Raw genomic sequence first — 225,177 nt, forward strand, 5'->3', positions numbered from 1 at the left:
GCGAAGGTGCACCCGCGGTGGGGCACCCCGTACCGGATCTCCGCGATCATGACGGTGGCGGTCGCGCTGCTGGCCGGTTTCCTGCCGCTCTCCGCGTTGGCCGACCTGGTCAGCATCGGCGCGCTCTGCGCGTTCGTGCTGGTGTCGATCGCGGTGCCGATCCTGCGTCGCAAGCGCCCGGACCTGGAGCGGCCGTTCCGGGTGCCGTTCTCCCCGGTGCTGCCGATCGTCTCCGCGCTGGCCTGCTTCTACCTGATGCTCAACCTGTCGGTGGAGACCTGGCTTCGGTTCCTGGCCTGGATGCTGCTCGGCGCGCTGATCTACTTCGGTTACGGCTACCGCCGCAACCGGCTGGCCCAGCACGAACCGGCGGTCGCCCCGGCGCCGCGCGAGCCGAGCGCCTGACCGAGGTGCGGAGGGGCCGGGCGGCCCCTCCGCACGATCAGCTCAGGGACGGGGTTGCGGCGTGGCGGTCGGACCCTTGACCACCGGCTTGCCGTCGACCCAGGTCACCTCGTCGAGCCAGACCTGCCGACCGGGGTCGGTGCTGCCCTCCTGGCCGGGCGGCCAGGCGTGGTAGAGCAGCCAGGTCCGGCCGTCCTTGACGACCATCGAGGCGTGACCTGGGCCCGAGGCGGCCTCGGCGCTCTTCAGGATCGGGTTCTCGGCGGCCTTCACACAGGGGCCGGTCGGGCTCTCGCAGACCGCGTAGCCCTCCGCGTACTCGGCCCGGTCGTAGGCGTTGGCGGCGAAGAAGAGCAGCAGCCGACCGTCCTGGCGGTGGAAGAACGGCCCCTCGATCAGGGTGCCCTCCCACGCCTCGGTCTGCTTCAGCAGCTTCGTCGGTTCGCCGACGAGGGTCAGACCGTCGTCGGCGAGGCGCTGTGACCAGAGCCAGGTGTCCACCCCGATCGCGTTGCCGTCGTTCTTCCACAGCAACCACAGGCTGCCGTCGGTGTCCCGGAACGGGCTGGCGTCGATCGCCCCGCCCAGGTCGGCCTGGCAGATCAGCGGGCCGGCCGCGTCGTCCGAGTACGGCCCCTGCGGCGCGCTGGCCACCGCCCGTCCGACGCACTGCCGGCCCGACTCCCGGCCGGCCACGGTGTAGTAGAGCGCGAACCGGTCCGGCGCCAACTGGATGACCTCCGGCGCCCAGGTCTTGCCGGCGTCCGCCCAGTCCGGCAGCGTCGGCAGCGCGTCCCCGGCCTCGATCCAGTCGACCAGGTCCGTCGAGGTGAGCACCGGGACGTTGCGGCCGCCGGAGTTGGTGTGGAACAGGTACCAGGTGTCGCCCACCTGGATCGCCTGCGGATCCGGGGCGTCGGTCTTCACGACCGGGTTGGTGAACATGCTGGGCTCGCTCCCGCTGCTCGTGGTGGGGGTGGGCTCGGTGTCGTCGGCGCAGCCCGAAACGAGCAGCGCGGCGGCGAGAACGATCGCCGCCGCGCCACGTCGCCGGGCGGTCGTGCGCGTCATCCCTTCAGACCGCTGCGGGAGACGCCCTGAATGATGTGCCGCTGAGCGAGCACGAAGAGGATCAGCACTGGCACGCTGGCCAGCACCGCACCGGCCATGATCACCGGGTAGTCGGTGACGTACGAGCCCTGGAGCAGGCCCAGGCCCGGCGGCAGGGTGAGCTTCTCCGGGCTGAACAGCACGAAGATCGGCCAGAGGAAGTCGTTCCAGTTGGTGAGGAACGACAGCACGGCCAGGGTGGCCAGGGCCGGCTTGGACAGCGGCAGCACCACCTTGTAGAAGATCTGCCACTGGTTGGCGCCGTCCAGCGTGGCGGCCTCCTCCAGCTCGTTCGGCAGGGAGAGGAAGAACTGCCGCAGGAAGAAGACCCCGAACGCGCTGGCCGCGCCGGGCACGACCACCACGGCGAGGGTGTCGATCCAGTTGAGCTGGTCGACGATCAGGAAGTTCGGAATGATCAACGAGGTCGGCGGGATGAACAGCGTCCCGACGATCAGGGCGAAGGTCACCCCACGCCCCCGGAACTTCAGCCGGGCCAGGGAGTACGCGGCCATCGAGGCGGTCACCAACACCAGCAGCGAGTGCAGCGTGGCGGCCACCATGCTGTTGAGGAACCACCGCAGCACCGGGTTCGCCGAGTTGTTGAGGATCTGCTCGTAGCCGTAACCCGCGAGCGGATTCGGCAGCCAACTCGGCGGGATCTCCTGGGCGGCCGTGTAGGTCTTCAGCGAGGTGATGACCATCCACACCAGCGGAACCAGGAAGACCAGGGTCAGCGCGACCAGGATGGCGTAGAGCCCGACCCGGCGCGGCCCCGATCCGGAGCCGTTGGAGGTCGGCGTGGGCGTCGTCATGGCGATCCCCTCAGTCTTCCTTGTAGCGGAAGAGGCGGAAGTTGGCGATGCTCACGACCGCCAGCAGCAGGGCGAACACGATGCTCATCGCGGCGGCGCGGCCGGCGTTGTTGTTGCGCAGGCCCTCCTCGACGATGAACCACACCACCGTGCGGGTCTCCGTGCCGGGCGTCCCCTGGGTGATCAGGAACGACTGGCCGAACATGTTCGCCGACGCGAGCACGGTCGTCGTGATCACGAAGAGCAGCACCGGACGCAACCCGGGCAGGGTGACGTTACGGAACCGCTGCCACGCGCTGGCCCCGTCCATCCGGGCCGCCTCGTACAACTCCGGCGAGATGTCCTGCAACCCGGCCAGGTAGATCACCGCGTTGAAGCCGGAGGTCCACCACACGGTCACGCCGACCAGCGAGATCCACGCCCATGGCATGTTCGTCACCCAGGGCGTGTCCGACGGCAACCCGACCACGCCGAGGAGCCGGTTGACCAGGCCCAGGTTGGCGTCGAGCAGGAACCGCCAGAGCAGGCCGATCACCGCGACACCCAGCACGTACGGCGCGAAGTAGACCGCCCGGAAGAAAGTCCGGCCCGGGAAGGAGCGGTTGAGCAGCAGGGCCAACCCCAGCGGTACGACCACCAGCAGCGGCACCGACAGCACCGTGAAGATCGCGGTGGCGCGGATGCTCTGCCACCAGTCGCCGTACACGGCGGAGTCGCTGGAGAAGAGCTGCTTGTAGTTGTCCAACCCGACGAACGGCCGGTTGGGCAGCTGGAAGTCCCACTGGTGCACGCTCAGCCAGAGGCCGAGGATGATCGGCAACAGGCCGAAGACCCCGAACAGGACCAGGTAGGGGGCAAGGAACAGGTATGGCGTCGCCCGTCTGGTCCGACCCGCCGAAGCGGTCCGGCGGGCTTCGTTGGCCGCCGGGGGCGGCGCGTCACCGCGCGCCGCCCCGACCTCGATCACGTCCGCCACTGGTTATCAGCTCCCGTACTTCTTGCGGTTTTCCTCGAGCTGCTTGTTGGCCTTGGCCACGCCCTCGTCGAGCGCCTGCTGCGGCGACTTCTTGCCGAGCGCGGCCACGTTGAACGAGTCGTAGAAGGTCTTGATGACCTCGCCGAGGCCCGGGGTCGCCGGCGGGAACGCGGCGTACTCCAGCTCGGGGGCGAGTGCCGAGATTTCCGGCAGCGCCTTGAAGTCGGCGCTCTCCCGGACATCCTTACGGGCCGGGATCTGGCCGCCCTTGGCCCAGTCCAGCGAGTGCTGGCTCAGCCAGTTGATGAAGACCTTCGCGCCGGAGACCTTGTTGGCGTTGTTCGCCCGCTGCTTCACGATCGTGAAGTTGTGCGAGTTGGCCCAGGCCGCCGGCTTGCTGCCGAGCTGGGGGAGCGGGGCGACGCCCCACTGCACCTCGGGGCTCTTCTTCAGATCGTTGATCTGCCAGATGCCGTTGAAGGTGAAGGCGTTCTTGCCGCTCTTGAACGCCAGGTACTCGGCGTCCTGCCCGACGTTGGCCGGCGAGTGGCCCTGCTTGACCATGTCGACCAGCCAGGTGCACGCCTCGACCGCCGGGCCGGAGTTGAACGTGGCCTTGGCCACCTCGGCGTCGAAGAGGCTGCCCCCCCACTGGTTAAGCAGGGAGTAGAACGTCATGCCGCCGGTGAACTGGAACGGGCTGAGCCAGAAGCCCTGCACGCCCGACTTCTTGAACTCGGCGAGCGCCGCCGTGAAGTCGTCCTTGGTGGTCGGCGGCTTGTTCGGGTCCAGGCCGGCCTTCTGCATGACGGCCTTGTTGTAGTAGAAGCCCAGCGGGTGCATGTCCAGCGGGATGCCGTACCGCTTGTTGTTGTAGAGCCCGCCCTGCCACACGGTGGGCGCGAAGTCCGCCTCGGAGAGCTCCAGGTTCTTGGCCACGTCGTCCAGCTCGCTGATCACGCCGCGGGCGGCGAAGGTGGCGAGCTGGTCCATGTGCATGACCGCGATGTCCGGGCCGTTGCCGCTGGAGGCCGCACCGGGGAGCTTGTTGTAGTAGTCCTCCCACTGGTACGTGGCCACCGACACCGCGATGTTCTGGTGCTCGGTGTTGAACTGGTTGACGAGCGCCTTGAAGATGTCCCCGTCGCCGCCGGTGAAGCCGTTCCACAGCTTCAGGTCCACCTTGGGGCCGGTGTACTCCTTGCCGCCGTTGCCGGCGGCCGGCCCGGAGGCGTTGTCATCGCCGCCGCCGCAACCCGCGAGGGTCAGCGAGGCCGCGGCACCGAGTCCGAGACCGAGGCCGAGCAGGCGCCGCCGGCTCATGTCGTTCTGGATCATGCTTTATCTCTCCTTGAGGGGGGACGGTATGAATTGTGCCTGCTCAGCCAGGTGCGACAGCTAGGCGCTGGCCGGGCCGAAACGGAGCACGCTCCAGGACACGGCGGGCAGGAGCACGGTGCACCGGCCGCCGTCGGGGGTGGGGATCGGTAGGTCCCGAGGCGTCACCCGGTCCGGCTCGGCCTCGGTGTTCGTCGCCGACGGGTCAGAGCCGGCAGCGATGCACTCGAACGACAGACCGGACATACCCGGCATGCCGCGCAGGTCGATCTCCAGCGGGAGATCGGTGGAGTCCCGGTTGACCGCGAACACGGTCAACTCACCGGTCTCCTCGTCGTGCACGGCGACGGTGTCGAGCACCGGCACGTCCCCGTACTTCTTCGTGTCGTAGCGCGGCGACACCGGCTCGGTACGCAGCACGGTGCCCCGCGCGTAGCGGGCGGTCAGCGCGAACGGGTGGAAGATGCTCTGCCGCCAGGCCGGGCCACCGGTGCGGGTGCGGATCGGCGCGATCACGTTCGCCAGCTGGGCCTGCGCGGCCACCCCGACCCGGTCGGCGTGCCGGAGCAGCGTGATCAACAGATCACCGACGACCACCGCGTCGACGGCGGTGAAGGTGTCCTCGATCAGCGCCGGAGCCTCGACCCAGCCGCGCCGGTCCAGGTCGGCCTGGAGGCGGGACTCGTACCAGACGTTCCACTCGTCGAAGGAGATCTTCAGCTTGCGCCTGTGCCGCTGCTTGGCGGCCACGTGGTCGGCGGTCGCGACGACCTCGGTGATGAAGTTGTCCATGTCGACGGCCGAGGCCAGGATGCTGGCCTGATCGCCGTCGGACGGGTCGTAGTAGGTGTGCGCCGAGATGTAGTCGACGTGCTCGTAGGTGTGCTCCAGCACCGTCGCCTCCCACGAGGCGAAGGTGGGCATCCGCCGGTTGGAGCTGCCGCAGGCGATCAGGCTGATCGACGGGTCGATCATCTTCATCGCGCGGGCGGCCTCGGCGGCGACGCGTCCGTACTCGTCGGCGGTCTTGTGGCCGACCTGCCACGGACCGTCCATCTCGTTGCCGAGGCACCACAGTCGCACCCCGTACGGATCCTCGGCGCCGTGCTTGCGCCGCAGGTCGGAGAGCTCCGTGCCGCCCGGGTGGTTGGTGTACTCCAGCAGGTCCAGGGCCTCCTGCACCCCGCGGGTGCCGAGGTTGACCGCCATCATCGGCTCGACACCGGCCTCGGTGGCCCAGGTCATGAACTCGTCCAACCCGAACGCGTTGGTCTCGATCGTCTTCCAGGCCAGGTCGAGCCGGCGCGGCCGGTTGCCGACCGGGCCGACCCCGTCCTCCCAGCGGTAGCCGGAGACGAAGTTGCCGCCCGGGTAGCGGACCACCGAGACGCCCAGCTCGCGGGTCAGGTCCAGCACGTCGCGGCGCAGGCCACGGGTGTCGGCGCTGGGGTGGCCGGGCTCGTAGATGCCGCCGTAGACGCACCGCCCCATGTGCTCGACGAAGGAGCCGAAGAGGCGTCGGTCGGCCGGGCCGATGGAGAAGGCCGGATCGACCGTCAGCTGCGCGGTCCGCAAGGGGGTGCCACCTTTCCTCGTGCCGATGCCCGGGTGAGCGCAGTCACCGTTCACCCGGTGTCCATCGTTTCTACAACGTTGTAGGCAACGTTGTAAAGAGCAGGTGACAAGGTAGGGTGCGCTGGGTTACCTCGGGGAGGTTGCGGAGTGCGACACAGACTCAAGGACGTGGCCGAACGGGCCGGAGTGTCGGTGAAGACCGTCTCCAACGTCGTCAACGGCTACCTGCACGTCCGGCCGGACACCCGTGCCCGCGTCGAGGAGGCCATCGCCGAACTCAACTACCGGCCCAACCTCTCGGCCCGCCACCTGCGCAAGGGCCGCACCGGCGTGATCGCGCTGGCGGTCCCGGAACTGGACATCCCGTACTTCGCCGAGTTGGCCCGCTACGTGGTCACCGCCGCCGCCGCGTACGGCTGGACGGTGCTCATCGACCAGACCGGCGGTCGACGCGAACAGGAACGGGTGGTCGCCTCCGGCATCACCGACCACCTCATCGACGGGCTCATCTTCAGCCCGTTGGCACTCACCGCCGAGGACCTGGCCGGCCTGGACGGCACCCCCATGGTGCTGCTCGGTGAGCGGGTCGAGCACGGCCCCGCGGATCGCGTGGTGATCGACAACGTGACCGCCGCCCGGCAGATCACCGAGCACCTGATCCAACTCGGCCACCGCCGGATCGCGGCCATCGGCTCCCAGCGCACGGACGAGGGCGCGAGCGCCCGGCTGCGCCTGGCCGGCTACGCCGACGCGCTGCGCGCCGCCGGGCTCGACTACGACGAAACCCTGGTGGCGCCCGCGTCGGCCTGGCATCGCGCCGACGGCGCGGCCGCCATGCGGGGCCTGCTCACCTCCGGCGTACGCCCCGACGCCGTCTTCTGCTTCAACGACACGCTCGCCCTGGGTGCCCTGCGCGCTCTGCACGAGGCCGGCCTGCGGGTGCCCGAGGACGTGGCGGTGGTCGGCTTCGACGACATCGAGGACGGCAGGTTCTCCATTCCCACGCTCAGCACCGTCGCCCCGGACAAGGAGCGGATCGCCGAACTGGCCGTCGAACTGCTGGCCAACCGGCTGGACGGCGACCGCTCCGCCCCGACGAGAGAGCTCTCCGCCCCCTACCGCCTGGAACTCCGCGAATCCACCCGGACCCCCTGACGTCGGGCCGGGTGGGTCAGTCGAAGAAGCGGGCCAGGTGGGACTTTGCTGCGGTCTCGGCCTTCGGGGGCAGGGGGGTCAGGTCGGCGAAGATCGAGGCGCCGTCGCAGCCGGCGTGCAGGGGATACCAGCGCGGGGCGCCGGGTGGCCGGCCCTGGCAGATCCCCTTGAACGTCTGGACGTCCATCAGTCGGACGTGAGTCGGGTCGGCCACCGCGTTCACGTGCCCCCACCAGGGGCTCATCACGTGCAGCACGCCGCCTGGACGGAGTACCCGGTGGCACTCGTCCACCAGCGGCAGGAAGTCGATCAGGTGCTCCAGGATGTGCACCGCGAAGAGGACATCCACCGAATCGTCGGCAAGCGGTAGCGAGCCGGACAGGTCCGCGACCGCGTTCACCCCCGGCGCCGGGTAGATGTCCAGCCCCAGGTTGGTCGACCACTGCTTGGTCGGACCGCACCCGAGGTCCACCACGACCGGCGCCCGCCCGCCGACGCCGACCCGGCACCAGACGCCGTAGACGCCGGCCAGTCGCCCCACCAGGTCCCGCACCAGCCGCAGCTCGGCGGGCTCGGCCACGTCCCCAGTGAGGTGGGCCACCCCCCGGTCGAACCGCACCTCGACCGCCAGGCCCCGCAGCCGGTCGTCGTGCCGAGCCTGGTCCGCCCATGCCTGGGCGAGGGAATCGTCGATCGCCCGCAGCCGGTCGGCCGAGGGTGGAGTCTGTGCCAAAGCGACCATGCGGGCCACCTCCCGCCGCGCGATACCCGCAATCGCGCCCGCTATGCCCGGCTCGTCCGCGTCGTCGCCCCCTCCGGCGCGGCGGGCATGGGCGTGTCGCAGGTTGCGGGGCAGGACGGCAATCATCTTGATGCCACACCGGCATCAAGATGACTCAGGGGCATCAGGCTCAACGGAGGCACGCCGTCCCGTGCCGAACCGCCACCGGTCAGATCGGCTCCTGCGAACACGCGGCAGGCCAGGTCGCCTCGCCGCAGGCCGGCGGTCGGCCTGGCGAGAGCCTTGCCCCACACCGACGGGCCGGGCCGGTCGGGTCAGCCCGATAGGGTCCGACGGCCCCCGCGCACCCGCTGGCGGGGTTGCGGGGCGGCGGGTTTCGGCCGCTTCAGGTGGTAGCGGTGCAACTCGTGGTGGCCGGGCAGGGACGGGTCCTCGCTCATCGCGACCAACTCCCAGCCCTGGTCACCAGCCCGGTTCAGGTGGGCCAGCGAGGTGTCGCCGTACGGCGTCACGTCGACCATGGAGCCGTCCGGGCCGTACCAGACGAAGACGACCTCCCAGCCGAGGTCGTTGCTCGCCGCCTGGCGGCGGCGGACCAGCAGGGCGTACTCCCACTTGAGCATGGCGTCATTCTCACCCCGCGCGGCCGCGCGGGCACGGATCAATCCTCGGCGATCCGCCCGCCGTCCACCCGGAGCCGACGGTTCGTCTCGATGGCGGCCAACATTCGCCGGTCGTGCGTGACGAGCAGCAACGTTCCGGGATAGCTGGCCAGCGCCGACTCGAGCTGCTCGATGGCGGGCAGGTCCAGGTGGTTGGTGGGTTCGTCGAGGACCAGCAGGTTGACCCCGCGGCCCTGGAGCAGCGCCAGCGCCGCCCGGGTCCGCTCACCCGGGGACAGGGTGGCCGCCGGTCGCGGCACGTGCGCCGACCGTAGGCCGAACTTGGCCAGCAGGGTCCGCGCGTCTGCCGGCGACATGTGCGGTACGGCCGCGTGGAACGCGTCGATCAACGGCGCGTCGCCGAGGAACAGCCCTCGTGCCTGGTCGACCTCGCCCACCACGACCCCGGGTCCGAGTGAGGCGGTGCCGGCGTCCAGCGGGAGCCGCCCCAGCAGCGCGGCCAGCAGGGTGGACTTGCCCGAGCCGTTCGCCCCGGTCACCGCCACCCGGTCCGCCCAGTCGATCTGGAGGTCGACCGGGCCGAGGGTGAACCCTCCCCGGCGTACCACCGCACCTCGCAGCGTGGCCACGACGGCGCCGGCACGGGGTGCGGCGGCGATCTCCATCCGCAGCTCCCACTCCTTGCGGGGCTCCTCGACCACGTCGAGCCGTTCGATCAGCCGTTCGGTCTGCTTGGCCTTGGCGGCCTGCTTCTCGCTGGCCTCGGCGCGGAACTTGCGGCCGATCTTGTCGTTGTCGGTGGCCTTGCGTCGGGCGTTCTTCACGCCCTTCTCCATCCACCCGCGCTGGGTGCGGGCCCGAGCTTCCAGCCCCGCCTTGGTGTCGGCGTACTCCTCGAATTCCGCGCGGGCGTGCCGGCGGGCCACCTCGCGCTCCTCCAGATAGGCCGCGTAACCGCCGCCGTAGTGGTTGACCTGCTGCTGCGCCAGGTCCAGCTCCAGCACCCGGGTCACCGTGCGGAGGAGGAACTCGCGGTCGTGGCTGACCAGCACCGTGCCGGCCCGCAGCCCGGTGACGAACTCCTCCAACCGCTCCAACCCGGCCAGGTCCAGGTCGTTGGTCGGCTCGTCGAGCAGGAACACGTCGTACCGACTGATCAGCAGCGACGCCAGCCCGGCCCGGGCCGCCTGACCGCCGGAGAGCCCGGTCGTCGGGTGGTCCAGGTCGACCGCGAGCCCCAGGTCTGCGCTCACCTGCTCGGCGCGTTCGTCCAGGTCCGCGCCGCCCAGGGCGAGCCACCGCTCCAGCGCGTCGCCGTACGCGTCGTCGGCGCCCACCGCCCCGGCGGTCAGCGCCTCGGTCGCCGCGTCCAACGCCGCCTGCGCGGCGGTCACCCCGGTCCGGCGGGCCAGGAAGTCCCGCACGGTCTCGCCCGGCCGCCGCTCCGGCTCCTGCGGCAGGTGCCCGACGCTCGCCGTGGGCGGGCTGAGTCGCACGGTGCCGGCCTCGACCGGCAACAAACCGGCGAGGGTACGCAGCAGCGTCGACTTGCCGGCCCCGTTCGGCCCCACCAGGCCGACCACGTCGCCGGGGGCCACCACCAGGTCCAGTCCGGCGAAGAGTGGGCGGTCGCCGTGCCCGGCGGCCAGGTCCTTGACGATCATCGTGGCGCTCATCAGTTCGGGAGCCTATCCGGCCGCCCGCATACGACCAGCCCCCAGCGGGCAGACTCAACGGCGTGGTGACCACACTGGCGATCGACTGTGGCGGCGGGGGCATCAAGGCGTCCGTGCTCGACGAGGCGGGGACGATGCGGGCGCGACCCCTGCGCGTGCCGACCCCGTACCCGTTGCCGCCCGCGCTCTTCGTCCGGACCCTGCTGGATCTCGGCGGGCGCCTGCCAACGGCGGACCGGCTGACGGTCGGCGTACCGGGGATGATCCGGCACGGGGTGGTGGTGACCACACCGCACTACGTGACCCGCAGCGGCCCGCGCACCCGGGTCGACCCGGACCTGCTCGCCGAGTGGTCCGGCTGGGACGCGCGCGGAGCGCTGGCCGACGCGTTCGGGGTGCCGGCGCTGGTGCTCAACGACGCCGAGGTGCACGGCGCCGGGGTGGTCGCCGGCACCGGCTGCGAGCTGGTGCTGACCCTGGGGACGGGGCTGGGCAGCGCGCTCTACGACGGCGGGGTGCTCGCACCGCACCTGGAGCTGTCGCACGCGCCGGTGCGGTGGGGCACCACCTACGACACGTACGTGGGTGAGCCGGAACGGCGGCGGCTCGGCGACGCCTTCTGGTCCCGGCGGATCCGGCAGGTGGTGGACGGCCTCCGCCCGGTGTTCCGCTGGGACCGGCTCTACCTGGGCGGGGGCAACTCCCGACTGATCCGGCCCGAGCAGCTGGCCCGGATGGGCGACGACGTGGTGGTGGTGCCGAACACGGCGGGGATCGTCGGTGGCGTCCGCGCCTGGGAGCTGGCCGCAGGCCGCCGGGACGCGCGAACCTGACGTGATCTCGCCGGATCTCGGCCTCGGGAACAGTCGCCAAACGCCTGACGTTGTGCCAGCGTCGGAACAGGTGACGGTGCGACCCGAGGAGGTGGGCAGATGGATCTTCTGGCGGACTACCGGCGGGCGACCATGTTCTTCGAAACCGGTGACCCGAGCGGGGCGGCCCGACTGCTGGAGCCGATCGTCGACGCCGAACCCGGCAACGCGGCGGTTCGGCAGTTGCTGGCTCGGGCGTACTTCCAGTCGGCCCAGCTCAACCGGGCCGAGGAGCACCTGCGCGAGCTTGTCGAACGGGACCCGAGCGATCACTACGCGCACCACGTGCTCGGTCGGACCCTGGAGCGGCTGAACCGGCACACCGACGCGCTGCGGCACCTGCGGATCGCCGCCGCCATGTACGCGACGAACGACGACTACCGGATCGCGCTGGAGCGGGTGGAAACCCGGGTGGGCGGCACGCGCTGAGCGTGGACGTGCGGGGGCGGTCCTTCGGGGCCGCCCCTTCGTCGTCCGGTGGGCTTACCGCCGGGCGTGCCTAGGATGGCGGGCATGGGACCTGACCGGGCGGGGGCTGCGGCATGAAGCTCAAGCTGGACCTGCACGAGATCTTCAACAAGGGGCAGGACATCGACCGCGCGCTGCGCGGGATCATGGACGAGGCGGTGGCGAAGAAGGCCACCCTCGTCGAGATCATCCCCGGCAAGGGGTCGGGGCAGCTCAAGAAGCGGGTGCTGCGGTTCCTCGACCAGAAGGACGTCAAGCAGCTCTACCACCGTGTGGAAAAGGACTCGAAGAACTTCGGTCGCCTCTTCGTGCACTTTCGCTGGAAGTAGCGACGGCGTGCCCGCTGATGATCTTCTGCTGCCTCCCGCGTTCGACGCGATGACGGCCTGGGCTGGTACCGGACGGGTGGTGCGGGCTACAGAGCAGGACGTGGCGACGTGGCGGCTTCCCCAGCCGCAGAAGGCCGCGCTGAGCTCCTCTGGGGTACCGCTGATCGATGGCCTCGTCGGTGCGGTGTCATTCTCCGCAGAGCCGACGAGGTACCGGTTGGCGAACGACGACGATCCGCGCTGGGTGTACGGCGCCGCGCCGGGGACCGGTGAGGTGCACCTGTGGTCGTCGGACGGCGGCGCCGCGTTCGTCAACTCGACGATCATCCACTGGCTGTGTTCGCTGCACATGGTTGGTAGCTGGCTGACCAGCTCAACCGTCATCGACCGCTGGGACGAGGACGAACAGGCCGAGGAGCAGGCGCTCGCAGAGATCGCCGACCTGTTGGAACGCATCAGGGACCTGGACCCGCCCGCGTACGGGGACGGCGACCACACAACCCACTTCTGGCCCGGAGTGCTCGACCGGTGGCTCTACTGATCGAGGCGGGCACCGTCTTCCTTGGTTAGTGGCAGGCCCGCACAGCCACGTGGTTGATGCTCCTGGGAGGCTGCGGGGGTGGAACAGTCTGCGTGGGCCGAGATTTCGGCGTTGGCGGCGGCGGCTCCGTATCCGGTGGAGGTGTTGCCGGTCAATCTTGAGCGGGCGGCAGCCTGCTTGGCAGCCTTGGAAGTCACGACCAGGTCGTGGCTCGGTGCCGTGGTGGCCAACAGTGGCGGGCTGGTGATCGACCACGGTTGGCTTCGGGTGCTCGGCGGCGGGCACGACGCGCTGCCGGATGTGGCTGCCGAGATGGTCCCTGGAACTGCTCGTCTGGTCGTCGCCTTCGATGTGATGGGCGGGCAGTTCGCGTGGTTGCAGGCGGAGCCGGGAGTACGGCCGACGGTGCATTACTTCGGCCCGGAGGACGTGGCTTGGCAAGATCTTGAGCTTGGGTATGGCGACTGGCTGGAGGCGATGCTCGCCGGCTCATTGACCGATTTCTATGAGGGTTTGCGCTGGCCGGGCTGGGAAGTCGAGGTGGCCAACGTCGCCCTGGATCAGGGGATCCACACACTGCCGCCGCCATGGACCAGGGAGGGCAAGGATCTCTCGGTGGTGTCCCGTAAGCCGATCCCGCTTGCTGAACTCGTTTCGATTCACCAAATGGTCGCTGGCAGCTGACACAGCGCCGGGAATCAAGGTGAGTAGCTCGCCTCCGGTTTCGGCGACGAGCCGATCGAGGACGGACCTGTTGCTTTTCCAGCGCGCATCCGTCCCGGTACTCAGCGCGGGCCGCTGCTCGTCATTTCTCCAGAACCGTGGCTACCAGGACGAGACCGGCCAGTCCGATCACCACGAGCGCGCTCGATGTCATCAACAGTCTGACGGCGATCTTCCACTGCTGCCGGAAGGGGTAGTAGGCGACTCCGACCGGTCCGGCGAGGACAAGGACGACCATGGGGATCAGGCGTAGCCCGTCAACCGCCCCGGCGACGATCCCGAACACGCCGACAAATCCGAAGAAGATCGCGACGTTGGCGACCGCGGAGCGAAAGTTGGCGTAAGCACTTTCCTGTAGGTCGGCGATCGCGCCGCGGATGTCCCGCTCCGCCTGCGCCCGCTCCTGAACAGACATCGGCCTGCGCGGCTTGCCCCGGCCCTTGTTGCTCCCCGCGACCATCCGGCGACGATAACAACCACCCTCGATCCGGGCCGTCCCGAACCGAGCGCCTCGGGCGGCGTAGCCGATCGGTGATTCGCCTTGACGACCGTAACGGTAAGTCGTAGCTTACGTTCGTGGCCACTTACGGAGTGCACCCGGGCTGGGAGGCGTTGGGTGACCCCAGCCGGCTCGCGATCGTTCAGCGGCTGGCTGAGCGTCCGCACGCCGTCGGGGAACTGGCAGACGACCTGCCGATCAGCCGGCCGGCCGTGTCGCAGCACCTCAAGGTGCTCAAGGGCGCGGGCCTGGTCGTCGACCAGTCGGTGGGAACCCGCCGCGTCTACCGGCTCAGTCCGGTCGGGTTGACCGCTCTACGGGACCAGCTCGACACCTTCTGGCGACGGGCGCTTGACGGTTATCAGGACGTCGTTGAATCGACCGAGGAGAGTTCATGACGCAAGCAGCTACGGCGGTGGTCCGCCGACAGATCGTCGTCAACGCACCGATCGAGCGGGCCTTCACCGTGTTCACCGAGCGGTTCGGCGACTTCAAGCCGCGCGAGCACAACCTGCTTCAGGCCCCGATCGCCGAGACCGTGTTCGAGCCCAGGGTTGGCGGTCACATCTACGACCGGGGTAACGACGGCAGCGAATGCCGATGGGCGCGCATCCTCGCGTACGAACCGCCGACCCGGGTCCTCTTCAGCTGGGATATCGGGCCGACCTGGCAGGTCGAGACCGATCCGGACCTCACCAGCGAGGTCGAAGTCATCTTCGTCGCCGAGACTCCGGATCAGACCCGGATCGAGCTGGAGCACCGGCACCTCGACCGGCACGGCCCCGGCTGGGAGTCGGTCCGGGACGGGGTCGACAGCGACACGGGGTGGCCCCTCTACCTCAGCCGCTACCTCGCCCTCTTTGGTGGCGAACGCTAACGGTGCGACCCAGCCGGCGCAGGAGTGCAGCAAGCAACGAAAGCGGGTGCATGATCGTGCTCGATCCTGGTTGTAGTCCCCTCGCTCGTGGTCGAGGGCCCTCTTTCCTGGATCGAGCACGATCTTGGGGGGACCGGCCGGCCGAGCGCGGCCGGCCGGACCACCGTGTCGTCTGTCAGAAGGGGTACGTGCGGGCGACCGCCAGCATCTCGGAGCTGTGCGACCCGACCACGCCGACGGCCGGCGGCCGGGGGCGGAAGCCGGGCAGCGCGTCCAACCCGTCACTGGCGTCCATGGCCCGCAGCGCCACCTGCCCGGCGGTGGGCCGCAGGGTCAACGTGACCTCGATGCCCTCGGTGGGCGGGGCGTGGAACACCAGCCCGAAGCCCCACCTGCCCGCGCGGAGCTCCACCGGCACCGCCCGCCCGGCGACCTCGGCCCGCAGGACGGTGGCCGTCGACGTGTCGACGTGCAGGGTGGCGAGCCGGGCGGCCCGCTGCGGGGTGAGCCGCAGACGCAGCGTGCGTTCTCCACCAGACGTGGCGTCGCCCAGCACGTCCAGCTTCGGCGCCGGCAGGTTCGCCGGCTGTGCCGGCCCGGCCCGCAGCTCACCGTCGCCGAGCCCGGGGAAGTCGTCGCCGACGTCCGCCGTCCCGTCCACGTAGCCGTCCGTCCACGACTGCGGGTCACTCTCGTGACTGAGCCAGCGGGCCTGGCCGGTGCCGGCGTCCATCGCGTACATCAGGTGGGTCGGCGCGGGATGCGCGGCGTCGAACCGGTCGACGCCCAGCCCGACCCCGGCGAGCACCACCGTCGCCACGGCGGCGGCCACGGCCGGCAGCAGGCCGAGCCGGCGCGCCCGCAACGCCCGCACGCCGCGCTGGCCGCCGGCCTGCGGGTGCAGCAGGTCGACCACCGGCAGGGCGGCCAGGCCGAGCAGCACGGCGACCAGCGCGGCCACCCCACCCATGCCCATCCCCAGCGCGGGGAAGAGCAGCACCACGGTGGGCAGCAGGATGACCACACCGACGGCCGCGGCGGCGGTCACCGCCACCACCGGCCACGGCCCGGTCTGCCGGGTACGCAGCGCGATCAGCCCACCGAGGGCACCGGCCAGCGCCGGCAGGGTGGTGAGGTACGCCCCGCCGGGCACCGCCACGGCGAGCAGCACCCCGAGCAGGGCCAGCCAGGCCAGCCCGCCGACGGCGAGCGCGGCCGGGCCGATCCGGCGGCGCAGCAGCGCGTACCAGGCGAACAGGATGGCGGCGGCGAGCGCCACGACGGCCAGGCGGTACCAGACCGGGCGGTACGGGTCGAGCAGTTCCGCGTACCCCGGTCGGATCGTGGTGATCGCCAGCCAGAGCAGTTGGGCCGCGACCGGCGCGACCACGATCGGCGCCAGGGCCAGCCCGAAGCCGGCGGCGAGCCGGCCGGTGCTGGCCCGGCCCCGTCGACGGACCAGCCAGCCCAGCGCGGCCACCGCGGCCACCGCGAGCATGGCCAACGGCAGGGTGAACGTGCCCGGGTAGTGGACCAGCCCACCGGGGACCGGGAAGTAGGTCGCGTCGTGCCCGGAGCGCAGCTCGGTCAGGTCGGTGCGGCCGAACTCCCGGGCCAGGCCCAGCGCGTTGTCGCCGTGCTGCTGGAGGCTGCCCCGGTCCATGGCCGCCGGCGTGTCCAGCGGGGTGTGGTAGATCGCGCCTCCGTCGATGTACGCCGAGTTCAGCCCGACGAACTTCTGGTCCAGGAACGCGGTGAAGTCGGTGTCGTTGGGCAGCGCCCGATAGATCTCCACCGCGAACGAGGTGCCGACCGGGTGCGGGGCGGCCCGGCCGAAGACGTCCACCAGTTTCGCGTTGTTCCGGGACGTCTCGAACATGATCACCGGCCCGGTGGAGCCGCGCGCCTCCAGGTTGAGCACCACCCCGCCGTCGGCGGCCAGCGGGTGGCTGGCGGCGAACGCGGACGCGCCGCAGAGGCACGCCTCCTCCGCGTCGGTCAACACGAAGACGATGTCGTTGCGGGGCCGCGGACCGGTGCTCAGCGCGCGGGCCACCTCCAGGATGGCCGAGGTGCCGGCCGCGTCGTCGTTGCCGCCCGGCCCGGTCTGCACCGAGTCGTAGTGGGCGACCAGGAAGACCCGGCCGGTCGAGGCGGTGCCGGGCAGCCGGGCCACCACGTTGCGGACGCGGGCCAGGGTCGCCCCGCCCGCCGCGCCGCTGAGCTGCCCGGCCTCCGGGGCCACGGTGTCCTGCACCTCGGTCTCCAGGCCCAACCCGCGCAACTGCTGCTCAAGGTGCGCCCGAACCTGGTCGTTGGCAGGGCTGCCGGCGACGTGCGACCGGGCGGCGATCACCTGGACGTCCTCGTACGCCCGGCCGGCGCTGAACTCGCCCACCGGCGCGTCCGCCGGTTTCGGCGTCGGCGTCCGCAGGTCGAGCAGGCTGCCGGCGCCCACGGCGGCCAACGCCACGAGCGCCGCCGCGGCGGCCACGAGCCGCCGGTGCGGCCTGGTCAGCGCACGATCCGCAGGGGGTACGCCCGGAGCAGGACGGGCCGGTGTGCCAGTCGGGGCCGGGGTGGGGGGTGCGCCCACGGAAACTCCTCGGGGGGTGGTGGGGCCTGGGGTGGCACCATCCTGCCCCCCGGCGGTCCCGGACGGCATGGCCGGTACGGCCCCGCACCGATCACCCGCGAGGTTTGTCAGTCGGCGGGCAGTGATGCGCCCCATCCCCGCCCGTGCCGTGGGCATCGTGTTGTGTGCGACCGTTGTCTAATACAGGATCAGCAGGGCACTCGGAAGGAGCCCGACATCACCAGCGAACTCCCGCGTCTCGCGGCGGTGACCCGGCCGCACCGGGGGTCCGGCTCGGCCGGGTCCCCAGTTGTGCCGTACCCGCACGGTGGCCTGGCGCGGCACGCCAACCTGCCGCCGGGCGAACGGCTGCGGGTGCTGCTGGTGGAGGACGACGAGGGCGACGCCTTCCTGGTCGGTGAGCTGCTCGCCGAGACCAACTCGATGATCGACCTGCTGGTCGCCACCAGCCTGCGAGAGGCGCGGCAGCGGATCAACGACGTCGACTGCGTCCTGCTCGACCTGGGCCTGCCCGACGCGCAGGGGCTGGACGGGCTGCGTCAGGTGCTGGAGATGTCCAGCGGCGCCGCGGTCTGCGTGCTGACCGGCCGCTCGGACGAGCACCTGGGCGTCGTGGCGGTCGCCGAGGGCGCACAGGACTACCTGGTCAAGGGCCAGGTCGACGGAGTGCTGCTGACCCGGGCGCTGCGCTACGCCGTGGAACGCAAGCGCGCCGACGAGAACGCCCGCCGGTTGCGGGAGGTCGAGCTGCGGCAGGCCGAGTCGGCCCGCCTCGAACGCGGTCTGCTGCCCCAGCCGCTGATGACGACCGACCAGGTGGCGGTGCACACCTTCTACCGGCCCGGCCGGCACGCCGCCCTGATCGGCGGGGACTTCTTCGACGTGGTGCAGACCCGTCCGGACCGTCTCGACCTGATCGTCGGTGACGTCTGTGGGCACGGCGTGGACGAGGCCGCGCTCGGCGTCGAGCTGCGAGTGGCCTGGCGGGCACTTGTGCTCGCCGGAGTGCCGGACGACGAGGTGCTGCCCGCGCTGGAGCAGGTGCTGATGAGTGAGCGCCGCCTTCAGGAGATCTTCGCGACGGTGGCCACCACCAGGCTCGACCTGGACGCCAACCGTGCGACAGTCCGACTCGCCGGGCATCCGCCGCCGCTGCTGCTCGCCGGCGGCCGGGTCGCCCCGGTGCCCGCGCCCGGCGGCCGACTGCTGGGCGTACGACCCCGCCGGCCGATCGCCTACGACCTGGAGTTCGACACCGATGACTGGTCCCTGCTGATGTACACCGACGGGCTCATCGAGGGGCGGGTGGGAGCGGGCAACGATCGCCTCGACGTGTTGGGGCTGAGCGGGCTGCTCGACGAGCCGGCCAACCGTTCGGTGTCGCTGCCCGAGCTGCCCGCCTGGCTGGTCGGCCGGGCCGAGCGGCTCAACGGCGGCGCGCTCGCCGACGACGTGGCCATGCTGCTGGTGAGCCGGGGTGGTGGCCGGTGAAGCCGGTGGTCGGCGGCTGGAGTCTGCGCCGGCGGGTCATCACGCTGCTCACCGTCGTGGGGGTGCTGCTGATCGCCCTGGCCGGCGCGGAGGCGGCGATGGCCGCCCGCAACCGCACCCAGATCGACGCCGTCCTGAACGAGACCGGCCCACTGCGGGTCCAGTCCCAGGAGTTGCTCAACGCGCTGCTCGACCAGGAGACGGCGATCCGTGGGTACGCGGTCAGCGGTGACCCGGACGACCTGAACCCCTATCGGGAGGGGCTCGCCCAGGAGAAGAGCGTCACCGTCTCGATGCGGTCGCTGCTTGACAACTACCCGCAGATCAGCCAGGAGCTGCGCACCGTCGAGGAGCGCATCACGCAGTGGCGGCAGTCGGTGGCCGAGCCGGTGATCACCACCACCGAGCAGAGCGGCACCAGCGCGGGCCAGGCACTCGTCACCGAGCAGGCCCGGCAGCAGTTCGACGAGGTGCGCACGGCGGTCAACGACCTCCAGGGGGAGGTCCTGGCCGCCCGGGAGCAGACCGCCGACAACGTGCGGACCAGCAGCAACGTGCTTGTCGTACTGCTGATCGTCGCCGCCCTGGTGGTGGTCGTGGCCGGCGCGGTGCTGCTGCTCTCGCTGGACCGGATGGTGATCCGGCCCCTGACCGGCCTGGCCACCCAGGTCCGCGAGGTCGCCGAGGGCGACTACCAGCACCGCATCGCCACCACCGGCCCGCCGGAGTTCATCCAGCTCGGCGACGACGTGGACGCCATGCGGCAGAAGATCGCCGCCGACCTGGCCGAGGTGCGGGCTGCCCGCGAGCGGATCGAGTGGGTCAACAGCCAGCTCCAGAAGCAGGCCGAGGAGTTGACCCGGTCCAACCGTGACCTGGAGCAGTTCGCGTACGTGGCCTCGCACGACCTCCAGGAGCCGCTGCGCAAGGTGGCCAGTTTCTGCCAGTTGCTCCAGCGTCGCTACGCCGGGCAGCTCGACGAACGGGCCGACCAGTACATCGCCTTCGCGGTGGACGGCGCACAGCGGATGCAGCGCCTGATCAACGACCTGCTCGCGTTCTCCCGGATCGGCCGGCTCACCACCGGCTTCGTCGAGGTCGACCTCAACAAGGTGATGGGCGACGTGGCCGGTCAGACCGAGGCCGCGCGGCAGTACGCCGACGCGGAGCTGACCTGGACCGACCTGCCGGTGATCTCCGGTGAGGAACCGCTGCTCACCAACCTGCTGGCCAACCTGGTCAGCAACTCGATCAAGTTCCGCCGGGCGGATGTGCCACCCAGGGTGCACGTCTCGGCGCGGCTGGTGGACGCCGAGTGGGAGATCACCTGCCAGGACAACGGCATCGGGATCGAGCCGGAGTTCGCCGACAAGATCTTCGTGATCTTCCAGCGGCTGCACTCGAAGGACGCGTACCCGGGCACCGGCATCGGGTTGGCCATCGTCAAGAAGATCGTCGAATATCACGGGGGTCGGGTCTGGGTGGACACCGACGTGCCGGAGGGCACGGCGATCCGGTTCACCCTGCCGGCGCTTCCGGCGGACCTGGAGGCGGCGGCCGCCGCCGACTCGTCGGAGCAGCCGCAGGCCCTGCCGGCGGGCGACGCCACGCCCTCGAACGAGACTCCGGCAGCGGCGACCGAGCAGTCCGACTCCTCGGACCAGCCGGACCGGGCCGACGAGGCGCCGGAAAGCGGTAGAACGGGTGACATGAGGGAGACGGTGGGATGACCGCGCCGGCGGATGGCAAGAGCCCGATCGAGGTCCTGCTGGTCGAGGACGACCCGGGTGATGTGCTGATGACCCAGGAGGCGTTCGAGGAGCACAAGCTGCGCAACCGGCTGACCGTCGTCTCCGACGGCGCCGAGGCGCTGGCCTACCTGCGCCGGGAGGGCCAGTACGCGGACGCGGTGGCGCCCGACCTGATCCTGCTCGACCTCAACCTGCCCCGGCGCGACGGCCGGGAGGTGCTGGAAGAGATCAAGAACGATCCGAACCTGCGTCGGATCCCGGTGGTGGTGCTCACCACCTCCCAGGCCGACGAGGACATCCTGCGCAGCTACCAGCTGCACGCCAACGCCTACGTGACCAAGCCGGTGGACTTCGAGCGCTTCATCTCGGTGGTCCGCCAGATCGACGAGTTCTTCGTCAGCGTGGTCAAGTTGCCGCCGCGTGGCTGACACCCTGCTCGACGACGTCGGCGACCTCCTGCGGGAGGCCGCCGACCAGGTCGTGCTGCCGTTGTTCCGCAAACTCGACGACGCCGACGTGTCGGAGAAGGCGCCCGGCGAGGTGGTCACCGTCGCCGACCGCCGGGCCGAGGAGCTGCTCTCGGCGGGCTTGCGCCGGCTGCGGCCCGGCTCGACGGTGGTCGGTGAGGAGGGTGTCGCCGACGACCCGGGGTTGCTGCGGCACCTGCGGGACGCCGGTGACGTCTGGCTGGTCGACCCGGTCGACGGCACCGCCAACTTCGCCGCCGGTCGCCGGCCGTTCGCCCTGATGGTGTCGTTGCTGACCGACGGGCAGCCGGTCGCCGGCTGGATCCTCGACCCGCTCGCCGACACCCTCGCCGGGGGCTGGGCGGACGACGGCACCCTGCTCAACGGCCAGCCGGTGGAGGGCACCATCCCGGTGCCGCCGCTCGGCGAGCTACGCGGCGCGGCGATGACCCGGTTCCTGCCGCCGGAGACCCGCGACCGGGTCCGCGCCGGCGGTCGGCGGCTCGGCGAGCTGCTGCCCGGCCAGCACTGCGCCGGCCGGGAATACCTGGACATCCTCACCGGCGAGCAGCAGTTCGTCCTCTTCTGGCGCACCCTGCCCTGGGATCATGCCCCGGGCACCGTGCTGGTCCGCGCGGCGGGTGGCGTCGCCCGCCGGTTCGACGGTGTCGACTACCACCCCGCCGACGACGGCCACGGTCTGCTCGTCGCAGCCAACGAGCAGGTCTGGACCGAGGTGCGCGAAGCCCTTCTCGCCCCCTGATCCGGGCACTGCGCGACGGCGTCGGAACGCTCCGTCGACATCGGGGCGTTCCCGGCGTCGGGGGGCTGGCCAGCGGCTCACCGTCCGGTATCGTGACGGCGGTCTCCGCCAGCAGGCCGCCGACCGGCGCCGGTGGGGACGCCGCCGCGCAGTTGTTCACCGGGGGCCGGCGGTCGACGGAAGGACGCTTTCGTGCCCAGGACCAGGCTCGACCCGCGGCTCGGTCGCCGCACCCTGCTCACTCTGCTCGCCGCCGTCGCCCTGGTGCTCGGCGGTGCCGCCGTGCCGGCGTACGCCGAGCCCGGTGAGGGCGGCAGCAAGAAGCTGCAGGATGCGTTGGAGCTGACCGCCAAGGGGCACATCGAGGCCAAGGCCAAGCTCGACAACTCCAAGCGCCGCCAGACGGCGTTGACCGGCGAGTTGACGGCGATCGAGGGTCGCATGGGTGGGCTCACCGCCCAGGTCGGCGAGGTCGCCGCTCAGTCCTACCGGATCGGTCGGCTCGGGCCGGCGTCGATGCTGCTCAACACCGCCACGCCGCAGGCGTTCCTGGAGCGCGCCAGCGATCTCGACCTGATGGCCCAGCGGGACAGCAAGCGGCTGCGTGATCTCGTCGCAGCCCGGCAGCAGGCGCACGAGGCCAAGGTCGCCATCGACGCCGAGGTCCGCGAGCAGCAGAAGCAGCTCGCCGTGATGGCGAAGAAGAAGAAGGAGGCCGAGGCGGCGCTCGCCGAGGTCAGCTCGGGCAGCAGCAACGGTTTCAGCGGGGGCAGTTCCGCCTCCGCGAAGCCCGCGCCGCGTAACTCCGACGGATCCTGGCCGTCGGAGTCCTGCTCCGTGAAGGACCCGACCACCTCCGGCTGCATCACCCCGCGCACCCTCAACGCGCTCAAGCAGACCCAGGCGGCCGGCTACAAGCGGCACGTCTCCTGTAAGCGCAGCGGTGGCGGCGGGGAGCACCCGAAGGGGCGGGCCTGCGACTTCGCCGCGGCCACCAACGGCTTCGAGGACCGCAACGCGACAGGTGGCGACAAGGCGTACGGCGACAGCCTGGCCGCCTGGCACGTGCGCAACGCCGACCGACTGGGCGTGCTCTACGTGATCTGGTACCGGCAGATCTGGCATCCCGGCACCGGGTGGCGTTCGTACAGCGGCAGCGGCAGTCCCGCCGCGTCCCACACGAACCACGTTCATCTATCGCTGTACTGACCCTGGGCCCCAGCTTCACTGCGTACCATCGCGACGATGAGTTCCCCACCGCCCGACGTCGCGGCCCCGCCGGCCGCCGCCGCCCCGTCCGTGCCGGTCACCGGCCGGGCGCTGCCCAACGGCCTGGCCGCCTTCCTGGTCTTCTTCTCCAGCGGCGCCGTGCTGGTGCTGGAGACCGTCGCGCTGCGCCTGGTCGGCCCGTACGTCGGGGTGACCCTCCAGGTGACCAGCTCGGTGATCGGTGTCGCGCTGGCCGCGATCGCCTACGGGGCGTGGACCGGCGGCTGGCTGGCCGACCGGCGCAACCCGCGCGGCCTGCTGGCCCCGGCGCTCGTGCTGGCTGGCATCGCCACCGCCGTCACCCTGCCCGTCGTCCGGTACGCCGGAGAGGTGCTGCGCGGTGGCGCGGCCAGCGGCATCCTGCTCCTGGTCTCGCTTGCCGTGTTCGTACCGGCCGCGCTGTTGGCCGCGGTCACCCCGTTGGTCGTGAAGCTTCAACTAGCCGACCTGCGTCGCACCGGCCAGGTGGTCGGTCGACTCTCCGGGATCGGCACCCTGGGCGGCATCACCGCGACCCTGCTCACCGGCTTCGTGCTGGTCGCCGCCCTGCGCAGCACGGTCATCCTGGTGACCCTGGCGATCGCGCTCGGGCTGGTCGGCATCGGCCTCGGCTGGTATCTGCGCCGACAGGAGCCCACCGAGCTGCCCGGTCCGGCCCGGACCCGGGCCGCGCTGGCCGTGCTCGGCCTGGTCGGGGCGGGCCTCGCCACCGTGGCACCGAACCCGTGCGACATCGAGACGGCGTACCACTGCGCCCGGGTCACCACCGACCCGAACCGGCCCACCGGCCGGACGCTGCTGCTCAACTCGGCCCACCACTCGTACGTGGACCTCGCCGACCCGAAACACCTGGAGTACGCGTACACGAAGTGGATCGGAGCCGTCGCCGACGTCGCCGCGCCGGCCGGTCAGCGGCTGGACGCGTTGCACCTGGGCGGCGGCGGGTTCACCGTGCCGCGCTACCTGACCGCCACCCGGCCGGGCACCGACAACGTGGTGTTCGAGATCGACGGTGGGCTGGTCGAGTTGGGCGAGCAGGAGCTGGGCGTACGGACCGGGCCGGAGCTGCGGGCGGTGGTGGGCGACGCCCGGATGCTCGTCGGCGACGAGCCGACGGACAGCCGTGACCTGGTGGTCGGTGACGCGTTCGGTCACCTGGTGGTGCCCTGGCACCTGGCCACCCGGGAGATGGCGGCCGAGGTCCGGCGGGTCACCCGCCCCGGCGGCGTGTACGTGCAGAACGTGATCGACTACCCGCCACTGCGGTTCATCCGCGCCGAGCTGGCCACGGTGGCCGCCGAGTTCCGGCACGTCGCGTTGATCGCGCCGCCGGAGGCGCTCGCCGAGGAGCAGGGTTCCAACTTCCTCATCGTCGGCTCCGACGCGCCACTGCCGCTGGAGGCCGTGCGGGCGCGACTGGCCGAGGTGGACCCGAAGGTCAGCCTGCTCTCCGGCACCGAGCTGACGGACTTCGTCGGCGGGGCGCTGGTGTTGACCGACGACTACGCCCCGGTGGACCAACTGCTGGCCACCGCCTGATCGAGTGACAACTCTGACCGATTCCGACACTCCAGGTGTAGGACGTTTGATCCTGGGCAACAACGGTCACCATGGGTAGTGGGGACCGAAACGGCGCGCAGCTCCTCGATGAGCGGTACCGACTGATCGAGCAGCTCGGCGCGGGCGGGATGTCCGTGGTGTGGCGTGGCTACGACGAGGTGCTCGGCCGTCAGGTCGCGGTGAAGGTGCTGGCCTCCAGGCTGGCCAGCGACCGCGCGTTCCGCCACCGGATCCGGATCGAGGCGCAGGCCGCCGCACGCCTCTGCCACCCCAACATCACCAACGTGTACGACTACGGCGAGTCCGAGCAGGTCGGTCTGACCGTGCCGTACGTGGTGATGGAGCTGGTCGACGGCGCCTCGCTGGCCAGCCGGCTGGGCCGGGAGACCCAACTGCCCTGGCGCGAGGCGGTCACGATCGGCGCGGAGGTCAGCTCGGCGCTGACCACCGCGCACGCCCGCGGCGTGGTGCACCGCGACGTCACCCCGGGCAACGTCATGCTCACGTCGACCGGGGTCAAGGTGGTCGACTTCGGCATCTCCGCGCTCGTGGGGGAGAGCGAGAAGGGGCCGGACGGCGCGCTGCTGGGCACTCCCGCGTACCTCGCCCCGGAACGGCTGGACAACGGCCAGGTGTCCCCGGCCACCGACGTGTACGCCGTCGGGCTGCTGCTCTACCGGATGCTCACCGGGCGGCTGCCGTGGCGCGCCACCACGACCACCCAGATGTTGCGCGCACACATGTACAACGAACCGGAACCGATGCCCGCCGTCGAGGGGCTGCCCGACGAGGTGACCGAGCTGGTGGGGCGCTGCCTGGCGAAGCGGCCCGCCGACCGACCGGCCACCGCCGAGGTGACCCGGATCCTCGCCGACGCGGCCGGCATGCTCGCGGCGGTGCCGGTCTCCCCGGCCGGCGGACCCCTGGACCCGGCCCTGCTGGGCGCTGCGCGTACCACGATCCTGCCCTGGTCGGCGGCGACCGACGCGTTGCCGCTGTCGCGTACCCGCAATCGGGACCGGCGAGTCCGGCAGCGGGTGACCCGGCGGCGGCGGGTGGAGGCCGGGGTGGCCGCCGTCGGGCTGATCGCGGTCACCGGGGCGATGTGGGGCTTCACCTCACGCAGTCCGGCAAGCGGTGAGGGACGGCCGACAACCGAGGCCCGGATGGGTCTGCCGGCGAAGGTGCCGTGCGAGGTGGCGTACGCGCTGCGCACGGACTCCGGCACCGACTTCGCCGCGGACCTGACGCTCACCAACACCGGCGACCGGGAGCTGCGGGACTGGGCGATGAGCTTCAGCTTCCCCGGTCAGCAGACGGTGACGAAGTCGGAACCCGCACCCGCGTACCAGCAGGGAAGCACCGTGCTGGTCCGGCCGGCGGAGCACCGCAACACGTTGGCGCCCGGTGCCGCCGAGAAGCTCACCCTCACCGGGACGTACAGCGGGGCGAACCCGCTGCCTGTCGAGTTCCGACTCGGCGAGGTGGCCTGCGGGGTGCGCGTCTCCGGGGTCGCCGGCAGTGCCCCGTCCACGGCCCCGCCGAGCCAGGCGGCCACCCCGACGGAGACCCTGCCCAAGGCCCCGCCGAAGGCGGCGACGGCTGGCGGCGGCCCGGGTGGCCCCGCTGCGGGCAGCGGAGCGACGAAGGCCAAGCCTGAGAAGCCGGGCAAGGGCAAGGGGCCGGGTGGTGGTCCGGGAAAAGCGGGGAAGTGACAAAGGGCAAGGGGAAGGGGCACGGCGGTAAGAAGTGACGGTCAGCGTCGTCCCGCGAACCGTTGCACCTGGTCGATGCCACCCTCCACCACCAGCACCCCACCCTGGGCCAGCGCCGTGTCGTCCGAGGCGTACCGGAAACGCTCGCCGGGTGCCTTCGCGCCGATCACCCGGACCCCGGATCGTTCCTCCGGACGCAGGTCGAGCAGGGTGCGCCCGACGAGCGACTCCGGCACCCGGACGGTGGCGATCGCGAAGTCGTCGTCGAACTCGATGAAGTCGAGCAGCCGGCTGACGATCAGGTGCGCCACCCGGTCGCCGGTCTCCGCCTCCGGGAAGATCACGTGGTGCGCGCCCACCGACGACAGGATCTTGGCGTGTTTCTGCGAGGTGGCCCGTGCCCAGATCTGCGGCACACCCAACTCGACCAACGCCAGCACGGTGAGGACGCTCGCCTCCACCGACGCCCCGATGGCCACCACCGCCCGGCCGAAGCTGGTGACGCCGAGCTGCCGCAGCGCCCCATCCTCGGTCGCGTCGGCCTGGACCACCCGGTCGAGCTGGTCCGAGAAGCGCTGCACCTGGTCCGGGTTACGGTCGACGGCCAGCACCTCGCGGTCCATCCGGGTGAGCGACGCGGCCAGGTGGCAGCCGAACCGACCCAACCCGATCACCACGATGCCGCCGCCGTCCGATCGTCTCGCCGACACCTCGACCCTCCTCGCTCCTAGCCGACAATTGGTTGTTCCTGCGGATAGCGGTAGAGCTTGCGCCTGGTGTTCAGGGCGATCGCCGACCCGAGGGTGAGCGGCCCGACCCGGCCGATGAACATCAGCACGGTCAGCACCAGTTGACCGCTGGCCGGCAGCTCGCTGGCGAGACCGACGGTGAGCCCGGTGGTGCTGAACGCCGAGGTGACCTCGAACAGGGCGGCGACGAACCGCACGCCCTCGGTGAGCAGCAGCAGGAGCATGGTCCCGGCCGTGACCAGCGCGACGCTGAGCAGGGCCACGGTCACCGCCTGCCGCTGGCTCGCGGTGGCCACCCGGCGGTGCCCGACCGTCACGTCGGGCTCGCCGCGCAACTCCGCCCAGATGGTGAACGCGAGCAGGAAGAACGTGGACACCTTGATGCCGCCGGCCGTGCTGGCGCTGCCGCCACCGATGAACATCAGCACGATCAGCAGCGGATAGCTCTCCTCTTGGAGATCGGCGATGTTCAGCACGTTGAAACCGCCGGTGCGGCTCAGCGCGATCTGGGTGAACGACGCGAGCACCTTGCCTCCGGCGTCGTACGAGCCGATGGTGCTGGCGTTTGTCCACTCGGCGGCGAGCAGGCCGACGAAACCGAGCAGCAGCAGGGCGATGCTGCCCCAGATGGTCAGCTTGGTGGCCACCGCCCAGCCCGCCGGCTTGCGCCACTCTCGAACGGCCTCGAACAGGGCGGGAAACCCCAGCCCGCCGACGATGGCCCCGAACGCCAACGGCAGTGACACCCACGGATCACGGTCGAAGGCCAGCAGGCCCTCGGTGTAGAGCGCGAAGCCGCCGTTGTTGAACGCCTGGACGGCGTGGAACACGCCCGACCAGAGCGCCCGCCCGGGCGGGTAGTCGTACGACCACCAGAGCCGGCCGGCGACCAGAGCGGTCAGCACGGCCTCGCAGGCAAAGACGGTGATCGCGATCCGGCGTAGCAGCCGGCCCACGTCACCGATGCCGAACTCCGCCGTCTCAGCCTGCACCAGCAGCCGGTTGCGCAGGCCGAGCTGGCGCGAGACCACCAGGATGACGAGCGCCGCCGCGGTGAGGATGCCGAGACCGCCGAGCTGGGTGAGCAGGGTGATCACCAGCAGTCCCCAACCGGACCAGTAGTTGGGGGTGTCGGTGACCGCCATGCCGGTGACGGACACGGCCGAGGTGGCGGTGAAGAGCGCCGTGACCAGCGGCGGACGCTGGTGATCGATGGTCGCCCACCGTGCCATGAGCAGCCCGGCACCGAGCAGGATCGGCACCAGGAAGGCGAACGGCACCAGCCGCACGGGGTTGCGGAAGAACCGGCGCACCAGACAATCTTCCTTTTCCGCCCGTCGCCTGGCGGGGGAACGCGCATTCCGGAGATTCACCTTCCGGCCAGCCATCGACCAACTGCCGGTCAACGCGGGGCGATCTGCTGAAGCGGCTTTCCCCCGATGACAGGAGCCGCGATGCGACGTACCCTTCCGACCCTCGGCCTGGCCGGCGTGCTGCTCGCCGCCGCCGTGGCCGTGCCGACCATGGCCGAGGCCGGCACGGCGACCGACGCGGACCGCTCCCGAGCGAACGACCGGCCGATCGTGATCGCTCACCGGGGCGCCAGCGGCTACCGGCCTGAGCACACGGTGGAGGCCTACCGGTTGGCGATCCGGATGGGCGCCGACTACATCGAGCCGGACCTGGTCTCCACCTCCGACGGGGTGCTTGTCGCCCGGCACGAGAACGAGATCTCCGGCACCACCGACGTGTCGACGCACCCGGAGTTCGCGGCCCGTAAGGCGACGAAGACCATCGACGGTGTCGCGGTGACCGGCTGGTTCACCGAGGACTTCACCCTCGCCGAGCTGAAGACGCTGCGAGCCAAGGAGCGGCTGCCGCAGGTCCGCGTGGCGAACACCGCGTTCGACGGCCGCTTCGAGGTGCCCACCCTCCAGGAGGTCATCGACCTGGCCCGGACCGAGGGGCGGGCACGGGGCCGCACCATCGGGATCTACCCGGAGACCAAGCACCCCACCTACTTCGCCTCGATCGGCCGGCCGCTGGAGGAGCCGCTGCTGCGGGTGCTGCGGCAGAACAAGCTGGACCGGAAGAACTCGCCGGTCTTCATCCAGTCGTTCGAGACGGCCAACCTGCGCCGCCTGAGCAAGCTGACCGACGTCAAGCTGGTCCAACTGCTCGACGCGACCGGCCGCCCGTACGACTTCACCGCCGCCGGCGACACCCGCAGCTACCAGGACCTGGCCACGCCGGCCGGGCTGAAGTGGATCGCCGGGTACGCCGACGGCATCGGCGCGAACAAGAACCTGATCGTGCCCCGCGACGCCACCGGCGCCCTGCTCGCCCCCACCAACGTGGTGCGCGACGCGCACCGGGAGCGGTTGCTCGTGCACTCCTGGACGTTCCGGGCGGAGAACCAGTTCCTCCCGGTCGACTTCCGGATCGGCACCGACCCGAACGGGCGCGGCGACATCACGGCCGAGTACGAACTCTTCCTCGGCCTGGGCCTGGACGGCGTCTTCAGCGACCACCCCGACACCGCCGTCGCCGCCCGCGCCGGCCTCTGACCCATTCGAACGTCGGCCCGTAGCTGATCCGCTCCGAGCTGACCACCGGGCCGATCACGCCCGGCCCATCTGCTGGCCCGTCGTCCGCCACCCGGACGACGGGCCAGCGGCACGTCCAGGCCACCGCTCGCAAGATCGCGTTCTGTCGAGGGTTGGCGCAGGGCGATGTCCGCTTCTGACGGTTTCACTTCGCAAGATCGTGCTCGATCCGGGATCGAGTGGGGTCGCCGCGTCGATATGCCACTACATCCAGGATCGAGCACGACCATGAGGGGATGGGCCGGGCCTGAGGCGGCAACTTCCCCGAGGTTGCTGTCTCAGAGCCGATCGAGGCAGCAACCTCGGGGAGGTTGCGCAGATCTTGGCCGCTGGGCTTGGCGGGTGGGGTTGGTTTGGGCTACTCAGTGCGTACGGCATCAGGTTTTCTGTGACAGCTTGCTCCGCGGTCGTCGGCGGTGTCCGCGCCCGGCCGACCACGACGGGCCCTGCGGTTGACCGGGCGGGGCGGGTGGCGCGAGGCGACACATCCGCCGGGTGGTCCGTAGGGGTTTGGGCCATCGGGAGGGAAGGGCTCCCGAGTGGCGGTGCGGCCCGTTGTAACCCCCGGCCACCTCATTCCTGTTACTTGTGTGTTTCCGCCACATAGCTCGTGGGTGACGTCACTTCTAGCGTGAGCCGACAACACAGCATCCTGTCCTCACCCTGGAGTCGCGATGACGGTCCGGCACACGCGGCGGGCGTTCCTCTCCGCCGCCACGATGATGGCTGCGGCACTGGCCGCCACGGCCTGTGGTAGCCCGCAGGACACCGCCACCGGCGGCGGCGACAACGCCGCGCCGGTCAAGGTCGGTCTGGTGTACTCCCAGTCGGGAGCCCTGGCCAGCTACGGAAAGCAGTACATCGAGGGGTTCAAGGCGGGGTTGGACTTCGCCACGAAGGGCACCGGCAAGGTCGGTGACCGGAAGATCGAGCTGACCGAGGTCGACGACGCGGGTGACCCGGCCAAGGCTGTCTCCGCCGCGAAGGACCTGATCGGCAAGGGCACGAAGATCATTGCTGGTTCCACCGCCTCCGGCGTGGCGCTTCAGGTCGCGCCGATCGCGGCGCAGAACAAGGTCCTGTTCATCTCCGGCCCGGCCGCCACCGACGCGGTGACGGGCGCGAACAAGTACACGTTCCGTTCCGGGCGGCAGTCCTACCAGGACGTGGTGACCGCCAAGTCGTTCATCGGCGACCCGACCGGCAAGAAGGTCGTGGTCTTCGCCCAGGACGGCGCGTTCGGCGACGCCAACGAGGCAGCCGTCAAGGCCGTCATCGGCGGCGCGGGCGCCACCGTGAGCAGCGTCCGGGCGCCGGCCAGCGCCACCGAGTTCACGCCGTTCGCCAGCCAGATCAAGGCGGCCAAGCCGGACCTGCTCTTCGTGGCCTGGGCCGGCACCACCGCCCCGGCGATGTGGCAGAGCCTCGACCAGCAGGGCGTGCTCTCGTCCACCACTGTCGTCACCGGCCTGGACATCCGCTCGTCCTGGCCCACCTTCGGCGCGGCCGGCACGAAGATCTCCTTCCTGTCGCACTACTTCGACGGTGCCAGCGACACCGAGGCCAGCAAGGCGCTGAAGGCCAAGGTCAGCACCATCGACCTGTTCCACCCGGACGGCTTCGCCGCCGCCCAGATGGTGGTCCGCGCGGTGCAGGAGGGTGGGGACGACGTCGACAAGATGGTCACCGCCCTGGAGGACTGGAGCTTCGACGGGGTCAAGGGCAAGATGACCATCCGGGCCGCCGACCACGCGCTGCTCCAGCCGATGTTCCAGGCCAAGCTGACCGGCAGCGGCACCGCGTTCACGGCGACCGCGCAGAAGAGCCTCACCGGTGACGAGACCGCGCCGCCGGCCGTGGCCATGAAGGGCTGAGTCATGCTCGCCACCCGCGGTCTGACCTGGCGGATCGGTGAGGTCGCCATCGTCGACAGCGTCTACCTCGACCTCGCGCCCGGAGAGTTCCTGGGCGTGATCGGGCCGAACGGCGCCGGCAAGACCTCACTGTTCAACCTGATCACCGGCCTGCGCCGGGCCACGGAGGGCCGGGTCGTCCTGGACGGGCAGGACATCGGGGAGCTCCCGCCGCACCGGCGGGCACGCCTCGGGCTGGGCCGTACCTTCCAGGCGTCCTCGGTCTTCGGCTCGCTCAGCGTGCGGGAGAACGTCCGGCTCGCCGTGCAGGCGCACCGCGGGGGCTCGATGGCACTGTGGCGGCGGGCGGCGGCCGACCGGGAGGTCGCCGCCGCCGCCGACACGGCACTCGACCGGGTCGGCCTCGCCCACCGGGGTACGGCCCTCGCCGGCACCCTGGCCCACGGCGAGAAGCGCAAGTTGGAGATCGCCCTGCTGCTCGCCGGCGAACCGCGGGTGATGCTGCTGGACGAGCCGATGGCCGGGGTCAGCGCCGAGGACGTACCCGAGTTGGTGGCCGTGATCAAGTCGTTGACCGGCGACAGCGGCCGGGCGGTGCTGATGGTCGAGCACCACATGGACGTCATCCTGGAACTGGCCGACCGGATCGCCGTCATGCACCACGGCGCGCTGCTGGCCTGCGACACCCCGGAGACGGTGATGGCCAACCCCACGGTGCAAGAGGCCTACCTGGGGGAGTCGCTCTGATGGAACCAGTTCTCACGGTGGAGGACCTGTCGGTCCGGATCTCCGGGCTGCACATCCTCCAGGGGGTGTCGTTCACGGTCGCGCCGACCGGGGTGACCGTCCTGCTCGGCCGCAACGGCGTCGGCAAGACCACCACGCTGCGCGCGATCGTCGGCCTCACCCCGCCCGCCGGCGAGGTCCGCGGGACCATCCGGATGGGCGCGCAGAGCCTGCTGGCCCGGCCCACCCACCGGCTGGTCCGCGGTGGGCTCGGCTACGTGCCCGAGGACCGCTGCGTGTTCGCCGGCCTCACCGTCGCGGAGAACCTGCGGCTCGCCGAACGGCGCGGCACCAGCCCGGCGTACGACAAGGTTTTCGCGCTCTTCCCGGAGCTGGACCGGCGCGGACGGCAACGGGCGGGTTCGCTCTCCGGCGGGCAGCAGCAGATGCTCGCGATCGGGCGGGTGCTGCTCAACGACAACCGGCTGCTGCTGGTCGACGAGCCGACCAAGGGGTTGGCGCCGAAGGTGGTGACCGAGGTGGCCGAGGTGTTGGAACGGGTCGCGGAGTCGGTCCCGGTGCTGCTCGTCGAGCAGAACCTGGCGGTGGTACGCCGGCTGGCCCGCGATGCGGTGGTGCTGGCCGCCGGCAAGGTGGCCTGGACCGGCGACGCCCACGAGTTGCTGTTGGAGACCGCGTTGACCAAGTCGTTGCTGGGTGTGGGCTCGGCGGAGGTGTCCCACTGATGGGGACCGTGATCCTGTTGACGTTGACCGGGCTCGGCCTGGCGGCGCTGTACTTCCTGGTCGCGTCCGGCCTGTCCCTGGTCTTCGGCCTGGCCGACGTGCTCAACTTCGCGCACGGGCTGTTCCTCGGCGTGGGCGCGTACGGCACCTGGTGGGCGGCCGGCAACCTGCCGGGCGCGGGCTCCGACGGGTTCGGCTTCGTGCTCGCGGTCGCCTTCGGGGTGGCCGCCGGCACGCTGGTGGCGATCCTGGTCGAGCTGGTGCTGATCCGCCCGCTCTACTCCCGCACCATCGAACAGGTGCTCGTCACCGTCGGCCTGTCCCTCGCCGGGGTGGCGTTGTTGCAGGCCACCTGGGGTGCGGACGCCCGGCCGTTCCCGCGTCCGGACTGGACCCGGCAGGTGACCGCGATCCTCGGCGCGCAGGTGCCCAACGGTGGCCTGCTGCTGATCATCGCGGCGGTGCTGGTGCTCGGCGCGATCCTGGCGTTCCTGCGCTGGACCCGGTACGGGCTGGTGATCCGGGCCGGCGTGGAGAACCGGGAGATGGTGACCGCGCTGGGCATCGACGTGCGCAAGGCGTTCACCCTGGTCTTCGCGATCGGTGGGGCGGCCGCCGCGCTCGCCGGGGCGCTCGGCGGGGTCTACTTCGGCACCGTCTCGCCCGGCCAGGGCAGCTCACTGCTGATCTTCGCGTTCATCGTGGTGGTGATCGGTGGGATGGGCTCGGTGGTCGGCTCCGCGTACGCGGCGGTCGTGGTCGGGCTGGTGCAGCAGTTCGTCAACTACTACGGCACGTCCGGGCTCGGCGACATCTGCGTGGTCGGGCTGCTGGCCGTGGTGCTGCTGCTGCGTCCGCAGGGCATCGCCGGAAAGGTGGCAACGGCATGACGGTGATCGACGCGCCTCCGGCGCAGGTGCCCGACGAGTTGACCCCGCAGCGGGGGCGGTGGCACCGGGTGCGCCCGTTCCTGCCGCTGGTCGCGGTGGTGGTGCTGGCGATCCTGCCGTACTCGACGATCTCCCTGCCGGGGATCTTCGAGGGGCCGGTCAACTCGCCCGGCACCCTGCAACTGCTCGCCATCTGCCTGATCTTCGGTGGCCTGGCGGCCGGTTACGACCTGCTCTTCGGCCGGACCGGCATGCTCTCCTTCGGGCACGCGCTGTACTTCGCCGCCGGCGTGTACGGCACCGACATCCTCATCACCCGGGCCGGTCTGCCGCTGTGGCAGGCGGCGTTGCTGACCATCACCGGCGGGACGGTCCTCGCCGCGTTGCTCGGCGCGGTGGCGCTGCGGACCGTGGGTATCGCGTTCGCCATGGTCACGCTGGCCTTCGCCCAGGTCGGCGCGATCCTGGTGGCCCGGGACTTCGGCGGGCTCACCGGCGGCGAGGAGGGCCTGCCGCTGGACGTGTCCGGGCTGCCCGCCGGGCTGGTCGGCGTGACCAACACCGTCAACCTGTACTGGCTGGCGCTCGCGTACCTGACGCTTGTGGTCTTCGTGGTGCACCGGGTGAGCGGGTCACCGACCGGTCGGGTGCTCGCCGGTCTGCGGGACGACGAGCGGCGGATCGGTGTGCTCGGGCTGGACCCGTACCGCTACAAGCTGGTGGCGTTCACCCTCGCCGGCGGGCTGGCGTCGGCGGGCGGGGTGGTCTACGTCCTGATCGTCGGCGGTGCCTCACCGCACATCACGTCCTCCGAGCTGACCCTGTCGCTGCTGGTCATGGTGGTGCTCGGCGGTCCGGGCACCCGCTGGGGGCCGGTGCTCGGCGGCGTCCTCTACATGTACCTGGACCACCGGCTCACCGCGTTCGGCACGAGCGACGCGGTGGACAACCTGCCGGCCGTCCTCAGCCGCCCGCTGAGCCAGCCGCTGTTCGTCCTGGGCACGGTCTTCATCCTGGCCGTCTACTTCTTCCCAGGAGGCCTGACCAGCCTGGCCCCCCGCCTAACCCACCTAACCCGCTCCCTCCGCCCCCCACGCTAACCCCACCCCCTCTGAGCCCGTCGATCATGGAGTTATCGCCACAACACGGCGGATGGCGATAACTTCATGATCGACGGGTTTCGGTGCAGGGGGAGGTTGGGGAGATGGACTCTCGGGTCGCTGTTGTCAGTGGGGGTGGGACCGGGATCGGGGCGGCCGTTGCCGGTTCGCTCGTTCGGGACGGGTACGACGTACTGATCGTCGGGCGGCGCGCGGACGTGTTGTCGGCCGCCGCCTCGCAGATCTCGGTCGACTGCGGGCGGCCGGACGCCGTGACACCCGTGACCGCGGACCTGACCGAGCCGGAGCAGCTCGACCGGGTGCTCGCGGCGGTCGGCGGTCGGCCGGTCGACGTGGTGGTCAACAACGCCGGCGGCTACCTGGGCGGGGACACCTCCACGTTGGAGGGGACCGCCGCGCACTGGCGGGCCAACCTGGACGCCAACGTGCTCACCGCCGTGCTGCTGACCGAGGCGCTGCGGCCGGTCCTGCGTCGGCCCGGCGGGCGGGTGATCCTGGTCAGCTCGATCGCCGCCCAGCGTGGCGGCGGTGGGGCGTACTCGGCCGCGAAGGCGGCCCTGCACGGTTGGGCGTACGACCTGGCGGCGAGGCTCGGCCCGGACCAGATCACGGTCAACGTGGTGAGCCCCGGTTATGTCGCGGAAACCGAGTTCTTCGGCGACCGGATGACCGCCGAGGGGCACGCGCAGCGGGTGGCGGCGACCCTGGTCGGGCGGGCCGGTCTGCCGGACGACATCGCCGAGGCCGCCCGCTATCTCGCGAGCCCGGCCGCCGGATACGTCACCGGCCAGGTCCTCGGCGTCAACGGGGGCTCGGTCCTCGGCCGCTGACCACACGAACACAGGAGGGCGGCGACCCCCGTGTGGTCGCCGTCCTCCTACGTGGTCGGTCAGCCGTTCAAGATCTCGTACGCCATCTTCGGCGCGATCGTCGCGGCGGCGCCGGCCGGCACGCTGATCTTCGGAGTGGTGCCGTAGTCGGCGTAGTTGACGACGTAGTCGTACGCCTTCGCCTTGCCGGCCGCCGGGATCTTCAGCGTCAGCGAGGACAGCCGCTTGTCCGCGCCGACGACAGCGGTGAACGGCACCGTCTTGCCCGCCTCGCCAAGCGCCGCCGCCTCACCCTCCTCCAACACCTCTGCGGCGTTACCGGTGCTGACGTCGATGACTCCGGCGTACTGCCCGGGGCTCTTCTCCTCCACCGAGGTGGCCGCCTGGATGAGCGGACCCACGTTGCCCTGGTCGACGCCGTCGTAGGCCGGAATGGTCTCGCTGTCGGCGAGCTTGGTGCGGTCCAGCTTCATCCACTTGTCCGGGAACTTCGGCAGGCCCGCCTGGCCGGTCAACTTGATCTTCATCCAGGCCTCCTCGGCAATGATCAGCACCGACATCTTGACGGTGATGCCATCCGCGCCGGGCGGAATCGTGGTGTTCAGCTCGACGCCCTTCGCGTCCGGGTCGACTCGTCCGGCGATCGTGCTGGACGCGTCCCTGCCACTGAACCGGAACGTCCCCTCGGCCCCGTCCGGGACGGCATCCAGGAGCACCTGCTTCGGGTCGGCGGTCGGGCTGGCGCTCGGGCTGCTCTGCGGCGCCGAGGTCGGTTCGCTCTTGGGTCCGCACCCGCCGAGCAGGGTGGTCGTGGCCAGCATGGCGGCGATCACGCCGACCGTGCGGCGGGTGGTGCTCGCGGTGCCCGTTGCCTGTGTCATCACATTCTCTTTCTCGCTGCGTGGCTGGTGCCGATGACCATGTTGTCGGCAGGCACGGCGGTGCGGCTGCCGATATGCTGCCGTCCGGCTGCCGGGCACTGCCGTCCGGCGCTGCCGGAGGTGTCAGGAGCGGGAATAGGCATGTCAGCAACGCTGCGTTTCGAGATCCTCGGGCTTCAGCGGGCCTGGTACGCCGACCGCGAGATCGACCTCGGCCCCGGCAAACAGCGTGCTGTGCTGACCGTGCTGCTGCTCTCCGCAGGCCGTCCGGTGTCCACCGGGCAGATCGTCGAGGCGGTCTGGCCGGAGGATCCGCCCGCGAACGGCCCCAACGTGGTGCAGAAGTACGTCGCCGGGTTGCGCCGGGTGTTGGAGCCGGAGCGGTCGCCGCGTACGCCGGGCCAGGTGTTGAGCCTGACCGATGCCGGGTACCTGCTCCGCGTCGATCCGGACGCGGTCGACGCGGTCCGTTTCCAGCGGGGGATCCACCGCGCCCGGCAGCGACGGGCCGAGGGTCGTGCCGCTGAGGCGTTGACCGAACTGGCCTCCGCCTTGGCGCTCTGGCAGGGCGAGCCGTTCACCGGCTTCACCGGGCCGTTCCTGGAGGCGGCCCGGCAACGGTTGATCGAACTGCGGGCCGTGGCGTTGGAGACCCGGGCCGACCTGATGCTGGACCTCGGCCGGCACCGGGAGATGGTCGGGGAACTGGTGGAGTTGGTGGCCGAGTTCCCGGTCCGGGAACGACCGCGGCACCAACTCATGCTGGCGCTCTATCGCGGTGGGCGGCAGGCGGAGGCGCTCGCGGCCTACCGGGAGTTCGGCGACCTCCTCCGAGAGGAGTACGGCATCGGGCCGGGCGAGGCGCTTCAGGCCCTGCACCGGCGCATCCTCTGCTCCGACCCGACCCTCACCGTGGCGAAGCCGTCGAGCGAGCCGGAACCACCCCGACCCACGCCGGCTCCCAGCCCTCGACAACCAGCCGACCCGCCCGCGCCGGCGGCACCGTCACCGACGCCCGTGCCGGCCGCGCCAACGCCGCCCGTACCAACGCCGCCCGTGCCGCCCGTACCAACGCCGCCCGTGCCGCCCGTACCAACGCCGGCCGCTCCGCCCCTGCCGCCGCCGACCGCGCAGCCCAGCCCGCCCGGGTCGCCGGCTGTCGCGTTCACCCCACCGCCCGTTCCGTTTCCGGTCGCGGTGCCCCCGGACGGGCATCCGTCCCGGAACACCCGGGGGCAGTCGGCGCCGAGCTGGCTGAGTGTCAGCGTGACGATCGTCGGCACGCTGACCGCGGTGTTCTCCTTCGGTCTGCTCACCTGGCTGGTGGTCCTGCTCTACGCCACTTGGCGGCGAAGCTGGCGCAACGGACTCATCGGTGTGGGTTATCTGTCGCTGACCGCCACGATCATCGCGATATTCGGCAACAGCGACTCGGAGGAGATGAGCGACACCGAAGGTCTCCTGGTCGTGGCCTGGTTGCTCGTCTGGCTGATCGGGGTCGTGCACACGATTCTGCTCAACGGCGCGCTCTGGTCGGCCCTCACCAATCGGATCGCGGGGTCGCCTCCGCCGGTGGTCGACGACCGTCGGGTCCGCCGTGAGCAGGCCCGCTACCTGCTCCACCACTATCCGGCGGCGCGGCAGGAGCTGCACATCGGTCGGCCCGACCTGTACCGCACCTTCGACGACGGCGGCCTGGTGGACGTCAACGCGGTCGGCGAGCCGACGATCGCCGAGCTGCCCGGGATCACCGCCGGGCAGGCACGGCAGGTGGTGATGGACCGTTGGCTCCGTGGGCCGTTCGGCTCGATGGAGGACCTGGCCGGCCGGTGCCTCCTCCCGCCGGTGCTCACCGATTCCCTGCGCGAGCTGCTCATCTTCCTGCCCCCGCCGCCGGTGCCCGCCCCGCCCGCGCCCACACCCGGCCGGGTCGAGTGAGGCGACCCGCACAGGGCGCGACGGGCAGGGACGTCTCCCGTTGCTGGTAGAAATGCCGGATGGGCGACGAGCGGGCGGCGGTACGGGAACGGGCCGAGGCGGTGCTGCGTCGGCTGGCCGGCGACCACGCCCGGCTGCGCGAAGATCAGTGGCGGGCGATCGAAGCGCTGGTCGTCGACCGGCGGCGGGTGCTCTGTGTGCAGCGCACCGGTTGGGGCAAGTCGGCTGTCTACTTCGTGGCCACCGCCCTGCTGCGGGAGGGCGGCGAGCACGGCCCGACGGTCATCGTGTCGCCGCTTCTGGCGTTGATGCGCAACCAGGTCGAGGCGGCCGCCCGGGCCGGCATCCGGGCCCGCACGATCAACTCGGCGAACCTCGACGAGTGGGACGAGATCACCGCGGAGATCCAGACCGGTGCGGTGGACGTGCTGCTGATCAGCCCGGAGCGGCTCAACAATCCGGACTTCCGCGACGGCGTGCTGCCCAAGCTGGCCGCGACCACCGGGCTGCTGGTGGTCGACGAGGCGCACTGCGTCTCCGACTGGGGGCACGACTTCCGCCCCGACTACCGGCGGCTGCGCACGTTCCTTGCCGAGCTGCCCGAGCGCACGCCCGTGCTGGCCACCACCGCCACCGCCAACACCCGGGTCACCCAGGACGTGGCGGAGCAGTTGGGTGACGCCCTCGTCCTGCGCGGCACCCTGGACCGCGAGTCGCTGCGCCTCGGTGTGCTCGACCTGCCCAGCCCGGCGCACCGGTTGGCCTGGCTCGCCGACCACCTGGACCAGCTGCCCGGCTCGGGCATCGTGTACACGCTGACCGTGGCGGCAGCGGGGGAGACGGCCGAGTTCCTGCGCTCCCGCGGCTACCCGGTGTCCTCGTACACGGGGCAGGTCGAGGACGCCGACCGGCGAGCCGCCGAGCAGGACCTGCTCGACAACAAGATCAAGGCGTTGGTCGCCACCAGCGCGCTCGGCATGGGCTTCGACAAACCCGACCTGGGCTTCGTCGTCCACCTCGGCGCACCCCCCTCACCGATCGCGTACTACCAGCAGGTCGGCCGCGCCGGCCGCGCCGTGGAGCACGCCGAGGTGCTGCTGCTGCCCGGCGTCGAGGACGCGGCCATCTGGCGCTACTTCGCCTCGCTGGCGTTCCCTCCGGAGCAGCAGGTGCGTGCCGTGCTGGCCGCGCTGCACACCGACCGCCCGCTCAGCACCCAGGCCCTCGAACCCCTCGTCGACCTGCGCCGGACCCGCCTGGAACTGATGCTCAAGGTGCTCGACGTGGACGGCGCGGTCCGCCGGGTGCGCGGTGGTTGGCTCGCCACCGGAGAGCCCTGGGTCTACGACGAGGCCCGGTTGCGCCGCGTCGCCGAGGCACGCACCGTCGAGCAACAGGCCATGCGGGAGTACGCGACCACGCCCGACTGCCGGATGCGGTATCTACGGGAGTGCCTGGACGACGCCGGGGCGGCCGACTGCGGGCGGTGCGACAGGTGCGCCGACCCGATCTTCGTCGCCGACGTGTCGACGGCCGCGCTCGCCGCCGCGCAGACGTTCCTGGGCCGACCTGGCGTGGAGATCGCCCCCAAGAAGCTCTGGCCGACCGGCTTGGACGCGGTGGGCGTACCCCTCAAGGGCCGGATCGCCCCCGCGGAGCAGGCGCTGCCGGGGCGGGCCGTCGGGCGCCTCTCCGACCTGGGCTGGGGCGGCCGGCTGCGCGACCTCGTCGGCCCGGAGGCGCCGGACGCGCCGGTGCCCGACGACGTCGTCGCGGCCGTGGTGGAGGTGTTGAAGGCGTGGGCGCACGGCGACGACCCGTGGCCGCGCCGGCCGGTGGGTGTGGTCGCGGTGGGTTCCCGGCGACGACCCCGGCTGGTCGGCTCGTTGGCCGAACGGATCGCCGCCGTGGGCCGGTTGCCGCTGCTCGGCGAGGTCACCCCGGCCGGTCCGGGTGGGCCGGCCGGTCCGCGCGGCAACAGCGCCCAACGGGTGCGCGCGCTGCACGACACGTTCACCGTGCCGGTCGACCTGGCCGACGCCGTGGCCGGCCTGGACGGCCCGGTGCTGCTCGTCGACGACCTGGTCGACTCGGGCTGGACGATGACCCTGGTGGCTCGGGCACTGCGCCGGGCGGGCGCGCCCGACGTGCTCCCGCTCGCCCTCGCCGTGGCCGGCTGACCTGCCGCGACCCGGGTGGACCGCCGCGCGCACGTCGGTGCCGGATAGTTCCCGGGCGGCGGCGAATGCGACGGTCGCCACGCCGTCCGGGCGTCGGACCGGGGTGGTCCGTCGCGGCGGTACGGTGGGCGGCATGACCGACCAGCGCCCCGCCGCCGTGCCGGTGGTGCCTGACCAGGTCCCCGACGCGGTGGTGATCTCTGACCGGGTCCCCGATCCGGCGCTGGTCTCTGACCGGGTCTCCGATTCGGCGGCGGTGTCTGACCCGGTCTCCGCCGCACCGGATCGGAGCACACTCCGGCTGGCGTTGGTGGTCGGCGGGTTGGTGCTGGCGGTGCTGCTCGGCTTCGGCCTCGGCCGGGTGAACGCCACGGGGACCACCGGCAGCCCGTCGTTGGCCGCCGAGCACACCGACCCGCCGGGCGTCGCGCCGCACAACCACGGCTCCGCCACGACCACCGATCAGGGCGCGCCCACCGAGCCGGGCGGGCTGGCGGTCAGCGCGGCCGGGTTCACCCTGGCCCCCCTGGTCACCGAGTTCGCGGCGGGTCGCCCCGGTCAGCTCCGCTTCCAGGTACGCGACGCGCAGCGCCGGCCGGTCACCCGGTTCGCCATCGTGCACGACAAGCCGCTGCACCTCATCGTCGTCCGGCGGGACCTGACCGGTTACCAGCACCTGCATCCGACCATGGCAGCGGATGGCACCTGGTCGGTGCCGTTGACCCTCGCGCAGCCCGGCGTCTGGCGCGCGTACGCCGACTTCACCGTGGTCGCCGACAACGGCGCGCAGACCGCGGTGACCCTCGGCGCCGACCTGGTCGTGCCCGGCGACTACCGGCCTCGGTCGCTGCCCGCCCCGGCCACCTCGACGACGGTGGACGGGTTCACCGTCGGCTACCTGGGGACTCCGCAGGCCGGTGCGACGGTGCCGGTGACCTTCCGGATCGACGGCGCCGGCGGTGCCGCCCCGCTGGAGCGGTACCTCGGGGCGTACGGGCACCTGGTGGCGTTGCGCGAGGGCGACCTCGGCTACCTGCACGTGCACCCGGAGCCGGAACTGGTGGACGGCCAGGTCAAGTTCTGGTTGACCACTCCCGGTCCAGGCCGCTACCGCCTCTACCTGGACTTCCAGGTAGACGCCGAGGTCAAAACCGCCGAATTCACCCTAACCGTCCCCTAGGCCCGCCCCCGCGCCCGCACCCCCACCATCCTCAACGGCCTGAGCGCGGCGGGAGCGGGGCGCGGGCGTGGGGTGGGTTAGCCGGCTCGGCGGATTGGGCGGCGGGCCAGGTAGCGCAGCAGGTCGCGGATGTGGTGTTTCTCCTCGGCGGGGACCGTCGGGTCGGCCAGCCGGTCGAGGATGGCCCGGACGTCGGCCTCGACCGGGCCGTCGTCGTGGCGTCGGCGGGGAGTGGGGCCGGCGTCGGGCAGGCCGAGCGCCCGGAACGCGGCGGCAACCGGCAGGTCCAGTGCGGCACAGAAGCCGCGCACCTTGGCCAGTTCGGGGTAGTCCTGCCAGTCACCGGCCAGCCAGCGGAACACGGTGGAGCGACCCACACCGGTGTGCGCGGCAAGATCGGTCACGGTCCAGCCACGGTCGTCGCGGGCGTCGTCGATGGCGCGCCGAACGAAGCGGGCGAAGGCCATTTGCGGTGTTACGTCGGCTGATCCCATCCCTGCGTGTCTTCCCCCCTACCGGAGCACCGGGACGATGCGCCTTCCGAGGGTAGTACGCCCGGGGCGCGAAACAATTGACTGAGCGCACAAACTGTCCCGTGGATGAGACTTTTCTCTGGAAGCGTGTGTGCAGAATGAAAATTGCATCGAGCGATCACTGTCGTTCTTCCATTAGGCTCGGTGCCCGCCCCGGCATGGCGTCTGAACGCCAGCCATGTTCGACCAGACCACCGCCGAGGAGCACCATGGCCGAATCGAGCCGCCCCCAGCCGTACCAGCCCGGTGCGGTCAGCCTCTTCTTCGTCGCCAAGGCTGGCGTCTTCGCCGCCGGGTTCTGGATCTGGCTGCTGGTCCTGGTGCTCCGCGCCGACTCGGCGACCGGCCAACACGTGCTGGCGGCTACCGGCGCGATCACCACCACGCTCGTCGGCGTGGTGCTGGGTGCCCGGATGGCGTTGCAACACAACGCCGCCATCCGGCACGCGGAGATGAAGAAGCTGCTTGTCGACATCTCCTGGAACGCCTTCGCGGCAGCCGGCAACGCCGAGAGCACGGGCAAGGTGGTGCCGTTCCCCACCGCCCCGGCCGACGGCGGATGGGCCGGTCAGCGGAGCGGTGGCGAGCGGGTGACGGTCCTCGACCGTGGTGCCGGCGAGCGCACCGGTGGCCGGGATCGCGGCAACGGCGAACGGCGTCGTTAGGGCGTGTCGACTACGTCGCCGGCTGCCCGTCGGCCGGCTGTCCGTCGGCGGCCAGCAGGGTCTCCAGCCGGGGTGTGACCCGCCACTGGTCCACCAGCTCGCGGTACTCCTCGCGCTGCGGTCCGGTCGCCTCGGCGCCGGTGCGTCGGGCGCGGATCAGCAGGTTGCGGGGCGTGTGCTGGGAGTCCACGAACTCCACCACCTCGGTCCGGTAGCCGTGCACCCGCAGCAGCCCGGCCCGCAGCGCGTCGGTGAGCACGTCGGCCAAGCGCTCCCGCAGGATGCCCTGCCGGGTCAGCAGCTCGTATGGGGTCGGAGCCGGATGGGCGCGGAGCTGCTTGGCCAGGTCGTGGTGACAGCACGGTGCGGCCAGCACCCAGCGGGCCTCCCAGCGCACCGCACGGGCCAGCGCCTCGTCGGTGGCGGTGTCGCAGGCGTGCAGCGCCAGCACCAGGTCGGGGGCGGGGTCGACGACGGCGTCGGCGATCGTGCCAGCCACGAAGCTGATCCGGTCGGCCCAGCCCAACCGCTGGGCCAGCTCGGTGTTGCGCCGCCGCTGGTCCTCCCGGACGTCCACGCCGACCAACTGCACGTCGAGCCCACGAGTCGTCAGGTAGCGGTACGCGGCGAAGGTCAGGTAGGCGTTGCCGCAGCCCAGGTCGACCACCCGGAGCGGACCGGTCAGGTCGTCGGGCAGGGTCGCCGCCAGCGCGCGCAGGAACGCGTCCACCTGGCGGCGCTTGGCCGCCGAGCCGCCGATCTCGGCGAAGATCGGGTCCCCGGGGTCGAGCAGGTACTCCTTCGCCCGATCGTTGCCGTTCGGCGCGGCTGCCGGGCGGGACGCCGCGGCCCGGTGCACCTGCGCCTCACCGGACTTGGTCACCCGTAGTTGCAGCGTCGCCGCGGTCGTCTCCACGTGCCAGTTGCCGAACGGCTCGGCCAGCAGTTCGTCGACCGCCGCAGCGGCGTCCGGGCCGGCGGCGAGGTTGCGGGTGTACGGGCGAGCGCCGTCGGACGTGGTGATCTGCATTCGCGGCCCGGCCTTGAGCGCTACCGGCCGCAGTTCCGCCCGCTCGACGGTGGGGCGGCGCCCGCGGCGGCGTCCGGCGGCAACCGCCCGGGTCAGCGCGGGGTCGAGCAGCAAGGCTCGGACCTCGGTCAGGGCGGCTTCCAGTGATTCCGGCATCGTTCCATTCCCGGCAGGTGGGGTGGGAGAAGGGAACATCCCCCGCACCGCGCGAGGCGGTGCGGGGGATGTCAGGTGTTGCTGGTGGTCAGTCGGCTGTCGCTTCGGCCGGCGTACCCGCATCGGAACCGCCACCACGGCGGCGTCGACGGCGGCGCGGCTTCGACGCCTCGCCGTCGGACGCGGCGACCGGCTCGGTGGGGCCGGCGTCGGCGGTGATCACCGCGGTCGGCTCGCCCGCGACCGCCTCGCCGGCCCGGCGGCGACGCCGACGGCGGGGGGTACGGGTGCCTTCCTCGCCCGCGTCGCCGACGGGCACGTCGGCGACGGGGGCCTCGGCGACGGCCGGCGTGCCGGCGTCGGAGCGGTCCCGACGACCGTCACCCCGACCACGGCGCTCGCCACGGCCCTCGCCACGGCTCTCGCCGCGTCGGGGGCTCCGGCCGCCGCCACTGTCGCCCCGGCGGGAGCGGGTCGTGCCACCCAGATCCTCTTCGATCTCGGCGGACAGCCCGGCCCGGGTGCGCTCGGCCGTCGGCAGGGTGCCGCTGACCTCGGTCGGGATGTGCAGGTCGGTGTAGAGGTGCGGCGACGTGTGGTACGTCTCCGGCGGCTCCGGCATCTCCAGACCGAGGGTCTTGTCGATGATCCGCCAGCGCGGCATGTCGTCCCAGTCGACGAAGGTCACCGCGACGCCCGTCGCGCCGGCCCGGCCGGTACGACCGATCCGGTGGGTGTAGGTGTCCTGGTCTTCCGGGCAGTCGTAGTTGATGACGTGGGTGACGCCTGTGACGTCCAGCCCGCGGGCCGCCACGTCGGTGGCGACCAGGATGTCGATCTTGCCGGCCCGGAAGGCGCGCAGTGCCCGCTCGCGAGCACCCTGGCCGAGGTCACCGTGCACCGCCGCGACCGCGAACCCGCGGAAGTCGAGGTCCTCGGCGACCCGGTCGGCGGCCCGCTTGGTACGCGTGAAGATCATGGTCAGCCCACGCCCCTCCGCCTGGAGGATGCGCGCCACCACCTCGACCTTGTTCATCGAGTGGGTGCGGTAGACCAGCTGCTGGGTCTGCGGCGACGGACCGGTCTCGGCGGTGTGCCCGGCGTGGATCGTCATCGGCTGGCGCAGGAAACGCCGCGACAGGGTGACGATCGGGTCCGGCATGGTGGCCGAGAAGAGCATCGTCTGGCGGTCTTCCGGGAGCATCGCCAGGATCTTCTCGACGTCGTCGAGGAAGCCCAGGTCGAGCATCCGGTCGGCCTCGTCGAGGACGAGCGCGTGCACCCGGTCCAGTCGGAGGTGCTTCTGCTTCTGCAGGTCCATCAGCCGGCCGGGGGTGCCGACCAGGATCTCGACGCCCTTGCGCAGCGCGTCGATCTGCGGCTCGTACGCCACGCCGCCGTAGATCGGCAGCACCCGGACGCCACGCGTCCGGCCGGCGGCGGCCAGGTCTTTGGCGACCTGGATGCCCAGCTCACGGGTGGGGACGACGACGAGCGCCTGGGGGACGCCGTCGCTGCCCTCGCCCGGGGCGAAGACCCGGTCCAGCAGCGGTACGCCGAAACCGAGGGTCTTGCCGGTGCCGGTGGGCGCCTGACCGATCAGGTCGACGCCGCGCAGCGCGATCGGGATCGCGTACTCCTGGATGGCGAAGGCGCGGGTGATGCCGGCCGAGGCCAGGGCCTCGACGGTCTCGGCGCGGGCGCCGAGGGCGGCGAACGTGGGGGCCTCCGGTCGAACCGGGGCGGTGGGGGCCAGTTCCTGGCCGTCCAGCAAATCTTGAGTCAGGTCGCTCATGTGGATGTGGGGGTGCCCTCTCGTGGGTGCGCCCGTCATGTCCTCAGGGCGCGTTCGGTATGACGCGGGCCACACGGTCGGCGGCAGATTGCCGAGCCGGACCGGGCCGCACGCGCGCCGCGGGCTGAACGTCGATCAGATCGGCGCCCACGGCAACTGCTCCATGCTACCTGAACAGGCATGGCTTCGTCCCGATTCCCGGTCGGGCAGGCGACACGCGGGGGCGATGATTGTGACCTGCGTCACGAGTGGGTCGGTTCGGCGTACCCCGCGCGAGTCACCGACACGCGTTCCGGGCCGGATGGGGGTCATGCGACGTCATCGAGAGAGGTGCGGCAAAACCCGAACAGAACGGACGACGGCCGGGCGCGGCACCCTGCGGAGGGTGCGCCGGCCGGGACCGCCGAGCACCGATGCCGGCCCGCGGCAGGTGGCCCCACGCCTACCTGCCGCGATGGCCGGCCCGGTCAGCGGACGGTGAAACCGACCGCCCGGGACGACGCCTCGGCGATCTCGACGTAGGCGACCTTCTCGATCGGCACGATGACCCGTCGGCCCTTCTCGTCGGTCAGGGAGAGCGTGCCGCCGTTACCGGCGAAGGCGTCGGTCACGATCTGCTCGATCTCGGCCGGCGACTGCGCGCTGTCTACTACCAGCTCACGCGGCGCGTACTGCACGCCGATCTTGACCTCCACTGTGCCTCCTCAACTGGGGCGAAAGAACCGCCCTGCGAAGGCTATCCGATCACGGGGTCGGCGGTCAGGCTGACTCACCTTGCAGGGGGAAGCTCGCGATGCCCCGCCAGGACAGCGCGGCCACCAACGCCTCGGCCTCGGCCTTCGGCACCTGCCGGCCACCGGCCAGCCAGAACTGCGCGGCCGTCTCCGCCGCGCCGACCAGCCCGGAGGCGAGCAGCTCGGCGTGGGCCCGGCTCACGCCGGTGTCCGAGATGATGGTGTCGGTGATCGCCGCGATGCAGCCCTGCTCGACCCGCTCCACCCGCTGTCGCACCGCCGGGTCGTTGCGCAGGTCCGACTCGAAGACGAGGCGGAAGGCCTCGCTCTCGTGGTCGACGAAGTCGAAGTACGCGCGCACCGACGCGCCGACCCGCTCCTTGTTGTCACTGGTGCCGCGCATCGCATCCTGCACCTGAGCGACGATGGCGTCACAGTGCGTGTCGAGCAGCGCCAGGTAGAGATCCATCTTTCCCGGGAAGTGTTGGTAGAGCACCGGCTTGGAGACCCCGGCCCGCTCGGCGATGTCGTCCATCGCGGCGGCGTGGTAGCCCTGCGCGACGAACACCTCCTGCGCCGCAGCGAGAAGCTGCTTACGGCGCGCGGAGCGGGGCAGGCGGGTGGGCCGGCCAGCGGTCTGTGCACCGTTCCCCGCAGCGGTCATGGGATCCTCCGAGTTCTCCGTACGAGCCGGCATTTTCCCCCCAGACCGGGCGAAGCCCGTGACCCCCGTCGTGGAAATGGCCCGCCGCTGTAACTTATCGCCACTCTCGGCACACGGTAGCCTCAGCGGGGGCGACCAAGGAGCGCGCGGTGAGTGAAACAGGGCAACCCGGAGCCGCCACCCCGGGAGAACACGGTGACGGAGCGGGTCAGCACGACGACCCGGGCCGTCCCGTCAGCGGGTGGGCGCCAGCGACGGGCGGGTGGTCCCGAGCCGCCGATCGCGAGGATGCCCGGGACGAGGCGCCGCGCTGGCAACCCGATCCCGCCGCTGGCTGGCGCGCCTCGTCCAGCCGACACGGCGACCTGCCGGCGCCCCTGGTCGGGCTGCCGGGGGACCTCGATCCGCCGACTCGTGCCAACGGCCACCACGCCAATGGCGTGCACCATCCGGACGACGCCAACGGCATCCGCCCTCCCGGTCTCGAACCACCCGCCGGCCGCCCCGCGCCGGTGAGCGCGCCGCCGGGGTTGCCCGCCGAGGGTCGGCCCGAGGCGACCGGCGACCGGCTGGTGGTGCCCGCCCAACGCCCCGCGCCGCCACGGGAGCAGGGTGCCGGCGAGCCCGACAAAAGCACCCCCACACGCTCCACCGTCGACCCGGCCGCCGCGCACCGCGCTCGCTGGGCCGAGCCCGGCCTGCCGACGTCCGCGCCGCCGGCAGTCCAGGTGCCGCCCGTCGGCACCGCCGCGTCGGGTTTCGAGGTGCCGCCCGGCTTCCGCGCGCCGACCAGCGAGCGGCTGGCCGCCGACGAACCGGCCGCGCCACGAGACTGGCGGGACCCGCTCCCGCCCGTCCAGCCGGCAGCATCGGGGCCGGCCGGGCACGCCGACGCGACCGAGCCGGGTCGCGCCGCTGGCATCCCCCGACCAGGCGAAACGCACCGAGCCGGCGAGTCGCCGGCCATCGAGCCGGACTGGTCCGGGCCAAACTGGAACCGTCCGAGCTCGGGCGGCGGATGGGCGCCGCCCTGGTCTCGCTCCGACGACGAGCCGGCTGCTCCCAAGGCCCGGGACGAGCCCGCGCCGAGTTGGGTCGCCGAGCCCCACCTGCCGTACGAGCCGCTGCGCGCCGAGTCGCCCCGCCCGTACGAGCCGGTGCGTGCCGATCCGCCCCGGGGGTACGACGTCACGGGCGGGTCCGACGCCGCGCCGACGCACCCCGGCGAGCAGAGCACCCCGCCGCCGTCCGAGCGCCCGTCCTGGGTCGCGCCGCCCACCGTTCCACCCCGGGCTGTCGACGCGGACGCGTCCCCCACCAGCGGACCGCCGGTGTCATCAGGCATGGCGCCACCGGTCGTCGAGCGCCTCTCCTGGGCCGACGGTCCCACGCCCACCAGCGGCCCGCCCGCCGATCGCCCCTCCTGGGCCGGTGGCCCGCCGCCGACCAGCGGCCCGCCCGCCGATCGCCCCTCCTGGGCGGGGTCCGGCGCACCTCGCACGGACCGCCCGTCCTGGGCCGGCGGGTCCGACCCCGCGCCCACCAGCCCGGCGCCGGCGCGGCCGTCGTGGGCCGGCGGCTCCGAGGCGGCGACGAGCGTTCCGCCGGTACGGCCGTCCTGGGCCGGCGGCTCCGAGGCGGCGACGAGTGTTCCGCCGGTACGGCCGTCCTGGGCCGGCGGGTCCGACCCCGCGCCCAGCAGCCCGACGCCAGCGCGGCCGTCCTGGGCCGGAGAAGCCGATCCGACACCGCCCAGCGCCTCGCCGACGCGGCCCTCCTGGGCCTCCGGAGCCGTGCCGGCCGACGCGCCACCTCCGGCCCCGGCCGGGCCGCCTCCCACGCTGACCGACGCACCCCCGGCCCCGGCAGGCCCGCCCCTGGTGGCGGAGCGTCCCTCCTGGGTCGGCGGTTCGCCGACGCCGAGCAGCTCCCCGACCGAGCGGCCGGACTGGTCCGAGGGCCGGATCCCCGCCACCCCCGCCGAGCGCCCGTCCTGGCCAGCCAGCCATTCGGCAAGCGCCGCCGGCGGCGGCGAGGTGGGCGAGACGTCCGGCCCGCCGCGGCCCGAGATCCGGCCGGTCGCGCCGTTCCGGCTCCGGCCGGCGGCACCCGAACCGCCCGTTCCGTCTCCCGTCGAGTCACCCCGGGCGAACGTCCCGTCGGCCGCCGACACGACGTCGGCCTCCACCGGCTCGGCTCCGCCCTCCGCCATCAGCGGGGCCGAGCGCCGTGACCGGCCCCCAGCCGTTTCCACCTCGCCCTACGCGGCTCGCCGATCCGCCCCCGATCCGACGTCGTCGACCGGGCCGGCCGACAACGGCCGGCAACCAGACCCGAGGGCGGTGGTGCTGCCGCAGCGCGTCCCCGCGGAACCGGACGTGCCCGTCGTGCCGGAGCCGCCAGCCGTGGAGCCACCCGCCGAGACCCCGGAGCGCGCCCGCATCGCCACCCACCTTCGTCGGGACGACGAACCAGCCCCACTTCGGGAGCGCCCCGAGGGGTTCGACGTCAACGCCATCCTGGACGCCGTTCGGGAGGTCGCCGGTGTCCGCGACGCGGCGCTTCGCCGTACCCCGGCCGGTGCGCACAGCCTGCGCCTGGACCTGGCCGACGGCGCCGATCCGGCCGAGGTGAGCCGACAGGTGGCCCGGCTGCTGCAGGAACGGATGGGGCTGGCCGCCGCCCCGCAGAACGTGCCCGGCGTGCCCAGCACGCCACCCCCGCCGGTTCGCCGACGCCTGGCCGAACCGCGACCTGCCGAACGGCGTACGGCGGAGCCGCCCGGCGCGGCCCAGCGCGACGGAGGTCCGGAGGCCCGTACCGGTGAGGTCCGGACGGCCGAGACGACCGCACCGCAACGTCCGTCGGGCGCCCCGGCAGAGGCCACACCGGCAGGCTCGGAGCAGTGGACCGGCACGGACACCTCGCGCCGCCGCCGGCCGAACGCGCCGCACCGGGGTCGCGCCACGGTCGAGGAGCCCGGATCGGTCTCGGCCGCGCCGGCCGGTGCCGCGACCGGCAGCCCGGCCACGCTCGGCACGTCGTACTCCGGTGGTCAGGTGACCACGACGGAGTCGGCGCCGTCCCGACCGCTGGACACCGGCGGCGTGCCGGGGCCGCGGGTGGTGATCGACCACGTGCAGGTGAGCACGTTCGGCCTGGACGCGAACGTGGAGGTCCGGCTGCTGGCCGACGACGACAGCGCCTCCGGGTACGCCACCGGGCCGGCGGTGGACGGCTACGTGCTGCGGCTCTGCGCGGTGGCGGCGGCCGCAGCGGTGGACGAGTTGCTTCGGGGCACCGACAACGCCGAGCGGGGGCGCTGCTTCGTCGAGCACGCGGCGGTGGTGCCGTTCGGCAACTGCGAGGTGGCCACGGTTGTGGTGCTGCTCGTCTGCGAGGGCTGGGTGGAGCAGCTCGCCGGCTCGGCGCTGGTCGCCGGTGATCCCCGGCAGGCGGTGGTCCGGGCGACGTTGGCGGCGGTGAACCGTCGGCTGGAGGCGCTGCTGTCCTGAGTGGTCCGAGGCAGACTGGAACGATGAGAAGCGCCACCCTCTGGCCCGACCATCTGCTCCCCGATCATCAGGTTCCACCGCCCTGGCCGGGCCGGGAGGTCCGCCTCGACGGCCGGGTCACGTACGTGCGCGACACCCCGGCCACCGCCGCCGGCGCGGAACCGGCGCTGTACGTGCACGGGCTGGGCGGGTCGTCCCAGAACTGGACCGACCTGGCCGGGCTGCTCGCCGACCGGCTGGACGGTCAGGCCATCGACCTGCCCGGCTTCGGCCGCAGTGAGCCGGGTCCCCGCTACACCATCCCGGCCTTCGCGGATCTGGTCGTCCGCTGGATCGAGCACTCCGGTCGGGGTCCGGTGCACCTGTTCGGCAACTCGCTGGGCGGCGCGGTCGCGGTGCAGGTCGCCGGGCTCCGGCCGGACCTGGTCCGTACCCTCACCCTGATCTCCCCGGCCCTGCCGTTTCTCGACTTCCGCCGCTCGTTGCAGGGACGGATGCTGCCGGTGCTCGCCATCCCGCGGGGTGAACGGCTGGTCGCCCGGCACCTCACCCAGCTCGCTCCCGAGGTGATGGCCCAGCAGGTGCTGGAGGCGTGCGTCGCCGACCTGAGCCGGATCTGCGACCAGCGTCGGGCCGAGGCGTTGGAGGAGATCCGGGTGCGGTACGAGGCGGAGCACTACGCCGCCGCGTACGTCCGGACGTTCCGCGGTCTGGTCTCCAGCTTCCTGCGGGCGTACCTGCCGGGGTCGGGTTCGCTGTGGCGACTCGCCGGGACGGTACGCGCACCGACCCTGGTGGTGGGCGGCCGAGCGGATCGCCTGGTCGACGTGCGGGTCGCGCCGCAGACCGCCCGGGTCATCCCGGACAGCCGGTTGATGATGCTCGACGGCGTCGGTCACGTGGCGCAGTTGGAGGTGCCCCGCCTGGTGGCCCGGGCGGTGGTCGGCCTGCTCGCCGAAACGGAGGACACCACGGGGCGGCCTGATCTGGCAGGCTGACCTGGATGCCCAGGTCAAACCACCTCCCCGGTCGCCGTCAGCGACGCCTCGCGCTGCTCGCCCAACTGGTGGCGGTGGTGTTGGCGGTCGGCGCGGCGGTGACCGTGATCGCCGAGGGGCCGGGTGGGCATCCCCGCGCTGGCCGGTTGGCCGCCGACGAGGTCGTCACTCTGCCGCCGCCGCTGGTGGCCGCGCCGCTGCCGCCGTCGGTCGACCCGTCGCCCTCCGCCGTGCTCGCGTCCAGCCCGTCCCCGGTGCTGCGGGCGCCCGGCGCGGTCCCGAGCGCCGGCACCGGGAGGTTCGGCTACGACGCCCGTTCCGGCCCGGTGCTGGGTCGCGCGGGTGAGCTGCGGCGGTACCGGGTCGCGGTGGAGTCGGGCAGCGACGAGACCGCCGCGGACTTCGCGCAGGCGGTCCAGGTGGCGCTCGCCGGGCCGGGCAGCTGGGTCGACAGCGGCAGGCTACGGATGCAGCAGGTGCCGGGGGACGCGCCTCGCGACTTCACCATCTACCTGGCCACCGCCCGCACGGCGGCTCGGATGTGTGCCGACGGCGGGGTGGACATCCGGATCGGGGGTCGGCCGTACACGTCCTGCCGGGCACCCGGCCAGGTGATCATCAATCTGGATCGGTGGCGGTTGTCCGTGCCGCACTTCGTCTCGGCCCGCGTGCCGCTGGACGTCTACCGGACGTACGTGGTCAACCACGAGGTCGGCCACCAGCTCGGGCACCGGCACGAGCGCTGCCCGGGTGCGGGTCGGCCCGCGCCGGTGATGATGCAGCAGACGCTCTTCCTCAACGGGTGCCGGGTCAACCCGTGGCCGTACCTCGACGGACGCCGCTACGCCGGCCCCGCCCTCTGAGGGAGCGACCGACCGACGTACACCATCAGGCGTCTTGCGTGAATAGCGGCAAAAACGGAGATATGCCCGAATAATCTGGCAGGCTCGACATCATGACGCCGTCGTCCCCTTACGGCCCGCCCACGTCGCCGCCCGACCGGCCCGACCGGTCGGCGTACGCAGGCGCACGTCCCACGCTCACCCGGATGCGCCGACGACGTCGCCGCACGCTGCTGCTCGGCCTGCTCGTACTCGTGCTCGCCGGCGGCATCGGCACGACGCTCAACCGGGGCGGCGAGCCACCGGCCGACACTCCCACCACCACCCAGGGCGAGATGGGCCACGGGGGTGGGGCGCCCCTGCACCCCGCGCCCACCAGCTACCCCTCGGTCGGAGCCGGACGCTTCACGGCTGCCGACGGTGCGACACCGGTGCACGGAACGGACGGGCCGCTGCGCCGTTACCGGGTCGTGGTCGAACGCGGCACCGGCCAGGACGCCGCCGCGTTCGCCGCCAAGGTGGACGAGGTGCTGGCCGACCCGCGCAGTTGGATCGCCTCCGACGAGTTGCGGGTGCAACGGGTGGCCGACGCCGGGGCGGCGGACTTCACCATCTACCTGGCCACCCCTGTCACGTCCGAGCGGATGTGCGCCGAGGGCGGGTTGACCACCGAGCGCTACACCTCCTGCCGCATGCCCGGCCAGGTCGTCATCAACCTGGCCCGCTGGATGGAGGCGGTCCCCGACTACGGCGCTCCGCTGGACACCTACCGCACCTACGTGATCAACCACGAGGTGGGCCACGAGTTCGGCGAGGAGCACGAGGCCTGCCCCGGCGCGGGGGAGCCCGCGCCGGTGATGCAGCAGCAGACGTACGGCCTGCACGGCTGCGTCGCGAACGCCTGGCCCTACCTCGACGGCCGTCGCTACGCGGGTGACATCGTCCCCTGATCGGCCGGGTCGTCGGTTATTCCCGCTCCCGCATCGCGGACCAGTGTCGTCCCTCATGGCCGAGCGGGGCTCCCGCGAGCAACAATGGCGCGGTTCACACCGCCGATCCCGGGGAGTCCACCGTGTCGTTGCCCCCGCTCGTCGAGCCCGCCGCCGAGCTGACAGTTGACGAGATCCGCCGCTACTCACGCCACCTGATCATCCCGGACGTCGGGGTGACCGGGCAGAAGCGGCTGAAGAACGCCCGGGTGCTCTGTGTCGGCGCTGGTGGCCTCGGGTCGCCCGCCCTCATGTACCTCGCCGCGGCCGGGGTCGGCACCCTCGGCATCATCGACTTCGACACCGTCGACGAGTCCAACCTCCAGCGTCAGATCATCCACGGCGTGTCCGACATCGGCCGGTCCAAGGCCGAGTCCGCCGCCGCGTCGATCCGCGAGATCAACCCCCTGGTCCAGGTGGAGATCCACAACACCGCGCTGGACCGGGAGAACGTCCGGGAGATCTTCGCCCAGTACGACCTGATCGTCGACGGCACCGACAACTTCGCCACCCGTTACATGGTCAACGACGCGGCCGTGCTGCTCGGCAAGCCGTACGTCTGGGGCTCGATCTACCGCTTCGACGGCCAGGCGTCGGTGTTCTGGGCCGAGCACGGCCCGTGCTACCGCTGCCTCTACCCGGAGCCGCCGCCGCCCGGCATGGTCCCCTCCTGCGCCGAGGGTGGCGTGCTCGGTGTGCTCTGCGCGTCGATCGGCTCCATCCAGGTGAACGAGGCGATCAAGCTGCTGACCGGCATCGGTGAGCCACTGGTCGGTCGCCTGATGGTCTACGACGCCCTGGAGATGGAATACCGCAAGATCAAGGTCCGCAAGGACCCGAACTGCGCGCTCTGCGGCGACAACCCGACGGTCACCGACCTGCTGGAAGACTACGAGGACTTCTGCGGCGCGGTCTCCGAGGAGGCCCAGGAGGCGACGCTCGACGCGACGATCACCGCACTCGAGCTCAAGGAGTGGCAGGACGCCGGCAAGGACATCTTCCTGGTCGACGTACGGGAGCCCGCCGAGTACGAGATCGTCCGCATCCCGGGTGCCACCCTGATCCCCAAGGGCGACATCATCTCCGGCGAGGCGCTGGCGAAGCTCCCGCAGGACAAGCAGATCGTGCTGCACTGCAAGTCCGGGGTCCGCTCCGCCGAGGCGCTCGCCGCGCTCAAGGCGGCCGGTTTCCGCGACGCCGTGCACGTCCAGGGCGGTGTGCTCTCCTGGATCAAGCAGATCGATCCGTCGCTGCCCGCGTACTGAGCGACGACCGGGGCCGGCGGCGGGCCACTCACCCGCCCCGGCCTCGGCCGATACTCCGAGGCGCGACGACCTTTACGCAGGTAGCGTGACCGCCGTGGTGGATATGGACGCCGCTATCGGCTTCGTCGTGGCGCACGGAGACGCGGTCGACCGCGCGCGTCTCTCCCGGCTGCGCACCGGCGCCGGTGTGCCGGACGAGGTGCTCGACGCCGCCGAGGCCGGGCAGACGCCCGACGGCGGCTGGCCCGCCATCCTCGACGGCGCGGTCGGGTCCGTCGACGCGACCTGCTTCCGCCTGGCCGAGTTGGACGACCTCGGTGCCCTCGGCCGCCCGGCGGCCCGGCACGCGCTGGACTGGCTCGCCGCCTCCCAGCTACCCGACGGCGGCTGGGACGAGGACCCGTCGCTGGCCGACCTCGCCCCGGAGTGGGCGCGGCCCGGCGACCCGGAGGCCCGTCTCTACCTCACCGCCAACGCTGCCTTCTGGCTCAGCGTGGGCGGGCTGGACGCCCGGTCCGCCGGGCCGCTGGACCACCGGGTCGGCGGGTCGTACGCCCGGGTGGTGCAGGCCGCCGCACAGGCGCTCGCCGCGCAGCTCGCTCCGGACGGCCGGTGGCCCTCCTTCGTGCCCGCCGGTTGGCTGAGCGCGGCCGTGCTGCACCGGCAGGAGATGTACTACGAGTCGGCGTTGATCCAGTCGGTGCTCGCCGAGCGGATCCCGCGGTTGTCCCCGGCGGATGTGGCCTGGCTGGCCGGGACGCTGCGCCGGGTCGACATGGGCGAGGAGCACTGGTTGCTGGTCGCGGCCCGTGAGCGGCTCACCAGGACGCAGCGCAGCGACGGCGGCTGGGACAGCGACGACGGTCACCAGTTCGATGTGCACACCACGCTGCGGGCGATCCGGGCCTGCCGGGCGGTCACACCAGCGGGCTGAACCCCCATCCTCACCCCCACCGCCGCGTCGATCTTGCAGTTTCTGTCGCCGATTCACGTGCAATGCCCCCTATGTCGGGACAGTAAGTGCAAGATCGACGCTGGAGGGGGCGGGAGGGAGGACGGTCAGCCGCGCAGGTGCCCGTCCCCGGTGACCACGTACTTCGTCGAGGTCAGCTCGGGCAGACCCATCGGGCCGCGGGCGTGCAGTTTCTGGGTGGAGATGCCGATCTCCGCACCGAAGCCGAACTCGCCGCCGTCGGTGAAGCGGGTCGACGCGTTCACCATCACCGCGGCCGAGTCCACCCGCGCGACGAATTCGCGGGCCGCGCTCGCCGAGTCGGTGAGGATCGCCTCGGTGTGCCCGGTGCCGTAGCGGCGGATGTGCGCGACGGCCGCGTCCAGCGACTCGACCACCGCGACCGCGATGTCGGCGGACAGGTATTCGGTGGCGAAGTCCTCCTCGGTGGCCGGGACCACCGCGGCGGAGTACGCGGCCACCTCGGGGGAGCCGTGCACGGTCACCCCCGCCTCGGCGAGGGCGGCCAGCATCGGCGGCAGGAACGCGTCGGCGACGCTGGCGTGCACCAGCAGCGACTCGGCGGTGTTGCAGGTGGACAGGCGCTGCGTCTTGGAGTTCAACGTCACCGCGACGGCCCGCGAGATGTCGGCGGCGGCATCCACGTAGACGTGGCAGTTGCCCACCCCGGTCTCGATCACCGGCACCGTCGACTCCTCGACGACGGTGCGGATCAGCGACGCGCCACCGCGCGGGATGAGCACGTCGACGAGCCCGCGGGCGCGCATCAGCTCCTTGACCGAGTCGCGGGAGCTGGCGTCGAGCAACTGCACCGCGTCGGCCGGGAGCCCGGCGCCGGCGACCGCGTCGCGCAGCACCGCGACCAGCGCGGCGTTGGAGTGCGCGGCCGAGGACGACCCGCGCAGCAGGGCGGCGTTGCCGGACTTCAGGCAGATCCCGGCGGCGTCCACCGTCACGTTCGGCCGCGCCTCGTAGATGATGCCGACCACCCCGAACGGCACCCGGATCTGGCGCAGCTCCAGCCCGTTGGGCAGGGTGGACCCGCGGACCACCTCGCCGACCGGGTCGGGCAGCGCGGCCATCTCACGCAGCGCGTCGGCGATGCCGGTCACCCGACCCGCGTCGAGGGCGAGCCGGTCCAGCACGGCCGCGCTCAGCCCGGCCTCCCGGCCGGCCGCCAGGTCCGTCTCGTTCGCGGTCAGGATCTCCGGGGTACGCGCCACGAGCGCGTCGGCCATCGCCACCAGCGCAGCGTCCTTGACCGTACGCGTGGCCACCGCCAACTCGGCGGCGGCGTCCCGCGCCCGGCGCGCCTGCTCGACGACACTCATGCCAGCACTCCGCTGCGCTCCGTGCCGCCATGAGGCAACAGAGCCCTGAATTGATGATTCGCTCGCTGACGCTCACTCATGCCAGCACTCCGCTGCGCTCCGTGCCGCCATGAGGCAACAGAGCCCTGAATTGATGATTCGCTCGCTGACGCTCACTCATGCCAGCTCTCCCTAGAGCAGGACGAGGTCGTCACGGTGGACGACCTCTCGTTCGTACGCCGGACCCAGCGCCGCGGCGAGTTCGGACGTGGAGCGGCCGAGCAGCCCCGGCAGCTCCACCGCGTCGTAGTTGACCAACCCACGGGCGACCGACGCGCCGGCGGTGTCGACCAGGTCCACCGGGTCGCCCGCGGTGAAGGTGCCGTCCACGGCGGTGATGCCGGCGGGGAGCAGCGACTTGCGTCGCCCGACGACGGCGGCCACCGCGCCCGGGTCGAGGTGCAGCCGCCCCCGGGGTGACGTGGCGTGGGCCAGCCAGAACAGTCGGGCTGTCGGGCGTTGCCGCTGCGGGTGGAACAGGGTGCCGACCGGTTCGCCGGCCAGCGCCTGCGTGGCCAGGTCGGCGGCGGTGAGCACCACCGGGATGCCGAAGCCGGTGGCGATCCGGGCGGCCTCGACCTTTGTCACCATGCCGCCGGTGCCGACACCGGACCGGCCGGCCCCGCCGATGGTGATCCCGGCGAGGTCCGCGTCGCCGTGGACCTCGGTGATCCGGGTCGACTGCGGCTTGGTGGGGTCGCCGGTCCAGAGTGCGTCGACGTCGGAGAGGAGGACCAGCAGGTCGGCGTGCACCAGCGCGGCGACCAGAGCGGCCAGTCGGTCGTTGTCGCCGAACCGGATCTCCTGGGTGGCCACCGTGTCGTTCTCGTTGACGATCGGCACCGCCCCCAGGTCCAGCAGCTTGCGCAGCGTCCGGTACGCGTTGCGGTAGTGCGCCCGCCGGGTCACGTCGTCGACGGTGAGCAGCACCTGCCCGACCGTGCGGCCGTGCCGGGCGAAGCTGGTCGCGTACCGGCCGATCAGGAGGCCCTGCCCGACGCTGGCGGCGGCCTGCTGGGTGGCCAGGTCACGCGGGCGTCGGGGCAGCCCGAGCGGGGCGAGGCCGGCAGCGATCGCGCCGGAGGAGACCAGCACCACCTCGCGGCCCTCGCTGGTCAGCCGGCCGAGGGTGTCGACGAGCGTGTCGACGCGCTCGTCGGCCAGCCCGCCGGTCGCGGTGGTCAACGAGGACGATCCGATCTTGACGACGACCCGCCGGGCCGCCGTGACTGCGTCGCGCACGCGACCATTCTGCGTGGTCACGGCGGCACCGCCCGGCGGCGTTCCCATATGGTGGCGGATTGTGACTCCTGACGAGTACGTCGAGGCGGTGCTCGACCTGGTCGAGCGGATCCCGGAGGGTCGGGTGATGTCCTACGGCGCGGTGGCCGACGCGCTCGCCGAGCGCTCGGGTCGCGCCTCGGCGCGGCTGGTGGGCAACATCATGGCCCGCCACGGCGGCTCGGTGCCCTGGCACCGGGTGGTGACCTCCGCTGGCCGGCTGCCGCCGGGGCACGAGCGGGAGGCGCGGTCCCGGCTGCGCGCCGAGGGGGCGCCGCTGCGCGGCGAGGGCGTGGACATCGCGGCGGCCGGATGGTCGCCGGAGGAGAGGCCGTGACCACCGACGGCACGTGATCGGCGAGCCCGGTGGGCGTGGTCGCTGTTCAGAACCGGATGGGGGACGGCATCGTGTTGTCGTCTGGTTTGCGGTCGGGCCACGTGCGGTCCTGGGTGTCGCCGTGCAGGATGAGGAAGCTCCGGGTGGAGGCGTCGGCACCCGGCTGGCCAGGTATCAGTTGGACGAACGTGTAGCGGCGCGACTCACCAGCCGGTACGCCGGGTAGCAGACACCCGGGTTCATCCGAGTCCGACAGCCTTACCGGTTTGCACCGGGCCCAGTCTCCGCCCGCCCGTTCCCCACGTTCGATCTTGTGAAACGCGACCTGCGGCGCGTCGACCGGGCCGGCGTTGGTGACCGTGAAGACCAGGGTGAGTTCGCGTCGGGTGTCCGTACCGGGGACCTCGGCCAACTCGTGGGTCATGCTCACCCTCAGGTCGGTGAGCCGGGGATCGGGGCCGAATGTCGTGGGGCCGTCGGTCTGCTCGAACCGCTGCCCCTCCCATCGGTACGTCCGCACCTGCTCCCGGCGGAGATAGTCGGGGATCTCGCAACACGGCACGATGTCGGCCACCGTCACCTGCACCGAACCGGTCGGGGTGATCTCCGCCGCGAGGATGTCCGTGAACTCGTCGTCGGTCCGGACCACTCGGCCCACCGTCACGATCCGCTCGTCGGAGTTCCGCTCGAAGGCCACCACCTGCTTGGCCGACGCTTCGCCGTACCGGCAGGCGACGATGGCGATGGTCTCGTCGGCCCCGTCGCCATCGATGTCGCCGTACTCGAATTCGTTGTCGGCCAACTCCGACACGTACGTCTTCTTCGTGTTGGTCTTCAGCCGCACGTTCGAGGTGGTGCAGCCGCCCTCCATCTCACTCGGCTGCCAGTTCGGCAGGTCGACAGGTGTGGCGAGCAGTTGCGCCCGGCTTATTCGCCCGGCCGGGCCGGTCGGGGCGGTGGGCGTCGGCGTCTGGGTCTGCGTCGGTGACCCGGTCGGCGTGGGCGTCGGCGGCGCCGACGTGGACGGGGTCGGCGGTGGGACGGACTCCACCGGCACCGGCGGAGTCCGGTCGGCGTGCAGCGCGGCGTTGATGACGACGGGGGTCACCCCCAGGACGACCGCCGCCGCGGCGGCGGCGGCCGTCATCCGTCGGCGGCGGCGCAGGCGCTGCCGGGCCTGGTCGGGACCGGGACCGGCGACCCGGCTGATCACGTCATCGCGGTACGCGCCGAGCCGCCCGCGCAGCAGCGGGTCGAGGTCAGACATCACGTACCCCCTCGGTGTTCTCGTCGAGCAGCGCGGCCAGGGCGGTCCGGCCGCGGTGCAACCACGACTTGACGGTGCCCTCGGCCACCCCCTCCTGCGCGGCGATCTGGCTGACCGACAGGTCGGCCAGATAGTGCAGGATGACCGCGCGGCGATGGTTGGGCGGCAGTTGCGCGAGCGCCGCGTCGATGGCGACCCGGTCGGGTGTCGGCCCGGCCACCTCGGCCTCGGTGCGCCGTTGTCGCAGCAGGTGGTCCCGGGCGGTACGCAGGCGTCGCCAGCGGCTGTGTGCCAGGTTCCAGGCGACCTTGCGGACCCAGGCCACCGGGTCGTCGTAGCGGACCAGGCGGTCCCAGCGGGCCAGCGCTCGGTAGAACGCCTCCTGGGCCAGGTCCTGGGCGTGGCCCAGATCCCCCGTGTACGCCGACAGTTGGGCGGTCACGCTGCCGAAGTGCGCGTGGTAGAAGTCGTCGAAGGTGATCGTGGTCTCGACCGCCGAACCGTCCGTCCGTACCGCCGGTGGCTGATTGGCGCGGGAGCCCATCGTTGACGTCACTGTCCCTCCCCCGTGACCGCCAGGCTGATCTGCCCTCGGCGGTGGTAACACTCCAGAACTGCGGACGCGGTTGCGGCTTCGCTGCCGGCAACCTGACTTGTTAGATGCCGGCGACGGGCCGGCAGTTCATGACCGCAGGAGGGGATGTGTCCGCCACCGCAACGTGAGTAATATTCGGCCCCATGAAAACGCCGCCGGGCGCCGGCTCGCTGCCTCGACGGGTGCACGCCGGCTATGCGCTCGGCTCCCTGGCCACCGGTGCGTTCGGCACCGTGCCCGGTCTGCTGCTGCTGCCGTACCTGACCGACACGCTCGGTGTGGCCGCCGGGCTGGCCGCTCTGCTGGTGCTGCTGCCGAAGGCGTGGGACGTGCTGGTCAACCCGGTCGCCGGTCGGATCTCCGACCGCACCCGGTCGCCCTGGGGCGCCCGCCGGCCGTACCTGCTCGTCGGCGGCCTCGCGCTCGCCGTGCTGTTCGCGTCGATCTTCGCCGCGCCGTTCGGCAACGGCTCGGCCGCCGCCGCGTACGTGGCGTTCGCCTTCCTGCTCACCGCCACCGCGTTCGCCTTCTTCCAGGTGCCGTACGTGGCGATGCCGGCGGAGCTGACCGACGACTACGCCGAGCGCACCAGGTTGATGACCTGGCGGATCGCCGTGCTGGCGCTGGCCATCCTGGTCTCCGGCGCGATCGCTCCGCTGGTGGTGACCGCCGGCGGCGACGGTGTGGCCGGGCACCGGTGGATGGGCCTGTTCGTGGCGGTGCTGATCGCCCTCGGTGCCCTCGGCGCGTTCTTCGGCACCCGGTCCGCGCCGACCGGCGCGGTGGGCGGCAGCGAGCCCACGCTGCGCGCCCAGCTCGCCGTGGCCGGGGCCAACCGCCCGTTCCGGGCGCTGCTGATCTGCTTCGTGGTGCAGTCCGCCGGGGTGGCGACGATCCTGGCCGGGGTCAACTACTTCGCGGCGCAGATCCTGCGCGACGAGCAGAGCGGGCCAACCCTGCTCTTCGTCTGCTTCGTCGGGCCGGCGCTGCTGGTGATGCCACTCTGGACCCGGGTCGGTGCCCGGCTCGGCAAGCGGACCGCCCTGGTCGTCGGCTCGCTGATCCTCGCCGCCGGGGCGCTGGCCCTGGTCGCCGCGCCGGTGCTGCCGCCGGTCGCGGTCTACCTGATGGTCGCGGTCATCGGTGTGGGGTACGCCGGACAGCAGGTCTTCGCGTTGGCGATGCTGCCGGACTGCATCGCGTACGACACGGCGCGCACCGGGCGACGACAGGCGGGTGTCTTCACCGGCCTGTGGACCGCCGGGGAGACCTTCGGCCTGGCGCTCGGGCCGGGCATCTACGGGCTGGTGCTCCAGCTCGGCGGCTACGTCTCCTCCGACACCGGCTCGGCGGCGGCCCAGTCCGACACGGCCAGACTGGGTGTGCTGCTCGGCTTCACGATCATCCCGGCCCTGCTGGTGGCTCCGCCCGTCCTCCTCCTGCGCCGCTACACCCTGACCCCCGCCGCGCTAGCCGCAGCCACCCGCGCCGGACGGGTCGATCATGGAGTTGTGGTGGGGGACGAAAGCCGTTGACCGTCACGAGAAGGGCACCATGACTCCATGATCGACGAGAGTAGGGCCTTGCCTCCCGGGATTGCCGCTGACGTCGTGCTCTCCGAGGTGCGCCAGTTGCGCGCCGGCGACCGGCCGACCCACGGGGGGCAACTGTTCGCGTACGTCTACGACCCGGCGGTGCCGGGGCTGGACGAGCTGGCTGCCGCCGCGCACCGCGAGAGCGCACACGTCAACGGGCTGGACCCAACCGCCTTCCCCTCGCTGCTGGCCATGGAGAACGCCCTGGTCGGCGCCGCTGGCCGGGTGCTCGGCGCCGGTCCGGGCACCACCGCCCCGGACGTCGTCGGCAGCGTCACCAGCGGCGGCACCGAGTCGCTGATCCTCGCCGTCAAGACGGCCCGGGACGCGCACCCGGAGATCGACGCGCCCCGGATCGTGGTGCCGTCGACCGCGCACGCCGCGTTCGCCAAGGCGGCGCACTACCTGCGGGTGGCGCTGGACGTCGTGCCGGTGTCCCCGGACACGCTGCGTCCCGATCCGAGCGCGATGGCCGCCGCGATCCGCCCGGAGACGGTGCTTGTCGCCTGCTCCGCGCCGTCGTACGCGCACGGCGTGGTGGACCCGGTCGCCGAGATCGCCGCCGCGGCGGCCGCCGCCGGGGTGCGCTGCCACGTGGACGCCTGCTTCGGCGGCTGGACCCTGCCCTACCTGCGCCGCCTCGGCGAGCCGGTGCCGGCGTTCGACTTCGAGGTCCCCGGGGTCACCAGCATCTCGGTGGACCTGCACAAGTACGCGTACGCGCCGAAGGGCGTGTCGGTGCTGCTGCACCGCGACGCCCAACTGCGTGCCCCGCAGTACTTCGCGTACGCGGACTGGCCCGGCTACACGATGATCAACCCGGTGATCGCGTCCACCCGTTCCGGCGGGCCGATCGCCGCCGCGTACGCGACGCTGCGGCACCTCGGCGACGACGGCTACCTGCGGCTGGCCGAAGCCACCCGCGACGCGGTCACCGGCCTGGCCGACGCGGTCCGGGCGGTCGACGGACTGCGGCTGATGGCCGAACCCGAGTCCACGGTGGTCTGCTTCACCGCCACCGAGGGTGGCCCCGACCTGTTCGTGCTCGTCGACGAGCTGACCGCGCGCGGCTGGCACACCCAACCCCAACTGTCGTACGCCGGGCTCCCGGCCAGCGTGCACCTCACGGTGACCGCCTCGGTGGCGCCCCGGGTGGCCGAGTTCGGGCCGGACCTGGTCGCCGCGGTGGCCGCCGCGCGCGCGGCCGGTCCGGTGGCCCTCCCGCCCGAGCTGGTGGCGTTGGCGACGTCGCTGACGCCGGACGCGCTCACCCCCGAACTGGTCGCCGGGCTCGCCGGCGGGCTCGGGCTGGGTGGTGGCGACGCGCCGACGGACCGGATGGCGGTGGTGAACACGCTGCTGGACGCCGCCCCGCCGGCGCTGCGGGAGCGGCTGCTCGTCGAGTTCGTCGGGCTGCTGCAACGTCCCAGCTGGGGTTCGGACGACTGAACGGCGGTGACCCACCCCCTGCGGGTGGGGCACCGAACGCCCAGTTGTTCAGAGACCCCGGGCAGTTGCACCCGGTTGTCCTTCTCGGTGAGGTCGGGCCGCAGTCCGGTCCCGGCCGGATGACCGGCCGGGACCGCACGCCGCTGTCGATCAGCGGTAGTAGTGGGTGAAGGTGGCGAGGTTGTCGTCCCGTTCGCGTTCCAGCAGCGCGGTCCCGTCGGCGCCGCTGCCGAAGAGTTCGATGGTCGCCTTGCCCGAGGCCAACGGTGTGCCCTGTGCACGCTTCAGTCCGAGGGTGAGCCGGATGTCCGCGTGCGGTGCCAGCCGGCCCAGGGTGCACCGGTACGGCACCCGCGCGTCGGCCATGTTCTCGCGACACCGGTTCCAGCCATCCCCGACCGGCCGTAACTGCCACGGCAGGTCGAACGACAGCACCGCCTCGGCCACCTCGCCCGCGCTGGCATTGCGTACCCGGACCTCGATCGTGCCCGCGAAGCTGTCGCCGGGCTCCCGGGCGAGAGCCAGGTTCGACGAGCTGACCGACAGGTCGGCGGCGTGCGGGTTGGGACCGAAGCCGGAGGGCCCCTCGGTCTGCCGGAACCGGCTCCCGTCCCACTGGTACCCGCGCCACTGGCGCTGCGACTGCTCGAGAGGCCAACCGGGCCCCGGCGCCCGGTCGGCCATCGCCACCCGGGTTACGCCGTCGGCCCGCACCTCGAGCCCGATCAGCCATTCCGGAGTCGGGTCGGCGGTGGCGGCCACCCGGCCCAGTGTGACGATCCGGCCGGCCGTGTCCCGATCGAAGGCGACCACCTGCGCCGGCCCTCGGGAGCCGAGCAGGCAGCGCACCAGGACGACGGTCTCCGTCGCCCCGTCGCGATCCACGTCTCCGTAGCCCATCTCGACCAGCAGATTGGGGTCATCGCTCACCGGGTCGCCGCTGAGCCGGATCCCACGAGACGCACACGCCTTACCGTCCGGGCGGTCAGGCAGGCCGCCCCAGGCGGGCAGGTCGACGTTGGCGGCGAGCAGCTCGGTCCGCTCGATTCTGCCGTCCGGCACCGGCGGTGCGGAGGAGACCGACGGCGACGGCGAGGGCGACGGGGAATCGGACGGTGGCGCCGTCGCCGTTGGCGCCGGGTGCCGGCGGAGCCCCGCCTGACCGGCCACTGGCACGGCCACGGCCACCACCAGCGCCGCGGCCACCGCCACCGCCGCGCGCCGCCGCCTGCGGCGGACGGTACGGCGGACCGCAGTCGGGCCGCCCGGCGCGATCGTCGGGAGCATTGCCTGCCGGTACGCGGAGAACTCCGCGTCGAGTCGGGCGCTGTCGAACTCAGGCATGGTCGGTCACCTCGTTCTGGGGAGCCAACTGTGCCGCCAGCGCGGCTCGACCCCGGTGCAACCAGGTCTTGACCGTGCCCTCGGGCACGTCCTCCTGCTGGGCTATCTCGGTGACGGAGAGGTCCGCGAGGTGATGCAGCACCACGACGCGTCGGTGGTTCGGCGGCAGCGCCGCGAGCGCCCGCGTCAACACCACCCGGTCGGGGTTGGGGCCGGGCACCTGCTCCTCACGTTGACGCCGCAGGTAGGACTGGGCGGTCCGCAGCCGACGCCAGCGGCTGGTGGCCAGATTCCAGGCGACCCGCCGCACCCAGGCCACCGGGTCGTCATAGCGGGAAACCTTCCCCCACCGCGCGAAGGCCCGGCAGAACGCCTCCTGGACCAGGTCCTGCGCCTGGCTGAAGTCGCCGAAGTAGGCAGCGAGCTGAATGGTCAGCGAGCGGAAGTGGGCATGGTAGAGCTGGTCGAAGTCGACGGCGTCGGCCGAAGCCCTGCCGGCCAGCCGGATCACTTCCTCTGGTGGAGGCTTGCCAAGCCTCGATTCGACGCTCACCGTCACCTGATCCTCCCCGTCTCCTGTCACCCACCCTCGGGGTCCGGGGGCGACGTCGCTCACACGCCGGGAAGCGCACTCGGGTTTCGGCGTCTTCCGAGAAGTTCGGTGAACATTTGATGACCTGGCCGACTGCTCCCACCGCCAGCCCGCGGACGTCGACTGTGATTCGCTGTCCGCTGCTGGACGCCGCCCCGCCGGCCGTGCGCGAGCGCCTACTCGTCGAGTTCGTCGGCCTGCTGCGACGTCCCACCTGGTGACACCGCACGGTCCGGTCCGCACGTCGGACGACGGCGGATCGGACCGTGCCGGACCGGCTCAACGGTAGGTGATTTCGACTGTGTTGTCCGGTTCGTAGACCTCCTCCACGACGTCGAAGTTCGCGTCCATCGGCCGCACGTTCACGTCTGCCTTGCCCGTACCGACCGTGGTGCCCGCCGCGACCCGGAACCCCAGCGTCAGCAGAACGTCCTTGCCGCCGTCGAGCCCGTCGAGGTCGCAGGTCACCGGCTCCCGGGTCGTCTCCGCGTCGTTGCGGCAGTCCGCCCAGCCAAGGCGATCCGGGCGGACCGCCGCCGGCAGGCCGAGCCGCAAGGCCATGTGGGCGGCCAGTCCGGTCGTGTTGCGGATGCGCACGGTGACCGTGCCGACCCGAGAGCCGTCCGGCGCGTCGGCCAGCACCAGGTCCGTGGCGCTGACGACAAGGTTGACGTCGTGCCGGTTCGGGCCGAAGCTCGTCGGCCCGGACACCTGGGCGAAGGCATCACCCTTCCAGCGGTAGCCCCGCCACTGCCGTTGTGACCACTCGCCGTTCCAGCCGCCCCCGGGCGCGATGTCACCGACCTGTACGCGGACCGTGCCGTCGTCCACCACGTCGAGCGCGAACAGCCACTGCGGCTTGTCGATGGTGGTGGCGACCACCCGGCCGAGCGTGACCACCTTCCCTTCCTCGTCCCGGTCGAAGGCGACCACCTGCATCGGCCCCTTGGTGCCCAGCACGCACTGCACGAGCGCCACGGTCTCCACCGCGCCGTCCCCGTCGACGTCGCCGTGGTCGAGCGCCACGAGCCAGTTGACGCCCTCCCGATCGTCCGCGGAGATCCGCGTCTGCGACGTCGGGCAGCCCCGTCCGGGCCGCCACGCCGGCAGGGTCACCGATGCGGCCAGCAACTGTGCCCGGCTGATCCGGCCGTCCGGCACGGGCGTCGTCGGGCTGGCGCTTGTCGCGGAAGGGCTGGGAGTCGAGCTGGCCGAGGTGCTCGGCGTGGGCGACGCCGAGACGCTGGGCGTCGGCTCGACCGGACCCGGGCGGTGGTCCGGCCCGTTCATCGCCGCGTACCCGAGGGCCGACCCGCCGAACAGCGTGAGCGCCGTGCCAGCGGTGGTCGCCACCCGACGCCGGCCGCGCCCTCGTACCGTCCGCCGAACGGCGGCCGGGCCGGGCACCTCGACCTCGTCCAGGACGGTACGGCGGTAGCGGGTGAACTCTTCGGCCAGGCCGAGGGCCTCCTGCTCAGACATCCCGCACCTCCTCGTTGCTGTCGCGTAGCTGGGTGGCGAGTGTGGCCCGGCCCCGGTGCAGCCAGGACTTGACCGTCCCCTCGGCGACCTGTTCCTGGGCGGCGATCTCCGCGACCGTCAGGTCGGCGAGGTAGTGCAGCACGACCGCCCGCCGCTGGTTCGGCGGTAATGTCGCCAACGCGGTGTCGAGGGCCACCCGGTCGGGGCTGGGCTCCGGGGCGTAGGTCTCCCGCTGCCGCAGCAGCCACGTCTGGGCGGTCCGCAGCCGCCGCCAGCGGTTGTGGCCGAGGTTCCAGGCGACCTTGCGGACCCAGGCCACGGGGTCCTCGTATCCGGCGAGTCGGTCCCAGCGGGCGTACGCCCGGCAGAACGCCTCCTGGACCAGGTCCTGTGCCTGCCCACGGTCACCCGTGTACGCGGTCAACTGCACCACCAGTCCCCGGAAGTGCGCGTGGTAGAAGTCGTCGAAGACCAGCTCTGCAGCCTTCGGCGCGGAGCTGCCCGGCGGGTCCGGTGGACGTCCGCCCACCCGTACTCCTCTTGTCACAAGCACTCGTCCTCCCCGTGGTGGCCGCAGGCGGCGTGGTTCGCCAGCACCGGTCACACACTCGGGCGCACCGGCGGGTTGCGGGCGTTTCTGTCGTGTCCAGGACGACGCGTCGCATGACACAGATTCGTGAATCGAACATCAGTCAACAATATTTATATGTATGCCTATAAGTGGGTTTCATAGCATTCGCCGCTTCCGTACGGTCAAGTCATCAAGCACCAACGAGACGGGGAGAGAAAATGACGATGCGGAAGATCCTGATCAGCGGAGTGACTGCGGCGGCCGGGCTCGCCCTCGGCCTGGGTGGCGCGGCGGCAGCCGTCACGGCGATCGGCCCCGGCCCGGGTGCGCCGGGCGAGATTGGTCCTGGTCCGGGCGTGATCCTCGCCATCGGCCCCGGCCCGGGTGCTCCCGGGAAGATCGGTCCTGGTCCGGGCGTCGCGGAGTTGACCGCGCCCGGCTCCACGCTGGCAGCCTGAGCACTGCGTACCGGCCTGACGACTGTTGCGTAGCGGGCCCGGCCAGCACTGCTGGCCGGGCCTGACCGGCAGGCTGTCATGCTGGCTCCCCCTCCGGCCTTCCTCGTTGGCTGACGTGCGCGGCCCGGAGAAGCCACGAACGAGGCTCGGAGCTGCTGTGGTTGACTGTCCGGTGGGGGACGAAGGGGGCGGTCGTGCAGTTACCGGCAGTGCTGGGTGAGCCGATCCGGTTCGTGTTGAACTGGGGGCGCCGCTACTCGCTCTGGGTGTTCAACTTCGGTCTGGCCTGCTGCGCGATCGAGTTCATCGCCACCAGCATGGGTCGGCACGACTTCATCCGGCTCGGCGTGATCCCGTTCGCCCACGGCCCCCGCCAGGCCGACCTGATGGTGGTGTCCGGCACGGTGACCGACAAGATGGCTCCGGCTATCAAGCGGCTCTACGACCAGATGCCCGAGCCGAAGTACGTCATCTCGTTCGGCGCCTGCTCGAACTGCGGCGGCCCCTACTGGGACTCGTACTCGGTGACCAAGGGCGTCGACCAGCTCATCCCGGTCGACGTCTACGTGCCCGGCTGCCCACCCCGGCCGGAGGCGCTGCTGCACGGCATCCTGCGTCTGCAGGAGAAGATCGCCGCCGAGCAGTCCGGCCTCGGCGGTGTGCCGCAACGAGATCTGCTGGCCGCCCCGCTGGACGCCCCGCCCCGCGAGGCCGCCGCCCCGCGCTCCGTCGACTCCCTCACCGCCCCGCCGGTACGCCCACCCTCCGCGACCTGACGGCGGCCGCCCGCCAGCCGGGCGAGTCCGGGTGGCGGTCGGCCGCGCGCTCATCAGTTGTCGGCCGCGACGAGCGTGGTCTGGGCGGTGTTGTCGCTCGGGTCGGCGTCCGGCGTCTCGTACCAGTCGGCCGTCACTTCAAGGGTGATGACGTCCCGGGCGTCGGCCGGGTCGGTCGGCGGGCTGACGAGCAACCCGAAGCTGCGCACCTCGCCGGGCATCATCCGCTGCCCGGGCACCGGGGCGCGGTCCGAACCCACCGGGCCGTCCGAGGGCGCCGTGTACTGGATCAGCGACCCGGCCGGCAGCGGGCTGGCCTTGACGTGCAGCCCGAGGTGCGGCGCGTCCCCCCGGTACCGGACGGTCACCGGCACGTAGAGGTTGCCGCTGCCCTCCGGGTCGAGGGTCGCCGGGCCGACCGACTCGATGCCGGCGTCCGGCCGGGTGTCCTGCGCGTACGGCCGGGGGTGGGCCAGCGACCCGGTGGTGGAACGGAACCGGGCGCCGAACGCCTTGCGCGCCACCAGGTCGCCGTCGGCCGAGTAGACCTCGACCCAGCCACCGGCCATGCTCATCGGGTACGTACGCGGGTTGGTCAGCACCTGGAAGTCCACCACGTTCCGGATGCTCTCGCCCGGAGCCAACTCGGCCAGGTCGTCGGTCAGCGCGCAGTTGAACACCCGGCGGTTGTCCTCCACCCGCTGGTCGAAGCTGTCGCAGTTGCTGGTGCCCGGCTGGAAGGCGCCCGGCACCGGCTCGCGCAGCGTGTAGTAGAAGTACTGGGTCTCGCTGCCGGTGTTGGTGACGGTCAGGGGGACGCTGCCCCGGTAGCCCCGTTCGGTCGGGTCGAGGATGAGCTTGCCCACCGACAGCGTGCCGCCGGCGGTGTCGGCCGGTGCGGCGGCCACCGGGCCGGTGCTGGCGACCGACGTGGTCAGGCCGAGCAGTACCGCTGTGAACAGGGTCCCCGTCTTCTTGAGCATGAAAATGTGGTCCTCCCGTGATGGCAGCCGGAGCGCAACACGCCCGCTACCAGATAGACGTCAGCGAACCCACGGTTTGGTTGCCCCTGCACGACCGTCGATTCGCCTTGATCCAGAATCGGCGATGCGATACCCCGTCGCCCCTCGCCTCAATCCGTCGGCCGCAAGGGCAAAGCGGTCGTCCGACGTACGGGGTGGCCGGGCAGGGCTAGCCTGCGCAGCATGACCAGCTCAGTGGACCAGCGGTCCGCCCACATCGTCGACGTGCTCACCGAGGAGTTCGGCGCGTCCATGGCGATCGACCCGGCCGCCTTCCGCCGCAAGTTCCGCAAGATGGCCGCGTCCCCGTTCGCCTTCTACCGGGGCAGTGCCGCGCTGTTCTACGCCGACCAGCTCGGCGACTTCGCCGACGACCGGTTCCTCGACGAGCGAACCAGCCGGGTGTGGATCCACGGTGACCTGCACGCGGAGAACTTCGGCACCTACATGAACGCCTCCGGGCAACTTGTGTTCAACGTCAACGACTTCGACGAGGCGTACGTCGGGCCGTTCACCTGGGACCTGCGCCGGCTCGCGGCAAGCGTGGCGCTGCTCGGCTACGGCAAGGCGCTCTCCGACACGTCGATCGGCGACCTGGTCGCCGGCTTCGCCCGGTCGTACCTGACCGAGCTGCGGGCGATCGCCGCCGGCGGCGACGACGCGATCGGCTCGATCACCCTGGAGAACGCCGACGGGGTCCTGCGGCGGGTGCTCCAGCAGGCCCGGCTCAACACCCGCGTGGACCTGCTCGCCACACAGACCACCATCGACAACTACGAGCGGCGGTTCTCCATCGGAGACGGGGTGTTCGAGGTCGACGACGCCACCCGGGACCGGGTGCGCGCCGCCTTCCAGGACTACCTGGGCACCCTGCCGTCCGCCTCGACGCAGCTCCGGCCGGTGGCGGCGCGGATCAAGGACGTGGTGCTGCGCAAGGGGGTGGGCATCGGGTCGGCCGGGCTGCCGTCGTACAACCTGCTGTTGGAGGGGCACACCCAGGCCCTGGAGAACGACGTCGTCATCTACATGAAGCAGGCGCAGGTGCCGGCCGTGGCGCGGTACGTCACCGACGAGTCGGTCCGCGGCTACTTCCAGCACCAGGGGCACCGGACCGCCGAGTCCCAACGGGCGTTGCAGGCGCACGCCGACCCGTGGCTGGGCTTCACCGAGTTGGACGGGGCTGGCCAGCTCGTCGCCGAGGTCTCCCCGTACGCCGCGGACCTGGACTGGTCGGACGTGAACGAGCCGGAGGAGTTGACCGGGGTGCTCGTCGACCTCGGCCGGGCGGTGGCCCGGATGCACTCGGTCGCCGACGACGAGTCCAGTCACGACCTGGTGGACTATTCCACCGAGGAGGCGATCGTGGCCGCGGTGAACGCCGACGAGTCGGGCTTCGTCACCCACCTGGTGGACTTCGCCCACGCGTACGGGGTGCGCGCCCGCCAGGATCACCAGCTCTTCGTCGACCTGTTCCGCAACGGCCGGCTGCCGGGCATCTGATTTGGCGGGGCGTCGCTCAGGACGCGAACTCCAGCACCACCTTGATGTCGTCCGGCCCGGGGGTGTAGGCGTCGAGGTACCGGTTCACCGGCACCCGACGGGTGATCAGCGACTCCAGCCAGACCTGGTCGGCGCGGGCCAGCGCCTGCGCGGCCATGTCCCAGTGCCGCCGGTTGGCGTTCACCGAGCCGAAGACCACGTTGTTCTCCAGCACCAGCTCCCGGTTGAGCGCACCGGCGTCGAAGTCGATGCTCCGGCCACCGCTGGACACCCCGGCCAGGCAGACGATCCCGGTGGGGGCCGCCTTGCACATGACGTCGAGGACCACGGTGGGAGCGCCGGTGCACTCGATCACCACGTCCGGCTCGAAGGGCAGGTCGTTGACCGACACCGTGTGGTAGGTGGCGCCGAGCCCGGCGACCAGCTCCGGCTTCGGCCCGTCGGTGTTCCGGTCCAGCACGTGGACGGTCAGCCCACGCTGGGTGCCGAGCAGGGCGGCCAGCAGCCCGATCGGCCCGGCCCCGGTCACCAGGACCGTCTGCGGCTGCCACTCGGCCCGGTGCCCGATCCGCTCGATGTGGTCCCAGGCCTTCGCCACCACACTTGTCGGCTCCAGCAGCACGCCCACCTGGGCCAGCGCCGGGTCGAGCGCGACCGCGAACCGCGGTTCGACCCGCCAGCGGTCCCGGGCGAAGCCGGCCAGTGCCTTGATGCCGTGTTCGGTGTACTGACCGTTCCGGCACATGTCCCACTCGCCGACCGCGCAGTTCGAGCAGGGCACCGGGTCGGGATAACGGACGATCCCAGCCACCAGGTCGCCGGGTTGCAGGGTGCCGCTGGAGTCCTCGATCACCCGGCCCAGTGACTCGTGCCCGATGACCAGGCGGTCGGCGCCCGGCGGCGCCTCGCCGTACTCCCCGGCGATGATCTCGTGGTCGGTGCCGCAGATCCCCACCGCCAGCGCCTCGACCAGGACAGAGCCCTCCTCGGCAGCCGGCTCCGGCTGATCCTCGACGAGGCTCAGCGAGTTGGCGACCCCGGGTTTCACAGTCACAGCGCGCACGACCTCATCTTTCCCCGCCGAGGGCCGCGCCGCTCCCGAAGCCGGCAGATCACCAGGCCTCGGCGGCGGCCAGGCGCGGACCCGACCGGCACTAGGATCAGCGACATGACTCCCGAAGCCCTCGGCGCTCGGCTGGTCGCGCTGCTCGCGCCGGTTGCGGCGACCCCGTCGGTCTCCGGCGGGCAACGGTTCGCCCGCGCCACCGTGGACGTCCCGCCGGACACTTGGCTCACCGCGGTCCGGGCCACGCGCGACGACGACACGTTGGCCTGTGACTTCTTCGACTGGCTCTCCGCGGTCGACGAGTTGGCCGACGGCTTCGACGTGGTGGCGCACCTCTGGTCGACGCGGCTGCGGCACGGTGTGCTGCTGCGTACCCGGCTGCCGCGCGACGCGCCCACCGTCGCCTCGGTGGTCGACGTCTACCCGGGCGCCGCCTGGCACGAGCGGGAGACACACGAGATGTTCGGCATCGACTTCGCCGGCCACGGGGACCTGCTGCCGCTGCTGCTGCCGCCGGAGTTCGAGGGCCATCCGCTGCGCAAGGAGTTCGTGCTCGCCTCCCGGGTGGCCAAGCCCTGGCCGGGCGCGAAGGAGCCGGGCGAGTCCGAGGCTGGTGGTGGACGTCGGCCGATCCGCCCGCCGGGCGTACCCGCGCCGGGCGAGTGGGGCACCACGCCCACCCCGGCCGGCGCCGGTGGCGTGGGAGAGGGACCGCGTGGCGGCACCCCGGCCCGCCCGGCCGGTGAGCGTCCGGCGCGGCCCGCGCCGGGGACCCGTCCGGCGCGTACTCCCCGGTCTGCCGCGCCCGCCGACGGCCCGGCCGCTGACGGGGCCGGCGCAGCCGACCAGCCGGTCGCGGACCCGCCGGCCCGCGACGGCCGCACCGACGACGACGGGGGTACGACCTGATGCCGCTCTGGGTGGAGCTGGTGCTGCGGGTGGGTGGCGTGCTCGTCGCGTTCCTCACCCTGCCGTTGCTTGTCGGCCAGGCCGAGCACAAGGTGATGGCGCACATGCAGGGCCGGCTCGGTCCGATGTACGCGGGTGGCTTCCACGGCTGGGCCCAGTTGGTCGCGGACGGGGTCAAGTTCGTGCAGAAGGAGGACGTGACCCCGCGCGACGCCGACCGGGCGGTGTTCCGGCTCGCCCCGGCGGTGGCCCTGGTGCCCTACCTGCTGGTGCTGCTGGTCATCCCGCTCGGCCCGAACGACCTGGTCGGGCAACCGTTGGACATCGGCCTGTTCTTCGTGCTGGCCGTGGTCGGTGTCGGCGTGGTGGCGGTGCTGATGTCGGCGTGGGCGTCGGCCAACAAGTACAGCCTGCTGGGCGGCCTGCGCGGAGCGGCCCAGCTGCTCGGCTACGAGCTGCCGCTGGTGCTGGCCGCCGCTTCGGTGGCGATGGCCGCGGGCACGCTCAGCCTGTCGGGCATCGTCGAGGCGTGGCAGCCGTGGTGGCTGCTCTGGCAGGCACCCGCGATGATCGTCTTCTTCGTCGCCGGGCTGGCCGAGATCCGTCGGCCGCCGTTCGACATGCCGGTGGCCGACTCGGAGCTGGTCTTCGGCTACATGACCGAATACACCGGTCTGCGTTTCGCGTTCTTCCTGCTCGCCGAGTACGTCGGCATCGTGGTGATCGCCGCGCTGACCACTGTGCTGTTCCTCGGTGGGTGGCAGGGTCCGTTCGCCGACGATCAGCTGGGCTGGCTCTGGACGCTGCTCAAGATCTTCGCGGTGTCCTTCGTGATCATCTGGCTGCGGGTGTCCTACCCCCGGCTACGTGAGGACCAGCTCCAGCGCCTCTGCTGGCTGGTCCTCGTGCCCGCCTCCCTGGCCCAGTTGGTCCTCACGGCAGCCGTCCGCGTAGCCCTGTAGAACCGAACCCCGCGCGACCGCGCAGCACGCGGCGAGAACGTCGCATGATCGCGCCTCGCGCGGCTCGCGCGCCGCATGATCGCGCTCGATCCTTGTTGTAGTGGCCTCGGTGGTCCGGGAGGCCACTGGATCCAGGATCGAGCGCGATCTTGCGCGCGGGCCGCCGTGCAGGCCGCACATCCCGCAGGTTGCGCCGCGGAGCGTCCGGTGCGGAGGTCGCGCGGTCAGCGCAGCGGGGTGTGGGCCGGGTCGACCGGCTCGGCCGGGGGTGGGGGCGGGGTGCCGTCGCCGAAGGGGCGGCCACCCAGGGCCTCCCGACCGTGTGGGGTGACCCAGTTGGACAGGTCGGGGCCGAGCGGCACGATCCCGGTCGGGTTGATGTCGCGGTGCACCTCGTAGTAGTGCCGCTTGATGTGGTCGAAGTCGATGGTGTCGCCGAAGCCGGGGGTCTGGAACAGGTCCCGCGCGTACGCCCACAGCACCGGCATCTCGCTCAGCTTCTGCCTGTTGCACTTGAAGTGGCCGTGATACACCGGGTCGAAGCGGACCAGCGTGGTGAACAGCCGCACGTCGGCCTCGGTGATGGTGTCGCCGACCAGGTAACGCTGGTCGGTCAGCCGCTCGGTCAGCCAGTCCAGCCGGTCGAAGAGCCGGTGGTACGCCTTGTCGTACGCCTCCTGGCTGCCGGCGAACCCGCACCGGTAGACGCCATTGTTGACGTCCCGGAAGACCACGTCGTTGACCTCGTCGATCTGCGCCCGCAGGTGCTCGGGGTAGAGCTGCGGGGCACCGTCGCGGTGGTACGCCCCCCACTGCGTGGACAGGTCGAGACTCATCTGCGCGTAGTCGTTGGTCACCACCTGCCCGGTCGGCACGTCGACGATCGCCGGGACGGTGATGCCGCGCTCGTAGCCGGGGAAGCGCTTGAAGTACGCCTCCTGGATGCGCTCGATGCCGAGCACCGGGTCCCGGCCGCCCGGGTCGAGGTCGAAGGTCCAGCTCCGGGCGTCGTGGGTCGGCCCGGCCACCGCCATCGAGATGGCGTCCTCCAGGCCGAGCAGCCGGCGCACGATGATCAGACGGTTGGCCCACGGGCAGGCCCGGCTGACCGCCAGCCGATAGCGGCCGGGCTCCACCGGGTACCCGTCGCGCCCGTCCTCGGTGATCCGAGTGGCGATGTACCGCTGGTCGCGGGTGAACTCAGCACCCGGCTCGACGTACTTCCCGCCTGTTTCCTCGCCCACGTCATCCTCCGGTTCGTCGCCGCCTCCGTTCCATCCTCGCGGATCTTCGGCCGCACCGTGCGGTGCGGCGCAACCTGGCCCGTTCCGGGGCCGGACGGCCCGGTTACCCTGCCGGGATGACGGATGTGGAGGCGGCGGCCCGGCGGTTCATCGCCGATGTGTGGAACGCGCGCCGGGAGGAGTCCGCGTACGAGTTGATCGCCGAGGAGTGCCCGGGGCTGGGCGGCACCGGGCCGGAGGCGACGCTGGCCTGGCACCGGGAGCGGCGGGCGGCCTTCCCGGACCTGCGCTACAAGATCGTGGACGTGGTGGCGGCCGGCGAGCGGGTGGCCGTGCACTGGCGGGCCGCCGGCACGCACGCCGGGCAGTTCGGGCCGGTGCCGCCGACCGGGCAGGTGGCCAGCTACTCCGGTGCGACGTTCCTGCGCTTCGACGCGGCGGGCCGGATCGTCGAGGTGTGGAGCTGCACCGAGTTGTTTCAGTTGCTGCAACAGCTCGGCGTCGAGATGCTCCCACCGACCGTCGTCAGCGGACCCGGGGCGTGATCCGGCTGATCGGCAGATTGATCGGAAAGGGCTCGCCGGTGTCGACGACCGTCGTCCACCGCCCGGTCTCGGTGTAGGCCTCGTTCGACGCGTCGATCCGGTAGGTCACGACCTCCAACGCGCCACGCTGCGTCTCGATCCGCCAGTAGAAGGGGATGCCGGCCTGGGCGTACAGCGCCGGCTTCACCAGCCGGTCGAGTGTCTCGGTGCCCTCGCCGACGACCTCGACGGCGAGCACGACGTCGCGCGGGGCGTACCAGTGCCGGTGATCTTCGTCGTCTGCGGCGTGGAGGATAACCCCGTCGGGCACGAACGTCCGTCTGTCGCTCAGCCGCACCTCCACGCCGTGGACGCCGTCGTACCCGTCTGGCGCCATGTCGTCGAGCGCCGCCATGAGACGTGCCGTGACCTGCTGGTGCGTGGTTCGCGGAGGCGGTGGAACAAGCAGAATGCCGTCGAGCAGTTCGCGGCGGCGATTGTCGTCTGGGATTCTGTCGAGATCGTCGGTGGTCCAGCCGCCCTCCGGAGTGCGAAACGTTTCCAGTTCGGTCGTCATCGATCCTCCGGCCGGTTTGCGCATCCCACGTCCACCCTAGGGTCGTCGACCTGTGGGTGGTGGTCGCGCGCGCCGGGGCCACAGGGCAGGATGGTCGACATGACCCACTCCAGCGAGCACGGCGACCCGGCCGGCGCCAGCGGCGCGCGCGGCCTGCCCGGCGCGGGCCTGGTGAAGGGGCTGGCGGTCACGCTCAAGACGATGACCAGCCGCTCGACCACCCAGCAGTACCCGGACGTGGCCCCCGACCTGCCGCCGCGCTCGCGTGGCGTGATCGCGCTGTCGGAGGAGAACTGCACGGTCTGCATGCTCTGTGCCCGGGAGTGTCCGGACTGGTGCATCTACATCGACTCGCACAAGGAGGAGGTGGTGGTGCCCGGCGCCGCCCGCCCCCGGCAGCGCAACGTGCTCGACAAGTTCGACATCGACTTCTCGCTCTGCATGTACTGCGGCATCTGCATCGAGGTCTGCCCGTTCGACGCGCTCTACTGGTCACCCGAGTTCGAGTACGCCGAGTACGACATCAAGGACCTGCTGCACGACAAGGAGCACCTCGGCCAGTGGATGGCCACGGTCCCCGCGCCACCCGCGCACGACCCGAACGGGGAGCCGGCCAAGGAGGAGACCGCGGCCGCCCGCAAGGCCGCCGCCGCGCGTCCGGCCCCATCGGTACGCCCCGACGCCGACCAGGACCCCGCGACGTGACCGCCCGAGCCGGAGAGGCCGCCCGGTGACCGGCGCGGACGTGCTGCTGCTCGCCCTCGGCGCGGTGGCGGTCGGCGCGGGCGTGCTGGTGGTCACCACGAAGCACCTGGTCCGGGCCGGGCTCTACCTGGTGGTGTGCCTGGGCGCGCTGGCCGGTGACTTCCTCGTGCTCAGCGCCGAGCTGGTGGCCTGGGTGCAGGTCCTGATCTACGTGGGCGCGGTGGTGGTCCTGCTGCTGTTCGCGGTGATGCTGACCCGGGCGCCGATCGGCGCGTCCGACGACCTGGATCGGCCCGGCTGGCCGGCCGCCCTGATCGGTGGCGGCGCCGGGCTGGGGCTGACCGTCCTGCTCGTCGACGCGTACCGCTGGAGCACCGTCGCGCTGCCCGCCGCGGGCACCGCCGAGCGGCTGGGTGAGCAGATCTTCCAGTCCTGGGTGCTGCCGTTCGAGGTGCTCTCGGTGCTGCTGCTGTCCGCCCTGGTGGGCGCGATCGTGCTGTCCCGGCCGGACATCGGCCGAGCTGACCCGCAACGCGACGGCCGGACAGCCGACCTCATCGACAGCTTGCCCGGGGGGCGCCGGTGAGGCCGGTCATCCCGTACGTCACCGCCGCGTTGCTGTTCGGCCTCGGCGTCTACGGAGTCCTGCGCCGGCGCAACGCGGTGCTGGTGCTGATGTCTGTCGAGTTGATGCTCAACGCGGTCAACCTGATCCTGGTCACCGCGGACACCACCGCCCGCGCCGTGCTGCCGCACTCCGGGCAGGTCTTCGCGCTGTTCGTGATCGTCCTCGCCGCCGCCGAGATCGGGGTGGGGCTGGCGATCGTCCTCCAGCTCTACCGGCTGCGGGCCACCGTCGCCGTGGATGACGTGCCGCTGACCGAGCCGGCGCAGACCGTCGGTGGGCGCGAGCCGGCCGTCCTGGACACGGAGGGGGGCCGGTGACCGGGCTGCTCGGGGCGCTGCTGCCCGCCGTACCGCTGGTCGCCGGCCTGGCCGGTCTGCTGTTGCCGCCGGCCCCGCGCCACAACGACACGACAGGCGGCGGCCGGGCCCGACAGGCGGCCGTGGCGCTCGGCGTCACCGGGGCGGCCGGCGCGTTGGCGCTGGCCGTCGCGCTGCTGCTCACCGTCGACGGGCCGACGGAGACGTCGACCACCTGGGTCGACGTCGGCGGGCTGACGGTGACGCTCGGCGTACGGCTGGATGGCGCCGCCGCGCTTGTCGCGGTGGCGGTCACCGTGGTCGCCCTGGCCGTGCAGGTCTACTCGATCGGCTACCTGAGGCGCGGCCCGCACGACGACGTCGACGTCGATCACCGCTACCCGCCGTACGCCGCGCAGATCAGCATCTTCACCGGCGCCATGCTGCTGGTGGTGGTCGCCGGTGACCTGATCATGCTGTTGGTCGGCTGGGAGGTGATGGGCCTCTGCTCGTACCTGCTCATCGCCCACGACCGCCGACTGGCCGGCGCCCCCGCCGCCGCCATGAAGGCGTTCCTGGTGACCCGGGTCGGTGACGTCGGGTTCCTGCTCGGCATCGCGTTGCTGGGTGTGTCGACGGGCAGTTTCCGGATCGCCGACGTGCTCGCCCACGACCACTCCAGCGCGACGTTGACCGCCGCGGGCCTGCTGCTGCTCGCCGGGGTGGCCGGCAAGAGCGCACAGTTCCCGCTGCACACCTGGCTGCCGGACGCGATGGCCGGCCCGACGCCGATCTCCGCGCTGATCCACGCCGCGACGATGGTCGCCGCCGGGGTGTACGCCGTGACCCGGCTCTACCCGCTGTTCACGGCCGCGCCGGTGACGCTGACGGTGCTGGGGGTGCTCGGCGCGATCACCCTGCTGCTCGGCGCGCTCGCCGCCACCGCTCAGGACGACATCAAGCGGGTGCTGGCCTGGTCGACGGTGTCCCAACTGGGCTACCTGACCGGCGCGCTGGCGGTCGGCTCGCCGGCGGCGGCGCTGTTCCACCTGCTCACCCACGCCGCGTTCAAGGCGTTGCTGTTCCTCGCCGCGGGCGCGGTGATCCACGCCGTGGGCACCACCCTGATGTCGGAGATGGGCGGGCTGCGGCGCAGCATGCCGGTCACGTTCTGGTGCACCATGGTGGGCCTGGGCGCGCTGGCGGGGGTGCCGCCGCTGGCCGGCTTCTGGAGCAAGGACGGCGTCCTCACGGTGGCCGAGTCGGCCGCGCTGGAGGGCACCGGCCCGGCACCGTCGTGGGTGGGCTGGATCGTCTGGATCGCCGGGCTGGTCGGCGTCGCCGTCACCGCCTGGTACGCGGGCCGGCTGCTGCTGCGCGCCTTCTTCGGCGCGCCACGCCTGCCGCTGGTCCGGCCGCACGACCCACCCGCGTTGCTGCGCTGGCCGGTGCTGCTGCTGGCCGTGCCGGCCGCGCTGCTCGGTCTGGTGGGGTTCGTCGGGGCGTTCACCGATCGGCTCCGGTTCCCGACCGTCCCGGTGGCGGGCTCCGAGGACGGCCTGGTCCACGTGGGGCCGGAGGCACTGCTTCCGCTCGCGTTCCTGCTGGTCGGGGCGGCGCTGGTCACCCTGGGGTGGCGTCGGAACCCGGCCGCCGACCCGGCGGCCGCGCTGGGTCCGCTGCGGCCGGTCTTCGCCCGCGCGTTCCGGCTCGACGACGTCCAGCACACCCTCGTCGTACGCCCGGTCCGCGCACTGGCCCGCGTCGCCCGCGCCGGTGACGAGGTGGTGGTGGACGGTGCCGTCGAGGGCAGCGGGCGAGCCGCGACCGGTGTGGGCGCGGGGCTGGCCGCGCTGCACCGGGCGGCGCTGCCCCGGGCCGCCGCCGGCGTGCTGGCCGGCGCGCTGCTGATCGGGCTGGCCGCCACCCTGATCGGAGTTGTCCAGTGAGCGCGAGGAGTGAGCCGGGTTTGCGAGCCCCGCAGTCGCGATCGAAGGCGGTCCAGTGAGCTTTGGGCAGGTGTTGCTGGTTGCCGTGCTGGCGGTGCCGGCGCTGGGCGCGGTCGCGGTGGCGGCGACGCCCCGGGACCGGGCGGCCCGGCTGGTCGGGACTGTCGCGGCGGCGTTGACCCTGCTGGCGGCGGTGCCGCTGGTGTTCGGCCGTCGGGACTGGCTGGTTTGGTCGGGCGACGAGCCGGCGGTGCTCCCGTGGCATCACCTGGACCTGCCCTGGGTGCCCGGTCTGGAGTTGCGCTTCCACCTCGGCGTCGACGGCATCTCCTGGCCGCTCGTGGTGTTGACCGCGCTGCTCACGCTGCTCTGCTGCGCGTACACGATGTGGCGGGTGCCGGACGGCGGCAGCGGCCGGGCGCTCGTCGCGCTGCTGTTGGTGGTCGAGGTGGGCATCCTGGGCACCTTCCTCGCCCTGGACCTGGTGCTGTTCTTCCTCTTCTTCGAGGTCGTCCTGCTGCCGATGTACGCGATCATCGCCGGCTGGGGCGGCGCGGACCGGCGTCGGGCGGCCCGGAAGTTCGCGCTCTACACGCTCTTCGGCTCGGTGTTGCTGCTGGTCGGCGTGTACGTCGTGGTCGCGGCCACCGGCACCGCCGACGTGCTGGCGTTGACCGGCGGGGCGGGGATGTCCAGGGGCACCCAGTTGGCCGCGTTCACCCTGTTCGCGGTGGCGTTCGCGGTGAAGAGTCCGCTGTGGCCGCTGCACTCCTGGCTGCCCGACGCGCACACCCAGGCCCCCACGGTGGGCAGTGTCGTGTTGGCCGGGGTGCTGCTGAAGATGGGCACCTACGGTCTGATCCGAGTGGCGGTGGGGGTGGCGCCGGAGGGCGCGCGCTGGGCGGCGCCGGTGCTCGGCGTGTTGGCCGTCGCCGCGATCCTGGTCGGTTCGCTCGTCTGTCTGGCCCAGACCGACGTGAAACGGCTGATCGCGTACTCCAGCGTGGGGCACATGGGCTTCGTGCTGCTGGGCGTCGCCACGCTGACCACCGTCGGCATCCAGGCGGCGTTGATCGGCAACGTCGCGCACGGGGTGATCACCGGACTGCTGTTCTTCCTGGCCGGTGCGGTGAAGGACCGTACCGGCACGGGCACCCTCGCCGAGCTGTCCGGGCTGCGGGAGACCGCCCCCCGGCTGGCCGGTCTGCTGGCGTTCGCGGCGATCGCGTCGCTGGGCCTGCCCGGGCTGGCCGGCTTCTGGGGCGAGGCGTTCGCGGTGATCGCCGCCGTCCAGGTGGGCGGCCCGCTCTGGACCACCCTCGGGGTGCTGGCGGCGGTCGGTGCGGCACTCACCGCCGCGTACTTCCTGCGCCTCTTGCGCCAGGTCACCCACAATCGGCCGAGTGTCGCCGTCGGTCGGGTCGGCCCCGGCCTGGCCGGTGCGGAGCTGACCGCGTGGGTGCCGCTGGTGCTGCTCGCGTTGGCGATCGGCCTGGCCCCGACGCTGGTCCTCGGCGTCGCCGAGGCTCCCGTCGACGCCCTGATCGAGGTGGTCAAACCATGACCGGCGTGCAGAGCGTGGACAGCGTCGCGCTGTTGCCGGCCTACCTGGCCGCCGGCACCGCCGTACTCGTGCTCGTCACCGACCTGCTCCTGGCCCGGCCTCGGGCCACCATCGCGGTGGCGGCGCTCGGCGCGCTCGGCACCGCCGTCGGCGCCGCACTGGTCGGCGCGGGCGGGGAGCGACGGACGTTCTGTGTCGGCGCCGACTGCTCCTGGATCTTCGGCGGGCGGGCCGCGCTGGTCGGCGTGGTGGTGGCGCTGCTCACCCTGGGTGTGCTGGGACTGTCCGTGCCGGCGCTGCGGGCCGGGCGGTCGCCGGTGGGGGAGTACTGCTTCCTGCTGGCCTGCTCGATGACCGGTGGCGTGGTGCTCGGCGCGGCGGGCGACCTGATCACGTTGATCGTGGCCCTGGAGACGCTGACCCTGCCGCTGTACGTGCTTGTCGGCCTACGTCGGGGCAGCCTCGCCAGCGCCGAGGCGGCACTGACCTTCTTCGTGGTCAGCGTGGTCGCGACCACCATCACGCTGCTCGGTGCGGCGCTGCTGTACGCAGTGACCGGCGGGCTGCACCTGGATCGGCTCGGCGCGCTGCTCGCCGAGCGGTCGGAGCTGCGGGACCTGCCGCTGACCACCGCGGCGGTGGCGTTGCTGCTCGTCGGGTTGGCGTTCAAGGTGGCGGCGGTGCCGTTCCACGCCTGGGCGCCGGCCACCTACGACGGGGCGCCGCTGCCGGTGGCCGCGTACCTGTCCACGGCGTCGAAGCTGGGTGGCCTCGTCGCGCTGCTCGCCGTGGTGCAGCGGGCACTCCCACCGGAGCAGACCGGCCCGGTGCTCGCCCTGCTCGCGGTGCTCACCATGACCGTCGGCAACCTGGTCGCGCTGCGCCAGCGGCGTACCGTCCGGCTGCTCGCCTGGTCATCCGTCGCGCAGGCCGGCTACATCCTCGCCCCGCTGGGGGCGTTGGCGCTGGCCGCCGGCCGCACCGACGAGGCACGGTCCGCCGCGTACGCCGCCGCGGTGGCGTACGCCGTCTTCTTCGTGGTGTTGGAGCTGGCCGCGTTCGCCGGGGTGACCGCGTTGCGGCCGGCCGGTGCGGATGGCGGCACGCTTGACGACCTGCGCGGAGCGGCCCGCCGGCACCCGTGGCGGGCTGCGGCGCTCGGTCTCGCGCTGGTGGGCCTGGCCGGCCTGCCGCCGGGGCTGGCCGGCCTGTTCGCGAAGGTGACAGTGGTGCGGGCGCTGCTCGACGGTGGGGCGGCCTGGCTGGCGCTGGTGGTGGCGCTGAACGCGGTGATCGGGCTGGCGTACTACCTGCGGGTGACCGCCGCCCTCTGGACGCCCACGCTCCGCTCCGCCCCGAATGGCGGCGGCACTGCCGCCGTACCCCTGGTGGGTGTGGTGGCCGTGGTGCTGGCGGTGACGACGGTGGCCGCCGTGGTGCTGGGCTTCGCCCCGCAGTTGGTGCTCGACGTCGCGCGCCGCTGACCTGCGAAGGTCGGTCTCAGTGAACTCTCAGCGTTGAGACGGATGGTTGGCGGGTACCGGGTTGTTGCACCGGTCAGCGGATCCCGGCGATCCGTGCACCGAAGGAGAGATCGTGCACCACAACCGTCTGAAGACCGCCGCACTGCTCGGCCTGCTCTCCGCGCTGATCCTCGCGGTGGGCTACGGGTTCGGTGGCAGTGGCGGCCTGGTCATCGCCGTCCTCATCTCACTTGTCATGAACGGCGTCACCTACTTCTACTCCGACAAGCTCGCACTGCGCTCGATGGGCGCGCAACCGGTCACCGAGGCACAGTTCCCCGAGTTGTACCGGATGGTGCGGGAGTTGGCGACCGACGCCCGGCAGCCGATGCCGCGCCTGTACGTCAGTCCGACCGCGCAGCCCAACGCGTTCGCCACGGGTCGTAACCCGCAGCACGCGGCCGTCTGCGTGACCCAGGGCATCACCGAGATCCTCGACTACCGCGAGCTGCGTGGTGTGATCGGGCACGAACTGTCCCACGTCTACAACCGGGACATCCTGATCTCCAGCGTTGCGGCCGGTCTGGCCAGCATCATCACCCTGCTGGCGAACCTCGCCTTCTTCATCCCGCTGGGCGGCGGGGACGACGAGGACCGTCCGAACCCGGCCGTGCTGCTACTCACCCTGATCCTCGGCCCGATCGCGGCGACCGTGATCCAGTTGGCGATCAGCCGGAGTCGCGAGTTCCAGGCGGACGCCTCGGGCGCCGAGTTGAGCCGTGACCCGCTGGCCCTGGCCAGCGCGCTCCGCAAGATCGACGCGGTGGCCCGACGTCGGCCGCTGCCGGCCCAGGGCCAGCTCACCAGTACCGCGCACCTGATGATCGCCAACCCGTTCCGGGGTGGCGGCATGGCCGCGCTCTTCTCCACCCACCCGAAGATGGAGGACCGCGTCGCACGGCTGGAGCAGATGGCCGCCAACGCGGGGCCGGTGCAGTTCCAACGCTGACCCGCTGATTCACCGCCTCCGCCCGTACCCGCCAACAGCGGATACGGGCGGAGTGCTGTATTTCGGTTGTCTGCCGGCACGGCGGTCGCGTTAGGGTCGTAACGGCTCACGCTCATTACATCTCTGGAGGTTTCCGGTGGCCGCGCTGCGTCAGTACCTGGGTGTCTGGCGGATCCCCGGCGCCCCGATGCTGCTGATCCTCGGCATCGTCGGGCGGCTCGGGATCGGCATGACCCCGCTGGCGCTGCTGCTGGTGGTCGAACAGGTGACCGGGCGATACGCGCTGGCTGCCATCGCCGGCGGGATCTACGCAGTCGCCGGCGCCGCCCTCAGCCCGGTGGCCGGGCGGATCGCCGACCGGGTCGGCCCCAGCCCCGTCCTGCTGGTCACCGCCGTGGCTCATCCGCTGGCGCTCATCGGGCTGCTGCTGGCCAGCCGCTCGGGCGACGACGCGCTCCCCGCCATCTACCTCGCCGCAGGCGTGGCCGGCGCCACCTACCCGCCGCTCACCGCCGCCATCCGTGGCGCCTGGAACGACCTCACCGGCCCCGGATCCGGCCGCTACCCCCTGCGCAACACCGCGCTCGCCGCCGAGACCTCACTGTTCGAAATCGTCTTCGTGCTCGGCCCGCTGCTCGTCGCCGGCTTCGTGCTCGTCGCCGACGCGGCGGCCGCGCTGATCGGAGCGGCAGTGGTCACCCTGGTCGGCACCACCGCCGTGGCCCTCGGCCGGGTGATGCGCGGTTGGCGTCCGCACCCGCGCGAACACCACGCCCGAGGGCTCGGCCCGCTGCGGGTCGCCGGCTTCCCCGCCCTGCTGGTCTGCGTGGCCGGCCTGGGCATCGCCTTCGGCGCCGCCGGGGTGATCGTCCCGGCGTACGCGAGCGGCCACACCACCGGCGACCCGGAGAGCCTGGCCGGGCTTCTCCTGGCCGTGTGGGGAATCGGCAGCGCCATCGGCGGATTCTGGTTCGGCGTCCGCAAGCCGGCGAAGAACATGACCCGGCAGTTCGCCCTGCTGCTCGCCGCGCTGGCCGCCACCTTCGCCGTGTTCGCGGTCATGCCCACCCCGCTGGCGCTGGGCGTCGCCCTGATCGTCGGCGGAGCGACAATCGCACCCGCGCTGACCCTGGAGAACACCCTGGTCGGCCGGATCGCCCCGGCCGGCATGCTGAACGAGGCGTACACCTGGGTGGTCACCGTCGCGGTCGCGGCGAGCGCGGCCGGCGGCTCGGTGGCCGGCCTGATCGTGGATCACGCCGGTGGCGTCCGGTGGGCGTTCCTGTTCGCCGGGGCGGCCGTCGCCGTCGGGGCCGCGGTCGCCGCCCTGCCCGCCGGACCCATCGCCCGCGCCGAAACCACAGCGGTACGCGCCGAAGACCTCGTCCCGGTCTGACGGCTCGACGTTCGGTAGTCAGGCTCCGGTGGCCCTCCGGCGGTGTTTCCGCGCGTAGATCAGGGCAGCCAGACCAAGAACTGCCAGAGCGCCGGCAACCCATGATGCGGTCTGAAACCTCTGCTCGAACGCGAGGGCTTCCGCGTTCTCCTGCTGGATGACCTCGGGCGTCGGGTCCTGATCAGGCAGGGTGATCCCGTAATTCCAGAACGTAAGGCAGGGAAGCAGACACGAAGCCAGTAACAGGAGGACTCCGACGACCGCCAGCAAACGCGCACGGGACACCTCGAGAGGCTCTCACAGCCCTGATCGTCACGCCGTTCCGGCGGCCTCGGAAACCGCATCGGTCGACACCCCGCTTGGGTCGGAGCCGGCGGGTCGACGAGGACCAGGTCCAGGCCGTCGCAGGTCGATCGTGCGTGACCAACGACGACCACGTGTGACGACGTCTGCCCAGGTGGCAAGGCGTGGTCGGCCCCAATGACCAGGCCGGCCGAGCCTTCCTTACCGGTAGTTGTCGAACTGGAGGGCGACGCCGAAATCCTCGCCCTTGAGCAGCGCGATGACGGCCTGGAGGTCGTCCCTCTTCTTGCCGGTGACGCGCAGCTGGTCGCCCTGGATCTGCGCCTGCACGCCCTTGGGGCCCTCGTCGCGAATCTTCTTGCTGATGGCCTTGGCCTTGTCCTGCTCGATACCCTCGACAACCTTGCAGTCGATCTTGAAAATCTTGCCGGACTGGCGCGGCTCGCCGGCGTCCAGCGCCTTCAGCGAGATGTTCCGCTTGATGAGCTTCTCCTTGAACACATCGAGTACGGCACGAACACGCTCCTCGGTCTCCGCCTGAAGGCCGATCGCCTCCTTGCCGGACCAGGAGATCTCCGCCCCGGTGCCGCGGAAGTCGAACCGAGTCGTGAGCTCCTTCGCCGCCTGCCGGACGGCGTTGTCGACCTCCTGGTGGTCAACCTTGCTCACAATGTCAAACGACGGGTTCGCTGCCATGTTTCTGCTCCTGCTGTCCGGCGGTCTGGGCCTGCAGTCGGCCACCGACCAGCGGCACGACCCCCTGACCGTACCCGGTTGCGTCGGCACCGGGGGGAGCCGCTATCCTTGCTTCCGCCGCCGCGTTACGACGCGGTGGGGTGCCCTGGCGGGTTGCCCGAGCGGCCAATGGGAGCGGACTGTAAATCCGTCGCGAAAGCTTCAGAGGTTCGAATCCTCTACCCGCCACCAGGGAGCGGCAAGGCCCCTGACCTGCGAAAACGCAAGTCAGGGGCCTTTGCTGTCTCCTGCTGTTGTTGACTCGCCCGCCTGCCTATCTGACTGACGCTGCGGTGTCGGGCCAGAATGTCCGAGTGATCGTCACAGGGGCGTTGCCCTACGCGACGCCGTCGGCGCTGGGCCTGGTCGCAGTCCGCCTGGCGGTTCCCAAGTGACGGAGTTGGTGGCGCAGGGCAGACGCTCGGTGCAGCGTGAGGTGATTCCCCCGGTTCTGGCTGGGATCGCAATGGGGATGGTGGCCTTCATCGCCGACCTCGTGCCGGAAACCGTGGGTAGGTTTCTCGTGCCAGCCTTCAGCTCGGGATTCGCCTGGGGCATCGTGGCCCTCGTCGTGAGCTACTACGCCCCGACCTTGAGGTCCGCCCTCGTCGCTGGGGTGGGCACCCTCGCCCTGGCAACCCTGACCTACTACGGCCTCATCGCCTCACTGGGCCGGCAGTGGCTCAGCGGTTCAGCGCCACCACCGGACGGGCTCGGCTCCGTCGTGCGCGCGTCGGCCTTCTGGGTGGCTGGTTCGTTGTTTGGCGGATTGGTGCTTGGCTACCTCGCCCACGTCTTCAGGGCGGGCACCACCCGCAACGCCGGCATCGCTCTCGGCGTAGCGCTCGGGCTGCTTGCCGGGGAAGCGGCCTACACCGTCCTGCGCATCGCGTTCGTCTGGGTCGGTCCCATGGATTCTTTCGTCTGGACGAGGCTGGGGACGGCAGCGGTGCAACTTCTTCTTGCGGCTGTAGCCGCGCTCGTTGCGATACGGCTCCGCCGGCCACCGGTCTCACGGCGGGTCTTCTTGATGGCCGTCGCGGTGTCGACGGTGGCGAGCATCGCGAATTGGCATCTCATCGAGTCGGTTCGGATGACGCTGTAGCCGCGAGCGGCGTCCTGAGAGCAACGTGTTATCCGCGGGCAGATGGTGGGCGGCTCTCCCTCGGCGCAGCTCGCCCGTCCGGCTTTCGTACCGCCTGCCGCGATCGCGCCTTGCGGACTGCGTCTGTCTCGAAACTGGTCGTCGGGGCGTCGGCCGATCGGGCCAGGCCTGGCCGCTGCGGCGTCCTCAGCGACCCGTTTCTACCTCGTCAGTAGCATCGCCTGATGCCGACTGAGATCGTCTTCGAGACTCATTCCTGGAGCGAGGACAACGACCGAGGTCTTGCTACCGGGTGGCTGCCGGGCCGGTTGTCGTCCCGGGGAAGGGCGCTGGCAGCCGACCTCGGCCAGCGTAGGAGAGGCGACGGCATCGAGGCGGTATTCACCTCGGACCTGCGTAGGGCTGTGGAGACGGCCGAGATAGCCCTCGCGGGAACCACCATCCCCCTGCTGCACGATTGGCGCCTGCGGGAGTGTGACTACGGGGAACTTAACGGTCTCCCGGCCGCCGACCTGCATGCGCGGCGCAGCCGGTATCTCGACCATCCCTACCCAGGCGGTGAGAGCTGGCGACAGGCCGTGCACCGGGTCGGTCGGTTTCTCGACGATCTGTCGCTGCGATGGGCGGGCCGGCGAGTTTTGGTGATCGGGCACGTTGCCACTCGGTGGGGCCTCGACCATTGGATCAATGGGGTCCGGCTGGAGGACCTGGTCGACGCTGACTTCGCCTGGCGTGAGGGCTGGGAGTACCGGATGGAAGAACATCAGGGTCCGCGAGACAGGCGTTAGCGGCCGAGGGCGCCCGGCCTCCAAGGCCAAGACCAAAAAAACCCCAACCTCTGGTACGCACACAGCCGCGCGTACGTCGGGATGAAGTGGCCCTGGGCGGCGGCACAGACGCGCTGCGCCGTTGGCTAGGACGGGTGACACGCCGGCCGGGTCCCTGGCGCATTCCACGAGCGGTGATGCTCCGTGTGCCGAGCGATGAGTTCCACCTTGACCGATACGTTGATGATCTGCTTATGTTGATGACATGACTAAGCCGTCCGCGCCGATGCGTGAACCCACATATTTCATCCTCGCCGCGTTGCAGGACGAGCCGCTACACGGCTACGCCATCGTCAAGCGCGCACTGGAGTTGTCCGACGGGCGAGTGCGGTTGACGACCGGGACGCTGTACGCCGCGCTGGACCGGCTCACCGGTGAGGAGATGGTGCGGGTGGCCGAGGAGACGGTGGTCAACGGTCGTGCCCGTCGCACGTATGAGCTGACCGAGCGCGGGTTGTCCGCACTGCACGAGGAGGCTGCGCGGCTGATCGCGGCGGCTCGGGTCGTTCGAGACCGTTCCGTACGGTCGACGGTCGCGACGGTCCGGACGGCGCCGGCATGACCGGCCTGGAGCGCCGCTACCGGTGGCTGCTGCGCGCGTACCCTCGGGCCTACCGGCAGTACCGCGCCGACGAGATGCTGGAAACGCTGCTGGTCGCGGGCGAGACGGACCGGAGGCACCCGAGGCTCCGGGAGTCCCTCGCACTCGTGCTGGGTGGTCTGCGGGTCCGCTCCGGTGTGGACCGGCTCGGCTCCCGGGAGACCCTGCGACACTCGGCGCTGCGATTGACCGCGCTGTCCCTGCTCGTGTGCGGCGTTGCGCTCGCGGCTCTGCCTCTTCTCTGGCGCTTGTGGATGCTGGTGCAGGGTGGTTCCGCCAGCAACGAGCATGAGGGGAGCCTGGTCACGCCCTCATTGTTGCTTCTCGCCCTGGCCGCAGCGGCCTGGGCTCGTTACGGTCTCGCGCTCGCCATGACGATCGGCGCCTTCGGCGCGGAGATCTGGTACGCCGTGGCGAATGAGCCGTGGTATCTGCAGCCATGGGCGGGACTCGACACGCTGCTGGGGGTCCGAACGGGCCTCTACCTGCCCATGCAGCCCTCGATGTGGGCATGCGCGCTGGCCGTACTGACGATGGTGCCGCTGCTTCGGGCGCGCCAGTCACGGGCGGCGCGGCCATGGATCTGGCTTGTCGTCGTGGCAATGACCATCACTGTCGTGACGCCCAATCCGCTCAATGGCTGGGTCGACCAGTTGACCCTGCCGGTCATCGTGGCCGCGGGGCTGGTGGCGGCTCTGGTGGGCGCGGCGCTCGATGTGCGGATATCGATCGCTGCCAGCGCAGTCCTCCTGGCGCTACTCCTGCCCATGGTGGCCGACAAGCAAAACCATTGGGTGCTTTACGGTCTGGAGGAGTTCGGACCGCGAGACTTCCTTCTCGGAGCCGTGCTCGGAGTCTTGGCAATCAACATCGCGGTCAGCCGATTGGCCGCCCGCCGGCAAGTCGCCCTGTGAGCAGCGTGGCATCCGATCGCGGAACGCAGGAGGGGCGGGCCGACGGGAGAGTGAGCCATAAGCTGGCGCGATGGTGGCGGAGCGTGGAGTGATCGACCTGGACGACCGCGATCGCCAGCCGGCGGCGTACGACCCGGACCGCCTCATGCCCAGGTCGAAGGTGGTTGTCTGGCTGGCCGCTGTCTTCCTGGTCGGCGCTCTGCTTGGTGGTGTCGGTGTGAACGAGCTGCGAGCCTCGCAGGCAGAGCGGGAACGTGCCGCTTCGGTCTCACTCGTGGCCCTCCCTGCGTCTGCCGGAGGCGGAGGCTTGGACGTCGAGGGCGTCCTGCGGTTGGAGGGGCAGCTCGCGGTGATCAACACTGGTCCGGCGCCGATCACGGTCGTTGCGGTCACCGGGCAACGACCCGGCGCTGAGGTGCATGGCACCGGCGGGTCTGTGGTGTTACGTCCCGGTGGCACCGGCTGGGTCGAGGTCAAGCTCCGCTTCGAATGCGCGACCGCGTTCGGCAGCGAGCCGTTGTCGGTGCGATTGTCGGTCGAGGCCGCCGACCGGCAGGCGAGAGAGGTCACCTATTCCGTCGCTCTGGCCGGAAGCGTCTGGCACCTCAATGCGGAACGGCCGTGCGAGTACCTCGCGCGCGAGGGTTCAGCGCGCCAGCAGGAGGACAGCCCCGGCAGCTAGGCCACGGGAGTCCGTCCGACGGCGCCTGAATTGTCGTTTCGGTCCGCTCGCGGTTGGCCCGCTGCGAGACTGGCTGCTGCCCGCTCCGCCGGAGCGCCGGCACCGGTCGTCCCAACCCGGCAGGTGGAGAGCATGTCCGACAACGAGATCCGTCCCTTCCGGCTCGACACGCCGGAGGAAGCAATCGCGGACCTGCGCCGCCGGATCGCGGCCACCCGCTGGCCGACCCGGGAGTTGGCCACCGATCGCTCCCAGGGCGTGCAGTTGGCGACGGTCCAGGAATTGGCCCGCTACTGGACGACGGAGTACGACTGGCGCGCGTTCGAGACGAAGCTGAACGCCTTACCGCAGTACACCACCCACATCGACGGCGTTGAGATCCACTTCATTCACGTGCGGTCGCAGCACGAGGATGCTCTACCGATGATCATTACGCACGGCTGGCCGGGCTCGGTCGTGGAGCTGCTCGGGGTCATCGGTCCGCTCACCGATCCGACCGCACACGGCGGTCAGGCCGAGGACGCCTTCCACCTCGTCCTGCCGTCGCTGCCGGGTTACGGCTTCTCGGGCGAGCCAGCCGAGCTGGGCTGGGAGAACGGGCGCATCGCGCGGGCGTGGGCGGAGCTGATGAACCGCCTCGGTTACGCGCGCTACGTCGCGCAGGGTGGCGATGTGGGTGCCGCCGTCACGGACGCCATGGGCCGCCAGGCGCCTGCGGGGCTGCTCGGCATCCACGTCAACCTGCTGGCCGGTGCCATTGGCATCAAGGACCAACTGCCGGCGGAGTCCGCGCAGGAACGTGCCGCGCACGACGCGCTCAACCTGTTCACGATGGATGGATTCGGTTACTTCCTGGAGCAGACCACCCGGCCGCAGACGATCGGCTACTCCCTGCTGGACTCACCCATCGGGCTGGCGGCCTGGATGTTCGACCACGACACCGACAGCTACTACAAGATCTCCCGAGCGCTCGTCGATGGCGAACCCGTAGGCGGTCTTACCCGGGACACGATCGTCGACAACGTCACGCTGTACTGGCTGACCGGCACCGGTGCCTCGTCCGCGCGGTGGTACTGGGAGTTCGGACGGTTCTTGGCGGCGACCGCCGCGGCCGGCCAGGCTCCGCCGCCGGTCACGGTTCCGGTCGGCTTCACCACCTTCCCCGGCGAGATCTGGCCTGCCCCGCGCAGCTGGGCGGAGACGGTCTACCCCGGCCTCGCGTACTTCAACGAGGCCGATCGTGGCGGCCACTTCGCCGCGTGGGAGGAGCCGGAGACGTTTGCCGTGGAGCTGCGGTCGGCGTTCCGGCCGCTGCGCGAGTCCTGAGCCCCAACCGGCACGCTCATTAGATAGATGACAGTGACCTGTTGCCGCGACGTAGCGACGAGTAGTGTGCGTACGGATGGAGGGGCGACAGTTCAATTCAACTGTTACGTCTAGTAGGTGCGCTTTCTCTACTAGGTCGTTTCTTGGGCATTCCCACCTGGGTTGATCAGCAGATGGTCTGGCCGGACGTTGTGCCGACCCGGCCGAGCGGGTCGGCTCGCGGGTCGGTTGGCCCGATCGCGGGTGGGGAGCTTTCCTGGCGGACGTCGCTGTGGCACCATCGTGGAATCTCCATCCCCGCACAGCCCCCTTGCCGACAGGAGTTCCAAATGTCTGGTCGAAAGTTTGGCCGGCTGCGCACGGCGTCGATCGTCCTCGCCGCGCTGGCCGTTGGTGTCCTTGGCGCTCAACTCGGCAGTGGCTTCCAGTCCCAGCTGATCGAGTGGGGTGCCCCCGCCGGCCACAGCGTTTCGGTTTCGAGTGGAGCGTCAAGCGTCGCTCGGTGACCCCGGTGCGGCGGCGACGTGCCCGATGACAGGGCGGTGCGGTGTCACCTAAGGCTGTCCGACGTCGTACGACAGAGCACGCCTGGCTGATCACGGCTCCCCTCGCCGCGATCGCCCTGGTGGGATCGTTGGTTCTCGCGCTGACGGTGCCGATCCACCTGGAGGATTGGCCGAAGGCTCTTGCGTTGCTGGTGGTGATGGTTGCCGCCGGGATACCAACGCTCAGCTTCGTCGTCCGCCGTCAGGCGGTGGTCGTGACCCTTCTCGAGATTCCACTCATTCTCGCCCTCTTCTGGCTGTCGCCGCTGCTCATGGTCGTCGTCGCCACGGCGGCCGAGCTCTTCACCCAGATTCATCGCGGCTACGCGCCGCCGAAGTTCTGGTTCAACGTCGCCCGGGCGGCGGCTGGATTCTCCGTCGCCGGGCTGGTGTTGGCCGCCATGCCGCCGCACGAGGGGGTGGGCCCGTCCACGTGGGGCGCGGTCTTCGCCGCTGTCGCCGCCAACGCATTGATCAGCCTGGTCGCCGTGGTCGGCGTTATCACCCTCCTGCAAGGCTGGCAGGGCACCAGGGAGACGGCGAGTACGGCCGTCCAGGTCCTGCTGACCACGGCGTTGAACGTCGCGGTCGGGATGATCATCCTGATCGCCCTGGCGACGACGTTCTGGTCGATCCTGCTGCTGCTGGCCCTGGCGGTGGCCGGCGTCCTGCTCTACCGCTCGTACTCGCAGTTCATTCGGCAGCACCGCACCCTGGGCGACATGTACGAGTTGACCCGGGCAATGAGCGAGGCGGGTCAGGAGGGCAACCTGACGGACGCGCTGCTCGGCCGGCTCCGATCTCTCATGCAGGCGGAGTACGCCACGCTGTGGCTTCCGGCGCAGGGCCGGCACCCGGAGGTCCTGCTCACCGCACGCCTCGACGACCGGGGTCTGCTCGACGTCGCCCCGACCCCGCCGGTGATCCGGGAGAAGACGCGTAAGTCGGGTCGGACGGTCGCTCTCGGTCGGGCCTTCGGCGGTGACCCGACGCTGCGGTCCGCGCTCGCCGACTCCAAGGTCAAGGACGTCATCGCGGTGCCCCTGCGTTCCGGGCAGGCGGTGATCGGCACGCTGGAGGTGGCCAACCGGCTCAGCGACGTGGGCCACTTCGCTCCGGCTGACATCCCCATCTTCGAGACCGTGGCGGCGCATGCCGCCGTCGCCCTGGAGAATTCGCGGCTGGTCGACAGGCTCCGGCACGACGCGTACCACGACGCGCTGACCCGGCTGCCCAACCGCCGGCGGATCACCGGCGCGCTCGCGGAGTCGTTCACGATCGCCGCCCCCGGCGAGGTGGTGGCACTGCTGCTCTTCGACGTGGACGGGCTGCGCCAGGTCAACGAGTCCCTGGGGCACGCGGCGGGGGACAAGGTCCTCGCCGAGGTCGCCAGCCGGTTGCGGGCCAGCGCACCGTCGTCGGCCCTGGTCGGCCGCGCGGGTGGGGACGAGTTCCTGGTGACGCTGCGGTTGGAGAGCGCGGAGGCGGCGCTCGAGTTGGCGGCGCAACTACGCGACCAGATTCGTGACGAGATGGTCTTCGACGCGCTCACCCTCGACGTCAACACCGCCGTCGGGGTGGCCGTGCACCCCGATCACGGCAGCGACGCGGCGACTCTGCTGCTCCGGGTCGACCTCGCGGCCACGGCGGCCAAGTCGGTGCCGGGCAGCGTGCAACTGTTCAACCCGGCGCTGGAGTCCCGATCGTTGCGCCGGCTGGGTCTGGCGGGCGATCTGCGCCGCGCACTGGATCAGGACGAGCTGGAGGTCTACTTCCAGCCCAAGGTGACGCTGCGGGATCGGCGTCTGGTGGGTGTCGAGTGCCTGGCGCGCTGGGAGGACCCGACGCACGGCACGGTCGCTCCCGAGGACTTCGTGGCGGTGGCCGAGCACACCGGCCAGTTGAGCAGGCTCACCGAGGTGGTCCTCCGCGAGGGGCTGCGCCGCAGCCGGGACTGGGCGTTGGCCGATCAGCCGCTGCCGATCGCGGTCAACATCGCCGCTCGTACGCTCACCGACCAGCACTTCCCGGACCGGGTCCAGGAGTTGCTGACCGAGTACGGGGTGCCGGCGCAGCGGCTGACCCTGGAGATCACCGAGGCGGGAGTGTTGGACGGCACCGATCGGCCCATCCCGACCCTGCAACGGCTGCGCGACCTGGGTGTCCGGCTGTCGGTCGACGACTTCGGCACGGGCGACTCCTCGCTGGCACACCTGCGCCGGCTGCCGGTGCACGAGGTGAAGGTGGACCGCTCCTTCGTCCAGGGCATGGCGACCGACCCGGGGGACCTGGCCATCGTCAACGCCGTGGTGACCCTCTCCCAACAGTTCGGCCTGGCGGTGGTCGCCGAGGGCGTGGAGAGTGAGCTGACCCTGGAGCTTCTCCAGGACATCGGCTGTGAGATCGGGCAGGGCTTCCTGTTCAGCCGGCCGCTGCCGTACGAGCGGCTGGCCGCCTGGTTCGGCGCTCAGGTCGAGCCGGAATCGATCTCCAACGGGGAGCTGCCGCGCCTTCGCGTGGTGCCCTGAGCAGGGCGAAGACGATCACCGGGGATCCGATTTCACCTGTCGAGCCGGGCCGTGTACTCTTACTTCTGCGCGCCCCACGGGGAGTTCGCGCAGGCCCCCTTAGCTCAGTCGGCAGAGCGTCTCCATGGTAAGGAGAAGGTCTACGGTTCGATTCCGTAAGGGGGCTCGAGGGTTCAGCTGGACCCATCGCAGCGGTGTAGCTCAGATGGTAGAGCAAGCGGCTCATAATCGCTGTGTCGCCGGTTCAAGTCCGGCCACCGCTACTCTCGTCTTCCGGGCTCGTTGCCGGTGGTCGTAAGAAATGGGCGCTTCCGGCGCCCACTTTGCATGTCCGCGCTGTCAGCGTCTAGGCTGGCGCGTCGTAGTTGTTTCCGTTAGCGAGGAAGGCACTCCGCCGTGGCGAAGGCTACCGATGTCCGGCCGAAGATCACTTTGGCGTGTGTGGAGTGCAAGGAGCGCAACTACATCACGCGCAAGAACCGGCGCAACGACCCCGACCGCATCGAGCTGAAGAAGTTCTGCCCGCGCGACGGTCGGCACACGGTCCACCGCGAGACCCGCTGACCGCTGGCCGGCCTCAGCCGGCCGCTGTCGAAGCTTTCCAATCGCCGATCTGACCGGTTTGGCGCGGCTCCGCCGCCGCCTACCGATCAGGTCGGCGATTGGGCTTTCCGTGTAGGTTCGCGGCATGTCCCTGGACCCTTCCTTCGTCGGCCGGACCTATCCGCCGACCGCCCCCTATCAGGTGGGCCGAGAAAAGATCCGCGAATTCGCCAGCGCCATCGGCGCCACCGACCCGGCCCACCACGACCCGGCGGCCGCGCGGGCGCTGGGCCACCCCGACGTGGTGGCCCCGCCGACCTTTCCGGTGATCGTGACGATGGCCGCGAGCAGCCAGATCATCGAGGACCCGGCCCTGGGTGTCGACTACAGCCGCCTGGTGCACGGCGACCAGCGGTTCGCGTACACCCGGCCGGTGGTCGCCGGCGACGAGCTGGTCTGCGTCAACACCATCGAGGACGTCAGCACCAGGGGTGGGCACGGCTTCCTGACCACGCGCACCGACGTGAGCACCGTCGGCGGGGACCCCGTGGTCGCGGTCTGGGCCAGGTATGTCATTCGCGGGGAGGAGTGAGATGGAGTTGCCAGCACAGACGTTCCAGGTGACCCGTGCGGACCTGGTCCGCTACGCCGGCGCCTCGGGCGACTTCAACCCGATCCACTGGAGCGACCGGGTGGCCACCAAGGTGGGTCTGCCCGGGGTGATCGCCCACGGCATGTTCACCATGGCGCTGGTCGGTCGGGCGGTCACCGAGTGGGCCGGGTCTCCGGACGCGGTGGCCGAGTACGGCGTGCGTTTCACCCGGCCGGTGGTGGTCCCCGACGACGACCAGGGGACCGAGATCGAGGTCACCGCGCGGGTCCGTGAGGTGACCGAGGACGGTCTCACCCGACTCGAGGTGACCGCCACCTGCCTGGGCGAGAAGGTACTGGCACAGGCGAGGGCAACCATCCGGACGGCGCGCTGAACCGAGCCCGCCACGCGTGGCGGAGAGACCGGTTGGGAAAGTCGGGCGGGTACCCGTACACTGGTCCGCCGTGGGGCAAGTGACCCCTGCTCGGTCGTCTGTGGCCGCGTGGGGCGAGTGTTGCCACATAGGGGTGTAGCTCAATTGGCAGAGCAGCGGTCTCCAAAACCGCAGGCTGCAGGTTCAAGTCCTGTCACCCCTGCGCCTCAGGCCTGACCGTTCCCGTGGGTCGCGCCGCCAGCTTGGCGGCGTCCGGCCCGTGGTGGTGGAATCGGCGGGGTGGTTCCGAGGCAATCGGGCCCTCCGGATGATCCACCGGCCGCGGCCCGTCGCGGGACGGTTGGGTCCGGCCGGCGTGACCAGCGCCGCGTACGCCACTCGGCGTGCGACCCCAGATTCCGCGACGGAGGGCGAAGTGGCCGACAACAAGCGGCGCGGCGAGGACGCCGGCGACGATCGTCTGGACGACGATGTCGTCGACGAGGTTGCCGACGACGACGCCTCCAGCGCGGACGAGCCGGTTTCCCGGGGAGGCACCGCCACGCGGTCCCGTGCCCGGGCGGAGTCGGCGGACAGCCGGCCGACCACGCGGTCGGAAACGGGTCGGGTGGGCGTGTTCGGCCGCATCGCCCGGTTCTTCCGCGAGGTCGTAGCCGAACTGCGTAAGGTCATCTGGCCGACCCGCAAGGAGTTGCTGACCTACACCGCCGTGGTGGTGGCGTTCGTCGCGGTGATGCTGACGATCGTGGGTGTGCTGGACTTCGGCTTCGCCAAGGTCGTGTTGTTTGTCTTTGGCAACTCGGACTGACCGGCTGCCTCCAGCCGATAGTGATGGAAGTGAGCGAGCGTGCCTGAGTACGACGAGACCGCCGGACCCGTGGACGAGCAGTCCGCGGTCGCGACGGCGGCTGGTGACGAGTCGGTTGAGGCCGCCAGCGAGCCGGAGTTCCCCACGACCGAGCCCGCGCCGGACGAGGATTTCGACCCCGTCGCCGAGTTGAGGCAGAAGCTGCGCTACGCGCCGGGTGACTGGTACGTCGTGCACTCGTACGCCGGGTACGAGAACAAGGTCAAGACCAACCTCGAGACCCGGATCACGAGCCTCGACATGGAGGACTTCATCTACCAGGTCGAGGTGCCGACTCGGGAAGAGGTCGAGGTCAAGAACGGCAAGCGTTCGCAGATCCAGGCCAAGGTCTTCCCGGGCTACATCCTGGTCCGGATGGAGTTGACCGCCGAGTCGTACTCGTGTGTCCGGAACACCCCGGGTGTGACCGGCTTCGTCGGTGCGACCGACCGGGCCGACCGGCCGGCTCCGCTCTCGCTCGACGAGGTGCTGAAGTGGCTGGCGCCGGCTGTCGAGACCGAGCAGAAGAAGTCGAAGCCGGAGATCAAGGTCCTCGACTTCGAGGTGGGCGACTCCGTCACCGTCACCGACGGCGCGTTCGCGTCGCTGCCGGCCACGATCAGCGAGATCAACGCCGACCAGCAGAAGCTCAAGGTGCTGGTGTCGATCTTCGGTCGCGAGACGCCGGTGGAGCTCAACTTCAACCAGGTCGCCAAGATCTGATTGGTCGTCGGCGGCGGGTCCGACCCGCCGCCGACGTCGGCGTAGGCCCTCCCGCTCGACCTCGGCGGACGAGTGGGCTGCGGCCTGCGCTACTCTTGAATGTCGCCGCTGTCGCACCGCGCTGACCGTGCGCGCTCCGAGGGCGGCGACAGCCGCATTTTCCCAGCTCCAAGCCCCAGGAAGTGACATGCCTCCGAAGAAGAAGCTCGTCAAGACGTTCACGCTTCAGTTGCCGGCGGGCCAGGCCACGCCGGCGCCGCCGGTCGGCCCCGCGCTGGGCCAGCACGGCGTGAACATCATGGAGTTCTGCAAGTCCTACAACTCGCAGACCGAGTCCCAGCGGGGCGACATCGTTCCCGCCGAGATCAGCGTGTACGAGGACCGGTCCTTCACGTTCGTGCTGAAGACCCCGCCCGCTGCCCGGCTGCTGATCAAGGCTGCCGGTGTGCAGAAGGGTTCGGGTGTTCCGCAGTCCGAGAAGGTCGGCTCGGTCAGCCGCGCCCAGCTGCGTGAGATCGCCGAGAAGAAGATGGCCGACCTCAACGCCAACGACCTGGCCCAGGCCGAGAAGATCATCGCCGGCACCGCCCGGTCGATGGGTATCACCGTCAACGACTGACGTCGGCCCAGGCCGTCGATCCGACCGTGGGAGGGCCCGCGCCGAGCGGCCCGCCAGAGACCACAGGAGTAATCAGCAATGCAGCGCAGCAAGAGCTACCGCAAGGCCGCCGATGTCATCGACCGGTCGAAGCTCTACACCCCCGCCGAGGCCGTGAAGCTGGCCAAGGAGACCACCAACGTCAAGTTCGACGCCACGGTCGAGGTCGCCATGCGCCTCGGCGTCGACCCCCGCAAGGCGGACCAGATGGTCCGCGGTGTGGTCAACCTGCCGCACGGCACCGGTAAGACCGCCCGCGTGATCGTGTTCGCCAGCGGCGCGAAGGCCGAAGAGGCCGCTGCCGCGGGTGCGGACGAGGTGGGCACCGACGAGTTGGTCGCCCGGATCCAGGGTGGTTGGCTCGACTTCGACGCGGCTATCGCCACGCCGGACCAGATGGCCAAGATCGGCCGGATCGCGCGGATCCTGGGCCCGCGCGGTCTCATGCCGAACCCGAAGACCGGCACGGTGACCATGGACGTCACCAAGGCGGTGCAGGACATCAAGGGCGGCAAGATCACCTTCCGGGTGGACAAGCACTCCAACCTGCACCTGATCATCGGTAAGGCCTCCTTCACGGAGAGCCAGCTGGTAGAGAACTACGCTGCGGTGCTCGACGAGGTGCTGCGTGCCAAGCCGTCCGCGGCCAAGGGCAAGTACCTCCGCAAGGTCATCGTGACCTCCACGATGGGCCCGGGTGTTCCGGTCGACCCCAACCTGGTCAAGAACCTCACCGGAGACCCCGCCGAGGGCTGAGCGACAATCTGCTCCACCGGGGCGCCGCCACGATCGTGGCGGCGCCCCTTGGCGTCCAGGGCCTGTTTCATGAGGGCGGTCGAGCCGAGGCGGAGGCCGGGCGGCGGTCCGGCAAGGCGCGGTTTCGTCCGGATACCGGTGTTGTATCCGGACGAAACCGCAACGCCGCCGGTCGTCGTCCGGGCCCGCCGCAGGCCGGCCAGTCCTTATGAAACAGGCCCTAAGGTGTGGCACCCTCTATCCCTATGCGGCTGGAGAACGTCTGGTTGCGGTACCACAGGCGTGGGCCGTGGGTGCTGCACGGCGTGGACGTGCGGATCGGTCCGGGTGAGGTGGCTGTCGTTCTGGGTCGCAACGGGGCCGGCAAGTCGACACTGCTCCAGGTGGCCGCGGGGGTGCTCCGGCCCGACCGGGGCCGGGTCACCGACCGTCCGGCACGGGTGGGCTGGGTGCCGGAGCGCTTTCCCGCCGACCAGCCGTTCACCGTGACCCGCTAGCTGACCGGGATGGCCCGCGCGGCGGGCCTGGGCGCGGCGGCGGCCGACGAGGCGGTGGCCTCCTGGACCGACCGGCTCGGGTTGTCCGCCTTCCGTTCGGTCCGCCTGCCGGAGCTGTCCAAGGGCACCGCGCAGAAGGTGGGCCTCGCCCAGGCGATGCTGCGTCCACCGGGCCTGCTGGTGCTCGACGAGCCGTGGGAGGGGCTGGACGCCGCCACCCGCGAGCTGGTTCCCGAGCTGATCGCCGAGGTGCTCGCCGCCGATGGTGCCGTGCTGGTCAGCGACCACCGCGGCGAGACGGTCCGGCTGCCGACCGCGCGCCGCTGGTCGGTGGCCGACGGGACACTGACCGAGGAGACGTCGTCGGCGGACGAGGCGTTCTCGGTGGTCGAGGTCGCGGTGCCGACCGCGCGGGTCGCCGGCACCGTCGCCCGGATGCGCGCCGAGGGCCACCACATTCTTCGGGTACGCGCCGACCCCTCCACCCCCGCACCGCAGGCTCGTCCCGCATCGACCGCCCCGACCCGCCCGGACGGTGCGCCGGCAGCCGAGCAGCCCACGGCCGCCGAGGGCGTCCACACGGTCGAGCAGGCAGCGGAGGAGGCCCGGTGATCGCCCTGGTACGGATGCGGCTGGCCGGCCTCCTGCGGACCGGTCGGGCGTTGGCGCCGCTGCTCGCCGGCCTCATCGTGCTCGGCACGCTCTACGGCGGCGGCCGAGCCCAGCCAGCGGAGGCGTACGGCGTCTCGGCCGTGGTGCTCTTCCCGGTGCTCGCCTGGCAGACCAAGATCCTGCTGGACGTCGAGCCGGACGTGCAGCGCCGGCTGGCCCAGGTGACCGTCGGGGTGGCCCGCGAGCGGCTTGCCGGGCTCCTCGCCGCGGGCGTGGCGGCGCTGCCAACGGTGGCCGTCGCGCTGCTCTTTCCGTGGCTGGTCGGCGGGGTCACCGGCCCGGTGGAGCCGGGGGACCGGTCGATCCCGGTCGGGATCGCGCTGGGGCTGTGGGCGCACCTGCTCGCCGTACCCGCCGCTGTCGCCCTCGGTGCGCTGGCCAGCCGCGCGTCGGTGGGCGGTGCCGCGTACGGCGTCGCGGTGCTGACCCTCGGCGGTGTCGGCGCGGTGGTGTTCGGCCTGAGCGATTCGGTGGCGCCCTGGTTGGCGCCGCCGATCATGGCCGCCGCCCGCGCCACCGCGAGCCACGCCACGGCGCTCACCCTGCTGGGGCTGACCGGGTGGGCGCTGGCCTGGAGCGCCGCGGTCGTCGGCGGCTACCTGTGGCGGCGGCGGGCTCACGGCTGACCGGCGTCGGCGTCGGTGACGTGGCTCACCAGGCGCGATTTGGTGCTGGTGGCCGGGGCGCGTAGTCTTCAACCGTCATCCGTGCTCTCATGGATGAGGAACCACCCAAAGACCGCTGGTCACCGTGCTCCGGCACGGTCGAAGGTCCCGCGACAACGGGCGACCCGCGTAGGGCGGCAAGCGTAACTCGGCAGTGAGACATGGTCCGCCGACTGTGTTGATCCACCGGCCCTCGCCCCGTGCGCCCTGCGCCGGGGCTTTTTCGTTGTCGTGCTGCCTCCGCCCCCGTTCCGGCTTCGGCTGTGACGGGGACCAGCCTCGAGTAACGAGAGAGGAGGGACATGGCGGACAAGCCGATTCGGGCCGACAAGGCCACGGCCGTCGCTGAGCTGACCGAGAGCTTCCGCAGCTCGGGCGCCACCGTGCTGACCGAGTACCGCGGTCTGACGGTTTCCCAGCTCACCCAGCTTCGGCGCTCGCTCGGCGCCGAGACCAGCTACACGGTCGCGAAGAACACGCTGGCGAAGCGTGCTGCGACGGACGCGGGCATCACCGGCCTCGACGAGCTGTTCACCGGTCCTACCGCGCTGACTTTCGTTTCGGGCGACGTCGTCGAGGCGGCGAAGGGGCTTCGCGACTTCGCGAAGGCCAACCCGAAGCTCGTCATCAAGGGCGGTGTCTTCGAGGGCAAGGCCATTTCCGCGGCCGAGGTCACGAAGCTTGCCGACCTGGAGTCCCGCGAGGTGCTGCTGGCCAAGCTGGCCGGCGCGATGAAGGGCAACCTGAGCAAGGCCGCGGCCCTGTTCCAGGCCCCGCTGTCGAAGACCGCACGTCTGGCGGCCGCACTGCAGGACAAGCGCGAGAAGGAGGGCGCCGAGGCGGCCTGAGGCCCCCACGGCGCACCAGTTCTTACTTAACAGAATCAGGAAAGGACGCCAGATATGGCGAAGCTCAGCACCGACGAGCTGCTCGACGCGTTCAAGGAGATGACGCTGATCGAGCTCTCTGAGTTCGTGAAGCAGTTCGAGGAGACCTTCGAGGTCACCGCCGCGGCTCCGGTCGCGATCGCCCAGGGTGGTGGCGGCGGCGCCGCTGCTGCCCCGGTCGAGGAGGAGAAGGACGAGTTCGACGTCATCCTCGAGGCTGACGGCGGCAAGAAGATCCAGGTCATCAAGGTCGTGCGTGAGCTGACCGGCCTGGGCCTCAAGGAGGCCAAGGACGCGGTCGAGTCCGCGCCGAAGGCCATCCTGGAGAAGGTCAACAAGGAGACCGCCGACAAGGCGAAGGCCAAGCTCGAGGGTGAGGGCGCCAAGGTCACCCTCAAGTGACCTGAGCTCCACCTGCGCGTACCTGGCTCGTGAGCCGGGACACGATCGCGTCGCGGCGGGCGGTGATCCGACACGGATCGCCGCCCGCCGTGTTTGTGGTTCCGGAGCCGACCTGCCCCTGAGCTGGGCACCGATGGCCGCACCTGTCGATCCGGACGCGCCTGGCGGGTCGCCCTCCAGTGGGAAAGAAGAGCCGACCCGGATACCGGCCCTTGACGCGGCCCCGGGCTGCCAGGCACGCTGGCACCAGCAAGACACCGCGCTTGCGACGGCCACGACGTGGGTATGACAGCGGCGGCACCATCGGCCGCGTCGACCTGAGCGGCCCAGTGGGGACGTTGCGTTCTGAGCGGCCCGGCAGACCCCGGTTTACGGGGGCCGAGGCACGTTCCGCAAACGACCTGCGGGGTGGGCTGGACAGCGGTTAGCCTCTCGGCTACACTGCTAGTTTGCGCTGCCTTCCGACTTGACCCCTGCTCGGAAATGTCCGTTTACGGATATTTCTGGTGGGGTCATTGGAGTGCACGCGTACCAGCCGTTCTGCAGCACCGGTCCTCGGAAGGACGCATCTTGGCAGCTTCCCGCCCTGCGAAGACCAGTCGTACGTCGAGCGCATTCGCTCCCCGCCGAGTTTCATTCGGCAGGATCACCGAACACCTCGAGGTCCCCAACCTCCTTGCCATTCAAAACGAGTCCTTCGACTGGCTCGTGGGCAACGAGGCTTGGCAGGGCCGGTCGGCGGACGACCCGCACGCACGCTCGGGTCTCGCGGAGATCCTTGAAGAGATCAGTCCCATTGAGGACTTCTCCGGCACCATGTCGCTCTCCTTCTCGGCGCCGCGCTTCGACGAGGTCAAGGCCTCGATCGAGGAGTGCAAGGAGAAGGACCTGACCTACTGCGCTCCGCTCTTCGTGACCGCGGAGTTCACCAACAACACCACTGGCGAGATCAAGAGCCAGACGGTGTTCATGGGTGACTTCCCGATGATGACGCCCAAGGGCACCTTCGTCATCAACGGCACCGAGCGTGTCGTGGTCAGCCAGCTCGTCCGGTCCCCGGGCGTGTACTTCGACAAGCAGCCGGACAAGACCTCCGACCGCGACCTCTCCAGCGTCAAGGTCATCCCGAGTCGGGGTGCCTGGCTGGAGTTTGACATCGACAAGCGCGACACGGTCGGCGTACGCATCGACCGCAAGCGTCGGCAGGCCGTCACCGTCCTGCTCAAGGCCATCGGCTGGTCGGCCGAGCGGATCCGTGAGAAGTTCGGCTGGTCCGAGCTGCTGATGACCACGCTCGAGAAGGACCACATCGCCGGCCAGGACGAGGCCCTGCTCGACATCTACCGCAAGCTGCGCCCTGGCGAGCCGCCGACGCGCGAGAACGCCCAGACCCTGCTCGACAACCTCTTCTTCAACCCGAAGAGGTACGACGTCGCCAAGGTCGGGCGCTACAAGTTCAACAAGAAGCTCGAAGTCGCCGTGCCGATCACCACCGGCACGCTGACCGAGGACGACATCGTCGCCACCGTGGAATACCTCTGCCGGCTGCACGCCGGTGAGGACGGCTACGAGGCCGACGACATCGACCACTTCGGCAACCGGCGCCTGCGTACCGTGGGTGAGCTGATCCAGAACCAGGTCCGGGTCGGCCTGTCCCGGATGGAGCGGGTCGTCCGCGAGCGGATGACCACGCAGGACGTCGAGGCGATCACCCCGCAGACCCTGATCAACATCCGCCCGGTGGTGGCGGCGATCAAGGAGTTCTTCGGGACGTCTCAGCTGTCCCAGTTCATGGACCAGACCAACCCGCTGGCGGGTCTCACCCACCGGCGCCGGCTGAGCGCGCTCGGCCCGGGTGGTCTGTCCCGGGAGCGGGCCGGCTTCGAGGTCCGCGACGTGCACCCGTCCCACTACGGCCGGATGTGCCCGATCGAGACGCCGGAAGGCCCGAACATCGGCCTGATCGGCGCGCTGTCCACCTTCGCCCGGGTCAACCCGTTCGGCTTCATCGAGACGCCGTACCGGAAGGTCGTCGAGGGTCGGGTCACCGACCAGATCGACTACCTGACCGCGGACGAGGAGGACCGGTTCGTCAAGGCCCAGGCCAACGCGCGCCTGAAGGCTGACGGCACGTTCGCCGAGGACCGGGTGCTCTGCCGTCGTAAGGGCGGCGAGACCGAGGACGTCATCCCCGGTGCCGTCGACTACATGGACGTCTCGCCCCGGCAGATGACCTCGGTCGCGACCGCCATGATCCCGTTCCTCGAGCACGACGACGCCAACCGGGCACTGATGGGCGCGAACATGCAGCGCCAGGCGGTGCCGCTGGTCAAGGCCGAGGCGCCGCTCGTGGGTACGGGCATGGAGTACCGGGCCGCGGTCGACGCTGGCGACGTGGTTGTCGCCGAGGTCGGCGGTGTGATCGAGGATCTCTGCGCCGACTACGTCACCATCCACCAGGATGACGGCCACCGCCGGACGTACCTGCTGCACAAGTTCCGCCGCTCCAACGCCGGCTCCTGCGTCAACCAGAAGCCGGTCGTCTTCGAGGGCGACCGCGTCGAGGCCGGTCAGGTCATCGCCGACGGTCCGTGCACCGACGAGGGCGAGATGGCACTCGGACGCAACCTGCTGGTGGCGTTCATGTGCTGGGAGGGTCACAACTACGAGGACGCGATCATCCTGTCGCAGCGCCTCGTGCAGCAGGACGTGCTCACCTCGATCCACATCGAGGAGCACGAGGTCGACGCTCGGGACACCAAGCTCGGCCCGGAGGAGATCACCCGCGACATCCCGAACGTCAGCGAGGAAATGCTCGCCGACCTCGACGAGCGCGGCATCATCCGGATCGGTGCCGAGGTCGTTCCCGGCGACATCCTGGTCGGCAAGGTCACGCCCAAGGGTGAGACCGAGCTGACCCCGGAGGAGCGCCTGCTCCGCGCGATCTTCGGTGAGAAGGCGCGTGAGGTTCGGGACACCTCGCTGAAGGTGCCGCACGGCGAGACCGGCACGGTCATCGGTGTGCGCACGTTCTCCCGCGAGGACGGCGACGAGCTGCCGCCGGGTGTCAACGAGCTGGTCCGGGTCTACGTCGCCCAGAAGCGCAAGATCCAGGACGGCGACAAGCTCGCCGGCCGGCACGGCAACAAGGGTGTCATCTCGAAGATCCTGCCGATCGAGGACATGCCGTTCCTGGAGGACGGCACCCCGGTCGACATCGTGCTCAACCCGCTCGGTGTGCCGAGCCGGATGAACATCGGCCAGGTGCTGGAGACCCACCTCGGTTGGGTCGCCAAGACCGGTTGGAAGGTCGAGGGCGACGACACCGACTGGAAGCGTCAGCTCCGCTCGATCGACGCCCACGAGTCCGAGGGGGACACCAATGTGGCCACCCCGGTCTTCGACGGTGCCCGCGAGGAGGAGATCTCCGGTCTGCTCGAGTCGACCCTGCCCAACCGGGACGGCAAGCAGCTGATCGGCCGTACCGGCAAGGCACAGCTGTTCGACGGTCGTTCCGGCGAGCCGCTGCCGGACCCGATCGCGGTCGGTTACGTCTACATCCTGAAGCTCAACCACCTGGTCGACGACAAGATCCACGCTCGTTCGACCGGTCCGTACTCGATGATCACGCAGCAGCCGCTGGGTGGTAAGGCGCAGTTCGGTGGTCAGCGTTTCGGTGAGATGGAGTGCTGGGCGATGCAGGCGTACGGCGCCGCGTACGCCCTGCAGGAGCTGCTCACGATCAAGTCCGACGACGTTCTCGGCCGGGTGAAGGTCTACGAGGCCATCGTCAAGGGCGAGAACATCCCGGAGCCGGGCATCCCGGAGTCGTTCAAGGTGCTGCTCAAGGAGCTGCAGTCGCTGTGCCTCAACGTTGAGGTGCTGTCCAGCGACGGTGTGGCCCTGGAAATGCGCGAGACCGACGACGAGGTGTTCCGGGCCGCTGAGGAGCTGGGCATCGACCTGTCCCGGCGCGAGCCGAGCTCGGTCGAAGAGGTCTGAGGTGAGTGGTCGGGGGCCGGCTCGCCGGCTCCCGACCCCACCCGAGAATTAGCAGTACAGACGACGACATAGGGGACATAGTGCTCGACGTCAACTTCTTCGACGAGCTGCGCATTGGTCTCGCCACCGCCGACGACATCCGTCAGTGGTCGCACGGCGAGGTCAAGAAGCCTGAGACGATCAACTACCGCACCCTGAAGCCGGAAAAGGACGGGCTCTTCTGCGAGAAGATCTTCGGTCCGCAGCGGGACTGGGAGTGCTACTGCGGTAAGTACAAGCGCGTCCGGTTCAAGGGCATCATCTGTGAGCGCTGCGGCGTCGAGGTGACTCGCTCCAAGGTCCGTCGTGAGCGGATGGGGCACATCGAGCTCGCCGCTCCGGTGACCCACATCTGGTACTTCAAGGGCGTGCCGAGCCGGCTGGGCTACCTGCTGGACCTCGCCCCCAAGGACCTCGAAAAGATCATCTACTTCGCCTCGTACGTCGTGACGAGCGTGGACGCGGAGTCGCGTCACCGTGACCTCTCGACGATCGAGAACGAGATCCTGGCCGAGAAGCGGCAGTCCGAGAACAGCCGCGACTCGGAGATCGAGAAGCGGGCCGCCAAGCTCGAGGCCGACCTGGCCGAGCTGGAGGCCGAGGGTGCCAAGGCGGACGTCCGGCGCAAGGTCAAGGAGGGCGGAGAGCGCGAGATGCGCCAGATCCGCGACCGGGCCCAGCGCGAGATCGACCGCCTGGACGAGGTGCTGGACACCTTCCGCAAGCTGGAGCCGAAGCAGCTGGTCACCGACGAGCTGCTCTACCGCGAGCTGCGCGACCGGTTCGGTGAGTACTTCACCGGTTCCATGGGCGCGGAGGCGATCAAGGCGCTGGTCCAGAACATGGACCTCGACGCCGAGGCCGAGAGCCTGCGGGAGACCATCCGGTCCGGCAAGGGTCAGCGGAAGATCCGGGCGCTCAAGCGACTCAAGGTCGTCGCGGCGTTCCTGAACACCCGCAACTCGCCGCTCGGCATGGTGCTGGACTGCGTACCGGTCATCCCGCCGGACCTGCGCCCGATGGTGCAGCTCGACGGTGGCCGGTTCGCGACCTCGGACCTGAACGACCTGTACCGCCGCGTGATCAACCGGAACAACCGCCTCAAGCGGCTGATCGACCTCGGCGCGCCCGAGATCATCGTCAACAACGAGAAGCGGATGCTCCAGGAGGCCGTCGACGCGCTGTTCGACAACGGCCGTCGTGGTCGGCCGGTCACCGGTCCGGGTAACCGCCCGCTCAAGTCGCTGTCCGACATGCTCAAGGGCAAGCAGGGCCGGTTCCGCCAGAACCTGCTGGGCAAGCGCGTCGACTACTCCGGCCGTTCGGTCATCGTGGTCGGCCCGAAGCTCAAGCTGCACCAGTGTGGTCTGCCCAAGCAGATGGCGCTGGAGCTGTTCAAGCCGTTCGTGATGAAGCGGCTGGTCGACCTCAACCACGCACAGAACATCAAGTCCGCCAAGCGGATGGTCGAGCGTCAGCGCCCGGTCGTGTGGGATGTGCTGGAAGAGGTCATCGGCGAGCACCCGGTGCTGCTGAACCGCGCGCCGACCCTGCACCGCCTGGGCATCCAGGCTTTCGAGCCGCAGCTGGTCGAGGGCAAGGCGATCCAGATCCACCCGCTGGTCTGCACCGCGTTCAACGCCGACTTCGACGGTGACCAGATGGCGGTGCACGTGCCGCTGTCCGCCGAGGCTCAGGCCGAGGCGCGGATCCTGATGCTGTCGTCGAACAACATCCTCAAGCCGGCCGACGGCAAGCCGGTCACCATGCCGACCCAGGACATGGTCATCGGCCTGTACCACCTCACCCACCTCACCGCCGGTGAGAAGGGCGAGGGCCGGGCGTTCAGCTCGGACGCCGAGACGCGGATGGCCTTCGACAACGGCGAGTTGCACCTGCAGGCGCCTGTGAAGATCCGCCTGCGTGGCGTGGTCGGTGTCGACAACGGCGCCGGCGCCGAGGCGTGGACCGCTCCGGAGGGCTGGGTCGAGGGTGACCCGCTGACCGTGGAGACCACCCTGGGTCGGGTGCTGTTCAACGAGACGCTGCCGCAGGGCTACCGCTTCGTGAACTACGAGATCCGCAAGGGTCAGCTCTCCGCGATCGTCAACGACCTCGCCGAGCGCTTCCCCAAGGTGGCGCTGGCCGCCACCCTGGACGGGCTCAAGGAGGCCGGTTTCCACTGGGCCACCTGGTCCGGCGTGACGATCGGCATGGAGGACGTCATCGCTCCGCCGCGCAAGGCGGAGATCCTGGCGAAGTACGAGAAGGAAGCCGACCAGATCGACAAGCAGTACCAGCGTGGTCTGATGACCGCCGAGGAGCGTCGCGGCGAGCTCATCACGATCTGGACCAAGGCGACCAACGAGGTCGCCAAGGAGATGGACACCGCGCTGCCGCAGGAGAACCCACTGTGGAAGATGATCAACTCGGGTGCTCGCGGTAACCTGCTGCAGCTCCGGCAGATCGCCGCGATCCGCGGTCTGGTGGCCAACCCGAAGGGCGAGATCATCCCGCGGCCGATCAAGGCCAGCTACCGGGAGGGTCTGTCCGTGCTGGAGTACTTCATCTCCACGCACGGTGCCCGTAAGGGTCTCGCCGACACCGCGCTGCGGACCGCCGACTCGGGTTACCTGACCCGTCGTCTGGTGGACGTCTCGCAGGACGTCATCATCCGCGAGGAGGACTGCGGCACCGACCGGGCGATCCCGATGCAGATCGGCGAGAAGCTCGACGGCAAGCTCGTCGTCCACACCCACGCCGAGACCAGCGTGCACGCCCGGACCCTGGCCGACGACATCAAGGGGCCGGACGGCACCGTGGTCGCCGAGCGCGGTCAGGACATCAACTCCATCGGGGTCGACAAGATCGTCGCCGCTGGCGTGGAGACGGTCCGGGTGCGCAGCGTGCTCACCTGTGAGTCGAAGCTGGGCGTCTGCGCGGCCTGCTACGGCCGGTCGCTGCCGACCGGCAAGTCGGTCGACATCGGCGAGGCGGTCGGCATCATCGCCGCCCAGTCCATCGGTGAGCCCGGTACGCAGCTGACGATGCGTACCTTCCACACCGGTGGTGTCGCTGGTGAGGACATCACCCAGGGTCTGCCCCGTGTGCAGGAAATCTTCGAGGCTCGGGTCCCGAAGGGTAAGGCGCCCATCGCCGACACCCCGGGTCGGATCCGGATCGAGGACGGCGAGCGCTCGCGGAAGATCATCGTGGTGCCGGACGACGGCAGCGAAGAGATCGTCTACGACAAGATCTCGAAGCGGGTCAAGCTCCGTACCCACGACGGCGGTCACGTCGCGGTCGGCGAGAAGCTGACCGAGGGCACCATCGACCCGCACGAGCTTCTGCGGATCATGGGTCCGCGGGCGGTCCAGGTCCACCTGACCAGTGAGGTCCAGGAGGTCTACCGCTCGCAGGGTGTGCTCATCCACGACAAGCACATCGAGATCATCATCCGCCAGATGCTCAAGCGGGTGACGGTCATCGACTCCGGCTCGACCGAGTTCCTGCCGGGTGTGCTCGTCGACCGGGCGCTGTTCGAGTCGGAGAACCGCCGGCTCGTCTCGGAGGGCGGCGAGCCCGCCGCCGGTCGTCCGGTGCTCATGGGTATCACCAAGGCCTCGCTGGCCACCGACTCCTGGCTCTCGGCGGCCTCCTTCCAGGAGACCACCCGGGTGCTGACCGACGCTGCGATCAACTCGCGCAGCGACTCGCTGGTCGGCCTCAAGGAGAACGTGATCATCGGAAAGCTCATCCCGGCCGGTACGGGCATCAGCAAGTACCGCAACGTCCGGGTCGAGCCGACCGAGGAGGCCAAGGCCAAGGTCTACTCGATGACCGGGTACCCGGAGACCGACTACGGCTTCGGGCCGGCCAGCGGGCAGGCCGTGCCGCTGGACGACTTCGACTTCGGGTCGTACCGCTAAGCACCAGTCACACGACGAGGCCCCCGGTGAAAGCCGGGGGCCTCGTCGTGTCCGTGCCCACCCACCCCTGGGCCGAGTTCGGCATGATGGGGGGATGACGACCGCACCCGGGCAGGTGTCCGTCGCGCAGCAGGGCCTGCGCCACCCGTTGGACCCGGATCCGGCCCGCGCCACGAAGGCTCGGGCGGTTTTCGCTCTCGGGCTGCTCGGCCTGCTGACCGGGCTGTTCATCGGCGGGGTGGTGCCGGCGACGGTGGCACTGCAACTGGCGCGGCAGGCGCGACGTGAGGCGTACTCCTCGGGGGGTTTCCTGACCGGCGGCAGCTGGCTGCGGCGGGGGGAGCGGATGGCCTGGACCGGCCTGGTGCTGGTCGCCGTCAGCGTGGTGGCCGTGGTGGTGATCGGCGTGGTGCGGTTGGCCGGTGCGCCGTTCGGTCACGACTACCCGGCGAACATGGACTGAGCCGCCGCGCCCGGCGTTGGCGCCGGCACCCCCGGCGGTAGCCTGGCCGGTGTCCGCCGCGCGGCGGTGGCGGCCTTGTCGACAGGAGGACCTCGTGACGGATCCGGCGCGGCCCCCTGCCGACGAGCCGGCCGGCCAGCCGGCGTCGTCCGAGCTGACGCCGTCCGAGGCCACCCAACCGGCCCCGAGCGGCCAGCCGCAGCCACCCGCGCCCACGCCGGGTTGGGCGACGCCGACCTCCGCCGCGCCGCAGCCCGGCTGGGGTCCGACCAGTCCGCCCGACGCCGGCCAGCCGTACCCGGTCGCCGGGGTGCCCACCCCGGCACCGCCGGGTTGGGGTCCGCCGCAGCCTGGGGCTGCCGTGCCCTACGGGTGGGGTCCGCCGCAGTCTGGTGTGCCGGCGGGTTGGGGTCCGCCGCAGTCTGGGCCGGGTTGGGGTCCGCCGTCGTCCGGTATGTCGGGTTGGGGTCCGCCGTCGCCCGGTTCCACACCCGGTTGGCCCGGAATGCCGGGTCATCCGGTTCCGCCACCCACCGACGCCCAGCACCTGCCGCCGAAACGGGTGGAGGCGGTGCCGGGCACCCCGTTCGGGGTCGTACACCTGGAGGTGGCCCCGGTCACGTCGGGACTGGCCATCGGATCCCTGGTGGCCGGCATCGCGTCGATCCTGGTGTCGTTGCTGGTGATCTGCTTCGGAGTGGCCTTCGCGAACGATGGCGGGGCCTGGGCTTCCGGAGCGTTCGCCGCCCTCGGGTTGCTGGCCGGCGTGGGAGCGGTCGTCATCGGTCTGCTCGGCCGGCGGCAGATCCGTCGTCCGGCCGCGCCCCCTGCGGTCCGGTTCACCGGGCGGGGGCTTGCGGTGGCCGGAATCAGTTGTGGCGCGGCGGGGGCACTGCTCAGCCTCCTGGGTCTCGGCCTCGCGCTGCTGCTCACCCTGACCTGAGGCTGGTCTCGGCGCTCGACCCGTTTCTGCCCGCTTGCCGCTGCCCGGCCCGGGGCCGACGGGTGGTCCCGCGGGGGAGCCGGTACACTTGTGTCTGTAGGTGCCCATCGCGGGCGACGGGGCAGGACGAGATTCGGCCGGCGGGTGTACGACAGTCGCCGGACCCTTCCGTTTTGACCTGGGCGGTTGTGGTAGGTACTCTTTCCCCTTGTGCCCGGGCATGCCCGGGCAACTCGTGCGTGCGCTGTTTCCGGATCCCGGACGGCGGCACGACAAGCCAAGGATCCGGGGCGGGGCGACCCGCGCGCCGGTGACACAAACCCGATCGCACGCGCAAGCGTCCGCAACGGGACCGCGGAGAGGCGACACGCCCGACCGCGGGTGCCGGGGCCTCCGTCAGGTGGCCCAGGTCGGAATGTAGGAGAGCCGGTCAGCAGGCCGGCTAACGAGCAGACGGCGCGGCCGCGAATGCGGCCGAAGGGAGCGGAGAAACCCGGTGCCCACGATCCAGCAGCTGGTCCGAAAGGGCCGCCAGGCGAAGACGACCAAGACCAAGACCCCGGCGCTGAAGGGTTCCCCTCAGCGGCGCGGCGTGTGCACCCGCGTGTACACCACCACCCCGAAGAAGCCGAACTCGGCGCTGCGCAAGGTCGCTCGCGTGAAGCTCAGCAGCCAGATCGAGGTGACGGCCTACATCCCGGGCGTCGGTCACAACCTCCAGGAGCACTCGATCGTGCTCGTGCGTGGTGGCCGGGTGAAGGACCTCCCCGGCGTGCGTTACAAGATCGTTCGCGGTTCGCTGGACACCCAGGGTGTCCGCAACCGCAAGCAGGCGCGCAGCCGTTACGGCGCGAAGAAGGAGAAGAGCTGACATGCCGCGTAAGGGACCCGCTCCGCGGCGGCCACTGGTCGCTGACCCGGTGTACAACTCGCCGCTGGTCACCCAGCTGGTGAACAAGATCCTGCTGCGCGGCAAGCGTCAGCTCGCCGAGACCATCGTGTACGCGGCCCTCGAGGGCTGCCGCGAGAAGTCCGGCACCGACCCGGTCGTCACCCTCAAGCGGGCGATGGACAACGTCAAGCCGACCCTCGAGGTGCGTAGCCGTCGTGTCGGTGGCGCCACCTACCAGGTGCCGGTCGAGGTCCGCCCGACCCGGGCGACCACCCTGGGCCTGCGCTGGCTGGTCACCTACTCTCGCGCGCGGCGTGAGAAGACCATGGTCGAGCGGCTGATGAACGAGCTGCTGGACGCGAGCAACGGCCTCGGTGCCGCCGTCAAGCGGCGCGAGGACACGCACAAGATGGCCGAGTCGAACAAGGCCTTCGCGCACTACCGCTGGTAACACCCTGGTTCCGGCGCCTCCGGGCGCCGGAACCGCCACCAGTTGTGTCGAGACGACGATAAGTAGGGATTGAAGTGGCCGCCGCAGACGCGCTCGCCAAGGTACGCAACATCGGCATCATGGCGCACATCGATGCCGGTAAGACCACGACCACCGAGCGGATCCTGTTCTACACCGGCATCACGTACAAGATCGGTGAGGTCCACGAGGGCGCTGCCGTCATGGACTGGATGGAGCAGGAGCAGGAGCGTGGTATCACCATCACCTCCGCTGCTACCAAGTGTGAGTGGAAAGACCACACGATCCAGATCATCGACACGCCCGGCCACGTCGACTTCACGGTCGAGGTCGAGCGGTCGTTGCGGGTCCTGGATGGTGCCGTCGCGGTCTACGACGGTGTCGCCGGCGTGGAACCGCAGACGGAGAACGTCTGGCGGCAGGCCGACAAGTACAACGTCCCGCGGATGTGCTTCGTCAACAAGCTCGACCGGACCGGCGCCGACTTCTTCCGCTGCGTGCAGATGATGATCGACCGGTTGAACGCCACCCCGCTGGTGCTCCAGATCCCGATCGGGCTCGAGGGTGACCACATCGGTGTCGTCGACCTGATCGGCATGCGCGCGCTCACCTGGCGTGGGGAGACCCAGAAGGGTGAGGACTACGCGGTCGAGGAGATCCCGGCCGAGCTGGCCGACTCCGCTGCCGAGTGGCGCGAGAAGCTGATGGAGACCCTGGCCGACGTCGACGACTCGGTGATGGAGAAGTACCTGGAAGGCGAGGAGGTCTCCGTCGAGGAGATCAAGGCCGCCATTCGGCGTGCCACCATCGCCGGCAAGGCCAACCCGGTGCTCTGCGGCTCGGCGTTCAAGAACAAGGGCGTTCAGCCCATGCTCGACGCCGTTGTCGACTTCCTGCCGTCGCCGCTCGACGTTCCGGCGATCGAGGGTACGGCCACCGACGGTGAGACCCCGTTGCTGCGGAAGCCGTCCAACTCGGAGCCCTTCTCCGGCCTGGCGTTCAAGATCCAGACGGACAAGCACCTCGGTAAGCTCACCTACGTGCGGGTCTACTCCGGCACGCTCGATTCCGGTTCCCAGGTGGTCAACTCCACCAAGGACCGCAAGGAGCGCATCGGCAAGATCTACCAGATGCACGCCAACAAGCGCGAAGAGCGTCCGTCGGCGCAGGCCGGCGACATCATCGCCGTGCAGGGTCTCAAGCAGACCACCACCGGCGACACGCTCTCCGACCCGGCGAACCCGGTGATCCTGGAGTCGATGACCTTCCCGGAGCCGGTCATCTCGGTGGCGATCGAGCCGAAGACCAAGTCCGACCAGGAGAAGCTGGGCACCGCCATCCAGCGCCTGGCCGAGGAGGACCCGACCTTCCGCGTCCAGCTGGACGAGGAGACCGGTCAGACGGTCATCTCCGGCATGGGTGAGCTGCACCTGGACATCCTGGTCGACCGGATGCGCCGCGAGTTCAACGTCGAGGCCAACGTCGGCAAGCCGCAGGTGGCGTACCGCGAGACCATCCGCCGCAAGGTGGACAAGGTCGAGTACACCCACAAGAAGCAGACCGGTGGTTCCGGCCAGTACGCCCGCGTGATCGTGAGCGTCGAGCCGCTGCCGCTGGACAACGACTCGCCGACCTACGAGTTCGCCAACGCCGTCAGCGGCGGCCGGATCCCCCGGGAGTTCATCCCGTCGGTGGACGCCGGTGCGCAGGACGCGCTGCAGTACGGCATCCTGGCGGGCTTCCCGCTGGTCGGCGTGAAGCTGACCCTGCTGGACGGCCAGTACCACGAGGTCGACTCGTCGGAAATGGCATTCAAGATCGCCGGCTCGATGGTGATGAAGGACGCGGCCCGCAAGGCCGATCCCGCGTTGCTCGAGCCGATGATGGCCGTTGAAGTCACCACTCCTGAGGAGAACATGGGTGACGTCATCGGTGACCTCAACTCCCGCCGCGGCATCATCCAGGCGATGGAGGAGCGCAGTGGCGCCCGCATCGTCAAGGCTCTGGTGCCGTTGTCGGAGATGTTCGGCTACGTCGGCGACCTGCGGTCGAAGACCCAGGGCCGGGCTAGCTACAGCATGCAGTTCGACTCCTACGCCGAGGTTCCGCAGAGCGTCGCGAGGGAGATCATCGCCAAGGCAACGGGGGAGTAACGCCCTGAGCAGGTGATTCGTGGTTGGTCGCGGGTAGGTTCGCCCGCCCGCGGCCACCACGATCGGATCGCGTGAGACCGGGCCTGTAGGCTTCATCGCCGCAGAACCCACAAAGGCTCTCCGACCGTCAGGTCGGAAAGGCTGTCGACAGAGTCCTAAGCGCCGACCGGCGCGCCGGGCGTACGAACCAAGAAGTCCACAGGAGGACACCAGTGGCGAAGGCTAAGTTCGAGCGGACTAAGCCGCACGTCAACATCGGCACCATTGGTCACATCGACCACGGTAAGACGACGCTGACGGCGGCCATCACCAAGGTCCTGCACGACCAGTTCCCGGACCTGAACCCCTACACGCCGTTCGACGAGATCGACAAGGCGCCGGAGGAGAAGGCCCGCGGCATCACGATCTCGATCGCGCACGTCGAGTACCAGACCGAGGCGCGGCACTACGCGCACGTCGACTGCCCCGGCCACGCGGACTACATCAAGAACATGATCACCGGTGCCGCGCAGATGGACGGCGCGATCCTGGTGGTCGCGGCGACCGACGGCCCGATGCCGCAGACCCGCGAGCACGTGCTGCTGGCCCGTCAGGTTGGCGTGCCGTACATCGTCGTGGCGCTCAACAAGAGCGACATGGTCGATGACGAGGAGCTCCTGGAGCTCGTCGAGCTCGAGGTTCGTGAGCTGCTCTCCTCGCAGGAGTACCCGGGTGACGACCTGCCGGTCGTTCGGGTTTCGGCGCTGAAGGCCCTCGAGGGTGACCCCGAGTGGACCGGCAAGCTGCTGGACCTGATGACCGCTGTCGACACCTCGATCCCGCAGCCGGAGCGCGAGGTCGACATGCCGTTCCTGATGCCGGTTGAGGACGTCTTCACGATCACCGGTCGTGGCACCGTCGTCACCGGTCGCGTGGAGCGCGGCGTTCTCCTGCCGAACGAGGATGTTGAGCTCGTCGGTATCAAGGAGAAGAGCTTCAAGACCAAGGTCACCGCGATCGAGATGTTCCGGAAGACCCTGGACGACGCTCGCGCAGGCGAGAACGTCGGCCTGCTGCTGCGTGGCACCAAGCGCGACGAGGTCGAGCGCGGCATGGTCGTCGTGAAGCCGGGCTCGAACACCCCGCACACGGAGTTCGAGGCGACGGTCTACATCCTCTCCAAGGAGGAGGGTGGCCGCCACACCCCGTTCTTCCAGAACTACCGTCCGCAGTTCTACTTCCGGACCACGGACGTCACCGGTGTCGTCACCCTTCCCGAGGGCACCGAGATGGTCATGCCGGGCGACAACACGTCCATGTCGGTGAAGCTGATCCAGCCCATCGCCATGGAGGAGAACCTCAAGTTCGCGATCCGCGAGGGTGGCCGTACCGTCGGCGCCGGGTTCGTCACCAAGATCATCAAGTGAACTAGGTAACCCCGATTAGACCCGCCGCCAGTCGTGCGGCATACTAGTCAGGTTGCGTAACGACAGTTCGTCGCCTGTGTTCGGCTTTCGCTGAACCTCCGGGTGGCGAGTCAGTCGAGCGTAGGGTGGTTGGCGGCCCAGTCGCCAACCACCCTCGCACGGCGTTCAGGTCGCGGTAATGCGATCGGCGCCTTGACCCACCGCGCGGTCAGCACCACTCCGGAACCACGGGGCGGAGCCCGGCCCGAGGGCGCGACACGCCCGACCGCGGGGGTCGGCGAAGTGGGCCTGTGCCAGCCGGCACAGGCGCCCGCAACACAGCGGCATCGAGAGAAGGAACAGAAGCCACCATGGCGGGACAGAAGATCCGCATCCGGCTCAAGGCCTATGACCACGAGGTCGTCGACTCCTCGGCTCGGAAGATCGTCGAGACGGTGACGCGCACCGGGGCGCAGGTCGCGGGCCCGGTGCCGCTGCCCACGGAGATCAACCGTTTCTGCGTTATCCGCTCGCCGCACAAGTACAAGGACTCGCGCGAGCACTTCGAGATGCGCACGCACAAGCGGCTGATCGACATCATCGACCCGACCCCGAAGACGGTCGACTCGCTCATGCGCCTCGACCTGCCGGCTGGCGTCGACATCGAGATCAAGCTGTAGGGACCGGACAAATGGACAGGCAAGTCAAGGGGATCCTGGGCGCCAAGCTCGGCATGACCCAGGTCTGGGACAACAACCGTGTTGTTCCCGTGACCGTGGTCGAGGCCGGCCCGTGCGTCATCAGCCAGGTTCGTAGCGCCGAGAAGGACGGTTACTCCGCGGTCCAGCTGGCCTACGGCACCATCGACCCGCGCAAGGTCAAGAAGCCGATCAGCGGGCACTACGCCAAGGCGGACGTGGCGCCGCGCCGGCACATCGTCGAGCTGCGCACCACGGACGCCGGGGAATACTCGCTCGGCCAGGAAGTCACGGTCGAGGAGTTCCCGGCCGGCGTCACCATCGACGTCACCGGCAAGACCAAGGGCAAGGGCTTCGCCGGCGCGATGAAGCGGCACGGCTTCCACGGTCTGGGCAGCAGCCACGGTGTCGAGCGCAAGCACCGCTCGCCCGGTTCCATCGGCGCCTGCGCCACCCCGGGTCGTGTCTTCAAGGGCACCCGGATGGCCGGCCGGATGGGTGGCGTTCGCTACACCGTGCAGAACCTGACCGTCCAGGCGGTCGACACCGAGAACAACCTCCTGCTCGTCCGGGGTGCCATTCCTGGCCCCAAGGGCGCGCTGGTTCTGGTCCGTACCGCGGCCAAGATCAAGGTGAAGAAGGGCGGTGCGGCCAAGTGACCACCGTTGACGTGCGCACCGTCGAAGGCACCACCAGCAGCTCCGTCGAGCTGCCGGCGGACATCTTCGACGTGCAGGCCAACGTCGCGCTGATGCACCAGGTCGTGGTGGCCCAGCTCGCGGCGGCCCGACAGGGCACGCACAAGACCAAGACCCGCGCCGAGGTTGCTGGTGGCGGCAAGAAGCCGTACAAGCAGAAGGGCACCGGTCGCGCCCGGCAGGGCTCGATCCGCGCGCCGCAGTTCGCCGGCGGTGGCGTCGTGCACGGTCCCGTGCCGCGCGACTACAGCCAGCGGACCCCGAAGAAGATGAAGGCCGCCGCTCTGCGGGGTGCCCTCTCCGACCGGGCCCGCGCCGGGCAGGTGCACGTCGTCGAGGCGTTCGTCTCGGGCGAGAAGCCGTCGACCAAGGCCGCTCTGGCCACGCTGACCAAGCTCACCGAGGCCCGTCGGGTCCTGGTCGTGCTGAGCAGCACCGACGAGCTGAACTGGGTGTCGCTGCGCAACGAGCCGCGCGTGCACCTGATCGAGTCCGGCCAGCTGAACACGTACGACGTGCTGGTGGCCGACGACGTGGTCTTCACCAAGGACGCCCTGGACGAGTTCCTGGGCGTGCCCGCCGAGACCACCGAGGAGGGTGGCAAGTGAGCACGATCGCCGACCCGCGCGACATCATCGTGGCGCCGGTCGTCTCGGAGAAGAGCTACAGCGAGCTGAACCGGAACTGGTACACCTTCCTGGTGCACCCGGACGCGAACAAGACCGAGATCAAGATCGCTATCCAGCAGATCTTCAACGTCCGCGTCCTGACGGTCAACACGCTCAACCGCCAGGGTAAGCGCAAGCGCACCAAGACCGGCTTCGGTCAGCGCAAGGCGACCAAGCGGGCGATCGTGAAGCTGGCTGACGGTGACCGCATCGAGGCCTTCGGCGGCCCGGTCAGCTGAGGGGTGTAGACAATGGCTATCCGTAAGTACAAGCCGACGACGCCGGGCCGACGTGGCTCGAGTGTCGCTGACTTCGCCGAGATCACCCGGTCCACGCCGGAGAAGTCGCTGCTGGTTCCGCTGCCGAAGAAGGGCGGGCGTAACGCCCACGGCCGGATCACCACGCGGCACCACGGCGGCGGTCACAAGCGCCAGTACCGTCTGATCGACTTCAAGCGGGTCGACAAGGACGGCGTGCCGGCGAAGGTCGCTCACATCGAGTACGACCCGAACCGCACGGCGCGCATCGCGCTGCTGCACTACGCCGACGGCGAGAAGCGGTACATCATCGCGCCGAAGGACCTGAAGCAGGGCGACCGCGTCGAGTCCGGACCGGGCGCCGACATCAAGCCGGGTAACAACCTGCCGCTGCGCAACATCCCGGTCGGTACCACGGTCCACAACGTGGAGCTGCGTCCGGGTGGCGGGGCCAAGCTGGCCCGGTCCGCCGGCGTCGGTATCCAGCTGCTCGGCCGCGAGGGCGCGTACGCGACCCTGCGTATGCCGTCCGGCGAGATCCGGCGGGTGGACGTTCGCTGCCGCGCAAGCGTCGGCGAGATCGGCAACGCCGACCAGTCGAACATCAACTGGGGCAAGGCCGGCCGGATGCGGTGGAAGGGCAAGCGCCCGACCGTCCGTGGTGTCGCCATGAACCCGGTCGACCACCCGCACGGTGGTGGTGAGGGTAAGACCTCCGGTGGTCGCCACCCGGTCAACCCGCAGGGTAAGCCCGAGGGCCGCACCCGCCGTAAGGGCCAGCCGAGTGACCGGCTGATCGTCCGCCGCCGCTACGCCACGCGTAAGCGCGGCTGAGGGAGATAAGACATGCCTCGCAGCCTGAAGAAGGGCCCGTTCGTCGACGACCACCTGCTCAAGAAGGTGGAAGTACAGAACGACAAGGGCTCCAAGAACGTGATCAAGACCTGGTCGCGGCGTTCGACGATCATCCCCGAGATGCTGGGGCACACGATCGCCGTTCATGACGGACGCAAGCACGTCCCGGTGTTCGTGACCGAGGCGATGGTCGGGCACAAGCTCGGCGAGTTCGCGCTGACCCGCACGTTCAAGGGTCACGAGAAGGACGACCGGAAGAGCCGTCGGCGCTGACGCCGCGGGCATACGGATAGAGGGAACAAGGGGTTACAGCGATGCCAGGAAAGGGCGACGCTCCGGTGCTTCCGGGCGCGCGGGCGGTTGCGCGGCACGTGCGCATCTCGCCGATGAAGGCGCGCCGGGTGGTCAACCTCGTCCGCGGCCTGCCCGCGAAGGAGGCGCTCACGGTGCTGCAGTTCGCGCCGCAGGCTGCGAGCGAGCAGGTGTACAAGGTGCTCGCTAGCGCGATCGCCAACGCGGAGAACAACGAGCGGCTGGACCCCGACGCGCTGCTCGTCAGCGAGGCCTTCGTGGATGAGGGCCCGACGATGAAGCGGTTCCAGCCGCGGGCGCAGGGTCGGGCGTACCGAATCCGCAAGCGCACCTGCCACATCACCGTGGCGGTCGAAGCGGTCGCGCCGGCAGCGCCGAGGAAGGCCGCGGCGAAGAAGGCCGCCCCGGCCACGGAGGCCGCACCGGCCGAAGCGCAGAGCAAGACGGAGGACGCCGAGTAATGGGTCAGAAGGTTCACCCCACTGGGTTCCGGCTCGGCATCTCGACCGACTGGAAGTCCCGCTGGTTCGCGGACAAGCTCTACAAGGACTACATCGGCGAAGATGTCAAGATTCGCCGGATGATGTCCAAGGGCCTCGAGCGTGCCGGCATTTCCAAGGTCGACATCGAGCGCACCCGCGACCGGGTTCGGGTCGACATCCACACCGCCCGGCCGGGCATCGTCATCGGCCGTAAGGGTGCGGAGGCCGACCGGATCCGCGGCGAGCTTGAGAAGCTCACCGGCAAGCAGGTTCAGCTGAACATCATCGAGGTGAAGAACCCCGAGTCGGACGCTCAGCTGGTCGCGCAGGGCGTGGCCGAGCAGCTGTCCAGCCGGGTCAGCTTCCGTCGGGCGATGCGCAAGGCCATGCAGTCGGCGATGAAGAACCCGGTCTGCAAGGGCATCCGGGTTCAGGTCTCGGGCCGCCTCGGCGGCGCCGAGATGAGCCGGACCGAGTTCTACCGTGAGGGCCGGGTTCCGCTGCACACGCTGCGGGCCAACATCGAGTACGGCTTCTTCGAGGCCCGTACCACGTTCGGCCGGATCGGTGTGAAGGTCTGGATCTACAAGGGCGACGCCGTCCCGGGCCGGGAGGCTCCGGCCGAGGCCGGTCCGTCCCGCCCGCGTCGTGGTGAGCGTGGCGACCGTCCCGAGCGTCCGCGTCGTGGCCGGTCGGGTTCGTCCGGCACCACGGCCGGTGGCACCGAGGCCGGGCGGGCTGCTGCGACCACCATCGCGCAGCAGGCCGAGACGCCGAGCGGCGAGCCGGTGGACAGCGCAGCTGTCGCCGCCGCGGCTGCTCCGGCAGAAACGCAGCAGGAGGGCTGACAGATGCTGATGCCGCGCAAGCCCCCGAAGGGCTTCCGCAAGCCGCACCACCCGGACCGCAGTGGCGCGTCCAAGGGTGGTAACCGGGTGGTGTTCGGCGAGTTCGGGATCCAGGCTCTCGAGCCGGCGTACGTGACGAACCGGCAGATCGAGTCGGCACGTATCGCGATGACTCGCCACATCAAGCGTGGTGGCAAGGTCTGGATCACGATCTTCCCGGACCAGGCCCTCACCAAGAAGCCTGCCGAGACCCGGATGGGTTCCGGTAAGGGTTCGCCCGAGTGGTGGGTTGCCAACGTCAAGCCGGGGCGGGTTCTCTTCGAGATGTCCTTCCCCAACGAGCAGACCGCGCGAGAGGCCATGCGTCGCGCGATCCACAAGCTCCCGATGAAGTGCCGCATTGTTACGCGCGAAGTGGGTGAATCCTGATGGCAGCGGGCGTTAAGGCGACCGAGCTGCGTGAGCTCTCCGAAGAGGAGCTGGTCACGAAGCTGCGGGAGGCCAAGGCGGAGCTGTTCAACCTCCGCGTGCAGGCCGCAACCGGGCAGCTGGACAACAACCGGCGGTTGCAGGTCATCCGTCGGGAGATCGCCCGGATCTACACGATCATGCGTGAGCGCGAGCTGGGGCTCTCGGCCGCGCCGACTGAGGTGACTGCATCATGACCGAAGAGACCGCCACCGCCGCCGCGCGGTCGCGCCGCAAGGTCCGCGAGGGCCTGGTGATCAGCGACAAGATGGACAAGACCGTCGTCGTCGAGGTCGAGGACCGGGTTCGGCACGCGCTGTACGGCAAGATCATGCGCCGTACGGCCAAGCTGAAGGTGCACGACGAGCAGAACGCCGCTGGCACCGGTGACCGGGTTCTCATCATGGAGACCCGGCCGCTGAGCGCCACCAAGCGTTGGCGGATCGTGGAGATCCTGGAAAAGGCCAAGTAGCGAAGGCTCGAGCTCGCCCGGCGTTGCGTCGGGCGTAGGTTCCGCCAGGCTCCGGCCGCTACGGCGGCCGGAGAACCGGCAGACATAGGAGATAGACGTGATTCAGCAGGAGTCGCGACTGCGCGTCGCCGACAACTCGGGTGCTCGGGAGATCCTGTGCATCCGGGTTCTCGGTGGCTCGGGTCGGCGCTACGCGAGCATCGGCGACGTCATCGTGGCCACGGTCAAGGACGCGATCCCGGGTGCCGGTGTGAAGAAGGGCGACGTCGTCAAGGCGGTCGTCGTTCGCACGGCCAAGGAGAGGCGTCGGCCGGACGGCTCGTACATCCGCTTCGACGAGAACGCCGCCGTCATCATCAAGGACGGCGGGGACCCGCGTGGTACCCGCATCTTCGGCCCGGTGGGCCGGGAGCTGCGGGACAAGCGGTTCATGAAGATTATTTCCCTCGCGCCGGAGGTGTTGTGACCGTGAAGGTCAAGAAGGGCGACACGGTCGTCGTCATCGCCGGCAAGGACAAGGGTGCCAAGGGCAAGGTCATTCAGGCCTACCCGCGGCAGGACAAGGTCCTGGTCGAGGGCGTGAACCGGGTCAAGAAGCACACCCGCATCAGCACCACCCAGCGTGGCGCCAAGACCGGCGGCATCGTCACTCAGGAGGCCCCGATCCACGTCTCGAACGTGCAGGTCCTGGACTCCGACGGCAAGCCGACCCGCGTCGGTTACCGGATCGACGACAACGGCCAGAAGGTCCGCATCGCGCGCAGCACCGGTAAGGACCTGTGATGACCACGGCTACCGAAAAGACCCTGCCGCGCCTCAAGGAGCGGTACCGCAACGAGATCGTGGCCCAGCTGCGCGAGCAGCACAGCTACGGCAACCCCATGCAGGTGCCGCGGCTGGTCAAGATCGTCGTCAACATGGGTGTCGGCGAGGCTGCTCGCGACGCCAAGCTGATCGACGGCGCGGTCCGCGACCTCGCCACGATCACCGGCCAGAAGCCGCAGGTGCGGCGGGCGACCAAGTCCATCGCGCAGTTCAAGCTGCGTGAGGGCATGCCGATCGGTGCGAAGGTGACCCTTCGCGGCGACCGGATGTGGGAGTTCCTGGACCGGCTGCTGTCCATCTCGCTGCCGCGTATCCGCGACTTCCGCGGTCTGGACGGGCGCAAGCTGGACGGGCACGGCAACTACACGTTCGGTCTGACCGAGCAGTCGGTGTTCCACGAGATCGACCAGGACCGGATCGATCGCCAGCGGGGCATGGACATCACGGTGGTCACGACCGCCACGACCGACGACGAGGGCCGGGCGCTGCTCAAGCTCCTGGGCTTCCCGTTCAAGGAGAACTGAGATGGCCAAGAAGGCGCTGATCATCAAGGCGGCCGCGAAGCCGAAGTTCTCGGTTCGCGCGTACACCCGCTGCCAGCGGTGCGGGCGTCCGAAGGCGGTCTACCGCAAGTTCGGGCTCTGCCGGGTCTGCATCCGGGAGATGGCTCACCGTGGTGAGCTGCCGGGCGTGTCCAAGGCTTCCTGGTAAGGGCGACCGCGTCCCGGCCGTCGGCCGGGAACTCCTGCACCGATTAGGTATTGCTCTTCGCCGTAGGCCCGGGGCTGATGCCCCGGGAACCCCGGCGAGAAAGGCTGACGAAATCCATGACGATGACCGACCCGATCGCAGACATGCTCACGCGTCTGCGTAACGCCAACCAGGCGTACCACGATCAGGTGAAGATGCCCTACTCCAAGATCAAGGCGAACATCGCCGAGGTCTTGAAGGCCGAGGGTTACATCGCCACCTGGTCGGTCGAGGAGCCCGAGGAGGGTGCCGTCGGCAAGCGACTGGTCGTCGAGCTGAAGTACGGCCAGAACCGCGAGCGGAGCCTGGCCGGCATCAAGCGCGTGTCCAAGCCCGGTCTCCGGGTGTACGCCAAGTCGGACGGGCTCCCGCGGGTGCTCGGTGGGCTGGGCGTGGCGATCATTTCGACGTCCCAGGGGCTGCTGACCGACCGGCAGGCCCGCAAGCGGAGTGTTGGCGGGGAAGTCCTCGCCTTCGTCTGGTAACGGGAGACTGGTAGAAATGTCGCGAATTGGACGTAAGTCGATCCCGGTACCGGCCGGCGTCGACATCACGATCGACGGGCAGACCGTCAAGGTCAAGGGCCCCAAGGGCCAGCTTCAGCACACCCTCGCCGAGCCGATCACGGTCGAGCGGGCCGAGGATGGGCAGCTGAACGTCAACCGGCCGAACGACGAGCGCAAGGCCAAGGAGCTCCACGGCCTGAGCCGTACGCTGGTTGCCAACATGATCGTCGGGGTCACCGAGGGCTACCGCAAGAGCCTGGAGATCGCCGGCACCGGTTACCGGGTCACCGCCAAGGGTTCGGACCTCGAGTTCGCGCTCGGGTTCTCGCACCCGGTGGTCGTCCCCGCCCCGGCGGGCATCACCTTCACGGTGGAGCGGCCGACCCTGTTCCACGTGGCTGGCATCGACAAGCAGCAGGTCGGTGAGGTCGCCGCCAACATCCGGAAGATCCGCCCGCCGGAGCCCTACAAGGGCAAGGGCGTGAAGTACCAGGGCGAGGTCATCCGCCGCAAGGCCGGAAAGGCAGGTAAGAAGTGAGCGCCACGCTGCTCAAGCGCCGCCGCGGTGTCGCCGCCAAGCGCGCCGTTGGGCGTGCGCGTCGGCACTTCCGCGTCCGCAAGAACGTCAGCGGTACGTCCGAGCGTCCGCGCCTGGTCGTCACCCGTTCGCTGCGGCACATGGTCGCCCAGATCGTCGACGACACCAAGGGACACACCCTGGCGTCGGCGTCGACCCTGGACGCCTCGCTGCGCGGTACGGAGGGCGACAAGAGCGCCCTCGCCGGCAAGGTGGGCGCACTGCTCGCCGAGCGGGCCAAGGCCGCCGGCGTCTCCAAGGTCGTCTTCGACCGCGGCGGCAACCGGTACGCGGGGCGAGTCGCCGCGCTTGCCGACGCCGCCCGCGAAGCCGGGCTCGAGTTCTAACAACCCCGTCACGAGAGATAAGGAAGGCTGCTGATGCCAGGTCAACAGCGCCGTGGCGGCGGGTCCGGTGGCAACGAGGGTGGTCGCCGCGACAACCGCCGTGAGGGCGGCCGCGGAAACGCGCCCGTCGAGAAGACCCCGCACCTTGAGCGGGTCGTCGCGATCAACCGCGTCGCCAAGGTCGTGAAGGGTGGTCGTCGCTTCAGCTTCACCGCCCTCGTGATCGTGGGCGACGGCGACGGCACGGTCGGCGTGGGCTACGGAAAGGCCAAGGAGGTGCCCGCGGCCATCGCCAAGGGTGTCGAGGAGGCCAAGAAGCACTTCTTCAAGGTCCCGCGGATCGGTCAGTCGATCCCGCACCCGGTGACGGGTGAGGACGCCGCTGGCGTCGTGCTGCTCAAGCCGGCCTCGGCCGGTACGGGTGTCATCGCCGGTGGTCCGGTGCGCGCCGTGCTGGAGTGCGCCGGGATCCACGACGTGCTCTCGAAGAGCCTCGGCTCCTCGAACCCGATCAACATCGTGCACGCCACCGTGGCGGCCCTGAAGGGGCTTGAGTCCCCCGAGCAGGTCGCGGCGCGTCGTGGTCTGCCGGTGGAGGACGTCGCGCCGGCCGCCATGCTGGCGTCGCGTGCGGGGGTGGCGCGCTGATGGCACGTCTGAAGGTCACCCAGCTCCGGTCCGGTATCGGGACCAAGCACAACCAGCGTGAGTCGCTGCGTTCGCTCGGTCTCAAGCGGATCAACGACGTGGTGGTCAAGGAGGACCGGCCCGAGATCCGCGGCATGATCTTCACTGTGAGCCACCTCGTGAAGGTCGAGGAGGTCGAGTAATGACGATCAAGGTTCACCACCTGCGCCCGGCGCCCGGATCCAAGACCGCGAAGACCCGTGTGGGTCGCGGTGAGGGTTCCAAGGGCAAGACGGCCGGTCGCGGTACCAAGGGTTCCAAGGCCCGGAAGAACATCTCGGCGGCGTTCGAGGGTGGGCAGATGCCCATCCACATGCGCCTTCCGAAGATGAAGGGCTTCAAGAACAAGTTCAAGGTGGTCTTCCAGGTGGTCAACCTGGACCGACTCGCTGAGCTGTTCCCGAACGGTGGCCAGGTTGGCCCGCTGGAGCTGGTTGAGTCCGGTGCGGTCCGCAAGGGTCACCCGGTCAAGGTCCTCGGCACCGGGGACCTCGGCGGAGTGGCGCTCCAGGTGACCGCGCACGCGTTCAGTGCGTCGGCCAAGGAGAAGATCGCCGCCGCCGGTGGCTCCGCCACCGAGCTGTAAGGCGTACAACCCATGGCGCCCGTCCAGTTGTGAGCAACTGGCGGGCGCCATGGTCTGCCTGGGGTCTCAAGTGCCCGGTAACATCGGAATCGATTTATGTAGTCGGGCGCATCTGCCCGGACCGGGGTCGGACTGTTAGAGTCCCATCCCAGCCATGGATTGCGGGCACTCGCCCGTGATCCACCCCCACCCGCCAGGGATCACCGGCGGCCCGCCTCGCGCAGGAGGAAGAAGTTGCTGTCCGCCTTTCTCAGTGCGTTCCGTACGCCTGACCTGCGCAAGAAGCTGCTGTTCACAGTAGGCATCATCGCGGTCTACCGGCTGGGTGCGACGCTCCCCAGCCCGGGCGTCTCGTACGGCAACGTGCAGAAGTGCCTCGACTCCATCTCGGGTGACACGACGGGCCCGCTGAATCTGCTCAACCTCTTCTCCGGCGGAGCGCTGCTACAGCTCTCGGTCTTCGCGCTGGGCATCATGCCCTACATCACCGCGTCGATCATCCTGCAGCTGCTGACCGTCGTGATCCCACGGCTGGAGCAGCTCCGCAAGGAGGGCCAGGCCGGTCAGGCGAAGATCACGCAGTACACCCGCTACCTGACCCTCGGTCTCGGCGTGCTGCAGGCCTCGGCGTTCGTGGCGCTGGCCCGCTCGGGCCAGCTGTTCCAGAACCGCTGCGACCAGTTCCCGATCATCCCGACCGGCACCGGCATCCCGGACTGGCTGACCCTGACGATCCTGGTGATCACCATGACCGCCGGCACCGGCATGGTCATGTGGCTCGGCGAGCTGATCACCGACCGGGGCGTCGGCAACGGCATGTCCGTCCTGATCTTCACCTCGATCGCGGCCCGGCTGCCCGGCGAGGGCTGGCAGATCAAGACCAGCCAGGGTTGGGGCAAGTTCGCCCTCGTCATCGCGCTGGTCCTGGTGGTCATCACCGCGGTCACCTTCATCGAGCAGGCGCAGCGCCGGATCCCCGTGCAGTACGCCAAGCGGATGATCGGCCGGCGGATGTACGGCGGCACCTCGACCTACATCCCGTTGAAGGTCAACCAGGCGGGTGTGATCCCGGTCATCTTCGGCTCGTCCCTGCTCTACCTGCCGCAGCTGGCCCTTCAGTTCTTCGACCAGAACGATCCGGGCAAGGTCCAGGCGTGGATCCAGAACAACCTGGTCGCCCCGAACAGCCCGATCTACATCTCGGTCTACTTCCTGCTGATCATCTTCTTCACGTACTTCTACGTCTCGATCACGTTCAACCCGACCGAGGTCGCGGACAACATGAAGAAGTACGGCGGGTTCGTGCCGGGCATCCGGCCGGGCAAGCCGACGGCCGACTACCTGGACTTCATCCTCAGCCGGATCACCCTGCCGGGCGCGCTCTACCTCGGCATCATCTCGATCCTGCCGAACTTCTTCTTCATCTGGCTGGACAGCCAGCAGTACCAGAACTTCCCGTTCGGTGGCACCGCTGTGCTCATCATGGTCGGCGTCGGTCTGGAGACCGTGAAGCAGATCGAGAGCCAACTCATGCAGCGGAACTACGAAGGGTTCCTGCGGTAGATGAGACTCGTTCTGGTTGGCCCGCCGGGTGCGGGTAAGGGCACGCAGGCTGAGTTCGTCGCTGCGCACCTGTCGGTACCCAAGATCTCGACCGGAGACATCTTCCGTTCGAACGTCACCCAGGGCACGCCGCTCGGCGTCGAGGCGAAGCGCTACATGGACGCAGGCGAGCTGGTTCCGGACGAGGTAACCATCAACATGGTCCGGGACCGGCTGGCCGAGCCCGATGCCAGCGAGGGCTTCCTGCTCGACGGCTTCCCGCGGACCACTCCGCAGGCGGCCGCCCTGGACAAGCTCCTCGCCGACCTGGGCACCGCGCTGGATCTGGTCCTGGAGCTGGTGGTCGACGACGACGAGGTGATCCGGCGGCTCTCCGGTCGGCGTACCTGCCGGGGCTGCGGCAAGATCTGGCACGTCGAGTTCGACGCCACCACCCGTCCGGGAATCTGCGACAGGTGCGGCGCCGAGCTGTTCCAACGCGACGACGACAAGCCGGAGACGATCGCCACCCGGCTTCGTGAGTACAGCGAGAAGACCGCGCCCCTGGTCGACTACTACGGCGCTCAGGGCAAGCTGGTCGGGATCGACGCCACCGGCCCGGTGGAGGACGTCACCACCCGGGCCATCGACGCACTGCGGTCGTACGGCGGCTGAGGTCCCGCCGGACCACGGCGGATAGAGTGCGAACAGCGGGGTACGCATGACGTGCCCCGCTGTTCGGCAACGAAAGGTAATCGCTCCATGCGTCGTCCCCAGCTGGACATCCAGCTGAAGACCCCTGACCAGATCGAGAAGATGCGGGCCGCCGGGCTGGTGGTCGCCGAGGCGCTCCGCCGGATGCGGGAGGCAGTCGCCCCGGGCGTGAGCACCGCCGATCTGGACGCCATCGCCGAGTCGACCATCCGCGAGGCGGGTGGTGTGCCGTCGTTCAAGGGCTACCACGGTTTCCCGGCGTCGATCTGCTCCTCGGTCAACGAGCAGATCGTGCATGCGATCCCGTCGCCGACGCAGGTGCTCGAGGCCGGTGACCTGATCTCGATCGACTGCGGCGCGGTGCTGGACGGGTGGCACGGCGACTCCGCCATCACCGTCGGGGTCGGCGACGTCGACCCGGCGCTGTTGAAGATGGCTGAGGTCGCCGAGGACGCCATGTGGGCCGGTATCGCCGCCGCCGCCCGCGGCGCGGGCAGCGGCAAGGGCCGGCTCACCGACATCTCGCACGCCGTGGAGAGCGCCGTTCGCAAGGGCGGCCGGTACGGCATCGTCGACGGCTACGGCGGGCACGGCATCGGCACCGAGATGCACCAGGACCCGCACGTGCTCAACCACGGCCGGCCGGGCAAGGGTCCACGTCTGGTGCCGGGCATGGCGTTGGCCATCGAGCCGATGATCACGATGGCGTCCCCGCGTACGGTCGAGTTGGCCGACGGCTGGACGGTCGTCACCCGGGACGGCTCGATCGCGGCGCACGTCGAGCACTCGATGGCCCTGCTGCCGGACGGCGTGTGGGTGCTCACGGCCTTCGACGGCGGCCGCGCCCGCCTGGGCGACCTGGTGACCGCCCGCCAACCAGCAGCCTCCACCACCCCCTGAGCCCCACACCCACCCGCGCCGTCGCCACCCCACCCCGTCTCACCCCGTTGATCATGGGGTTATCGGCGCGACACGCCGCTCTCCCGGCCGGTAACCCCATGATCGACGGCGACGGCGGGCGACGGCGGCGGCGACTGGCGACCGCGCGGTTTGGTGGGGCGTGGGGGTGGCTTGGGGGTGGCATGCTTGCCGGCATGGACGGGCGCGACGGAATGCGAGCCGCGGACGCGGACCGTGCGGCGGTGGCCGAACGGCTGCGGGTCGCCCTCGACGAGGGTCGACTGGACCTGCACGAGTACGACGAGCGGTTGCAGCGGGCCTACGCGGCCCGCACGTACGCCGAGTTGGAAGCTCTGCTCACCGATCTGCCGCCGGTGACGCCGACGCAGTCGTCGGTCCTGGCGCCGGCCTCGGTCGGTGGACCGGCGGTCAGCCCGCTGGCCGGCCAGCCCGACCAGGTGCCGACCGGTGATGCCACCGCACGTTGGTTGGGTGAGGTGTGGCTGCCGTACCTGAAGGTGATCGCCATCGTGGTGGCCATCTGGGCGGTGACGTCGGTGCTCAGCAAGCAGCTGCTCTACTTCTGGCCAGGCTGGGTGGCGGGGCCCTGGGGTGCGGTGCTGGTGGTGCGTACGGTCACCGGGTTGGCCGGGGGAGAGCCCCGGCGTCAGGCGATCGAGCGGGCGCGGCGGCGGCAGCGCAAACGGGCGAAGCGGGAACGCCGGCGGGAGCTGCGTTCCGGTGAATCGGACGAACGGGACGATCCGCAGCCGGCTGGCTGACCACCGGCGACGTCGCCTCGGGCTGGGAGTGGCCGGGGTCACCGATCGACAGGCGCCCCCATGGAGATCAGCTGGCCCTCGGGTGGGGCTCAGCACCTGACCCGGCGGCGTGTTGGGTGGCCGGTTTGGCGTGCGACTGCAGGCCGGCGTACACTTTCAGATCGGCGCACAGCGTCCACTCCGGCATGCCCACCCTGCGCTTCGGTGGGAGCTGGAGCCGCGGCTGGCGCGGTCTTCTGATTCTGATCAGATTTCCGTGTAAGACGTTGTGGGCCGCCCGGAGCAATCGACGTCAGGACAGCGGAGGACATGCCGAAAAAAGACGGAGCCATTGAGATCGAGGGTCGGGTCATCGAGCCCCTGCCGAACGCCATGTTCCGGGTGGAGCTCGCGAACGGCCACAAGGTGTTGGCTCACATCAGCGGCAAGATGCGGCAGCACTACATCCGCATCCTTCCGGAGGACCGGGTCGTCGTCGAACTCTCGCCGTACGACCTGACCCGCGGGCGCATCGTCTACCGCTACAAGTAGTCCTGACGACGGCCGGGAAGTCCCGTGTCTGTCTTCGACGTCCGGTGTCGCGTAGAGCGCGTCCCTGGGCCAGATGGGAAGTAAGGCAACCGTGAAGGTCAACCCGAGCGTCAAGAGGATCTGCCAGAAGTGCCGGGTTATCCGCCGGCACGGCCGGGTCATGGTCATCTGCAGCGACCCGCGCCACAAGCAGCGCCAGGGCTGACTCAGCCGTCCGGCCGGAACACGGCCGGGTGGTGTTGGTCCAGGCAATCCGCAGCGACACACACATCACACATGCTCGTCCCAGCCGCGAGCGGTACGCCAGACGTACCTCTGCGTGGCTGACCCCCGGTCGGAGGCCGGGGCCCGCTCGGGCAGCGACCGATCCCGGTCGCCGGCGCTCACCGCGTCGGAAAGACGGGACGGCCGGTAGCGGGGTGGGACGGGTCCACACCTCCGCCACACATCACGAGGAGTACGCCCGCACATGGCACGTCTAGTCGGCGTGGATCTCCCCCGCGAAAAGCGGTTGGAGATCGCGCTCACCTACATCTTCGGGGTCGGTCGTACCCGCGCCCTGGAGACACTCGCCGCCACCGGCATCTCGCCGGACAAGCGCGCTCGGGACCTCACGGACGAGGAGCTCGTGCAGCTCCGCGACCACATCGAGGGCAACTACAAGGTTGAAGGCGACCTGCGCCGCGAGGTCGCCGCTGACATCCGCCGCAAGGTTGAGATCGGCTGCTACGCCGGCATCCGGCACCGCCGGGGCCTGCCCGTGCGTGGCCAGCGGACCAAGACCAATGCACGGACCCGCAAGGGCCCGAAGCGGACCGTCGCCGGCAAGAAGAAGCCCGGCAAGAAGTAGTTCTTGACCGGATGACGGGGTCGGCCGCCGCCGAGGCGGGTCAGGCCGCAACCCGATCCGGAAAGTCAACTAGGAGCGCACAGACTTATGCCACCGAAGGCTCGTGCCGGAGCCGCTGTAAAGAAGGTCCGGCGCAAGGAACGCAAGAACGTCGCCCACGGGCAGGCGCACATCAAGAGCACGTTCAACAACACCATCGTGTCCATCACGGACCCGACCGGTGCGGTCATCTCCTGGGCCTCCGCTGGCCAGGTGGGCTTCAAGGGCTCCCGCAAGTCGACTCCGTTCGCCGCGCAGCTGGCCGCCGAGGCTGCCGCGCGTCGCGCCATGGAGCACGGCATGCGCAAGGTCGACGTGTTCGTCAAGGGCCCCGGCTCCGGCCGGGAAACCGCCATCCGTTCGCTGCAGGCCGTGGGCCTCGAGGTCGGCCAGATCGCCGACGTCACCCCGCAGCCGCACAACGGGTGCCGTCCGCCGAAGCGTCGCCGGGTCTGAGAGGTAGAGAGAGATGGCTCGTTACACCGGTGCAGACTGCCGCCGTTGCCGGCGGGAGAAGATGAAGCTGTTCCTCAAGGGCAGCAAGTGCGATGGTCCGAAGTGCCCGTTCGAGTCCCGGCCGTTCCCGCCCGGGCAGCACGGCCGCGGTCGCACGAAGGAGACGGAGTACCTGCTCCAGCTCCGCGAGAAGCAGAAGGCCCGTCGTGTCTACGGCGTGCTGGAGAAGCAGTTCCGCGGTTACTACGAGGAAGCCGTTGGCAAGCAGGCGAAGACCGGTGAGGTCCTCCTGCAGATCCTCGAGTCGCGGCTGGACAACGTCGTTTACCGGGCCGGCTACGCCCACTCGCGGGACATGGCCCGCCAGCTGGTCAAGCACGGTCACTTCACGGTGAACGGCAAGAAGGTCGACATCCCGTCGTACCGCGTCAAGGAGCACGACATCATCGAGGTTCGGGGCAAGAGCAAGGAGCTCACCCCGTTCGTCGTCGCGCAGGCTCAGGCCGGCTCGAAGACGGTTCCGGCGTGGCTTGAGGCCATCCCGAGCCAGATGAAGGTGCTCGTGCACTCCCTCCCGGCCCGGCAGGTCATCGACACGCAGGTCCAGGAACAGCTGATCGTCGAGCTCTACTCCAAGTAGTCCGAGCTCGTTCGGTGGCCCGCCCTTCGGGGCGGGCCACCGGAACAGTTTGTGTCGTGGGCGTCAAATAGCGGGCGCCCCGGAAGAGAAGAGAAAAGATGCTCATCAGTCAGCGGCCCTCCCTCTCCGAGGAGTCGATCAACGAGACCCGGTCGCGGTTCGCCATCGAGCCGCTCGAGCCGGGCTTCGGCTACACCCTGGGTAACTCGCTGCGGCGCACGCTGCTGTCGTCGATCCCGGGCGCGGCCGTCACCTCGATCAAGATCGACGGTGTCCTGCACGAGTTCACCACGATCCCCGGTGTCAAGGAGGACGTGGTCGAGCTCGTCATGAACATCAAGGAGCTGTGCGTCAGCTCCGAGCACGACGAGCCGGTCAGCATGTACCTGCGCAAGCAGGGCCCGGGCGACGTGACCGCGGGCGACATCCAGCCGCCGGCCGGCGTCTCGGTGCACAACCCGGATCTCAAGCTCGCCACCCTCAACGGCAAGGGCCGGCTCGACATGGAGCTGACCGTCGAGCGGGGCCGGGGCTACGTGACGGCGGCGCAGAACAAGCAGTCCGGCGCCGAGATCGGCCGTATCCCGGTCGACTCGATCTACTCGCCGGTGCTGAAGGTGACCTACCGCGTCGAGGCGACCCGTGTCGAGCAGCGCACCGACTTCGACCGGCTGATCATCGACGTCGAGACCAAGCCGTCGATGGGTCCGCGTACCGCGCTGGCCTCCGCCGGTTCGACGCTTGTCGAGCTGTTCGGGCTGGCCCGGGAGCTGGACGAGACCGCCGAGGGCATCGACATCGGGCCGTCCCCGCAGGACGCCCAGCTGGCGGCGGACCTGGCCCTGCCGATCGAGGAGCTGGACCTCACCGTCCGCTCCTACAACTGCCTCAAGCGCGAGGGCATCAACTCCGTTGGTGAGCTCATCGGGCGTACCGAGGCCGACCTCCTCGACATTCGCAACTTCGGTCAGAAGTCGATCGACGAGGTCAAGATGAAGCTCGCCGGGATGGGTCTCGGGCTGAAGGACTCGGCTCCGAACTTCGACCCGGCGCACGTCGTGGACACCTTCGGCGAGGCCGACTACGACACCGACGACTACCGCGAGACCGAGCAGCTCTAGTCCGCGCTGCCGCCACAACTGAGGAGCACCAAAAATGCCCACGCCCACCAAGGGCCCCCGCCTCGGCGGCAGCCCCTCGCACGAGCGGCTGATGCTCGCCAACCTGGCGACCGCGCTGTTCCAGCACGGCAAGATCCAGACCACCGAGACGAAGGCCCGTCGGCTGCGTCCGCTGGCCGAGCAGCTCATCACCAAGGCCAAGCGCGGTGACCTCGCCTCGCGGCGGCGGGTGCTGGGTGTCGTCAAGGACAAGGACGTGGTCTACGCCCTGTTCGACCAGATCGCGCCCCGGTACTCCAACCGCCCCGGCGGTTACACCCGGATCGTGAAGACCGGTCCGCGCAAGGGTGACAACGCGCCGATGGCCATCATCGAGCTGGTGGAGGAGCTTCAGGTCGCCGAGCCCAAGGTGAACAAGAAGACCGCCTCCCGCAAGGCCGCGCAGCAGGACAAGGTCGAGGCGCTCGCCCCGGCCGAGGAGACCCCGCAGTCGGCGTCGACCGACCAGGACTCCGAGGCGCCGGTGTCGGCGTCCGGTGACACCGACGCCGCCCGCGAGGACAGCGACGAGGCCACCGAGAACAAGGCCTGATCAAGGGCAACGTCGGGCCCGGCACCCCTCACGGGGTGCCGGGCTCGATCCGTAACAGGAGGTACGAGGTGGACGAGCGGATCCGGCTGCGGCTGGACGTCTCGTACGACGGCACGGACTTCTCCGGCTGGGCCGCCCAGCCGACCCGGCGCACCGTCGCGGGTGTGCTCGTCGAGACCCTGGACCTGGTCCTCGGCGCCGGCGCGGTCACCGGGCTGACGGTGGCCGGGCGTACCGACGCGGGAGTCCACGCCACCGGGCAGGTCTGCCACCTGGATCTGCTGGTCGACGTGTGGCGGCAGCACGAGGGGCGGCTGCTGCGTCGCCTGGCCCGGCTGCTCCCCACCGACGTGCGCGTCCGGGCGATGACCGAGGTGCCCGCCGACTTCGACGCCCGGTTCTCGGCGACCTTCCGGCGCTACGAGTACCGGGTCACCGATGCGCCCTTCGGCGCGGAGCCGCTGCGCCGGCACGAGGTGCTGGCCTGGCCGAAGCCGTTGGACCTGGCGGCGCTGAACGCCGCCGCGGCCGGGCTGGTGGGGGAGCACGACTTCGCCGCGTACTGCCGGCGCAAGGAGAACGCGACCACGTTGCGCGAGGTGACCCGGCTGGACTGGCGCCGTGATCCGGACGGCATCCTGGTCGCCACCGTGCAGGCCGACGCGTTCTGCCAGGCGATGGTGCGCAGCCTGGTGGGGGCGATGCTGGTGGCCGGGGACGGTCGCCGCCCGGTCGAGTGGCCGGGCAGTCTGCTCACCCGTCAGGACCGCTCCAGCGAGGTGACTGTGGCTCCCGCGCGTGGGCTGACCCTGGTCGCCGTCGGCTACCCCGCCGATCCGTCCGAGTACGCCCGCCGGGCCGACCTCACCCGTCGACTGCGGGTCCCGGTCGAGGGCTGACCGCCGAGGGGTGGCGGGCCTCACTCCCCGGGCAGCTCGCCGTCGGCGCTGGCGGCGGTGGATTCCGGTGTCGGCTGGGCGGCGGTGCCACCGTCGGCCCGCTGTTGCAGGACGCCCCGGCTGAGGTGCAGCTCGATCATGTCGAACAGGATCTCGCGGACCGTGGTGTCGCCCGCCTTGATCGCTGCACCGTCCGCGCGGACGACAAGCGCGTACGCCAGGTAGTGGCCGCGTACCTGCCAGCCGACCCGGGCGGGGGCGCTGGTCAGCACGTCGGTGCCGTCGCCGTCGCCGGCGGTGAGGCCACGGAACCGGCCCTTCCGCTCGTCGAGGAGAGGGCGGATCCGGTCCCGGGCCCGTTCCGCGCTGACCTTGTCGGTGAGGTTGAAGAGCCCGGCGGTGACCAGGTGGTCGCCGTCGGGCGTCCGCAGTGTGGCCCGGACGACCTGGTTGCAGCCGAGGAGGGCCAGCAGGTCGGCGACCTCACCGGTGGCGGCGACGGCGCAGCTTCCGCTGGACTGCGTCTTGAGCACCTGGTAACTCGGCTGGCCGTCGGTGAGTGTCAGCTCCTTGCCGGGGAAGAGTTCCTTGGCGGTGAGCGGGGCCTGGTCGGATTCCCGGGAGTCGAGTGCCGGTCGTTCCGGTCCGGCGGTTGCCGGGACGTAGTTCGGCTGATTCGTCGGGTTGGCCGCCGGTTCCCCGTCGCGCTCGTCGAGCAGCGCGGCGGCGCCGAGGCCGCAGAGTGCGAGCAGCACCAGGACGGCCGCACCGCCGATCAGCACCTGCCACAGCCGGCCATTCCCGCGCCCGGCTCCGGGCTGCGCGGCGGTGGCGGAGGTGTAGACCTGGCTGCGGGGCTCCTCGGGCGCGATGTGGGCACGGGTCGGCGCCGGCTGCGTCGACGGCAGTGCGAGCTGGTTCGCGCGGGGGAGCGACGGAGTGGGGAAGCGGGACGGAGAGGGCCCGGCCGGCGGGGGCGGACCGGCGCCGAACACCGACAGGTCGGACCCGGGCTCCGGGTACTCCTCGAAAGCGTCCTCATCGGACTCGTACCGATACACCATGTCGCCCAGAGTAGGAGCGATTGTCCCTTTAGGGGGTAATATCGGGTAAATGTGTGCGTGGGTCGCGTCATGGCCGGCCCGGACCGGTGCGAGAATTGCCGGCGTGACCGGCGACCACTACTTCAGCGCTCAGCCCGCCAGCGACGCTCCGCCGCGCGAGGTCGAGTTCTCCGTCGCCGACCGCGACTACCGGCTCGCCTCGGCCGGCGGCGTCTTCTCCGCCAGCCGCCTCGACCCGGGCACCGCCGTACTCCTGCGCAAGGCCGAGCTGCCCGCGGCCGACACCGCCGGCGACCTGCTCGACCTCGGCTGCGGTTTCGGCCCGATCGCGTGCGTGCTGGCCGACCTGGCACCGGCGAGCACGGTCTGGGCTGTCGACGTCAACGCCCGCGCCCGCGAGCTGACCGCCGCCAACGCGGCCCGGATCGGAGCCGCCGACCGGGTCCGGGTCCACGCCCCGGAAGACGTGCCGGCCGACACCCGGTTCGCCCAGATCTGGTCCAACCCACCCATTCGGATCGGCAAGGACGAGCTGCACGAGCTGCTGCTGCGCTGGCTGCCCCGACTCGCACCGGACGGCGTCGGCTGGCTGGTCGTCGCCCGTCACCTCGGTGGCGACTCGCTGCAACGCTGGCTCACCGAGCAGAGCTGGCAGGTCGAGCGGTACGCCAGCCAGAAGGGCTTCCGGGTGCTGCGGCTCACCCGGTAATTGGATGTCCCTCCCGCCCTCACTGGGGCAGGATCCCGGCGTGGGATACGTGGATGTGGCAGCGGTCGGGCACGTTCTGCCCGACGGTCGGGAACTCTTCGCCGACGTGTCGTTCCGGGTGGGTGAGGGCAGCAAGGTCGCCCTGGTCGGGCCGAACGGCGCGGGGAAGACGACCCTGTTGCGGATGGTCGCCGGTGACCTGCCGGTGCGCAGCGGCGCCGTCGCGCGGGCCGGTGGCCTGGGCGTGATGCGGCAGTTCATCGGCATGATCGGCGACGAGTCGACGCTCGCCGACCTGGCATTGTCCCTGGCCCCGCCGTCGTTGCGCGACGCCGGCCGCCGACTCGCCGAGACCGAGGCGGCCATGCGGGCGGCCGAGGCCCACGGCAAGTTCAGCAACGCCGCGGGCAAGGCCCAGTTGGCGTACGCCGGCGCGCTCGGCGCCTGGGGCGAGGCCGGCGGGTACGACGCCGAGGTGCTCTTCGACACCGTCGCGACGATCGTGCTCGGCCAGCCCTGGGACGCCGTCCGGGACCGACCGGTGCGCACCCTCTCCGGGGGCCAGCAGAAGCGGTTCGCGTTGGAGCTGCTGCTGCGCGGCCCGGACGAGGTCCTGCTGCTCGACGAACCGGACAACTTCCTCGACGTACCCGGCAAACGCTGGCTGGAGGCGCGACTGCGCGAGTCGACGAAGTCGGTGCTCTACGTCTCGCACGACCGCGAGCTGCTGGCCCAGAGCGCCGATCGGGTGGTGGCCGTCGAGGGTGGCAGCGCCTGGGTGCACCCGAGCGGCTTCGCGAGCTGGTACGAGGCTCGGGTGGCTCGACACGCCCGCCTCGACGAGCTGCGTCGACGCTGGGACGAGGAGCATCAGAAGCTGCGCGAGCTGATGCTGATGTACAAGCAGAAGGCCGCGTACAACGACGGGTTGGCTTCGCGCTACCAGGCCGCGCAGACCCGGCTGCGCAAGTTCGAGGAGGCCGGGCCGCCGCCCGTACCCCCGAAGGACCAGGACATCCGGATGCGGCTGAGCGGCGGGCGGACCGGCAAGCGCGCGGTCGTCTGCGAGCAGTTGGAGCTCGACGGCCTGACCTTCCCCTTCGACCTGGAGATCTGGTACGGCGACCGGCTGGCGGTGCTCGGTGCCAACGGCACCGGCAAGTCGCACTTCCTGCGGCTGCTGGCCCGGGGTGGCACCGACCCCGACCCGGCCAACGGGCCGGTCGACGGGGCGGGCGCGCTCGCGCCGGTGGCACACGACGGTACGGCCCGCCTGGGCGCCCGGGTCCGCCCCGGGCACTTCTCCCAGACCCACGACCGACCGGAGCTGATGTCGAAGACGCTCGTCGAGATCCTCTGGCGGGGCGACGAGCACCGCACCGGGATGGATCGGCAGGCGGCGATGGGGGTGCTCAGCCGCTACGAGTTGGCCGCCCAGGGCGACCAGCGCTTCGGCACGCTCTCCGGTGGTCAACAGGCCCGGTTCCTGGTGCTGCTGCTGGAACTGTCCGGAGCGACGCTGCTGCTGCTCGACGAGCCCACCGACAACCTCGACCTGGCCAGCGCGGAGGCCCTCGAAGCAGGCCTGAACGCGTTCGAGGGGACGGTGATCGCGGTCACCCACGACCGCTGGTTCACCCGCTCCTTCGACAGGTTCGTGCTGTTCCGAGGCGACAGCGAGGTGGTGGAGACCCCGGAGCCGGTCTGGGACGTGGGCTGAGCGGTCCGTGGGTCCGCCGCGGCCGACCGGCATAGGGTGGATCACGTGACTGACATGACCTATCGCCGGCTGGGCGACTCCGGGCTCGTTGTGTCCGTGGTCGGCATCGGCTGCAACAACTTCGGCCGCAAGCTCGACCTCGACGGCACCCGCGCGGTGGTGGACGCCGCCCTGGACGCCGGGATCACCCTGTTCGACACCGCCGACATCTACGGCGAGCCGCAGGGCAGTTCCGAGGAGTTGCTCGGGCAGGCGCTCAAGGGCCGCCGGGACGACGTGGTGGTGGCCACCAAGTTCGGCATGGACATGAACGGCCTGAACGGGCCGGACTTCGGCGCCCGGGGTGCCCGGCGCTACATCGCCCGTGCCGTCGAGGCGTCGCTGCGCCGGCTCGGCACCGACCACATCGACCTCTACCAGATGCACGAGCCCGACCCGGGCACCCCGATCGACGAGACCCTCGCCGCCCTGGACGACCTGGTCCGCGACGGCAAGGTGCGCTACCTGGGCAACTCCAACTTCGCCGGCTGGCAGATCGCCGACGCGGACTGGGTGGCCTCGTCCAACGGCCGGTCCCGCTTCATCAGCGCGCAGAACCACTACAGCCTGCTGGAGCGCTCGGTCGAGACCGAGATCATCCCGGCCTGTGAGCGGTTCGGCCTCGGCATGCTGCCGTTCTTCCCGCTCGCCAACGGGCTGCTCACCGGCAAGTACAAGCGCTCGGGTCAGCCGCCGGCCGGCAGCCGGCTCTCCGGCGGAGGCCGGTACGCGGAGCGGCTCGCCGCGGCCGACTGGGACACCATCGAGGCGATCGAGGCGTACGCGGCCGAGCGGGGTGTGAGCATGCTCCAGGTGGCGATCGGTGGGCTGGCCGCCCAGCCGGCGGTGACCTCGGTGATCGCCGGTGCCACCACGCCGGAGCAGGTACGCGCCAACGCCGCCGCCGGCACCTGGGAGCCCAGCGACGAGGACCTGGCGGCACTGCGCGCCATCCTCTGAGCCGCCTCCTGATCAGACGCAACCGGGCCGGGCCGCTCGTCGCGGCCCGGCCCGGTTGGTGAAACGCCTGTCGGTCAGTCGCTCGGCGTGGCGGTGCGGCGGCGGCCGAACAGCATGGCCACCCCCATCGCGCCGGCGACGAGGACCAGGCCGGCCGCCGCGTACAGCCACCAGCCGGCACCCGCCCCACCGCCGTCAGTCGGCTCGTTGACCGCCACCGGCTTGGGCGCCGGCGGAGACTGCGCGGCACGGGCCTGCACCGTAGCGGTGGCCTTGGCCGGCAGGGGAGCCGGCGAGTTCACCGTCACCTTCCACGTGCCGGCGCTGAGCACCTTTCCGCTGCTGTAGAAGCCCTGCCCCTCGGGCTGCGGCTCCAACTGCACCGGGCCGACCTTCTGCCCGTCCGGGCCGGTGGCGGTGAGCACCAACCGCACCACCCGGTCCAGCCGTCGGCCATCGGCGTAGGTGGCCTGGATGGTGACTCCCTCGGCCCCGTCGCCGGCCACCGTCAGCTTGAGTGTGTCGGCCCGGGCGGCCGCCGGGGCAGCGGACAACAGGGTCAGGGCCAGCCCGGCGAACACGGCGGCCAGCACCTTGCGGATAACCGTCACGGACATCTCCTCGACTACGAATGAGGGAGGCCCCTCCCCGACGCCGAAGCGTCGGGGAGGGGCCTCGTCGGATCAGAGCTGGCGACCGGGTGCCAACCGGGTGGCATCGCCACCGAGCCGCCCGGTGCCCTTGACCGGTTCGCCGTCGTTCGCCTTGACGCCGGCCTTGCTGGCCGCGCCGCCGAGACGAACGATCATCGCGTCGGTGTCCCGCACCAGGACATCCCTGACCTCCGCCTCAGCCACCAGGGTGGCGTCGGCGGCGAGCGTGCGGAACGCGGTCAACTGCTTGATCGCCTTGTTGTCGTTGCCGGCAGCCTCGGCCTGACGGGCCGCGTCGAGCTTCGCCGTCAACTGCTTGTGCGCCTTGGCCGAGAGCCGACCCGTCGCCTTGAACCGGTCCAGCAGGTTCTGCATGTCCCGGAACGAGGTGGTGACGAAGAAACGGACCGCCGAGGTGGTCTCATTGCCCGCCTTGTCGGTCGCGGTCACCGTCAGCTCGTGCAGGCCGAGCGGCAGCTCGTACATGGCCTGCAGGGTGCCGCTGGTGTACGCCTGACCGTCCAACGTGCCGACCACCGCGGCGATGCCCGAGGTCGGGTCGACAGCCTGCCAGGACACCCGAACGTCCTGGCTGTCTCCGTAGAGCTGGCCGTCGGCGATCCCGGACACCAGCAGCGTCGGCTTGGTGCCGTCGATGCGCACCACCGCCGACTTGAGCGTCTCGACGTTGCCGGCCTTGTCGGTCGAACGGAACAGCAGCTCGTGCTGCCCGTCACCGGTCACCTCGACCGGCGTCGTGTACGGCGTCCACGCGCCACCGTCCAGCGACCACTCCACCGTCTTCACGCCGGAACCGGCGTCGGTCGAGGTCAGCACGACGGGGATCGTCCCGTCGTGCCAGCCGGCGTCGTTCGCCGGAGCGAACGTCGCCGAGGTCACCGGCGCGGTGGCGTCGATCTTGGCGGAGACCGTCTTCGTCTCCTCCACGTTGCCGGCCTTGTCGGTCGAGCGGAACCGAAGCTCGTGCTCGCCGTCGCCGGTGATGGCCACCGGTGCGGTGTACGCCGTCCAGGTGGTGGCCCCGTCCAGCTGGTACTCGGTGGTGGCGAGACCGCTACCGCCGGCCTCGTCGGCACCGGTGAGCGTGACCGTCACCGGCCCGGTGTACCACCCGTCGGTCGGGGTGCCGGAAACCGCAGCCGTCGTGACCGGAGCGGTCTCGTCGGCCACCTTCGTGCTGAGCCGGAAGTAGTCGAACGAGGCGGTCTTCGACGCCGTCTGGTTGGCGCCGAGGGTGAACAGACCGACCTTCGGGGTGGCCCCCACCGCGCTGTTGGTCAGTGCCTCCAACGCGGTCCAGGTCGTCCCGTCCGCCGAGTACGACGCGGTGAACGTGTTGCCCGTGCGGGCCAGCCGCAGGTGCCACACGGCCGAGGTGAGGCTTGTCGCCTCCGGCTGCGGGGTCTGCACCACCCCGGCGATCTCGCTGCGGAACTCGATCCGCCGCGTCACCGCCTGGCCGGCCTGGTTGTCCGCGATGAAGTCGAACTTGACGTAGTTGTCGTCGTCCGCCTGCACGAGCAGACCGGCCTGCTGGTACTGCTCGTTCAGCAGGCTGCCGTCGACCTTCGTCTCCAGGGTCCAGTCGCCGGTCGGCGCGGTCTGGAGGATGAAGTTCTTCGGCCCGGTGTTGTCGGTGCCGTAGATGTCACCGTTGGGCACGTCGATCCGCAGCGCGCCTCCGGAGACCCGGTAACCAGCGGGGTCTTCCCGCGTGACGGCGTCCCACCGGCACTTGTCCAGCGAGCTGCCGGTGAACTCGTCCGACGGCTCGACCGGGCCGGCCGGAGCGTCCGGCGTGACCACGAACGAGTCGAAGGCCGCGTCCACAACAGGTGCCTCGGTGCCACCGTTGAGGGCGAAGACCCCGATCCGCGGGTTGGTGATGCCGGCGAGCGCGGCCGAACGGCCAACCGGGGTGAAGGTCTGCCCGTCGCCCGAGGCGGACGCGGTCAGGTTCGTCCCGTCGCTGGTGATCCGCAGGTACACGGTGTCACCCGCCGGTGCGTTGGTGGCGTCGGCGGCCTCGTTGCGCGGCGTGGCGGCCGTCTCCCGGATGAACTCCACCCGGCGGCTGCCGTTGTACAGCAGGTCCACCTTGGCGTAGTTGTCGTCGTCGCCGTACACCAGCAGGCCGGCCTGCTGGTAGTTGGCCGTGACCGGCAGGGTGACCTTGGTGGTCATCTCCCAGGCGCCGGTCGGAGCCGCCTGGAGCACCAGGTTGGTGGCGTCGTTGCGAGCCCCGTAGAGGTCACCCACCCCGGTGGGCAGCCGCAGCGCGCCCCCACTGAGCGAGTAGAGCTGGTTCTCCCGAACCACGCTGGTCCAGCGGGCCTTGTCGAGGCTGTTGCCGTTGAAGTCGTCCGAACGCGCCCCGAAGCAGGACGTGTCCGGAGCGTCCACCCGCACCGGCACCGTGGCGTACGCCTTGGCGCCCTTGCTGTCGGTCACCGTGAGGGTGGCCGTGAAGGTGCCCGGGTTGGTGTAGGTGTGGCTGGCGTCCAGGGTGGTCGCCGAGCCGCCGTCACCGAAGTCCCAGGCGTACGTCAACGGGGTGTTGCCCTCGGCGTCGGTGGCCGTGCCGTCGAAGGCGACGGTGACCGGCGCGGTGCCGGTGGCCGGGGTGGCCGTGGCACTGACCGCAGGCGGCGCGTTCTCGGTGACACCGCGGCCGACGAAGTCCATCCAGTTGACGTTGAACAGCGAACCCGTTCCGCCGTTCGGGTCGCGGGCCACGAAGTACAGCGAACCGCTCGCGGCACCGGTGACCGGCGCGCTCACGTCCGTGTACGTCTGCCACGCCCCGGTCGACGGCACGACGGCCGTGGCGACCACCGGTCCGTCAACCGCACCGGCGCGGACCTCGATCCGACCGCCAGCGGCGGCCGAGGCGGCCCGGAACCGGATCTCGGTGATGTTGGTCAGGTCCGCCGGAGCGACCGACCACCAGTCACCGTCCTCGATGAACGCGATGCTCTGGCCGCCACCCGCGGTGTCGGCCCCGGCCTCCCGCTGCACGCCGGCGTCTCCGCCGCCGGTGCTCACCGGCGTCCGCCCGGTGGCGGTGAAGTACTCGGCCTGCTTCTGCTTGGGCTGCAGGATCTCGATCTGCCGACCGGTGAGCGCACCGGCGCCGCCGGCACCACCCTCGTCGGTGTAGGTGGCCTCGAAGACCGCGAAGACGTTCGCCTCGGCGCCGTGCCCGGAGGCGAGCGACGTCTGGACGGTGCCGGTGCAGCCGGTGTGCTGCTCCAGCGGGTGGGCGTGCTCGTCGTGACCGAGCAGCACCTGGAGGTTCACCTTGGCGCAGTCGATCTGCCCGTCCTCGGGGTCGGTCACCTTGATCGTGTACTTGACCTGGTCACCCCAGTTGAAGAAACCACCGTCCGGCGGGAACTCGATGGTGACCGTCGGTGCGGTGTTGCCCACGGTGACCGGCACGTTGGCCACCGCGGTACGGCCCTTCGGGTTGGTCACGGTGAGCTGGGCGGTGTAGTTGCCCGCCGTCGCGTAGGTGTGCGTCGGGTTCGCCTCGGTGGAGGTCTGCCCGTCGCCGAAGGCCCAGGCGTAGGTGAGCGCCCCACCGTCCGGGTCCCGGGAGCCGGCGCTGGAGAACGTGACGGTCAACGGCGCCGGACCCGAGGTGGGGTTGGCGGACGCCGCCGCGATCGGCGCGCGGTCACCGGCGGTGTAGTCGATCCGGTAGATGCCGGAGTTGTCGTTGTTGCCGCCGAAGCCGCTGCCCCACTCGATCAGGTACAACGCGCCGTCCGGGCCGAACTCGAAGTCCATCGGCCGGATCATGCTCATGCCGGTCAGCAACTGGTTGATGTCCACCAACGACTTGCCGTCGGCGGTCACCTGCATCGTGTACATCTTGTTCTGGTTCCACTCGCCGAGCAGCGCCTTGCCGTCGTAGTAGGCCGGCCACTTGCGGGTGGAGTTGAGGTTGGGGTCGTACCGGTAGGCCGGGCCGCCCATCGGCGCGCCACCGCCACCGATCTCCGGGTACCGCGCGTCACCGGCGTAGCCGTAGTCGACGGTGGCCGGGACGACCGGTGGGAGGTTGGTCAGGCCGGTGTTGTTCGGCGAGTTGTTCACCGGCGCCGCGCAGTCGAACTTGTCGCCGCTCGGACCGGACGGGAACGTGTAGTCGTTGTAGGCCTCGTTCGTCCCCGTGCAGTACGGCCAGCCGTAGTTGCCGGGGGTGACGATGTTCCACTCGACCAGACCGCGGGGGCCACGGGTCGGGTTGTTCGCGTTGGCGTCCGGTCCGTAGTCACCGACGTAGAGCGTGTCGGTCTTCGGGTCGGTGCCGATCCGGAACGGGTTGCGGAAGCCCATCGCGTAGATCTCGGGACGGGTCTTCTCGGTGCCCGGTGCGAAGAGGTTGCCCGTCGGAACGGTGTACGTCCCGTCGTCCTCCGGGTGGATCCGGATCACCTTGCCGCGCAGGTCGTTGGTGTTCGCCGACGTGCGCTGCGAGTCGTAGTCCTGGCGGCCCGGTCGCTCGTCGAGCGGCGAGTACGCGTTCGACTCGAACGGGTTGGTGTTGTCACCGGTGGCCAGGTAGAGGTTGCCGGCGCTGTCGAAGGTCATGCTGCCGCCCGCGTGGCAGCAGGTGTTGCGCTGCGTGTCGACCCGCAGCACCTGCTTCTCGCTCGCCAGGTCGATGGTGTCGCCGGTCACCGTGAACCGGGACAGCAGGTTGCGGGTGACGTTGTCGTTCGGGGCGTAGTAGAGATACACCCACTTGTTGGTGGCGAAGTCCGGGTCGAGCCGGATGCCGATCAGGCCGTCCTCGTTGCCGGTGAAGACGTCCAGGTCGACGGCGGTGACGGTGTTGCCGGTGTCCGGCTTGATGATCTGCACCCGGCCGTCGCGCTCGATGTAGAAGACCCGCCCGTCGGGGGCGATGTCCAGCTCCATCGGGTTGCTGGTGTTGCTGTCCAGGGCGATCTTCTCGAAGTTCGAGGTCTTCGTGGCGCCGCAGTCGGCGTCCTCGACACCGGCTGCGGTGCGGATGCCGCCGAGCAGGTGGGACAGGAACTCGGGCTCGGCGAACGACTCCCGGGTGTGTCCGCCACCGGTGTACCAGGAGCGACCGCCGTCGAAGTCCTGACACCAGGAGGTCGGGTGGTCGGCGCCCATCGCGCCCGCGCCCGGGGTGTAGCTCTTCTCGTCCAGGCTGGCCAGCACGTGCACGTCCGGCCGCGGGTTGGTCTGGAAGTTGTACCACTCGTCGAACCGGGACCAGCGGTCCGGCAGCTCGGCCGTGGACGGGTGGGCGTGGTCCTCCACCTTCACCGTGGCCTGCTGGTTCTGCGGGTGGTTGGCGAAGTACGCGCCGACCAGGTCGCCGTACCAGGCCCAGCTGTACTCGGTGTCCGAGGCGGCGTGGATGCCGACGTAACCGCCGCCGGCCTTCACGTAGCGCTCGAACGCCGCCTGCTGCTCGGCGTTGAGGACGTCACCGGTGGTGGAGAGCCAGATCACGGCCTTGTACTTCGCGAGGTTGGCGTCGCTGAACGCGGCACCGTCCTCGGAGGCGTCCACGGTGAAGCCGTTGGTGGCGCCGAGCTGTTGGATGGCGGCGACACCGGTGGGGATGGAGTCGTGCCGGAAGCCGGCGGTCTTGGAGAAGACCAGGACCGAGAAGGGATCGTCGGCGGCCTTCTGGGGCGCCTTGGGTGCCACCTGGGTGACCGGGGTTCCGGCCGCTGCCTCCCGTGGGGGGACCTGTGCGGCGGCCGGCGCGGCCTGCGCGGGCGTGCCGAACAGGCTCGTCGAGGCGAGAGCAAGGGAGATGAGGGTTGCGGTGATTGGTACGCGGGCACGACGAGAACGGGACACGCCGCCTCCTGTGTCGTAGTGACGGAGATCGCGGGAGTCGGCACGCCGAAGGCCGTCCCTGATGGAGCCGGTGGTCACACCGTGCCAAGGTGCCCCCACCGACATTTTGTCGAATCGCTAAACAAATTAATTCGACTGGCTCGATGTCCGGCAAGATGCCGGCGGGTAACGGTTCTGCAACGGCAGGCGACATTCCGAACAGGACCGCATGAACCGCCACACAGATCTAGCTCGATTCGGTGCGTTCCGGCCCACCGGCCGCCGCCGAACCTCGCCTTGGCAGACCGACGGATCTGTCGTACGGTGACACGCAAGTAACCCACGGGAGCCCGGTGTACCGGGCTGAGAGGGGGGCTGACAGCCCCCGACCGTCGAACCTGATCCGGATAATGCCGGCGCAGGGAGGAGAGTTGCCGTGCCGTCCCTGGGGCGACTGCATCTGATCACCGACACCCGACCCGGTCGGGACCCGCTCACCGTGGTCCGGGCCGCCCTCACGGTGGCCCGCGCCGACCTGGTCGTGCAGGTCCGGGTCGAGGACTCCGCCACCGACCGCGAGGCGTACGAGTTGGCCCGGCGGGTGCTGGCGCTCTGCCTGTCGTACGAGGCGACTTGCCTGGTCAACGACCGGCTGCACGTGGCGCTGGCGGTGGGCGCGGCCGGCGGACACATCGGAGCGGACGACCTCCCGGTGGCCGCCGCCCGTCGGGTGCTCGGCCCCACCGGTGTGCTGGGAGCCACTGCCCGCGCGCCGGAGACGGCAACCGAGGCCGTCGCGGCGGGCGCCACCTACCTGGGTGTCGGCCCGTGCCACCCCACCAGCACCAAGTCCGGCCTGCCGGACCCGATCGGGCCGACCGGGGTCCGCGCCGTGGCCGACGCCGTCGACGTGCCGGTCATCGCGATCGGTGGCGTGACCGCCGCGCGGGTGCCGGAGCTGCGGGCCGCCGGGGCGTACGGGGTGGCCGTGGTCGGTGCGGTGTCCGCCGCCGCCGACCCGGCGCGTGCGACCGCCACGCTGATCGAGGCCCTGACGTGCTGACCGGCCGGTTCCCGTCGGCGCCGTCGATCGACCGGACCCGGCCGGACGTGGCGGTGGTCGGGGCGGGGCCGATCGGGCTGGCGATCGCCTGGCGCTGCGCCGCCCGTGGGCTACGGGTGGTGGTGCACGATCCGGCACCCGGCTCGGGGGCGTCGGCGGTGGCCGCCGGCATGCTCGCCCCGGTCGCCGAGGCGTACTTCGGTGAGCGGCAACTGACCGAGCTGCTGCTGGCGTCCGCCGCCCGCTGGCCAACCTTCACCGAGGAGTTGGCCGACGCGACAGGCGCCGACATCGGCTACCGCACCGAGGGCACCCTGCTGGTCGGGTTGACCGGCGACGACCTGGCCGAGGCGCGCCGGCTGTGGGCGTACCAGCAGGGGTTGGGCCTGCCGGTGACCCCACTGCGCCCCAGCGAGCTGCGCGACCGCGAACCGGCGCTCGCCCCCCGGGTGCGCGGCGGCGCGCTCGCGCCCACCGACCACCAGGTCGACCCCCGGCTGCTGGTGCCGGCGCTGCGCACGGCCGCGCAGCGGGCCGGCGCGGCGCTGGTGCCGCACGGTGTCCGACACCTGTCCGACGTGGACGCGGGCGTCACGGTTGTCGCCGCCGGCTGCGGGTCCGCCGCACTCACCGGCCTGCCCGTGCGGCAGGTGAAGGGCCAGATCCTCCGGCTCCGCGCGCCCGGCGGCGTCGCGCCGGGCTTCCGGCACGTGATCCGGGGGTACGCCGACGGCGAGCACGTCTACCTGGTGCCCCGCGCCGACGGTGAGGTCGTCCTCGGCGCGACGGTCGAGGAACGGTCGGACACCACGGTCACCGCCGGCGCCGTGCAGCGGCTGCTCCGCGCCGGGGTGGACCTGCTGCCCGAACTGGCCGAGTACGACCTGGTCGAGGCGGTCGCCGGGCTGCGCCCAGGTACCCCGGACAACGCGCCGATCCTCGGGCCCCTGCCCGGCCGGCCGGACGTGCTGGCCGCCACCGGTCACCACCGGCACGGCATCGTGCTCACCCCGATCACCGCCGACCTGATCGCGGACCTGGCGCTCACCGGCGTACCCGATCCGCTGCTCGCGCCCTTCCGGCCGGACCGGTTCGCCGGCGCGGCGGCGGACGGCGGACCCGAACCGACGATGAAGGGGGACCTGTGGAGTTGACGGTGAACGGGGCCGGACGAAGCGTCCCGGCTGAGATGTCCGTGGCTGACCTGGTCGGTGTCGTCGCCCCGCAACCCCGGGGGGTGGCCGTCGCGGTGAACGGCGAGGTGGTGCCCCGGGCAGGCTGGGCGACCACGGCGCTGCGCGACGGCGACCGCGTCGAGGTGCTCACCGCGGCGCAGGGCGGGTGACGGGCGTGTCGTTCGAGCTGGGTGGGGAGACGTTCACCTCACGGCTGATCCTCGGCACCGGTGGTGCCGCCAACCTGCACGTGCTGGAGCAGGCCATCCGGGCGTCCGGCACCGAGCTGGTCACCCTGGCCCTGCGCCGGGTGGACACTGCCCCGGGCACCGCTGGCGGGCTGCTGGACCTGCTGGACCGCTGCGGGGTACGGCTGCTGCCCAACACCGCCGGCTGTTATACGGCGACCGAGGCGGTGAAGGTGGCCCGGCTGGCCCGGGACGCGTTCGACACCGACTGGGTGAAGCTGGAGGTGATCGGCGACGAGCGGACGCTGCTGCCCGACGGGATCGAGTTGCTCCGCGCCGCCGAGGAACTGGTCGCCGACGGCTTCACCGTGCTGCCGTACACGAGCGACGACCCGGTGCTCGCCCGCCGTCTCGCCGACGTGGGCTGTGCCGCGGTGATGCCGGCCGGCTCGCCGATCGGCTCGGGGCTGGGCATCGGCAACCCGCACCACATCCGGCTCATCCGCCAGGGTGTCGACGTGCCGGTGATCCTCGACGCCGGCATCGGCACCGCCTCCGACGCGGCCCTGGCCATGGAGTTGGGCTGCGACGGGGTGCTGCTGGCCAGCGCGGTGACCCGGGCCGCGGACCCGGTGGCGATGGCCACCGCGATGCGGTACGCGGTCGAGGCGGGCCGGCTCGCGGCCGGCGCCGGCCGGATCGAGCGCCGCTTCCACGCGCTCGCCTCCACCCCCGACGAGGGAAGACCCGACCTGTGACCGGCCCGCCGCCACCCGCAGGCCCACTGCCGCCGGGAGGCCCGCTGCCGCCCGCAGGCGCGCTGCCGCCGGGAGATCTTGGAAGCAAAGTGCCCCTGGAGGGGCCGATTCCTTCCAAGATCTCGTTGGGGACCGTGCCGTCGGGGGTTGTCGTTCTGACCGATCGTCGGCTGGTTGCTCGCGGTGGGATTGAGCGGGTTGTTGCGGGTGCGGTGGCCGGGGGAGTGCGTTGGGTGGTGCTGCGCGAGATGGACCTGCCCCGCGTCGAGCGCGCCGCCCTCGCCGCCGGCCTGCGCGCGATCCTGGCCGACGTCGGCGGGACCCTCGTCGTGGCCGGCCCCGACCCGCTCGGCGGCGACGCCGTCCACCTGCCCGCCGCCGGCCCGTACCCGCCGCCGACCCACCGCCTGGTCGGCCGCTCCTGCCACGACGAAACCGAACTGAACCGCCTGACCACCGAAAAATACGCCACCATCTCCCCGATCTGGCCCACCAAGACCAAACCGGGTTACGGCCCACCCCTGGGACCGGACGGCCTACGGAAGCTGACCAGGATCAGCCCCGTCCCGGTACTGGCGCTGGGCGGCCTCGAAACCCCAGAACAGGTAACCGCCTGCGTAGAGGCAGGAGCCGCAGGGGTGGCAGTGCTGGGCGCAATCATGCGAGCAAAAGACCCCGCCGAAACAGCCACCGCCCTGACCAGCGCCTATGTCGAGGCGGTCACCCCAAAGCTGACCCAAACCCGGCGCGGGGTCACCCAGGTCTCCACGTCAGGGCTGCGGCTGACCGTGCCCACGCAGGGATCAAGCCTGACCGCCCGGAGTGGGCACGGTCGGCCGCAGCCCCCAACCGCAACCAGCAACGGTCCGCCGCAGCCCGCAACCGCAACCAAGAACGGCCAGCCCCCAACCGCAACCAAGGAGGAGAAGTGACCCCAACCACCATCCTCACCATCGCCGGCTCAGACTCCGGCGGCGGCGCGGGCATCCAGGCCGACCTCAAGGTCTTCGCGGCGCTGGGCGCGTACGGCACGAGCGTCCTCACCGCGGTCACCGCGCAGAACACCCGTGGTGTCGACGCCGTGCTGCCGCTGCCGCCGCGCACTGTCGTCGAGCAACTGGAGAGCGTACTCACGGATTTCACCGTGCGCGCGGTCAAGACGGGGATGCTCGGCACCCCGGCGGTCGCCGACGCGGTGGCCGAGGCTGCCCGGGACGGTCGGCTGCCTCAGCTCGTCGTCGATCCGGTGCTGGTCGCCACCAGTGGACACCGGCTCGGTGTGGTGGGTGCGGTGGAGCGGCTGCTGCCGTACGCGAGGGTGGCGACGCCGAACTGCGCGGAGGCCGCGGCCATCACCGGACGCCCGGTGGACGACGTGGCCGGGATGGTCGTGGCCGCCGAGGCTCTGGTGGCCGGCGGCCCGGAGTACGTCGTGGTCACCGGCGGTGACCTGGACGGCGGCGAGGCGGTCGACGTGCTGCACGGCGGCGGGGTGACGACGCTGCTGCGCGCCCCCCGGGTGGACACCCGGCACACGCACGGCACCGGGTGTTCGTTCTCGGCGGCGATCGCCGTGCGGCTCGCGCTGGGCGATCCGGTGCCGGCGGCGGTAGAGGCCGCGAAAAAGTACGTGCTCCGTGCGCTGACCGGCGCACGGAGTTGGGAGCTGGGCGCGGGGCGTGGACCGCTGGACCACTTCGGCTGGTCCGCTTGATCACCAGGGAGGCTGTCATGCAGGCACGAGGCAAGGTGTACGTCGAGGGTTCACGGCCGGATGTCCGGGTGCCGTTCGCGGAGGTGGGGCTGACCGGGGATCTTCCGCCGGTGCGGCTCTACGACACGTCCGGTCCCGGGTCGGACCCGGAGGTGGGGTTGCCCGCGTTGCGCGGCCCGTGGATCGCCGAGCGGGGTGACGTGGCCCCGGTCCGGGGCGCGGGCACGCCGCTCGCCGGCGCGGACGGTCGCCGTCCCACCCAGCTCGCGTACGCGCGGGCCGGGGTGGTGACGCCGGAGATGGAGTTCGTGGCGATCCGGGAGAACGTCGACCCGGAGCTGGTCCGGGCCGAGATCGCCGCCGGCCGGGCGGTGCTGCCGCTCAACGTGAACCACCCGGAGTGCGAGCCGGCGATCATCGGCAAGGCGTTCCTGGTCAAGGTGAACGCCAACATCGGCACCTCGGCGGTCAGCTCGTCGGTCGCCGAGGAGGTGGAGAAGCTCACCTGGGCCACCCGCTGGGGCGCGGACACCGTGATGGACCTGTCCACCGGGAAGCGGATCCACGAGACCCGCGAGGCGATCGTGCGGAACTCGCCGGTGCCGATCGGGACGGTGCCGATCTACCAGGCGTTGGAGAAGGTCGGCGGCGACCCGGTGAAGTTGAGCTGGGAGGTGTTCCGGGAGACCGTGATCGAGCAGGCCGAGCAGGGCGTGGACTACATGACGGTGCACGCCGGGGTGCTGCTGCCGTACGTGCCGCTGGCCGTGGACCGGGTCACCGGGATCGTCTCCCGGGGCGGCTCGATCATGGCGGCGTGGTGCCTGGCGCACCACGAGGAGAACTTCCTCTACACCAACTTCGCGGAGCTGTCCGCGCTGCTCGCGCGCTACGACGTGACGTTCTCGCTCGGCGACGGGCTGCGTCCCGGTTCGATCGCGGACGCCAACGACGAGGCGCAGTTCGCCGAGCTGCGCACGCTCGGCGAGCTGACCAAGATCGCCTGGGAGCACGACGTGCAGGTGATGATCGAGGGACCCGGTCACGTGCCCATGCACAAGATCAAGGAGAACGTGGACCTTCAGCAGGAGTGGTGCCACGAGGCGCCCTTCTACACGCTCGGCCCACTGACCACCGACATCGCGCCCGCGTACGACCACATCACCTCGGCGATCGGCGCCGCGATGATCGGCATGTTCGGCACCGCGATGCTCTGCTACGTCACGCCGAAGGAGCACCTCGGCCTGCCGGACCGGGACGACGTGAAGGCGGGCGTGATCGCGTACAAGATCGCGGCCCACGCGGCGGACCTGGCCAAGGGGCACCCCGGCGCGCAGGACTGGGACGACGCGTTGTCGAAGGCCCGGTTCGAGTTCCGCTGGGAGGACCAGTTCAACCTCTCGTTGGACCCGGAGACGGCGCGTTCGTACCACGACGCGACGCTGCCGGCCGAGCCGGCGAAGACGGCACACTTCTGCTCGATGTGCGGCCCGAAGTTCTGCTCCATGAAGATCACGCAAGAGCTCAAGGAGTACGCGGCACGCGGCATGCAGGGCAAGTCGGAGGAGTTCCTCTCCGGCGGAGGCAAGGTCTACCTGCCGCTGGCCTGACCTGCGCCGGGCCGAGCGCGGCGAACCCGCCGTCCCCGAGGTGATCCACTCGGGTTCACTGGTATTGCGGTATCCGGGCGGCTAGGACAGCCCGAGACCAATGAACCCGAGTGGATCAGGCGCAACCGATCGGGGTTCCGGCCCCCCCGGCCGGCGGCCGGGGGCGGTGCCGGCCGGTGGGTCAGTCGCGGTGGTGCCGGCCGGTGGAGCGCAGCGAGCGTCGGCCGCTCTCCTGCTCGGGCTCGTTGTCCGACACCGGCTTGCCCAAACCGGCGACCCAGTCGACGAACTCCTCGTCCTGGGTCGGCAGGGCCTCCGTCGCGTCCGATGCCTCGGCGCCCTTCTCGTCGCTGCGGGACCTGTTGCGGCGGAACAGACCGCCGAGCCGTCCGCGCCGGGAAGGTTGCTCGGCCACCTTCGCGTCGGTGCTCGCCGGGTCGTCGGTGCTCACCGGATCGCTGGTGTCGGCGATGCTCGCCCGGTCGCCGGTGGTGGCCGGGCCGCTGGTGCTTACCCGGTCGCCGGTGGGCGCGCCAGCCCAGCCCGGTACGACCGGAGATTCCGCCGGGACCGGATGTCTGGTCGGAGCGGCCAACTCGCTGGCCACGGTCGTCGCCGGCCGGGCCGTCGAGCTGTCCGACGACCCCGTCGGGGCGGCGCGGCGGGTGGTGTCGAACGCGTTCCAGGTGCCGGCCTGGCTCAGATCCGGCAGCGGTACCCGGTGCCGGGGCTTCGGCGCCGGCCCGGTCGGCTCGTCCGGCCCGGTCGGCGGCTCCGCTGCGGTGGCGCCCGACTCGGACGCCTGTGGTGGCACCGCTGCCGTGGCTCCCGACTCGGACGTCTGTGGTGGCACGGTCCAGGCCGGGGTGACCGACCAGGACGACGACGCCGGCGTCCAGAGGACCGTGTCCGGGCCGCTGGCGACGGGACCGTCTTCGGCGGGCCGCGCGCTGGTGGTCTCGCCCGCCCCGGCGGCGGCCGACCCTCCGGCCGGTTCGGCCGCTCGCGCCGTGGGACCGGTGCCGACGACGTCCGGGGTACGCGGCGGATCGACCGCCTCTGCCCTGGTGCCGGCCGGGGTAGCCGGTGCCCCGGCCGGACCGCTGGTGGTCGGGATGGGGGCGAACGCCGGACCGGTGGTGGTCGGGACGGGGGTCTTCGTCGGACCGGTGGTGGTCGGGACCGGTGTGGCGGTCGGACCGGTGGTGGTCGGGACGGGTGTTCTCATCGGACCAGTGGCGGTCCGGGTCACGGGGGTTCTCGTCCGACCGGTTCTGGTCGCCGGGGCCGCTGCTTCCGTGGAGGTCGCGGCGGTCGGGGTGGCCTCGGCGGTCGGGGTAGACGTGGTGTCCCGGCCCTCTCTGTCCGGCACGGCAGTGCCGGCACCCGGCTCGTCGGAGGTCGTCGACCCCGGCGTGCTGTCGGCGGGCTTGGTGGTGGCGTCGAGCGGGCCGGCCTTCGGCTTGCGGGCACGACGCGGCTTGACCGTCAACGGTGCGTCGGCCGTGCCAGGCTCGACTCCGCCCGTGCCGGTGGTTGCCGTGGTGGCCGCGCCCGTGTCGGTGGTCCCGGCGCTGCCCCTGGTCGCGTCGGTGGTTGCGGTGCTGGCCTTGTTCGCGTCGGCAGCGGTCGCGCTGGCAGCGCTCGTGCTGGGCGTGCCCGTGCTGGCGGTGCCGGCGCTGGGCGTGCTCGTGCTGGGCGTCGCCGTGCTGGGCGTGGCCGTGTTGGGCGCGCTCGTGCTGGGCGTGGCCGTGCCGGGCGTGGCCGTGCTGGCGTTGCCGAGGGTGGGCGTGCTCGCACCGGCCGTTCCGATGCTGGCGGTGCCGGCGCTCGGCGCGCTCGCCCCGGCCGTTCCGGTGCCGGCGCTCGGCGCGCTCGCCCCGGCCGTTCCGGTGCCGGCGCTCGGCGCGCTCGTGCTGGGCGTGGCCATGCTGGCGGTGCCGGCGCTGGGCGTACCCGTGCTGGCGGTGCCGTCCGTGCTGGTTCGGGCCGTGCTGGTCGGGGCGGAGGTGGTGGTGTCCCTGCGGGTGCTGCGTCCACCGCTCGTGCCCGTCGCGGTGGGGGCGGTCGGCGCGTCGGCTGCGGGACCATCTGTCGGGGTCGCGCGCCCGGCCGTGGTGCTGGTCGGGCTGCTGGCGGCGGGGGAGATCGGTGCGGACATCGCGGCGGTCTCCGCCGGAGAGGTGACGTCGTCCCGGCTCGCCGTGGGCGTCGGCCTCCCGGCGGTGAACTCACCTGTCGGATCGGTCCGCCAGGTCGCCGAGGTCGCCGGAGCGGCAGGCGTCGCACCGTGCTGGCCGCTCGCGGTGGTCGTCGGCCAGTCCCAGTGGGCCGGCACGGTGCGGACGCCGTCGGAGCCGTCCGCGGCACGCGGACCTGGGGTGGTGTCGGCAACCTTTCCGCCTACCAGTACCCCGCCGGCTGGCGACCCGCCGGCCGAGGGCGCGTCGGTCCGCTCGGCGGCGTCCGGGTCGTGCTCCCGACTCGGCGACGCGGCGTTGGGCAGGGCCGGGCCGGTGGGGAGCGGGCGCAGGATGGCGCTGGGTTCGATCGCCTGCGAATCCGGGGTGCGAGCGCGTGTCGGCCAGCGCAGCAGCGCGGCGGCGGCTGCGCCGAGCGCGCCGGCGAGGATCGCGATCAGCGAGCCGTAGTAGGGATTCACCTGGTAGCGGTCGACGGAGTCGCCGGGGCCGGCGGTCAGGTAGGCGAACGCCACCAGCACCGGACCGGCCACCCCGGTCGCCCCGCTGATCAGGGGCTCCTGCCCCCGCCAGCGAGCCAGCCCGGCGGTCGCGGCCCCGGCCAGCAGCGCCACGATGGGCAGCAGGAGCAGCGCCAGCCGCTGGGCGGCAGAGTCGCTCAGCCAGCTTGGCTCGAGCACACCGAGCCGGACGGTCGGCAGCGGGCCGGCCGTGCCGAGCGACGGCAGGACGGAGATCAGTGCCAGCAGCCAGACCACGCCGGCCACCGCCGTCATGTTCCAGCCCAGCTCGGGCCGGAGCAGCACCGCGATCGCGGCGCCCGCCCCGATCACCGCGCCCAGTACGGCGCAGATGCCCACCGCCCAGACCGGGTCGACGGAGATCAACTCCGCGGCGCGGGCGGGCTGCATGCAGAGCGGGGCGATGACGGTGGCGCCGAGCGCCGCCGCGCCGCCGATCGCCAACTGTCGGCCGGTGCTGGCCGCGGGTGCATCGCTGCGCGCGAGGCGTCCGGTCAGGACAGCACCGACGACGGCGGCGTTCGCGGCGAACCAGCCCACCCAGACGAGCTGGGCGGGCCACTGGTTGACGGTCGTACCGGTGAAGGCGCCGGTCAGCCGGACGATGCCGAAACCGTACGCGACGCCGAGCTGGCCGGCCCCGGCCAGCACGCTCACCCCGAGCGCCGTGAGCAGCAGTCTGCCCCAGGTCCGAAAGGCCATGTCCGGCACGTTACGCACCCCGTACACCCGACCGCCACCGGCGCGCCGCGCGGCGCGTCGGCTCGCCGCTCGGCGGGTCTACTTGAGTTCGACCAGTCGGGCCAGGTAAGTCGTGTCTCCGACATTGGTGAGCATGTGTACGGCTCCGGGGTCGCGGTAGACGACTCCACCGGTGGGCTCGTCGGCGTCGATGCGCGTGCCGTCGATGGTCTGCACGACGTTCTTCGCGCCCTCGATCGCCACCACCAGGTACGGGTGGTCATGCCTGTGCAGCGGTTGGCGCTCACCCGGCTCGAGCCGGATGTGCCAGACCCGGACCCGGTCGTTCTCGTACACGATCTCCTGGCCCACCGGCCCGAGTTCGGTTCCGTCGATCACGTCGGTCATCGTTCTCCGTCCAGTTGGGGGAGCACCTCGGCGGCGATCAGCTCAAGGTGGTCGAGGTCTGCGAAGTCGATCAGGCGCAGGTGGACGCGGGTGGCGCCGATCGCGGCGAACTCGCCGATCCGCTGCGCGAGTTGCGCGGGGGAGCCGACCACCGGGTCCTCCGGCGGCAGCGCGCTCTTCTCGTGCAGAGGCGCGGCCCGACGCTGGGCCTCGGCGTCGGTGCGGCCGATGGCCACGACGAGCCCGGCGGAGAGCACCAGCGGCGGACGACCGGACTCCGTCCGACCGGTGCGCTCGCACGCCTCACGTACCCGGTCGAACGCGGTGGCGGTGTCCGCCACGGACTTGAACGGCATGTTGAACTCGTCGGCGTACCGGGCGGCCAGCTCGGGGGTGCGCTTCGGGCCGCGTCCGCCCACGATGATCGGCGGTCCGGGCGCCTGCACCGGCTTGGGTAGGGCCGGCGCGTCCACCAGGCGGTAGTGGTCGCCGCTGAAGCTGTAGGTCTCCCCGGCCGGGGTCTGCCACAGCCCGGTGATCACCTCAAGTTGCTCGGCCAGCCGGTCGAAGCGCTCGCCGACCGGCGGGAACGGGATGCCGTACGAGGTGTGCTCGCGTTCGTACCAGCCGGCGCCGATGCCCAGGTCGACCCGGCCGCCGCTCATCTGGTCGACCTGCGCGACCATCACCGCGAGCGGGCCGGGCAGGCGGAAGGTGGCCGACGTCACCAGGGTGCCGAGCCGGATCCGCTCGGTCTCCCGGGCCAGCGCGGCGAGGGTCAGCCAGGCGTCCGTCGGGCCGGGCAGTCCCGGGTCGGCGCCCATCGACTGGTAGTGGTCGGCGCGGAGGAAGCCCTCGTACCCGCAGGCCTCGACCAGTCGGGCGAACCGGAGCTGCGTGTCGTAGCTGGCGCCACGGTTCGGCTCGGTGAAGACCGACACCCGCATGGTCATCGTCCTTCCGCGCCGGCCGTGGCCGGCTGGTCGCGTTCCATCAGCAGCTCGTGCAGGTCGGCGCTGACGCGTGCGACATCGGCCAGGTGGGCGTTGCGGCCCAGGGTGCGCGGCCGGGGGATGGTGACGTCCACCACCTTGCGGATCCGGCCGGGGCGGGGGCTCAGCACGACCACCCGGTCGGCGAGCAGCACCGCCTCGTCGATCGAGTGGGTGACGAAGACGATCGTCGGCTTGTTCTCCATGTGGACCCGCTGGAGTTCGCCGGAGAGTTCCTCGCGGGTGAGCGCGTCCAGCGCGGAGAACGGCTCGTCCATCAGCATCACCCGGGGCTCGCCGATCAACGAGCGGCACAGCGACACCCGCTGCTGCATGCCGCCGGAGAGTTCGTGCGGCAGCCGCTTCTCGAACCCGGCCAGCCCGGCCACGTCGAGCAGTTGCCGGGCGCGCTCGCGGTGCTTGGCGCGGCTCCAGCCGAAGATCTCCACCGGCAGCATGACGTTGTCCAGCACGGTGCGCCAGGGCAGCAGCGCCGGCTTCTGGAACAGCATGGCGATGTCCTGGCGGGGACGGGAGATCGGCGTGCCGGCCACGGTGATCTCACCGGCGGTCAGCGGGAGCAGCCCGGCGATCAGGCGCAGCAGTGTGGACTTACCGCAGCCGGAGCGGCCGAGCACGGCGACGAACTCACCCTCGGCGACGTCGAGGTCGATGCCACGCAGCGCTTCGACCCGGCCTGATCGGCCTTCGAAGGTACGGGACACCCCCGCCAATTGGATCATCTCCGGCGTACCTCCGCTGAGTGGACGGTCAGGAATCCGGCAAAGGCTAGCTGGCCTGCCCTCGTATCGCACTGTCCGGGGTGGTCATGAGGTTGTTTCCGTTCCGCAACCCGATACGCCTGGCGTCGCAACTGTGGCTTTCTCGTACGCTGTGCCCGCGAAGAGTCCCCCCACGACGGCGGCGCCCGGCTTCCACCCCTCCCGCCGGCCCGTCATGACAACCCCCTCCGGCGGCCTGTCGGCCCCGGCTGGAAAGGACATGGTGCTACTGATGAGAAGGCTGACCCGTACGGTCGCGACGGCCGCGCTGGCCACTGCCCTCGCTCTCGTTTCCGCCTGCAGCAGCGGGTCGGACTCGTCTGACGCCAAGGGCGGCAAGGGCGGGGGACTGGAGAAGGTGACCTACCTCACCTCCTTCGGCAACTTCGGCCGTGACTCCTACGCCTGGGTGGCGAAGGAGAAGGGCTTCTTCAAGGACGCCGGCTTCGAGGTCGAGATCAAGCCTGGTCAGGGCACCGGCGGCGTGATCCAGACCATCGTCGGTGGCCAGGCCGACTTCGGCCCGGTCGACCTCACCGGCAGCCTGCTCCAGGTCGGCAACGGCCAGGCGAAGGACTTCACCGTGGTGGCCGCGATCCAGCAGCGCACCATGGCCGGCATCGCCTCGGTCGAGGGCAAGAGCATCGCCACGCCGAAGGACCTGGAGGGCAAGAAGCTCGCCGATACGCCTGGGTCCGTGGTCCGCAACCTCTTCCCGACGTACGCCCGGCTCGCCGGTGTGGACGCGAGCAAGGTGACCTGGGTCAACGGTGAGGCGCAGGCCCTGATCGGCACGCTCGCCTCCGGCGCGGTGGACGGCATCGGCCAGTTCGTCGTCGGCCAGCCGACCATCGAGGTGGTGGCCAAGAAGAAGGCAGTCATGCTGCCGTACAGCAACGTGATGCAGGACCTCTACGGCAACGTGCTGATCACCTCCTCCAAGATCGCCAAGGAGAAGCCCGAGATGGTGAAGAAGTTCACCGCGGCGCTGCTCAAGGGTCTGGATTACAGCCTGGCCAACTCCAAGGAGGCCGGCGAGATCCTGAAGAAGAACGTCGACGCCGCCAACCCGGTCGCCGCCGCCGCCGAGCTGGAGCTGATGGCCGCGTACGTCCGCTCCGGCAACACCGGTACCGCGATCGGCACCCTGGACAGCGGTCGGGTCGCCAAGAGCATCGCCATCCTGCAGGGCGCGGGCGCGCTCAAGCAGAACATCACCCCCGAGCAGATCATCGACTTCAGCCTCGCGCCGAAGGCCTGATCGTCCGGTCGTCACCAGGGGGTGCGTCCCGCCGGTCTCCGGTGGGGCGTACCCCCGTCGCTCGTCGGCCCCCGGGGGGCCGTGGGACTTCGAGGAGGACAAGATGACCGACGTCCGGTCGGTGGACCCGGCGGTGGCGACATCCCCACCCATGGGTGTCGGACCCGAGGCGGGGCGGGCGGGTCGAGGTGCCGGTCTCCGCGCCGGGGCCGGGGCGGCGCTGCTGCCCGCGGCCGGCCTCCTGGTCGCCCTGGCGGCGTGGTGGCTGATCGCCCGGCTGGAACTGGTCCATCCGGCGGCGCTGCCACCGCCTGGCGATGTGCTCACCGCGTTCGTCGACAAGCCCGCCCAGATGCTGGAGCACACCTGGGACACCCTGCTGGAGATCCTGATCGGCTTCGCGCTCTCGGCGGCGGCCGGCATCCTGATCGGACTATCCCTGGCCAGTTCCGGCACGGTGGAGCGGATGTTCACTCCGCTGCTGGTCGCGGTGAACGCGGTGCCGAAGATCACGTTGGGCCCGTTGCTGGTGGTGGCGCTCGGTTGGGGTCAGAAGCCGATCCTGACCATGGTGTTCCTGCTCTGCTTCTTTCCGATCGTGCTCTCGACCGCGACCGGGCTGACCACCACGCCCGCTGATCTGGCCGAACTGGTGCGTTCCTGGAACGCCTCCCGCTGGCAGGCGTTCCGCAAGGTGCGCTTCCCGGCCGCGCTGCCGCAGATCTTCGTGGGGCTCAAGGTGGCCATGCCGCTGGCCGCGATCGGCGCGGTGATCGGTGAGTTCCAGGCCGGCGAGAGTGGCCTCGGCTACGTCATCACGCAGTACGCCGGCGTCGGCGACACCGCCACCGCGTGGGCGGCGATCATGTTGGTGGCGTTGGTGAGCATTCTGCTCTACTCGGCGCTTCTGTTGATCGAACGGTTCGCGCTGCCCTGGGTGCGCGAAACCACGAGCAGCCGCTGACCCAGGCGACAAGATCAAGATTGGCAATGCGCAGGGCCGGCCTCCCGTCGGGGAGGCCGGCCCTTTTTGGTGGTCGACTCGGTTAGAGCGAGATTGATGACGCCGAGTTGATCATGCGTCAACCGGTGGCCCGGCGGTCGTCACCCGGCCAGGCGCCAACGGCCGTTACGGGCGACGAGCGTGGTGAGCGCCTGCGGCATCAGCCCGCTGTGGTTGTCCGGCGTCATTCGGATCGGGCCCGACAGGCCGTCCATCTGGGACGTTTCGAGCACGTTCCGAATGCCGTCACGGTCCACCTTCCCGATGTCACCACCGGCCCGAAGTTCCGCGTCGGCGATCAACTGGACGGCGTCCGCCGCAAAGGACGAGGACCCGTTGTAGCCACCGAAGCGCGCGGTGTAGTCCTGGAACCACTGCCGCCGCGCCGCCTTGGCCGGTGTGGTCGCGATGACGTCGTCGATCACCATCGTCTGGGTGTAGATCAGCGTGGCCCGTTCGGTCGCCCTGGCCGCCGCCCCGAGGAAGAGGTCGCCAGCGGCACCCGCGTCGAAGTAGAGCGACCCGCGGAAGGTGGTCTGGGAAGCGCTGGTGGCAGCCAGTGTCGCCTGCTCCGGCGGGGTCCAGAAGATCAGCGCGTCGGGCTTGCCCGTGGCGAGCTCTCGGATCTGCTGGCTGACGTCCGTGTCGGTGGTCTTGACCCGCTGTTCACGGAACGTGATGTTGGCCTTGTCCAACTCGCTCTTGAGCGCGGTCGCGCCCTCCTGGCCGTAGGCGTTGTCGCTGACGAGCACGCCCACCTTGCGCATGTTGTTGCGACGCAGTTCGGTGGTCAGTGCGGCCGCGCTGTCCGGGGCGTTGGGGCCGAGCTTGAACATGTAACGCCGTTCCGCGACCGGGCTGGTTATGGCGCCGGAAGCGGCGAGCGCAATGGTGGGAATCCTCTTCTCGTTGATGGTTCCGACCGCACCGACGGCGCATTCGTTGCAGCCACCCATGATGATGGCGCTGACCTTGGAATCGCTGCTGGCGTCGACGATGTTGCGAAGTGACTCGGCCGAGTCGGAACGGTTGTCCATCACTCGCAGTACGATCTTCCGGTTGTTCAGTGCTCCGGAAGAGTTCAACTGGTCCCTCTTGAGTTCCAGTGCGCGCTTGTACGCCTGCCCGACGGGGGCGGCGGCGCCGGAGAGTTCGAGGTCGGCGGCGATCACGATCGGACTCGTGTCCTGCTCCGCCCCGCCGAACTGGCAGCCGGTGAGCGTGGTGGCCACTACGGCCGATGCGAGCGCCGCGATGGTCGCGGAGCGGATGGGGCTCAACTCAGTCCTCCAGGTGCGGGCGCGGGCGCTGCCCGGTCACCGCCGCTAATCCGTCCTCAGTGGAAGACGGGATCTCCTCTGCCGTACGGTGTGCGCGAAGCCTGCAAAACCTTGCCAATGGCCGGCGCTGTGGTCAAGCGCGGACCCCGGTAGCATTTTCGGGACGGTCATCCCACATGCTGGGGTAACGCAATGTTTGCAAAAGCTCACTTTGCATACACGCGTGACCACTCAGGAGTTACATGCCCTGTTCAGGGGCTTGCGGAAATGAAGGTATCAGTTGCCCGGATCACGGGATGCGCTCCATCCGACCGTTTCCTACCTCACTGCGGCTTCCCAAACCCGATCTTCTCTGATGAAATCGCGGCCGTGCCGCGCGTGGTCCCCTCCGCTTACGGCATGGCTCGGTGGGTCAGGCGGGGAAGAAACGACGGAGGCGATGTCGTGAGCACCGGACCGACGACCCTGCCCGCGCTCGGTGACAGCGCTGGGCGTACGCCCCGGCGAGTGCCGAGGCTGCGGGACACCCGGATCCGGTCCAAACTGGCGATGATCCTGGTCGTCCCGGTGGCGGCCGTGATCGCGCTGGCCACGGTCCGGTTGGTCTCCGTCGGCGAGGGTGCCTTCGACGCCACCCGCGCCCGGGCACTGACGGCCCTCGCCGTCGACGTCAGCGCGCTGACCCAGGACCTCCAGGCCGAGCGAATGGCCGCGGCGGCCTACCTGGCCAATCCGCAGCAGCCGGCCGACGCGTACAACCTGCGGGTCCGCCAGACGCAGCAGCAGGTGGACGAGTACCGCGCCGAGCGGGGCCGGGTCGGCGGAGTGCCGGCGGCCCTGCGGGACCGGCTGACCGCCATCGACGACCACCTGACCACTCTGGACGTCACCCGGCAGAAGGTGCTGGACCGTCGGCAGATGGCGGTGGCCGAGGCCGTCCTCCGCTACGGCGTCATCCTCACCGACCTGGTCGGCTACGGCGACGGGCTGGCCCAGCTGCCCGGTGACGAGAGTCTGGCGGACAGCCGCCGCGCGGTCGCCGCCTTCGCCCGCGCCAAGGCTTCCGTCGCCGAGGAGGAGGCGGTCGCGTTCACCGCGCTGACGGCGGGCCAACTCGACTCGGAGCAGTTCTCCTCCTTCGTGGCCACGCTGACCAGCCAGCAGGAGGCCCTGGTCTCCTTCTCGCTGGCCGCCGACCCGGTGCAGCGTGCCCTGGTCGACAGCACCGTCTCCGGTGACGCGGTCGGCCTGGCCGACCGGGTCGCCAACGACATCACCCGGTCGGTCGGACAGCGCCCGCTGGTCACCGCACAGGACGCCACCGCCGCCATCGGCGCCGTGAACGACCTGATGCGCTGGGCCGAGATCCAACTGCAGGACCGACTGCTCCAGGAGGCCGACGAGGCGCAGTCGGATGTCATCCGCCAGGCCGTGATCGAGTCGATCCTGGTGCTGCTGACCCTGATCATCGCCGTGTCGCTGGCCGTGGTGCTGGCCCGCTCGCTCAACCATTCGCTGCGCCGGCTGCGTGAGGGCGCCCTCTCGGTGGCCAACCACGACCTGCCCGACGCGGTGCGGCGGCTGCAGAACATGGGCAGCGTGGGCGACGGCGGGGTGGACGAGATCGTCCGCCAGGTTCGGGACCCGATCCAGCTCAACAGCCGCGACGAGGTCGGCCAGGTGGCGTTGGCCTTCAACGTCGTCCACCGGGAGGCGGTGCGCGTCGCCGCCGAGCAGGCCGCGCTGCGTACCAGCGTCTCGGCGATGTTCCTCAACCTGGCCCGCCGCAGTCAGACCCTGGTCGACCGGATGATCGGCGAGCTGGACGCGATCGAGCGCGGCGAGGAGGACCCGAAGCGGCTCGCGCAGCTCTTCGAGCTCGACCACCTGGCCACCCGAATGCGCCGCAACGACGAGAACCTGCTGGTCCTGGCCGGCGCCGACTCCGCCGTGCCGCGTCGCGACGACGCGCTGGTCGTGGACGTGCTGCGCGCCGCCCAGTCCGAGGTGGAGCTGTACAACCGCATCGAGTTCGGGACGGTGGACACCGACATCTCGGTCGCCGCCCACGCCGTCAACGACGTGGTCCGTCTCGTCGCCGAACTGCTCGACAACGCCACCCGCTTCTCACCGCCGAACACCACGGTGGTCGCCGACGGCCGCCGGATCCGCGACTACGTCCTGATCCAGATCGAGGACCGCGGGCTCGGCCTCACCGACGAGCAGCTCGACTCGCTCAACCGTCGGCTGGCCGCCCCGCCGAGCGTCGACGTCGCCGCGTTCCGGCTGATGGGTCTGGCCGTGGTCAGTCGGCTCGCCTCCCGCTACGGCATCCGGGTGGAGCTGCGCCGCAACGTCGAGGGTGGCACCGTCGCCCAGGTGACGTTGCCCGCCGCCACCGTGGTGCTGCCCAGCAACCGAGGCCGCGAGCAGGTGCTCACCCGGCCGCGTCAGCCCATGGCCGTGGAACAGACGCCGCTCACCCCGGCCGGTCACACCGAACAGTTCGCCGGTGCCGCGACCTCGGCGGCGACGCTGCCCGACCAGTGGCGCACCAGCACGCCGGCCCCCGCCCAGTGGCAGTCGCCGCTGGAGTCGCGGGACACCACCCCGGCCGTACAGGCGGGCGGCTACGGCGCTGCCCGCCCGACGGCGCCGCCCGCGCCCGCCCCGGCACCTGTCACCCCGGTCCCACCGGCGCGACCCGCGTACAGCACGAGCGCGGCCGCCTCGTCGGGCGGCCCGACGGTGGCCTACCCGACGATCGACCCGCTGCCCCGGCGCGGCTCGACCGCGGACGCCGCCGACGGCCGCAACGCACCGGGTCTGCCGGTCGGGCCGGTTGCCGGCGCCGGCGCGGTGGCACCGCCTCCCGCGCCGTCGGTGCCCGCCGCACCGGTCAGCACCCGGCCCGAGTTCCCCGCCGAGGCGCCGATCTTCCGGGAGATGGAGGCGGTCTGGTTCCGGTCGCACGGCGACGACGCCACCGCGATCTTCACCCGGCCCACGTTCGACGAGCCGCCACCGCCCGCCACCGCGCCTCCGGCCGACGCGGGACCGCGCGCTCAGCCGAGCGCCGCCCCCGCGCCGACCAGGGCACCGGCCCGACCGCCCCTGCCGACCCGCACGCCGGGCAGCTCCAACACCGACAGCGCCACCGCGCCGGGCTCCTCGGGCCGGGGTGGCGCGACCACCGGTGTGCCGGCGACGCCGCCGTCGTACACCTCGCCGCCGGCCGCCCGGCCGGCCCCTCCCGCACCTCCCGTCGCACCCGCCGCTCCGCCCGTGGACCCGAACGCCTGGCGGACGGCCGCGGACGAGGGCTGGTCCCGGGCCAGCCGGGCCGCCGAGCCGGCTCCGGCCGGGACCACCCGCTCGGGCCTGCCCAAGCGGGTGCCGCAGGCGCAGCTCGTGCCGGGTGGCATCGAACAAAAGAGCGGACGGGACCGCAGCCGGCGGACCCCCGATGAAGTACGCGGTCTGTTGTCGGCCTACCACCGCGGTGTACAACGTGGTCGGACGGCCGGAACGGACCTGAACAGCACCTCGACCAAGGAGAGCCGATGAACAGGCCAGCTGCCATGCAGGACATGGGTTGGCTGCTCACCAACTTCGCCGACAGCGTGGCGGGCATCGCCCACGTGGTGGCGGTGTCCGCCGACGGGCTCCTGCTCGCGTCCTCCCGGGATCTGCCGGGGGACCGGGCCGACCAGCTCGCCGCGATCACCTCCGGTGTGGTGAGCCTGACCGAGGGCGCTGCCCGGATGTTCAGCGCGGGTGGGGTGTTGCAGACAGTCATCGAGATGGACAGCGGGTACCTCTTCCTGATGTCGATCAGCGACGGTTCGTCGATGGCCGTGCTGGCCGCGCGCAGTTGCGACGTGGGCCAGGTCGGTTACGAGATGGCGCTGCTGGTCGAGCGGGTGGGTGCCGCGCTGGTGCCGCTGCCGCGGGACGCAGTCCGCTCGTAGCACCACGGGGCGGCGCTCGGACCAGGCGCCGAGTCAGGGACGGGAGGCGGCACACACCGGCTCCACCGGTAACGAGGAGGTGATCAGGGATGGACCAACGACGCGCTGACCCGCGCGGCGCACTGGTGCGTCCGTACGCGGTCACCCGTGGTCGGACCGAACCTCGTCAGGACATCGCCCTCGAGGCAGTCCTCACCGCGTCTCTCACTCAGGTCGCCGAGTCCCGCTTCGCCGGGCACGACAAGCACCGCATCGCCACGGTCTGTGAGGGCCGAGCACAGTCGCTGGCGGAGATCGCCGCGTACACCCGGATGCCGCTTGGCGTCGCCCGGGTGTTGGTCGCCGACATGGTGGCCGAGAGCCTGCTGACGTTACACACTGCTGCTCCCGCCGAGGGGTTCGAGGAGCGGATGGAACTGCTTGGAAGGGTGCTAAGTGGACTTCGCAGGCTATGACCCCGCTGGGGGGCGGCCAGGCCGGGGAATCGTCTCCGCGAAGATCGTCGTCGCGGGCGGCTTCGGCGTCGGCAAGACGACACTGGTCGGGGCGATCTCCGAGATCACACCGCTGACCACCGAGGCGTTGATGACCGCGGCAGGTGTCGGCATCGACGATCCGTCCAAGGTCCCGGGCAAGGAGACCACCACGGTCGCCATGGACTTCGGCCGGATCACGATGGCCCAGGACCTGATCCTGTACCTCTTCGGTACACCCGGTCAGACCCGGTTCTGGTTCATGTGGGACGAGATCATCCGAGGTGCGGTCGGTGCCGCCGTGCTCGTGGACACGCGCCGGATCACCGACGCGTTCGCCCCGCTCGACTACTTCGAGAACCGCAACCTGCCGTACGTGGTGGCGCTGAACCGGTTCGACGGCGCTCCCCAGTACGAGCTGGAGGAGGTCCGCGAGGCGCTGGCCATCTCACCGCAGGTGCCGTTGGTGATGACCGACGCCCGGCACCGGGACTCGGTCAAGCAGGTGCTGGTGACGGTCGTCGAGCACGCGATGCTGCGGCTCCAGTCCGAGCACGGGCGGGGCTTCCCCACGCCGGTCGGCTGATGCGTCGCGTCACGGCCGGCGCACACCGGCCGGCCGTGACACACGCCCTAGTCGACCCGGAGCCGGTAGCCGCGCTTCACGATGGTCTGCACCACGCGCGGCGCGCGTAGGCCGGCCCGGAGGCGGGCCACCGCCATCTCCACCGCGTGCTCGTCCGCGCCCCGGGGCAGCGTCCGCAGCAGTGCCGTGCGGGACAGCACCCGGCCGGGAGACTGGGCGAGTGCCCGTAACACCGCCATCGGGGCGGGGGCGAGCGGCCGCAACTCGCCGTCGATCACGGCGGCGTGCCCGCGCAGGGTGAGCAGGTGCCCACCGGCCTTGAACGTCATGGTCCTGCGGGGCAGCTCGTCGACGATGGTCCGCACCAGCGCGCCCAGCCGGGCCCGGGCCGGCGCGCTCACCGGCACTCCGTGGCGCAGCAGCGGCTCGGCGGTCACCGCGCCGACGCAACTGGCCAGGACGTCACCGCGCAACGCGGACAACACCGCGTCGCTACGGTCCCCGGCCGCCCGGAGGAGGGCCTCCACCGCGGGTGCCGAGGTGAAGGTCACCGCGTCCACCAACCGGCCGGTGATCAGGTCGATCAACCGGTGCAGCGGCGCCGGGTCGGTCGGCGGCGCCCACCGGTAGACCGGCACCTCGATCACCGTTGCGCCGGCCGCCTCCAGCGCGAGCGTGCAGTCGGGCTGCCGCTCACCGTGCAGCTGCATGGCGATCACCTGCCCGGCCACGCCGCGCCGGCGCAGGTGGTCGACGACCTCGTCGCAGCTCTCCGAGACCGGCGACCACTGGTCGTGCAGCCCGGCCGCACGAATCGCACCGCGTGCCTTCGGGCCGCGGGCCACCACGTACGAGCTGGCCAGCACCGAGCGCAGCGGCTCGGCCAGCCCCCAGCCCTCGGCCGCCTCCAGCCACCCGCGCATGCCGATGCCGGTGTTGGCCATCAGGATGTCCGGCGGCTGGTTGAGGCAGGCGCGGGTCGCCTCGCGCAGCTCGGTGTCGTCGGACAGCGGCACGATCCGCAGCGCGGGGGCGAGCACCACCCGGGCGCCCCGCCGCTCGAGCAGCGCCGCCAACTCGTCGCGCCGCCGGTCGGCGGTCACCCCGATGGTGAAGCCCGCCAATTCTTCCCGCATCAACCCTCCTGTCGCAGCCGCACCTCGACCAGCCCGTCGCGGCAGCGCACGTCGTGCCGCCGCACGGTCACCTCCGGCAGGTCGAGACAGTCGCCGCTGCGCAGGTCGTACACCTGCTTGTGCAGGGGCGAGGCGACCGTCGGCACCCCGCCGCGGCTGCCCACGATGCCCCGCGACAGCACGTACGCCCCGGAGACCGGATCGCGGTTGTCGATCGCGAACAGCCCGTCCGTGGTTCGGAACAGGGCGACCTGCACCCCGTCGACCAGGGCGGCGACGCCCCGGTCCGGTTCCAACCGGTCGAGGAGACAGACGGGGGTCCAGGTCAGCGTGATGGTCTGGGTCATCGCCGTACCTCCGGTAGGCCGAGGGTGACCGGTTGCCGACGGCGACCGTTCGTCGGCTCGGATCCGGTCGGGGTTTGGTCGCGTACGGGCACCGGCTGGCCGCGTTCGCGACCGAAGGTGATCGACGGGTCGGGCACGTCGGGGGCGTTGACGAAGGAGGTGTAGCGGCGCAGCCGATCCGGGTCGTCGAGCACGTCGCGCCACTCGTCGGAGTACGTCGCCACGTGTCGGGCCATCGTCGCGTCCAGCTCGGCGCAGAGCCCCAGCGAGTCGTCCACGATCACCGCGCGCAGGTGGTCCAGGCCGCCGTCCATCGCCTCGATCCAGCCGGCGGTGCGTTGCAGTCGGTCGGCGGTGCGGATGTAGTAGATGAGGAACCTGTCGATCAGCGTGATCAGGGTTTCTGTCGACAGATCGGTGGCGAACAGGTCGGCGTGCCGGGGCCGGAAGCCGCCGTTGCCGCCGACGTAGAGGTTCCAGCCGGTCTCGGTGGCGATGATGCCGAAGTCCTTGCTGCGGGCCTCGGCGCACTCGCGGGCACAACCGGAGACCGCTGACTTGATCTTGTGGGGCGCGCGCAGCCCGCGATAGCGCAACTCCAGCGCCACGGCCAACCCCACCGAGTCCTGCACCCCGTACCGGCACCAGGTCTCGCCCACGCAGGACTTCACGGTTCGCAGCGCCTTGCCGTACGCGTGGCCGGACTCGAAGCCCGCGTCCACCAGCCGCTGCCAGATCTGCGGCAACTGCTCCACCCGCGCCCCGAACAGGTCGATCCGCTGCCCACCGGTGATCTTGGTGTAGAGCCGGAAGTCCCGGGCCACCTCACCGATCACGATCAGCTTCTCCGGGGTGATCTCACCGCCCGGAATCCGGGGCACCACCGAGTAGCTGCCGTCGCGTTGCAGGTTGGCCAGGAAGTGGTCGTTGGTGTCCTGCAACGACGCCTGCTCACCGTCGAGCACGTGCCCGCTGCCCAGCGACGCGAGGATCGACGCCACCACCGGCTTGCAGATGTCGCAGCCGCGCCCCCGGCCGTGCTCGGCGATGAGCTGGGAGAAGGTGCGGATGCCGCGTACGCGGACGATCTCGAACAGCTCTCGCCGGCTGACGTCGAAGTGCTCGCAGAGCGCAGTGGACTGCACCACCCCGGCCGCGTCCAGGAGCTGCTTGAGCATCGGCACGCAGGAGCCGCAACTGGTGCCGGCCCTGGTGCACGCCTTCAACGCCGGCACGTCAGCGCAGCCGTCGGCGATGGCGGCGTCCACGTCGCCCCGCGTCACCGCGTTGCAGGAGCAGACCTGGGCGGTGGCGGGCAACGCGCCGGCGTCCGCGCCGCCGCCCTCCGGCGCGAGCAACGCCAGGGGCGCGGCCGGCAGTGGACCACCCACGCTGGCCCGCAGCGTCGGGTACGCGCTGGCATCGCCGACCAGCACCCCGCCGAGCAGGGTGTGCGCGTCGTCGGAGAGGACCAGCTTCGCGTAGACGCGGGTGGCCGGGTCGGTGAACGTGACGTCCAGGCAGCCCGGGGTCGTGCCGTGCGCGTCACCGAACGAGGCCACGTCGACGCCGAGCAGCTTGAGTTTCGTGGCGGTGTCCGCGCCCGGGAACGTCGCCGCGCCACCGACCAGCCGGTCGGCCACCACCTCGGCCGTCGCGTACCCGGGTGCGACCAGGCCGTGGCAGGTGCCGTCGACAGCCGCGCACTCACCGACCGCCCAGATCCGCTCGTCGGCGCTGCGGCACGTCTCGTCGACAAGCACCCCACCGCGCGGACCCACCGGCAGACCGGCCGTCCGGGCCAGCTCGTCGCGTGGCCGGATGCCGGCGGCCACCACCACCAGCTCGGCGTCGACCGCGTTGCCGTCGGACAGTTCCAGCGCGGCGACCGCGCCGTCCGGGCCGGACCGGATCGCCGTGGTGGCCACCCCGAGATGGGTACGGACGCCGAGGTCGTCGACGTAGCGGCGGAGCATCGCACCGCCGGCCTGGTCCACCTGCACCGGCATCAGCCGGGGCGCGAACTCGACCACGTCGGTGCTCAGGCCGAGCAGCCGCAGGGCGTTCGCCGCCTCCAGGCCGAGCAGCCCGCCGCCGATCACCGCGCCGACCCGCCGGCCCCGCGCGTACTCCCGGATCGCCGCCAGATCGTCCAGGGTGCGGTAGACGAAGACGCCGGGCAGGTCGGCGCCGGGCACCGGCGGCACGAACGGGTACGACCCGGTGGCCAGCACCAGCGCGTCGTAGTGGTACTCGCCCACGGCGGTGGTCACCACCTGCCGCTCCCGGTCGAGGGCGGTGACCGGCTCACCGAGGCGCAGCCGCACCCCCTCGTGTGGGGTGTGCACGTTGAGCTCGTCCTCGCTCACCCCGTCGAAGTACGCCGAGAGCCGCACCCGGTCGTACGCCGGACGCCCCTCCTCGGCCAGCACGGTCACCCGCCAGCACCCCTGCGGGTCGCGGGCGCGCAGCGCGTCGACGAAACGCTGCCCGACCATGCCGTTGCCGATGACGACCAGTTCGCCGCCGTTCATCGCGTCACCTCCACCGATTCCGCTTGGCTCAGCCAATCGACGATGCCGCCCACCGCGTCGCGGCAACCGCCACAACCGGTGCCGGCCCGGGTCGCGGCCACCACCGCGTCGACCGTTCGGGCCCCGGAGCGCCAACTGCGCACCAGCGCGCCCTTGCTCACCGAGTTGCACTGACAGACCGTGACCCCGTCCGGCATCAGTGCCGGTGACGCGGCCGGTGCCGCGGCAACCGTGCCGAGTGCCCGGCCCAGCAGGAGCGCCCGCCGGTCGGTGGGCACCGGGTGGCCGCGGTCGAAGAGCTGGATCACCGTGCCGACGGCCGGGTTGTCGCCGAGCAGGATCGCGCCGACCAGTCGCTCATCCTTGATCCGCAGCCGGGCGTACGTGCCCCGGCTCGGATCGGTGAAGGTCAGCTCCTCACCCGGCCCGCCGCCCACCGGGTCGCCCATCGAGGCCAGGTCGATCCCGGCGGCCTTGAGCCGGGTCACCACCGGCCGGGGCCGGTACCGGGCCAGCGGGTCCGTCCCGGTCAGCACGTCGGCGAGCACCCGGGCCTGGGCCCAGGCGGGGGCGACCAGCCCGGTGAGCACACCGTCGTGTTCGGCGCAGTCGCCGATCGCCGAGATGGCCCGGTCGCTGGTACGGAGCCGGTCGTCCACGATCACGCCACGGCCGACGCTCAGCCCGGCCGCCTGCGCGAGGGCGGTGTCCGGGCGTACACCGCAGGAGAGCACCAGCAGGTCGGCGTGCAGCGTCTGGCCGTCGGCCAGGTCGAGGCGTACACCGGTGGCATCGGTGGCCACGCCGACCGCCGGCACCGCCAGGTGGCTGGTGACGCCGAGACCGGCGAGCGTGCCGGCGAGCACCGCACCGGCCGCCGGGTCGAGCTGCCGTTCCATCAGGTGCCCGCGTGGGTGCACCACGGTGGTGCTGAGCCCTCGGGTGGCAAGACCGCGGGCGGCCTCCAACCCGAGCAGGCCACCGCCGAGCACCAGCGCGCTGCGCGCTCCGTCGGCCGCGGCGAGGATCCGTCGACAGTCGTCCAGGGTCCGGAAGGGGACCACCCGCTCCGGCAGGTCGGCCGAGTCGAGGCCGGGCAGTGGCGGCACCACCGCCCGCGCCCCGGTGGCCAGCACCAGGTGGTCGTAGCCGATGCGTTCGCCGTCGGCGGTGTGGACCTCCCGGGCGGACCGGTCGACCCCGGTCACCGGTACGCCGGTGCGCAGGTCGATACCGTGCCCGGCGGCCTCGGTCAGCTCCACGTCCGGCTCGTCGACCCGGCCGGCCAGCAGGGTGGAGAGCATGATCCGGTTGTACGCCCGGTGCGGTTCCGCCCCGAGCACGGTGACCTTCCGGTCGCCCTCCCGGGCGTGCAGCTCGCCGGCGAGGCGAGCACCCGCCATCCCGTTGCCGACGATGACCACCCGGGCGGTCATGCCTTCTCCACCCGGACCGCGCAGATCTTGAACTCGGGCATCCCGGAGATCGGGTCCACCGCGTCGTTCGTCACCGAGTTGGCCCGCCCGGCCCCGGCGTAGTGGAACGGGGCGAACACCGTGTCCGGTCGGATCCCGGCGCTGAGCCGGGCCGGGGCGCACAACTCACCCCGGCGCGAGGTGACCCGCACCGGGTCTCCGTCATCCACGCCGAGCCGGGCGGCCAGGTCGGGGTGCAGCTCGACGAATGCCTCACCGGCAGCGCGGCGTAGCGCGGCCACCCGGCGGGTCTGGGTGCCGGACTGGTACTGAGCCAGCACCCGGCCGGTGGTGAAGTGCAGCGGGTACGCGGCGCTGACCTCCTCGGCGGCCGGCCGGTGGTCGACGGGGTGGAACCGGGCTCGGCCGTCCGGGGTGGCGAACCGGTCGGCGAAGAGCCGTGGGGTGTCCGGCCCGTCCTCGGTCGGGCAGGGCCAGTAGACGCCGTCGGCGGCGTCGATCCGGGCCCAGCTGATGCCGGCGTAGTCGGCGGCCCCGCCTGCCGAGGCGCGGCGCAACTCGGCGAACACGGCGGCCGGGTCGGCCGGGAATCGCGCCGCCGCACGGGCACTCGGTAGCGAGGTGTCCGGCTCGACTCCCGCTGGTTCGGTGCCGAACGCGCCGGTGGCGGCGACGGCGGCGGTGACGGGTGCCTCGGCGGCGGCCAGCCTCGCCGCGAGGGCGGAGATGATGGCCAGGTCGGTCCGGACGTCCGCCGGGGGCGGGCGGAGCGCGCGCCGGCGCAGCACCCGACCCTCCAGGTTGGTCATGGTGCCGTCCTCCTCGGCCCACTGCGCCGTGGGCAGCACCACGTCCGCCAGCGCGGCCGTCTCGGAGAGCAGCAGGTCGGCGACGACCAGCAGGTCGAGGTCGCGCAGCCGGCTCTCGATCCGCGCCGCCCGGGGAGCGGAGATCACCGGGTTCGAACCGAACACCAGCAGGGCGCGGGGGCCGTCCGGTGTGCCGAGCGAGTCGAGCAGTTGGTAGGCCGGCACACCCGGGCCGGGCAACTCGTCGGCCGGCACCCCCCAGACACCGGCCACGTGTTCGCGGGCCACCGGGTCGTCGATCTTGCGATAGCCGGGGAGTTGGTCGGCCTTCTGCCCGTGCTCCCGACCGCCCTGGCCGTTGCCCTGGCCGGTGAGGCAGCCGTACCCCGAACCGTCGCGGCCGGGCAGGCCCAGGGCGAGGGCGAGATTGACGTACGCGGTGACCGTGTCCACTCCCTTGGCGTGCTGCTCGGCGCCACGAGCGGTAAGGATGATCACCCGGCCGCCGGTGCCGAGCGCGCGGGCGGTCGCCTCCAGGTCGGCCACCGGCACTCCGGAGAGCTGCTCCGCGCGGGCCGGCCACCAGGCGGCGACGCTGCGGCGGACCGCCTCGAAGCCGGAGGTGCGGTCGGCCACGTACGCCCGGTCGACCCAACCCTCGGTGAGCGCGATGTGCAGCAGTGCGTTGGCCACCGCGAGGTCGGTGCCGGGCAGTGGTTGCAGGTGCAGGTCGGCCTGACGGGCGGTGGCGGTGACCCGGGGGTCGACGACGATCAGTTGGCCTCCGTTGCCGCGTTGCTCGGTGAGCCAGCGGACCAGCGGCGGCATGGTCTCCGCCGGGTTCGCGCCGACCAGCAGCAGCGTGTCGGCCCGGCCCAGGTCGGAGAGGGGGAACGGCAGCCCTCGGTCGATGCCGAAGGCACGCATCCCGGCGGCGGCCGCCGAGGACATGCAGAACCGTCCGTTGTAGTCGATGTGTCGGGTGCGCAGCCCGATCCGGGCGAACTTCCCCAGCGCGTACGCCTTCTCGTTGGTCAGGCCGCCGCCACCGAAGACGGCGACCGCGTCCCGGCCTGCGTCGTCCTGGACGGCGCGGATGCCGTCGACGATCCGATCGAGGGCGACGTCCCAGCTCGCCGGGCGCAGCGCACCGGTGGCGGGGTCGCGCACCAGGGGAGTGGTCAGCCGCTCCGGGTGGTCGAGCAGTTCGGCGGCGGTCCAACCCTTCTGGCAGAGCCCGCCTCGGTTCGTGGGGAACTGGCGGGGGTGGACCGTCACCCCGGAGTCGTCCTCGCGTAGCACCATGCCGCACTGAAGCGCGCAGTACGGACAGTGCGTCGCCACCTGCCGGGGTGTGCGCCCCGGTCGAGTCGCGGACCATGCACCGTCTGTCATGTCGGCAAAGCGTGCCGCCGGGCAGTTTCCAGTCCGGGTCCCTTCTGTTTCGGTCCTGTCAAGTGGGGCTCACACCGCACGGGGGCAGTGGACGTGGCGGATGGGTGGTGTCGGCGCGGCGGTGGCGGCCTTCACCTCACGGTCAGCGCACGTTGGCGCGGTGTGGTCGGCGGGTCAGGGACAGCCAGCCCAGGAACCGGGCGTGAAGTGCTCGTGGGTCAGGACGAACGCCGAGGGAGTACAGGTCGTCGACCGCGTCATGCATGTTCGCTGCCAGATAGAACGCCAGGGCGATCGAATGGCCGTAGAACTCGGTCGCGAGGTGAAGCTGAGCCGGTGCGCACGGCCAGGGGGCGGCGCAGTTACGGCAGAGCCACGCCGGACGCATCGGATGGTGTGGGCGAGGACGGCGGGTCATCCGACCCTCACCGAACCGCCCTTCACGCGCGTGCGCGTGGTTGGCCGACGACGGGCTGCCGGGGCGGGCGGGTCCGGCCAGATCAGGCCCGCGAGCATCACGAACAGGGACCGGCGTGCGACCGCGTCGCCGTTCGCGGTCAGCTCGTAACCGTCAATCCACAACCAGCCGTCGTACGTCGGCCAGTCGAGGACCCGAATCACGCGTACGAAGATCGGGCGCAGGAACTGAACACTCGCGGCGCGGGTCAGGTGCAGGACGTCACCCGTGTGCGGCTTCCGTAGGTGGGGCGTCGACTGGGGTTTCCGATCGGGCAGCTCGTCCGGCACGGCGCTCTCTCCTCGTCGTCACGTGGGAAGGGACCGCCCCATGCCTGCTCGCTCGTGGAGATCTTGGACAGTTTCCGATCTCGCGTAACGGAAACTGTCCAAGATCTGTGGCAGGCCAAGGGCGGCCCCGATACGAACGCGTCCGCCGGGTTCCGTGCTCCCTACCGGCCGCGCCGTCTACAGCGCAGCCTCTCTCAGGGTTGTGGGACGCATACACTCCGTAGCAACATTCCTCTGGGACGTTCGGGACGTCGAGGAGGGATTAGGAGTGAATCAGGTACTCATCGCGGCTATGGCCGAGGTCGGGGAGACCGCCGAGAGTCTCGCTGGTCAGGTCGGGGTCGATCCGAAGACTGCCGCGCGGTGGGCCAATCCAGGACGCATCCCGCGCGGCCGGCATCGCGTGGAGGTCGCCAGATTGCTCGGCCGGGAGGTGGGCGACCTCTGGCCGGACGTCCTCATTCGACGGGAACCAGCATGGTTCCGGCCGTGGATCGACATCGAGCGCGAGGCGGTCGCGTTGCGGTGGTTCGAGCTGGCATGGGTGCCCGGCCTCCTTCAGACCGAGGCGTACGCGCGGGCGACGCTCGCCATGGAATCGCTGACCTCTGAAGAGATCGAGGACCGGGTGTCCGCGCGGATGCTGCGACACGCGATCCTGCACCGCCCTCGCCCGCCGCTGGTCGTCGCCGTGCTCGACGAGGCAGTGCTACGGCGACGGGCCGGGCGCAGCGCCGCGCTGATGCGCGAGCAGTGCGAACACATCGCGACGTGCGCCGCATTGCCGCATGTGCAGGTGCACGTCGTACCGGCTGACACGCCGATGTATCTCGGCCTCGGCGGGCCGTTCACCATGGCCGAGATGCCTGACGGCGCGCAGGTTGCGCATGTGGACGGCCAGGTCAGAGCTCAGATCATCGACGAAACGACGGAAATTGCTACCCTTGGACGAAGGTGGGCGCGCATAGTTGGCGATGCCCTACCCAGGGCGCAGTCTCTCGATCTCGTCAGGAAAGCGGCGGCAGCATGGACATGACCGGCGTGCAGTGGCGCAAGAGCACCCGCAGCGGCAGCAACGGCGGTAACTGCGTCGAGGTTGCCGGCAACCTCCCCGGCGTCGTGCTCGTCCGTGACACCAAAGACCGCGACGGCGGGACGCTGACCTTCGGACCGGCGGCATGGGCTGGCTTCGTCGACCTGGCGAAGGCGATCGGCCCCGTCGGCTAACCAACGCAGCACGAACGGCCCCCGGCTCCTGGAATCCAAGGAAATCGCCGGGGGCCTCTCGCGTGTCCGCGGTCGACCACCCCGCCAGGCAGCGCAGGCGTAGCCAGACCGACCACCTGGACCGCCCGCAGCGCCGGTTCCACTGCTGCGGAAGCCGCGGTGGCTTCGCGTGCGGCGGGAGGTGTGAGCCGAAGCCTTGGGAGCTGGATCGCTGACGGCATCAGTGTCGCTGCCTGGTGTGGTGCGCCTATAATATGGGATGCCTGTCTCAAAGTTTGGGAGCTAGCGATGAGCGTGACGGACGTCTTCGACGCTGTGGCCGGCACCTACGACGAGGAGCGTCGGCGGCTGATCCCCTGCTTCGACGCCTTCTACGGCACCGCCGTCCAGGTGGCTACGCCGCCGCTGCGCGCGGCGCTGGCGGCCGGTCGTACTCCCGAGGTGTTGGATCTCGGGGCGGGCACCGGCCTGCTCTCGCTGCTGTTGGCCACGGCGGTGCCCGGAGTCCGGCTGACCCTTGTCGACGGGGCGCCGGCGATGCTCGCCCGCGCCACCGAGCAACTGCGCGACCGGTCCGTGCCGCACCGGTCGGTGCGGGCCGACCTGTCCGACGAGCTGCCGCCCGGCCGGTACGACGCGGTGGTCAGCGCACTGGCCATCCACCACCTGGACGACGCCGGCAAGCGGGCGCTCTACCGGCGGGCCGCCGCCGCGCTGGCGCCGGGCGGGGTGTTCGTCAACGCCGAGCAGGTCGCCGGCCCGACCCCGGAGCTGGAGCGGCGCTATGACGAGGTGTGGATGGAGCAGATCACCGAACTGGGCGCGTCCCCCGAGGAGATCTCCGGTTCCCGGGGCCGGATGCGCCACGACCGGCCGGCGACCGTGGCCGACCAGTGTCGCTGGCTCGCCGAGGCCGGCCTGGTCGACGTCGACTGTTACTTCAAGGAGTGGCGCTTCGCGGTGTTCGGTGGTCGGGTTCGGTGACAGTCGCCGGAATGGGCGTTTCGACGCCGGTACGCGAGCCGGTCGCCGCCGGGGTGACTGGTGGTCATACCGCTGGGTAGTCTCAGCGGCATGACTGCCAAGGTGACTCTGTCGTTTACCGACGAGACGATCGAGGAGGCGCGACGGTTCGCCAAGCGCGAGGGGTTGTCGCTCTCCGCGTGGATGGACCAGGCCGCCCGCGAGAAGGCGCTGCGCGAGGTCTTCACCGCGCACGCCGCCGCCGTGGGCCGCGCCGGCCTGGACCTGGAGTCCGCCGCTCTCGCCGACGCCCGCGAGGTGGGCATGGTCAACGACCTGCTCTCCGGCGGACGACCGCGTGCTGCGTAGGGGAGAGGTCTGGCGCATCGAGGGCGCCCGGGAACGCCTCGGTCTGGTGGTCAGCTCGGACGTCTACAACTCCACCGACGTGCCCATCGTGATCGTGGTCGAGGTGGTCGAGGAGTCACTGCTGCGCGACTCGCCGCTCGCCGTGTCGATGGGCCGGTACGTGGTGATGCCCGACCGCATCTCCTCGCCGATGAAGAAGTGGTTCACCGGCTGCGTGGACGTCGCCGACACCGACACGATGCTCCGGGTCGGCCGCGCGCTGCGCATCCTGCAACAGCTCTGAGCACCGACCTCACCACCGCCGCCGGCCCGTGGTGCGATCCCCGTTTCCCGGCCGACCCAGGACGGGCACTGCCAGGTAATCAGGCGTTCCTAGCGTTTCTCCTCGTCACACCGACGAGAAGGAGCCGCCGTGAGCACGCTCACCAGCACCGCAGTCACCGCCGCGAAGCCGGCCGCCACCGCGCGTGGGCGCCGGCTCGACGACTGGCGTCCCGAGGACCCCGACTTCTGGGAGGCGACGGGCGCGCCGATCGCCCGGCGCAACCTCTGGGTCTCGATCTTCGCCGAGCACGTCGGCTTCTCGGTGTGGAGCCTCTGGTCGGTGACCGTGCTCTTCCTCGGCCCCGCGTACGGCATCGACCCGGCCGGAAAGTTCCTGCTCACCGCCGTACCGGCGGCGTTGGGGGCGGTGCTGCGGCTGCCGTACACGCTGGCGGTGGCCCGGTTCGGCGGGCGACGCTGGACGATCATCAGCGCCCTGCTGCTGCTGGTGCCCACGGTGCCGATGACGGTGTTGCTGGAACCCGGGGTCTCCTACTCCACCCTGATGGTGCTCGCCTGCCTCACCGGCGTCGGTGGCGGCAACTTCGCCTCCTCGATGGCGAACATCAACCTGTTCTACCCGCAGCGGCTCAAGGGACGGGCCCTCGGGCTCAACGCCGGCGGCGGCAACCTCGGCGTACCCGCGGTGCAGCTGGTCGGGCTGGCGGTCCTCGCCACCGCCGGTGCCGCGTACCCCCGGTTGGTCCCGGCGGTCTACCTGCCGCTGATCGTGCTGGCCGCGCTGGCCGCGGCCCGCTGGTTGGACACCGTGCCCGGGGCGCGCAACGAGCCGGGAGCGCTGCGTGAGGCGGCCCGCGACCCGCACACCTGGGTCATGTCGCTGCTCTACATCGGCACCTTCGGGTCGTTCATCGGGTTCGGGTTCGCCTTCGGTCAGGTGCTCCAACTCCAGTTCGCCGAGCGGTTCCCCACCCCGGTCGACGCCGCCTGGCTGACCTTCCTCGGCCCGCTTGTCGGCTCGCTGATCCGGCCGCTGGGCGGGCACCTCGCCGACCGGCTGGGCGGATCCCGGGTGACCTTCTGGAACTTCGTCGCGATGGCGGCCGGCGCGGGCATCGTGCTGTACGCGGCCCGGGAGCGCTCGTTCGGGCTCTACCTGGCCGGGTTCATCGCCCTCTTCGTGTTCTCCGGCATCGGCAACGGCTCCACGTACAAGATGATCCCGGCGATCTTCCGGGCCCGGGCGGCGGACGCGGTGGCCGACGGTCGCCGCGATCCGGAGGCCGCCGCCCGCTGGGCGCGGCGGATGACCGGCGCGTTGATCGGCATCGCGGGCGCGATCGGCGCCTCCGGTGGGGTGCTGGTCAACGTCGCGTTCCGCCAGTCGTTCCTCAGCTCCGGTAACGCCGACGCCGCCTACCTGGCCTTCATCGGCTGGTACGCCCTCTGCTTCGCGGTCACCTGGGTGGTCTACCGCCGTCCGGGCGCCGCCGATCGGCTCGCCGGCGTGTGAGCTGGGCCACCCCCGGCGCGTCGCCGTGCGGAACGGCACCCCCGTTTTGACCTGCGGACACCGCGCCGGGTATCGTTGCCTGCTGTTGTACGACATCCAGAGGCGTGCCCTATCAGGTACGCTTGGTCGTTCGTGCGCGCTGGTCCGGCCTGCTAGATCTGGTCACCTCGGCGCGCGACCCCAGACCGACGACGAGACAAGGTAGACCTGTGCGTACGTACAGCCCGAAGCCGGGTGAGATCGAGCGTCAGTGGCACGTCATCGACGCCTCTGATGTCGTGCTGGGCCGCCTGGCCACCCACGCCGCCACGTTGCTGCGTGGTAAGCACAAGCCGACTTTCGCGCCGCACGTCGACACGGGCGACTTTGTCGTCATCGTGAACGCGGGCAAGGTTGCGTTGACCGGCAACAAGCGTCAGACCAAGGTTGCTTACCGCCACTCCGGATACCCGGGTGGTCTGAAGCAGATCGGCTATGACGAGCTGCTGACCAAGCGCCCCGAGCGGGCCATCGAGCTGGCTGTGAAGGGGATGCTCCCGCACAACAAGCTCGGCCGTCAGCTGATCAAGAAGCTGAAGGTGTACGCCGGTGCCGAGCACCCGCACCTCGCGCAGCAGCCGGTGCCGTTCGAGATCAAGCAGATCGCGCAGTGAGCGCGGGCGAAGGAAGCAGCATGACCGACATCATCGAGACCGAGGTCGCCGTCGCCCCGGAAACCCCCGAGGCCACCGAGGCACCGGCGCCCGTCGCCCGCGCGCCTCGTGGTGACCGGCCGATCCAGACCGTGGGCCGCCGCAAGGAGGCCATCGTCCGGGTCCGCATCGTCCCGGGCACCGGCAAGATCACCTGCAACGGCCAGGACCTCGAGGCGTACTTCCCGAGCAAGGTGCACCAGCAGCTCATCAAGGACCCGCTGGTCACCGCCGAGAAGCTTGAGGCGTTCGACGTCATCGCCAACCTGCGTGGCGGCGGCACCACCGGCCAGGCCGGTGCGCTCCGGCTGGGCATCGCCCGCGCGTTGATCATCAACGAGCCGGACGACCGCCCGGCCCTGAAGAAGGCCGGCTTCCTCACCCGGGACGCCCGGGTCAAGGAGAGCAAGAAGTACGGCCTCAAGAAGGCCCGTAAGGCTCCCCAGTACTCGAAGCGCTGATCTTTTCCAGCGCGTTGTACTTCTGACGGACGGCCGGTTCGCCTCCCCCGACTCGGGGGAGGCGGCCGGCCGTTTCGCTTTCTCCACATCGGCAGCGCACCACGGAGGTTGGCGGGTATGGGTCGGTTGTTCGGCACGGACGGCGTACGCGGGCGGGCAAACGCGGATCTCACCCCGGAACTGGCACTGGCGCTCGCGGTGGCCGCCGCGCACACGCTCGCCGAGACGGACCGCAGCCACCCGCCGCTGGCCGTCGTCGGCCGGGACACCCGGGCCAGTGGCGAGATGCTGGAGGCCGCCGTGGTCGCCGGCCTGACCAGCGCCGGTGCCAACGTGGTGCGGGTCGGCGTGCTGCCCACCCCCGCGGTGGCGTTCCTCACCGCCGAGGCCAAGGCCGACCTCGGCGTGGTGCTCTCCGCGTCGCACAACCCGATGCCCGACAACGGCATCAAGCTCTTCGCCGCCGGCGGGCACAAGCTGCCCGACGAGATCGAGATGAAGATCGAGGCCGCCGTGGAGGCCAACGCCACCACCGCCTGGGACCGGCCGACCGGCGCCGGCATCGGCCGGGTGCACGACCTGCTCGACGGTGCCGACCACTACGTCCAGCACCTGGTCGGAGCCGTGCCGCACCGGCTGGACGGGATCAAGGTCGTGGTCGACTGCGCCAACGGCGCTGCCGCCGAGGTCGCCCCGGTCGCCTACCGGGAAGCCGGCGCGGAGGTCGTCGCGATCCACGCCGAACCGAACGGCCTGAACATCAACGACGAGTGCGGCTCCAACCACATCGAGGCGCTGCGCGAGGCCGTGGTCCAGCACGGCGCCCACCTGGGCATCGCCCACGACGGCGACGCCGACCGGATCGTGGCGGTCAGCGCCGACGGCGACGAGGTCGACGGCGACCAGGTGATGGCGATCCTCGCGCTGGCCATGAGGGATGCCGGCACGCTCACCCAGGACACCCTGGTCGCGACCGTGATGAGCAACCTCGGCCTACGGTTGGCCATGTCCGCACAGGGCATCCGGCTGATCGAGACCAAGGTCGGCGACCGGTACGTCCTGGAGGCCCTGCGCGCCTCCGGGCTGGCGCTCGGCGGTGAGCAGAGCGGTCACATCGTCATGCCGGCGCATGCCACCACCGGCGACGGAGTGCTCACCGGCCTGCACCTGATGGCCCGGATGGCCGCCACCGGCCAGTCCCTCGCCGAGCTGGCCTCGGTGGTCACCAAACTGCCCCAGGTGCTGATCAACGTGCCGGTCGGCGACCGGACCGTCGGCGCCGCCGCACCGGCCGTCCGCGCCGAGGTCGAGCGGGCCGAGGCGGAGCTGGGTGAGACCGGGCGGGTGCTGCTGCGCCCGTCGGGCACCGAGCCGCTGGTCCGGGTGATGGTCGAGGCCGCCACCGAGCAGACCGCGCGCGACGTCGCCGAGCGGATCGCCGAACTGGTCCGCACCGCCAGCCCCGCCGCGTCGTAGGTCAGTCGGACGCTGTGGAGCTGAATCGTTCACGACAGCAGCTCCACAGCCTCCGGCACAGCCGGGGCCGCCGGATCAGCGCAGAGCGCGCAGCCGGTTGACCGCCTCGGTCAGCACCTCTGGGCGCTTGCAGAACGCGAACCGGACCAACCGTCGGCCCGCCTCGACGTCGTCGTAGAAGACCTGCGTCGGCACGGCCACCACGCCGCAACGCTCCGGCAGCGAGCGGCAGAACTCCACCCCGTCGGAGCCGCCGAGGGCGGTGATGTCGGCGGTGACGAAGTATGTCCCCTCCGAGTCGAGCACCTCGAACCCAGCGTCGGTGAGACCGCCGACGAGCTGGTCCCGCCGCTGCTGGAGGCCGTCCCGGAAGCCGGTGTAGTAGTCGTCCGGCAGGGCCAGCGCCACGGCGACCGCCGGTTGCAGCGGGGCCGCGTTGACGTAGGTGAGGAACTGCTTCACCCGCAGCACCGCCGAGACCAGCGCCGCCGGGCCGCTCGCCCAGCCGATCTTCCAACCCGTGCAGGAGAACGTCTTGCCGGCCGACGAGATGCGCAGCGTCCGCTCCCACATCCCGGGCAGGGTGGCCAGTGGCACGTGCGGATTCGCCGCGTCGGTGAAGACCAGGTGCTCGTACACCTCGTCGGTGACCGCGTACGTGTCGTACTCCTGGCACAGCTCGGCGATCAGCGCCAGTTCGGCCGGGGTGAAGACCTTGCCGGTCGGGTTGTGCGGCGAGTTGAGCAGCACCAGCCGGGTCCGTGGGCCGAACGCCGCGCGGAGCGCCGTCGGGTCGAAGGCGTACCGGCCCTCGGCCGCGGGGCGCAGCGTCACCGGCCGCCGGACCGCGCCGGCAAGCGCGATCGAGGCGGCGTACGAGTCGTAGTACGGCTCGAAGCAGACCACCTCGTCGCCCGGTTCGCAGAGGGCGAGGATGCTCGCCGCGACCGCCTCCGTCGCGCCGGCGGTGATGACGATCTCGCCGTCCGGGTCGTACGTCAGGTCGTGGAACCGCAGTTGGTGAGCCGCGACCGCCGCGCGCAGAGCGGGAATCCCCGGGCCGGGCGGGTACTGGTTCTGCCCCCCGCGAAGCGCCTCGGCGGCGGCGGCCAGCATCTCCGGAGGGCCGTCGGTGTCGGGGAAGCCCTGGCCGAGGTTGACCGCGCCGGTCCGCACGGCGAGGGCGGACATCTCGGCGAAGATCGTCGTGCCGAACGGCCGCATCCGGGCCACCAGCGGGTCGATATCGGTGCTCGTCACCTGCGCCAGCCTACGGGTGCCGGTGGCTGAACCCCAGCCTCACGTGAGCGCACCGTGCTCCATGATCAAACCAGGCAGGTCACTCGGGAGTGGGTGGTCCGGCGGTGGGTGCGGTCCAGTCGTCGTCGGGATTGACGTACGGGCCCTCGACCGCTGGGTCGGAACCGTTCGTGTCGACCAGCAGACCAGCCACGCAGAGGCAGCCACAGACGAGCAGGAACAGCGCCACGACGACAGCGACGGCGATCCCGATGACCCGGCCGTTGTTCCTCGGTGAGCTACCGCCGGCCGGTGGATAGCCGGGGTAGGCGTACGGCGGCGGATAACCCGGCGGCGGCCAGCCCGCGTACTGCTGCTGGCCCGGCTGCTGGGGCCACCCCGCTGGCGGCGATCCGGCCGGCGTGGGCCACCCCGGCGGCGGTGATCCGGCCGGCGGCGCGCCGGAGGCGTCGGCCGGAGCCGGCGACCAGGGGGACGTCTGTGCGTCGGGCGTCCACGGCGCCGCGGGCGGCTGGGGCGTCCACCGGGTGTCGGGCGGGGTCGGCGCCCAGGGCTCGGTCGGCGGAGATGGCGACCACGGCGACGGTGTCCATGGGGCCTGGGGCGCCCACGGCTGAACCGGAGCCAGCGGGTCGGGGGCCGGGATCGGCGCCGAGGAGGGCGACGCCGTCGGCTCGGGCGGGGGCGCGGAGGGGGTCGGCTCCGGTGCGGGTGAGGGCGACGGGTCGGGCGAGGGCGCGTCGGTCATGGCTGCTCCGGGCGGGAGTGGGTAGGACGTACGGGCCGTGGACGGGAGCGCCAAACCCGTCGAGAGACTTTCGCACCCGCTGGCGCGCCGCAACCCTGCCCTCCGGGGTGGGGCACGAACGGCCTGCGACGCTCGTCCCGTTGTGGCCGCCCAGACCCCGATCGCTCAGATTCCGTGATTGATAACCCGACTTTCGAGCACCCATCATGAGTGAAACTGGGTTAGGCTGCGGGCCATGTGTGGAATCGTGGGATACGCGGGCGCGCGCCCCGCTCTCGGCATCGTCCTCGACGGGCTGCGGCGGCTGGAATACCGCGGCTACGACTCGGCGGGCGTGGCAATCGTCTGCGACGACCAGCTGCTGACCGAGAAGAAGGCCGGCAAGCTGGCCAACCTGGAGAAGATGCTCTCCGAGCGGGCCGCCGAGGACCCGGCCTCCTGCGCGGCCAGCCCGATCGGGATCGGTGACGGCACCACCGGCATCGGGCACACGCGGTGGGCCACCCACGGTGGCCCGACCGACCGCAACGCCCACCCGCACGTCGCCGGCGACGGACGGGTCGCGGTCATCCACAACGGCATCATCGAAAACTTCGCCAGGCTCCGCGCCGAGCTGGAGGCCGACGGCGTCCAGTTCGCCAGCGACACCGACACCGAGTGCGCCGCGCACCTGCTCGCCGCCGCGCTTGCCGACCTGCGTGCCGCCGGCCAGCCGGACGGCCCGCAGTTGCTCGCCGCCGGCATGCGCGTCGTCTGCCAGCGGCTGGAAGGCGCCTTCACGCTGCTCGCCGTCGACGCCTCGGTGCCCGGCGCGGTCGTCGGCGCCCGGCGCAACTCGCCGCTCGTCGTCGGCCGGGGCGACGGCGAGAACTACCTGGCCAGCGACGTGGCCGCGTTCATCGAGCACACCCGGGAAGCAGTCGAGCTGGGCCAGGACCAGATCGTGCTGATCACCGCCGACAGCATCGAGATCACCGACTTCGACGGTCAGCCCGCCACCGGCAAGGACTTCCACATCGACTGGGACTCCTCGTCGGCCGAGAAGGGCGGCTACGACTGGTTCATGCTCAAGGAGATCGAGGAGCAGCCGCAGGCCATCGCCGACACGCTGCTCGGCCGGCTCACCGAGACCGGTGAGATCGCCCTCGACGAGGTCCGCCTCAGCGACCAGGACCTGCGCGACGTCGACAAGATCTTCATCGTGGCCTGCGGCACGGCGTACCACGCCGGCATGGTCGCCAAGTACGCCATCGAGCACTGGACGCGGATCCCCTGCGAGGTGGAGCTGGCCAGCGAGTTCCGCTATCGCGACCCGGTGCTCGACCGGTCCACGCTGATCGTGGTGATCTCCCAGTCCGGCGAGACGATGGACACCCTGATGGCGCTGCGCCACGCCAAGGAGCAGAAGGCCCGGGTGCTGGCGATCTGCAACACCAACGGCTCGACGATCCCCCGCGAGTCGGACGCGGTGCTCTACACCCATGGCGGGCCGGAGATCGCCGTCGCGTCCACCAAGGCGTTCCTCACCCAGGTCGTCGCCTGCTACCTGATCGGCCTGCACCTGGCCCAGGTGCGCGGGATCAAGTTCGCCGACGAGGTGGGCGCGGTGGTCGCGCAGTTGCAGGAGATCCCGGGCAAGTTGCGGGAGCTGCTCGACCGGATCGAGCCCGTCCGTGAGCTGGCCCGGGAGTTGAAGTCCGAGCCAACCGTGCTGTTCATCGGCCGGCACGTGGGCTACCCGGTGGCCCTGGAGGGCGCGCTGAAGCTCAAGGAGTTGGCGTACATGCACGCCGAGGGCTTCGCGGCCGGCGAGCTGAAGCACGGCCCGATCGCCCTGATCGACAAGGGCACACCGGTGATCTGCGTGGTGCCCTCGCCGGTCGGCCGGGGCATGCTGCACGACAAGGTCGTCTCCAACATCCAGGAGGTCCGGGCCCGTGGCGCGCGGACCATTGTGATCGCCGAAGAGGGCGACGAGGCCGTCGTCCGGTACGCCGACCACCTGATCTACGTGCCGCGTACGCCGACGCTGCTGGCCCCGCTCGTCACCACGGTGCCGTTGCAGGTGCTCGCCGCCGAGATCGCCGACGCCCGTGGGCACGACGTGGACCAGCCCCGCAACCTGGCCAAGTCGGTCACCGTCGAATAGGCCTCAACGCCCCAGCACGACCCGGGCCATCCCGTCCAGCGCGGGATTGCCCGGGTCCCAGTAACCGGTGTGCCCGCTTCGCCCGCTGCCGAAGACCCGACCGCCGAACCCCGGATCCGACGGGTCGTGACCGAACCACAGCTCGTGCCCGCTCCGGTCGGGCCAGCCCAGCACCGCGGCCAGTGAAGCCGGGCCGAGCAGGGCGCGCCGGGCGAACTCGTCAACCGGGCGGGCGACGCGGATCACGTCGTCCGGGGCGCGGCTGGCCCAGACCTCACCGGGTGGCACGCCCAGCTCGGCGGCGTGCGACGCGCCGACCCCGGGCGAGCCGACGAAGACCAGCGCGTCGGCGGCCAGCCCGTGCTCCCGCGCGGCCGTCCCCACCACCAGTGACCCGTAGCTGTGCCCGAGCACGGTCTGCCGGGCCGGTGGCCCCTCGTGGCTGGCCCGCAGCCCCTCCTGGAAGCGGTGCAGCGCCGGGCCGGCGTCGTTTGCCTGGCCCGCCGACGCCGCTGCGGTCACGAAGTCCGGAGCGTCGTAGTCCAACCAGAGCACCGCCGCGCTGCGCTCACCCGGGGCGAGGGTGGCGCACCGGTCCAGCACCCGCGCCGCCCTGCCCAACTCACCGGGAGCGTCGTCCAGCCCGGAACCCATCCCCGGCACGTAGGTGAGCACCCGGTCGGCCTGGTCCGGGTTGCCGAGCGTCAGCACCACCCGGCCCTCACCGGCCGTGTCCAGCCGCAGCAGGTACGCCCGCGGCTCCCCGTCCGCCGCCAGCCGCCCGGCCAACGCGTCCAGGCCGGCCAACCGCCCGGCCACCCCGTGCAGGCGGAGCGTCGTGAGCGGCCCCGGCGGCACCCGGGTCAGCAACCGCTGCCGTTCAGCCAGCAACTCCGCGCGCCAGACCCCGAGCCGCAGCCGGTTGGCCTGGTCCCGGGCGGCGACCGGCACCCCGTCCAAACGGCCGACCAGCGCACTCTCGTGCCCGATCAGCCACCGTCGCTGCGTCGGGGTCAACCCTGCCCACCAGGCGCGCACAAGCGTTGGTGCGGCACCGGCCGCCGGCCGACCCGGCGGTGGCGGGGACGCCCACCCCGAGCCGGCGGCCCGGGTCAGCTCGTCCAGCCGGTCCGCGGCGACCCGATCCGCCGCCCCGGCTCCGTCGAGCGCGTCGCGTAGGGCCGCCGCCACCGAAGCGGCCACGACGCTGGTCCGTTCGGTGGGCCGAACCCGGGTGGGATCGACGTGCACCCCGCCCGCGCGGTCCACCACCAGCCCGGCCGCGTCCGCCCGGGTGACCGCCTCCGCGAGCCGGGCCTTCGCGACCGTCAGCCGGCCCGCCAGCTCGGCCAGCACCTGGTCGACCTCGATCAGTGCGGGTGTGACCGAGGCCAGCTCGGCACCGAGACCGGCGAGCCGGGCATCCGCCGCGGTGGCTGCCGCACCGGACCAACCGCTGCGCAGGCGCGTGCCGGCCGCCCCCAACTCGCCGACCTGTCGGTCGACCGGCCCGGTCAGCCCGGCCCAGGCCACCCCGGCGGTCCGCCAGCCGCCCGGATCGGCCGCCCACAGCTGCCGGTAGCCGACGCCGCTCACCGGGGGAGCGCGGCGAACCGGCCGGCGGCCCGGTCGTCGACCGTCTCGTACGCCTCGGCCGCCGCCCGGACTCCACCGGAGGTCGCCGCGACCCGAGCACCCAGCCGGCAGAACCAGGCGTGCCCGGCCGCCTCCAGCCCGGCCAGAGCCGCGCCGGCCCTCCACTCGGGCGCGACCACCAGCAGCTCCGGCACCCTTGCGAGGCCCAACGCCAGCCGGTACGCCTCGTCGTCGAGCGTGCCGGCGACCGCCCGCAGCTCCTCGGGCCGGACGGCGAACAGCTCATCGGTCATGACCACACCCCCGTGGACGATCGGCATCGACGCGCTGACGCTAGGCGGGCGTGGTGGGCGCCGGAGTGCCCTGTGGACAGCGGGCGGTGGGTCGTACCCCGGCCTGTCCACAGGCGTTGCCCACCGTGGCCCCGACGGCTAATCTCCGGCCCCGGCCGCCGGTAGGGTGTGATCGTGATCGTCGCTGTCGGCATCGACGTGGTCCTGGTCGACCGGTTCGCCCGGGCCCTGGCACGGACGCCGCTGCTCGCCGACCGACTCTTCACCAGCGCCGAGCGGCACACCCGCTCCGGCGGCCCGCGCCCGCCGGAGTCGCTCGCCGCCCGGTTCGCCGCCAAGGAGGCCGTGGCCAAGGCGCTCGGCGCCCCGGCCGGGCTGAGCTGGCACGACTGCGAGATCAGGGCCGATCCGGACGGCCGTCCCTGGCTGGCTGTCGCCGGCACCGTCGCAGCGGCGGCCGAGGCGCGCGGGGTCAACCACTGGCATCTCTCGTTGTCGCACGACGGGGGGATCGCGTCGGCGATGGTGGTCGCGGAACGGTGACGTCGACCGGGCGGGCCGGTCGGGTCCACCCGTGAACTGATGGGGAGACGGTGGCATGAGAGCGGTGTGGCGGGTGGCCGACGTGCGGGCGGCCGAGGCGGGGCTGATGGGCACGCTGCCGGAGGGGACGCTCATGCAGCGCGCCGCCGCCGGGCTGGCCCGCCGGGCCGCACTGCTGCTCGCCGAGCGCGGCGGCGTCTACGGCGGCCGGGTGCTGCTGCTCGTCGGTTCCGGCGACAACGGCGGCGACGCGTTGTACGCGGGGGAGCGACTGGCCCGCCGGGGTGTCCAGGTGTCCGTCCTGCTCCTCACTCCCGGGCGGGCGCACGAGGCGGGACTGGCCGCGCTGCGAGCGGCCGGCGGTCGGCTGGTCGACCAGCCCACCGGCCCGGTCGACCTGGTACTCGACGGCATCGTCGGCATCGGTGGCACCGGGGGGCTGCGGACCGGCGCGGACTCGGTGGCGCAACGGCTCGGTGAGCTGCGCGGACGTGACGGTGACCGGGCCACCGTGCTGGCGGTGGACGTGCCGAGCGGCGTCGCGGTGGACACCGGGGACGTGCCGCTGGCCCCGTCCGGCCGACCGAACGCGGTGCACGCCGACGTGACGGTGGCGTTCGGCGCGTTGAAGCCCGCCCTGGTGGTCGGGCCGGCCGCCTCCCTGGCCGGCCAGGTGGAGCTCGTCGACATCGGGCTGCGGCCCTGGTTGCGGGGCACCCCGGCGCTGCGGGTCACCGAGTGGTCCGACGTCATCGACTGGTGGCCGGAGCTGGGTCCGGCGTCGGAGAAGTACACGCGGGGTGTGGTCGGGGTGGCGACCGGCTCGGCGACCTACCCGGGTGCGGCGGTGCTCTCCGTGGGCGGTGCGCTGGCCGGGCCGACCGGCCTGGTCCGCTACGCCGGCAGCGCCCGCGCCGAGGTGCTGCACCAGCACCCCTCGGTGATCGCCAGTGGGCGGGTCGCCGACGCGGGTCGGGTGCAGGCCTGGGTCTGTGGCTCCGGGCTGGGCACCGGTGCCGACGCGGCGGTCGAGCTGCGCGCCGTGCTGGCCGCCCCGGTGCCCGTGGTGCTCGACGCCGACGCGTTGACCCTGCTGGTGGACGGGTCGCTCGCCGACCAGCTCCGCGGTCGGGACGCGCCGATCGTGGTCACCCCGCACGACCGCGAGTTCACCCGACTCTGCGGTGAGGACCCCGGCGCCGACCGGGTCGGCGCCGCGCTGCGGCTGGCCGCCTGGATGAAGGCGGTGGTGCTGCTCAAGGGCGACCGCACGGTGATCGGCACACCTGACGGTCGGGCGTACGTCAACCCGACCGGTTCCCCGGCACTGGCCACCGGCGGCACCGGCGATGTGCTGGCCGGGCTGCTGGGCTCACTCCTGGCGGCCGGTGTGCCCGCCGATCGGGCCGCGGCCGCGGCCGCGTACCTGCACGGGCTCGCCGGCCGGGAGGCGGCCCGGAGCGGGCCGGTGACCGCGCCCGACGTGGTGACCGCGCTGCGCCCGGTCGTCGCCCGCCTGGGCTGATCGGGCCGGTTCCGGGCGGAACGACCGGATCGGCCGTGCGGGGCGTGCGTCGCCGCCCGCGCTGATCTCCACGGAAAGTAGGCTGGGCGCATGTGGCAGGCCGAGGTACGCGTCGATCTTGACGCGATCCGCGAGAACGTGAGCAGGCTCCGCTCCGGCACCACCGCCGAGTTGATGGCGGTGGTCAAGGGCGACGGGTACGGCCACGGGATGCTCCCCGCCGCTCGCGCGGCGCTCGACGCCGGCGCGGACTGGCTCGGTGTCTGCACCCTCGACGAGGCGCTCACCCTGCGGCGGGCCGGAGTGACCGAGCCGGTGCTGGCCTGGCTGCTCGCGCCCGGCCTACCGCTGCACGAGGGGGTCGGCGCCGGGGTGGACCTGAGCGCGGCCAGCCTGTCCCAACTGGACGAGATGATCGAGGCGAGCCGGCTCGCCGGGCGCCCCGTCCGCCTGCACCTGAAGATCGACACTGGGTTGTCCCGGGGCGGGGCGACCGTCGCCGACTGGCCGGCGCTGCTGGACGCCGCCGCGAAGGCGCAGGCCGACGGCCTGGTCGAGGTGGTCGGCGTGTGGAGCCACTTCGTGTACGCGGACCTGCCCGGCCACCCCACCATCGACCGTCAACTGGCCGTCTTCCACGAGGGGCTGGCCATGGTCGAGCGGGCCGGGCTGCGACCGCGCTGGCGGCACCTCGCCAACTCGGCGGCCACCCTGACCCGCCCGGACACCCACTTCGACCTGGTCCGCCCCGGTCTGGCCATCTACGGGCTCTCCCCGGTGGCCGGCGAGACGTACGGTCTGCGACCGGCGATGACCGCGCGCGCCCGGGTGATGCTCACCAAGCGGGTTCCCGCCGGCACCGGAGTCTCCTACGGGCACACCTACACCACGGAATCCGACGCGAATCTCGCCGTGGTCCCACTCGGGTACGCCGACGGGGTTCCCCGGCACGCCTCCAACGCCGGTCCGGTGCAGCTCGGTGGCGTCCGGCGGACGATCTCGGGGCGGGTCTGCATGGACCAGTTCGTGCTCGACTGCGGCGACGACCGGGTGGCGGACGGCGACGTGGCGACGCTCTTCGGCAGCGGCGCGGACGGCGAGCCGACAGCCGACGACTGGGCCGAGGCCGCCGGCACGATCAACTACGAGATCGTGACCCGGTTCGGCAGCACGCGGGTGCCGCGGGTCTACGACGGCGAGCGGCCGTGAGCGCGAGGAGTGAGCCGGGGTTGCGAGCCCCGCAGTCGCGAACCGAGGTGACGCCGTGAGCTACCGCATTCCGCGTCCGCGGACCGCGGTGGGCCGGGTCGCGGGGATCGTCGGCGCCGCGGTGGGCGTTGCCGCCGCGGGCCTGGCGGCCGGGGTCGCGACCGAGCGCACCCTGGTCCGCCGGCTCAAGGCCGACCCGGCCGACCGCTACGCGCACGAGATGTTCGGCGAGCAACGGTACGACGAGGCGTTCCGCCTGGAGTTGCCGGACGGCACCGACATCCACGTCGAGGTGGTCGAGCCGACCAGGCCGGTGCCGGGGCACCCCACGGTGGTGCTGGTGCACGGCTTCTGCCTGGACATGGGGACGTTCCACTTCCAGCGCCAGATGCTCGCCGCCCGCGGTGACTACCGCGTCGTCGCGTACGACCAGCCCGGGCACGGTCGGTCCGGCCGGCTGGAGACCGGCGAGTACGACCTCACGGTGCTCGGCCGGACGTTGCGCCAGGTGATCGACCGCACCGCCCCGGACGGGCCACTGGTGCTGGTCGGCCACTCGATGGGTGGCATGACCATCATGGCGTTCGCCGAGCTGTTTCCGGAGCTGTTCGGTGACCGGGTGGTGGGCACCGTCCTGATGGCCACCTCGGGCGGGCTCGTCGCGGAGACCAAGCTGGTCGCGCCCGCGCTGCTCGGCCGGGTTGGCGGCCCGGTGCTCTACATGGTCAGCAACGCCACCCGCTACGGCGGGCCGGTGATCGACAAGGCCCGCAAGTCGACGTCGAACGTGGCCTGGCTGCTGACCCGCAAGTACGGCTTCGGCACCCGCAAGCCCAGCCCCACACTGGTCTCGTACGTCGAGATGATGAACTCCCGGACGTCGGCCGACACGGTGACCCGCTACCTGCGGACCCTGGCCACCCACTCTCGCTTCCCGGCCCTCGCGGCGTTGGCCGCGACGCCGGTGCTGGTGGTGGTCGGCGACAAGGACATGATCACCCCGGTGGTCCACTCCGAGGAGATCGTCCGGCGGCTGCCACACGCCGAGTTCGTCAAGATCAAGGACAGCGGTCACGTGGTGATGTTGGAGCATGCTGACGAGGTCAACGCCGCGCTCGCGCGGTTCCTCGAATCACTTGGAAAGTCGGAGGAACGGTGAGTCACGTCGTCAAGCTGCCGACCGTCGAGGACACCCGGGAGTTCGGCCGGCGCCTGGCCGGGCTGCTGCGGGCCGGTGACCTGGTGCTGTTGACCGGTCCGCTGGGCGCCGGTAAGACCGCGCTCACGCAGGGCGTCGGCGCCGGGCTCGGTGTGGTCGGCGACATCACCTCGCCGACCTTCGTGATCGCCCGGGTGCACCGCCCCGATCCGGCCCGAGGTGGCCGGGTCGCCCTGGTGCACGCCGACGCGTACCGGTTGGGTGACGCCACCGATCCGCGCGCCGAGATCGACGACCTGGACCTCGACGCCTCGGTGGACGACTCGGTGACGGTGGTGGAGTGGGGCGAGGGACTGGTGGAGCAGTTGGTCGACGCGCACCTACGGGTCCGCATCGACCGCCGCGACGACGACACCCGGATCGTCGAGCTGGACCCGATCGGTGGCGACTGGGCCCGGCGGCTCGCCGACCTGGGTTAGGCCGGCCGCTGTCGTACCGGATGCCTAGAGTGCGGGGGACCGACCCGAGCTGTGAGAGGTTCCTGATGCCCGACGATGCCCCCGCCCTTGACCTGCTGGCCCTGTTGCCGGAGCAGTGGCGTGCCGTGCTCACCCCGCACCTGGACGCGGCCCGCACCGCCGCGTTGGCCGAGTTCGTCGCCCGGGAATACGCCACGCAGACCGTCTTCCCGCCTCTCGAGGACCTGTTCTCGGCGTACCGGCTCTGCCCGCCGCAGGGCACCCGGGTGCTGATCCTCGGGCAGGACCCGTACCACCGGGCCGGGCAGGCACACGGGTTGAGCTTCAGCGTCCGGGACGGGGTGACAGTGCCCCCGTCGTTGCGCAACGTCTTCAAGGAGTTGGGCGAGGACGTCGGCGTCCCCAAGCCGCGCAGCGGCAACCTCGACGGGTGGGCCGCCCAGGGTGTGCTGCTGCTCAACGCGGTGCTGACCGTCCGCCAGGCCACCCCGGGCTCGCACGCCAACGCCGGCTGGGAGGAGTTCACCGACGCGACCATCCGGGCGCTGGACGCCTCGCCGGACCGGGTGGTCTTCCTGCTCTGGGGTGGTTACGCCCGCAAGAAGGCGGCGCTGGTCACCAATCCGCAGCACGTGGTGCTGGAGGCCGGCCACCCCAGCCCGATGAACCCGCGTGGCTTCCTCGGCAGCCGTCCGTTCAGCGCGGCCAACAAGGCGCTCGCCGACGCCGGCCTGCCCACCATCGACTGGGAGCGCACCGCAGGCTGAGCTGGCACCAGGCCGCGCGCGCTGCCCGCAGGTCGGCCGGCGGTTGGTTCAGCCGCCGCTGGCCGATTGCCGGTCCCGGTAACGGCGTAGCAGATCGGCGGCGCGCGGCTCGGTCAGCTCCAGCTCGACAAGCGGCACCACCTGGTAACTCCGGTCGCCGTGGCGCACCTCGATCGTCTCGGGGAGCTCGTCGCACATCGTGGCCCTGATCTCCCCGTACCGGGTCGACCAGCGGTGTTCGCCGGGCTCCTCGGGCTCCAACCACACCCCGCCGAACTCGCCCCAGCGGGCGTTCCACCGCTGGCTGTAGTTCCTCTCCAGCCAGCGGGTCAACACCTTCGAGTCCTGCCATCGCACGGCGATCTCCAGCGCCTCCACCGGCACCGGCGCGCCCTGCAACAGCGCAGCCGTACTCCCGGTGAGTACCTGGGGTAGATCGCTGAGCCGGTCCAGCAACCGATCCAGGTCCAGCTCGTCGATCCGCTCCGCGATCGGCTGAGCAGCCAGGGCGTCCATCCGGGCGTCAAGGTGCGCGTCCAGCGGCTCCACCCCGACGGTCAGCTGCACATCCATCGCAGCGAGCATCCGTTCCAGCACCGGGATGGTCGGCGCACGCTCGCCACGTTCGATCCTGGCCACCGCAGCCTGGCTGACCCCGGCCAGCGCGGCCAACTGACGCTGGCTCAGCTCGCGCAGGTGTCGTTGCTGCCGCACGGTAGCGCCGAGAAGGGTGACAAGGCGAGTGGATGGCATCCCGGCATGGTGGACCAAGGCCGAATGCCGGCGATACCTCTGCGGCATATTGACGACTCGCCGCTGATCCGGCCGAGGACCGCCCCGGTCGATGACCTGGCGGCGGGCCTCATCCCAGCGAGCGTGATGCCTGTGAGTCATCAAGATGACTCACAGGCATCACGCTCAAAAGGAGATGTGGCGTCGGCCCTCCCGGCCGCTTCGCTCCCCGGCCGCTCCCGGCCGCTTCGCTCCCCGGCCGCTCCCGGCCGCTTCGCCGCCCGGCGGGGCCGCGGGGTGCGGGTGGGCGGGGCGTCCCGAGGACCGTGGCGGGGCGGGGCGTGACCGGGGGCGGTGGCGGGGCGGCTAGGCTGGCTTACCGTGCTCGTACTCGTGGTGGACAGCTCGACCCCCGCGGTGACCGCGGCGCTGGTGGAGGTCTCGGCGGATGGCGTGGCGTCGCGGGCGTACCGGTGCACGGTCGACGCCCGCGCGCACGGCGAACTGCTCGCGCCCCAGGTGGACGCGGTCCTCGCCGATGTCGACGCGCGCCCGCGTGACCTGGCCGCCATCGTTGCCGGGCTCGGCCCGGGGCCGTTCACCGGGTTGCGGGTCGGCCTCGTCACGGCCGCGACGATGGGCCAGGTGCTCGGCATCCCCACGTACGGCGTGTGCTCACTCGACGGCATCGGCTACCCGGCGGCATCCGGTGAGCCGGTGTTGGCCGCCAGCGACGCCCGGCGCAAGGAGCTGTACTGGGCCGTCTACGACGGTGCCGGGGAGCGGATCGTCGGCCCCGAGGTGTCCAGGCCGGCGGTCGCCGCCGCGCGCGCTCGGGAGTTGGGCGCGACGATCGCGGTGGGCGATGGGGCGCACCGGTACGCCGAGGCCCTGGAGCTGCCCGTCCGGGTCGAGCCGCGGTACCCGGACGCCACCGTGCTGGCGCTGCTCGCCGCCGAACGGATCCGAGCGGGTGCCGCCAGTGAGCGGCTCACCCCGCTCTACCTGCGCCGGCCCGACGCGGTGGTGGCGACCGGCCGCAAACCGGTCCTGCCATGACGGCGGTACGACTCGAACCGTTCCGTTGGTGGCACATCGACGACGTGCTACCGATCGAGGCTGACCTCTTCGGCGCCGAGCAGTGGTCGCCGGCCATGTTCTGGAACGAGTTGGCAAACGGGCACCACTACCGGGTCGCCGTCGACGCGGACGGCGCGGTGCTCGGTTACGCCGGGCTCGCCGGTGTTCCGCCGGGTGAGGTGTGGGTCCAGAACATCGCCGTCCGCCGGGACGCCCAGCGGCGCGGTGTGGGCCGCGCCCTGCTGGAGGAACTGCTCGCCGAGGCGGCCCGACGTGACGCCCGCAGCACCCTGTTGGAGGTCGCCGTGGACAACGCCGCAGCCCAGCGGCTCTACGCGACGTACGGGTTCGAGCCGATCGGGGTGCGGCGCGGCTACTACCAACCGAGCAACACCGACGCGCTGGTGATGCGGCGCGACGCCGAGCCGACCGGGGACGGACCACACCACCATGGCTGACGAACCGCTGATCCTGGGAATCGAGACCTCCTGCGACGAGACCGGCGTCGGCATCGTGCGGGGGCACACCCTGCTGGCCGACGCGCTCGCCTCCAGCGTCGAGGAGCACGCCCGGTTCGGGGGTGTGGTACCCGAGGTGGCCAGTCGGGCACACCTGGAGGCCATCGTGCCGACCATGGACCGGGCCCTGACCGAGGCCGGCGTGACCCTTGCCGACATCGACGCGATCGCGGTCACCTCCGGGCCGGGGCTGGCCGGCGCGCTCCTGGTCGGTGTCGCCGCCGCGAAGGGGTACGCGCTCGCCGCCGAGAAGCCCGTGTACGGCGTGAACCATCTCGCCGCCCACGTCGCGGTGGACACCCTCGAACACGGTCCGCTGCCCGAACCCGCCATCGCGCTGCTGGTGTCCGGCGGACACTCGTCCCTGCTGCTCGTCGACGACCTGGCCCGGGGTGTCACCCCGCTGGGCGCCACCATCGACGACGCGGCCGGCGAGGCGTTCGACAAGGTCGCCCGGCTGCTCGGGCTGCCGTTTCCGGGCGGCCCACCGATCGACCGGGAGGCTCGGGCCGGCGACGCCGCCGCGATCGCGTTCCCGCGCGGCCTGACCGCCGCGAAGGATCTCGCCGCCCACCGGTACGACTTCTCGTTCTCCGGGCTGAAGACGGCGGTGGCCCGGTGGGTCGAGGCGCGCGAGCGGGCCGGCGAGCCGGTGCCGGTGGCCGACGTGTCCGCGTCCTTCCAGGAGGCGGTCTGCGACGTCCTGACCAGCAAGGCGCTCGCCGCCTGCCGCGCGCAGGGCATCGACACGTTGGTGATCGGCGGGGGAGTGGCGGCCAATTCGCGGCTGCGGGCGATGGCCGAGCAGCGAGCCGAGAAGTACGGCATCCAGGTCCGGGTGCCCCGGCCGAAGTTGTGCACCGACAACGGGGCGATGGTGGCGGCGCTCGGGTCGCACCTGGTGGCCGCCGGGGTCGCGCCCAGCCGACTGGATCTGCCGGCCGACTCGGCACTGCCGTTGACCACGGTCAGCGTGTGACGGGAGCGCCGGACATGATCGTACGGATGTGGGAGGCGCGCGCCGAGGCGTACGGCGTCGCCGACCTGATCACCTGGGTGTGCGAGACCGCACTGCCCGAGTTGGAGCACGACCCGCTCCACGTCTCCAGCGAGGTCTTCTCCTCCACCGACCACCGGGTGGTGGTCATCTCCAAGTGGCGCAGTACCCCGCGCCCGCTGCCCGATCCGCCCGCCCTGCTGGTGGCCCGCGCTCCGCACTCCTGGGACTTCACCCAGGTCGACCGCTGACGCGAGCCACCAACGAGCGGTGCTCAGCTGCGGCGCAGCATCCGGTACGTGGCGATTCCGCCGGTGCCCAGCGCGGCGAGGAACACCAGCCAGACGACGGTGCTGCTGACCCCGACCTGCGGGCCGGCGTTCGCGGCGGCGGCAGCCAACAGTCCGTCCTCACCGGGGGCGGGCAGCGCGGCCGGCGGCAGCTCCGGCCAGCGGACCAGCCCGGTGCTCTCCAACATCTGCATGTGGTGCTGGACGAACGTGTTGGCGTCCTCGCAGAGCTTGCGGACGGTGGCGTCCCGGGTGCTGGCCCGGACCGCGCCGATCACCGGGAAGATCTTGCCGTGGGCGACCCGGAGCCGGGTGACGAAGATCTGGTCGAAGCGGGCGCCGGAGGCCTTCTGCATCTCGGCCAGCCAGCCCTTCTGCTCGGCTGTCGGCTCGCTGGGGATGCTCGCGCCCAACTTGTTCGCCGCGTCCACCGTGAGCTGGTCGAGCCGCTGGTGCTCGCTGGCGATGCCGGCGCCGATCTCCCGGACCTTTGCCGACTGGCCCTTCTCGGCGGCCATCTGGCCGGCGGGCATCTCCCACAGCCCGGCCAACCGGACCCCGTTGAGCAGTGTCATGTCGGCGGCGTTGAGCTGCTGACCACCGGCGGGCGCGGCAATGGCCACGCCGGGCAGGACACCGACCGCCGCGACGATCGCGATGAGCAGCAGCGCCGCTCGGTGGGTCCGGTTGCCCAGTCGGCGATGGGCGGATCTCAGCGGTGCCATGTCTGTGGGGCCTCCTCGGTCCGGACCGAAACGCGTCTGGACCGGGCAGCCAGATCCTGCCGGCTGCCCGTCCGACCACTGGTACGGACTGATCACGCGATCAGTTCATCGGAGGGCGAGGCGGATCAGCGGGAAGCGGGTCAGGCGGATCCGCGGGTGACGGCGAGGAAGCCGCCGAGCAGCAGCAGGGTGAGAGCGGCGGCGGCGAAGAGCATCAGCAGCTCCCGACGCCCCTGCCCGACGGGCTCGCTGTCGACTGTCGGGTCGGGCAGGACCGGCAGGTCGCGGGTCAGGGCGGCCAGGTCACCGAGGGTGCGCGCCGTCCACACCGCACCGCAGCGATCGGAGAACTCGTCGAGGGTCAGCCGGCCCGCCGCGGTGTGCCGGTGCAGCTCGGCGACCACCCGGTTGCGGTCGTCGTCGGAAGCGCGCAGCTCGACATCCACGCTGGACAGCGTACGCGGATCAGCCCACGTCGAGGGGATCGGCGAGGAGTCGTTCGAAGGCCAACTCGGCGGCCCCGATCAGGGGGGCGTCCTCGCCCAACTTCGGCGTACGCAACCGGACGTGCTCCAGGCAGGCGGCGAGCGCGTTGGAGTTGAGCCGGCTGCGAACCTGGGCCGCCGACGCGAGGTAGAGGTCGCGCATGGTGCCGCCGAAGATGACCATCTCCGGGTTGAAGACGTTCACCAGGTTGGCCAGCCCGAAGCCGAGCCAGTCACCGGCCTGGCGGACCGCGGTCTGGGCGCGGGCGTCACCGCGGTCGGCGGCGTCGAACACGGCCAGCAGCGCGTCGTGACCTCGGGCGTCGGAGCGTCCCGCGGCACGGAGCAGACCGTGCTCGCCGATCTCGGTCTCCCAGCAGCCCCGGGAGCCACACTCACAGGGCCTGCCGTCGAGGACCACCTTCATGTGGCCGACCTCGCCGCCGTACCCACCGTGCCCGGTCAGCCGCCGGCCACCGGCGATGATGCCGGCGCCCACGCCGACGTCGCCGTACAGATAGAGGACGTTGTCGCAGCCGGCCGCCACCCCGCGCGCGTGCTCGGCGAACGCCGCGACGTCCGCCACGTTGCCCACCGTGACCGGCACCTCGATGCCCAGCTCGGCGGCGAGCGCCGCGCCGATCGGCTCGTCCACCCAGCCGGTGGTCGGGCCGAGCCGCACCAGGCCGTCGTTGCGGCGGACCATGCCGCAGACCGCGACGCCGGCACCGACGCAGATCGCGTCGCGCGGCACCGTCTGCTGCATCTCCTTGAGCGCGCCGGCCAGCAGCGGCGCGGCCTCCGCGGCCAGCAGGCCGCGGGGCCGGTCCAGCTCCCGGCGGTCCAGGACCGCGCCACCCAGCCCGATCCGGGCCGCGCGCAACCGGTCCACCTCCACGGAGTACGCGTACGCGTACACCCGGGCCGACGCGGGCCGGACGACAAGTGACGGTCGGCCGGCCCGGCCGGTTTCCTTTGGCGCTCCCTCGCTGACCAGTCCCACTGCGGACAGGTCGGCGGTGAGCGCGCCGATGGTGCTGCGGTTGAGGCCCAGCGTGGTGGTCAGTTCGGCGCGCGTCGTCGGCCCGTGGACGTGTACGTGTCGCAGCAGGGCACCGAGGTTCTGCCGTCGCACGTCGTCCTGACTCGGTCCTGGGCGCATCGTGGTGCTACCTCCCGCGCGGTCAGCGGGTGCCGGTGGCTGCCGCGCGGCGGCGGGAGAGCGCGTCGACACTGGCGGCGAGGAGCAGCACGACGCCGGTCACCACGTACTTGACTCCCGCGCTGTAACCCATCAGGCCCATTCCGTTTTCGATGACCGCGACCACCGCGCCGCCGAGTACGGCGTCGAGGACACGGCCCTTGCCACCGAAGAGGCTGGTGCCTCCGATCACCGCCGCGCCGACCGCGTAGAGCAGTACGTTACTGCCCCCGGTGTTCGGGTCGACGGAGTTGGCCCGGCTGGCCGCCACGATGCCACCGATGGCGGCCATGGAGGAGCAGATCACGAAGACCGAGATCCGGATCCGGTCGACGCCGATACCGGCCCTGCGAGCCGCTTCCCGGTTGCCGCCCACGGCGTAGATGTGCCGGCCGTAGCTGGTGCGTTGCAGCACGAAGGTCCAGATGACCAGCAGCACCGCGATGATCGGCACCACGATCGGCACACCCTTGAGCGAGACGATCAGCACGTTGCGGCTGCGCTCGAGGTTGAGGACGTACATCGCCGTGCCGAGGATGACGGCGAGCCCGCCGATCCGCAACGCGACCACCGCGATCGGGTCGGTGGTCAGACCACGGGCCGCGCGGTTGCGGTAACGCAGCAGTTGCACCGCCGCGTAGCCGACGACCGCGAGAGCGGTGAGCGCCCAGCCCAGCGCGGGAGCGAGGTTACGGTTGGCGATGGCGACCAGCACCTCGTCGCGGACGGAGATGTTGGTGCCCTCCTGCACGAGCAGCAGCACGACGCCCTGGAAGGCGAGGAAGCCGGCGAGAGTGACCACGAAGGACGGAATGCCGATCTTCGCGACCAGCAACCCGAGCGTGGTGCCGATGACCACGCCGGTGGCGACCGCGGCGAGCACGGCGACCCACCAGGGGTAGCCGAGCACGGTGACCACGTTGGCCAGTACCGCCGCGCAGACGCCGCTGGCGAAGCCGGCGGAGAGGTCGATCTCGCCGAGCAGCAGTACGAAGACCAGGCCCATCGCGATGAGCGTGACCGCCGCGCCCTGGGTGAAGAGGTTGGCGAAGTTGCCGGCCGACAGGAACGACGACGGCCGCATGATCGCGAAGACGGTGCAGAGCACGATCAGGCCGAGCACGGCCGGTAGTGCGCCGACGTCGCCACCGCGTACCCGACTCAGGTAGTTGCGGACGTGGCCCCCGACGGTCGGCGGCGGTGTGACGGCCGCGGGGCCGTCCTTCCGCACGGCGGTGGTGGTCATCGGGCGCCTCCTGAGATCGAGTCGGCCGGCTGCGGGCCGTCGCCGTTGCTGCCCGGGTCGGTGGCGAGGCCGAGCCCGCCCGAGCGCCCGGCGGTGATCAGCTCGACCACCTGGGCATGCGTGATGTCGGTGGTCTTCACCTGGGCGACCATCTGGCCGAGGTACAGCGCGGCGATCCGGTCGGAGACGGCGAAGACGTCGTTCATGTTGTGCGAGATGAGCACCACGGCCAGGCCGTTGTCGGCGAGGCGGCGGACCAGTTCGAGCACCTGGGCGGTCTGTGCCACGCCCAGTGCGGCGGTCGGCTCGTCCAGGATGACCAGCTTGCTGTTCCACAGCACCGCCTTGGCGATGGCCACGGTCTGGCGCTGGCCGCCGGAGAGGCTCGACACGTGCTGGCGCAGTGAGGTGACGGTGCGGATGGAGAGCCCGGCCAGGGTTTCGGCGGCGAGCTGTTCCATCGTCGGCTCGTCCAGGACGATGCCGCTGCGCCGCTCGCGGCCGAGGAACATGTTCTGCACGATGTCCAGGTTGTCGCAGAGCGCGAGGTCCTGGTAGACGACCTCGATGCCGAGCGTGGCGGCGTCGCGGGGGCTGCCGATGTGCACCGGTTCACCGTTGAACAGGAACTCACCGGCGTCGGTGGGGTGGATGCCGCTGATGCACTTCACCAGGGTTGACTTGCCGGCGCCGTTGTCGCCGACCAGAGCTGTCACTTCACCCGGGTGGACGGTCAGGGCGACGTCGCGGAGCACCTGGACGGGACCGAAGCTCTTGTCGATCCCGCGGAGTTCCAGCAGGGGGGTCGCGGACACGGGGGTCTCCTTAGGGGAGGGTCGGGGCCCGTCCGGCGGGCGCCGCCCGGCACGGGAGGGTGCTCCCGTGCCGGGCGGCGATTGTCGTCCCGGCGGGTACTGCGGCGTCCGTCAGCTGATGCCGGCGTCGGCGCAGAGCGCGGCGTACGTCCCGGTGCAGAGCTGCTCCTTGGTCACGTAGCCGTCGGCGACGACGTCCTTGACGTTGTCCTTGTAGATGGCCTTCGGGGTGAGCAGCACCGAGGGGACGTCCCGGTCACCGTCCTTCACCGACTGGCCGGTGTCCTTCTTCTCGCCCTTGGCCAGTGCGATGGCCAGGTCCGCGGCGGCCTTGGCCTCTTCCCGGACGGCCTTGTAGACGGTCATGCACTGGTCACCGGCGAGGATGTTCTGCAGGCCCTCGACGCTGGCGTCCTGGCCGGTCACCGGCACCTTGCCGTTGATCTTGTTCTTCTTCAGGATCGAGATGGCGGCGTTGCCGAGAGTGTCGTTGGCGGCCAGCACGCCGTCGATCTTGCCCTTGGTCGCGGTGAGCTGCTGCTCGAAGATGGTCGCGGCGGTGGGGCCGTCCCAGCCCGGCACGGCGTCGTCCGGGCCCTTGGTGTATTCCTTCGAGTCGAACTTCGGCTTGAGCACCGAGTCGTAGCCGGCCTTGAACAGGGTGGCGTTGTTGTCGGTGGGGGAGCCGTTCAGGTACGCCACGACCGGGTTCTTGGCACCCTTGTCGGTCAGGCACTTCGCCAGGCCCTCGCCCTGGAGCTTGCCGACGGTCTCGTTGTCGAAGCTGACGTAGTACTGGGCGGAGCCGCCGAGGGTGAGCCGGTCGTAGTCGATGGTGGCGACGCCCTGCGACTTGGCCTTGTCGAGCACGGCCTTGCCGGTGCCGGAGTCCAGGTTGACGATCATGAGGGCGGTGACGCCACTGGTGATCATCTGGTCGGCGATGGTCTGGAAGGCGGCCTTGTCGTTCTGGGCGTTTTGAATGTCGTACTGGACGCCGGCGGTCTTGAACGCCTCTTCCAGGAATCGACGGTCCGCAGTCTCCCACCGTGGCGAGGACTTGCTGTCCGGGAGGATCACGCCGATCTTGGGAGTCTTTGCGGAGGCGGCCTTGTCGCCGGAGTCGTCGCCACAGGCGGTCAAGCCGCCGGTCGTGAGCAGGCCCACGGCGGCGATGGTGAGGATCCCCTTACGCATGTGCAGGGTCCTTTCGGGGGTGGGGGAGGTGTTGTTTTTGTTGTGTCCGGCAACGTATTGCGCGTCACACCGCCTCCACAAGACCGCGCAGGTACCCAGTTTGTTGGCAGCGATAACAATTCAGCAACGCGACTGTTACTCCACGGGTATCCCACGGTGGAGTCGACGTAACGAGAGTCGTCAGCGGGTCTGCAACGGCGCGGTGCGGGCGTCGGTGAGCGCCACCAGATCCGGCGCGGCCAGTTCGAGTTGCAGGCCGCGCCGACCAGCCGAGACGTAGATCGTCGGAAGGTCCAACGCGGATTCGTCGAGCACGGTGGGCAGTCGCTTGCGCTGCCCGAGCGGACTGATCCCACCGCGTACGTAGCCGGTGGCCCGCTCGGCGACCGCCCGGTCGGCAAGCGCCGCCCGCTTGCCACCGACCGCCGCCGCGAGCGCCTTCAGATCCAACTCGCCGGTGACCGGTACGACCGCCACGGTGAGCGCGCCGTCGACCTCGGTCACCAACGACTTGAAGACCCGCTCCGGTGCCACGCCCAGCGCCGCCGCCACCAGCGCACCGTAGTTGGGGGCGTCCGGCGACACCCGGTACGGGTGCGTGCGATGCGCGACCCCGCGCCTGACCAACAGTGCCGTCGCCGGCGTGCCCTGTCCTGCCACACCGGCGACGCTAGTCCACCGGCCGACCGATCAGCACGGTCGGCGCCCCGGCGACCCGGGTGAGTACCAGGCTCGCCGCGACGTCGCCGGTCAGCCGCAGATCCCGCCGGAGTTGCTCCGGGGTGAGCGCCGAACCCCGCTTGAGGATCTCCACCCGACCCACCCGGCGCTCGCGTAGCAGTGCCCGCAGCCGCTTGAGCGAGAACGGCAGCACGTCGGTGATCTCCAGGCAGCGCGCGTACGGGGTGCGGGTCGGGCGGTCGGCGTAGAGGTAGGCGATGCTCGGGTCGCCGAGGGTGGCATCCAGTTCGCCGGCCAGTTCGGCGACGAGGTGCGCGCGGACCACCGCCGGGTCCGGGTCGTACAGGAAGCGCCGGGGCGGCCCGACCGGCGCCTCGTCGGCACCCGAGCCGGTCAGCTGGTGGCGGCGAGCCTCGACGCCCTGCTGCCGGTAGAGCGTGGCGCGGCGGGGCACCTCCGCCAGCTCACCGCACCAGAGCGCGGCCTCGACCAGGTCGCCGTCCACGCCGACCCACTCCGCCTCCGCCCCGGCCGGGATGAGCGCGTGGTCCAGCCCCGGCGCCACCTTGACCACGGTGCGCGGCACCCGCTCGGCCAGCCCGGTCACGAAATCCCAGGGTGGCGAGTAGGCGCGCGGGTCGAAGATCCGTCGTCCGGTGCCGCTGGTGCGGCGGGCCGGGTCGCAGAAGACCCCGTCGACGCGGGAGACGTCGAACGCGGTGGCGTCACCGCACTCGACGGTGAACAGGTCATCCAGCCCGGCCGCCGCGGCGTTGGCGGCGGCCATCGCGGCGGTCACCGGGTCGGCCTCCACGCCGTACACCCGGATGCCGGCGCGGGCGGCGGCCAGCGCGTCCGCGCCGAGGCCGCAGCCCAGGTCGGCCAGGGTGCGGACGCCGGCCGCGTGCAGCCGTGCGGCCCGGCGATCGGCGACCACCCGGCGGGTGGCCTGCTCCAGCCCGGGGCGGGTGAGGAACATCCCGGCGGCGTCCGGACCGAACTTGCCGACCGCCCGGTGACGCAGCTCGGCCTGGGTGAGCGCCGCCGCGGCCAGCGTCGGCGGCACCCCGGCCGCGCGCAGGGCCGACGCCGCGGCCAGCGGATCACCGCCGGCCAGCCCGGCCGCCGCCGTGAGCGCGGCCGACCCCTCGGGGGTACGCAGCGCCGCCAGCTGATCGAGATCCACCCCGTCATTGTCCGGGTGGACCCGGAAATCGGGCTGGCGGGGCGCGACTCGCTGGCACTCTCCTTGACGGAGTGCTAGCCACGGAATAACCTGCGATTAGCACTCTCACCCTGAGGGTGCCAGCTTCCGGGTCTCACGACCCGGGTGCGCACGCCAGGCGGACCGGCACCCGCGACGACGGCCCCGCCCGGTGGCATGAGGCAGATTGACGCTGGTTGGCCCCGCCGACCAGCAACGAAACCAGTACCCCAGGAGGGTATGCCCGTGACTACCGCGACCAAGGTTGCGATCAAGCCGCTCGAGGACCGCATCGTGGTCCAGGCGAACGAGGCTGAGACCACCACGGCGTCGGGCATCGTGATCCCCGACACCGCCAAGGAGAAGCCGCAGGAGGGCACTGTCCTCGCTGTGGGTCCGGGGCGCGTCGACGACAACGGCAACCGGGTTCCGGTTGACGTGCAGGTCGGCGACACCGTCCTCTACTCGAAGTACGGCGGCACCGAGGTCAAGTACGCCGGCGAGGAGTACCTGGTGCTCTCCGCCCGCGACGTCCTCGCGGTCATCGAGAAGTAAGCAACCGATCAGTGCCACTGCCCCGGTCCGGCTCGCCGGGCCGGGGCAATGGCGCTTCGAAGGGACATTTATGGCGAAGATCCTGAGCTTCTCGGACGACGCCCGGCACCTGCTGGAGCACGGTGTCAACGCCCTCGCGGACGCGGTCAAGGTCACCCTCGGCCCGCGCGGGCGCAACGTCGTCCTGGACAAGAAATTCGGTGCGCCGACGATCACCAACGATGGTGTGACCATCGCCAAGGAGATCGAGCTCACCAACCCGTACGAGAACCTTGGCGCGCAGCTCGTCAAGGAGGTGGCGACCAAGACCAACGACGTCGCCGGTGACGGCACCACCACCGCGACCGTGCTCGCCCAGGCGATGGTTCGCGAGGGTCTGCGCAACGTGACCGCCGGCACCAACCCGGCCGGCCTCAAGCGGGGCATCGACGCGGCGGCCACCAAGGTCTCCGAGGCGCTGCTCGGCCGTGCCGCAGAGGTCACCAGCAAGGAGTCGATCGCGAACGTGGCGACGATCTCCGCGCAGGACGCCACGATCGGCGACCTGATCGCCGAGGCGATGGAGCGGGTCGGCCGCGACGGTGTCATCACCGTCGAGGAAGGCTCCATGCTCACCACCGAGCTGGACGTGACCGAGGGTCTCCAGTTCGACAAGGGCTTCATCTCGCCGAACTTCGTCACCGACCTGGAGAGCCAGGAGTCCGTCCTCGAGGACGCGTACATCCTGGTCACCACCCAGAAGATCTCGGCGATCGAGGAGCTTCTGCCGCTGCTGGAGAAGGTCCTGCAGAACAGCAAGCCCCTGCTGATCATCGCCGAGGACGTGGACGGCCAGGCGCTCTCCACCCTGGTGGTCAACTCGCTGCGCAAGACCCTCAAGGTCTGCGCGGTCAAGGCCCCGGGCTTCGGTGACCGGCGCAAGGCGATGCTCCAGGACATCGCGATCTCCACGGGCGCCGAGCTGGTCGCCCCGGAGCTGGGCTACAAGATCGACCAGGTCGGCCTGGAGGTGCTCGGCACCGCCCGGCGCGTCGTGGTCGACAAGGAGAACACCACGATCGTCGACGGCGGTGGCCAGAAGGCCGACGTCGCCGACCGGGTCTCCCAGATCCGCAAGGAGATCGAGGCCTCCGACTCCGACTGGGACCGGGAGAAGCTGGCCGAGCGGCTGGCCAAGCTCTCCGGTGGCATCGCCGTCATCAAGGCTGGCGCCGCCACCGAGGTCGAGATGAAGGAGCGCAAGCACCGCATCGAGGACGCCATCGCGGCGACCAAGGCTGCGGTCGAGGAGGGCACCGTGCCCGGCGGCGGCGCCGCCCTGGTGCAGATCCGCTCGGTCCTCGACGACGACCTGGGCTTCACCGGTGACGAGAAGGTCGGTGTCTCGGTCGTGCGCAAGGCGCTCGTCGAGCCGCTGCGCTGGATCGCCCAGAACGCCGGTCACGACGGTTACGTCGTGACGCAGAAGGTCGCCGACCTGGACTGGGGCAACGGCCTCGACGCCGCCAAGGGCGAGTACGTCGACCTGGTCAAGGCCGGCATCATCGACCCGGTGAAGGTGACCCGCAACGCGGTCACCAACGCCGCCTCGATCGCCGGTCTGCTGCTCACCACGGAGAGCCTCGTGGTGGAGAAGCCGGAGCAGGCCGAGCCGGCCGCCGGCGGCGGCCACGGCCACGGTCACGGCCACCAGCACGGCCCGGGCTTCTGACCCGGTAGCGACACCTGTCGCGGGGCGCACCGTCGTACGGCGGTGCGCCCCGTTCGTCTGCTCAGGTCATTACCGAACGCTGACGTTGCTGGCTACCGGGCCGGATGATCACGCACACTGGGCCGATGAGCACCACGTCGCGGCGTTACGCCGCGCTGGCCGGAGTAACCGCCGCCGCCGTCGCGATCGGAATCGCCGAACCGGTGGCAGTGCTGACCGGCCCCCGGTCGGCGCCCCTGGTCGCGGTCGGCGGAGTGGTCGTCGACGCCGTTCCCGAGTCGCTGAAGCAACTCGCCATCGACCTCTTCGGCACCGCTGACAAGATCGCACTGCTGGTCGGCACCGGCCTGCTGCTCGCAGCGTTCGCCGCGCTGTTCGGCATGCTGGCGATCCGGCGACTGGCATTCGGACTTGCCGGCATCGCCGCGTTCGGTGTCATCGGCGTGGCCGCCGCCGTGACCCGCTCCGGTGCCGACGCGGCCGATGCGCTGCCGTCGCTTGTCGGCGCCGGGCTCGGCGCCCTGGTGCTCTGGTTGTTCATCGCCGGTCCGTTCGAGCTGGACCCCTGGCCCTGGTCACCACCCACACCGACCGTGCCGCCTGCCGCGCCGGTGTCGCCCGCCGCGCCGGTGCCTCCGGGCGGGCAATCCGTAGCGGCGAAGGAGCCGGTCGGGCCTGCCGACGTGGACCCGGACTCACGGCGACGGTTCCTTGCCGGGAGCGGGGCGCTGCTCGGCACGGCCGTGGTGGCCGGTCTCGGTGGGCGCTGGCTTGCCGGCCGGCGCGGGGTGTCCGCGGCCCGGGAGGCGATCCGACTGCCCGCGCCCGTGGCCCCCGCACCGGCCGTGCCGGCCGGCGCGGACCTCGCACTGACACAACTCGCGCCGTACGTCACCTCGAACTTCGAGTTCTACCGGATCGACACCGCACTGGTGGTGCCCCAGGTGGATCCGGACACCTGGCGGCTGCGTATCCACGGGCGGGTCGGCACCGAGCGGACCTACAGCTACGCGGATCTGCTGGCCCGTCCACTGGTCGAGCGGTACGTCACGCTGGCCTGCGTCTCCAACGAGGTGGGCGGGGACCTGATCGGCAACGCCCGCTGGCTCGGCGTACCCCTTCGGGAGTTGCTGGACGAGGTCGACCCGGACGACGATGCCGACCAGGTCGTCGGCCGGTCGGTCGACGGCTGGACCTGCGGCACTCCCACCGCCGCCTTGCGCGACGGGCGGGACGCGCTGTTGGCCGTCGGCATGAACGGTGAGCCACTGCCGGTCGAGCACGGCTTCCCGGTCCGGATGGTGGTGCCCGGCCTCTACGGTTACGTGTCAGCCTGCAAATGGGTGACCGAGCTGGAACTGACCCGGTTCGCCGACTTCGACGCGTACTGGGTGCCGCGCGGCTGGTCCGCCCAGGGGCCGATCAAGACCCAGTCGCGGATCGACGCGCCCCGGAGTCGTAACCGGCTGACCACCGGCCCGATCACCGTCGCCGGTGTGGCCTGGGCGCAGCACCGGGGCATCAGCCGAGTCGAGGTACGCGTCGACGGCGGCGACTGGCAGCAGGCGGAGTTGGCCCCGACGGTGTCGGTGGACACCTGGGTGCAGTGGTCCTGGCGTTGGGACGCCACGCCGGGTGAGCACCGGCTCCAGGTCCGTGCGACGGACGCGACAGGCGAAACCCAGACCGAGCGTACGCAGGGCGTCGTCCCGGACGGCGCCACCGGCTGGCACACCGTCACCGTCAACGTCCGCTGACCGGCCGTCGCGGCAACCGTCCACGATCCGTGACCGGCGTACGCAGCCTGCCGTATCCCCGATGACGCCACCTGGCGGACGCGGACCGGACCGTGTCGGGACAGGGTGAAGCCATGACTGTTACCGCACGAACGTTCACCATCGCCGGCCTCGTCGTGGGTGCCACGGGCATCGGCGTGCTGTGGGCGGCCGGGGTCGATTTCCCCATCGCCGTACCGCCCGGGATGATCATCCTGTTGGCCGGTGCCCTGTTCGTCGCGCTCGCGCCCTGGCGCTGGTCACCTGTGGTGGGCGCGCTGTTGGGTCTGTTCGTGGCCGTCGGGTTCCTGATCAGCCCGACCGGGGTGGACAACCTGCTCGGGCGGCACGGGGCCGACGTGGCGACCGGACAGGCGATCCAACTGGTCGGGGTGCTGACCGCGCTCGTCGCCGGGGCGCTCGCCACCCGCGCCGCCCGTCGGGTGCCGCAGCGTCACCGGTCCGAGCGGCTCGGGGTCCCTCGCTGAGGTCATCGGTGCGGAGATCCCTGGGCGGGGCATCGTGGGCGGGTCGACGACCTTCGGTGTCACCGTTGCCTCCCCCGTGCCGGCGCCTTCGCCGGCGGCGAGATCTTGGACAGTTTCCGTTCTCGCGTAACGGAAACTGTCCAAGATCTCCGAGCGTCCGCCCTCTGGCAGGGGTGGTCGCGCAGCGGGCGGCGCGTCGCGTCGTGACCCCCACACGCCGGCCAGACCCAGAAACGCCGCTGGCCGGCACCCGGGTTGCGGGTGCCGGCCAGCGGTCAGTGTCATGCGGTGGTGCGGTGGTGTCAGCTGTTCCAGTACTGGGCGACCAGGTCGGTGGCCTGCTGCTCCCACTGGGCGTACGCGTCGGGGTAAGCCGACACCTGGACGGTCTGCGCGGCCTCGGTCAGGGGCATGTCCTGCCAACCATCAACCTGGCGCAGGCCCTTGAGGAACGCCGTGGTCGAGTAGGCGGGGTCGGTGATCTGCTCCGGCGTACCCCAACCACTGGACGGGCGCTGCTGGAACAGGCCCAGCGAGTCGTGGTCGTTCATGTCGCCCAGGTGGCCGAGGTTGTCCAGCTTCGACTCCTGCAGGCTCGTCGCGATCGAGATCACCGCAGCCCGCTCCGGGAGGCCGGCCTTCTTCGTGGCGGCGATGATCGCCTTGACGTTGGCGGTCTTCTCCTCGTTGAGGTCGATGTGCGACTGCTCGCCCTGCGGCTTCGGCGCGGTGGTCTGCACGGCCGCCGCGACGGGCTTGCCCTCAACCGGGGTGGCGGCGTGGGCGGCGATCGGACCGGCGAACACACCACCGGCGAAGGCCAGACCAGCAACGGACAGGACACTCTTACGCATGATCGTGTTCATGGGGGTAGCTCCTTCGGGGGTAGGACACCCCAACCGCCAACGGGGGACAGGCGGCAGGGTGTGAGCACCTCGTCCGGCGCTGCACGTTCACAAGGGGGAAACTCTTGGGGAGTTCGGCGACGGCGGGCCGGGGTGGCTCCGTGGCACCGGGTCGGCAGCCTGCGAGCGGAGGCTCGTGGCGCCGGGTCCAGATGTAACGACCGGGGGGCCAGGGTCATTCCGGGGGCGGCCCATCCATCGGCACCCACGTGGAGGCGGTGCCTGCGGTCGCTCGTGGGAACTGTAACGACCGGGCTCGGGTCGGCATTCCAACCTGCGGTACCGGCATCCCAACCTCGTAGGTCAAGCGCGGGGCAGGTCGTGCTGCGATCGTCAGGGTGTGTAACGACCCCGGCCGGGCCATGATTCCGGCCCACGGGTGCGACCGGTCACCGGACAAACCTCGCATGTCACGCAGAGGCTACCGACGCGTGAGCGCCGAGAACCCCAGAACGGACAATCACCCCAGGTTCCCATCGCCGCTTGCCTCTCGGGTCGCCCAGTCGGCTTGATCCACTCGACATCATTGACCTCGGGGTGTCCGGCTGAGCGGGATGCCCCGATGTCCTTGACCCCGAGTCGATCACGACGGTGTTGGCGTCGAACGCGACGTGGCCGGCGGTCGATCAGCACGGTGCCGGCGGTCGAGCACGACGGTGCCGGCGGTCGATCACGACGGTGCCGGCGGTCGATCACGACGGCGGTGGCAGTGGGAACTGACCCGTCGACACGAAACCGCGCCCCCGGGGCGGAGGCGCGGTTCGGGATCGTGTGAGGTCAGGCGACGTGGCGTTGGGCCGGGACCGTCGACTTGTGTGGGCGACCCAGGCGGGCCTCCAGTCGGGCGACGTCGACCCGGGCGTGCCGGCGGTCGGCCAGGTCCTCCCAACCGACGGCGAGCAGTCGGAGTCGTTCGGACTCGCTGAAACCGCCCCAGACGCCGTAGGGCTCGCGGACTGACAGGGCGTGCGCGGCGCACTCGGCCCGGACCGGGCAGGCGCGGCAGACTGCCTTGGCGGAGGACTCGCGCCGCAGTCGGGAGGAGCCTCGCTCGCCGTCGGGGTGGAAGAACTGGGCACTGTCCCGGCCCCGGCAGGCACCGAGTCGCTGCCAGTCCCAGAGATCGACGATGGGTCCGGGCAGTCTACGTACGTTCGACATCAGCACCCCTCCTCCCGCGCGGCTCCGCGAGAATCCATATGGCCGGCATCCGGGCGGCGGGCCGCGCAGGCGCACCGTTCCCGGCCTGGCCCTCCCGGTACCCGGACTCTCGCCGACTCACACGTCTGTGATCGAAAACGTCCTAGAAATTGCGGCTTTTGCCCTAACTGTCGGAAAAGTTCGAAGGATTGCGGGGAACCCCCTCCCCAGCCGACCCCGTCATGGTCTGCTCGTTGGCGGAGAGGAGACCACAGTGCGTACCGTTCTTGTGTGCGTTCGGACACCACTCGCGGCCCAGCACCTTACTTCTGCTGCCGCGCGGCTGGGGTTGTCCGCGATCGTTCGTACCGCCGTCTCTGATCCTGAGGTGATGCTGCGGCTTGCCGAGCGACCGGCTGACGTGGTGCTGGCTGATACGGCCCTGACCCGGCCGGACAGCGCCGGCTTCGTCCGCCGGGTGCTGGCCCGCGCGCCGCAGGCCGCGGTGCTGTTGCTCGGCACCGAGGAGTCCGAGGCCGCGGCGGCCACCATCAGCGCCGGTGCCCGGGGTCTCATCCAGAATGTCGACCACGACCTGACCAGCGCGGTGGCGAAGGCGCTGCTGCTGCTCACCGCCCCCGGACGGGCGTCACGCCAGCGGATCACCGATCCCGCCCGGGACGCCGCGGCAGTGGGTGGTTCGGGCCGCTCGGGGCCGTCACCGCGTGGCTCCGGCGATCCCGGCTGGGCGGCCACGCCCGGCGAGGGGCAGGCGGGTGTGCCGTCGGTGCCGGTGCAGCGGGGTGACGACGAGGCCGAGTCGGCGACCGGCGAGTCGTCGGCGGATCAGGCCGATCCGGCCCGGCCCGCCCCGAACGCCCGGCCCAGCCGGGCGTCGATCGGGCTGACCGAGCGCGAGCTTCAGGTGCTGCTCGGCATGGCCGAGGGCAAGAGCAACGCGGAGATCGGTCGGGAGTTGTTCGTGTCGGAGGACACCGTCAAGACGCACGCCCGCCGGTTGTTCCGCAAGCTTGGCGCTCGGGACCGGGCACACGCGGTGGCAGCGGGCTTCCGGGCCGGCCTGGTCGCCTGAGGCGGGCCGCCGTCACTCGCTGACGGTCGGAGTGCCCGGCTCGTCCTCGGTGCCCTCGGTCAGGGTGTCGTGCACCCCGTCGGCGTACCCCCGGGCGTAGTCCCAGGTCACGTAGTGGTCCGGGTCGGGGTCGTAGGCGGGCTCGTGCACCCGGGGCCGACCGGAGTTGAGCAGGTGCCGAAGGTTGCCGCGGAGCAGGTCCCAGTCGAAGTAGTGCGGCTCCCGGCAGTCCTCGCATTCGATCACCAGCCCGCGGACCCCGATCGGGGCCAGCAGAGCCTGGTAGATCTCCAGATCGGCGAGGTCTTCCAGCACATCCTGCCGCTCGACGTCGGTCAGCGGATCCGGCGTCGCGTCGTCGCCCGGATCATCCAGGCCCGCGGTCGGATCGGCCGGGTCGCCGTTGAACGGGTCGATGGGCTCGTCGTGCACCCCCTCACCGTAGACCCAACGCGGCGCGAACGTCCGCCCCCCGGCCTTGCACCGGGCCGGCCTGCCACGGACGGGTCGCCCAGCTCACTGGGTACGATGAGGCGACGTGCCGGCACCGTGGCGTGCTCCGGTGCCCGCACGCGCCACCTCGCTGAAGCCCATTCGAGCAGCTCAGGGGAGCAATCGTGGAAAATTCGCCCAGCACCGACTTTGCGGCCGGCGCCGAGTACGCCGACCTGGGCGGCCACCTGCCCGAGCTGCCGGCCGGCTCTGCCCGGGTGGTACCGCTCGGTCTCACCTTCGATGACGTGCTGTTGCAGCCGGGCGAGTCGGACGTCGCCCCCAGCGAGGTGGACACCCGCACCCGGCTGACCCGGGAGATCGAGATCGCCATCCCGCTGGTCTCCAGCGCGATGGACACGGTCACCGAGGCGCGGATGGCGATCGCGATGGCCCGTAACGGCGGCATCGGCGTCCTGCACCGCAACCTCTCGATGGAGGACCAGGCCCAGCAGGTCGACCTGGTGAAGCGTTCGGAGTCGGGCATGATCACCAACCCGGTGACCTGTTCGCCGGAGGACACGGTGCGCGACGTGGACCGGCTCTGTGCGAAGTTCCGGATCTCCGGCCTGCCGGTCACCGACGCCGGCGGCGCACTGGTGGGAATCATCACCAACCGGGACATGCGGTTCGTCTCTGATCCGTCCACCCCGGTCCACGAGGTCATGACCAAGACCCCGCTGATCACCGCGCCGGTCGGGGTCACCAAGGCCGACGCGCTCGACCTGCTGCGCAAGCACAAGGTCGAGAAGCTGCCGCTGATCGACGAGGGCGGCCGGTTGCGCGGTCTGATCACCGTCAAGGACTTCACCAAGAGCGAGCAGTTCCCGCTGGCGACGAAGGACTCCTCGGGCCGGCTGCGGGTCGCCGCCGCGATCGGCTTCGGTGAGGAGTCGTACAAGCGGGCTCGGACCCTCGTCGACGCCGGGGTGGACGTGGTCGTGGTGGACGTGGCGCACGGCCACAGTCGGGCCATCGTCGAGATGATCCAGCGCCTCAAGCGGGAGACCGACGTCCAGGTGATCGGTGGCAACTCGGCTACCTACGCCGGTGCCCGCGCGTTGGCCGAGGCCGGCGCGGACGCCGTCAAGGTCGGGGTCGGCCCGGGGTCGATCTGCACCACCCGGGTCGTCGCCGGGGTCGGTGTACCGCAGATCACCGCGATCATGGAGGCGGCCCGTGCCTGCCGGCCGCTGGGTGTGCCGGTGATCGGCGACGGTGGCATGCAGTATTCCGGTGACATCGCCAAGGCCCTCGTGGCCGGTGCCGACTCGGTGATGCTCGGCAGCCTGCTCGCGGGCTGCGAGGAGAGCCCGGGCGAGCTGATCTTCATCAACGGCAAGCAGTACAAGTCCTACCGGGGGATGGGCTCGCTCGGTGCCATGCAGAGCCGGGGTGTGCAGAAGTCCTACTCCAAGGACCGCTACTTCCAGGACGACGTGATCTCCGACGAGAAGCTGATCCCGGAGGGGATCGAGGGGCAGGTCCCCTACCGTGGCCCGCTCGCCACCGTCGCCCACCAGCTTGTCGGTGGCCTGCGGCAGGGCATGTTCTACAGTGGCGCCCCGACCATCCCCGAGCTGCACCGGCGTGGCCAGCTGATCCGGATCACCGCGGCCGGGCTGAAGGAGAGCCACCCGCACGACGTGCAGATGACCGTCGAGGCGCCCAACTACCACTCCCGCTGACCCATCACCCCCAACCACCTGGAGTCCCCCATGCGTGACGTGGTCGAGATCGGGCTGGGCAAGACCGCGCAGCGCGGCTACCACCTGGACGACATCGCCATCGTGCCGAGCCGGCGTACCCGGGACGTCGACGACGTGTCGACCTCCTGGCAGCTCGACGCGTACCCGTTCGGCATCCCGTGCGTCGGCCACCCCTCCGACGCCACCATGAGCCCGGCCTCGGCGGTCCGGCTCGGTCAGCTCGGCGGTCTCGGCGTGCTGAACGTCGAGGGCCTGTGGACCCGTTACGAGAACCCGACGAAGGTGCTCGACGAGCTGGCCAGCCTCGACGAGGAGGCCCGTGCCACCAAGCGGCTCCAGGAGGTGTACGCCGAGCCGATCCGTCCGGACCTGATCGCCGAACGGGTGCGCGAGCTGCGTGCCGGTGGCGGCACGGTGGCGGTACGGGTCTCTCCGCAGCACACCCTGGCGCTGGCCCCGGTGATCCTGGACGCCGGGGTGGACATCCTGGTCATCCAGGGCACCATCGTCTCGGCCGAGCACGTGTCGACCACCGACGAGCCGTTGAACCTCAAGGAGTTCATCGCCGACCTCGACCTGCCGGTGATCGTCGGCGGCTGCACGGACTACAAGACGGCGCTGCACCTGATGCGTACCGGTGCGGCCGGTGTGATCGTGGGCATCGGTGGCGACGAGTGGTCGACGACCGAGTCGGTGCTGGGCATCCGGGTGCCGATGGCCTCCGCGATTGCCGACGCCGCGGCGGCCCGTCGCGACTATCTCGACGAGACCGGCGGCCGGTACGTGCACCTGATCGCCGACGGTGACATCCAGACGTCGGGTGACATCGCCAAGGCGCTCGGCTGCGGCGCGGACGCGGTGATGCTCGGTGAGCCGCTGTCGCTCTGCGACGAGGCGCCCGCCGGTGGCGCCTGGTGGCACTCGGCGGCGAGCCACCCGTCGCTGCCCCGGGGCGCGTTCGAGGTGGCCGGTGAGCCGCTCGGGTCGATGGAGGAGCTGCTCTTCGGGCCGGCGGACGAGGCGGACGGCCAGCTCAACCTGTTCGGTGGGCTGCGTCGGGCGATGGCCAAGTGCGGTTACCGCGACCTGAAGGAGTTCCAGAAGGTCGGCCTGGTCCTGGACCGCTGATTTTTCACAGACGCTGGAAGGCCGGCCCCGCGCGAGGCGGGGTCGGCCTTCGTCGCGCTACGCCCCGAATCCAACAAAAGGCCGATACCGGTCGCACGGTCGGCGCCGCTGGCTACGCTCGTCCTGACCCGGGGATCCCGCGCGGGAGGAGTCAGCATGGTCCGGAGCGGACGGACGCCCGCCGGCACCCGGCTGCTCGCCGCGCTGGCCTGCGTCGTCGGGCTGGTGTTGGCCGGGTGTACGGGCGAGCACCGCGACGGGTTCCGGCCCGGTGCGGCCGACGCCGGTGACCCGTACGTGCCGGGGCGCGGTAACGGCGGCTACGACGTCAGCCACTACGGCCTGGACGTCCGCTACGACCCGTCGACCGACCGGCTGACCGGTCGAGCCGTCATCACCGCCACGGCCACGCAGGACCTGTCCCGGTTCAACCTGGACCTGGCCGGCCTCGCCGTCGACGCCGTCCGGGTGGGCGACGCGCGGGCCGACCACCGCCGCGACGACGGCGAGTTGGTGATCACCCCACGTGCCGGTCTCCCGCGTGGCCAGCAGTTCACCGTGACCGTCGACTACGCGGGCGTGCCCACCGCCGCTGTGGACGGATCGTTGGGCAGCGGCGGCTTCCTGCACACCGCCGACGGCGCGATCGCGCTCGGCCAACCCGACTCCGCCGCCACCTGGTTCCCGGTCAACGACCACCCGTCGGACAAGGCCCGCTACGACCTGGCGGTGACCGTGCCGGACGGCCTGGCGGCGCTGAGCAACGGAGTGCCCGGGCCGAAGAGCAGCGCCGACGGCTGGACCACCTGGCACTGGTCGGAGCGCACCCCGATGGCCAGCTACCTGACCACGCTGGTGATCGGCGACTACCGGGTGGTGACCGGCACGCACGCCGGCCGACCGATGGTCACCGCGGTGGCGGCGAGCCTGCCATCGGCCGGCGGCGCGGCCACCTCACTGGCCCGCACCGGCGCGATCGCCGACTTCCTGGCCAGCCGCTTCGGCCCGTATCCGTTCGACTCGTACGGTGGGATCGTCGTCGCCGACGACCGGGTCGGGTACGCGCTGGAAACCCAGTCCCGCCCGGTCTACGGTCCCGCGTTCTTCACCGACGACCGGCCCAACCCGAGCGTCGTGGCGCACGAGCTGGCGCACCAGTGGTTCGGCGACAGCGTGTCGGTGGGCAGGTGGAGCGACATCTGGCTGAACGAGGGCTTCGCCAGCTACGCCGAGTGGCTGTGGGAGGAACACGACGGCGGCCGGACCGCGCAACGCAACTTCGAGCTCCAGTACGCGACCACCGACTGGTCGCAGCCGTCGGTCGAGCCGGGCCGGGAGCGGATGTTCGGTACGGCCGTCTACAAGCGCGGGGCGTTGGCCGTGCACGCGTTGCGTCGGACTGTCGGTGACGAGGTGTTCTTCCGGATCCTGCGGACCTGGACCACCGAGCGGGCGGCGGCCAACGCGACCACCGCGGACCTCGTCGCGCTGGCCGAGCGGGTGGCGGGTCGGCAGCTCCGACCGCTCTTGGACGCCTGGTTGGTGGGTGGCTCAGCGCCCACACTGCCGTGACGGCGCCGTGCTGCCCTGTCGATATGCTGCCGTCCGGGGCGGCGGGGACAAGCCCGTGCGCGGGGAGCGGCCCAGGCCGTCACGGGGAGGGTGTGGGATGCGGGTGCGGCGACGCGGACTGCGGATGGGCTCGGCTCTGCTGGTGACCGGGGCACTCGTCCTGTCCGGATGCGACTCGACGGGCTCGAGGCCCGCGCCGTCGCCGAGCGTGTCGCCCACTCCGTCGCGGACGTTCACCGCGGGCGCGCCGGGGGCCGGCGACGCCTACTTCCCGAGCTACGGCAACGGCGGCTACGACGTCCGACGGTACGTGGTCAAGGTGCGCTACGACCCCGCGAAGGACAGACTGACCGGTACGACCACCGTGCAGGCCACCGCGACGGCCGACCTGTCGACGTTCAACCTCGACCTGGCCGGTCTCACCGTCACCGCGGTCAGCGTGGACGGTGCGCCGGCGACGCACCGCCGCGAGCGGAACGAGCTGGTGATCACGCCAGCTTCCGGTCTGGTCAACGGCAACGGGTTCGTCGCCGAGATCGCCTACGAGGGCGTGCCGAAGCCGCTGAAGAACGAGACCCTCGGTGACGGTGGATTCCTGCACACCCCCGACGGTGCCATCGCGCTGGGGCAGCCCGAGTCGGCCAGCACCTGGTTCCCGGTCAACGACCACCCGTCCGACAAGGCCACGTACGACTTCGAGATCACGGTTCCGGACGGTCTCACCGCGGTCAGCAACGGCGTTCCCGGCGGCAAGGCCAGCACGGGCGGGTGGACCACCTGGAAGTGGTCGGAGAAGTCGCCGATGGCCAGCTACCTGAGCACGATGGTGATCGGCGAGTTCCGGATCACCACCTCCACGCACCGGGGGAAGCCGGTCTACAGCGCGGTCGCGATCGCGGCAAACGGTTCCGCGGATTCGGCGATCGCCGAGACCACAAAGGTCGCCGACTACCTGGAGACCGTGTTCGGGCCGTACCCGTTCGACGCGTACGGCGGTGTGGTGGTCTCGGACAGCCGGATCTCCTACGCGCTGGAGACGCAGAGCCGTCCGGTCTACTCGGCAGGCTTCTTCCGGCAGGGCCCGAACACCGCGGTGGTCGCCCACGAGCTGGCCCACCAGTGGTTCGGCGACAGCGTCTCCCTGGGCACCTGGGAGGACATCTGGCTCAACGAGGGCTTCGCGACGTACGGGGAGTGGCTCTGGGCGGAGCACACCAGGGATTCCACGGCCAAGGAGGCGTTCGACAACCGGTACGCCAGGGCACCCGAGAAGGTGTGGAAGACGCCGCCGGGCAAGCCGGGGGCGAAGGAGCTGTTCAGCGAGTCGGTCTACCAGCGCGGTGCGATGACGCTGCACGCCCTGCGGGTGTCCGTCGGCGACAAGGCGTTCTTCGAGATCGTCAAGACCTGGGCGGCGGAGAAGCGGAACGGCACCGCCACCACCGCCGAGTTCGTGGCGCTCGCCGAACGCATCTCCGGCAAGCAACTCGACCAGGTCTTCGACGCCTGGCTCTACGGCACCAAGAAGCCGGCCCTGCCCAAGCGGCTCTGACCGGGGTCAGTTCCTGACGACCAGGCTGGGGTTGGCGGCGAGGTAGGCGTCGGCGCGGCCGGCACGGAGTTCGCTGATGAACTTCCGGCCGACACTGGTGAGCTGCTCGCCGCGGTAGGCGCTGCCCTTGCCGACGCCGGAACCGGGCAGGCCGACGAGCGTGAAGCGGTTCGCCGGCACCCCACCCAGGGCGTACGCGAAGTCGACGATCCGCGGCCCGCCCGCGTACACGAGGGTGTCGCCGAGGGCGCTGACCACCTGGTCGACCCGCTCGGGTTGCCGGGCCAGGCCCTCATCCAGGATCTTGCGGGTCAGCGCCTTGACGAGTTGCTGCTGGTGCCGCTGCCGGGCGTAGTCGCCACCGGTGATGTAGCGCTGCCGCGCGTAGTCCAGTGCCTGCCAGCCGTTGAGGTGCTGGTTGCCCTTCTCGTAGACCTGCTGCGGCCCGGTGTATCCGCCGGGCGCGGTCTGCCGGTACTTGCCGTTCGGCTGCCGGTGGCGCGACTCGACCCGCTGGTCGACGTAGATGTCCACTCCGCCCAGCGTGTCGACCAGCCGGTCGAACCCGTTGAACGTGAGCACCGCGCCGGCGTCGATGCGCAGCCCGGTGTATCCGCTGACCGTGCTGCGCAGCAGCTCGTACCCCTGGGCGGTGCTTGGTTGTTTGGGTTTGCCCGGCACCCGGCTGCCGAAGCTCATGGCGTGGGTGAGCTTGGTCTTGCCGCCCTTGTAATCGGCCTTCGGGAAAGCCGGGATGTCGACCAGCAGGTCGCGGGGGAGGGAGAAGAGGTATGCCTGACCCAACCCCTGGGGTACGTGCAGCACCAGCACCGCGTCCGCGTGCGGCTCCCAGCCGGGCACGCTGACCCGGGTGTCCACACCGACCAGCAGCAGGTTGAGCGGGCCGGTGATGCCCGCGCCCGGTGGCGGGCCGCTGGGACTCGGGGTGGGTGTCCCGGCCGGTGACGGCGTCGGCGAGCCGGTCGCCGGAGCGCCGCTCGGCTTGCTGTCGCCGGTCAGCCGGGTGATCACCACCGTGGCGGCCGCGATCAGCGCGACGGCGGCGAGGGCCGTCAACCCCAGCAGCAACCACCGTCGGCGCGGCGCCATCGACCCGAGGATCATCTTGGATTCCTTCCACCCGTCTGGTGAACAACGCTCCGACGGGTGCTCCGGGTTGCGGCCGGAATGCGTCGGGTCGGTCGGCCGGAGCATGATCGCGCGAAAACTGGCGCTGGCGCGAGCGCTACTCGCGAGTAATGATGCGTCCATGCGGTACGACGTGGTCGTCATCGGATCCGGCTTCGGCGGCAGTGTCACCGCGCTCCGGCTGGCCGAGAAGGGCTACTCCGTCGCCGTGCTGGAAGCTGGCCGGCGCTTCACCGACGACGAGTTCCCGCAGACGTCCTGGCGGGCCCGCCGCTTCCTCTGGGCGCCGAAGCTGGGCTGCTACGGCATCCAGCGGCTCACCCTGCTCCGCCCGGCCGACCGGCGGTCCGGCGGAGGGGTGCTGGTGCTGTCCGGCGCCGGGGTGGGTGGCGGCTCACTCGTCTACGCGAACACCCTCTACGAGCCGCTGCCGGCCTTCTACGCCGACCCGCAGTGGCGGGACATCACCGACTGGCGTGCCGAGCTGGCCGGCCACTTCGACCAGGCGAAGCGGATGCTCGGCGTCACCACGTACCCCCTGGAGACCGGCGCGGACCGCGCCATGCGGGCGGTGGCCGAGCGGATGGGGGTGGGGCACACCTTCCACGCCACGCCTGTCGGTGTGCACATCGGTCGTCCCGGCCAGCGGGTCGCCGACCCGTACTTCGGTGGTGCCGGCCCGGAGCGCACCGGCTGCCTGCACTGCGGCTCGTGCATGACCGGCTGCCGGCACGGGGCGAAGAACACGCTTGTCAAGAACTACCTCTGGCTGGCCGAACAGCAGGGCGTCACGGTGCATCCGCTGACCACGGTGACCGCCGTCCGACCGGCGGCGGGCGGCGGGTACGAGGTGCGTACCGAGCGCACCGGTGCCTGGCTGCGCAGGCGGCGGCAGGTGGTCCACGCCGACCAGGTGGTGTTCGCCGCCGGGGCGCTCGGCACCCAGCGGCTGCTGCACGCCATGAAGGCCGACGACGTGCTGCCCGGGCTCTCGCCCCGCCTCGGCGAGCTGACCCGGACCAACTCCGAGGCGATCCTGGCCGCCTCGGTGTCCCGCCGACGGGCCCGGTCCGAGCGTCTGGACTACACCGAGGGGGTGGCCATCACCAGCTCGTTCCACCCCGACCCGCAGACCCACGTCGAGCCGGTCCGCTACGGGCGGGGCTCCAATGCGATGGGGCTGCTCCAGTCGCTGCTTGTCGACGGCGGTCCGCACCGGGTGCGGCGCTGGCTGGGCAGCATGCTGCGGCAACCGGGGCTGGTCGCCCGGATGCTGCCCGTGCGCGGCTGGTCGGAACGGACGGTGATCGCCCTGGTGATGCAGTCGGTGGACAACTCGCTGACCACCCGGTGGCGGCGCGGCGCGCTCGGCCGTCGGCTGGTCACCGGGCCGGGGCATGGCACCCCGAGCCCGACCTGGATCCCGGCCGGCAACACCGCCGCCCGACTGCTCGCCGACGAGATCGGCGGCACTCCCGGCGGCCCGCTCACCGAGCCGTTCGACATCCCGATGACCGCGCACATCCTGGGCGGCGCGGTGATCGGGGCGACGCCGGCCGACGGGGTGATCGATCCCTGGCACCGGGTGTACGGGCACCCGGGGCTGCACGTGGTCGACGGCGCGGCGGTCTCGGCCAACCTCGGCGTGAACCCCTCGTTGACGATCACCGCCCAGGCGGAACGGGCGATGGCCTTCTGGCCCAACAGGGGCGAGGAGGACCCCCGCCCGACGCTCGGCTCCCCGTACCGCCGGCTCGCGCCCGTACCCCCGCGCCACCCGGCGGTGCCGGCGGACGCCCCGGGAGCGCTGCGGCTCTAGGACAGCGGCTTGCGGAGGATGTGGTTGAGCCCGAAGTCGGTCTCGCTGACCCGGACGTCGTGGTAGCCCAGTCGGTGGTAGAAGCCGTGCCCCGTGATGCTGGCGCCGGTCTCCATGTGGTCGTGGCCGTCAGCGCCGGCCAACCGCTCGATGTGGCGCATGAGCCGGCGGCCGACACCCTGGCCGGCGCGGTCCGGGTCGACGAACATCGTGTAGACCTTGTTGCCGTCCCGGGACACGGTGCCGACCACCCGCCCGCCCTGCTCCGCGACGAACACCTCCCGGACGGTGGCGAGTTCACGAAAGCGGGCGGCGTCGAAGTGCGCGCACATCCGCTCGATCAGGTCGGCCGCGTAGTCACGGCTGTTGACCTCCCGAAGGCACCTGGCGACGAGTACGGCAAGCAGCTCGGCGTCGGTGTCCCGGAAGGGCCGTACGGTCACCTCGGTCACACCTGTCCTCCGTCCGGCCGTCATCGCCCCGCGTCGATCTTAGGACGCCCTCCGACCGGCCGCCGCACCCGCAGCCGCCGCCGCGGCACGCCGGAGTGCCGGCCCGTGCCCGACGCGGCCGTGACTGTCGGTAGGCTTTGCGCACATGAGCCTGCCTCGCCCCGTCCTCGTGGTGGACTTCGGAGCCCAGTACGCCCAGCTCATCGCGCGCCGGGTTCGCGAGGCGAAGGTCTACTCCGAGATCGTGCCGCACTCGATGCCGATCGCCGAGATGCTGGCGAAGAACCCCGCCGCGATCATCCTCTCCGGGGGCCCGGCCAGCGTCTACGCGCCGGACGCGCCGCAGATCGACGCGGGCGTGTTCACCGCCGACGTGCCGGTCTTCGGCATCTGCTACGGCTTCCAGGCGATGGCCCAGGCGCTCGGCGGCACGGTCGCGCGGACCGGCAACCGGGAGTACGGCGGCACGCCGCTGCGCCCCCGCCTGCTCGACCCGGGTGTGCTGCTGCGCGACCTGCCGGCGGACCTGCCGGTCTGGATGAGCCACGGCGACGCCGTGACCGAGGCGCCCACGGGATTCACGGTGACCGCCGAGTCGGCGGGCGCTCCGGTCGCCGCCTTCGAGGACCTGGCCGGGCGGCGGGCCGGCGTGCAGTTCCACCCGGAGGTCGGGCACACCGCGCACGGCCAGGAGATGCTGACGCGCTTCCTGTACGACATCGCCGGCATCGAGCCGACCTGGACGCCCGAGAACATCATCGACGAGCAGGTTGCCCGGATCCGCGCCCAGGTCGGCGACAAGGAGGTCATCTGCGGCCTGTCCGGCGGGGTGGATTCCGCGGTCGCCGCCGCGCTCGTGCACAAGGCCGTCGGTGACCAGCTCACCTGCGTCTTCGTCGACCACGGTCTGTTGCGCGCGGGCGAGGCCGAGCAGGTGGAGAAGGACTACGTCGCCGC

General features: G+C 71.1%; 220 protein-coding genes, 4 tRNA genes, 3 pseudogenes and 1 riboswitch (2 of these 228 cut by a window edge). Of the genes and pseudogenes, 162 read left to right on the forward strand and 65 right to left on the reverse strand.

From position 1 onward, the window contains the following. Positions 1 to 405, forward strand: partial view of an amino acid permease gene (locus AB0C01_RS10040; RefSeq protein WP_357570865.1) — the final stretch only. The gene continues 1,092 nt to the left of window position 1, outside the view; only the last 405 of its 1,497 coding nucleotides appear in the window; its start codon lies off the left edge, out of view; its stop codon occupies positions 403 to 405. Positions 406 to 447: 42 nt separating this feature from the next. On the opposite strand, the gene AB0C01_RS10045 is transcribed toward AB0C01_RS10040, so the two are convergent. The 5 genes from AB0C01_RS10045 to AB0C01_RS10065 are packed head-to-tail and all read right to left on the reverse strand — an operon-like array spanning position 448 to position 6,219. Then, entirely contained in the window at positions 448 to 1,476 is a 1,029-nt protein-coding gene (locus AB0C01_RS10045; protein ID WP_357570866.1) for a glycoside hydrolase family 43 protein, read from the reverse strand. After that, a complete protein-coding gene (locus AB0C01_RS10050) occupies positions 1,473 to 2,330 on the reverse strand; it encodes a carbohydrate ABC transporter permease (protein ID WP_357570867.1) in 858 nt (285 codons plus the stop codon). Before AB0C01_RS10050 ends, AB0C01_RS10045 begins: the two co-directional genes overlap by 4 nt. A 10-nt stretch (positions 2,331 to 2,340) precedes the next feature. After that, the gene (locus AB0C01_RS10055) at positions 2,341 to 3,306 is read right to left on the reverse strand and encodes a sugar ABC transporter permease (RefSeq protein ID WP_357253908.1); all 966 of its coding nucleotides are present in this window, start codon (positions 3,304 to 3,306) and stop codon (positions 2,341 to 2,343) included. Positions 3,307 to 3,312: 6 nt separating this feature from the next. Beyond that, entirely contained in the window at positions 3,313 to 4,644 is a 1,332-nt protein-coding gene (locus tag AB0C01_RS10060; RefSeq protein ID WP_357570868.1) for an ABC transporter substrate-binding protein, read from the reverse strand. A 60-nt stretch (positions 4,645 to 4,704) separates the two neighbouring features. Further along, positions 4,705 to 6,219: an alpha-N-arabinofuranosidase gene (locus tag AB0C01_RS10065; protein WP_357570869.1), complete on the reverse strand. Its 1,515-nt coding sequence runs from the start codon at positions 6,217 to 6,219 to the stop codon at positions 4,705 to 4,707. Positions 6,220 to 6,366: 147 nt separating this feature from the next. Here AB0C01_RS10065 and AB0C01_RS10070 point away from each other — a divergent pair, with 147 nt between their 5' ends. Continuing rightward, complete coding sequence (locus AB0C01_RS10070; RefSeq protein ID WP_357570870.1) at positions 6,367 to 7,374, forward strand: LacI family DNA-binding transcriptional regulator; 1,008 nt, start codon at positions 6,367 to 6,369, stop codon at positions 7,372 to 7,374. 16 nt (positions 7,375 to 7,390) lie between these two features. Here the strand turns inward: AB0C01_RS10070 and AB0C01_RS10075 are convergent, their stop codons facing one another. The 3 genes from AB0C01_RS10075 to AB0C01_RS10085 all read right to left on the reverse strand — a co-directional run bounded on the left by AB0C01_RS10075 (position 7,391) and on the right by AB0C01_RS10085 (position 10,415). Next, a complete protein-coding gene (locus AB0C01_RS10075) occupies positions 7,391 to 8,116 on the reverse strand; it encodes a methyltransferase domain-containing protein (RefSeq protein ID WP_357253915.1) in 726 nt (241 codons plus the stop codon). A 314-nt stretch (positions 8,117 to 8,430) separates the two neighbouring features. Then, the gene (locus AB0C01_RS10080) at positions 8,431 to 8,739 is read right to left on the reverse strand and encodes a hypothetical protein (protein ID WP_357253917.1); all 309 of its coding nucleotides are present in this window, start codon (positions 8,737 to 8,739) and stop codon (positions 8,431 to 8,433) included. A gap of 38 nt (positions 8,740 to 8,777) precedes the next feature. After that, positions 8,778 to 10,415, reverse strand: a complete 1,638-nt coding sequence (locus AB0C01_RS10085; protein ID WP_357570871.1) for an ABC-F family ATP-binding cassette domain-containing protein — start codon at positions 10,413 to 10,415, stop codon at positions 8,778 to 8,780. Between the two features lie 62 nt (positions 10,416 to 10,477). Between AB0C01_RS10085 and AB0C01_RS10090 the strand changes: the two genes are divergently transcribed. From AB0C01_RS10090 to AB0C01_RS10110, 5 genes are all read left to right on the forward strand, one after another. Next, positions 10,478 to 11,248 carry an ROK family protein gene (locus AB0C01_RS10090; protein ID WP_357370361.1) on the forward strand — a complete coding sequence of 257 codons (771 nt, stop codon included), beginning with the start codon at positions 10,478 to 10,480 and terminating at the stop codon, positions 11,246 to 11,248. Between the two features lie 99 nt (positions 11,249 to 11,347). Continuing rightward, the gene (locus AB0C01_RS10095) at positions 11,348 to 11,716 is read left to right on the forward strand and encodes a tetratricopeptide repeat protein (protein ID WP_357370359.1); all 369 of its coding nucleotides are present in this window, start codon (positions 11,348 to 11,350) and stop codon (positions 11,714 to 11,716) included. Between the two features lie 113 nt (positions 11,717 to 11,829). Next, a complete protein-coding gene (locus AB0C01_RS10100; protein ID WP_007465523.1) occupies positions 11,830 to 12,084 on the forward strand; it encodes a Smr/MutS family protein in 255 nt (84 codons plus the stop codon). Positions 12,085 to 12,091: 7 nt separating this feature from the next. Then, on the forward strand, positions 12,092 to 12,625 hold the full coding sequence (locus AB0C01_RS10105) for an SUKH-4 family immunity protein (protein WP_357570872.1): 534 nt from the start codon (positions 12,092 to 12,094) through the stop codon (positions 12,623 to 12,625). A 78-nt stretch (positions 12,626 to 12,703) separates the two neighbouring features. Beyond that, complete coding sequence (locus tag AB0C01_RS10110; RefSeq protein ID WP_357570873.1) at positions 12,704 to 13,309, forward strand: DUF2625 family protein; 606 nt, start codon at positions 12,704 to 12,706, stop codon at positions 13,307 to 13,309. Positions 13,310 to 13,430: 121 nt separating this feature from the next. Here the strand turns inward: AB0C01_RS10110 and AB0C01_RS10115 are convergent, their stop codons facing one another. Beyond that, entirely contained in the window at positions 13,431 to 13,808 is a 378-nt protein-coding gene (locus tag AB0C01_RS10115; RefSeq protein ID WP_357570874.1) for a hypothetical protein, read from the reverse strand. Positions 13,809 to 13,924: 116 nt separating this feature from the next. On the opposite strand from AB0C01_RS10115, the gene AB0C01_RS10120 reads away from it, so the two are divergent. After that, positions 13,925 to 14,245: a metalloregulator ArsR/SmtB family transcription factor gene (locus AB0C01_RS10120; RefSeq protein WP_357570875.1), complete on the forward strand. Its 321-nt coding sequence runs from the start codon at positions 13,925 to 13,927 to the stop codon at positions 14,243 to 14,245. After that, entirely contained in the window at positions 14,242 to 14,724 is a 483-nt protein-coding gene (locus AB0C01_RS10125; RefSeq protein ID WP_357570876.1) for an SRPBCC family protein, read from the forward strand. The genes AB0C01_RS10120 and AB0C01_RS10125 overlap by 4 nt, the downstream gene beginning before the upstream one ends. Before the next feature lie 175 nt (positions 14,725 to 14,899). On the opposite strand, the gene AB0C01_RS10130 is transcribed toward AB0C01_RS10125, so the two are convergent. Further along, a complete protein-coding gene (locus tag AB0C01_RS10130) occupies positions 14,900 to 17,218 on the reverse strand; it encodes a M28 family peptidase (RefSeq protein ID WP_357570958.1) in 2,319 nt (772 codons plus the stop codon). Between the two features lie 393 nt (positions 17,219 to 17,611). Between AB0C01_RS10130 and AB0C01_RS10135 the strand changes: the two genes are divergently transcribed. The 7 genes from AB0C01_RS10135 to AB0C01_RS10165 all read left to right on the forward strand — a co-directional run bounded on the left by AB0C01_RS10135 (position 17,612) and on the right by AB0C01_RS10165 (position 26,336). Beyond that, complete coding sequence (locus tag AB0C01_RS10135) at positions 17,612 to 18,811, forward strand: fused response regulator/phosphatase (RefSeq protein WP_357253931.1); 1,200 nt, start codon at positions 17,612 to 17,614, stop codon at positions 18,809 to 18,811. Beyond that, entirely contained in the window at positions 18,808 to 20,541 is a 1,734-nt protein-coding gene (locus AB0C01_RS10140) for an ATP-binding protein (protein WP_357253933.1), read from the forward strand. Before AB0C01_RS10135 ends, AB0C01_RS10140 begins: the two co-directional genes overlap by 4 nt. Then, entirely contained in the window at positions 20,538 to 20,990 is a 453-nt protein-coding gene (locus tag AB0C01_RS10145; RefSeq protein WP_357253935.1) for a response regulator, read from the forward strand. The genes AB0C01_RS10140 and AB0C01_RS10145 overlap by 4 nt, the downstream gene beginning before the upstream one ends. After that, positions 20,983 to 21,792, forward strand: coding sequence for an inositol monophosphatase family protein (locus tag AB0C01_RS10150; RefSeq protein WP_357253937.1), 810 nt, complete (start codon positions 20,983 to 20,985; stop codon positions 21,790 to 21,792). The genes AB0C01_RS10145 and AB0C01_RS10150 overlap by 8 nt, the downstream gene beginning before the upstream one ends. A 192-nt stretch (positions 21,793 to 21,984) precedes the next feature. Then, the gene (locus AB0C01_RS10155; protein WP_357253939.1) at positions 21,985 to 23,001 is read left to right on the forward strand and encodes a hypothetical protein; all 1,017 of its coding nucleotides are present in this window, start codon (positions 21,985 to 21,987) and stop codon (positions 22,999 to 23,001) included. A gap of 36 nt (positions 23,002 to 23,037) precedes the next feature. Continuing rightward, on the forward strand, positions 23,038 to 24,600 hold the full coding sequence (locus AB0C01_RS10160; protein WP_357253940.1) for a fused MFS/spermidine synthase: 1,563 nt from the start codon (positions 23,038 to 23,040) through the stop codon (positions 24,598 to 24,600). Positions 24,601 to 24,671: 71 nt separating this feature from the next. Then, the gene (locus AB0C01_RS10165) at positions 24,672 to 26,336 is read left to right on the forward strand and encodes a serine/threonine-protein kinase (RefSeq protein ID WP_357570877.1); all 1,665 of its coding nucleotides are present in this window, start codon (positions 24,672 to 24,674) and stop codon (positions 26,334 to 26,336) included. Positions 26,337 to 26,377: 41 nt separating this feature from the next. On the opposite strand, the gene AB0C01_RS10170 is transcribed toward AB0C01_RS10165, so the two are convergent. Both AB0C01_RS10170 and AB0C01_RS10175 read right to left on the reverse strand, forming a co-directional pair. Further along, on the reverse strand, positions 26,378 to 27,046 hold the full coding sequence (locus tag AB0C01_RS10170) for a TrkA family potassium uptake protein (RefSeq protein WP_357253944.1): 669 nt from the start codon (positions 27,044 to 27,046) through the stop codon (positions 26,378 to 26,380). Positions 27,047 to 27,063: 17 nt separating this feature from the next. After that, positions 27,064 to 28,398 carry a potassium transporter TrkG gene (locus AB0C01_RS10175; protein WP_357253946.1) on the reverse strand — a complete coding sequence of 445 codons (1,335 nt, stop codon included), beginning with the start codon at positions 28,396 to 28,398 and terminating at the stop codon, positions 27,064 to 27,066. 141 nt (positions 28,399 to 28,539) lie between these two features. On the opposite strand from AB0C01_RS10175, the gene AB0C01_RS10180 reads away from it, so the two are divergent. The 7 genes from AB0C01_RS10180 to AB0C01_RS10210 all read left to right on the forward strand — a co-directional run bounded on the left by AB0C01_RS10180 (position 28,540) and on the right by AB0C01_RS10210 (position 35,878). Beyond that, on the forward strand, positions 28,540 to 29,652 hold the full coding sequence (locus tag AB0C01_RS10180; RefSeq protein WP_357253948.1) for a glycerophosphodiester phosphodiesterase: 1,113 nt from the start codon (positions 28,540 to 28,542) through the stop codon (positions 29,650 to 29,652). A 713-nt stretch (positions 29,653 to 30,365) separates the two neighbouring features. After that, positions 30,366 to 31,565: a substrate-binding domain-containing protein gene (locus AB0C01_RS10185; protein ID WP_357570878.1), complete on the forward strand. Its 1,200-nt coding sequence runs from the start codon at positions 30,366 to 30,368 to the stop codon at positions 31,563 to 31,565. 3 nt (positions 31,566 to 31,568) lie between these two features. Beyond that, a complete protein-coding gene (locus AB0C01_RS10190) occupies positions 31,569 to 32,312 on the forward strand; it encodes an ABC transporter ATP-binding protein (RefSeq protein ID WP_357253952.1) in 744 nt (247 codons plus the stop codon). Then, the gene (locus AB0C01_RS10195; protein ID WP_357253954.1) at positions 32,312 to 33,037 is read left to right on the forward strand and encodes an ABC transporter ATP-binding protein; all 726 of its coding nucleotides are present in this window, start codon (positions 32,312 to 32,314) and stop codon (positions 33,035 to 33,037) included. The genes AB0C01_RS10190 and AB0C01_RS10195 overlap by 1 nt, the downstream gene beginning before the upstream one ends. Continuing rightward, positions 33,037 to 33,927, forward strand: coding sequence for a branched-chain amino acid ABC transporter permease (locus AB0C01_RS10200; RefSeq protein ID WP_357253956.1), 891 nt, complete (start codon positions 33,037 to 33,039; stop codon positions 33,925 to 33,927). Before AB0C01_RS10195 ends, AB0C01_RS10200 begins: the two co-directional genes overlap by 1 nt. Further along, positions 33,924 to 35,027 (forward strand): branched-chain amino acid ABC transporter permease, encoded by a 1,104-nt coding sequence (locus AB0C01_RS10205; protein WP_357570879.1) that lies wholly within the window; start codon positions 33,924 to 33,926, stop codon positions 35,025 to 35,027. The genes AB0C01_RS10200 and AB0C01_RS10205 overlap by 4 nt, the downstream gene beginning before the upstream one ends. A gap of 104 nt (positions 35,028 to 35,131) precedes the next feature. Then, on the forward strand, positions 35,132 to 35,878 hold the full coding sequence (locus AB0C01_RS10210; RefSeq protein ID WP_357570880.1) for an SDR family oxidoreductase: 747 nt from the start codon (positions 35,132 to 35,134) through the stop codon (positions 35,876 to 35,878). Between the two features lie 59 nt (positions 35,879 to 35,937). On the opposite strand, the gene AB0C01_RS10215 is transcribed toward AB0C01_RS10210, so the two are convergent. Next, the gene (locus tag AB0C01_RS10215) at positions 35,938 to 36,759 is read right to left on the reverse strand and encodes a hypothetical protein (protein ID WP_357253961.1); all 822 of its coding nucleotides are present in this window, start codon (positions 36,757 to 36,759) and stop codon (positions 35,938 to 35,940) included. Between the two features lie 141 nt (positions 36,760 to 36,900). On the opposite strand from AB0C01_RS10215, the gene AB0C01_RS10220 reads away from it, so the two are divergent. From AB0C01_RS10220 to AB0C01_RS10230, 3 genes are all read left to right on the forward strand, one after another. Further along, positions 36,901 to 38,697, forward strand: coding sequence for a BTAD domain-containing putative transcriptional regulator (locus tag AB0C01_RS10220; protein ID WP_357570881.1), 1,797 nt, complete (start codon positions 36,901 to 36,903; stop codon positions 38,695 to 38,697). 59 nt (positions 38,698 to 38,756) lie between these two features. Then, positions 38,757 to 40,877: a RecQ family ATP-dependent DNA helicase gene (locus AB0C01_RS10225; protein WP_357253965.1), complete on the forward strand. Its 2,121-nt coding sequence runs from the start codon at positions 38,757 to 38,759 to the stop codon at positions 40,875 to 40,877. A 133-nt stretch (positions 40,878 to 41,010) separates the two neighbouring features. Beyond that, on the forward strand, positions 41,011 to 42,057 hold the full coding sequence (locus AB0C01_RS10230) for a hypothetical protein (RefSeq protein WP_357570882.1): 1,047 nt from the start codon (positions 41,011 to 41,013) through the stop codon (positions 42,055 to 42,057). Between the two features lie 77 nt (positions 42,058 to 42,134). Here the strand turns inward: AB0C01_RS10230 and AB0C01_RS10235 are convergent, their stop codons facing one another. Continuing rightward, complete coding sequence (locus AB0C01_RS10235) at positions 42,135 to 42,551, reverse strand: helix-turn-helix domain-containing protein (protein WP_357253694.1); 417 nt, start codon at positions 42,549 to 42,551, stop codon at positions 42,135 to 42,137. Positions 42,552 to 42,799: 248 nt separating this feature from the next. Here AB0C01_RS10235 and AB0C01_RS10240 point away from each other — a divergent pair, with 248 nt between their 5' ends. Then, positions 42,800 to 43,255 (forward strand): hypothetical protein, encoded by a 456-nt coding sequence (locus AB0C01_RS10240; protein WP_357253691.1) that lies wholly within the window; start codon positions 42,800 to 42,802, stop codon positions 43,253 to 43,255. A gap of 10 nt (positions 43,256 to 43,265) precedes the next feature. Here the strand turns inward: AB0C01_RS10240 and AB0C01_RS10245 are convergent, their stop codons facing one another. The 4 genes from AB0C01_RS10245 to AB0C01_RS10260 form a co-directional block, all read right to left on the reverse strand. Further along, on the reverse strand, positions 43,266 to 44,441 hold the full coding sequence (locus AB0C01_RS10245; RefSeq protein WP_357570883.1) for an SAM-dependent methyltransferase: 1,176 nt from the start codon (positions 44,439 to 44,441) through the stop codon (positions 43,266 to 43,268). A gap of 88 nt (positions 44,442 to 44,529) precedes the next feature. Next, complete coding sequence (locus AB0C01_RS10250; protein WP_357570884.1) at positions 44,530 to 46,236, reverse strand: DEAD/DEAH box helicase; 1,707 nt, start codon at positions 46,234 to 46,236, stop codon at positions 44,530 to 44,532. Positions 46,237 to 46,703: 467 nt separating this feature from the next. Beyond that, positions 46,704 to 46,931, reverse strand: a complete 228-nt coding sequence (locus AB0C01_RS10255; protein WP_124822399.1) for a DUF3107 domain-containing protein — start codon at positions 46,929 to 46,931, stop codon at positions 46,704 to 46,706. Between the two features lie 64 nt (positions 46,932 to 46,995). Next, positions 46,996 to 47,634: a TetR/AcrR family transcriptional regulator gene (locus AB0C01_RS10260; protein ID WP_110563158.1), complete on the reverse strand. Its 639-nt coding sequence runs from the start codon at positions 47,632 to 47,634 to the stop codon at positions 46,996 to 46,998. Positions 47,635 to 47,783: 149 nt separating this feature from the next. Between AB0C01_RS10260 and AB0C01_RS10265 the strand changes: the two genes are divergently transcribed. From AB0C01_RS10265 to AB0C01_RS10290, 6 genes and pseudogenes are all read left to right on the forward strand, one after another. Continuing rightward, positions 47,784 to 51,149 carry a hypothetical protein gene (locus AB0C01_RS10265; protein WP_357570885.1) on the forward strand — a complete coding sequence of 1,122 codons (3,366 nt, stop codon included), beginning with the start codon at positions 47,784 to 47,786 and terminating at the stop codon, positions 51,147 to 51,149. 23 nt (positions 51,150 to 51,172) lie between these two features. Continuing rightward, positions 51,173 to 52,147 carry an alpha/beta hydrolase gene (locus AB0C01_RS10270; RefSeq protein WP_357253684.1) on the forward strand — a complete coding sequence of 325 codons (975 nt, stop codon included), beginning with the start codon at positions 51,173 to 51,175 and terminating at the stop codon, positions 52,145 to 52,147. Positions 52,148 to 52,152: 5 nt separating this feature from the next. Next, positions 52,153 to 53,010 (forward strand): DUF3152 domain-containing protein, encoded by an 858-nt coding sequence (locus AB0C01_RS10275; protein WP_357253682.1) that lies wholly within the window; start codon positions 52,153 to 52,155, stop codon positions 53,008 to 53,010. A 185-nt stretch (positions 53,011 to 53,195) separates the two neighbouring features. Beyond that, on the forward strand, positions 53,196 to 53,939 hold the full coding sequence (locus AB0C01_RS10280; protein WP_357253680.1) for a DUF3152 domain-containing protein: 744 nt from the start codon (positions 53,196 to 53,198) through the stop codon (positions 53,937 to 53,939). Positions 53,940 to 53,994: 55 nt separating this feature from the next. Further along, positions 53,995 to 55,243, forward strand: a pseudogene (gene moeZ / locus AB0C01_RS10285) (adenylyltransferase/sulfurtransferase MoeZ). 85 nt (positions 55,244 to 55,328) lie between these two features. After that, positions 55,329 to 56,177: a squalene--hopene cyclase gene (locus AB0C01_RS10290; RefSeq protein WP_357570886.1), complete on the forward strand. Its 849-nt coding sequence runs from the start codon at positions 55,329 to 55,331 to the stop codon at positions 56,175 to 56,177. A 125-nt stretch (positions 56,178 to 56,302) separates the two neighbouring features. Here AB0C01_RS10290 and AB0C01_RS10295 read toward each other — a convergent pair whose 3' ends face one another. Both AB0C01_RS10295 and proB read right to left on the reverse strand, forming a co-directional pair. Then, the gene (locus AB0C01_RS10295; protein ID WP_357253676.1) at positions 56,303 to 57,547 is read right to left on the reverse strand and encodes a glutamate-5-semialdehyde dehydrogenase; all 1,245 of its coding nucleotides are present in this window, start codon (positions 57,545 to 57,547) and stop codon (positions 56,303 to 56,305) included. Between the two features lie 171 nt (positions 57,548 to 57,718). Continuing rightward, positions 57,719 to 58,876: a glutamate 5-kinase gene (gene proB, locus AB0C01_RS10300; protein WP_357570887.1), complete on the reverse strand. Its 1,158-nt coding sequence runs from the start codon at positions 58,874 to 58,876 to the stop codon at positions 57,719 to 57,721. 13 nt (positions 58,877 to 58,889) lie between these two features. Here proB and AB0C01_RS10305 point away from each other — a divergent pair, with 13 nt between their 5' ends. Further along, positions 58,890 to 59,204, forward strand: coding sequence for an MGMT family protein (locus AB0C01_RS10305; RefSeq protein WP_357253672.1), 315 nt, complete (start codon positions 58,890 to 58,892; stop codon positions 59,202 to 59,204). 46 nt (positions 59,205 to 59,250) lie between these two features. Here AB0C01_RS10305 and AB0C01_RS10310 read toward each other — a convergent pair whose 3' ends face one another. Next, on the reverse strand, positions 59,251 to 60,471 hold the full coding sequence (locus AB0C01_RS10310; protein ID WP_357570888.1) for a hypothetical protein: 1,221 nt from the start codon (positions 60,469 to 60,471) through the stop codon (positions 59,251 to 59,253). Continuing rightward, entirely contained in the window at positions 60,464 to 61,027 is a 564-nt protein-coding gene (locus AB0C01_RS10315) for a SigE family RNA polymerase sigma factor (RefSeq protein WP_357253667.1), read from the reverse strand. The genes AB0C01_RS10310 and AB0C01_RS10315 overlap by 8 nt, the downstream gene beginning before the upstream one ends. Before the next feature lie 182 nt (positions 61,028 to 61,209). On the opposite strand from AB0C01_RS10315, the gene AB0C01_RS10320 reads away from it, so the two are divergent. Then, positions 61,210 to 62,601: an MFS transporter gene (locus AB0C01_RS10320; RefSeq protein WP_357253665.1), complete on the forward strand. Its 1,392-nt coding sequence runs from the start codon at positions 61,210 to 61,212 to the stop codon at positions 62,599 to 62,601. 27 nt (positions 62,602 to 62,628) lie between these two features. Then, on the forward strand, positions 62,629 to 64,110 hold the full coding sequence (locus AB0C01_RS10325) for an aminotransferase class V-fold PLP-dependent enzyme (protein ID WP_357253664.1): 1,482 nt from the start codon (positions 62,629 to 62,631) through the stop codon (positions 64,108 to 64,110). Between the two features lie 150 nt (positions 64,111 to 64,260). On the opposite strand, the gene AB0C01_RS10330 is transcribed toward AB0C01_RS10325, so the two are convergent. Both AB0C01_RS10330 and AB0C01_RS10335 read right to left on the reverse strand, forming a co-directional pair. After that, a complete protein-coding gene (locus AB0C01_RS10330) occupies positions 64,261 to 65,454 on the reverse strand; it encodes a hypothetical protein (protein WP_357253662.1) in 1,194 nt (397 codons plus the stop codon). After that, positions 65,447 to 66,013 carry a SigE family RNA polymerase sigma factor gene (locus AB0C01_RS10335; protein WP_357570889.1) on the reverse strand — a complete coding sequence of 189 codons (567 nt, stop codon included), beginning with the start codon at positions 66,011 to 66,013 and terminating at the stop codon, positions 65,447 to 65,449. The genes AB0C01_RS10330 and AB0C01_RS10335 overlap by 8 nt, the downstream gene beginning before the upstream one ends. Positions 66,014 to 66,126: 113 nt before the next feature. On the opposite strand from AB0C01_RS10335, the gene AB0C01_RS10340 reads away from it, so the two are divergent. Then, on the forward strand, positions 66,127 to 66,267 hold the full coding sequence (locus AB0C01_RS10340) for a hypothetical protein (protein ID WP_357570890.1): 141 nt from the start codon (positions 66,127 to 66,129) through the stop codon (positions 66,265 to 66,267). A 58-nt stretch (positions 66,268 to 66,325) separates the two neighbouring features. Here the strand turns inward: AB0C01_RS10340 and AB0C01_RS10345 are convergent, their stop codons facing one another. After that, complete coding sequence (locus AB0C01_RS10345) at positions 66,326 to 67,528, reverse strand: hypothetical protein (protein ID WP_357253657.1); 1,203 nt, start codon at positions 67,526 to 67,528, stop codon at positions 66,326 to 66,328. Beyond that, on the reverse strand, positions 67,521 to 68,057 hold the full coding sequence (locus tag AB0C01_RS10350) for a SigE family RNA polymerase sigma factor (RefSeq protein ID WP_357570891.1): 537 nt from the start codon (positions 68,055 to 68,057) through the stop codon (positions 67,521 to 67,523). Before AB0C01_RS10350 ends, AB0C01_RS10345 begins: the two co-directional genes overlap by 8 nt. 260 nt (positions 68,058 to 68,317) lie before the next feature. Here AB0C01_RS10350 and AB0C01_RS10355 point away from each other — a divergent pair, with 260 nt between their 5' ends. Continuing rightward, a complete protein-coding gene (locus AB0C01_RS10355) occupies positions 68,318 to 68,557 on the forward strand; it encodes a hypothetical protein (protein WP_357570892.1) in 240 nt (79 codons plus the stop codon). 194 nt (positions 68,558 to 68,751) lie between these two features. Beyond that, the gene (locus AB0C01_RS10360) at positions 68,752 to 69,333 is read left to right on the forward strand and encodes an NADH-quinone oxidoreductase subunit B family protein (RefSeq protein ID WP_357253651.1); all 582 of its coding nucleotides are present in this window, start codon (positions 68,752 to 68,754) and stop codon (positions 69,331 to 69,333) included. A gap of 53 nt (positions 69,334 to 69,386) precedes the next feature. On the opposite strand, the gene AB0C01_RS10365 is transcribed toward AB0C01_RS10360, so the two are convergent. Then, on the reverse strand, positions 69,387 to 70,316 hold the full coding sequence (locus AB0C01_RS10365; RefSeq protein WP_357253649.1) for a hypothetical protein: 930 nt from the start codon (positions 70,314 to 70,316) through the stop codon (positions 69,387 to 69,389). A 222-nt stretch (positions 70,317 to 70,538) separates the two neighbouring features. On the opposite strand from AB0C01_RS10365, the gene AB0C01_RS10370 reads away from it, so the two are divergent. Continuing rightward, on the forward strand, positions 70,539 to 71,855 hold the full coding sequence (locus tag AB0C01_RS10370; RefSeq protein WP_357253647.1) for a DUF2252 domain-containing protein: 1,317 nt from the start codon (positions 70,539 to 70,541) through the stop codon (positions 71,853 to 71,855). Between the two features lie 16 nt (positions 71,856 to 71,871). Here the strand turns inward: AB0C01_RS10370 and AB0C01_RS10375 are convergent, their stop codons facing one another. Then, the gene (locus AB0C01_RS10375) at positions 71,872 to 72,918 is read right to left on the reverse strand and encodes a glucose 1-dehydrogenase (RefSeq protein ID WP_357570893.1); all 1,047 of its coding nucleotides are present in this window, start codon (positions 72,916 to 72,918) and stop codon (positions 71,872 to 71,874) included. Between the two features lie 105 nt (positions 72,919 to 73,023). Between AB0C01_RS10375 and AB0C01_RS10380 the strand changes: the two genes are divergently transcribed. Further along, positions 73,024 to 73,830, forward strand: coding sequence for an NADH-quinone oxidoreductase subunit C (locus tag AB0C01_RS10380; RefSeq protein ID WP_357253643.1), 807 nt, complete (start codon positions 73,024 to 73,026; stop codon positions 73,828 to 73,830). After that, positions 73,830 to 74,792, forward strand: a complete 963-nt coding sequence (locus AB0C01_RS10385; protein ID WP_357253641.1) for a complex I subunit 1 family protein — start codon at positions 73,830 to 73,832, stop codon at positions 74,790 to 74,792. Before AB0C01_RS10380 ends, AB0C01_RS10385 begins: the two co-directional genes overlap by 1 nt. A 224-nt stretch (positions 74,793 to 75,016) precedes the next feature. Here AB0C01_RS10385 and AB0C01_RS10390 read toward each other — a convergent pair whose 3' ends face one another. Further along, on the reverse strand, positions 75,017 to 76,036 hold the full coding sequence (locus AB0C01_RS10390; protein WP_357570894.1) for a glutathione S-transferase C-terminal domain-containing protein: 1,020 nt from the start codon (positions 76,034 to 76,036) through the stop codon (positions 75,017 to 75,019). Between the two features lie 116 nt (positions 76,037 to 76,152). On the opposite strand from AB0C01_RS10390, the gene AB0C01_RS10395 reads away from it, so the two are divergent. Beyond that, positions 76,153 to 76,581, forward strand: coding sequence for an ester cyclase (locus AB0C01_RS10395; protein ID WP_357253637.1), 429 nt, complete (start codon positions 76,153 to 76,155; stop codon positions 76,579 to 76,581). Here AB0C01_RS10395 and AB0C01_RS10400 read toward each other — a convergent pair. Beyond that, positions 76,562 to 77,161: a Uma2 family endonuclease gene (locus AB0C01_RS10400; RefSeq protein ID WP_357253635.1), complete on the reverse strand. Its 600-nt coding sequence runs from the start codon at positions 77,159 to 77,161 to the stop codon at positions 76,562 to 76,564. The genes AB0C01_RS10395 and AB0C01_RS10400 overlap by 20 nt on opposite strands. Positions 77,162 to 77,227: 66 nt before the next feature. Between AB0C01_RS10400 and AB0C01_RS10405 the strand changes: the two genes are divergently transcribed. From AB0C01_RS10405 to AB0C01_RS10440, 8 genes are all read left to right on the forward strand, one after another. Next, positions 77,228 to 77,842 (forward strand): NADH-quinone oxidoreductase subunit I, encoded by a 615-nt coding sequence (locus AB0C01_RS10405; RefSeq protein WP_357253633.1) that lies wholly within the window; start codon positions 77,228 to 77,230, stop codon positions 77,840 to 77,842. Positions 77,843 to 77,867: 25 nt separating this feature from the next. Next, positions 77,868 to 78,428 (forward strand): NADH-quinone oxidoreductase subunit J, encoded by a 561-nt coding sequence (locus AB0C01_RS10410; RefSeq protein ID WP_357253631.1) that lies wholly within the window; start codon positions 77,868 to 77,870, stop codon positions 78,426 to 78,428. After that, positions 78,425 to 78,787, forward strand: a complete 363-nt coding sequence (gene nuoK / locus AB0C01_RS10415; protein ID WP_357253629.1) for an NADH-quinone oxidoreductase subunit NuoK — start codon at positions 78,425 to 78,427, stop codon at positions 78,785 to 78,787. Before AB0C01_RS10410 ends, nuoK begins: the two co-directional genes overlap by 4 nt. Beyond that, positions 78,784 to 80,715 carry an NADH-quinone oxidoreductase subunit L gene (locus AB0C01_RS10420; RefSeq protein WP_357570895.1) on the forward strand — a complete coding sequence of 644 codons (1,932 nt, stop codon included), beginning with the start codon at positions 78,784 to 78,786 and terminating at the stop codon, positions 80,713 to 80,715. Before nuoK ends, AB0C01_RS10420 begins: the two co-directional genes overlap by 4 nt. Positions 80,716 to 80,770: 55 nt before the next feature. Beyond that, positions 80,771 to 82,279, forward strand: coding sequence for an NADH-quinone oxidoreductase subunit M (locus AB0C01_RS10425; RefSeq protein WP_357570896.1), 1,509 nt, complete (start codon positions 80,771 to 80,773; stop codon positions 82,277 to 82,279). Then, a complete protein-coding gene (locus tag AB0C01_RS10430) occupies positions 82,276 to 83,763 on the forward strand; it encodes an NADH-quinone oxidoreductase subunit N (RefSeq protein WP_357570897.1) in 1,488 nt (495 codons plus the stop codon). Before AB0C01_RS10425 ends, AB0C01_RS10430 begins: the two co-directional genes overlap by 4 nt. A gap of 112 nt (positions 83,764 to 83,875) precedes the next feature. Further along, complete coding sequence (gene htpX / locus AB0C01_RS10435) at positions 83,876 to 84,751, forward strand: zinc metalloprotease HtpX (protein WP_357253621.1); 876 nt, start codon at positions 83,876 to 83,878, stop codon at positions 84,749 to 84,751. Positions 84,752 to 84,887: 136 nt separating this feature from the next. Further along, positions 84,888 to 86,147, forward strand: a complete 1,260-nt coding sequence (locus AB0C01_RS10440) for an MFS transporter (protein WP_357253619.1) — start codon at positions 84,888 to 84,890, stop codon at positions 86,145 to 86,147. Positions 86,148 to 86,651: 504 nt separating this feature from the next. Here the strand turns inward: AB0C01_RS10440 and AB0C01_RS10445 are convergent. After that, on the reverse strand, positions 86,652 to 87,146 hold the full coding sequence (locus AB0C01_RS10445; protein ID WP_357570898.1) for a YajQ family cyclic di-GMP-binding protein: 495 nt from the start codon (positions 87,144 to 87,146) through the stop codon (positions 86,652 to 86,654). Between the two features lie 147 nt (positions 87,147 to 87,293). Here AB0C01_RS10445 and AB0C01_RS10450 point away from each other — a divergent pair. The 63 genes and pseudogenes from AB0C01_RS10450 to truA all read left to right on the forward strand — a co-directional run bounded on the left by AB0C01_RS10450 (position 87,294) and on the right by truA (position 136,726). Next, positions 87,294 to 87,377, forward strand: a tRNA-Tyr gene (locus AB0C01_RS10450). A gap of 199 nt (positions 87,378 to 87,576) precedes the next feature. Then, positions 87,577 to 88,290, forward strand: a complete 714-nt coding sequence (locus AB0C01_RS10455; RefSeq protein ID WP_357570899.1) for a DUF6518 family protein — start codon at positions 87,577 to 87,579, stop codon at positions 88,288 to 88,290. A 224-nt stretch (positions 88,291 to 88,514) separates the two neighbouring features. After that, positions 88,515 to 89,078, forward strand: coding sequence for a histidine phosphatase family protein (locus AB0C01_RS10460; RefSeq protein WP_357570900.1), 564 nt, complete (start codon positions 88,515 to 88,517; stop codon positions 89,076 to 89,078). A gap of 244 nt (positions 89,079 to 89,322) precedes the next feature. Next, positions 89,323 to 89,679, forward strand: a complete 357-nt coding sequence (locus AB0C01_RS10465) for a PadR family transcriptional regulator (RefSeq protein WP_357570901.1) — start codon at positions 89,323 to 89,325, stop codon at positions 89,677 to 89,679. Next, complete coding sequence (locus tag AB0C01_RS10470; RefSeq protein WP_357570902.1) at positions 89,676 to 90,632, forward strand: hypothetical protein; 957 nt, start codon at positions 89,676 to 89,678, stop codon at positions 90,630 to 90,632. The genes AB0C01_RS10465 and AB0C01_RS10470 overlap by 4 nt, the downstream gene beginning before the upstream one ends. A gap of 88 nt (positions 90,633 to 90,720) precedes the next feature. After that, positions 90,721 to 91,314 (forward strand): hypothetical protein, encoded by a 594-nt coding sequence (locus tag AB0C01_RS10475; RefSeq protein WP_357253606.1) that lies wholly within the window; start codon positions 90,721 to 90,723, stop codon positions 91,312 to 91,314. 132 nt (positions 91,315 to 91,446) lie between these two features. Next, positions 91,447 to 92,640 carry an epoxide hydrolase gene (locus AB0C01_RS10480; protein ID WP_357570903.1) on the forward strand — a complete coding sequence of 398 codons (1,194 nt, stop codon included), beginning with the start codon at positions 91,447 to 91,449 and terminating at the stop codon, positions 92,638 to 92,640. A gap of 547 nt (positions 92,641 to 93,187) precedes the next feature. Continuing rightward, complete coding sequence (locus AB0C01_RS10485; protein ID WP_357253602.1) at positions 93,188 to 95,713, forward strand: bifunctional diguanylate cyclase/phosphodiesterase; 2,526 nt, start codon at positions 93,188 to 93,190, stop codon at positions 95,711 to 95,713. 93 nt (positions 95,714 to 95,806) lie between these two features. After that, positions 95,807 to 95,879: transfer RNA gene (locus tag AB0C01_RS10490), tRNA-Thr, on the forward strand. A gap of 24 nt (positions 95,880 to 95,903) precedes the next feature. Beyond that, a tRNA-Met gene (locus tag AB0C01_RS10495) sits at positions 95,904 to 95,976 on the forward strand. Between the two features lie 133 nt (positions 95,977 to 96,109). Then, a complete protein-coding gene (gene rpmG, locus AB0C01_RS10500) occupies positions 96,110 to 96,277 on the forward strand; it encodes a 50S ribosomal protein L33 (RefSeq protein ID WP_007073056.1) in 168 nt (55 codons plus the stop codon). 124 nt (positions 96,278 to 96,401) lie between these two features. Next, positions 96,402 to 96,848 (forward strand): MaoC family dehydratase N-terminal domain-containing protein, encoded by a 447-nt coding sequence (locus AB0C01_RS10505; protein ID WP_357253600.1) that lies wholly within the window; start codon positions 96,402 to 96,404, stop codon positions 96,846 to 96,848. A gap of 1 nt (position 96,849) precedes the next feature. Next, a complete protein-coding gene (locus AB0C01_RS10510; protein WP_357253598.1) occupies positions 96,850 to 97,242 on the forward strand; it encodes a MaoC family dehydratase in 393 nt (130 codons plus the stop codon). Positions 97,243 to 97,371: 129 nt separating this feature from the next. Further along, a tRNA-Trp gene (locus AB0C01_RS10515) sits at positions 97,372 to 97,444 on the forward strand. Between the two features lie 213 nt (positions 97,445 to 97,657). After that, positions 97,658 to 98,050, forward strand: coding sequence for a preprotein translocase subunit SecE (gene secE, locus AB0C01_RS10520; RefSeq protein WP_357253596.1), 393 nt, complete (start codon positions 97,658 to 97,660; stop codon positions 98,048 to 98,050). A 39-nt stretch (positions 98,051 to 98,089) separates the two neighbouring features. After that, on the forward strand, positions 98,090 to 98,812 hold the full coding sequence (gene nusG / locus AB0C01_RS10525) for a transcription termination/antitermination protein NusG (RefSeq protein ID WP_357253594.1): 723 nt from the start codon (positions 98,090 to 98,092) through the stop codon (positions 98,810 to 98,812). Between the two features lie 187 nt (positions 98,813 to 98,999). After that, on the forward strand, positions 99,000 to 99,431 hold the full coding sequence (gene rplK, locus AB0C01_RS10530; RefSeq protein ID WP_088950247.1) for a 50S ribosomal protein L11: 432 nt from the start codon (positions 99,000 to 99,002) through the stop codon (positions 99,429 to 99,431). Positions 99,432 to 99,509: 78 nt separating this feature from the next. After that, positions 99,510 to 100,226 carry a 50S ribosomal protein L1 gene (rplA, locus tag AB0C01_RS10535; RefSeq protein ID WP_357253592.1) on the forward strand — a complete coding sequence of 239 codons (717 nt, stop codon included), beginning with the start codon at positions 99,510 to 99,512 and terminating at the stop codon, positions 100,224 to 100,226. A 245-nt stretch (positions 100,227 to 100,471) separates the two neighbouring features. Continuing rightward, positions 100,472 to 101,335: pseudogene (locus AB0C01_RS10540) on the forward strand (ATP-binding cassette domain-containing protein). Next, positions 101,332 to 102,021, forward strand: coding sequence for a hypothetical protein (locus tag AB0C01_RS10545; RefSeq protein ID WP_357253588.1), 690 nt, complete (start codon positions 101,332 to 101,334; stop codon positions 102,019 to 102,021). The pseudogene AB0C01_RS10540 and the gene AB0C01_RS10545 overlap by 4 nt, the downstream one beginning before the upstream one ends. A 341-nt stretch (positions 102,022 to 102,362) precedes the next feature. Continuing rightward, positions 102,363 to 102,908, forward strand: coding sequence for a 50S ribosomal protein L10 (gene rplJ / locus AB0C01_RS10550; RefSeq protein ID WP_238645346.1), 546 nt, complete (start codon positions 102,363 to 102,365; stop codon positions 102,906 to 102,908). A gap of 54 nt (positions 102,909 to 102,962) precedes the next feature. Then, positions 102,963 to 103,349: a 50S ribosomal protein L7/L12 gene (gene rplL / locus AB0C01_RS10555; RefSeq protein WP_357253585.1), complete on the forward strand. Its 387-nt coding sequence runs from the start codon at positions 102,963 to 102,965 to the stop codon at positions 103,347 to 103,349. A 570-nt stretch (positions 103,350 to 103,919) separates the two neighbouring features. Further along, a complete protein-coding gene (locus AB0C01_RS10560) occupies positions 103,920 to 107,351 on the forward strand; it encodes a DNA-directed RNA polymerase subunit beta (protein ID WP_357253583.1) in 3,432 nt (1,143 codons plus the stop codon). Between the two features lie 80 nt (positions 107,352 to 107,431). Beyond that, a complete protein-coding gene (locus tag AB0C01_RS10565; protein WP_357253581.1) occupies positions 107,432 to 111,319 on the forward strand; it encodes a DNA-directed RNA polymerase subunit beta' in 3,888 nt (1,295 codons plus the stop codon). Between the two features lie 94 nt (positions 111,320 to 111,413). Then, positions 111,414 to 111,782 (forward strand): hypothetical protein, encoded by a 369-nt coding sequence (locus AB0C01_RS10570; protein ID WP_357253579.1) that lies wholly within the window; start codon positions 111,414 to 111,416, stop codon positions 111,780 to 111,782. A 571-nt stretch (positions 111,783 to 112,353) separates the two neighbouring features. Beyond that, the gene (locus AB0C01_RS10575; RefSeq protein ID WP_357253708.1) at positions 112,354 to 112,725 is read left to right on the forward strand and encodes a hypothetical protein; all 372 of its coding nucleotides are present in this window, start codon (positions 112,354 to 112,356) and stop codon (positions 112,723 to 112,725) included. 496 nt (positions 112,726 to 113,221) lie between these two features. After that, the gene (rpsL, locus tag AB0C01_RS10580; RefSeq protein WP_007465318.1) at positions 113,222 to 113,596 is read left to right on the forward strand and encodes a 30S ribosomal protein S12; all 375 of its coding nucleotides are present in this window, start codon (positions 113,222 to 113,224) and stop codon (positions 113,594 to 113,596) included. 1 nt (position 113,597) lies between these two features. Next, positions 113,598 to 114,068 carry a 30S ribosomal protein S7 gene (rpsG, locus tag AB0C01_RS10585; protein WP_030489583.1) on the forward strand — a complete coding sequence of 157 codons (471 nt, stop codon included), beginning with the start codon at positions 113,598 to 113,600 and terminating at the stop codon, positions 114,066 to 114,068. Positions 114,069 to 114,142: 74 nt separating this feature from the next. After that, entirely contained in the window at positions 114,143 to 116,239 is a 2,097-nt protein-coding gene (gene fusA / locus AB0C01_RS10590; protein WP_357253577.1) for an elongation factor G, read from the forward strand. Between the two features lie 212 nt (positions 116,240 to 116,451). Beyond that, a complete protein-coding gene (tuf, locus tag AB0C01_RS10595; RefSeq protein WP_357253575.1) occupies positions 116,452 to 117,645 on the forward strand; it encodes an elongation factor Tu in 1,194 nt (397 codons plus the stop codon). A gap of 350 nt (positions 117,646 to 117,995) precedes the next feature. After that, positions 117,996 to 118,304 (forward strand): 30S ribosomal protein S10, encoded by a 309-nt coding sequence (gene rpsJ, locus AB0C01_RS10600; protein WP_007073037.1) that lies wholly within the window; start codon positions 117,996 to 117,998, stop codon positions 118,302 to 118,304. An 11-nt stretch (positions 118,305 to 118,315) separates the two neighbouring features. Further along, on the forward strand, positions 118,316 to 118,981 hold the full coding sequence (gene rplC / locus AB0C01_RS10605; RefSeq protein WP_184178725.1) for a 50S ribosomal protein L3: 666 nt from the start codon (positions 118,316 to 118,318) through the stop codon (positions 118,979 to 118,981). Next, entirely contained in the window at positions 118,978 to 119,628 is a 651-nt protein-coding gene (gene rplD, locus AB0C01_RS10610) for a 50S ribosomal protein L4 (RefSeq protein WP_110563096.1), read from the forward strand. Before rplC ends, rplD begins: the two co-directional genes overlap by 4 nt. Next, entirely contained in the window at positions 119,625 to 119,927 is a 303-nt protein-coding gene (rplW, locus tag AB0C01_RS10615) for a 50S ribosomal protein L23 (protein ID WP_007465304.1), read from the forward strand. Before rplD ends, rplW begins: the two co-directional genes overlap by 4 nt. Before the next feature lie 12 nt (positions 119,928 to 119,939). Beyond that, the gene (gene rplB, locus AB0C01_RS10620) at positions 119,940 to 120,779 is read left to right on the forward strand and encodes a 50S ribosomal protein L2 (protein ID WP_357253573.1); all 840 of its coding nucleotides are present in this window, start codon (positions 119,940 to 119,942) and stop codon (positions 120,777 to 120,779) included. Between the two features lie 12 nt (positions 120,780 to 120,791). After that, a complete protein-coding gene (gene rpsS / locus AB0C01_RS10625) occupies positions 120,792 to 121,073 on the forward strand; it encodes a 30S ribosomal protein S19 (RefSeq protein ID WP_007465299.1) in 282 nt (93 codons plus the stop codon). 41 nt (positions 121,074 to 121,114) lie between these two features. Then, on the forward strand, positions 121,115 to 121,573 hold the full coding sequence (gene rplV / locus AB0C01_RS10630; protein WP_007465297.1) for a 50S ribosomal protein L22: 459 nt from the start codon (positions 121,115 to 121,117) through the stop codon (positions 121,571 to 121,573). Continuing rightward, a complete protein-coding gene (rpsC, locus tag AB0C01_RS10635) occupies positions 121,573 to 122,442 on the forward strand; it encodes a 30S ribosomal protein S3 (protein WP_007465294.1) in 870 nt (289 codons plus the stop codon). The genes rplV and rpsC overlap by 1 nt, the downstream gene beginning before the upstream one ends. Positions 122,443 to 122,445: 3 nt before the next feature. Beyond that, positions 122,446 to 122,871, forward strand: a complete 426-nt coding sequence (rplP, locus tag AB0C01_RS10640) for a 50S ribosomal protein L16 (protein WP_053653940.1) — start codon at positions 122,446 to 122,448, stop codon at positions 122,869 to 122,871. After that, positions 122,871 to 123,107, forward strand: a complete 237-nt coding sequence (rpmC, locus tag AB0C01_RS10645) for a 50S ribosomal protein L29 (protein WP_007465283.1) — start codon at positions 122,871 to 122,873, stop codon at positions 123,105 to 123,107. The genes rplP and rpmC overlap by 1 nt, the downstream gene beginning before the upstream one ends. Further along, complete coding sequence (gene rpsQ / locus AB0C01_RS10650) at positions 123,104 to 123,382, forward strand: 30S ribosomal protein S17 (protein WP_030489590.1); 279 nt, start codon at positions 123,104 to 123,106, stop codon at positions 123,380 to 123,382. The genes rpmC and rpsQ overlap by 4 nt, the downstream gene beginning before the upstream one ends. Positions 123,383 to 123,479: 97 nt before the next feature. After that, entirely contained in the window at positions 123,480 to 123,848 is a 369-nt protein-coding gene (rplN, locus tag AB0C01_RS10655; protein ID WP_357253571.1) for a 50S ribosomal protein L14, read from the forward strand. Next, positions 123,845 to 124,165, forward strand: coding sequence for a 50S ribosomal protein L24 (rplX, locus tag AB0C01_RS10660; RefSeq protein ID WP_172899047.1), 321 nt, complete (start codon positions 123,845 to 123,847; stop codon positions 124,163 to 124,165). Before rplN ends, rplX begins: the two co-directional genes overlap by 4 nt. Then, positions 124,165 to 124,731, forward strand: a complete 567-nt coding sequence (gene rplE / locus AB0C01_RS10665) for a 50S ribosomal protein L5 (protein WP_354944330.1) — start codon at positions 124,165 to 124,167, stop codon at positions 124,729 to 124,731. The genes rplX and rplE overlap by 1 nt, the downstream gene beginning before the upstream one ends. Position 124,732: 1 nt before the next feature. Continuing rightward, positions 124,733 to 124,918 (forward strand): type Z 30S ribosomal protein S14, encoded by a 186-nt coding sequence (locus AB0C01_RS10670; protein WP_007465272.1) that lies wholly within the window; start codon positions 124,733 to 124,735, stop codon positions 124,916 to 124,918. Between the two features lie 116 nt (positions 124,919 to 125,034). Then, positions 125,035 to 125,442 (forward strand): 30S ribosomal protein S8, encoded by a 408-nt coding sequence (gene rpsH / locus AB0C01_RS10675; protein ID WP_007465270.1) that lies wholly within the window; start codon positions 125,035 to 125,037, stop codon positions 125,440 to 125,442. 16 nt (positions 125,443 to 125,458) lie between these two features. Continuing rightward, complete coding sequence (rplF, locus tag AB0C01_RS10680) at positions 125,459 to 126,001, forward strand: 50S ribosomal protein L6 (protein WP_357570904.1); 543 nt, start codon at positions 125,459 to 125,461, stop codon at positions 125,999 to 126,001. Further along, a complete protein-coding gene (gene rplR / locus AB0C01_RS10685) occupies positions 125,998 to 126,387 on the forward strand; it encodes a 50S ribosomal protein L18 (protein ID WP_357080808.1) in 390 nt (129 codons plus the stop codon). The genes rplF and rplR overlap by 4 nt, the downstream gene beginning before the upstream one ends. A gap of 33 nt (positions 126,388 to 126,420) precedes the next feature. Further along, on the forward strand, positions 126,421 to 127,035 hold the full coding sequence (gene rpsE, locus AB0C01_RS10690; protein ID WP_007465263.1) for a 30S ribosomal protein S5: 615 nt from the start codon (positions 126,421 to 126,423) through the stop codon (positions 127,033 to 127,035). Beyond that, positions 127,035 to 127,217, forward strand: a complete 183-nt coding sequence (rpmD, locus tag AB0C01_RS10695) for a 50S ribosomal protein L30 (protein WP_007465262.1) — start codon at positions 127,035 to 127,037, stop codon at positions 127,215 to 127,217. Before rpsE ends, rpmD begins: the two co-directional genes overlap by 1 nt. Next, positions 127,217 to 127,660 carry a 50S ribosomal protein L15 gene (gene rplO / locus AB0C01_RS10700; protein ID WP_357253568.1) on the forward strand — a complete coding sequence of 148 codons (444 nt, stop codon included), beginning with the start codon at positions 127,217 to 127,219 and terminating at the stop codon, positions 127,658 to 127,660. Before rpmD ends, rplO begins: the two co-directional genes overlap by 1 nt. Before the next feature lie 234 nt (positions 127,661 to 127,894). Further along, positions 127,895 to 129,223: a preprotein translocase subunit SecY gene (gene secY / locus AB0C01_RS10705; RefSeq protein ID WP_357253566.1), complete on the forward strand. Its 1,329-nt coding sequence runs from the start codon at positions 127,895 to 127,897 to the stop codon at positions 129,221 to 129,223. Next, positions 129,224 to 129,877, forward strand: coding sequence for an adenylate kinase (locus AB0C01_RS10710; protein WP_007465256.1), 654 nt, complete (start codon positions 129,224 to 129,226; stop codon positions 129,875 to 129,877). Positions 129,878 to 129,964: 87 nt separating this feature from the next. Further along, a complete protein-coding gene (gene map / locus AB0C01_RS10715; RefSeq protein WP_357570905.1) occupies positions 129,965 to 130,816 on the forward strand; it encodes a type I methionyl aminopeptidase in 852 nt (283 codons plus the stop codon). 194 nt (positions 130,817 to 131,010) lie between these two features. Then, positions 131,011 to 131,598, forward strand: a complete 588-nt coding sequence (locus tag AB0C01_RS10720) for a DUF1707 domain-containing protein (RefSeq protein ID WP_357253562.1) — start codon at positions 131,011 to 131,013, stop codon at positions 131,596 to 131,598. Between the two features lie 309 nt (positions 131,599 to 131,907). Beyond that, the gene (infA, locus tag AB0C01_RS10725) at positions 131,908 to 132,129 is read left to right on the forward strand and encodes a translation initiation factor IF-1 (protein ID WP_007073013.1); all 222 of its coding nucleotides are present in this window, start codon (positions 131,908 to 131,910) and stop codon (positions 132,127 to 132,129) included. Between the two features lie 91 nt (positions 132,130 to 132,220). Beyond that, the gene (gene rpmJ / locus AB0C01_RS10730; RefSeq protein WP_357253706.1) at positions 132,221 to 132,334 is read left to right on the forward strand and encodes a 50S ribosomal protein L36; all 114 of its coding nucleotides are present in this window, start codon (positions 132,221 to 132,223) and stop codon (positions 132,332 to 132,334) included. Between the two features lie 264 nt (positions 132,335 to 132,598). After that, a complete protein-coding gene (rpsM, locus tag AB0C01_RS10735; protein WP_030329917.1) occupies positions 132,599 to 132,979 on the forward strand; it encodes a 30S ribosomal protein S13 in 381 nt (126 codons plus the stop codon). A gap of 87 nt (positions 132,980 to 133,066) precedes the next feature. After that, on the forward strand, positions 133,067 to 133,474 hold the full coding sequence (gene rpsK / locus AB0C01_RS10740) for a 30S ribosomal protein S11 (RefSeq protein ID WP_030329919.1): 408 nt from the start codon (positions 133,067 to 133,069) through the stop codon (positions 133,472 to 133,474). A 13-nt stretch (positions 133,475 to 133,487) separates the two neighbouring features. Next, positions 133,488 to 134,114, forward strand: a complete 627-nt coding sequence (gene rpsD, locus AB0C01_RS10745; protein WP_007465229.1) for a 30S ribosomal protein S4 — start codon at positions 133,488 to 133,490, stop codon at positions 134,112 to 134,114. Positions 134,115 to 134,212: 98 nt separating this feature from the next. Beyond that, the gene (locus AB0C01_RS10750) at positions 134,213 to 135,235 is read left to right on the forward strand and encodes a DNA-directed RNA polymerase subunit alpha (protein WP_007465227.1); all 1,023 of its coding nucleotides are present in this window, start codon (positions 134,213 to 134,215) and stop codon (positions 135,233 to 135,235) included. 34 nt (positions 135,236 to 135,269) lie between these two features. Continuing rightward, positions 135,270 to 135,827 carry a 50S ribosomal protein L17 gene (gene rplQ, locus AB0C01_RS10755; protein WP_357253560.1) on the forward strand — a complete coding sequence of 186 codons (558 nt, stop codon included), beginning with the start codon at positions 135,270 to 135,272 and terminating at the stop codon, positions 135,825 to 135,827. Positions 135,828 to 135,895: 68 nt separating this feature from the next. Beyond that, positions 135,896 to 136,726: a tRNA pseudouridine(38-40) synthase TruA gene (gene truA, locus AB0C01_RS10760; protein WP_357570906.1), complete on the forward strand. Its 831-nt coding sequence runs from the start codon at positions 135,896 to 135,898 to the stop codon at positions 136,724 to 136,726. A 20-nt stretch (positions 136,727 to 136,746) separates the two neighbouring features. Here truA and AB0C01_RS10765 read toward each other — a convergent pair whose 3' ends face one another. Then, complete coding sequence (locus AB0C01_RS10765; protein WP_357570907.1) at positions 136,747 to 137,790, reverse strand: hypothetical protein; 1,044 nt, start codon at positions 137,788 to 137,790, stop codon at positions 136,747 to 136,749. A gap of 103 nt (positions 137,791 to 137,893) precedes the next feature. Here AB0C01_RS10765 and AB0C01_RS10770 point away from each other — a divergent pair, with 103 nt between their 5' ends. From AB0C01_RS10770 to AB0C01_RS10780, 3 genes are read left to right on the forward strand one after another with little or no spacing between them, the layout of a single operon-like run. Then, complete coding sequence (locus AB0C01_RS10770; protein WP_357570908.1) at positions 137,894 to 138,499, forward strand: methyltransferase; 606 nt, start codon at positions 137,894 to 137,896, stop codon at positions 138,497 to 138,499. A gap of 40 nt (positions 138,500 to 138,539) precedes the next feature. After that, entirely contained in the window at positions 138,540 to 140,219 is a 1,680-nt protein-coding gene (locus tag AB0C01_RS10775) for an ATP-binding cassette domain-containing protein (RefSeq protein ID WP_357253552.1), read from the forward strand. Between the two features lie 54 nt (positions 140,220 to 140,273). Then, positions 140,274 to 141,218, forward strand: coding sequence for an aldo/keto reductase (locus AB0C01_RS10780; protein ID WP_357253705.1), 945 nt, complete (start codon positions 140,274 to 140,276; stop codon positions 141,216 to 141,218). 74 nt (positions 141,219 to 141,292) lie between these two features. Here AB0C01_RS10780 and AB0C01_RS10785 read toward each other — a convergent pair whose 3' ends face one another. Together AB0C01_RS10785 and AB0C01_RS10790 are read right to left on the reverse strand one after the other, a co-directional pair. Further along, positions 141,293 to 141,829: a hypothetical protein gene (locus tag AB0C01_RS10785; RefSeq protein ID WP_357570909.1), complete on the reverse strand. Its 537-nt coding sequence runs from the start codon at positions 141,827 to 141,829 to the stop codon at positions 141,293 to 141,295. Positions 141,830 to 141,901: 72 nt separating this feature from the next. Then, positions 141,902 to 147,745: a ThuA domain-containing protein gene (locus AB0C01_RS10790; protein WP_357570910.1), complete on the reverse strand. Its 5,844-nt coding sequence runs from the start codon at positions 147,743 to 147,745 to the stop codon at positions 141,902 to 141,904. A 311-nt stretch (positions 147,746 to 148,056) separates the two neighbouring features. Next, positions 148,057 to 148,166, forward strand: a riboswitch (TPP riboswitch). Here AB0C01_RS10790 and thiE point away from each other — a divergent pair. The 7 genes and pseudogenes from thiE to thiC all read left to right on the forward strand — a co-directional run bounded on the left by thiE (position 148,161) and on the right by thiC (position 154,232). Then, a complete protein-coding gene (gene thiE / locus AB0C01_RS10795) occupies positions 148,161 to 148,787 on the forward strand; it encodes a thiamine phosphate synthase (RefSeq protein WP_357570911.1) in 627 nt (208 codons plus the stop codon). Its footprint overlaps the riboswitch before it by 6 nt. Next, positions 148,784 to 149,941, forward strand: a complete 1,158-nt coding sequence (gene thiO, locus AB0C01_RS10800; protein WP_357570959.1) for a glycine oxidase ThiO — start codon at positions 148,784 to 148,786, stop codon at positions 149,939 to 149,941. The genes thiE and thiO overlap by 4 nt, the downstream gene beginning before the upstream one ends. Beyond that, positions 149,932 to 150,132 (forward strand): sulfur carrier protein ThiS, encoded by a 201-nt coding sequence (gene thiS, locus AB0C01_RS10805; RefSeq protein WP_357253544.1) that lies wholly within the window; start codon positions 149,932 to 149,934, stop codon positions 150,130 to 150,132. The genes thiO and thiS overlap by 10 nt, the downstream gene beginning before the upstream one ends. Further along, positions 150,129 to 150,908, forward strand: coding sequence for a thiazole synthase (locus tag AB0C01_RS10810; RefSeq protein ID WP_357253542.1), 780 nt, complete (start codon positions 150,129 to 150,131; stop codon positions 150,906 to 150,908). Before thiS ends, AB0C01_RS10810 begins: the two co-directional genes overlap by 4 nt. A 125-nt stretch (positions 150,909 to 151,033) precedes the next feature. Further along, positions 151,034 to 151,585, forward strand: a pseudogene (locus AB0C01_RS10815) (thiamine phosphate synthase); the annotation flags it as partial. A gap of 251 nt (positions 151,586 to 151,836) precedes the next feature. Continuing rightward, positions 151,837 to 152,622 (forward strand): bifunctional hydroxymethylpyrimidine kinase/phosphomethylpyrimidine kinase, encoded by a 786-nt coding sequence (thiD, locus tag AB0C01_RS10820; protein ID WP_357570912.1) that lies wholly within the window; start codon positions 151,837 to 151,839, stop codon positions 152,620 to 152,622. Positions 152,623 to 152,639: 17 nt separating this feature from the next. Further along, the gene (gene thiC, locus AB0C01_RS10825) at positions 152,640 to 154,232 is read left to right on the forward strand and encodes a phosphomethylpyrimidine synthase ThiC (RefSeq protein ID WP_357253538.1); all 1,593 of its coding nucleotides are present in this window, start codon (positions 152,640 to 152,642) and stop codon (positions 154,230 to 154,232) included. Positions 154,233 to 154,413: 181 nt separating this feature from the next. Here thiC and AB0C01_RS10830 read toward each other — a convergent pair whose 3' ends face one another. The 4 genes from AB0C01_RS10830 to AB0C01_RS10845 form a co-directional block, all read right to left on the reverse strand. Further along, positions 154,414 to 157,656: a hypothetical protein gene (locus AB0C01_RS10830; RefSeq protein ID WP_357570913.1), complete on the reverse strand. Its 3,243-nt coding sequence runs from the start codon at positions 157,654 to 157,656 to the stop codon at positions 154,414 to 154,416. A gap of 78 nt (positions 157,657 to 157,734) precedes the next feature. Beyond that, positions 157,735 to 158,043 carry a cupin gene (locus tag AB0C01_RS10835; protein ID WP_007465195.1) on the reverse strand — a complete coding sequence of 103 codons (309 nt, stop codon included), beginning with the start codon at positions 158,041 to 158,043 and terminating at the stop codon, positions 157,735 to 157,737. Then, entirely contained in the window at positions 158,040 to 158,990 is a 951-nt protein-coding gene (locus AB0C01_RS10840) for an LLM class F420-dependent oxidoreductase (RefSeq protein WP_357253702.1), read from the reverse strand. The genes AB0C01_RS10835 and AB0C01_RS10840 overlap by 4 nt, the downstream gene beginning before the upstream one ends. A gap of 2 nt (positions 158,991 to 158,992) precedes the next feature. Beyond that, on the reverse strand, positions 158,993 to 159,778 hold the full coding sequence (locus tag AB0C01_RS10845; protein ID WP_357253534.1) for an ABC transporter ATP-binding protein: 786 nt from the start codon (positions 159,776 to 159,778) through the stop codon (positions 158,993 to 158,995). A gap of 271 nt (positions 159,779 to 160,049) precedes the next feature. Here AB0C01_RS10845 and AB0C01_RS10850 point away from each other — a divergent pair, with 271 nt between their 5' ends. After that, positions 160,050 to 161,078, forward strand: coding sequence for an ABC transporter substrate-binding protein (locus AB0C01_RS10850; protein WP_357570914.1), 1,029 nt, complete (start codon positions 160,050 to 160,052; stop codon positions 161,076 to 161,078). A gap of 151 nt (positions 161,079 to 161,229) precedes the next feature. Next, positions 161,230 to 162,042, forward strand: a complete 813-nt coding sequence (locus tag AB0C01_RS10855; RefSeq protein ID WP_357253701.1) for an ABC transporter permease — start codon at positions 161,230 to 161,232, stop codon at positions 162,040 to 162,042. Between the two features lie 140 nt (positions 162,043 to 162,182). On the opposite strand, the gene AB0C01_RS10860 is transcribed toward AB0C01_RS10855, so the two are convergent. Further along, complete coding sequence (locus tag AB0C01_RS10860; protein WP_357570960.1) at positions 162,183 to 163,313, reverse strand: ABC transporter substrate-binding protein; 1,131 nt, start codon at positions 163,311 to 163,313, stop codon at positions 162,183 to 162,185. Here AB0C01_RS10860 and AB0C01_RS10865 point away from each other — a divergent pair. The 5 genes from AB0C01_RS10865 (at position 163,264) to AB0C01_RS10885 (ending at position 168,391) form a co-directional block, all read left to right on the forward strand. Then, on the forward strand, positions 163,264 to 163,410 hold the full coding sequence (locus AB0C01_RS10865; RefSeq protein WP_357253710.1) for a hypothetical protein: 147 nt from the start codon (positions 163,264 to 163,266) through the stop codon (positions 163,408 to 163,410). The genes AB0C01_RS10860 and AB0C01_RS10865 overlap by 50 nt on opposite strands. Positions 163,411 to 163,805: 395 nt before the next feature. Continuing rightward, positions 163,806 to 166,928 carry a sensor histidine kinase gene (locus AB0C01_RS10870; RefSeq protein WP_357570915.1) on the forward strand — a complete coding sequence of 1,041 codons (3,123 nt, stop codon included), beginning with the start codon at positions 163,806 to 163,808 and terminating at the stop codon, positions 166,926 to 166,928. Then, on the forward strand, positions 166,925 to 167,332 hold the full coding sequence (locus AB0C01_RS10875; RefSeq protein ID WP_007465177.1) for a roadblock/LC7 domain-containing protein: 408 nt from the start codon (positions 166,925 to 166,927) through the stop codon (positions 167,330 to 167,332). Before AB0C01_RS10870 ends, AB0C01_RS10875 begins: the two co-directional genes overlap by 4 nt. 89 nt (positions 167,333 to 167,421) lie before the next feature. After that, entirely contained in the window at positions 167,422 to 167,787 is a 366-nt protein-coding gene (locus AB0C01_RS10880) for a DUF742 domain-containing protein (RefSeq protein WP_124778091.1), read from the forward strand. Beyond that, positions 167,768 to 168,391, forward strand: a complete 624-nt coding sequence (locus AB0C01_RS10885) for an ATP/GTP-binding protein (protein ID WP_357112465.1) — start codon at positions 167,768 to 167,770, stop codon at positions 168,389 to 168,391. Before AB0C01_RS10880 ends, AB0C01_RS10885 begins: the two co-directional genes overlap by 20 nt. Positions 168,392 to 168,438: 47 nt before the next feature. On the opposite strand, the gene AB0C01_RS10890 is transcribed toward AB0C01_RS10885, so the two are convergent. The 7 genes from AB0C01_RS10890 to AB0C01_RS10920 all read right to left on the reverse strand — a co-directional run bounded on the left by AB0C01_RS10890 (position 168,439) and on the right by AB0C01_RS10920 (position 176,783). Then, positions 168,439 to 169,527 (reverse strand): uroporphyrinogen-III synthase, encoded by a 1,089-nt coding sequence (locus tag AB0C01_RS10890; RefSeq protein WP_357253527.1) that lies wholly within the window; start codon positions 169,525 to 169,527, stop codon positions 168,439 to 168,441. After that, complete coding sequence (gene nirD / locus AB0C01_RS10895) at positions 169,527 to 169,874, reverse strand: nitrite reductase small subunit NirD (protein ID WP_357253525.1); 348 nt, start codon at positions 169,872 to 169,874, stop codon at positions 169,527 to 169,529. Before nirD ends, AB0C01_RS10890 begins: the two co-directional genes overlap by 1 nt. Further along, positions 169,871 to 172,408, reverse strand: coding sequence for a nitrite reductase large subunit NirB (gene nirB / locus AB0C01_RS10900; protein WP_357253523.1), 2,538 nt, complete (start codon positions 172,406 to 172,408; stop codon positions 169,871 to 169,873). Before nirB ends, nirD begins: the two co-directional genes overlap by 4 nt. Next, positions 172,405 to 173,844 carry an FAD-dependent oxidoreductase gene (locus AB0C01_RS10905; RefSeq protein WP_357253520.1) on the reverse strand — a complete coding sequence of 480 codons (1,440 nt, stop codon included), beginning with the start codon at positions 173,842 to 173,844 and terminating at the stop codon, positions 172,405 to 172,407. The genes nirB and AB0C01_RS10905 overlap by 4 nt, the downstream gene beginning before the upstream one ends. Beyond that, a complete protein-coding gene (locus tag AB0C01_RS10910) occupies positions 173,841 to 176,048 on the reverse strand; it encodes a molybdopterin oxidoreductase family protein (protein WP_357570916.1) in 2,208 nt (735 codons plus the stop codon). Before AB0C01_RS10910 ends, AB0C01_RS10905 begins: the two co-directional genes overlap by 4 nt. 142 nt (positions 176,049 to 176,190) lie before the next feature. Then, the gene (locus AB0C01_RS10915) at positions 176,191 to 176,436 is read right to left on the reverse strand and encodes a hypothetical protein (RefSeq protein ID WP_357570917.1); all 246 of its coding nucleotides are present in this window, start codon (positions 176,434 to 176,436) and stop codon (positions 176,191 to 176,193) included. A gap of 26 nt (positions 176,437 to 176,462) precedes the next feature. Continuing rightward, positions 176,463 to 176,783, reverse strand: coding sequence for a hypothetical protein (locus tag AB0C01_RS10920; RefSeq protein ID WP_357570961.1), 321 nt, complete (start codon positions 176,781 to 176,783; stop codon positions 176,463 to 176,465). A 280-nt stretch (positions 176,784 to 177,063) separates the two neighbouring features. Here AB0C01_RS10920 and AB0C01_RS10925 point away from each other — a divergent pair, with 280 nt between their 5' ends. From AB0C01_RS10925 to glmM, 9 genes are all read left to right on the forward strand, one after another. After that, positions 177,064 to 177,831, forward strand: coding sequence for a DUF5753 domain-containing protein (locus AB0C01_RS10925; RefSeq protein WP_357570918.1), 768 nt, complete (start codon positions 177,064 to 177,066; stop codon positions 177,829 to 177,831). Continuing rightward, the gene (locus AB0C01_RS10930) at positions 177,828 to 178,022 is read left to right on the forward strand and encodes a DUF397 domain-containing protein (protein WP_357253695.1); all 195 of its coding nucleotides are present in this window, start codon (positions 177,828 to 177,830) and stop codon (positions 178,020 to 178,022) included. The genes AB0C01_RS10925 and AB0C01_RS10930 overlap by 4 nt, the downstream gene beginning before the upstream one ends. A gap of 288 nt (positions 178,023 to 178,310) precedes the next feature. Then, positions 178,311 to 179,006: a class I SAM-dependent methyltransferase gene (locus AB0C01_RS10935; protein ID WP_357570919.1), complete on the forward strand. Its 696-nt coding sequence runs from the start codon at positions 178,311 to 178,313 to the stop codon at positions 179,004 to 179,006. A gap of 90 nt (positions 179,007 to 179,096) precedes the next feature. Continuing rightward, positions 179,097 to 179,354, forward strand: a complete 258-nt coding sequence (locus AB0C01_RS10940) for a DUF6364 family protein (protein WP_088950199.1) — start codon at positions 179,097 to 179,099, stop codon at positions 179,352 to 179,354. Continuing rightward, positions 179,344 to 179,637 carry a hypothetical protein gene (locus AB0C01_RS10945; RefSeq protein ID WP_357253510.1) on the forward strand — a complete coding sequence of 98 codons (294 nt, stop codon included), beginning with the start codon at positions 179,344 to 179,346 and terminating at the stop codon, positions 179,635 to 179,637. Before AB0C01_RS10940 ends, AB0C01_RS10945 begins: the two co-directional genes overlap by 11 nt. A 129-nt stretch (positions 179,638 to 179,766) precedes the next feature. Continuing rightward, positions 179,767 to 181,152, forward strand: coding sequence for a nitrate/nitrite transporter (locus AB0C01_RS10950; protein WP_357253508.1), 1,386 nt, complete (start codon positions 179,767 to 179,769; stop codon positions 181,150 to 181,152). A gap of 209 nt (positions 181,153 to 181,361) precedes the next feature. Then, positions 181,362 to 181,805 (forward strand): 50S ribosomal protein L13, encoded by a 444-nt coding sequence (gene rplM / locus AB0C01_RS10955; RefSeq protein WP_053653864.1) that lies wholly within the window; start codon positions 181,362 to 181,364, stop codon positions 181,803 to 181,805. A 20-nt stretch (positions 181,806 to 181,825) separates the two neighbouring features. Next, on the forward strand, positions 181,826 to 182,305 hold the full coding sequence (gene rpsI, locus AB0C01_RS10960) for a 30S ribosomal protein S9 (protein WP_357253505.1): 480 nt from the start codon (positions 181,826 to 181,828) through the stop codon (positions 182,303 to 182,305). Between the two features lie 117 nt (positions 182,306 to 182,422). Continuing rightward, positions 182,423 to 183,781, forward strand: a complete 1,359-nt coding sequence (gene glmM, locus AB0C01_RS10965; protein WP_357253503.1) for a phosphoglucosamine mutase — start codon at positions 182,423 to 182,425, stop codon at positions 183,779 to 183,781. A gap of 75 nt (positions 183,782 to 183,856) precedes the next feature. Here glmM and AB0C01_RS10970 read toward each other — a convergent pair whose 3' ends face one another. From AB0C01_RS10970 to AB0C01_RS10980, 3 genes are all read right to left on the reverse strand, one after another. After that, positions 183,857 to 185,041, reverse strand: coding sequence for a pyridoxal phosphate-dependent aminotransferase (locus tag AB0C01_RS10970; RefSeq protein WP_357570920.1), 1,185 nt, complete (start codon positions 185,039 to 185,041; stop codon positions 183,857 to 183,859). A gap of 79 nt (positions 185,042 to 185,120) precedes the next feature. After that, on the reverse strand, positions 185,121 to 185,270 hold the full coding sequence (locus AB0C01_RS10975; protein WP_357253499.1) for a hypothetical protein: 150 nt from the start codon (positions 185,268 to 185,270) through the stop codon (positions 185,121 to 185,123). A 49-nt stretch (positions 185,271 to 185,319) separates the two neighbouring features. After that, entirely contained in the window at positions 185,320 to 185,652 is a 333-nt protein-coding gene (locus tag AB0C01_RS10980) for a hypothetical protein (protein ID WP_357570921.1), read from the reverse strand. 372 nt (positions 185,653 to 186,024) lie between these two features. Between AB0C01_RS10980 and glmS the strand changes: the two genes are divergently transcribed. Then, positions 186,025 to 187,938 carry a glutamine--fructose-6-phosphate transaminase (isomerizing) gene (gene glmS / locus AB0C01_RS10985; RefSeq protein ID WP_357253495.1) on the forward strand — a complete coding sequence of 638 codons (1,914 nt, stop codon included), beginning with the start codon at positions 186,025 to 186,027 and terminating at the stop codon, positions 187,936 to 187,938. A 3-nt stretch (positions 187,939 to 187,941) separates the two neighbouring features. On the opposite strand, the gene AB0C01_RS10990 is transcribed toward glmS, so the two are convergent. Together AB0C01_RS10990 and AB0C01_RS10995 are read right to left on the reverse strand one after the other, a co-directional pair. Then, complete coding sequence (locus tag AB0C01_RS10990) at positions 187,942 to 189,534, reverse strand: alpha/beta hydrolase (RefSeq protein ID WP_357570922.1); 1,593 nt, start codon at positions 189,532 to 189,534, stop codon at positions 187,942 to 187,944. Next, positions 189,531 to 189,827: a hypothetical protein gene (locus tag AB0C01_RS10995; RefSeq protein ID WP_357253492.1), complete on the reverse strand. Its 297-nt coding sequence runs from the start codon at positions 189,825 to 189,827 to the stop codon at positions 189,531 to 189,533. The genes AB0C01_RS10990 and AB0C01_RS10995 overlap by 4 nt, the downstream gene beginning before the upstream one ends. Before the next feature lie 174 nt (positions 189,828 to 190,001). Here AB0C01_RS10995 and AB0C01_RS11000 point away from each other — a divergent pair, with 174 nt between their 5' ends. From AB0C01_RS11000 to AB0C01_RS11025, 6 genes are all read left to right on the forward strand, one after another. Then, on the forward strand, positions 190,002 to 190,370 hold the full coding sequence (locus AB0C01_RS11000; protein WP_357253490.1) for a holo-ACP synthase: 369 nt from the start codon (positions 190,002 to 190,004) through the stop codon (positions 190,368 to 190,370). 55 nt (positions 190,371 to 190,425) lie between these two features. Beyond that, positions 190,426 to 191,895 carry an NAD(P)H-hydrate dehydratase gene (locus AB0C01_RS11005; protein ID WP_357570923.1) on the forward strand — a complete coding sequence of 490 codons (1,470 nt, stop codon included), beginning with the start codon at positions 190,426 to 190,428 and terminating at the stop codon, positions 191,893 to 191,895. 90 nt (positions 191,896 to 191,985) lie between these two features. After that, complete coding sequence (alr, locus tag AB0C01_RS11010; protein ID WP_357253486.1) at positions 191,986 to 193,104, forward strand: alanine racemase; 1,119 nt, start codon at positions 191,986 to 191,988, stop codon at positions 193,102 to 193,104. Between the two features lie 55 nt (positions 193,105 to 193,159). Beyond that, the gene (locus tag AB0C01_RS11015; protein ID WP_357253485.1) at positions 193,160 to 194,263 is read left to right on the forward strand and encodes an alpha/beta hydrolase; all 1,104 of its coding nucleotides are present in this window, start codon (positions 193,160 to 193,162) and stop codon (positions 194,261 to 194,263) included. Beyond that, positions 194,260 to 194,742, forward strand: coding sequence for a tRNA (adenosine(37)-N6)-threonylcarbamoyltransferase complex ATPase subunit type 1 TsaE (gene tsaE / locus AB0C01_RS11020; RefSeq protein WP_184178621.1), 483 nt, complete (start codon positions 194,260 to 194,262; stop codon positions 194,740 to 194,742). Before AB0C01_RS11015 ends, tsaE begins: the two co-directional genes overlap by 4 nt. 65 nt (positions 194,743 to 194,807) lie before the next feature. After that, positions 194,808 to 195,509, forward strand: coding sequence for a uracil-DNA glycosylase (locus AB0C01_RS11025; RefSeq protein ID WP_141911135.1), 702 nt, complete (start codon positions 194,808 to 194,810; stop codon positions 195,507 to 195,509). A 48-nt stretch (positions 195,510 to 195,557) separates the two neighbouring features. Here AB0C01_RS11025 and AB0C01_RS11030 read toward each other — a convergent pair whose 3' ends face one another. Continuing rightward, on the reverse strand, positions 195,558 to 196,262 hold the full coding sequence (locus tag AB0C01_RS11030; protein ID WP_357253481.1) for a helix-turn-helix transcriptional regulator: 705 nt from the start codon (positions 196,260 to 196,262) through the stop codon (positions 195,558 to 195,560). A 360-nt stretch (positions 196,263 to 196,622) separates the two neighbouring features. Between AB0C01_RS11030 and tsaB the strand changes: the two genes are divergently transcribed. Genes tsaB through AB0C01_RS11050 form a run of 4 tightly spaced genes read left to right on the forward strand, consistent with a single transcriptional unit; the run spans position 196,623 to position 199,087 of the window. Then, on the forward strand, positions 196,623 to 197,300 hold the full coding sequence (gene tsaB / locus AB0C01_RS11035; RefSeq protein ID WP_357570924.1) for a tRNA (adenosine(37)-N6)-threonylcarbamoyltransferase complex dimerization subunit type 1 TsaB: 678 nt from the start codon (positions 196,623 to 196,625) through the stop codon (positions 197,298 to 197,300). Continuing rightward, entirely contained in the window at positions 197,297 to 197,779 is a 483-nt protein-coding gene (gene rimI / locus AB0C01_RS11040; protein ID WP_357570925.1) for a ribosomal protein S18-alanine N-acetyltransferase, read from the forward strand. Before tsaB ends, rimI begins: the two co-directional genes overlap by 4 nt. Then, the gene (gene tsaD / locus AB0C01_RS11045; RefSeq protein WP_357253476.1) at positions 197,772 to 198,818 is read left to right on the forward strand and encodes a tRNA (adenosine(37)-N6)-threonylcarbamoyltransferase complex transferase subunit TsaD; all 1,047 of its coding nucleotides are present in this window, start codon (positions 197,772 to 197,774) and stop codon (positions 198,816 to 198,818) included. Before rimI ends, tsaD begins: the two co-directional genes overlap by 8 nt. A gap of 14 nt (positions 198,819 to 198,832) precedes the next feature. Next, the gene (locus AB0C01_RS11050; protein ID WP_357253474.1) at positions 198,833 to 199,087 is read left to right on the forward strand and encodes a hypothetical protein; all 255 of its coding nucleotides are present in this window, start codon (positions 198,833 to 198,835) and stop codon (positions 199,085 to 199,087) included. A 23-nt stretch (positions 199,088 to 199,110) separates the two neighbouring features. On the opposite strand, the gene AB0C01_RS11055 is transcribed toward AB0C01_RS11050, so the two are convergent. From AB0C01_RS11055 to AB0C01_RS11090, 8 genes are all read right to left on the reverse strand, one after another. Then, positions 199,111 to 199,851: a DUF4142 domain-containing protein gene (locus AB0C01_RS11055; protein ID WP_357253472.1), complete on the reverse strand. Its 741-nt coding sequence runs from the start codon at positions 199,849 to 199,851 to the stop codon at positions 199,111 to 199,113. Between the two features lie 140 nt (positions 199,852 to 199,991). After that, positions 199,992 to 200,297, reverse strand: coding sequence for a DUF1707 domain-containing protein (locus AB0C01_RS11060; protein WP_357253471.1), 306 nt, complete (start codon positions 200,295 to 200,297; stop codon positions 199,992 to 199,994). Between the two features lie 19 nt (positions 200,298 to 200,316). Then, the gene (locus tag AB0C01_RS11065; protein WP_357253469.1) at positions 200,317 to 201,498 is read right to left on the reverse strand and encodes an ROK family protein; all 1,182 of its coding nucleotides are present in this window, start codon (positions 201,496 to 201,498) and stop codon (positions 200,317 to 200,319) included. 22 nt (positions 201,499 to 201,520) lie between these two features. Beyond that, positions 201,521 to 202,783, reverse strand: a complete 1,263-nt coding sequence (locus tag AB0C01_RS11070; protein WP_357253467.1) for an ABC transporter permease — start codon at positions 202,781 to 202,783, stop codon at positions 201,521 to 201,523. Further along, complete coding sequence (locus AB0C01_RS11075; RefSeq protein ID WP_357112382.1) at positions 202,780 to 203,598, reverse strand: ATP-binding cassette domain-containing protein; 819 nt, start codon at positions 203,596 to 203,598, stop codon at positions 202,780 to 202,782. Before AB0C01_RS11075 ends, AB0C01_RS11070 begins: the two co-directional genes overlap by 4 nt. A gap of 111 nt (positions 203,599 to 203,709) precedes the next feature. Then, positions 203,710 to 204,795, reverse strand: coding sequence for a substrate-binding domain-containing protein (locus AB0C01_RS11080; RefSeq protein ID WP_357253464.1), 1,086 nt, complete (start codon positions 204,793 to 204,795; stop codon positions 203,710 to 203,712). 180 nt (positions 204,796 to 204,975) lie between these two features. Continuing rightward, the gene (ybaK, locus tag AB0C01_RS11085; protein ID WP_357253462.1) at positions 204,976 to 205,455 is read right to left on the reverse strand and encodes a Cys-tRNA(Pro) deacylase; all 480 of its coding nucleotides are present in this window, start codon (positions 205,453 to 205,455) and stop codon (positions 204,976 to 204,978) included. A 10-nt stretch (positions 205,456 to 205,465) separates the two neighbouring features. Beyond that, entirely contained in the window at positions 205,466 to 206,662 is a 1,197-nt protein-coding gene (locus AB0C01_RS11090; protein ID WP_357570926.1) for a methyltransferase domain-containing protein, read from the reverse strand. A gap of 258 nt (positions 206,663 to 206,920) precedes the next feature. Here AB0C01_RS11090 and groES point away from each other — a divergent pair, with 258 nt between their 5' ends. The 4 genes from groES to AB0C01_RS11110 all read left to right on the forward strand — a co-directional run bounded on the left by groES (position 206,921) and on the right by AB0C01_RS11110 (position 211,209). Next, the gene (groES, locus tag AB0C01_RS11095) at positions 206,921 to 207,235 is read left to right on the forward strand and encodes a co-chaperone GroES (protein WP_030330046.1); all 315 of its coding nucleotides are present in this window, start codon (positions 206,921 to 206,923) and stop codon (positions 207,233 to 207,235) included. Between the two features lie 70 nt (positions 207,236 to 207,305). Beyond that, positions 207,306 to 208,946, forward strand: coding sequence for a chaperonin GroEL (gene groL / locus AB0C01_RS11100; protein WP_357253458.1), 1,641 nt, complete (start codon positions 207,306 to 207,308; stop codon positions 208,944 to 208,946). Positions 208,947 to 209,071: 125 nt separating this feature from the next. Beyond that, positions 209,072 to 210,703 carry a molybdopterin-dependent oxidoreductase gene (locus AB0C01_RS11105; protein ID WP_357570927.1) on the forward strand — a complete coding sequence of 544 codons (1,632 nt, stop codon included), beginning with the start codon at positions 209,072 to 209,074 and terminating at the stop codon, positions 210,701 to 210,703. 113 nt (positions 210,704 to 210,816) lie between these two features. Next, a complete protein-coding gene (locus AB0C01_RS11110; RefSeq protein WP_357253454.1) occupies positions 210,817 to 211,209 on the forward strand; it encodes a hypothetical protein in 393 nt (130 codons plus the stop codon). A gap of 302 nt (positions 211,210 to 211,511) precedes the next feature. On the opposite strand, the gene AB0C01_RS11115 is transcribed toward AB0C01_RS11110, so the two are convergent. Together AB0C01_RS11115 and AB0C01_RS11120 are read right to left on the reverse strand one after the other, a co-directional pair. Continuing rightward, positions 211,512 to 212,075 (reverse strand): hypothetical protein, encoded by a 564-nt coding sequence (locus AB0C01_RS11115; protein WP_357570928.1) that lies wholly within the window; start codon positions 212,073 to 212,075, stop codon positions 211,512 to 211,514. An 816-nt stretch (positions 212,076 to 212,891) separates the two neighbouring features. Continuing rightward, positions 212,892 to 213,275 carry a WhiB family transcriptional regulator gene (locus AB0C01_RS11120; RefSeq protein ID WP_357247129.1) on the reverse strand — a complete coding sequence of 128 codons (384 nt, stop codon included), beginning with the start codon at positions 213,273 to 213,275 and terminating at the stop codon, positions 212,892 to 212,894. A 253-nt stretch (positions 213,276 to 213,528) separates the two neighbouring features. Here AB0C01_RS11120 and AB0C01_RS11125 point away from each other — a divergent pair, with 253 nt between their 5' ends. Next, on the forward strand, positions 213,529 to 214,347 hold the full coding sequence (locus tag AB0C01_RS11125) for a response regulator transcription factor (protein ID WP_357247126.1): 819 nt from the start codon (positions 213,529 to 213,531) through the stop codon (positions 214,345 to 214,347). 12 nt (positions 214,348 to 214,359) lie between these two features. Here AB0C01_RS11125 and AB0C01_RS11130 read toward each other — a convergent pair whose 3' ends face one another. Further along, entirely contained in the window at positions 214,360 to 214,779 is a 420-nt protein-coding gene (locus AB0C01_RS11130) for a DUF5319 domain-containing protein (RefSeq protein WP_357247123.1), read from the reverse strand. Between the two features lie 185 nt (positions 214,780 to 214,964). On the opposite strand from AB0C01_RS11130, the gene guaB reads away from it, so the two are divergent. The 4 genes from guaB to AB0C01_RS11150 all read left to right on the forward strand — a co-directional run bounded on the left by guaB (position 214,965) and on the right by AB0C01_RS11150 (position 220,800). Continuing rightward, positions 214,965 to 216,527 (forward strand): IMP dehydrogenase, encoded by a 1,563-nt coding sequence (guaB, locus tag AB0C01_RS11135; RefSeq protein ID WP_357247120.1) that lies wholly within the window; start codon positions 214,965 to 214,967, stop codon positions 216,525 to 216,527. A 30-nt stretch (positions 216,528 to 216,557) separates the two neighbouring features. Further along, complete coding sequence (locus AB0C01_RS11140) at positions 216,558 to 217,676, forward strand: GuaB3 family IMP dehydrogenase-related protein (protein ID WP_357247117.1); 1,119 nt, start codon at positions 216,558 to 216,560, stop codon at positions 217,674 to 217,676. Between the two features lie 156 nt (positions 217,677 to 217,832). After that, complete coding sequence (locus tag AB0C01_RS11145) at positions 217,833 to 219,248, forward strand: M1 family metallopeptidase (RefSeq protein WP_357570929.1); 1,416 nt, start codon at positions 217,833 to 217,835, stop codon at positions 219,246 to 219,248. Positions 219,249 to 219,345: 97 nt separating this feature from the next. Then, complete coding sequence (locus tag AB0C01_RS11150; RefSeq protein ID WP_357247111.1) at positions 219,346 to 220,800, forward strand: M1 family metallopeptidase; 1,455 nt, start codon at positions 219,346 to 219,348, stop codon at positions 220,798 to 220,800. A gap of 6 nt (positions 220,801 to 220,806) precedes the next feature. Here the strand turns inward: AB0C01_RS11150 and AB0C01_RS11155 are convergent, their stop codons facing one another. After that, positions 220,807 to 221,925 carry an LCP family protein gene (locus AB0C01_RS11155; RefSeq protein WP_357247107.1) on the reverse strand — a complete coding sequence of 373 codons (1,119 nt, stop codon included), beginning with the start codon at positions 221,923 to 221,925 and terminating at the stop codon, positions 220,807 to 220,809. 145 nt (positions 221,926 to 222,070) lie between these two features. Here AB0C01_RS11155 and AB0C01_RS11160 point away from each other — a divergent pair, with 145 nt between their 5' ends. After that, the gene (locus AB0C01_RS11160; RefSeq protein ID WP_357247104.1) at positions 222,071 to 223,768 is read left to right on the forward strand and encodes a GMC family oxidoreductase; all 1,698 of its coding nucleotides are present in this window, start codon (positions 222,071 to 222,073) and stop codon (positions 223,766 to 223,768) included. Here the strand turns inward: AB0C01_RS11160 and AB0C01_RS11165 are convergent. Continuing rightward, positions 223,765 to 224,220: a GNAT family N-acetyltransferase gene (locus tag AB0C01_RS11165; protein ID WP_357247101.1), complete on the reverse strand. Its 456-nt coding sequence runs from the start codon at positions 224,218 to 224,220 to the stop codon at positions 223,765 to 223,767. The genes AB0C01_RS11160 and AB0C01_RS11165 overlap by 4 nt on opposite strands. A 145-nt stretch (positions 224,221 to 224,365) precedes the next feature. Here AB0C01_RS11165 and guaA point away from each other — a divergent pair, with 145 nt between their 5' ends. Next, positions 224,366 to 225,177, forward strand: partial view of a glutamine-hydrolyzing GMP synthase gene (gene guaA, locus AB0C01_RS11170; protein ID WP_357247098.1) — the 5' portion only. It continues 745 nt past the right edge of the window; the window shows 812 of its 1,557 coding nt (coding positions 1–812); the start codon lies at positions 224,366 to 224,368; its stop codon lies beyond the right edge, outside the window.

The organism is Micromonospora sp. NPDC048905, from assembly GCF_040649655.1.
Lineage (GTDB): Bacteria > Actinomycetota > Actinomycetes > Mycobacteriales > Micromonosporaceae > Micromonospora.

Bases quoted from the DNA above. Each gene is read 5' to 3' on its own strand.
- AB0C01_RS10045 (WP_357570866.1), bottom strand. From the start codon at position 1,476: ATGACGCGCACGACCGCCCGGCGACGTGGCGCGGCGGCGATCGTTCTC.
- AB0C01_RS10050 (WP_357570867.1), bottom strand. From the start codon at position 2,330: ATGACGACGCCCACGCCGACCTCCAACGGCTCCGGATCGGGGCCGCGC.
- AB0C01_RS10060 (WP_357570868.1), bottom strand. From the start codon at position 4,644: ATGATCCAGAACGACATGAGCCGGCGGCGCCTGCTCGGCCTCGGTCTC.
- AB0C01_RS10075 (WP_357253915.1), bottom strand. From the start codon at position 8,116: ATGGTCGCTTTGGCACAGACTCCACCCTCGGCCGACCGGCTGCGGGCG.
- AB0C01_RS10080 (WP_357253917.1), bottom strand. From the start codon at position 8,739: ATGCTCAAGTGGGAGTACGCCCTGCTGGTCCGCCGCCGCCAGGCGGCG.
- AB0C01_RS10085 (WP_357570871.1), bottom strand. From the start codon at position 10,415: ATGAGCGCCACGATGATCGTCAAGGACCTGGCCGCCGGGCACGGCGAC.
- AB0C01_RS10095 (WP_357370359.1), top strand. From the start codon at position 11,348: ATGGATCTTCTGGCGGACTACCGGCGGGCGACCATGTTCTTCGAAACC.
- AB0C01_RS10100 (WP_007465523.1), top strand. From the start codon at position 11,830: ATGAAGCTCAAGCTGGACCTGCACGAGATCTTCAACAAGGGGCAGGAC.
- AB0C01_RS10115 (WP_357570874.1), bottom strand. From the start codon at position 13,808: ATGGTCGCGGGGAGCAACAAGGGCCGGGGCAAGCCGCGCAGGCCGATG.
- AB0C01_RS10125 (WP_357570876.1), top strand. From the start codon at position 14,242: ATGACGCAAGCAGCTACGGCGGTGGTCCGCCGACAGATCGTCGTCAAC.
- AB0C01_RS10145 (WP_357253935.1), top strand. From the start codon at position 20,538: ATGACCGCGCCGGCGGATGGCAAGAGCCCGATCGAGGTCCTGCTGGTC.
- AB0C01_RS10160 (WP_357253940.1), top strand. From the start codon at position 23,038: ATGAGTTCCCCACCGCCCGACGTCGCGGCCCCGCCGGCCGCCGCCGCC.
- AB0C01_RS10165 (WP_357570877.1), top strand. From the start codon at position 24,672: ATGGGTAGTGGGGACCGAAACGGCGCGCAGCTCCTCGATGAGCGGTAC.
- AB0C01_RS10180 (WP_357253948.1), top strand. From the start codon at position 28,540: ATGCGACGTACCCTTCCGACCCTCGGCCTGGCCGGCGTGCTGCTCGCC.
- AB0C01_RS10185 (WP_357570878.1), top strand. From the start codon at position 30,366: ATGACGGTCCGGCACACGCGGCGGGCGTTCCTCTCCGCCGCCACGATG.
- AB0C01_RS10190 (WP_357253952.1), top strand. From the start codon at position 31,569: ATGCTCGCCACCCGCGGTCTGACCTGGCGGATCGGTGAGGTCGCCATC.
- AB0C01_RS10195 (WP_357253954.1), top strand. From the start codon at position 32,312: ATGGAACCAGTTCTCACGGTGGAGGACCTGTCGGTCCGGATCTCCGGG.
- AB0C01_RS10200 (WP_357253956.1), top strand. From the start codon at position 33,037: ATGGGGACCGTGATCCTGTTGACGTTGACCGGGCTCGGCCTGGCGGCG.
- AB0C01_RS10205 (WP_357570879.1), top strand. From the start codon at position 33,924: ATGACGGTGATCGACGCGCCTCCGGCGCAGGTGCCCGACGAGTTGACC.
- AB0C01_RS10210 (WP_357570880.1), top strand. From the start codon at position 35,132: ATGGACTCTCGGGTCGCTGTTGTCAGTGGGGGTGGGACCGGGATCGGG.
- AB0C01_RS10215 (WP_357253961.1), bottom strand. From the start codon at position 36,759: ATGACACAGGCAACGGGCACCGCGAGCACCACCCGCCGCACGGTCGGC.
- AB0C01_RS10220 (WP_357570881.1), top strand. From the start codon at position 36,901: ATGTCAGCAACGCTGCGTTTCGAGATCCTCGGGCTTCAGCGGGCCTGG.
- AB0C01_RS10225 (WP_357253965.1), top strand. From the start codon at position 38,757: ATGGGCGACGAGCGGGCGGCGGTACGGGAACGGGCCGAGGCGGTGCTG.
- AB0C01_RS10230 (WP_357570882.1), top strand. From the start codon at position 41,011: ATGACCGACCAGCGCCCCGCCGCCGTGCCGGTGGTGCCTGACCAGGTC.
- AB0C01_RS10235 (WP_357253694.1), bottom strand. From the start codon at position 42,551: ATGGGATCAGCCGACGTAACACCGCAAATGGCCTTCGCCCGCTTCGTT.
- AB0C01_RS10240 (WP_357253691.1), top strand. From the start codon at position 42,800: ATGGCCGAATCGAGCCGCCCCCAGCCGTACCAGCCCGGTGCGGTCAGC.
- AB0C01_RS10245 (WP_357570883.1), bottom strand. From the start codon at position 44,441: ATGCCGGAATCACTGGAAGCCGCCCTGACCGAGGTCCGAGCCTTGCTG.
- AB0C01_RS10250 (WP_357570884.1), bottom strand. From the start codon at position 46,236: ATGAGCGACCTGACTCAAGATTTGCTGGACGGCCAGGAACTGGCCCCC.
- AB0C01_RS10260 (WP_110563158.1), bottom strand. From the start codon at position 47,634: ATGACCGCTGCGGGGAACGGTGCACAGACCGCTGGCCGGCCCACCCGC.
- AB0C01_RS10270 (WP_357253684.1), top strand. From the start codon at position 51,173: ATGAGAAGCGCCACCCTCTGGCCCGACCATCTGCTCCCCGATCATCAG.
- AB0C01_RS10275 (WP_357253682.1), top strand. From the start codon at position 52,153: ATGCCCAGGTCAAACCACCTCCCCGGTCGCCGTCAGCGACGCCTCGCG.
- AB0C01_RS10280 (WP_357253680.1), top strand. From the start codon at position 53,196: ATGCGCCGACGACGTCGCCGCACGCTGCTGCTCGGCCTGCTCGTACTC.
- AB0C01_RS10295 (WP_357253676.1), bottom strand. From the start codon at position 57,547: ATGAGTGTCGTCGAGCAGGCGCGCCGGGCGCGGGACGCCGCCGCCGAG.
- proB (WP_357570887.1), bottom strand. From the start codon at position 58,876: ATGGGAACGCCGCCGGGCGGTGCCGCCGTGACCACGCAGAATGGTCGC.
- AB0C01_RS10310 (WP_357570888.1), bottom strand. From the start codon at position 60,471: ATGTCTGACCTCGACCCGCTGCTGCGCGGGCGGCTCGGCGCGTACCGC.
- AB0C01_RS10320 (WP_357253665.1), top strand. From the start codon at position 61,210: ATGAAAACGCCGCCGGGCGCCGGCTCGCTGCCTCGACGGGTGCACGCC.
- AB0C01_RS10325 (WP_357253664.1), top strand. From the start codon at position 62,629: ATGATCGACGAGAGTAGGGCCTTGCCTCCCGGGATTGCCGCTGACGTC.
- AB0C01_RS10330 (WP_357253662.1), bottom strand. From the start codon at position 65,454: ATGCCTGAGTTCGACAGCGCCCGACTCGACGCGGAGTTCTCCGCGTAC.
- AB0C01_RS10340 (WP_357570890.1), top strand. From the start codon at position 66,127: ATGACCTGGCCGACTGCTCCCACCGCCAGCCCGCGGACGTCGACTGTG.
- AB0C01_RS10345 (WP_357253657.1), bottom strand. From the start codon at position 67,528: ATGTCTGAGCAGGAGGCCCTCGGCCTGGCCGAAGAGTTCACCCGCTAC.
- AB0C01_RS10355 (WP_357570892.1), top strand. From the start codon at position 68,318: ATGACGATGCGGAAGATCCTGATCAGCGGAGTGACTGCGGCGGCCGGG.
- AB0C01_RS10365 (WP_357253649.1), bottom strand. From the start codon at position 70,316: ATGCTCAAGAAGACGGGGACCCTGTTCACAGCGGTACTGCTCGGCCTG.
- AB0C01_RS10370 (WP_357253647.1), top strand. From the start codon at position 70,539: ATGACCAGCTCAGTGGACCAGCGGTCCGCCCACATCGTCGACGTGCTC.
- AB0C01_RS10380 (WP_357253643.1), top strand. From the start codon at position 73,024: ATGACTCCCGAAGCCCTCGGCGCTCGGCTGGTCGCGCTGCTCGCGCCG.
- AB0C01_RS10385 (WP_357253641.1), top strand. From the start codon at position 73,830: ATGCCGCTCTGGGTGGAGCTGGTGCTGCGGGTGGGTGGCGTGCTCGTC.
- AB0C01_RS10395 (WP_357253637.1), top strand. From the start codon at position 76,153: ATGACGGATGTGGAGGCGGCGGCCCGGCGGTTCATCGCCGATGTGTGG.
- AB0C01_RS10400 (WP_357253635.1), bottom strand. From the start codon at position 77,161: ATGCGCAAACCGGCCGGAGGATCGATGACGACCGAACTGGAAACGTTT.
- AB0C01_RS10405 (WP_357253633.1), top strand. From the start codon at position 77,228: ATGGTCGACATGACCCACTCCAGCGAGCACGGCGACCCGGCCGGCGCC.
- AB0C01_RS10430 (WP_357570897.1), top strand. From the start codon at position 82,276: ATGACCGGCGTGCAGAGCGTGGACAGCGTCGCGCTGTTGCCGGCCTAC.
- AB0C01_RS10445 (WP_357570898.1), bottom strand. From the start codon at position 87,146: ATGGCAGCGAACCCGTCGTTTGACATTGTGAGCAAGGTTGACCACCAG.
- AB0C01_RS10460 (WP_357570900.1), top strand. From the start codon at position 88,515: ATGCCGACTGAGATCGTCTTCGAGACTCATTCCTGGAGCGAGGACAAC.
- AB0C01_RS10465 (WP_357570901.1), top strand. From the start codon at position 89,323: ATGACTAAGCCGTCCGCGCCGATGCGTGAACCCACATATTTCATCCTC.
- AB0C01_RS10470 (WP_357570902.1), top strand. From the start codon at position 89,676: ATGACCGGCCTGGAGCGCCGCTACCGGTGGCTGCTGCGCGCGTACCCT.
- AB0C01_RS10480 (WP_357570903.1), top strand. From the start codon at position 91,447: ATGTCCGACAACGAGATCCGTCCCTTCCGGCTCGACACGCCGGAGGAA.
- AB0C01_RS10505 (WP_357253600.1), top strand. From the start codon at position 96,402: ATGTCCCTGGACCCTTCCTTCGTCGGCCGGACCTATCCGCCGACCGCC.
- AB0C01_RS10510 (WP_357253598.1), top strand. From the start codon at position 96,850: ATGGAGTTGCCAGCACAGACGTTCCAGGTGACCCGTGCGGACCTGGTC.
- rplK (WP_088950247.1), top strand. From the start codon at position 99,000: ATGCCTCCGAAGAAGAAGCTCGTCAAGACGTTCACGCTTCAGTTGCCG.
- rplA (WP_357253592.1), top strand. From the start codon at position 99,510: ATGCAGCGCAGCAAGAGCTACCGCAAGGCCGCCGATGTCATCGACCGG.
- rplJ (WP_238645346.1), top strand. From the start codon at position 102,363: ATGGCGGACAAGCCGATTCGGGCCGACAAGGCCACGGCCGTCGCTGAG.
- rplL (WP_357253585.1), top strand. From the start codon at position 102,963: ATGGCGAAGCTCAGCACCGACGAGCTGCTCGACGCGTTCAAGGAGATG.
- AB0C01_RS10570 (WP_357253579.1), top strand. From the start codon at position 111,414: ATGACGACCGCACCCGGGCAGGTGTCCGTCGCGCAGCAGGGCCTGCGC.
- rpsG (WP_030489583.1), top strand. From the start codon at position 113,598: ATGCCGCGTAAGGGACCCGCTCCGCGGCGGCCACTGGTCGCTGACCCG.
- rpsJ (WP_007073037.1), top strand. From the start codon at position 117,996: ATGGCGGGACAGAAGATCCGCATCCGGCTCAAGGCCTATGACCACGAG.
- rplC (WP_184178725.1), top strand. From the start codon at position 118,316: ATGGACAGGCAAGTCAAGGGGATCCTGGGCGCCAAGCTCGGCATGACC.
- rplB (WP_357253573.1), top strand. From the start codon at position 119,940: ATGGCTATCCGTAAGTACAAGCCGACGACGCCGGGCCGACGTGGCTCG.
- rpsS (WP_007465299.1), top strand. From the start codon at position 120,792: ATGCCTCGCAGCCTGAAGAAGGGCCCGTTCGTCGACGACCACCTGCTC.
- rplV (WP_007465297.1), top strand. From the start codon at position 121,115: ATGCCAGGAAAGGGCGACGCTCCGGTGCTTCCGGGCGCGCGGGCGGTT.
- rpsC (WP_007465294.1), top strand. From the start codon at position 121,573: ATGGGTCAGAAGGTTCACCCCACTGGGTTCCGGCTCGGCATCTCGACC.
- rplP (WP_053653940.1), top strand. From the start codon at position 122,446: ATGCTGATGCCGCGCAAGCCCCCGAAGGGCTTCCGCAAGCCGCACCAC.
- rpmC (WP_007465283.1), top strand. From the start codon at position 122,871: ATGGCAGCGGGCGTTAAGGCGACCGAGCTGCGTGAGCTCTCCGAAGAG.
- rpsQ (WP_030489590.1), top strand. From the start codon at position 123,104: ATGACCGAAGAGACCGCCACCGCCGCCGCGCGGTCGCGCCGCAAGGTC.
- rplE (WP_354944330.1), top strand. From the start codon at position 124,165: ATGACCACGGCTACCGAAAAGACCCTGCCGCGCCTCAAGGAGCGGTAC.
- AB0C01_RS10670 (WP_007465272.1), top strand. From the start codon at position 124,733: ATGGCCAAGAAGGCGCTGATCATCAAGGCGGCCGCGAAGCCGAAGTTC.
- rpsH (WP_007465270.1), top strand. From the start codon at position 125,035: ATGACGATGACCGACCCGATCGCAGACATGCTCACGCGTCTGCGTAAC.
- rplF (WP_357570904.1), top strand. From the start codon at position 125,459: ATGTCGCGAATTGGACGTAAGTCGATCCCGGTACCGGCCGGCGTCGAC.
- rpsE (WP_007465263.1), top strand. From the start codon at position 126,421: ATGCCAGGTCAACAGCGCCGTGGCGGCGGGTCCGGTGGCAACGAGGGT.
- rpmD (WP_007465262.1), top strand. From the start codon at position 127,035: ATGGCACGTCTGAAGGTCACCCAGCTCCGGTCCGGTATCGGGACCAAG.
- rplO (WP_357253568.1), top strand. From the start codon at position 127,217: ATGACGATCAAGGTTCACCACCTGCGCCCGGCGCCCGGATCCAAGACC.
- AB0C01_RS10710 (WP_007465256.1), top strand. From the start codon at position 129,224: ATGAGACTCGTTCTGGTTGGCCCGCCGGGTGCGGGTAAGGGCACGCAG.
- map (WP_357570905.1), top strand. From the start codon at position 129,965: ATGCGTCGTCCCCAGCTGGACATCCAGCTGAAGACCCCTGACCAGATC.
- AB0C01_RS10720 (WP_357253562.1), top strand. From the start codon at position 131,011: ATGGACGGGCGCGACGGAATGCGAGCCGCGGACGCGGACCGTGCGGCG.
- infA (WP_007073013.1), top strand. From the start codon at position 131,908: ATGCCGAAAAAAGACGGAGCCATTGAGATCGAGGGTCGGGTCATCGAG.
- rpsM (WP_030329917.1), top strand. From the start codon at position 132,599: ATGGCACGTCTAGTCGGCGTGGATCTCCCCCGCGAAAAGCGGTTGGAG.
- rpsK (WP_030329919.1), top strand. From the start codon at position 133,067: ATGCCACCGAAGGCTCGTGCCGGAGCCGCTGTAAAGAAGGTCCGGCGC.
- rpsD (WP_007465229.1), top strand. From the start codon at position 133,488: ATGGCTCGTTACACCGGTGCAGACTGCCGCCGTTGCCGGCGGGAGAAG.
- AB0C01_RS10750 (WP_007465227.1), top strand. From the start codon at position 134,213: ATGCTCATCAGTCAGCGGCCCTCCCTCTCCGAGGAGTCGATCAACGAG.
- rplQ (WP_357253560.1), top strand. From the start codon at position 135,270: ATGCCCACGCCCACCAAGGGCCCCCGCCTCGGCGGCAGCCCCTCGCAC.
- AB0C01_RS10765 (WP_357570907.1), bottom strand. From the start codon at position 137,790: ATGGTGTATCGGTACGAGTCCGATGAGGACGCTTTCGAGGAGTACCCG.
- AB0C01_RS10780 (WP_357253705.1), top strand. From the start codon at position 140,274: ATGACCTATCGCCGGCTGGGCGACTCCGGGCTCGTTGTGTCCGTGGTC.
- thiC (WP_357253538.1), top strand. From the start codon at position 152,640: ATGCAGGCACGAGGCAAGGTGTACGTCGAGGGTTCACGGCCGGATGTC.
- AB0C01_RS10830 (WP_357570913.1), bottom strand. From the start codon at position 157,656: ATGGCCTTTCGGACCTGGGGCAGACTGCTGCTCACGGCGCTCGGGGTG.
- AB0C01_RS10835 (WP_007465195.1), bottom strand. From the start codon at position 158,043: ATGACCGACGTGATCGACGGAACCGAACTCGGGCCGGTGGGCCAGGAG.
- AB0C01_RS10840 (WP_357253702.1), bottom strand. From the start codon at position 158,990: ATGCGGGTGTCGGTCTTCACCGAGCCGAACCGTGGCGCCAGCTACGAC.
- AB0C01_RS10845 (WP_357253534.1), bottom strand. From the start codon at position 159,778: ATGATCCAATTGGCGGGGGTGTCCCGTACCTTCGAAGGCCGATCAGGC.
- AB0C01_RS10850 (WP_357570914.1), top strand. From the start codon at position 160,050: ATGAGAAGGCTGACCCGTACGGTCGCGACGGCCGCGCTGGCCACTGCC.
- AB0C01_RS10855 (WP_357253701.1), top strand. From the start codon at position 161,230: ATGGGTGTCGGACCCGAGGCGGGGCGGGCGGGTCGAGGTGCCGGTCTC.
- AB0C01_RS10875 (WP_007465177.1), top strand. From the start codon at position 166,925: ATGAACAGGCCAGCTGCCATGCAGGACATGGGTTGGCTGCTCACCAAC.
- AB0C01_RS10880 (WP_124778091.1), top strand. From the start codon at position 167,422: ATGGACCAACGACGCGCTGACCCGCGCGGCGCACTGGTGCGTCCGTAC.
- AB0C01_RS10890 (WP_357253527.1), bottom strand. From the start codon at position 169,527: ATGCGGGAAGAATTGGCGGGCTTCACCATCGGGGTGACCGCCGACCGG.
- nirD (WP_357253525.1), bottom strand. From the start codon at position 169,874: ATGACCCAGACCATCACGCTGACCTGGACCCCCGTCTGTCTCCTCGAC.
- nirB (WP_357253523.1), bottom strand. From the start codon at position 172,408: ATGAACGGCGGCGAACTGGTCGTCATCGGCAACGGCATGGTCGGGCAG.
- AB0C01_RS10905 (WP_357253520.1), bottom strand. From the start codon at position 173,844: ATGACCGCCCGGGTGGTCATCGTCGGCAACGGGATGGCGGGTGCTCGC.
- AB0C01_RS10910 (WP_357570916.1), bottom strand. From the start codon at position 176,048: ATGACAGACGGTGCATGGTCCGCGACTCGACCGGGGCGCACACCCCGG.
- AB0C01_RS10915 (WP_357570917.1), bottom strand. From the start codon at position 176,436: ATGCGTCCGGCGTGGCTCTGCCGTAACTGCGCCGCCCCCTGGCCGTGC.
- AB0C01_RS10930 (WP_357253695.1), top strand. From the start codon at position 177,828: ATGACCGGCGTGCAGTGGCGCAAGAGCACCCGCAGCGGCAGCAACGGC.
- AB0C01_RS10935 (WP_357570919.1), top strand. From the start codon at position 178,311: ATGAGCGTGACGGACGTCTTCGACGCTGTGGCCGGCACCTACGACGAG.
- AB0C01_RS10940 (WP_088950199.1), top strand. From the start codon at position 179,097: ATGACTGCCAAGGTGACTCTGTCGTTTACCGACGAGACGATCGAGGAG.
- rpsI (WP_357253505.1), top strand. From the start codon at position 181,826: ATGACCGACATCATCGAGACCGAGGTCGCCGTCGCCCCGGAAACCCCC.
- glmM (WP_357253503.1), top strand. From the start codon at position 182,423: ATGGGTCGGTTGTTCGGCACGGACGGCGTACGCGGGCGGGCAAACGCG.
- glmS (WP_357253495.1), top strand. From the start codon at position 186,025: ATGTGTGGAATCGTGGGATACGCGGGCGCGCGCCCCGCTCTCGGCATC.
- AB0C01_RS10995 (WP_357253492.1), bottom strand. From the start codon at position 189,827: ATGACCGATGAGCTGTTCGCCGTCCGGCCCGAGGAGCTGCGGGCGGTC.
- AB0C01_RS11005 (WP_357570923.1), top strand. From the start codon at position 190,426: ATGAGAGCGGTGTGGCGGGTGGCCGACGTGCGGGCGGCCGAGGCGGGG.
- alr (WP_357253486.1), top strand. From the start codon at position 191,986: ATGTGGCAGGCCGAGGTACGCGTCGATCTTGACGCGATCCGCGAGAAC.
- AB0C01_RS11025 (WP_141911135.1), top strand. From the start codon at position 194,808: ATGCCCGACGATGCCCCCGCCCTTGACCTGCTGGCCCTGTTGCCGGAG.
- AB0C01_RS11030 (WP_357253481.1), bottom strand. From the start codon at position 196,262: ATGCCATCCACTCGCCTTGTCACCCTTCTCGGCGCTACCGTGCGGCAG.
- rimI (WP_357570925.1), top strand. From the start codon at position 197,297: ATGACGGCGGTACGACTCGAACCGTTCCGTTGGTGGCACATCGACGAC.
- tsaD (WP_357253476.1), top strand. From the start codon at position 197,772: ATGGCTGACGAACCGCTGATCCTGGGAATCGAGACCTCCTGCGACGAG.
- AB0C01_RS11050 (WP_357253474.1), top strand. From the start codon at position 198,833: ATGATCGTACGGATGTGGGAGGCGCGCGCCGAGGCGTACGGCGTCGCC.
- AB0C01_RS11055 (WP_357253472.1), bottom strand. From the start codon at position 199,851: ATGGCACCGCTGAGATCCGCCCATCGCCGACTGGGCAACCGGACCCAC.
- AB0C01_RS11065 (WP_357253469.1), bottom strand. From the start codon at position 201,498: ATGCGCCCAGGACCGAGTCAGGACGACGTGCGACGGCAGAACCTCGGT.
- AB0C01_RS11070 (WP_357253467.1), bottom strand. From the start codon at position 202,783: ATGACCACCACCGCCGTGCGGAAGGACGGCCCCGCGGCCGTCACACCG.
- AB0C01_RS11080 (WP_357253464.1), bottom strand. From the start codon at position 204,795: ATGCGTAAGGGGATCCTCACCATCGCCGCCGTGGGCCTGCTCACGACC.
- groES (WP_030330046.1), top strand. From the start codon at position 206,921: ATGCCCGTGACTACCGCGACCAAGGTTGCGATCAAGCCGCTCGAGGAC.
- groL (WP_357253458.1), top strand. From the start codon at position 207,306: ATGGCGAAGATCCTGAGCTTCTCGGACGACGCCCGGCACCTGCTGGAG.
- AB0C01_RS11105 (WP_357570927.1), top strand. From the start codon at position 209,072: ATGAGCACCACGTCGCGGCGTTACGCCGCGCTGGCCGGAGTAACCGCC.
- AB0C01_RS11110 (WP_357253454.1), top strand. From the start codon at position 210,817: ATGACTGTTACCGCACGAACGTTCACCATCGCCGGCCTCGTCGTGGGT.
- AB0C01_RS11115 (WP_357570928.1), bottom strand. From the start codon at position 212,075: ATGAACACGATCATGCGTAAGAGTGTCCTGTCCGTTGCTGGTCTGGCC.
- AB0C01_RS11120 (WP_357247129.1), bottom strand. From the start codon at position 213,275: ATGTCGAACGTACGTAGACTGCCCGGACCCATCGTCGATCTCTGGGAC.
- AB0C01_RS11140 (WP_357247117.1), top strand. From the start codon at position 216,558: ATGCGTGACGTGGTCGAGATCGGGCTGGGCAAGACCGCGCAGCGCGGC.
- AB0C01_RS11145 (WP_357570929.1), top strand. From the start codon at position 217,833: ATGGTCCGGAGCGGACGGACGCCCGCCGGCACCCGGCTGCTCGCCGCG.
- AB0C01_RS11150 (WP_357247111.1), top strand. From the start codon at position 219,346: ATGCGGGTGCGGCGACGCGGACTGCGGATGGGCTCGGCTCTGCTGGTG.
- AB0C01_RS11155 (WP_357247107.1), bottom strand. From the start codon at position 221,925: ATGATCCTCGGGTCGATGGCGCCGCGCCGACGGTGGTTGCTGCTGGGG.
- AB0C01_RS11160 (WP_357247104.1), top strand. From the start codon at position 222,071: ATGCGGTACGACGTGGTCGTCATCGGATCCGGCTTCGGCGGCAGTGTC.